At 53.7% G+C, this 207,951-nt stretch carries 183 protein-coding genes and 7 pseudogenes; 67 read left to right on the top strand and 123 right to left on the bottom strand.

Annotated elements, in window-relative coordinates; genetic code table 11:
- The 8 genes from J7J49_RS03630 to J7J49_RS03665 all read right to left on the bottom strand — a co-directional run.
- On the bottom strand, positions 1–5,625 hold a 5,625-nt coding region (locus J7J49_RS03630; RefSeq protein ID WP_215090279.1), incomplete at its 3' end, for a non-ribosomal peptide synthetase.
- Position 5,626: 1 nt separating this feature from the next.
- Complete coding sequence (locus J7J49_RS03635; RefSeq protein WP_215090281.1) at positions 5,627–15,562, bottom strand: non-ribosomal peptide synthetase; 9,936 nt, start codon at positions 15,560–15,562, stop codon at positions 5,627–5,629.
- Positions 15,563–15,607: 45 nt separating this feature from the next.
- On the bottom strand, positions 15,608–16,609 hold the full coding sequence (locus J7J49_RS03640) for a TauD/TfdA family dioxygenase (protein ID WP_251048126.1): 1,002 nt from the start codon (positions 16,607–16,609) through the stop codon (positions 15,608–15,610).
- 31 nt (positions 16,610–16,640) lie between these two features.
- Positions 16,641–17,378, bottom strand: coding sequence for a 4'-phosphopantetheinyl transferase family protein (locus tag J7J49_RS03645; protein ID WP_215090283.1), 738 nt, complete (start codon positions 17,376–17,378; stop codon positions 16,641–16,643).
- Positions 17,356–18,096: a thioesterase II family protein gene (locus J7J49_RS03650; RefSeq protein WP_215090285.1), complete on the bottom strand. Its 741-nt coding sequence runs from the start codon at positions 18,094–18,096 to the stop codon at positions 17,356–17,358. Before J7J49_RS03650 ends, J7J49_RS03645 begins: the two co-directional genes overlap by 23 nt.
- Entirely contained in the window at positions 18,086–18,331 is a 246-nt protein-coding gene (locus J7J49_RS03655) for an MbtH family protein (protein WP_064236157.1), read from the bottom strand. Before J7J49_RS03655 ends, J7J49_RS03650 begins: the two co-directional genes overlap by 11 nt.
- Before the next feature lie 261 nt (positions 18,332–18,592).
- Entirely contained in the window at positions 18,593–18,802 is a 210-nt protein-coding gene (locus J7J49_RS03660) for a FecR/PupR family sigma factor regulator (RefSeq protein ID WP_215090287.1), read from the bottom strand.
- 123 nt (positions 18,803–18,925) lie between these two features.
- Positions 18,926–19,438: an RNA polymerase factor sigma-70 gene (locus J7J49_RS03665; protein WP_215090289.1), complete on the bottom strand. Its 513-nt coding sequence runs from the start codon at positions 19,436–19,438 to the stop codon at positions 18,926–18,928.
- Positions 19,439–19,742: 304 nt separating this feature from the next.
- Between J7J49_RS03665 and J7J49_RS03670 the strand changes: the two genes are divergently transcribed.
- Together J7J49_RS03670 and J7J49_RS03675 are read left to right on the top strand one after the other, a co-directional pair.
- Positions 19,743–21,308, top strand: a complete 1,566-nt coding sequence (locus J7J49_RS03670; RefSeq protein WP_215090291.1) for a PD-(D/E)XK nuclease domain-containing ATP-binding protein — start codon at positions 19,743–19,745, stop codon at positions 21,306–21,308.
- 99 nt (positions 21,309–21,407) lie between these two features.
- A complete protein-coding gene (locus J7J49_RS03675) occupies positions 21,408–22,205 on the top strand; it encodes an inositol monophosphatase family protein (protein WP_064236153.1) in 798 nt (265 codons plus the stop codon).
- A gap of 75 nt (positions 22,206–22,280) precedes the next feature.
- Here the strand turns inward: J7J49_RS03675 and ykgO are convergent, their stop codons facing one another.
- Together ykgO and J7J49_RS03685 are read right to left on the bottom strand one after the other, a co-directional pair.
- Positions 22,281–22,421, bottom strand: a complete 141-nt coding sequence (gene ykgO, locus J7J49_RS03680; RefSeq protein WP_215090293.1) for a type B 50S ribosomal protein L36 — start codon at positions 22,419–22,421, stop codon at positions 22,281–22,283.
- Positions 22,422–22,431: 10 nt separating this feature from the next.
- Entirely contained in the window at positions 22,432–22,701 is a 270-nt protein-coding gene (locus J7J49_RS03685; RefSeq protein WP_064236152.1) for a type B 50S ribosomal protein L31, read from the bottom strand.
- A gap of 144 nt (positions 22,702–22,845) precedes the next feature.
- Here J7J49_RS03685 and J7J49_RS03690 point away from each other — a divergent pair, with 144 nt between their 5' ends.
- The 3 genes from J7J49_RS03690 to J7J49_RS03700 all read left to right on the top strand — a co-directional run bounded on the left by J7J49_RS03690 (position 22,846) and on the right by J7J49_RS03700 (position 25,975).
- Positions 22,846–24,192, top strand: coding sequence for a glycerophosphodiester phosphodiesterase family protein (locus J7J49_RS03690; protein WP_215090295.1), 1,347 nt, complete (start codon positions 22,846–22,848; stop codon positions 24,190–24,192).
- Positions 24,193–24,347: 155 nt separating this feature from the next.
- On the top strand, positions 24,348–25,115 hold the full coding sequence (locus J7J49_RS03695; protein ID WP_064236150.1) for an ABC transporter ATP-binding protein: 768 nt from the start codon (positions 24,348–24,350) through the stop codon (positions 25,113–25,115).
- Entirely contained in the window at positions 25,112–25,975 is an 864-nt protein-coding gene (locus J7J49_RS03700; protein WP_215090297.1) for an ABC transporter substrate-binding protein, read from the top strand. The genes J7J49_RS03695 and J7J49_RS03700 overlap by 4 nt, the downstream gene beginning before the upstream one ends.
- Positions 25,976–26,012: 37 nt before the next feature.
- On the opposite strand, the gene J7J49_RS03705 is transcribed toward J7J49_RS03700, so the two are convergent.
- Complete coding sequence (locus tag J7J49_RS03705) at positions 26,013–28,181, bottom strand: TonB-dependent receptor (RefSeq protein WP_215090299.1); 2,169 nt, start codon at positions 28,179–28,181, stop codon at positions 26,013–26,015.
- A gap of 220 nt (positions 28,182–28,401) precedes the next feature.
- Between J7J49_RS03705 and fhuF the strand changes: the two genes are divergently transcribed.
- Positions 28,402–29,190 (top strand): siderophore-iron reductase FhuF, encoded by a 789-nt coding sequence (gene fhuF, locus J7J49_RS03710; protein WP_215090301.1) that lies wholly within the window; start codon positions 28,402–28,404, stop codon positions 29,188–29,190.
- 6 nt (positions 29,191–29,196) lie between these two features.
- On the opposite strand, the gene J7J49_RS03715 is transcribed toward fhuF, so the two are convergent.
- From J7J49_RS03715 to J7J49_RS03735, 5 genes are all read right to left on the bottom strand, one after another.
- Positions 29,197–30,849 (bottom strand): multidrug ABC transporter permease/ATP-binding protein, encoded by a 1,653-nt coding sequence (locus J7J49_RS03715; protein WP_215090303.1) that lies wholly within the window; start codon positions 30,847–30,849, stop codon positions 29,197–29,199.
- A gap of 116 nt (positions 30,850–30,965) precedes the next feature.
- Positions 30,966–32,054, bottom strand: a complete 1,089-nt coding sequence (locus J7J49_RS03720) for a DUF1513 domain-containing protein (RefSeq protein ID WP_215090305.1) — start codon at positions 32,052–32,054, stop codon at positions 30,966–30,968.
- 3 nt (positions 32,055–32,057) lie between these two features.
- On the bottom strand, positions 32,058–33,083 hold the full coding sequence (locus J7J49_RS03725; protein WP_215090307.1) for an imelysin family protein: 1,026 nt from the start codon (positions 33,081–33,083) through the stop codon (positions 32,058–32,060).
- A gap of 44 nt (positions 33,084–33,127) precedes the next feature.
- Positions 33,128–34,552, bottom strand: a complete 1,425-nt coding sequence (locus tag J7J49_RS03730; RefSeq protein ID WP_251048128.1) for a di-heme oxidoreductase family protein — start codon at positions 34,550–34,552, stop codon at positions 33,128–33,130.
- Between the two features lie 95 nt (positions 34,553–34,647).
- Positions 34,648–35,943, bottom strand: a complete 1,296-nt coding sequence (locus J7J49_RS03735) for an imelysin family protein (RefSeq protein ID WP_215090309.1) — start codon at positions 35,941–35,943, stop codon at positions 34,648–34,650.
- Between the two features lie 231 nt (positions 35,944–36,174).
- Between J7J49_RS03735 and J7J49_RS03740 the strand changes: the two genes are divergently transcribed.
- Both J7J49_RS03740 and J7J49_RS03745 read left to right on the top strand, forming a co-directional pair.
- Positions 36,175–37,041, top strand: a complete 867-nt coding sequence (locus J7J49_RS03740) for a LysR family transcriptional regulator ArgP (protein ID WP_215090311.1) — start codon at positions 36,175–36,177, stop codon at positions 37,039–37,041.
- Between the two features lie 176 nt (positions 37,042–37,217).
- Complete coding sequence (locus J7J49_RS03745; RefSeq protein ID WP_215090313.1) at positions 37,218–39,068, top strand: diguanylate cyclase; 1,851 nt, start codon at positions 37,218–37,220, stop codon at positions 39,066–39,068.
- A gap of 52 nt (positions 39,069–39,120) precedes the next feature.
- Here the strand turns inward: J7J49_RS03745 and J7J49_RS03750 are convergent, their stop codons facing one another.
- Positions 39,121–39,678, bottom strand: a complete 558-nt coding sequence (locus J7J49_RS03750; protein ID WP_035577052.1) for a cytochrome b — start codon at positions 39,676–39,678, stop codon at positions 39,121–39,123.
- Positions 39,679–39,787: 109 nt separating this feature from the next.
- Positions 39,788–40,660, bottom strand: a complete 873-nt coding sequence (locus tag J7J49_RS03755; RefSeq protein ID WP_215090315.1) for a LysR substrate-binding domain-containing protein — start codon at positions 40,658–40,660, stop codon at positions 39,788–39,790.
- A 129-nt stretch (positions 40,661–40,789) separates the two neighbouring features.
- Between J7J49_RS03755 and J7J49_RS03760 the strand changes: the two genes are divergently transcribed.
- Positions 40,790–41,668 (top strand): DMT family transporter, encoded by an 879-nt coding sequence (locus J7J49_RS03760; RefSeq protein WP_215090317.1) that lies wholly within the window; start codon positions 40,790–40,792, stop codon positions 41,666–41,668.
- Between the two features lie 140 nt (positions 41,669–41,808).
- On the opposite strand, the gene J7J49_RS03765 is transcribed toward J7J49_RS03760, so the two are convergent.
- Positions 41,809–43,254: a hypothetical protein gene (locus J7J49_RS03765; protein WP_064236139.1), complete on the bottom strand. Its 1,446-nt coding sequence runs from the start codon at positions 43,252–43,254 to the stop codon at positions 41,809–41,811.
- Positions 43,255–43,578: 324 nt separating this feature from the next.
- On the opposite strand from J7J49_RS03765, the gene J7J49_RS03770 reads away from it, so the two are divergent.
- From J7J49_RS03770 to J7J49_RS03780, 3 genes are all read left to right on the top strand, one after another.
- Positions 43,579–43,959, top strand: coding sequence for a septal ring lytic transglycosylase RlpA family protein (locus J7J49_RS03770; protein ID WP_064236138.1), 381 nt, complete (start codon positions 43,579–43,581; stop codon positions 43,957–43,959).
- Positions 43,960–44,194: 235 nt separating this feature from the next.
- Entirely contained in the window at positions 44,195–45,193 is a 999-nt protein-coding gene (locus J7J49_RS03775) for an NADP-dependent oxidoreductase (RefSeq protein WP_064236137.1), read from the top strand.
- Between the two features lie 213 nt (positions 45,194–45,406).
- Positions 45,407–47,959 (top strand): glucose/quinate/shikimate family membrane-bound PQQ-dependent dehydrogenase, encoded by a 2,553-nt coding sequence (locus tag J7J49_RS03780; RefSeq protein WP_064236136.1) that lies wholly within the window; start codon positions 45,407–45,409, stop codon positions 47,957–47,959.
- Between the two features lie 148 nt (positions 47,960–48,107).
- Here the strand turns inward: J7J49_RS03780 and J7J49_RS03785 are convergent, their stop codons facing one another.
- Positions 48,108–50,198 carry a TonB-dependent receptor family protein gene (locus tag J7J49_RS03785; RefSeq protein WP_353048331.1) on the bottom strand — a complete coding sequence of 697 codons (2,091 nt, stop codon included), beginning with the start codon at positions 50,196–50,198 and terminating at the stop codon, positions 48,108–48,110.
- 154 nt (positions 50,199–50,352) lie between these two features.
- Here J7J49_RS03785 and J7J49_RS03790 point away from each other — a divergent pair, with 154 nt between their 5' ends.
- Positions 50,353–50,526, top strand: coding sequence for a YqaE/Pmp3 family membrane protein (locus J7J49_RS03790; protein ID WP_009722289.1), 174 nt, complete (start codon positions 50,353–50,355; stop codon positions 50,524–50,526).
- Between the two features lie 96 nt (positions 50,527–50,622).
- Here J7J49_RS03790 and J7J49_RS03795 read toward each other — a convergent pair whose 3' ends face one another.
- Positions 50,623–51,102 (bottom strand): nucleoside deaminase, encoded by a 480-nt coding sequence (locus J7J49_RS03795; protein ID WP_064236135.1) that lies wholly within the window; start codon positions 51,100–51,102, stop codon positions 50,623–50,625.
- 72 nt (positions 51,103–51,174) lie between these two features.
- Positions 51,175–52,437, bottom strand: a complete 1,263-nt coding sequence (locus J7J49_RS03800) for a dicarboxylate/amino acid:cation symporter (protein ID WP_215090319.1) — start codon at positions 52,435–52,437, stop codon at positions 51,175–51,177.
- A gap of 413 nt (positions 52,438–52,850) precedes the next feature.
- On the opposite strand from J7J49_RS03800, the gene J7J49_RS03805 reads away from it, so the two are divergent.
- The gene (locus J7J49_RS03805; protein WP_007111402.1) at positions 52,851–53,057 is read left to right on the top strand and encodes a cold-shock protein; all 207 of its coding nucleotides are present in this window, start codon (positions 52,851–52,853) and stop codon (positions 53,055–53,057) included.
- A 112-nt stretch (positions 53,058–53,169) separates the two neighbouring features.
- Here J7J49_RS03805 and J7J49_RS03810 read toward each other — a convergent pair whose 3' ends face one another.
- Positions 53,170–54,036 carry a putative RNA methyltransferase gene (locus J7J49_RS03810; RefSeq protein WP_215090321.1) on the bottom strand — a complete coding sequence of 289 codons (867 nt, stop codon included), beginning with the start codon at positions 54,034–54,036 and terminating at the stop codon, positions 53,170–53,172.
- 55 nt (positions 54,037–54,091) lie between these two features.
- Positions 54,092–55,021 carry a DMT family transporter gene (locus J7J49_RS03815; RefSeq protein WP_215090323.1) on the bottom strand — a complete coding sequence of 310 codons (930 nt, stop codon included), beginning with the start codon at positions 55,019–55,021 and terminating at the stop codon, positions 54,092–54,094.
- Positions 55,022–55,130: 109 nt separating this feature from the next.
- On the opposite strand from J7J49_RS03815, the gene J7J49_RS03820 reads away from it, so the two are divergent.
- Positions 55,131–56,066: a LysR family transcriptional regulator gene (locus J7J49_RS03820; protein WP_215090325.1), complete on the top strand. Its 936-nt coding sequence runs from the start codon at positions 55,131–55,133 to the stop codon at positions 56,064–56,066.
- Here J7J49_RS03820 and J7J49_RS03825 read toward each other — a convergent pair.
- Entirely contained in the window at positions 56,063–56,812 is a 750-nt protein-coding gene (locus J7J49_RS03825) for a helix-turn-helix domain-containing protein (RefSeq protein ID WP_215090327.1), read from the bottom strand. The genes J7J49_RS03820 and J7J49_RS03825 overlap by 4 nt on opposite strands.
- A 159-nt stretch (positions 56,813–56,971) precedes the next feature.
- Between J7J49_RS03825 and J7J49_RS03830 the strand changes: the two genes are divergently transcribed.
- The 4 genes from J7J49_RS03830 (at position 56,972) to J7J49_RS03845 (ending at position 63,499) form a co-directional block, all read left to right on the top strand.
- Positions 56,972–60,445, top strand: coding sequence for an acyl-[ACP]--phospholipid O-acyltransferase (locus tag J7J49_RS03830; RefSeq protein WP_215090329.1), 3,474 nt, complete (start codon positions 56,972–56,974; stop codon positions 60,443–60,445).
- Between the two features lie 481 nt (positions 60,446–60,926).
- Positions 60,927–62,513 (top strand): flavin monoamine oxidase family protein, encoded by a 1,587-nt coding sequence (locus tag J7J49_RS03835; protein WP_215090330.1) that lies wholly within the window; start codon positions 60,927–60,929, stop codon positions 62,511–62,513.
- 12 nt (positions 62,514–62,525) lie between these two features.
- Positions 62,526–62,924, top strand: coding sequence for a c-type cytochrome (locus J7J49_RS03840; protein WP_215090332.1), 399 nt, complete (start codon positions 62,526–62,528; stop codon positions 62,922–62,924).
- A gap of 83 nt (positions 62,925–63,007) precedes the next feature.
- Entirely contained in the window at positions 63,008–63,499 is a 492-nt protein-coding gene (locus tag J7J49_RS03845) for a RidA family protein (RefSeq protein WP_215090333.1), read from the top strand.
- Between the two features lie 85 nt (positions 63,500–63,584).
- Here J7J49_RS03845 and J7J49_RS03850 read toward each other — a convergent pair whose 3' ends face one another.
- The 5 genes from J7J49_RS03850 to J7J49_RS03870 all read right to left on the bottom strand — a co-directional run bounded on the left by J7J49_RS03850 (position 63,585) and on the right by J7J49_RS03870 (position 68,623).
- Positions 63,585–64,349: an alpha/beta hydrolase family protein gene (locus J7J49_RS03850; RefSeq protein ID WP_064236127.1), complete on the bottom strand. Its 765-nt coding sequence runs from the start codon at positions 64,347–64,349 to the stop codon at positions 63,585–63,587.
- An 85-nt stretch (positions 64,350–64,434) separates the two neighbouring features.
- Positions 64,435–65,184, bottom strand: a complete 750-nt coding sequence (locus J7J49_RS03855) for an RES family NAD+ phosphorylase (protein ID WP_064236126.1) — start codon at positions 65,182–65,184, stop codon at positions 64,435–64,437.
- A complete protein-coding gene (locus J7J49_RS03860) occupies positions 65,181–65,552 on the bottom strand; it encodes an antitoxin Xre-like helix-turn-helix domain-containing protein (RefSeq protein ID WP_251048129.1) in 372 nt (123 codons plus the stop codon). The genes J7J49_RS03855 and J7J49_RS03860 overlap by 4 nt, the downstream gene beginning before the upstream one ends.
- A gap of 189 nt (positions 65,553–65,741) precedes the next feature.
- On the bottom strand, positions 65,742–67,469 hold the full coding sequence (locus tag J7J49_RS03865) for a mechanosensitive ion channel family protein (RefSeq protein WP_215090334.1): 1,728 nt from the start codon (positions 67,467–67,469) through the stop codon (positions 65,742–65,744).
- A gap of 185 nt (positions 67,470–67,654) precedes the next feature.
- Complete coding sequence (locus tag J7J49_RS03870) at positions 67,655–68,623, bottom strand: helix-turn-helix domain-containing protein (RefSeq protein WP_215090335.1); 969 nt, start codon at positions 68,621–68,623, stop codon at positions 67,655–67,657.
- A 169-nt stretch (positions 68,624–68,792) separates the two neighbouring features.
- Between J7J49_RS03870 and J7J49_RS03875 the strand changes: the two genes are divergently transcribed.
- A complete protein-coding gene (locus J7J49_RS03875) occupies positions 68,793–70,130 on the top strand; it encodes a tetratricopeptide repeat protein (protein ID WP_215090336.1) in 1,338 nt (445 codons plus the stop codon).
- Positions 70,131–70,144: 14 nt separating this feature from the next.
- Here J7J49_RS03875 and J7J49_RS03880 read toward each other — a convergent pair whose 3' ends face one another.
- Genes J7J49_RS03880 through J7J49_RS03890 form a run of 3 tightly spaced genes read right to left on the bottom strand, consistent with a single transcriptional unit; the run spans position 70,145 to position 72,740 of the window.
- Positions 70,145–70,669 carry a GDYXXLXY domain-containing protein gene (locus J7J49_RS03880; RefSeq protein ID WP_215090337.1) on the bottom strand — a complete coding sequence of 175 codons (525 nt, stop codon included), beginning with the start codon at positions 70,667–70,669 and terminating at the stop codon, positions 70,145–70,147.
- Positions 70,666–71,769 carry a DUF4401 domain-containing protein gene (locus J7J49_RS03885; RefSeq protein ID WP_215090338.1) on the bottom strand — a complete coding sequence of 368 codons (1,104 nt, stop codon included), beginning with the start codon at positions 71,767–71,769 and terminating at the stop codon, positions 70,666–70,668. Before J7J49_RS03885 ends, J7J49_RS03880 begins: the two co-directional genes overlap by 4 nt.
- Entirely contained in the window at positions 71,769–72,740 is a 972-nt protein-coding gene (locus J7J49_RS03890) for a DUF2157 domain-containing protein (protein WP_215090340.1), read from the bottom strand. Before J7J49_RS03890 ends, J7J49_RS03885 begins: the two co-directional genes overlap by 1 nt.
- Positions 72,741–72,949: 209 nt before the next feature.
- On the opposite strand from J7J49_RS03890, the gene J7J49_RS03895 reads away from it, so the two are divergent.
- The 6 genes from J7J49_RS03895 to J7J49_RS03920 all read left to right on the top strand — a co-directional run bounded on the left by J7J49_RS03895 (position 72,950) and on the right by J7J49_RS03920 (position 79,063).
- Positions 72,950–73,189, top strand: a complete 240-nt coding sequence (locus J7J49_RS03895; RefSeq protein WP_215090343.1) for a hypothetical protein — start codon at positions 72,950–72,952, stop codon at positions 73,187–73,189.
- Between the two features lie 38 nt (positions 73,190–73,227).
- On the top strand, positions 73,228–73,929 hold the full coding sequence (locus J7J49_RS03900; RefSeq protein WP_215090345.1) for a winged helix-turn-helix domain-containing protein: 702 nt from the start codon (positions 73,228–73,230) through the stop codon (positions 73,927–73,929).
- 3 nt (positions 73,930–73,932) lie between these two features.
- Positions 73,933–75,426: a sensor histidine kinase gene (locus J7J49_RS03905; RefSeq protein ID WP_215090347.1), complete on the top strand. Its 1,494-nt coding sequence runs from the start codon at positions 73,933–73,935 to the stop codon at positions 75,424–75,426.
- A 108-nt stretch (positions 75,427–75,534) separates the two neighbouring features.
- Positions 75,535–76,551 carry a protein-methionine-sulfoxide reductase catalytic subunit MsrP gene (msrP, locus tag J7J49_RS03910; protein WP_215090348.1) on the top strand — a complete coding sequence of 339 codons (1,017 nt, stop codon included), beginning with the start codon at positions 75,535–75,537 and terminating at the stop codon, positions 76,549–76,551.
- Positions 76,551–77,168 (top strand): protein-methionine-sulfoxide reductase heme-binding subunit MsrQ, encoded by a 618-nt coding sequence (gene msrQ / locus J7J49_RS03915; RefSeq protein ID WP_215090350.1) that lies wholly within the window; start codon positions 76,551–76,553, stop codon positions 77,166–77,168. The genes msrP and msrQ overlap by 1 nt, the downstream gene beginning before the upstream one ends.
- A gap of 101 nt (positions 77,169–77,269) precedes the next feature.
- Positions 77,270–79,063, top strand: coding sequence for a S8/S53 family peptidase (locus J7J49_RS03920; RefSeq protein ID WP_215090352.1), 1,794 nt, complete (start codon positions 77,270–77,272; stop codon positions 79,061–79,063).
- A gap of 75 nt (positions 79,064–79,138) precedes the next feature.
- Here J7J49_RS03920 and J7J49_RS03925 read toward each other — a convergent pair whose 3' ends face one another.
- On the bottom strand, positions 79,139–79,717 hold the full coding sequence (locus tag J7J49_RS03925) for an NAD(P)H-dependent oxidoreductase (RefSeq protein ID WP_215090353.1): 579 nt from the start codon (positions 79,715–79,717) through the stop codon (positions 79,139–79,141).
- Positions 79,718–79,900: 183 nt separating this feature from the next.
- Here J7J49_RS03925 and J7J49_RS03930 point away from each other — a divergent pair, with 183 nt between their 5' ends.
- Complete coding sequence (locus tag J7J49_RS03930; protein ID WP_215090355.1) at positions 79,901–80,803, top strand: LysR substrate-binding domain-containing protein; 903 nt, start codon at positions 79,901–79,903, stop codon at positions 80,801–80,803.
- A 115-nt stretch (positions 80,804–80,918) separates the two neighbouring features.
- Here the strand turns inward: J7J49_RS03930 and J7J49_RS03935 are convergent, their stop codons facing one another.
- Positions 80,919–81,758 carry a helix-turn-helix transcriptional regulator gene (locus tag J7J49_RS03935; protein ID WP_215090357.1) on the bottom strand — a complete coding sequence of 280 codons (840 nt, stop codon included), beginning with the start codon at positions 81,756–81,758 and terminating at the stop codon, positions 80,919–80,921.
- A gap of 140 nt (positions 81,759–81,898) precedes the next feature.
- Here J7J49_RS03935 and J7J49_RS03940 point away from each other — a divergent pair, with 140 nt between their 5' ends.
- Positions 81,899–83,065: an MFS transporter gene (locus J7J49_RS03940; RefSeq protein ID WP_215090359.1), complete on the top strand. Its 1,167-nt coding sequence runs from the start codon at positions 81,899–81,901 to the stop codon at positions 83,063–83,065.
- Between the two features lie 105 nt (positions 83,066–83,170).
- Here J7J49_RS03940 and J7J49_RS03945 read toward each other — a convergent pair whose 3' ends face one another.
- The 6 genes from J7J49_RS03945 to J7J49_RS03965 all read right to left on the bottom strand — a co-directional run bounded on the left by J7J49_RS03945 (position 83,171) and on the right by J7J49_RS03965 (position 87,382).
- The gene (locus J7J49_RS03945; RefSeq protein ID WP_215090361.1) at positions 83,171–83,908 is read right to left on the bottom strand and encodes a YoaK family protein; all 738 of its coding nucleotides are present in this window, start codon (positions 83,906–83,908) and stop codon (positions 83,171–83,173) included.
- 110 nt (positions 83,909–84,018) lie between these two features.
- Complete coding sequence (locus J7J49_RS22750) at positions 84,019–84,564, bottom strand: FAD-dependent oxidoreductase (protein WP_353048332.1); 546 nt, start codon at positions 84,562–84,564, stop codon at positions 84,019–84,021.
- Positions 84,565–84,593: 29 nt separating this feature from the next.
- Positions 84,594–84,911, bottom strand: coding sequence for an FAD-binding protein (locus J7J49_RS22755; protein ID WP_353048333.1), 318 nt, complete (start codon positions 84,909–84,911; stop codon positions 84,594–84,596).
- A gap of 149 nt (positions 84,912–85,060) precedes the next feature.
- Positions 85,061–85,510: an Rrf2 family transcriptional regulator gene (locus J7J49_RS03955; RefSeq protein ID WP_215090363.1), complete on the bottom strand. Its 450-nt coding sequence runs from the start codon at positions 85,508–85,510 to the stop codon at positions 85,061–85,063.
- 73 nt (positions 85,511–85,583) lie between these two features.
- Positions 85,584–86,354, bottom strand: a complete 771-nt coding sequence (locus J7J49_RS03960; protein WP_215090365.1) for a potassium channel family protein — start codon at positions 86,352–86,354, stop codon at positions 85,584–85,586.
- Between the two features lie 89 nt (positions 86,355–86,443).
- Positions 86,444–87,382: a LysR family transcriptional regulator gene (locus tag J7J49_RS03965; RefSeq protein ID WP_215090367.1), complete on the bottom strand. Its 939-nt coding sequence runs from the start codon at positions 87,380–87,382 to the stop codon at positions 86,444–86,446.
- Between the two features lie 139 nt (positions 87,383–87,521).
- Here J7J49_RS03965 and J7J49_RS03970 point away from each other — a divergent pair, with 139 nt between their 5' ends.
- Together J7J49_RS03970 and J7J49_RS03975 are read left to right on the top strand one after the other, a co-directional pair.
- Positions 87,522–87,914, top strand: coding sequence for a RidA family protein (locus J7J49_RS03970; RefSeq protein WP_215090369.1), 393 nt, complete (start codon positions 87,522–87,524; stop codon positions 87,912–87,914).
- A 181-nt stretch (positions 87,915–88,095) separates the two neighbouring features.
- The gene (locus J7J49_RS03975; RefSeq protein WP_215090754.1) at positions 88,096–89,277 is read left to right on the top strand and encodes an AAA family ATPase; all 1,182 of its coding nucleotides are present in this window, start codon (positions 88,096–88,098) and stop codon (positions 89,275–89,277) included.
- Here the strand turns inward: J7J49_RS03975 and pip are convergent.
- On the bottom strand, positions 89,274–90,224 hold the full coding sequence (gene pip, locus J7J49_RS03980; RefSeq protein WP_215090371.1) for a prolyl aminopeptidase: 951 nt from the start codon (positions 90,222–90,224) through the stop codon (positions 89,274–89,276). The two genes, J7J49_RS03975 and pip, sit on opposite strands and share 4 nt — an antisense overlap.
- A gap of 195 nt (positions 90,225–90,419) precedes the next feature.
- Here pip and J7J49_RS03985 point away from each other — a divergent pair, with 195 nt between their 5' ends.
- Both J7J49_RS03985 and J7J49_RS03990 read left to right on the top strand, forming a co-directional pair.
- Positions 90,420–90,950, top strand: coding sequence for a hypothetical protein (locus J7J49_RS03985; RefSeq protein ID WP_215090373.1), 531 nt, complete (start codon positions 90,420–90,422; stop codon positions 90,948–90,950).
- Between the two features lie 79 nt (positions 90,951–91,029).
- Positions 91,030–91,326, top strand: coding sequence for a DUF1330 domain-containing protein (locus J7J49_RS03990; protein WP_064236097.1), 297 nt, complete (start codon positions 91,030–91,032; stop codon positions 91,324–91,326).
- A 92-nt stretch (positions 91,327–91,418) separates the two neighbouring features.
- Here the strand turns inward: J7J49_RS03990 and J7J49_RS03995 are convergent, their stop codons facing one another.
- Positions 91,419–93,545 carry a TonB-dependent siderophore receptor gene (locus J7J49_RS03995; protein WP_215090375.1) on the bottom strand — a complete coding sequence of 709 codons (2,127 nt, stop codon included), beginning with the start codon at positions 93,543–93,545 and terminating at the stop codon, positions 91,419–91,421.
- A gap of 255 nt (positions 93,546–93,800) precedes the next feature.
- Between J7J49_RS03995 and J7J49_RS04000 the strand changes: the two genes are divergently transcribed.
- The 4 genes from J7J49_RS04000 to J7J49_RS04015 all read left to right on the top strand — a co-directional run bounded on the left by J7J49_RS04000 (position 93,801) and on the right by J7J49_RS04015 (position 97,702).
- Positions 93,801–94,793 (top strand): iron-siderophore ABC transporter substrate-binding protein, encoded by a 993-nt coding sequence (locus tag J7J49_RS04000; RefSeq protein WP_215090377.1) that lies wholly within the window; start codon positions 93,801–93,803, stop codon positions 94,791–94,793.
- 79 nt (positions 94,794–94,872) lie between these two features.
- Positions 94,873–95,829 (top strand): FecCD family ABC transporter permease, encoded by a 957-nt coding sequence (locus J7J49_RS04005; protein WP_251048130.1) that lies wholly within the window; start codon positions 94,873–94,875, stop codon positions 95,827–95,829.
- Positions 95,826–96,869: a FecCD family ABC transporter permease gene (locus J7J49_RS04010; RefSeq protein ID WP_215090381.1), complete on the top strand. Its 1,044-nt coding sequence runs from the start codon at positions 95,826–95,828 to the stop codon at positions 96,867–96,869. The genes J7J49_RS04005 and J7J49_RS04010 overlap by 4 nt, the downstream gene beginning before the upstream one ends.
- Positions 96,866–97,702, top strand: a complete 837-nt coding sequence (locus J7J49_RS04015; RefSeq protein ID WP_215090383.1) for an ABC transporter ATP-binding protein — start codon at positions 96,866–96,868, stop codon at positions 97,700–97,702. Before J7J49_RS04010 ends, J7J49_RS04015 begins: the two co-directional genes overlap by 4 nt.
- Here J7J49_RS04015 and J7J49_RS04020 read toward each other — a convergent pair.
- From J7J49_RS04020 to J7J49_RS04055, 8 genes are all read right to left on the bottom strand, one after another.
- The gene (locus J7J49_RS04020) at positions 97,664–98,863 is read right to left on the bottom strand and encodes a Bcr/CflA family efflux MFS transporter (RefSeq protein WP_215090385.1); all 1,200 of its coding nucleotides are present in this window, start codon (positions 98,861–98,863) and stop codon (positions 97,664–97,666) included. The two genes, J7J49_RS04015 and J7J49_RS04020, sit on opposite strands and share 39 nt — an antisense overlap.
- A gap of 123 nt (positions 98,864–98,986) precedes the next feature.
- Positions 98,987–99,694: a virulence RhuM family protein gene (locus tag J7J49_RS22410; RefSeq protein ID WP_251048131.1), complete on the bottom strand. Its 708-nt coding sequence runs from the start codon at positions 99,692–99,694 to the stop codon at positions 98,987–98,989.
- 214 nt (positions 99,695–99,908) lie between these two features.
- On the bottom strand, positions 99,909–100,598 hold the full coding sequence (locus J7J49_RS04030; protein ID WP_215090387.1) for a TetR/AcrR family transcriptional regulator: 690 nt from the start codon (positions 100,596–100,598) through the stop codon (positions 99,909–99,911).
- Between the two features lie 25 nt (positions 100,599–100,623).
- On the bottom strand, positions 100,624–102,222 hold the full coding sequence (ggt, locus tag J7J49_RS04035) for a gamma-glutamyltransferase (RefSeq protein WP_215090389.1): 1,599 nt from the start codon (positions 102,220–102,222) through the stop codon (positions 100,624–100,626).
- 24 nt (positions 102,223–102,246) lie between these two features.
- Positions 102,247–103,527: a TRAP transporter large permease gene (locus J7J49_RS04040; protein WP_215090390.1), complete on the bottom strand. Its 1,281-nt coding sequence runs from the start codon at positions 103,525–103,527 to the stop codon at positions 102,247–102,249.
- A 4-nt stretch (positions 103,528–103,531) separates the two neighbouring features.
- Positions 103,532–104,035 carry a TRAP transporter small permease gene (locus J7J49_RS04045; protein WP_064232535.1) on the bottom strand — a complete coding sequence of 168 codons (504 nt, stop codon included), beginning with the start codon at positions 104,033–104,035 and terminating at the stop codon, positions 103,532–103,534.
- An 82-nt stretch (positions 104,036–104,117) separates the two neighbouring features.
- Entirely contained in the window at positions 104,118–105,128 is a 1,011-nt protein-coding gene (locus J7J49_RS04050) for a TRAP transporter substrate-binding protein (RefSeq protein ID WP_215090392.1), read from the bottom strand.
- 291 nt (positions 105,129–105,419) lie between these two features.
- Positions 105,420–106,154: an SDR family oxidoreductase gene (locus J7J49_RS04055; RefSeq protein WP_215090394.1), complete on the bottom strand. Its 735-nt coding sequence runs from the start codon at positions 106,152–106,154 to the stop codon at positions 105,420–105,422.
- Between the two features lie 200 nt (positions 106,155–106,354).
- Between J7J49_RS04055 and J7J49_RS04060 the strand changes: the two genes are divergently transcribed.
- A complete protein-coding gene (locus tag J7J49_RS04060) occupies positions 106,355–107,278 on the top strand; it encodes an AraC family transcriptional regulator (protein ID WP_251048132.1) in 924 nt (307 codons plus the stop codon).
- Here J7J49_RS04060 and J7J49_RS04065 read toward each other — a convergent pair.
- Together J7J49_RS04065 and J7J49_RS04070 are read right to left on the bottom strand one after the other, a co-directional pair.
- Positions 107,231–107,530, bottom strand: a pseudogene (locus tag J7J49_RS04065) (LysR substrate-binding domain-containing protein); the annotation flags it as partial. The gene J7J49_RS04060 and the pseudogene J7J49_RS04065 sit on opposite strands and share 48 nt — an antisense overlap.
- 426 nt (positions 107,531–107,956) lie before the next feature.
- Positions 107,957–108,907: a DUF808 domain-containing protein gene (locus J7J49_RS04070; protein WP_215090398.1), complete on the bottom strand. Its 951-nt coding sequence runs from the start codon at positions 108,905–108,907 to the stop codon at positions 107,957–107,959.
- Between the two features lie 364 nt (positions 108,908–109,271).
- On the opposite strand from J7J49_RS04070, the gene J7J49_RS04075 reads away from it, so the two are divergent.
- A complete protein-coding gene (locus J7J49_RS04075) occupies positions 109,272–109,604 on the top strand; it encodes a helix-turn-helix transcriptional regulator (protein ID WP_215090401.1) in 333 nt (110 codons plus the stop codon).
- Positions 109,591–110,910, top strand: a complete 1,320-nt coding sequence (locus J7J49_RS04080) for a type II toxin-antitoxin system HipA family toxin (RefSeq protein WP_251048133.1) — start codon at positions 109,591–109,593, stop codon at positions 110,908–110,910. The genes J7J49_RS04075 and J7J49_RS04080 overlap by 14 nt, the downstream gene beginning before the upstream one ends.
- A gap of 174 nt (positions 110,911–111,084) precedes the next feature.
- Here J7J49_RS04080 and J7J49_RS04085 read toward each other — a convergent pair whose 3' ends face one another.
- Both J7J49_RS04085 and J7J49_RS04090 read right to left on the bottom strand, forming a co-directional pair.
- Positions 111,085–111,231, bottom strand: coding sequence for a hypothetical protein (locus tag J7J49_RS04085; protein WP_215090404.1), 147 nt, complete (start codon positions 111,229–111,231; stop codon positions 111,085–111,087).
- Positions 111,228–112,448: an MFS transporter gene (locus tag J7J49_RS04090; RefSeq protein ID WP_215090406.1), complete on the bottom strand. Its 1,221-nt coding sequence runs from the start codon at positions 112,446–112,448 to the stop codon at positions 111,228–111,230. The genes J7J49_RS04085 and J7J49_RS04090 overlap by 4 nt, the downstream gene beginning before the upstream one ends.
- Positions 112,449–112,622: 174 nt before the next feature.
- Here J7J49_RS04090 and J7J49_RS04095 point away from each other — a divergent pair, with 174 nt between their 5' ends.
- Positions 112,623–113,240, top strand: a complete 618-nt coding sequence (locus tag J7J49_RS04095; protein ID WP_215090408.1) for a TetR/AcrR family transcriptional regulator — start codon at positions 112,623–112,625, stop codon at positions 113,238–113,240.
- Between the two features lie 140 nt (positions 113,241–113,380).
- Here the strand turns inward: J7J49_RS04095 and J7J49_RS04100 are convergent, their stop codons facing one another.
- On the bottom strand, positions 113,381–114,265 hold the full coding sequence (locus tag J7J49_RS04100) for a LysR family transcriptional regulator (protein WP_215090410.1): 885 nt from the start codon (positions 114,263–114,265) through the stop codon (positions 113,381–113,383).
- Positions 114,266–114,373: 108 nt separating this feature from the next.
- On the opposite strand from J7J49_RS04100, the gene J7J49_RS04105 reads away from it, so the two are divergent.
- The 4 genes from J7J49_RS04105 to J7J49_RS04120 all read left to right on the top strand — a co-directional run bounded on the left by J7J49_RS04105 (position 114,374) and on the right by J7J49_RS04120 (position 117,578).
- A complete protein-coding gene (locus tag J7J49_RS04105) occupies positions 114,374–115,213 on the top strand; it encodes an SDR family oxidoreductase (protein WP_215090412.1) in 840 nt (279 codons plus the stop codon).
- Between the two features lie 367 nt (positions 115,214–115,580).
- Positions 115,581–115,895 (top strand): helix-turn-helix domain-containing protein, encoded by a 315-nt coding sequence (locus J7J49_RS04110; RefSeq protein ID WP_215090414.1) that lies wholly within the window; start codon positions 115,581–115,583, stop codon positions 115,893–115,895.
- Positions 115,888–117,147, top strand: a complete 1,260-nt coding sequence (locus J7J49_RS04115; RefSeq protein ID WP_215090416.1) for a type II toxin-antitoxin system HipA family toxin — start codon at positions 115,888–115,890, stop codon at positions 117,145–117,147. The genes J7J49_RS04110 and J7J49_RS04115 overlap by 8 nt, the downstream gene beginning before the upstream one ends.
- 122 nt (positions 117,148–117,269) lie before the next feature.
- Positions 117,270–117,578, top strand: coding sequence for a hypothetical protein (locus J7J49_RS04120; RefSeq protein ID WP_215090418.1), 309 nt, complete (start codon positions 117,270–117,272; stop codon positions 117,576–117,578).
- A gap of 33 nt (positions 117,579–117,611) precedes the next feature.
- Here J7J49_RS04120 and J7J49_RS04125 read toward each other — a convergent pair whose 3' ends face one another.
- Complete coding sequence (locus J7J49_RS04125; RefSeq protein ID WP_215090420.1) at positions 117,612–118,724, bottom strand: Fic family protein; 1,113 nt, start codon at positions 118,722–118,724, stop codon at positions 117,612–117,614.
- Positions 118,725–118,924: 200 nt separating this feature from the next.
- Between J7J49_RS04125 and J7J49_RS04130 the strand changes: the two genes are divergently transcribed.
- Positions 118,925–119,173 (top strand): type II toxin-antitoxin system ParD family antitoxin, encoded by a 249-nt coding sequence (locus J7J49_RS04130; RefSeq protein WP_215090422.1) that lies wholly within the window; start codon positions 118,925–118,927, stop codon positions 119,171–119,173.
- Between the two features lie 39 nt (positions 119,174–119,212).
- On the opposite strand, the gene J7J49_RS04135 is transcribed toward J7J49_RS04130, so the two are convergent.
- The gene (locus J7J49_RS04135; RefSeq protein ID WP_251048134.1) at positions 119,213–119,521 is read right to left on the bottom strand and encodes a hypothetical protein; all 309 of its coding nucleotides are present in this window, start codon (positions 119,519–119,521) and stop codon (positions 119,213–119,215) included.
- A 57-nt stretch (positions 119,522–119,578) separates the two neighbouring features.
- Positions 119,579–120,379, bottom strand: coding sequence for a type IV toxin-antitoxin system AbiEi family antitoxin (locus J7J49_RS04140; protein ID WP_215090424.1), 801 nt, complete (start codon positions 120,377–120,379; stop codon positions 119,579–119,581).
- Positions 120,380–120,694: 315 nt separating this feature from the next.
- Here J7J49_RS04140 and J7J49_RS04145 point away from each other — a divergent pair, with 315 nt between their 5' ends.
- Positions 120,695–121,069 carry a GFA family protein gene (locus J7J49_RS04145; protein ID WP_215090426.1) on the top strand — a complete coding sequence of 125 codons (375 nt, stop codon included), beginning with the start codon at positions 120,695–120,697 and terminating at the stop codon, positions 121,067–121,069.
- 40 nt (positions 121,070–121,109) lie between these two features.
- Here the strand turns inward: J7J49_RS04145 and J7J49_RS04150 are convergent, their stop codons facing one another.
- The 3 genes from J7J49_RS04150 to J7J49_RS04160 all read right to left on the bottom strand — a co-directional run bounded on the left by J7J49_RS04150 (position 121,110) and on the right by J7J49_RS04160 (position 123,272).
- Positions 121,110–121,325 (bottom strand): hypothetical protein, encoded by a 216-nt coding sequence (locus tag J7J49_RS04150; protein WP_251048135.1) that lies wholly within the window; start codon positions 121,323–121,325, stop codon positions 121,110–121,112.
- A 37-nt stretch (positions 121,326–121,362) separates the two neighbouring features.
- Positions 121,363–121,887 (bottom strand): helix-turn-helix transcriptional regulator, encoded by a 525-nt coding sequence (locus tag J7J49_RS04155; protein WP_215090428.1) that lies wholly within the window; start codon positions 121,885–121,887, stop codon positions 121,363–121,365.
- Positions 121,888–122,354: 467 nt separating this feature from the next.
- Positions 122,355–123,272 (bottom strand): LysR family transcriptional regulator, encoded by a 918-nt coding sequence (locus J7J49_RS04160; RefSeq protein ID WP_251048136.1) that lies wholly within the window; start codon positions 123,270–123,272, stop codon positions 122,355–122,357.
- A gap of 99 nt (positions 123,273–123,371) precedes the next feature.
- On the opposite strand from J7J49_RS04160, the gene J7J49_RS04165 reads away from it, so the two are divergent.
- Complete coding sequence (locus J7J49_RS04165) at positions 123,372–124,211, top strand: DMT family transporter (protein ID WP_215090433.1); 840 nt, start codon at positions 123,372–123,374, stop codon at positions 124,209–124,211.
- Between the two features lie 43 nt (positions 124,212–124,254).
- Here the strand turns inward: J7J49_RS04165 and J7J49_RS04170 are convergent, their stop codons facing one another.
- A complete protein-coding gene (locus tag J7J49_RS04170; protein ID WP_215090435.1) occupies positions 124,255–125,169 on the bottom strand; it encodes a LysR substrate-binding domain-containing protein in 915 nt (304 codons plus the stop codon).
- Positions 125,170–125,262: 93 nt separating this feature from the next.
- Here J7J49_RS04170 and J7J49_RS04175 point away from each other — a divergent pair, with 93 nt between their 5' ends.
- On the top strand, positions 125,263–126,183 hold the full coding sequence (locus J7J49_RS04175) for a DMT family transporter (protein WP_215090437.1): 921 nt from the start codon (positions 125,263–125,265) through the stop codon (positions 126,181–126,183).
- A 34-nt stretch (positions 126,184–126,217) separates the two neighbouring features.
- On the opposite strand, the gene J7J49_RS04180 is transcribed toward J7J49_RS04175, so the two are convergent.
- The 3 genes from J7J49_RS04180 to J7J49_RS22420 all read right to left on the bottom strand — a co-directional run bounded on the left by J7J49_RS04180 (position 126,218) and on the right by J7J49_RS22420 (position 128,005).
- Positions 126,218–127,168 (bottom strand): DUF808 domain-containing protein, encoded by a 951-nt coding sequence (locus tag J7J49_RS04180; protein WP_215090439.1) that lies wholly within the window; start codon positions 127,166–127,168, stop codon positions 126,218–126,220.
- 146 nt (positions 127,169–127,314) lie between these two features.
- Positions 127,315–127,728, bottom strand: coding sequence for a Fic family protein (locus tag J7J49_RS22415; RefSeq protein WP_251048137.1), 414 nt, complete (start codon positions 127,726–127,728; stop codon positions 127,315–127,317).
- Positions 127,694–128,005, bottom strand: a complete 312-nt coding sequence (locus J7J49_RS22420; protein WP_251048138.1) for a Fic family protein — start codon at positions 128,003–128,005, stop codon at positions 127,694–127,696. Before J7J49_RS22420 ends, J7J49_RS22415 begins: the two co-directional genes overlap by 35 nt.
- Positions 128,006–128,177: 172 nt before the next feature.
- Here J7J49_RS22420 and J7J49_RS22425 point away from each other — a divergent pair, with 172 nt between their 5' ends.
- On the top strand, positions 128,178–128,963 hold the full coding sequence (locus J7J49_RS22425) for a helix-turn-helix transcriptional regulator (protein WP_251048139.1): 786 nt from the start codon (positions 128,178–128,180) through the stop codon (positions 128,961–128,963).
- Between the two features lie 121 nt (positions 128,964–129,084).
- On the opposite strand, the gene J7J49_RS04195 is transcribed toward J7J49_RS22425, so the two are convergent.
- The gene (locus tag J7J49_RS04195) at positions 129,085–129,321 is read right to left on the bottom strand and encodes an acyl-homoserine-lactone synthase (protein ID WP_215090441.1); all 237 of its coding nucleotides are present in this window, start codon (positions 129,319–129,321) and stop codon (positions 129,085–129,087) included.
- Between the two features lie 75 nt (positions 129,322–129,396).
- Between J7J49_RS04195 and J7J49_RS04200 the strand changes: the two are divergent.
- Positions 129,397–129,957 (top strand): annotated as a pseudogene (locus J7J49_RS04200) (IS30 family transposase); the annotation flags it as partial.
- A 6-nt stretch (positions 129,958–129,963) separates the two neighbouring features.
- On the opposite strand, the pseudogene J7J49_RS04205 reads toward J7J49_RS04200, so the two are convergent.
- The 10 genes and pseudogenes from J7J49_RS04205 to J7J49_RS04250 form a co-directional block, all read right to left on the bottom strand.
- Positions 129,964–131,144 (bottom strand): annotated as a pseudogene (locus J7J49_RS04205) (IS3 family transposase).
- 75 nt (positions 131,145–131,219) lie between these two features.
- Positions 131,220–131,855, bottom strand: coding sequence for an acyl-homoserine-lactone synthase (locus J7J49_RS04210; protein ID WP_215090443.1), 636 nt, complete (start codon positions 131,853–131,855; stop codon positions 131,220–131,222).
- Positions 131,856–132,320: 465 nt separating this feature from the next.
- The gene (locus J7J49_RS04215; protein WP_215090445.1) at positions 132,321–132,947 is read right to left on the bottom strand and encodes a LysE family translocator; all 627 of its coding nucleotides are present in this window, start codon (positions 132,945–132,947) and stop codon (positions 132,321–132,323) included.
- Between the two features lie 47 nt (positions 132,948–132,994).
- Positions 132,995–133,735 (bottom strand): SDR family oxidoreductase, encoded by a 741-nt coding sequence (locus tag J7J49_RS04220; protein ID WP_215090447.1) that lies wholly within the window; start codon positions 133,733–133,735, stop codon positions 132,995–132,997.
- A 46-nt stretch (positions 133,736–133,781) separates the two neighbouring features.
- Positions 133,782–134,960 (bottom strand): ATP-grasp domain-containing protein, encoded by a 1,179-nt coding sequence (locus J7J49_RS04225; protein ID WP_215090449.1) that lies wholly within the window; start codon positions 134,958–134,960, stop codon positions 133,782–133,784.
- A 2-nt stretch (positions 134,961–134,962) separates the two neighbouring features.
- On the bottom strand, positions 134,963–136,213 hold the full coding sequence (locus tag J7J49_RS04230) for an ATP-grasp domain-containing protein (RefSeq protein WP_215090451.1): 1,251 nt from the start codon (positions 136,211–136,213) through the stop codon (positions 134,963–134,965).
- A gap of 46 nt (positions 136,214–136,259) precedes the next feature.
- Positions 136,260–137,207: a TauD/TfdA family dioxygenase gene (locus J7J49_RS04235; RefSeq protein ID WP_215090453.1), complete on the bottom strand. Its 948-nt coding sequence runs from the start codon at positions 137,205–137,207 to the stop codon at positions 136,260–136,262.
- A gap of 158 nt (positions 137,208–137,365) precedes the next feature.
- A complete protein-coding gene (locus tag J7J49_RS04240; RefSeq protein WP_215090455.1) occupies positions 137,366–139,204 on the bottom strand; it encodes a carbamoyltransferase family protein in 1,839 nt (612 codons plus the stop codon).
- On the bottom strand, positions 139,201–141,315 hold the full coding sequence (locus J7J49_RS04245; protein WP_215090457.1) for an iron-containing redox enzyme family protein: 2,115 nt from the start codon (positions 141,313–141,315) through the stop codon (positions 139,201–139,203). Before J7J49_RS04245 ends, J7J49_RS04240 begins: the two co-directional genes overlap by 4 nt.
- Positions 141,316–141,409: 94 nt before the next feature.
- Positions 141,410–142,480: a hypothetical protein gene (locus J7J49_RS04250; RefSeq protein ID WP_215090459.1), complete on the bottom strand. Its 1,071-nt coding sequence runs from the start codon at positions 142,478–142,480 to the stop codon at positions 141,410–141,412.
- Positions 142,481–142,853: 373 nt separating this feature from the next.
- Between J7J49_RS04250 and J7J49_RS04255 the strand changes: the two genes are divergently transcribed.
- The 3 genes and pseudogenes from J7J49_RS04255 to J7J49_RS04265 all read left to right on the top strand — a co-directional run.
- On the top strand, positions 142,854–143,048 hold the full coding sequence (locus J7J49_RS04255; protein WP_215090461.1) for a hypothetical protein: 195 nt from the start codon (positions 142,854–142,856) through the stop codon (positions 143,046–143,048).
- A protein-coding gene (locus tag J7J49_RS04260; RefSeq protein WP_215090463.1) for an IS3 family transposase occupies positions 143,035–144,392 on the top strand; the annotation gives its coding sequence in 2 pieces (ribosomal slippage) (positions 143,035–143,515 and positions 143,515–144,392; 1,359 coding nt in all). The genes J7J49_RS04255 and J7J49_RS04260 overlap by 14 nt, the downstream gene beginning before the upstream one ends.
- 48 nt (positions 144,393–144,440) lie before the next feature.
- A pseudogene (locus tag J7J49_RS04265) lies at positions 144,441–144,757 on the top strand (transposase); the annotation flags it as partial.
- Between the two features lie 62 nt (positions 144,758–144,819).
- On the opposite strand, the gene istB reads toward J7J49_RS04265, so the two are convergent.
- The 11 genes and pseudogenes from istB to adk form a co-directional block, all read right to left on the bottom strand.
- Complete coding sequence (gene istB / locus J7J49_RS04270; RefSeq protein ID WP_215090465.1) at positions 144,820–145,560, bottom strand: IS21-like element helper ATPase IstB; 741 nt, start codon at positions 145,558–145,560, stop codon at positions 144,820–144,822.
- Positions 145,547–146,667: pseudogene (locus J7J49_RS22430) on the bottom strand (Mu transposase domain-containing protein); the annotation flags it as partial. The gene istB and the pseudogene J7J49_RS22430, both read right to left, overlap by 14 nt.
- Before the next feature lie 131 nt (positions 146,668–146,798).
- Complete coding sequence (locus tag J7J49_RS04285) at positions 146,799–147,068, bottom strand: hypothetical protein (protein WP_502793504.1); 270 nt, start codon at positions 147,066–147,068, stop codon at positions 146,799–146,801.
- A gap of 171 nt (positions 147,069–147,239) precedes the next feature.
- A complete protein-coding gene (locus J7J49_RS04290; RefSeq protein ID WP_215090469.1) occupies positions 147,240–147,980 on the bottom strand; it encodes a TSUP family transporter in 741 nt (246 codons plus the stop codon).
- A complete protein-coding gene (locus J7J49_RS04295) occupies positions 147,968–149,200 on the bottom strand; it encodes an MFS transporter (protein WP_353048335.1) in 1,233 nt (410 codons plus the stop codon). The genes J7J49_RS04290 and J7J49_RS04295 overlap by 13 nt, the downstream gene beginning before the upstream one ends.
- Positions 149,145–149,597, bottom strand: coding sequence for a CYTH domain-containing protein (locus tag J7J49_RS04300; RefSeq protein WP_215090471.1), 453 nt, complete (start codon positions 149,595–149,597; stop codon positions 149,145–149,147). The genes J7J49_RS04295 and J7J49_RS04300 overlap by 56 nt, the downstream gene beginning before the upstream one ends.
- Before the next feature lie 11 nt (positions 149,598–149,608).
- Positions 149,609–150,175 carry a phosphoglycerate mutase family protein gene (locus tag J7J49_RS04305; protein ID WP_215090472.1) on the bottom strand — a complete coding sequence of 189 codons (567 nt, stop codon included), beginning with the start codon at positions 150,173–150,175 and terminating at the stop codon, positions 149,609–149,611.
- 7 nt (positions 150,176–150,182) lie between these two features.
- The gene (locus J7J49_RS04310; protein WP_215090474.1) at positions 150,183–150,995 is read right to left on the bottom strand and encodes a hypothetical protein; all 813 of its coding nucleotides are present in this window, start codon (positions 150,993–150,995) and stop codon (positions 150,183–150,185) included.
- Positions 150,992–151,558, bottom strand: a complete 567-nt coding sequence (locus tag J7J49_RS04315) for an NUDIX hydrolase (RefSeq protein WP_215090476.1) — start codon at positions 151,556–151,558, stop codon at positions 150,992–150,994. The genes J7J49_RS04310 and J7J49_RS04315 overlap by 4 nt, the downstream gene beginning before the upstream one ends.
- Positions 151,559–151,563: 5 nt before the next feature.
- Positions 151,564–152,286, bottom strand: a complete 723-nt coding sequence (locus J7J49_RS04320; RefSeq protein WP_215090478.1) for a hypothetical protein — start codon at positions 152,284–152,286, stop codon at positions 151,564–151,566.
- Positions 152,287–152,340: 54 nt separating this feature from the next.
- Entirely contained in the window at positions 152,341–152,982 is a 642-nt protein-coding gene (adk, locus tag J7J49_RS04325; RefSeq protein WP_215090480.1) for an adenylate kinase, read from the bottom strand.
- Positions 152,983–153,579: 597 nt separating this feature from the next.
- Between adk and J7J49_RS22845 the strand changes: the two are divergent.
- Positions 153,580–154,709 (top strand): annotated as a pseudogene (locus tag J7J49_RS22845) (transposase); the annotation flags it as partial.
- A gap of 36 nt (positions 154,710–154,745) precedes the next feature.
- On the opposite strand, the gene J7J49_RS22850 reads toward J7J49_RS22845, so the two are convergent.
- The 8 genes and pseudogenes from J7J49_RS22850 to guaB form a co-directional block, all read right to left on the bottom strand.
- The gene (locus tag J7J49_RS22850) at positions 154,746–154,928 is read right to left on the bottom strand and encodes a transposase domain-containing protein (protein WP_502793505.1); all 183 of its coding nucleotides are present in this window, start codon (positions 154,926–154,928) and stop codon (positions 154,746–154,748) included.
- Positions 154,880–156,267 (bottom strand): annotated as a pseudogene (gene tnpC, locus J7J49_RS04340) (IS66 family transposase). The gene J7J49_RS22850 and the pseudogene tnpC overlap by 49 nt, the downstream one beginning before the upstream one ends.
- A gap of 45 nt (positions 156,268–156,312) precedes the next feature.
- Entirely contained in the window at positions 156,313–156,657 is a 345-nt protein-coding gene (tnpB, locus tag J7J49_RS04345) for an IS66 family insertion sequence element accessory protein TnpB (RefSeq protein ID WP_215090486.1), read from the bottom strand.
- Complete coding sequence (locus tag J7J49_RS04350) at positions 156,654–156,866, bottom strand: hypothetical protein (protein WP_215090488.1); 213 nt, start codon at positions 156,864–156,866, stop codon at positions 156,654–156,656. Before J7J49_RS04350 ends, tnpB begins: the two co-directional genes overlap by 4 nt.
- A gap of 461 nt (positions 156,867–157,327) precedes the next feature.
- On the bottom strand, positions 157,328–158,188 hold the full coding sequence (locus tag J7J49_RS04355; protein WP_215090490.1) for a DNA adenine methylase: 861 nt from the start codon (positions 158,186–158,188) through the stop codon (positions 157,328–157,330).
- Positions 158,189–158,217: 29 nt separating this feature from the next.
- Positions 158,218–159,675 carry a ParB/RepB/Spo0J family partition protein gene (locus tag J7J49_RS04360; RefSeq protein WP_215090492.1) on the bottom strand — a complete coding sequence of 486 codons (1,458 nt, stop codon included), beginning with the start codon at positions 159,673–159,675 and terminating at the stop codon, positions 158,218–158,220.
- A 241-nt stretch (positions 159,676–159,916) separates the two neighbouring features.
- Positions 159,917–161,494 (bottom strand): glutamine-hydrolyzing GMP synthase, encoded by a 1,578-nt coding sequence (guaA, locus tag J7J49_RS04365; protein WP_215090493.1) that lies wholly within the window; start codon positions 161,492–161,494, stop codon positions 159,917–159,919.
- A 97-nt stretch (positions 161,495–161,591) separates the two neighbouring features.
- Positions 161,592–163,061 carry an IMP dehydrogenase gene (gene guaB / locus J7J49_RS04370; protein WP_215090494.1) on the bottom strand — a complete coding sequence of 490 codons (1,470 nt, stop codon included), beginning with the start codon at positions 163,059–163,061 and terminating at the stop codon, positions 161,592–161,594.
- Between the two features lie 170 nt (positions 163,062–163,231).
- On the opposite strand from guaB, the gene J7J49_RS04375 reads away from it, so the two are divergent.
- From J7J49_RS04375 to J7J49_RS04385, 3 genes are read left to right on the top strand one after another with little or no spacing between them, the layout of a single operon-like run.
- The gene (locus tag J7J49_RS04375) at positions 163,232–163,822 is read left to right on the top strand and encodes a DsbA family oxidoreductase (protein ID WP_215090496.1); all 591 of its coding nucleotides are present in this window, start codon (positions 163,232–163,234) and stop codon (positions 163,820–163,822) included.
- A gap of 4 nt (positions 163,823–163,826) precedes the next feature.
- Positions 163,827–165,170 (top strand): exodeoxyribonuclease VII large subunit, encoded by a 1,344-nt coding sequence (gene xseA, locus J7J49_RS04380; RefSeq protein WP_215090498.1) that lies wholly within the window; start codon positions 163,827–163,829, stop codon positions 165,168–165,170.
- A gap of 44 nt (positions 165,171–165,214) precedes the next feature.
- The gene (locus J7J49_RS04385) at positions 165,215–166,213 is read left to right on the top strand and encodes a hypothetical protein (protein WP_215090500.1); all 999 of its coding nucleotides are present in this window, start codon (positions 165,215–165,217) and stop codon (positions 166,211–166,213) included.
- Between the two features lie 77 nt (positions 166,214–166,290).
- On the opposite strand, the gene ltrA is transcribed toward J7J49_RS04385, so the two are convergent.
- The 4 genes from ltrA to J7J49_RS04405 form a co-directional block, all read right to left on the bottom strand.
- Complete coding sequence (gene ltrA, locus J7J49_RS04390; RefSeq protein WP_215090502.1) at positions 166,291–167,679, bottom strand: group II intron reverse transcriptase/maturase; 1,389 nt, start codon at positions 167,677–167,679, stop codon at positions 166,291–166,293.
- Between the two features lie 751 nt (positions 167,680–168,430).
- Positions 168,431–169,585 carry a DUF3618 domain-containing protein gene (locus tag J7J49_RS04395; RefSeq protein WP_215090504.1) on the bottom strand — a complete coding sequence of 385 codons (1,155 nt, stop codon included), beginning with the start codon at positions 169,583–169,585 and terminating at the stop codon, positions 168,431–168,433.
- Positions 169,582–170,019: a phage holin family protein gene (locus J7J49_RS04400; protein WP_064232568.1), complete on the bottom strand. Its 438-nt coding sequence runs from the start codon at positions 170,017–170,019 to the stop codon at positions 169,582–169,584. Before J7J49_RS04400 ends, J7J49_RS04395 begins: the two co-directional genes overlap by 4 nt.
- A gap of 22 nt (positions 170,020–170,041) precedes the next feature.
- Positions 170,042–170,635 (bottom strand): hypothetical protein, encoded by a 594-nt coding sequence (locus tag J7J49_RS04405; RefSeq protein WP_215090506.1) that lies wholly within the window; start codon positions 170,633–170,635, stop codon positions 170,042–170,044.
- Positions 170,636–171,189: 554 nt separating this feature from the next.
- Between J7J49_RS04405 and J7J49_RS04410 the strand changes: the two genes are divergently transcribed.
- A complete protein-coding gene (locus J7J49_RS04410; RefSeq protein ID WP_215090507.1) occupies positions 171,190–172,044 on the top strand; it encodes an SDR family oxidoreductase in 855 nt (284 codons plus the stop codon).
- A gap of 231 nt (positions 172,045–172,275) precedes the next feature.
- Here the strand turns inward: J7J49_RS04410 and J7J49_RS04415 are convergent, their stop codons facing one another.
- Positions 172,276–173,163: a MurR/RpiR family transcriptional regulator gene (locus J7J49_RS04415; RefSeq protein WP_215090509.1), complete on the bottom strand. Its 888-nt coding sequence runs from the start codon at positions 173,161–173,163 to the stop codon at positions 172,276–172,278.
- 162 nt (positions 173,164–173,325) lie between these two features.
- Between J7J49_RS04415 and J7J49_RS04420 the strand changes: the two genes are divergently transcribed.
- Together J7J49_RS04420 and J7J49_RS04425 are read left to right on the top strand one after the other, a co-directional pair.
- On the top strand, positions 173,326–174,651 hold the full coding sequence (locus J7J49_RS04420) for an aspartate aminotransferase family protein (RefSeq protein WP_215090511.1): 1,326 nt from the start codon (positions 173,326–173,328) through the stop codon (positions 174,649–174,651).
- A 74-nt stretch (positions 174,652–174,725) separates the two neighbouring features.
- The gene (locus J7J49_RS04425; RefSeq protein WP_251048142.1) at positions 174,726–175,304 is read left to right on the top strand and encodes a carboxymuconolactone decarboxylase family protein; all 579 of its coding nucleotides are present in this window, start codon (positions 174,726–174,728) and stop codon (positions 175,302–175,304) included.
- Between the two features lie 37 nt (positions 175,305–175,341).
- Here the strand turns inward: J7J49_RS04425 and argA are convergent, their stop codons facing one another.
- The 3 genes from argA to J7J49_RS04440 form a co-directional block, all read right to left on the bottom strand.
- On the bottom strand, positions 175,342–176,655 hold the full coding sequence (gene argA, locus J7J49_RS04430) for an amino-acid N-acetyltransferase (RefSeq protein ID WP_215090513.1): 1,314 nt from the start codon (positions 176,653–176,655) through the stop codon (positions 175,342–175,344).
- Positions 176,656–176,842: 187 nt separating this feature from the next.
- Positions 176,843–178,108, bottom strand: coding sequence for an inorganic phosphate transporter (locus J7J49_RS04435; protein WP_064235805.1), 1,266 nt, complete (start codon positions 178,106–178,108; stop codon positions 176,843–176,845).
- A gap of 10 nt (positions 178,109–178,118) precedes the next feature.
- Positions 178,119–178,799, bottom strand: a complete 681-nt coding sequence (locus tag J7J49_RS04440) for a TIGR00153 family protein (RefSeq protein ID WP_215090515.1) — start codon at positions 178,797–178,799, stop codon at positions 178,119–178,121.
- Between the two features lie 137 nt (positions 178,800–178,936).
- Between J7J49_RS04440 and J7J49_RS04445 the strand changes: the two genes are divergently transcribed.
- Positions 178,937–179,836: a CYTH domain-containing protein gene (locus J7J49_RS04445; protein WP_215090517.1), complete on the top strand. Its 900-nt coding sequence runs from the start codon at positions 178,937–178,939 to the stop codon at positions 179,834–179,836.
- Between the two features lie 53 nt (positions 179,837–179,889).
- A complete protein-coding gene (locus tag J7J49_RS04450) occupies positions 179,890–180,822 on the top strand; it encodes an ion transporter (RefSeq protein WP_215090519.1) in 933 nt (310 codons plus the stop codon).
- Positions 180,823–180,910: 88 nt separating this feature from the next.
- Here the strand turns inward: J7J49_RS04450 and J7J49_RS04455 are convergent, their stop codons facing one another.
- From J7J49_RS04455 to J7J49_RS04465, 3 genes are all read right to left on the bottom strand, one after another.
- Positions 180,911–181,687 (bottom strand): HAD family acid phosphatase, encoded by a 777-nt coding sequence (locus J7J49_RS04455; protein WP_215090522.1) that lies wholly within the window; start codon positions 181,685–181,687, stop codon positions 180,911–180,913.
- A 203-nt stretch (positions 181,688–181,890) separates the two neighbouring features.
- Entirely contained in the window at positions 181,891–182,514 is a 624-nt protein-coding gene (locus tag J7J49_RS04460) for an L-threonylcarbamoyladenylate synthase (RefSeq protein WP_064235810.1), read from the bottom strand.
- Positions 182,515–182,580: 66 nt separating this feature from the next.
- Entirely contained in the window at positions 182,581–183,501 is a 921-nt protein-coding gene (locus J7J49_RS04465; protein WP_215090524.1) for a PHP domain-containing protein, read from the bottom strand.
- A 143-nt stretch (positions 183,502–183,644) separates the two neighbouring features.
- Here J7J49_RS04465 and J7J49_RS04470 point away from each other — a divergent pair, with 143 nt between their 5' ends.
- On the top strand, positions 183,645–183,944 hold the full coding sequence (locus tag J7J49_RS04470) for a YciI family protein (RefSeq protein WP_215090526.1): 300 nt from the start codon (positions 183,645–183,647) through the stop codon (positions 183,942–183,944).
- A gap of 158 nt (positions 183,945–184,102) precedes the next feature.
- The gene (gene mnmC, locus J7J49_RS04475) at positions 184,103–186,127 is read left to right on the top strand and encodes a bifunctional tRNA (5-methylaminomethyl-2-thiouridine)(34)-methyltransferase MnmC2/FAD-dependent 5-carboxymethylaminomethyl-2-thiouridine(34) oxidoreductase MnmC1 (RefSeq protein ID WP_215090528.1); all 2,025 of its coding nucleotides are present in this window, start codon (positions 184,103–184,105) and stop codon (positions 186,125–186,127) included.
- Positions 186,128–186,136: 9 nt separating this feature from the next.
- Here the strand turns inward: mnmC and J7J49_RS04480 are convergent, their stop codons facing one another.
- From J7J49_RS04480 to ccmA, 13 genes are all read right to left on the bottom strand, one after another.
- Positions 186,137–186,412 (bottom strand): YheU family protein, encoded by a 276-nt coding sequence (locus J7J49_RS04480; RefSeq protein ID WP_064235814.1) that lies wholly within the window; start codon positions 186,410–186,412, stop codon positions 186,137–186,139.
- Positions 186,412–188,445, bottom strand: a complete 2,034-nt coding sequence (gene ligA, locus J7J49_RS04485; RefSeq protein WP_215090530.1) for an NAD-dependent DNA ligase LigA — start codon at positions 188,443–188,445, stop codon at positions 186,412–186,414. The genes J7J49_RS04480 and ligA overlap by 1 nt, the downstream gene beginning before the upstream one ends.
- Before the next feature lie 181 nt (positions 188,446–188,626).
- On the bottom strand, positions 188,627–190,453 hold the full coding sequence (zipA, locus tag J7J49_RS04490) for a cell division protein ZipA (RefSeq protein WP_215090532.1): 1,827 nt from the start codon (positions 190,451–190,453) through the stop codon (positions 188,627–188,629).
- Positions 190,454–190,970: 517 nt separating this feature from the next.
- The gene (gene smc, locus J7J49_RS04495) at positions 190,971–194,465 is read right to left on the bottom strand and encodes a chromosome segregation protein SMC (protein ID WP_215090534.1); all 3,495 of its coding nucleotides are present in this window, start codon (positions 194,463–194,465) and stop codon (positions 190,971–190,973) included.
- 24 nt (positions 194,466–194,489) lie between these two features.
- On the bottom strand, positions 194,490–195,728 hold the full coding sequence (gene ccmI, locus J7J49_RS04500) for a c-type cytochrome biogenesis protein CcmI (RefSeq protein WP_215090536.1): 1,239 nt from the start codon (positions 195,726–195,728) through the stop codon (positions 194,490–194,492).
- On the bottom strand, positions 195,725–196,195 hold the full coding sequence (locus J7J49_RS04505; RefSeq protein WP_064235819.1) for a cytochrome c-type biogenesis protein: 471 nt from the start codon (positions 196,193–196,195) through the stop codon (positions 195,725–195,727). Before J7J49_RS04505 ends, ccmI begins: the two co-directional genes overlap by 4 nt.
- Positions 196,186–196,713, bottom strand: a complete 528-nt coding sequence (locus J7J49_RS04510; protein WP_064235820.1) for a DsbE family thiol:disulfide interchange protein — start codon at positions 196,711–196,713, stop codon at positions 196,186–196,188. The genes J7J49_RS04505 and J7J49_RS04510 overlap by 10 nt, the downstream gene beginning before the upstream one ends.
- Positions 196,710–198,719: a heme lyase CcmF/NrfE family subunit gene (locus J7J49_RS04515; RefSeq protein WP_215090538.1), complete on the bottom strand. Its 2,010-nt coding sequence runs from the start codon at positions 198,717–198,719 to the stop codon at positions 196,710–196,712. Before J7J49_RS04515 ends, J7J49_RS04510 begins: the two co-directional genes overlap by 4 nt.
- Before the next feature lie 45 nt (positions 198,720–198,764).
- Positions 198,765–199,274 (bottom strand): cytochrome c maturation protein CcmE, encoded by a 510-nt coding sequence (gene ccmE / locus J7J49_RS04520; protein WP_007111490.1) that lies wholly within the window; start codon positions 199,272–199,274, stop codon positions 198,765–198,767.
- The gene (ccmD, locus tag J7J49_RS04525) at positions 199,271–199,462 is read right to left on the bottom strand and encodes a heme exporter protein CcmD (protein WP_064235822.1); all 192 of its coding nucleotides are present in this window, start codon (positions 199,460–199,462) and stop codon (positions 199,271–199,273) included. The genes ccmE and ccmD overlap by 4 nt, the downstream gene beginning before the upstream one ends.
- Positions 199,462–200,229 (bottom strand): heme ABC transporter permease, encoded by a 768-nt coding sequence (locus tag J7J49_RS04530; protein WP_215090540.1) that lies wholly within the window; start codon positions 200,227–200,229, stop codon positions 199,462–199,464. The genes ccmD and J7J49_RS04530 overlap by 1 nt, the downstream gene beginning before the upstream one ends.
- A gap of 14 nt (positions 200,230–200,243) precedes the next feature.
- Positions 200,244–200,912: a heme exporter protein CcmB gene (gene ccmB, locus J7J49_RS04535; RefSeq protein ID WP_231896862.1), complete on the bottom strand. Its 669-nt coding sequence runs from the start codon at positions 200,910–200,912 to the stop codon at positions 200,244–200,246.
- A 101-nt stretch (positions 200,913–201,013) separates the two neighbouring features.
- On the bottom strand, positions 201,014–201,634 hold the full coding sequence (ccmA, locus tag J7J49_RS04540) for a cytochrome c biogenesis heme-transporting ATPase CcmA (protein ID WP_215090542.1): 621 nt from the start codon (positions 201,632–201,634) through the stop codon (positions 201,014–201,016).
- A 197-nt stretch (positions 201,635–201,831) separates the two neighbouring features.
- On the opposite strand from ccmA, the gene J7J49_RS04545 reads away from it, so the two are divergent.
- Both J7J49_RS04545 and J7J49_RS04550 read left to right on the top strand, forming a co-directional pair.
- Entirely contained in the window at positions 201,832–202,212 is a 381-nt protein-coding gene (locus J7J49_RS04545; protein ID WP_251048143.1) for a LexA family protein, read from the top strand.
- Positions 202,212–202,829 carry an IMPACT family protein gene (locus tag J7J49_RS04550; protein ID WP_215090544.1) on the top strand — a complete coding sequence of 206 codons (618 nt, stop codon included), beginning with the start codon at positions 202,212–202,214 and terminating at the stop codon, positions 202,827–202,829. Before J7J49_RS04545 ends, J7J49_RS04550 begins: the two co-directional genes overlap by 1 nt.
- 165 nt (positions 202,830–202,994) lie before the next feature.
- Here J7J49_RS04550 and J7J49_RS04555 read toward each other — a convergent pair whose 3' ends face one another.
- The 3 genes from J7J49_RS04555 to J7J49_RS04565 form a co-directional block, all read right to left on the bottom strand.
- A complete protein-coding gene (locus J7J49_RS04555; protein ID WP_064235827.1) occupies positions 202,995–204,317 on the bottom strand; it encodes a sodium ion-translocating decarboxylase subunit beta in 1,323 nt (440 codons plus the stop codon).
- A gap of 26 nt (positions 204,318–204,343) precedes the next feature.
- On the bottom strand, positions 204,344–206,182 hold the full coding sequence (gene oadA / locus J7J49_RS04560; protein WP_064235828.1) for a sodium-extruding oxaloacetate decarboxylase subunit alpha: 1,839 nt from the start codon (positions 206,180–206,182) through the stop codon (positions 204,344–204,346).
- A gap of 91 nt (positions 206,183–206,273) precedes the next feature.
- Positions 206,274–206,531, bottom strand: a complete 258-nt coding sequence (locus tag J7J49_RS04565; RefSeq protein WP_215090546.1) for an OadG family protein — start codon at positions 206,529–206,531, stop codon at positions 206,274–206,276.
- 147 nt (positions 206,532–206,678) lie between these two features.
- Here J7J49_RS04565 and J7J49_RS04570 point away from each other — a divergent pair, with 147 nt between their 5' ends.
- Positions 206,679–207,716 (top strand): tRNA dihydrouridine synthase, encoded by a 1,038-nt coding sequence (locus J7J49_RS04570; protein ID WP_251048144.1) that lies wholly within the window; start codon positions 206,679–206,681, stop codon positions 207,714–207,716.
- Positions 207,717–207,951: the final 235 nt, after the last annotated feature.

Raw genomic sequence — 207,951 nt, forward strand, 5'->3', positions numbered from 1 at the left:
CAGGTGGGCACCGTCGAGACATTCAGCCACATCTTGCTGCAGCGTGGCTGGAACGGCCTCACCACCGCACATAATATGCTTGAGCCGCGTCTTGGTCTTAACATCGGGATAGGCCAAGAAGGCCTTTAGCATTGAGGGCACAAAGTTGAGCGTGGTAACGCCGTGCCGCTGGATCAGCTCGATGATGCGCTCTGGATCTCGATGGTCGCCCGGTTGGGCTATCACCAAACGTGCCCCAACACTCAGCGGCCAGAAAATCTCCCAAACCGAGACGTCGAACCCGAACGGCGCCTTATGCAGTACGGCATCGGTATCGGTGAGCTGGTAGGTCTCCTGCATCCAGACCATGCAGTTGGTCAGGGCATCATGGCGGATGGCAGCGCCCTTGGGCCGCCCGGTGGAGCCTGAGGTGTAAATCACATAAGCGAGGTGCTCGCCGTGCAGCGTCACCGCTGGATTGGTAGAAGCGTGATGCGCAACATCTAGCCGATCCAACTCAACAACGCTTAGGCCATCCGCTACCGGCAAGGACGCGCGCAAGTGGTGCTGGGTCAGCAGCAGCTCGATACCACTATCTTCGGCGATGAACGCCAACCGCTCCGAGGGATACTCGGGATCCAGCGGCACATAGGCGCCCCCCGCTTTGAGAATCGCCAGCAGCCCTACCACCATTTCGATGGAGCGCTCCATGGCGATACCCACTCGGGTCTCGGAGCGCACACCTAGCCCGATCAGATAGTGGGACAGACGATTGGCACGGGTATTAAGCTCGCTATAGCTGAGAGACTGATCGTCAAATACTACTGCCGTGGCCTCTGGAGCTGCCGCAGTTTGACGCTCGATCAATTGATGCATTGGCTGAGTATCGGCATGTTGGTATAAATTCACTCCCCACTCACTCAACCGCTGCCGCTCATCTCTACCTAGCAGGCTGATCTCACTTATCGCTTGCTGCGGCGTATGTTGCAGACTTGCTACGATGCCCGCTACAGCGGCTTCCATGTAATCACATAACCTTTGTGCACCAATCGTGCGGCTCACCTGCCCTACTAATTGGAAGCCCTCTCCGAGGTCGTCCACCGCCATACCAATTGGGTAGTTGGTACGCTCCTGGGCCCCCAGCACTTCCATCCCCTCCCAGGAATGGGTGGGATTTCCCTCTTGTTGGGGAGAGCTGTAACGATAGTTCAGCAGACTGGTGAAAAGCGGCATGCCACTAGGTAGCCCGCTGCAGCGCTGCGCAAGGCCAAGGCTGGCATGTTCATGATGCAGCAGTGCCGATAGAGTTTCGTGGGTTTGGCGCAGGCACTTATCGGCACCTTGAGCCCCCACTTTGATACGCACGGGTAGCGTATTAATAAACATCCCCAGCGCCCGCTCGGCACCCTCGATGCCCTGCATGCGGCCGAACAGCACGGTGCCGAACACCACATCGTCCCGCCCGATGGTCTTGCTTAGCACCAAGGCCCAGGCCAGATGGAACAGGCTGGCCGTGCTCACACCATGGCGCTGCGCCTGCTGGCGCACTTGCTGGGCCAGTTCCGCTGGCAAAGGAAGGCGTACTTCCTCTATCTCACTGCCATCGCCACGAACGTCTAGTAGCCCGAAGGGTGCTGTCGGTTCTTCAACATCGCCCAACCGCTCACGGAAAAAGGTTTCATGCTCTTCCTGGCTTACCCCTAGTCGGGCCTGAGCAACAAAATTGCGGAATGGGAGGGGTTGAGGTAGCGCATCTTCGCGGCCTTGCTGGATTAGGGAAATTTCTTCCACCAGTAGCTCAAGGGTAATGTGATCCATGACTAGATGGTGGCTAGGTAACTGTAGCAACCATCGCCCTTGCTCGGCATCGTATGCGGCTACCGCTCGCAGCATCGGTGCTTGGCGCACATCGAGGCGATGATAATCAGGATCCACCTCAGCATTCAGTTGTTCGACAACACAAAGCGAAGAAACATGATCCAATTCTAACCATTCAAGCTCCAACTCAGCATGCCGGTATACCACCTGCACCGGCTCTCGTAAGCCCTCCCAAAGCACGGCGGTACGCAGGATATCGTGGCGGGCAAGCAACTGGTTAAAACCGGCAATAAAGGCTTCTAGCCGTTCTCGGCTGTCGAAGCCAAGCAAATGTTGGGTCACATAGGCATCGCCCTTCTCCTGCAGCCGATGGTGGAAGAGCATCCCCTCCTGCAGGGGTGCCAGCGGGTAGATATCCTGAATATTTCTGGCGCCGCCCGGCACTGCCGCTTCGATGACGCTAATCTCTTCACCATTAAGCTCAAGCAAAGGCAACATCTCGGGCTGGATTGCCGAGCAGCCATCTGGAATGAGGTTGGGCGGGATAATGATTTCCTGCCGCTCTGATGTCTGCATCAGTACCTGGGCGAAGGCCGCCAGCTCTGGGAATTGAAACAGCGTGCGTACCTGCGCCGTTAGCCCCCGATGCCGCATTTTCTCCAACACTTTCAGAGCCAGTAACGAATGGCCACCTAGCTCGAAGAAGTTGTCGCGGCGGCCCACCCTTTCGATGCCAAGTGTCTGTGACCAAATCGCCGCTAGCGCTTCTTCCACCTCGCTCTGAGGCGGCTCGTACTGCGAGCCACTGATCAAATCCGGTTCGGGCAACGCCTTACGGTCTACTTTGCCGTTGGCATTCAACGGCAGTGCATCAAGCGTAACCACGACGCCCGGCACCATATAGTCCGGCAGTCGTTGCCCCAGCACCTCACGTAGTGAGGTGCTGTCGAGTTCACTGTCGGCCTGGGGAACCACATAGGCCACCAATCTAGAGCCATTGGTGCCTTCTTGGGCGACCACCACCGCCTCGCGGATCGCCAGTTGCAATAACAACTGCGCTTGTACTTCCCCCAATTCCACACGATGACCTCGGATTTTAACTTGATCATCTATACGGCCAAGGAACTCCAAGCTTCCATCTGGCAACTGCCGCACACTGTCGCCGGTGCGATATAGTCGTTCTCCTTCACCAAAGGGGTCAGCTACAAATCGTTCCGCCGTCATATCAAGGCGCCCCAGATAACCGCGGGCCAACCCCGCCCCTCCTAGATAAAGTTCACCGTTTACTCCTTGAGGCACGGGGTTCATCCAAGGGTCAAAAATTCGAATTTGCATGTTACGCAAGGGGGCGCCAATCGGTAGCGTAGATGCTCGCTGATCACCGCCTTCATGTATTTGTGTCAAAGCTCCGACAGTTGTCTCAGTGGGGCCATAATGGTTAACAACTTGGCAAGATGGATTTAGGTCTGAGATCCAGTTAACCAGAGACCAATCGCTTACCTCCCCGCCAAGAACCAAACACCTTCGCGGCAATGTATTTAATGGATTTTCTACACTCATTAGTGCGCGCAAATGGCTAGGCACTATTTTGAGGACATCAATTTCATGCTCGTGCATGTATCTAGTAAAAGCGTCTGGATCAAGGGTGCTATCAGATGAAATCAAATGAAGAGTTCGCCCCTTGCACAAGGCACCGAATAGCATGGTATGGCCTAAATCCGCGGCTATGGTCGACACCATTGCAAAACTACGAACATCATCAGATAGCGCTAAAACCTCCAGAACTCCTTCCGTATAATTGCTCAGAGCACCATGCGTAACCCCAACCCCCTTAGGTCGTCCAGTAGAGCCCGAGGTGTAAATCACGTAGGCTAGATGTTCGCTATGTAGTACCACTTCCGGATTGGTAGAAGCATGTTGCGCTACATCTAGGCGATCCAGCTCAATAATGCTCAACCCATCATTTACCGGCAGCGTCTCACGTAAGTGTTGCTGGGTGATCAACATAATGATGCCGCTGCTTTCGACCATATAAGCTAGCCGTTCGGCGGGGTAGTCCGGATCCAGCGGCACATAAGCACCACCCGCTTTGAGAATAGCCAGTAGCCCCACCACCATCTCAACTGAGCGCTCAACGGCAATACCCACTCGGGTATCAGGTTTTACGCCCAAAGCAATTAGATAGTGCGCCAAGCGGTTGGCGCGAATATTGAGTTCTGCGTAACTGAGTGACTGGTCTTCAAATACTAGTGCTGCGGTATCGGAGACTGCCGCTGCTTGGCACTCAATTAGGTGGTGAATAGTTAGAACGTCGGGGTATCGTTGTGTACTACCTCCCCATTCCTTCATTTGAAGCCATTCGTTCTTATCCAGCAGTTCGATATCACTTAACGCATGTTCTGGCATCTCTGCCAGCGCCTTTAAAAAAACAACATAATGGCGCGCCATTCGCCCAATGGAGGTTGAATCAAACAGCTCTTCTGCATAAATAAAACTTGCCTCCAAGCTACCATCAGTACACTCCTCCACATTTAGCGTCAGCTCGAATTTCGCCTCTTTCTTCTCTAATGGCCAGGTGCTTAGTTCCAATCCTGGTAGTACCTTCAGCGCACCATGATCCTGCTGCTGGTAATTGAACATCACCTGGAATAGTGGGGTGTGGCTTAGACTGCGCTCCGGCTGCAGCGCTTCTACTAACTGCTCAAAAGGTAGATCTTGATGCTCTTGCGCACCAAGCGCCGCACGTTTCCCCCGTTCTAGCGCCTCGCCCAAGCTCAGGCGACCAGTTAACTGATTGCACATCACCTGAGTATTGACAAAAAGCCCTACCACTCCTTGGGTTTCTGTACGATGCCGATTGGCGATTGGCACGCCTATCCGAATATTTTCCTGCGCTGTATAGCGGTACAACAGTGTCTGGAACCCCGTCAGTAGCGCCATAAAAAGGGTAGCTCCCTGAGCCTGAGCTCGTTGACGCAATCCTCTCACCAGCGATTCTGGAAGTGCCAGGTGGTGACGCGCAGTGTGATAATGTCCATCGTTGCGCCGCGGGCGATCGGTCGGCAACTGCAGCACTGGGTGTTCGCCACCCAGTTCCGCCTGCCAGTAAGCGAGTTGGCGCTCTTTCTCACCCGCGTCCATCCATTGACGCTGCCATAGCGCATAATCGGCATACTGGATCGGCAAGGCGGCTGGCTGCCAGGCCTCTCCTGTCACCCGAGCACAGTAGCCTGCAGAAAACTCATCAATGATTAACTGCATCGACCAACCATCGGAGATGATGTGATGCATCACCACTACCAGCAAGTGCTCCTCATTGGCCAAGTGCAGGAACCCCACCCGCAAGAGCGGCCCCTGCTCCAAATCGAAAGGTTCATTGCAAAGCCGAGCAACCTGATTCTCTATTGCCATTTCGCGCTTATCTTTCGGCATATGACTTAGATCAATCTCGTGCCATGCAAAATTACTCTCTGCCAGCACCACTTGCATCGCCCCACCCTTACTATCATCACGAAACACCGTGCGAAGTGCCTCATGACGGGACACTATGGCGGTGAAACTATCTCTCAACGCTTCAGGGATGAGCGTTCCTTTGAGGGTAAGAGCACCATTAATATGGTAAGCGCTACTCTGAGGATCCATGCGCCAGAGAAACCATTGGCGCATTTGCGCGTAGGAAAGCTCGCTACTCTCCTGCTCCTTTCTCGGCACGATTGGTAACGTCGAAAAGTCGATATCCTGTTGCCTTAATGCCTCAAGAAATACGCTCTGCTTGTCTCGTGGCAGGTGTGCGAAGCGCTCTGCAATCGTGTGTTTATTGGGTTCCATATCAGCTCTCCATACCGTCTAATAGCGCTGCCATCTTTTCGAGTTGTGCGCTCTCCTTCTCTTTCGCACCTCCCCTGCTTTCCTGAATGAGTCCACACATTGCGACTAAAGTAGCGTGTTCGAAATAGCTGCGGAGAGGGAGGCGTATATCGAAATGTTCTTCCACTCTAGATTGCACTCTAAGGGCCAGTAGCGAATGCCCCCCTAACTCGAAGAAGTTGTCGTGTCGACCCACCCGTTCGACACCCAGCACCTCACTCCAAATCGCCGCCAGCGTCTCTTCGGTCTCACCTTGGGGCGGCACGTATTGCGAGCTACTAGCGAAGTCAGGCTCGGGCAATGCCTTACGATCCACCTTGCCGTTGGGCGTTAGTGGCAAAACATTGAGCATCACCACCACACTTGGCACCATATAGTCCGGCAATACCTGCCCCAGACGTTCGCGTAGCTCGGTCGCATCGATCGATTCATATGCCTGGGCGACGGCATAAGCTACCAACCTGGCTCCTCCCGGCCCTTCCTGGGCCACCACTGCCGCTTCTCGTATTACATCGAATTTCACCAACCGAGACTCTATTTCACCCAACTCAATGCGCTGGCCCCGTATTTTGACCTGTTGATCGGTGCGCCCGATGTATTCAAGCGCCCCATCGGTGCGATAGCGGGCCAGATCGCCAGTCCGGTAAAGCCGCTCCCCAGGGACATCGGCAAACGGGTTGGGCACGAAGCGCTCCGCCGTCAGCTTCGGTTGGTTCAGGTAACCCCGCCCAACACCGACACCGGCGACATATAGTTCGCCACTCACCCCGGTTGGTAGCGGGTTCAGTTGATTGTCGAGGACGATTAACTGGGTGTTATCGGCCGGTTTGCCGATCGGCACCACGGCTACGTGCTCGTTATCGTCGCTACGCAGCAAGTGCAGGGATACATCATCGGCACATTCAGCAGGGCCATAGGCATTGACCAATGGGATCTCCGGATAGCGTTCAAACCATTGGCGCACTAGCTCGGAGGTGGAGGCTTCACCCGTGGGCAGCAGCCAGCGCAGTGCTGGCAGGTCGACTGGGGCAGTGTTCAACATTCCCTGGATCACTGCAGGTACGCTTTGCATTACCGTGACGCCGTTGTCGCGCACATAAAGGAGCAGCGCACTGGGATCACGTGCAATCTCATCAGGCACGACCTCGATGCAAGCACCACACAACAGCCCCGCCAGCGTTTGCCAGACGGAGATATCGAAACTAAGCGCTGCGGTCTGGGCAATGACATCGCTAGCCGACAGAGCCAGGTAGGGAACCTTGCTCAACTGGTTATTGAGCATGCCACGATGGCTAACAACTACGCCCTTGGGTTCACCGGTCGAACCGGAGGTATAGATGACATAGGCAGCCTGATCAGGGTGCACCGATACGGTGACATCCCCCTCTAGCCCTTCCGCCGTGACGAGATCCTCGAACACTATCATCCGCGGCGGGTTGGGCATGGATGCAAGCACAGCTTCGAGATGAGGTGTTTGCTCAGCGGTGACAACCAGAACCGCTGCTCGGCTGGACGTCAGCATATCGGCGATACGCTGATCAGGAAGCCGGGTATCCAGCGCTAGATACGCACCGCCAGCCTTGAATGTACCTAGAATCATGCTCGGTAACGCCAAGCCACGCTCGGCATGCAGGGCTACGACGTCATCCTTCTTCACCCCGACTTGCCGGAGTGCTTGGGCAATGCGATTGGAGGTGGCCTCTAGCTGATCATAAGTGAGTGTGTCTCCCTGATGGCGAACGGCAACTTGGTGTGGATGCATCCGTACCTGCTCGCGGAACAGGTCGATATAGCCTTGATCAAAGGGATAAGCAACCGATGGCCCTCTGCATTGTGCTCGCTGCGCCTCCATCTCAACTACAGGCAGTACGTCCAATTCATGATAGGGAGCGTCAGGCCTTTCAATAATGTGCAAGAGGATCTGACGGAAGCCAGAGAGAAGTCTCTCGACCTCGGAGTCGTCAAACTTTCGGGCGTCATAGGAGAGCTGCAACATCAATTGCTCACCAGGCACAACCACTACGGTCAAAGGATAGTTGGTGTGGGTGCGGTTACCCTTGATGGACACATGAAGATCTTCAATTTTCTCCGTGATGCTGGCATCTATCGGCGCATTTTCGAATACAAAGAGGCTATCGAATAGACTGCGCCCTTGTAGCCCTTCTCCTAGCGATTGAATTTCCACTAGCGGCAGGTGCTCGTATTGACGCATCTCCAGGTTTTTCGCCAATAGCCCATGCAGCCAATCAAGGACAGATGTTTGCGGCGAAGGCGCTGACACACGTAGAGGAATCGTGTTGATAAACAGCCCCATCGTCTCCTGTATGCCCTCCAGTTCTAGCGGACGCCCAGCTACTGTCACGCCGAATAGGATGTCATCCACCTGGGAAAGCCGCCCTAACAGCAGTGCCCATGCCCCTTGTACGATCGTATTGACCGTCAATTGATGCTGCCGGGCGACGTTCTGTAGCCCTGCACTCTCATTGAGAGAGAGAGAGGAGAATACATCGGCCACCGTGGCAACACTGTCGAGCGAACCGTGCGGTTTAAGATAAGGAATCGGCGTTACCTCATCGAAACCTTCAAGCTCATGTTGCCAATAGTTGCGGAGCACATTGGCATCCTGTTGCTGCAACCAAGCGATAAAATCACGATACGGTCTTGGTTGCGTCAATTCGTAACTCGTGCCTAGGCGATAGGCATCGTAGTAGTGGAAGAAATCACTGAGCAACAGGGAGCGGCACCAGGCATCCATCAGAATATGGTGGAAACTCTGTACGACGTAGAACAGGTTTTCCGCCAATTGGATAAGACGTACCTTGAGCAAAGGTGGCCGTTCCAGATCGAAGCCATCATCAAGTTCCTGACGCAATAACACCGATAAGCGATGATCGGCCTCACTCTCGTCAATGCCGCGCCAATCGATATATTCCACTGGCGAAGGGACGTGCCGATACACCACTTGCAACTGCATGTCTTCGGTTTGCCAGACGAATCCTGTACGTAGCACCTCATACCGTTCGACGACTCGCTGCCAAGCTTTCTCGAAAGCGTTGACATCAATCGGCGAAGCAAACCGGTAGCGATCCTGCATCATGTACATACCCGCGCCTGGATTGAGCAGAGTATGCAATAGCAGCCCTTGCTGCATCGGTGCCAGCGGGTAGATGTCCTCAACATTGGTGGCATCCAATCGCAAACCGTCCAACTGCGCTTGACTCAGCCCCGCCAGCGGGAAGTCCGATGGCGTAGTACCACGAACGCCGCTGTCACAATGCTCAATCAATGCCTCTAGTTGCGCTTGGAAGCTTGCTTGCAAGGCATGCATCGCTGCCTCACTGTGAATCTCACGACTGTAATTCCAGTCAAAGCGCAGCTGGCCCTCCTGAACCCAGGCCACTACCTCAATCCAGGTACGGCGCTCGCTTTGCGGTGCGCGGGGCTGCCCGGCGTTCTCTTTGGCGAGCTGCCAAGCCGCATCGCCCTGCAGGGAGCGGTCAAACTGACCTAGATAATTGAAAGTGACCTGGGGGTAGGCGCCACCCACCAGCGCGGGCTCTTCTTTCAAATAGCGCAGCACGCCGTAGCCGAGCCCCTTGTCAGGCACTTGGCGAAGTTGCTCTTTGATTGCTTTTAGGCTCGTAGCAGGCTCTGCATTACCCGGCGTCAGGCGAACCGGGTAGAGGGAAGTGAACCAACCTACGCTGCGACTGAGGTCGACACCGTCGAACAGGTCTTCGCGACCATGGCCTTCCAGTTCGATCAGTACACTGTCTCGTTCCGCCCATTGGCATAGGGCACTCGACAGCGCAGTGAGGAGAAGGTCATCCACCTGGGTGCGGTAGGCTTTATGCACCGGCCCCAGCAGTTGCGTGGTCGCCTCGGTAGACAAGCTGCCAACGAGCGATGCGGTATCGGCAACGGTGTTGCTGCCCTGGAGATTCTGTGCCGGTAGGCTAGGCTCTGGCTCTTTGACGAGACTTTCCCAATAGGGGCGTTGCTCAGCCAACGCCTCCGATGTGGCGTAGTCGGCCAGGGCGTGCGTCCATTCATCTAGCGAGGTGGTTGCCGGTGGTAGGTCGATTGTCTTGCCTGCACTTAACTGCGTGTAGGCCGTTTGCAGGTCGTCGAGAATCACGCGCCACGAGACGCCGTCTACCACCAGGTGGTGAGCCACTAACAGCAGTCGCCCGCCATGCTCGCCTCCCAGTGCCATCCAGATGGCACGGAACGGCCGCGCCAGGCTTAGGCTGCGCTGTGCAGCATCGGCGGCCTGAGTGATGGCCTGCGCCGGATCCGCATGATCGCTTAAATCCAAGTGCTCGAAGAGATCGTCGGCTAGCTTGCCATAGGCTTGTTGCCAGCTGTCGCCAACGCGCTCAAAGCGCAGCCGCAAAGCGCCATGGAGATCGACCACTGCCTCCATGGCACGCCGTAACAGCGCGGCATCTACATCACTGGCCGCTTCCAGCATCAACGACTGATTCCAGTGGTGTGGCTCGGCGAAGTTCTGCTCGAAGAACCAGCGCTGCACCGGCAACAGTGCAAAGGGAGCCACCTTATCGGGCACAGCCACTTGTTTAGGTGCGGCCGCCGCCAGGGGCGTGGCCATCGCCGCCACGGCTGCAACGGTCTGCCCTTCCATCAGTTGCTTGGGTGTTACCTTGTAGCCCCGCTTGCGCGAGCGAGCGACGATTTGCAGGCTAAGGATGGAGTCGCCCCCCAGCTCGAAAAAGTTGTCGTTACGCCCCACCTGCTCGCAGCCGATCACGTCAGCCCAAACCGCTGCCAACGCCTCCTCGGCTTCTCCCTGGGGAGCTTCAAAGGCTTTGCCACCACCAGTTTGCACCGGCTCGGGCAGCGCCTTGCGATCCAACTTCCCATTGGCGGTTAGCGGCAGAGCCTCCAGCCGTACTATGGCGCTGGGCACCATATAGTCAGGCACACGTTCGCCAAGCTGCGCGAGTAACGCGGCGTCATCGACATCACTCCCGGCTGCCATAACCACGTAGGCATACAGTTGCGCGCGGCCTTCCTCGTTTTCTCGTGCAATCACCTCAGCCTCCGCGATGCACGATTGATCACGCAACAGGGCAGCGATTTCGCTCGGCTCTACCCGATAACCGCGAATCTTGACCTGATCATCCACACGGCCAAAGAACTCCAGGCTACCGTCGGCCAGTTGGCGCACACGGTCACCGCTGCGATAGAGTCGCTCCCCCGCATGGAAGGGGCTGGCGACGAAACGTTCCGCTGTTTGCCCCAGCCGCTGTAGATAACCTTGAGCCAACCCAGGGCCACCCAAGTAGAGCTCGCCGGCAACGCCCTTCGGCACCGGATTAAGCCAGGGGTCGAGCACATAGGCCTGAGCATTGGCCAGCGGTTTGCCGATCGGCAGGGTGCTGGCAGCTCGATCGGCTATGTCGGCTTGCTGGGTGAGAATACCGACCGTGGTTTCCGTAGGGCCGTAGTGATTAAGCACCTGGCAGGTTGGCTTGAGTTCGGCGATACGCGCCAGTAGCGCCCAGTCGGTCGCTTCGCCGCCCAGGATCAGGCGCTCGTGGGGAAGTACATCGGCCGGAGTTGCCGCACTCAGCAGCGCCCGCAGGTGGCTAGGCACAATTTTGAGCACATCCACTTGCTGTTCGCGCATATAAGCCGCAAAGGCATCTGGGTCGAAGGCGCACTCGGGGGAAATAAGATGCAAGGTACGCCCGGTGCACAAGGCACCAAACAGCACGGTATGCCCCAGATCCGCCGCTACCGTCGACACCATTGCCATGTTGCGGGCACCTTCTGGTAGCGCCAGCGCTTCCAGAACGCCCTGCACGTAATTGGCCAGCGCACCGTGACTGACCGCTACCCCCTTGGGCTTGCCCGTGGAGCCAGAGGTATAGATCACATAGGCGGTCTGCTGGGGATGGATGACGGGCAGTTCGTGTTCAACTGACGCAGGAATATCATCGGCAAACGCCAGCGCCATTACCGGAACGTCATCGCTCCAGGCGCAAGCCGTACTACTTAGCAGCAAACGGGCGCCACTGTCAGCCAATTGATAGGCCAAACGCTCCGTTGGCAGTTGCGGATCCAGGGGCACGAAGGACCCACCTGCTTTGAGTACAGCAAGAATACCAAGTATGTATTCACACGAACGCTCGGCGTGAATGGCAACACGCACCTCGGGGCCGACGCCCTGTGCGACCAGTGCCTGGGCCAGACGCTGAGCTTGGGCATCCAGGATGGCGTAGGTATAACGGTATTGCCCATCGTCTACGGCTGACGCATCAGCATTAGCTGCCACCGCTTTCGACAGCAGGGTGGGTATATCCTGAGCAAGACATTCGCGTTGGTTGCCTTCCAGCACGGAGATAGGCTCGGGTAGCGCCAGCATCTCTGTTTGAGACTGCGGATCAGCGATGATCTGCTCGGCCAGGCATTGGAATGCCTGGCAGAAGCGCTCAATCGTGGTGGCATCGAATAGCTCCGCGGAGTAAGCGAATAGGCCTGTTATTCCCTCAGGCTCATCGCAAAAATCGAGACTCAGATCGAAGTGGGCAATGCCCGTGAACACCTGCTCGGCTTGAACGGTCAGGCCAGCCACGTGGTGCTCCACCTGCCACATTTCCTGTTGAGTACACTTCACTTGGAACAGTGGATGCACACCCGGTTGCCGTTCGAGCTGCAGTTCCTCCACCAACTGATCGAAAGGTACCTCTTGATGCAGCTGGGCATCGATCAGGGTAGCGTTAACCTCATCTAATAAACGTCCGAAGTTTTTAGTGGGATCAATCTGAGTGCGCAGCACAACGACATTGATAAGGTAACCAATCAAGCCCTGGAGTTCGGCTTTATGGCGATTGGCAATGGGAGCGCCTACTTTGATATCTGTCTCACCGCTAAAGCGATGCAGTGTCAGCTTTAATAGTGCCAAGATCACGGCGTAGAGCGAAACGCTTCGTTCACGGGATAGGCTACGTAGCTGCTCGCTCAACTCACGAGGAAGCGTAAAGCGCAGCTGGCCTTCGCTCGGTGCGGACAGCGTTTGGCGTGGACGATCCAAAGGCAATGCTAGCGGGGGATGATCCCCGGAGAGGCGTTCACACCAGTAAGCAAGTTGGCTCTGTCGCTCACTGCTGTTTCGCTCACTACTATGTTGCTCACTACTACGCTGCTGACACTGCTGCCAAACCGCATAATCTGCGAACTGTATTGGCAGTGGCGCAAGTTTGACTTCTCGCTGTGTGCAGGCGCCCTCATAAAGTGCGCATAGATCATCGATGAGCACCTGTACTGACCATCCATCGCCAGCAATGTGGTGCTGCACGACAGCTAACACATGGTGCTCTGTGGACAAGCGGTAGAGGGCGACGTTTAAGGGAGGCGCCAGTTCAAGATCAAAAGGTTGCCGCGCTAGTTTGGTGAGTGCGTCATGCAGTGCCTGCTCCTGTTCATCCGCGGTATCACCGGGTATTTCGTTACAGATCAGCTCAAGACTCCAGTCCTGCGCTAGCCGCTGAACAGGTTCTCCTGCCTCACTCAAGGGGTAGTAAGTACGCAAAATATCATGTCGCTGAACCAGGGCCTCCAGCGCTGCATTGAGCGCCGATAAATCCACCTCCCCCTTGAAGTGCAGTGCCCCCGCCATATTGTAACCAGCACTCTGGGGATCGAGCTGCCATGTAAGCCATAGGCTACGCTGCCCTTCTGACAGCGGTATATCGCTTTGACGTTGATCATCGTCAAGACGGGGGATGGCCAGCGCCCGTTGATCCGATGATGCTGCCAGACGTGCTTCGATAGCTTTAGCCATGGCAGACAAGCGCGGTTGCTCGAACAGCGCATGCAGCGATAGCTCGACGCCCCAGTGATCACTGATGGCAGCGGCTAGTCGCACCGCCGCCAGAGAATTACCCCCACTGGCGAAGAAGTGAACATTGCTTCCCAGTGGCGTTTCCTTGTTGTCTCCCAGCACTTGGCGCCAGAGCGTCGCTAACGTCTGCTCCGTTTCGCTCCCAACTGTTGTGCTAGATTGCGATGCCTTTCCCTCACTGGCGTCCTCATCGCCACCGCTGACAAAATGCCCAAAGGCGTGAATGGCGTAGGCGTCCAGACTGCCCGCCTCCCAGCCTTGACGGCAGGCGCTGCGCTGTAACTTGCCGCTGGAAGTTTTAGGAAGGCCGCCGGGATTGAGTAGTAGTGCGACAGAAAGCGGCTCATGGCAGGCGGATCCTACCGCCTCACTGAGTGCCTCGATCAACTTCTCGGCGGGCACCAGCTTCTGCATACCGCGGGAAACTTCTGCCGCCACGCCTATCCCCTCGGCGCCTTCCGGCGTGTTCACGGCAAAGGCCGCCACGCGCCCTTTGCGCACCGCTTCCACCTCGGCTTCGATAGCGCTCTCAATATCCTGGGGGTAGACGTTATTGCCGCGCAGAATGATCAGGTCTTTAATACGCCCGGCGATATACAGCTGCCCTTGATGCAAAAAGCCTAGATCGCCGGTGCGCAGCCAGCGGGCATCATTGCCTTGTGCATCGGTATCGCGAGCGTCGCTATCACTAGCACCGGTACGCTGCCAACTGACCCCATCCCGGGTAACAAAGGTTTTGGCCGTGGCTTCGGGGTTTTGCCAGTACCCATGTGCCACGCTGGGCCCGTTGACCCAGATCTCGCCGACCTCGCCTTCGGGCAGGGAGTGAAGCCCATCTGGATCAACAATATCGATTGCATGACCTAGCTCCGGCGTGCCGCAGCCCACCAGCGTGTTGCCTTCAACCGCTGAGGCGGCCTTACCCTCGGCCAGCGACTGTTGCGAAAAAGCCGTACCCACCACGCCTGTACCGCGTGAATTACAGCTGACCAATAGCGTGGCTTCAGCCAAGCCATAGCAGGGTGCCGCGGTGTCAGCGGCGAAGTCCGCCGGGCGAAAGCGTTCAATAAAGCCAGTTAGGGTTTCGTGGCGTACCGGCTCGGCACCTGAGAACGCGACCCGCCAGCTGGATAAATCGAGTGCCTGAAGCTGTTCGTCGCGAATACGATCAAGGCACAGCCGATAGGCAAAATCGGGGCCGCCGCTCATCGTGCCCCTGTGGCGGGAAATCGCTTCCAGCCAGCGTACCGGCCGCTGCAAAAAGAAGGTGGGGCTCATTAATACCAAAGGAATACCGCGATAAATGGGCTGTAACAATCCGCCGATCAGGCCCATATCGTGATAAAGCGGCAGCCAACTAACGAAGACATCGTCGGCAGCAATCGCAAAGCCTGTCTCGATAGCACGCTCGTTGGCCATCAGGTTGCCATGGCTGACCATAACGCCCTTGGGCGCGGCCGTGGAGCCTGAGGTGTACTGCAAAAAGGCAATATCACCACGCTTGGGGCGATGTTCGACCCAGTGTTCAGCGCGGGCCTCATCTACGCTATCCACGGCGATCAATTCGGCACTACCGAAGCCTTCGCTTGCCGAGGCAATCACATCGATAATCGTCGTAGAGGTAAGCACACAGGCGGCTTGGGAGTCGGCGGCAATGGCTAGCAGACGTGCTAGGTGCTGCTGCTTGGCCGATTCCGGTGGGAAGACCGGCACGGCAATCACCCCGGCATATAGGCAGGCGAAGAACGCCACCACGTAGTGCTCATCGTTATCCAGCAGGATCAAGGCACGCTCACCCGCTGGGAACCGCTGCTGGAGCTCGCTGGCCAGGGCGCGGGAACGCCGCTCCAGGGTGGCGTAGTCAAGGGTAGTTTCGCCTTGAGCGTTCACCACTGTCAGCGCCCGGACATTGGGCCTTTCTCGGGCCAGTCGACTTAAATGCTCGACATAGCTTCTAAAAACGTCGTTATGGTTTGCGTCGTTGCAAGATGGGTTACTGAAAGCTGTCTGAGCGTGCCTAATATTCATATGCGTACCTGCTGGAGCTCCTGGCCGTGGGATAAGGCGTTATGTTCAGTCGTTGGAGAGGTTGCCGTGGCCTTCCGCCATGGCGACGACGACTTTGCGCGGCCCTTTGAATGGCGTACGCGCGTGGGCAACCAGCATGTTGTCGAGCATCAACACATCACCCGCTTGCCAGGGGAACATCACCGTTTCTTCGGCCAGTACGCCGCGGATCTCATCGAAAATGGCATCGTCAATGGGGCTGCCATCGGCAAAGAAGACGTTGCGCGGCATGTCTTCGGGGTCGAGCAGCTCTTCGAGCGATTCACGCACTTCTGGCTGCAGGTTGGAGACATGGAAAAGATGGCCCTGGTTAAACCACACCTGTTCACCGGTGACCGGATGGGTCTCTATGCTTTGGCATAGCTGGGTGGTACGCAGGTCGCCATCGGGTTTCCACTCACAGCGAATCCCCGCGCGTTGGCAGAATGCCTCCACTTCGGCGCGGTCTTCGGTGTTAAACACCTTTTTCCAAGGCATATCGAAATCGCCGTAGTTGCGTACATAGAGAATGCCGGGGGCAAAGCGCTCGCGAATCTCTGCCGGCATACGGCGGTAAATGGCGCGGCTATCGGCAATCGGGGTCTCTCCCCCTTCAGGGGAAGCGGTGACACAGTGGAACCAGATTTTCATCGGCCACTCGCGGGTATAGGCCTGCTCGTTGTGTAGGGGAATATGTTGGTGAGCGGGGTATTCGGTGGAGGTATAAATGCCCGATGACACCGCTGAACGTGGCGTGGACGCGAACTCATAACTCAGCAGCGGATGACCAAACGCAGCGGCAAACTGCTGAAAATCGTCAACGGTGGGAACATCGAAACCTCTTAGCAGCACGCCGCCCACCCTGGTCACTAGAGACTCGATATCCGCACGGAAATCGCCGAAGGCTTCCAGCAGCGGCTGCCCCGGGTAGGTGGGGGAAATCATAATGGGCAGCTCTGAATCAGTTGGCCCCTGACGTTTGGATATGGTGTTGGCTGGTTGCGTTGGTGCTGTGCTTTGGCTGTCCATTATTAATCTCCTAAAAAGTCGTTAAGTAGCGTTAGCACTGGGCGGCGTGGGCATGGCCCGTATCGAGATAGCCCTGATCGAGACAGCCCTTATCGATATAGCCTGAATCGACATACCCCAGGGCAGCGGCATAGCCTCTCGGCGCGGGCAGCGGCCATGCTTGTAAAGGTGATAAAACCGGAAGCGAGTGCTCAAGGCAGTAACTAGCAGGCGGCACTGACGATGGGCTAACCGAGAGTGCCTGCAGGTGGTCAGCGATTCCTAAACCCAAGGTTTTGAGCACTGCTTCTTTAACCACCCAGCGCTCCATAAAGGGCAGCCTGGCACCGCTAATGTGGTCGCGCTGCTCGCTAGGCGATAGCACCAGCCCGTGTAGCGGCGCCAATTCGGCCTCGGGGCGGCGACGCTCAATATCGACCCCCACCGCGCCGCCGGGAGCGAGCGCGATCAAAGCGACATTGCCAGAGTGGGAGACATTGAAGGCAGGCCCATCACCGCCTTCCAGCGCTGGTTTGCCGTAGGCGTTCTGGGTGAACACCAGCTTTTCTGGTGCTATACCGGTGTGCGCTGATAGCAGCCGCCGCAGGGCAGCACGTGTCGCCACGGCGCGCACGACATCGGCGTGATGGCGAAGCCGCTGGGCGCGCTGCCACTCGGCTCGGCTCAGCAGTCGAGCATCGTCGTCGGCCACCGGGGCGTTAAGGTCGAGCGCCAGGCACCAAACCTCAAGCCCTTCAGGCACCCCTTCAGCTAACCGCAGGCGCTGCATGGGGCACCTCTTCTAACCGCAGGGTCAGCGTCTGTTCGATGGCCGCCAGCACTTCCGCTTGCTGCTGACGGATAAAGAAGTGCCCTCCCTCGAACCAGCTCAGCGAGAACGCTCCGCCCGCTTCGCGCTGCCATGCTTCCAGACGCACCTTCTCGATATCATCACCAAGGCCTGCGAAAACCTTGACCGGGTAGTCGAATGGCACACCGCCGCGATAGCGGAAACTGCGACAAAGGCGATAGTCCGCCGCCAACACATCCAGGGTGAGGCGCAGCAGCTCTGGGCTTTCGAACACCTCCTCTGGGGTGCCGCCCTGTTGGCGCAGATCCGCGATTAAGGCCTCGTCATTATCCAGCCCCGCCAAACGCTCTGGGTCGCGCATTGAAGGGGCCGCACTGCCTGAGGCGAATAGCATCCGTGGCTGAGGGCGCCCCACATCGCGCAAACGTGCCGCCATGCCATAGGCCAGCAGTGCCCCCATACTGTGACCGAACAAGGCAAAGTCGCCGCGCATCCGCGTTGCCTGCTCTTCGCACAGCCGTACCACCTGGGTCTCGAAGTCGTCGATGAGCGGCTCGCCCAAGCGTTCGCCACGCCCAGGCAATTCGACGGGATATACCTCTACCCAGGCGGGCAACTGGCGTTTCCAGCGCAGATACATGGTGGCGCTGGCCCCGGCGCAGGGCAGGCAGAGCAGCCTTAAACGCTTAACCTGCATTCACCTGCTCCGCCTCGGCGCTGGCCTGCTCATCCATCCACTGGCGCAGCGAGAGTGGCCGCATATCAGTCCAGGTTTTTTCGACATAGGCTAAGCAGGTTGGCTTATCGCCAAGCACGCCGGTATCCGTCCAACCGGCAGGAATCGCCTTCCACTCTGGCCATAAGGAGTACTGCTCTTCGTGGTTAACGAGTACGCGGAAAACACCATCTTCACGATCAAAACAGCTTGTCATGGGTCTAACCTCACCGTTGCCTAAGGAATGAGAAATAAAACGCAATTGCTTCTCATTACTTAACGACGAGTGAGACGTTAGAAAATTTAGTGTTGGAGGGAAGAAAATAGAAAAATAAAGGGAGGGGGGCGCCAGTTCGTCGGCATTACCTTTGCCAAGCTAAAATGGCACCGGTGGGCGCCAGCTTTAGCTCGCGCACATTTAGCTAGTCTGACAATCTAAGGGGGGATTAAAAAAAAGGGAGCAAAAAACAGTGGCGTATCAGTTGCGCTCATCACCACTAGGGATAAAACCCGTTAGCAGCCAGAGCTGCTCTGCTTCACGAAACACTTGGCGATGCTGGGAAGAAGCCGCTAACCACGTATGCAGCGCTTCGCGATCAGCGTCGCTCAACGCCTGCTCATGCTCGCGCATCAGCCAGTCCAGCGCTGTTTGCCAAACGGCATCATCGCCGCCGCTATTGTTTTCCATCGTTACTGTCCAGCCTCGCTACTGCTATCTAACTGCTAATACCTAGCTACCAAGAGTTTCAACTTTATAGCTACTCAATAACAGTGTAACAAAGCGAAACAAAGGGGGCACCGCTAAATAACGTTACCGCCCTTGCAACGACCGACGGCAATGAGTCAGCGCATCGCGAATCATAAAGTTAACTGACGTGGTAGAAACACCTAGCTGTAGCGCCACTTCCCGCTGGGTATGGCTTCCCGAACGGTAGAGCTCAAAGGCGCGGCGCGTACGCTCTGGAAGCTCGTCCAACGCTTCAACCACCTGGGCCAAGGCCTGGCGGTCAATCGCAATCACCTCAGGTGAATGTGAGGCGTAAGAGGCGTTATCCCCCTCCTCTTCTTTAGCAAACAGCGCTGACTCAAACGCGGAACGACGACAGCGGTCAATGGCGAGGTTGCGCACCACCCGTGACACGTAGGATATGGGCTGCTTGACCTCAAAAAGCGTGGTTGCTTCTGAAATTTTCAGATAAGCATCCTGCACCACATCGTCGGCTTGATCAGCACTGCCCAAGACTCTTGCAGCGACACAGCAGAGCCTAGGCCGCTGATTAACGAAGATGTCTTCTAACTCAGCGCTCCAGGTCTGGGTATCCACAGCACGGCCTCCTGCCTTGATTAACACCACGGAATAAATGGCAACAATTATTATTTGCGTTACCATCTAGTAAGTCAACCGGTGTGAGCTAATCCACTTTTTATAACGATATGCTGGTTGATAGAACGGCAGCATGAGGCACTATCCTCGCGAATACTTGTCACCTAATTGCCATCCACGTTTTTCGCTAATTTACGCCTTAAAGCCACTAACCCTCACACTGACCACCTCGTCACTGGCCAGCACAAACCATAGCCATGCTAGACTGTTGACCATATCGCTGCTTTTGCTCTGGAGGCCCACTGTGACGGATGCCCACCGCCGTAAGTTACCCATCGGGATTCAGACGTTCTCGGATATCCGCGAGGACGACTATTATTACGTCGATAAAACTCCGCACATTGAACGTCTGGTTAACCAGAACAAATACTACTTCCTCTCGCGGCCACGCCGCTTTGGCAAAAGCCTGTTGCTGGACACCTTGCGCTGCCTGTTTGAAGGTCGCCAAACGTTGTTTGAAGGGCTTTATATCCACGATAAGTGGGACTGGCAACAGCGCTACCCCGTCATTCGTATTAGCTTCGCCGATGGCGTAATGCAGAGCCGTGAAGGACTGGACGAACGTATTCGTGAACAGCTAAGGGTTCAACGCGAGCAGCTCGGCATTACCCAGCACCATAAAACCGATATCCCTGGCGAGTTCTCCGCCCTTATCCGCGCCGCCCACCAGCAGAGCGGTCAGCGGGTGGTAGTGCTGATTGACGAATACGACAAACCGATTCTGGACAATATCCTGGCCCCCGAGCGCGCCCGGGAACTGCGCGAGGGGTTGAAGAACCTTTACAGCGTGCTTAAAGACGCCGACCCGCACCTGCACTTTGTATTGCTGACCGGCGTTTCCAAGTTCAGCAAGGTCAGCCTGTTTTCGGGATTGAACAACCTCAACGATATCACCCTGGATGCCCCTTTCAGCACGATTTGCGGCTATACCGACGAGGACATCGATACAGTTTTCGCCCCGGAACTACCCGATCTTGATCGCGATGAGATCCGCCAGTGGTACAACGGTTACCGCTGGGGTGGACGTGCGGTAACCTCCGTCTACAACCCCTTCGACGTACTGTTGCTGTTTCAGAAGCGCGAGTTTGGGCCTTACTGGTTTGAGTCCGCGACGCCGACGTTTTTGGTCGATATTCTTAAACAGCGCGGGGTGTTTACCCCCTCATTGGACCATTGGGAAACCGAGTATGAACTGCTCAGCCAGTTTGATGTTGATCAGATCAGCACCGAAGGCCTGCTGTTTCAAACCGGTTACCTGACCATTCAACAAGTAGAAGAGCCCTTACTGGGCTACCGCCAGTACACCCTGGGTTTTCCTAACCGCGAAGTCGAAACCAGTCTCAACCATGCACTGCTGCCGTCACTGGGCGTCGAGAACGCACCACGAGAGCGCCGAACGCTGTTCCGTCATTTAAGTCAGCACGACCTTGCCGGGTTAGAAGTTCACCTCAAAGCGCTCTACGCTGGTCTCCCCCACGATTGGTACCGTAACAATCCGATTGCCCGCTACGAAGGGCATTACGCGAGCGTCTTTTACAGCCACTTTGCGGCTCTAGGGCTGGATGTGACGGTGGAAGATGCCAGCCACCACGGCAAGGTGGATATGAGCGTGGACTTTGGCGGGCATATCTACCTGTTCGAGTTCAAGGTGGTGGAACAGTTGCCGGAAGGTAAAGCGCTGGAGCAGATCAAACACAAGGGTTATGCCGATAAACACCGCGCCTCCGGCAAACCCATTCATCTCATCGGCGTGGAGTTTTCCAGCGCCCAGCGCCAGGTTGTGGCGTTTGAGGTGGAGACCTTGGCTTAACTAGCGCCGCTGTCATCGGCTTGTCATGAATGGTTCGTTACATTGAACAGGTAAATAACCGCCACGCACTAAACACGATGAATGTTCAGGGGAAACACAATGCTCGACAGTAGCAATGACCTGCTCGAAACGGTAAAGCAAGCCGCCTATGAGGCTGGCACCTTGTTACGCGAGGGGTATTCACAAAAGGGGCGAATTGCCTTTGAGCAAAAGGGTGCGTCAGACTTTGTCAGCTACTACGATACGGCAGCGGAAAACATCATTATCGACTGTATCAGCAGCGCGTTTCCCGATATCGCTTTCTTAGGCGAAGAGAGCGGCCTGACACCCACCGATAGCGACTATACCGTCATCATTGACCCTCTTGATGGCACCAGCAATTTTTTGCATGGGGTGCCTCACTTTTCGGTCTCCATCGCTGTCACTAAGGGCGATGAGCTGATCATCGGTGTTGTTTATCAACCCTTGCTTGATGAAATGCTGTGGGCAAGCCTTGGTTCCGGCGTTTTCCTCAACGAGACGCCGCTCACTACGCCAGCACCGCGCCCATTAAACGAGATGCTGGTAAGCACCTGCCTGCCCTACCACGCTAAAGGCGACTGCACGACGGCCATGAATCAACTCGCCGTGCTCATGCCCCAAGTAGCTGGCATCCGCAGTCCCGGCTCGGCGGCGCTGGAGATCGCCTATCTCAGTCTAGGTCGCTTTGATGCCTTTTGGTCTCAAGGCGCGGCGCTTGAGTTTTGGGATATCGCCGCCGGCATTGTGATTGCCCGAGAGGCTGGCTACACCGTCACGGATCTCTCTGGTGAGGCGAATCTCACTCAATGGAACAGCTTACTTGTGGCACACCCCGAGAGGCATGGACAACTGCTAGCGTGTTTAAAGACCTGCTGATAAACGATCACGTGTCCCCAAAACACACAGTTTGTTTCACGGACGCAACTAGTCACTGCTGAACGCATGCCCAATTTATTTCTTGTTCTTTCCACCCTGCCGCGCTTTGAAACGCGGATTAGTCTTACAAATGACATAGAGACGCCCGCGTCGTTTGACCACCTGGCAATCGGGATGGCGGCTTTTGGCAGATTTGAGTGAGCTAAGTACTTGCACGCCATATCCTCTATTTAGCGTCAGAAGAGCGGCGCGAAACCGAACCGAAGCGCTGCTGAAAACGCGCCACCCGACCTTCTGCGGAGACTCTGCGTTGTTCGCCGGTATAGAAAGGGTGAGAAGCGCTAGAAACATCCAGGTCAATCACTGGGTAGGTGTTGCCATCGTCCCAGACAATTGTCTGCTTCGAGGTGCAGGTAGAACGAATCCGAAAAGTAGCGCCGCAGCTGGTGTCGCGAAATACCACATAGTCATAGGCAGGATGAATCCCCTTTCGCATGTTCGACTCCTTCAATCAGAATTGATATAAGATAACATATCAATTAAACATGATTCTCATTAGCGTGTAAAGGTTGGTATCGATGAACGCGTAAAACCTGCCTACACTCAGAACACCCACTTCGCGGCAAAGAGAATTGCGCTGATGGCATATTCCGATTTTCTAACTACCACACTATTCGTTGGTGGCCTGCTGGCCGCTAACGCCGCTGCCGCTCAAGAAGAGCCTGACGCAAAGTTCTGGGATGATGCCCTGGTTAAGGCGGCACAGCAGGTAACGCTGGGCCCGCGCCCGCTGTTCCTGGTGAACGACATGAGCGCGGATAACGATCACGAGCGTGAACTGAAAGCCTCCTTATTGAGTTGCGCAGCTGAGCAAACTCAGTGGCAGCGGTCTCCTTTGGCGATTGGGCATCGTGGCGCGCCGTTACAGTTTCCTGAACACACTCTCGAATCTTATATTGCCGGCGCCCAAGGTGGGGCAGGCATTCTGGAGTGTGACGTCGCCTTCACCGCCGATGAGAAGCTTGTTTGCCGTCACTCCCAATGCGATTTACACGCCACCACCAACATCGTCGAGACCGACTTAGCTGAAAAATGTAGCGTGCCTCCCACTTTTGATGAAACCAGCGGCGAGCTAAACAATGCGGCAGATATTCGCTGCTGTACCAGCGACATCACGTTAGCTGAATTTCGTAGCCTGCAAGGCACCATGGAGGGCGTGGACACCGATGCCACCACCCTTGAAGAGTACCTGGCAGGCACGCCCGAATGGCGCACAGAGCTCTATGCTACCCGCGGCACATTGATGAGCCATGCCGACAGTATTGCTCTGTTTCAGCAGCTTGGGGTGCAGATGACCCCGGAATTAAAAGCGCCAGAAGTCGAGATGCCGTTTACTGGCCATTCAAAACAAGGCTTCACGCAGCAGGCGTATGCACAAAAAATGATAGATGAGTACAAAGCGGCAGGCGTTCCCCCTACCGATGTGTTCCCGCAGTCGTTCAATCTGGACGATGTCCGTTACTGGATTGAACATGAACCTGAGTTTGGGAATCAGGCAGTTTATCTGGATGGTCGCTACAGCGATGAAGGCTTTGATCACACTAACCCCGATACATGGCAGCCAAGCATGCAGTCGATGGTGGAAAGTGGTGTCCAGATCATCGCCCCGCCGACCTGGATGCTGGTCGAAGCAAATCCAGCCTTTGGAAGCGATGAACAGGCGAAGCGACTGCAACCTTCACTTTACGCCCGCCGCGCCCGGGAAGCAGGCCTAGCCATGATTACCTGGACACTTGAGCGTTCAGGGCCGTTGGAGGAAGGCGGCCAGTGGTACCACAGCACCACTGAAGATGTTATTCAGCGTGATGGCGACAAGCTGATTACCTTAGATGCCCTCGTCAATGACGTTGGCGTCATAGGCGTGTTCAGCGATTGGCCCGCCACAGTTGCCTTCTATGACAACTGTGCGCTGCGGGGCGCCCCCTAAGCGGAGGCTAGCTGACTGAGATTCATCCTTTGACTGATTTCCCCAAGCGGCGTTTGTTTTTTCTTGCGTAAATCATTTCATTTTTTTGTTAAAAATGAGAATTATTAGCACTAGAATAGAGCCATTATCATTAACCCTATCGCCAGGAGTCATTCATGTTCGAGGTCAAAGGCGCCACTTTTGAGATTAATGGCAAGCCGATTCTAAATCCCATTGACCACAGCTTTCATGAAGGCAAGGTTTATGGCCTGATTGGCCACAATGGCTCAGGCAAGTCGACCTTGATTAAATTGATGGCCCAGCAGCAGCCCACCAGCCAAGGTGAGATTCACTTTGACCAGCGCCCGCTAAGTGATTGGGGAAACCGCGAATTCGCCCGCCAGGTGGCTTACCTACCCCAGCATTTGCCCAGTGCCGAAAGCCTTACCGGGCGCGAGTTGGTAGCTTTTGGCCGCTACCCTTGGCACGGTCTACTGGGGCGCCACACCCAAAAAGACAAAGACGCTATTGATCGCGCCATTGCCCTTACCCATACCGAGGCCTTCGCCGACCGCCTGGTCGATACGCTCTCCGGTGGTGAACGCCAACGAGTGTGGCTGGCGATGCTGCTGGCGCAAGGCAGCCGCTTTCTACTCCTTGATGAGCCACTTGCAGCGCTGGATATCGCCCACCAGATCGAAGTGTTGGCACTGATTCGCAAGCTGTGCGATGAGCTCAATCTCGGGGTGATTATCGTATTGCACGATATCAACATGGCCTCGCGCTACTGCGACGAACTGATGGCGCTGCACAGCGGCCGTCTGCTGGCTCATGGCGCCCCAAACGATATGATGTGCGACAGCACCCTAGAAGCGATTTATGGCCTACCGATGCAGGTCATGAAGCACCCCAACGGAGAGCACAATATCGCCGTTGCGCAATGACAGGTTACCTGCCCAATGGGCTGTTAGCGCTAGCCTGCGCCGGTTTTCTGGCTAACAGCCAGGTTATGGCTTCAGCGGATGTTGTGACCCTGGACTGGACGATCGCCGAGACGCTGATCGCCCTCGACAACCCACCGGTAGGTTTAGCGGAGATTCCCCCTTACCAGCGCTGGGCGGGTGCAGAGGCGTTACCCGAAGGCGTGCGTGATGTGGGCCTTCGCTCGCAGCCTAATCGCGAACTCATCGCTCAGCAGGCACCCGATCACATCCTACTCTCGCCGCTGTTTATGCGCTTAAGCGACCAGCTTGAGGCCATTGCCCCTGTCACCGGGTTAAGCACCTATCAGCTGGGCGAGCCTTTATGGCAACGTCTTCAGAACACAACTCATAGCTTAGCTGAGCTAAGCGGTAACCAGGCAGCAGCCGCTACGCTGGTCAACGACATCGAAACCTACCTGGATCAACAAAAAGCGCAGCTTGAGGAGCAGCCTCCGCTGCTGGTAGTGCAGTTTATCGACGCACGGCATTTGCGCGTGTTTGGCGAGCAGAGCCTTTTTCAGGCGGTGATTGAACGCTTGGGGCTTACCAACGTTTGGCAACAGCCCACCAATCAGTGGGGCTTTTCGACGGCCGCTCTAGAAGAGCTGCTGGCTTACTCAGAGGCGGCTATCGTTGTCGTTGAACCGCTGCCAGTGGGCATGCAGAATGGTTTTTCCAGCAACGCACTGTGGCAACATTTACCCGCGGTGCAAGAAAACCGGGTCGTTCGCCTACCGGCGGTATGGAGTTTTGGGGGCTTGCCATCGGCGGCGCGCTTCGCTGAACGGCTCAGCGAAGCGCTGCTAGCCCGCCAGGGATAATTTAGAAAATAGTTTAGAAGATAATTTAGAAGATAGTTTAGAAATCGAGCGAAGCGGAGAGTTTTACCGTGCGCGGCTCGCCCTGAGTCAAATACCCCCCGGTTGCCGAAGCCCAGTAGTTCTCATCGGTGAGGTTTTCGATATTGGCACGCAGGGTGAGCGTGTTGGTATTTAGCGGCATCGCGTAGCGAATGCCGAGATCCCAGCGAGTCCACGCATCTACCTCAAGTTGGTTTGCGGCGTCTAAATATTGGCTGCCGTTACGAACGGCGCGGCCGCTGAGCGTCCAGCCCGGCGCTTGGGGAATATCCCACTCGCTGCCCAAGACTAAACGATAGCCAGGCACACCCACTGCGTCGTTGCCTTGGTTAGTGCCATCGTCCGTGCGGGTCAGCTCAGGATCGATCCACATGGCACTACTCAGCAGGCGCAGCCCGTCCAGCGGTTCACCGTAAACGCTCAGCTCCACGCCACGGTTGCGCTGTTCGCCATAGTAGCCATAAACGCTGGTCTCAGGGTCGATAAAGGCATTGGGTTGTTCGATTTCAAACAAGCTCAAACTACCGCCCAGGTTACCCAGATCGAGTTTGGCGCCTATTTCGTTCTGTTCAGCTTCAACCAGACCAATACTCTGCCCTGCATTAACCGCCGTGGTGGGCGCCGTATCGCCCGGTTGTAGTGCTTCGATATGGTTGGCGTAGAGCGATAGGGAGTCGGTCGGTTTTACTACGACGCCATACACAGGCGAAAGACGTGTATCGCTAAAGTTTGTGTCAAAGTTGCCGTCGTAATCATAGTTGCTGACGTCGACCTCCTGATAACGGGCGCCTAAGGTCAACAGCAGCCGATCATCCAGAAAACCTAGCGTGTCAGACAGCGATACGCCGTTATTGCGAGTACGGCTGCGCAGGTTCGGGTTATTCATATCCCCACCTGCAAACACAGGGTCACGCAACGAGACGTCAGTGGGCTGATAAATATTGGTGGGTAAGCCCGGAGAAGCCATTTCATAAGCCGAACGCGTGGTGCGATAGACGCTGGAATAGCCTAAATCCAACTGGTGGCTGACCGCGCCGGTATCAAAGGCGCCCCGCAAACCAGCCTGCCCACCAATACTTTCAGCACGATAAGGCACTTCCATCTGCCCGATAATGGCGGAACCATCCACTGCATTCACTACAGGCGTTGCATACATACCACTTTCACGAGTGTCGCTGCCACCCAGCGCTGCATAGGCAGTCCAACTGTTGGCAACCTCGTACTCACCGCGCAGCATCGCAAAATTGGTCTTCAACTCGGTATTGACCCACTCCGGCGCATAGTTGCTACCTGCTGAGGGAGCATCGGGGATGTTCATCAGGCCAGCCCCAACCCTGACTACCGGACGCCCACCATTCACTGTGTGAGCTTGATGCCCTATATCCAACGAGGCACGACCGCGTTCACCGCGGTAATCCAGTCCCACCACGGCGGAGGTTGCACGACGCTCTTCATCATCAATCGCGACTTCACCCCGGCCACGCTCAATACTGGCACGAACGCCAAACTGATGCTCATCGCCAAAACGCCGCCCAAGCTCTATGCAACTTTGCACATAGCCGCTATCAGTCACCCCCGTAGTCAGTCGGTTAAGTGGAGCATCTGCGGCCCGTTTAGGCTCAATGTTGATAGCACCACCGACGCCAGAGCCACTGGGTGAAACACCATTGGCAAAGGCATTGGCCCCTTTAAACAGCTCCACACGTTCGGCAATATTGGTCGCGACCACCTGACGGGGTAATACGCCATAAAGTCCGCCGTAAGCGATATCCTCACCATCAAGTTCAAAGCCGCGAATCTGAAATTTCTCCGCGTAGTTGCCATAGCCATAACCGCTTTGTACCGATGCATCATTGATCAACACATCGGCTAGCGTCTCCGCCTGCTGATTGTCGATCAGCTCAGCGGTAAACCCAATCACATTGAACGGCACATCGGCTGCATTGCGCTGCCCCCAGGTACCAACACGTGCGCCAGCAGCTACTTGGCCACCGGCAAACACAGGTGCTGGAATATCACCTCGCGCGGTCGCCTCCCCGATCACCGTTACGGTCTCAAGTGAAGTGTTGTCATTAGAGGATGCTTGAGCCCAGACAACGCTGGGCACAGGCAGCGCCCCTAGCAGCATGAACGTGAACGAGCGCCAGGAAAGAAAGGGTCGTGACATGGGGAGTTCCTATTTCAATAAGAGCAGGCAGTAGATGAATGACGCAATGAGAAGATAAACTCTACATCAAAGCAGAATCATTTGCATTTAGCATAACGACGCGTTCAAACACATATAACTATTTTAGTGATATGCATTATCGTTTATGATGGCTTCAGCCTTATATCCCCAGCGCCTTGTGTGACAGCACTGTGATAAAGCCCTGTGATGGAGACCCGCGATGCCCAACGCGCTACGTCAGCCGCAACTGTTCGAGCCTTCGTTGGCCGCCTGCTACACGGGGCCGCTAGCGAACTTTACGCCGCCCTTGATTGGCGGCACGCCCCCGCTGGAAGCGTTCAAAACAGCCCGTTGGCGGGCTACCGATTGGCTCAAAGAGGATCTCGCCCGCTTCGCTGAACAGTACCCAGGTGGTGACCCGCGGGCAATGGTATCTCTGTGGTCGAAGTGGCACTTCAGCGCTCTTACCGTCCCTACGCTGACCGCTAACCTACTGCTTAACCGTGACCTGCCGGTGGGGCTAGACGATATGCAGGTTATCTTTAACGATAAGGGCGCTACCTCGCGGTTGTGGCTGCCCCACGAAGGCACGCCGCTAACCACCTACGACCCGTTTGAGCGTTTTACCACCCTGATTGAACGGCACTGGGCACCGTTGATTGAGCAGTTAGCAGCCATTTCCGGCGCCGCCCAGCGGGTGTTCTGGAGCAATGCCGGTGGTTACCTAGACTTTTACGTCAACGCGCTGGGCGAACACCCGCTGGCTAATCGGCAAGCATTTGAGGCGGCCAAGGCGCTGCTGGAAGCACGCACCCTGCCCAACGACAAGCGCAATCCGCTGTTTCAGCCGGTGCGTTACTTTACACCTAAGGGTGGTGAGGAAGTTAAGCGGGTGCGCAAGCTCTGCTGCCTGCGCTATTTACTGGATGAGTTTGATGTCTGCGGCACCTGCCCGCTAGAGGGCTGCGACCTGGAAGCGCGCAAGCGCGCCAAACAGGCCGCCCGTTAAAGCGGTTTAGATATTTATTTGCGCGACCGCATCTTCACTTGCGCGCGCACGCTGCTCGCCCGTCAGCTCGCTTAACTGCCCCTTCGACATCTCCAGCAACCGGTCTGCGTGGACGAAGTAGCTGTCGTCATGACTAATAGCGAACACGGTTTTGCCCATGGCTTTTAAGTGCGGCAGCAGCTCGCGGTAGAACAGCCGCCGGAACTGCGGATCTTGATCCGCCGCCCACTCGTCGAGCAATAAGATATCGCGCTTTTCGGCAATCGCCAGCAGCAGCGCCAAACGTTTACGCTGGCCTTGGGAGAGCTGGGTGTTGATAACGCGATCTCCCTCCCACTGCAGTTTGTGCTGCATCTGCAGCCGTTCAAGCCAAGTATCGACAACCTGCGGATCAGCGGGCAGCCCGTCAGGACCCATGGTCTGATCAAACTGGTGGAAATCGGTAAACACGCTGGCAAAGCGTGCGCGGAATGCTTCCCACTGATCAGCAGTAACCACCTGCCCATCAATCTTGATAGTACCGCTTTGGGGGCGGTATAAACCGGAAAGCAATCTAGCCAGAGTCGACTTACCGCTGCCGTTACCGCCGATCAGAAATACCTGCTCACCGCGCTCCAGGGTCATATTAAGCGGCCCCACCTGGAAACCTTCGCCTTGGGCAGTATCTGGGTAGTGGTAGGTGACCTCCTCCAGCTCAAGGCGCTGCCAATCGGCCAGCGTATCGTCTACCGCAAAACTTGACTGGTACTCGGCTAGCTCCAGGCTGCTCAATTTATCAAAGGCCACTTGAGCACTAATTAAGGTTGGCCAGGCGCCCACCGCCTGAATCAGCGGCGTGCGCAGGAACAGCAGCGTCAGCGCAAACGTTGAGGCTACCGTGGCATTGGCCCAACCCAACCCATTTGAGAGGAAAAACACCACGCCGATGGCGCCCAACATCATAATGTTAGACCAGTTATTAGCGCTTAAATGATAGGTATCGGCGCGGATAATGTGGTGACGATAGTCGCGGGCATTGGCGGTATAGCGCTCATCATAGAAACGCCGGGCACGGTCGCGGTTCAGCGCCAGCTCTTTGCGCCCTTCTATGGCGGCCTGGAAATCTTTATACAGGCTGTCTTCACTTTCACGCACCAAGCGAAAGTGGCGATACACCCGCGACACCAGCACCCACCCCACGCCCATGGTGAACGCGATCCACAGCACAGTGATCACCACCATTTGCGGTGAAAGCCAAGCCAAGTAGGCCACCGAAGCCAGCGTCAGCACTACGCCCTGAATCAGCTCTGGCAGGCGCACAAAACCAATGGTGATGTTGCGCACATCGCTGGACAGGCTGGCCAGCAGCGTGGCGTTACCCAGCTGCTCCAGGCGCTCAATATCGGTGTCGAGAATCCGCTTCACCAGCCTCGAACGTAGGTCAAACACAAAGTGGTGCCCCAGCACGGTCAGCGCCAACTGCGTACTTAGCGTAACGGCCAGTAGCACCGCCAGCAGACCTAGAAATTGCGGCAGCGCGGCCATACTGCCTACTTCAATAAGCCGTTGATTGATAAACGCAATCACCCCAACGCCTAAGCCAGCGCTCAATAGGCTTAAAGCAATGGCGCCTAAAAAGGGCCAACGGTAGTGATGAAATACTAAGCGCAGCAGTTCCATGGGGCTCCTAGCCTTCCTGTAAAGGGCGCTGAAGTCTATCAGCAGCAGCTCTTGCCAAGAAAGCGTTATGCAACAGGGTTAATCAAGATGGCTAATCAACATGATGCTACGTGCTATCAGGTCAGATGGTTATCCCAGCTGAGTTCCAGGCTGGCGAGCAGTTCGGGCGCTGCCGTGTCAGGCGTGACACGGTAGAGCCCGCCCTGGCCGGAGGAGACCAGAAAGCCGCCGTTACCATCGCAGCGGGCACCGGCGGCGTCGGGTAATTCCAGGTTGGCGTTCAGACGGCCTTTCTCCGCATCCAGCAGCAGCACTCGATTGCCGCGCGGGGCGGTCACCAGAACGCTGGCCGAAACACGGCTAAACGCCACGCTGGCGGTGTAATGGTGCAGGCTGGCGGTGACGCCCTCGGGCAGCGACAGTTCAGAAAAGTGCCCGTCGGCATCCAGGCGACAGATTAACGGATGGGACTCCCACTCGGGGCCTTCAAACTGGTAGCCCGCGATCACCGTACCGTCCGCCGCCACATCAAGATGACGGCAGCTTAGCTGGTGATGCGAAGGTTCGTGACGGGCCTGGATCTCGCCGCTGTGGCGATCCATCAGCAGCAGCGCCGGGGCCATGGTGTCCAGATTAAGCTTTACCCGGCCGTAGTCGGGGTGGGTCTGAATGCCGCCCAAGCCAATGACTAGAGTGTCGCCGTCCGGCATCAGCCGAAGCTCATGGGGCCCAATACCCTCAAGCGGCATATCGCGCACATGGGCATAGCCGTTGGCAGCGTCGTAAACCCGCACAAGCCCGGCACTATCCGCCAGGCGATTGGCAGTGACATACAGGTAGCGCCCGCTTAGATCGAACACGCCATGACCATAGAAGTGGCAGCCCTCCCCGGCCGCAATTGTGTGGGCGAGCTGGCGGCTGTCGCCATCGATCACGTGCATCCGCGTGCCGGGGCGGCGGGCAAACAATACCGCTTGGCGTGAACCGGGCCGCAAACAGCCGCCGTGGCAGCGCTCAGGCACCTCGATCATAAAGCGGGCCTGGCCATCCAGTGCCACACCGGCGATGAAATGCCCGCCGCTGGGGTCATCCACCGCGCTAAATAGCCAGTCCACCTCCTCGCGAGCGGGCAGCGCCCAACTCAGCGGCGTCAGCGCTAGGGCGACGCTGCCTAGCCCCACTTTAAGCACTTGCCGTCGATGCATGGCTTAATCCCCGTCACTGGAGTTAAAGCCGCGCACCAGCCCCAGTTCGCCTGCGATCTCGTTACCCAGCAAATGGCGCAGCTGGCTGATATCGATGTAAAGCGACTGCAGACCGCGAAACGCCGCTTCATCGTCCAGGGCAGGCACCAAGCCCGGCGGCAGCTCGCTGGCTTGGGCGAGTGTCTTGTCCAACTGATCACGAAACGCCTCAGCGAGGGGCAGCGCGTCGGCCTCGCGAAGCAGTGCCGTGAGGCCGGGCAGGAAGCCGGTACGCAGCCCCTCCAGGCTGCTCTCTACTAAACGAACCGTCTGCCCACTACGCCAGGCTTCCGCCAGATAGCCGTTGGCGGGGGCGCCTTTGAGGCCCATGGGTTCACCAAGGCGCTTATCCTCAAGCAGTTCAAGGGCCTGGATGGCGCTTGCCAGGGTGGCTTCGGTGTAGTCAGAGGTATCAAGATAGTGCTCGCCAAAGGCCTGCCAGTCGCGATGCAGCGCACTGGTGGTATCCGCGATATGCGTCGTGATGGCCTGCATCAAATCGCAGGCGGCTGGATCACTAAGGGCCTGTTCGTCCATGGCCTCGTCATAAAGTAGGTACTCAAGGGCTGGAAAGCCCTGGATCGCCACACTGTCACCAGCAATCGCCTCGGCATCCGGCGCGTCGGCTGCTTTTAACCATCCGTTCACCTTGCGGCCTACCAGGTTTTTGCGATCCGGCCAGAACTGCAGCTGCCAGCCCCGGCTGTTCTGCTCAACCGGGCCAAACTGGATAAAGCGCACCGCCTGCCAGGCCTGGTAAGCGCTCAGCCAGTCATTTTCTAAACGCTGCCTGAGTGCTGCGTCGGGGCCCTGACAGAAACGCGCAGCGCTAGTCTCTAAGCGCACGGAGGCGGCACTCAGCTCAGCATACTGTAGCTCCACTGCGCCGTGCCAGATATCCCGCGGCGCGGGGGCATCCGCAGCAAAAGAGAGCGGTGCAGCCAGGAGCGTAAAGGCCAGCAACCCCAAGCAGCGAAAAGATGCGATCACATAAACTCCTTGGCGATCAAGCCTTTCAACAATTCAACAACCCCTTATAGGGATTCAAGAAAACGGATAAGTTCAGCGCGCTGGTCTTCGGGCAAGTCGCGATAGCCCTGAGTGGCCTCTTCCGCCTCGCCGCCGTGCCAGAGAATCGCCTCTTCCAAGGTGCGAGCTCGGCCATCGTGAAGAAAACCTGCCCGAGGGTTAACCGTGTGTGCCAAACCAATCCCCCACAGCGGCGGGGTGCGCCATTCGCGGCCATCGGCCTTAAACTCGCTGCGCTGGTCGGCCAGGGCGTCGCCCATATCGTGCAGCAACAGGTCGCTATAGGGCCATATTATCTGATCCGCTAGCGCCGGGCGGTCGGCATTCGCCGCAGTACGATGACGAGGCGTATGGCAGCTGGCGCAGCCGAGCGCATTAAATCGCTCAGCTCCCTGTTTCACCGCTGGGTCATCCATGTTGCGGCGCATCGGCACTGCTAGGCTGGAGGCGTAGAAGGTCACGAAGTCAGCTACGTCATCGCTGACTTCAGGTGTTCCGCCATTGGGAAAATCATCACAGCCCTGGCTCTGGGTGCAATCGGTTTGCAGTACCAGACTGGAGGTCAGCCCCATATCGCCAGCAAAGGCGTGCAGGTCTTGCTGCTCAATGCTGGGCTCGCCGGCTTTCCAGCCGAAGCGCCCAATGACGGTGCTGCCAGTGCGCAGATCCCAAACCCGATTGGCGCGTCCGGAAATACCGTCGCCATCGGCGTCGTCAGGATCGGCGGCGGCCAGCAGATCGGCTTCGGGAATCGCCTCCAGCAACCCCAGACCAATCATCGGCGGCGCCAGCCGCGGCGAGGTCTGCAGATCCTCGGGCAACTCGCCGTAGGCGGGTTCGGCAATCGAGTACAGCGGCTCCAGCAGGGTAACGCTAGAGCCATCGGCCAACGTCACCTCCCGCGGGCGATACTCGATCAGCATTTTGGCCTCTGGCTGCGCGCCAGATATCGCCGCCGTTTGTAGCTGCAGGCCGTAGTTGGGCACGGGAAGCGCACCGCGTTGTTCCAGAACCTCAGGCTCCGCTTGGCTGGAAGGCAGCGAGAGACGCAGAAAAAGCGCGATAGGGTTTTCATCGCCCGTCGGAGGATGTCCCCGGCCATCTTTTATGTGACAGCCCTGACAGCTATTGGTATTGAATAGCGGGCCCAGGCCGTCGCGGGCCTCGGTGCTGGCGGGGGCCGCCACCCAGGGGTTACGGAAGAAGCTATTGCCGACGCTGAAATCCAGCCGCTTGGTCATCGACATATTACCCAACGGCAGCGAATAGGCGTTGTGGTCGAACTGCTCCACCGAGCCATCGCCGCCGCTCATGGGCGTCGTTTGAATTGGCGGTGACTCACTGGCATATAGCGGCGCTGCCAGCAGCATTGGAAAAAAGCCGACTCGAATATAACGGCAGGGATCGACAATACGCCTACAGTGACTCATCACGCTCTACCTTGTGTACCTAATCGCTTGTCAGGAAAGCAAAAGCCGCACGACAGCGATGCTGCCGGCGGCTTACATTGCAACGCCAGTCGATCCTAGAACTGGTGACCAGCATCGTCAGGCTGCAAGGAGGTAACACCCAGCTTGCCAGCCGCCTGTTCGATGGAACCCGTTTGGGCAACGAGCGTGAGAATCGCCGCATTGATCAGTTCGCTGCCTTGCTCATTGCCCGGCGCGATCATCATATCGAAGGCCATCGGCGAGCTCTCGGCTTCCGCCGCCTGCTTGATAGCGTCAAGACGCGCCATCGTGGCGTCGAGCTGCTGAGCAAGCGTATCGGCAAGCTCGCCATCTTCCTGGGTTAGCAAGTCCTTCATTGAAGGCCCCTCTACCACGCTGCCATCAAGGCGCTGATAGGTGCCGGTGTAAATATTTTGAATACCCTGACCGTTGTAGTAATGGGAGTTGTGAGTATTGTCGCTGAAACAGTCGTGCTCATCCTCAAAAGAGTTGGCTTCAAGAGCGACCTTTAAGCGCTCACCGGCAAGCTCCCCCAGGGACAGCGAACCCATACCGAACAGCATGCGGCGCAAGCCCTCCTGATCACTTTCCGCCAACAGCTCCTGGCGATAGTTGCCCTCGGTATCCGGCGCCCACTGGGCAACCATCCACTCCAGGTCGTCGACTAGCAGGTCGGATACCGACTCCAGGTACGTGCGACGACGGTCGCAGTTGCCATGGGTGCAGTCATCGCCGGTTTGGTAATCGCTGACCGGACGCTCCCCGCCACCTGCCTCAAAGCCGTTCAGATCCTGGCCCCAGAGCAAAAATTCGATGGCATGATAGCCGCTAGCAACGTTGGCTTCCGAGCCACCGATTTCATTAAGATCGGCCAGAAGTTGCGGGGTAATCTCGCTGACGTCCAGGCTTTCGCCCTCAACATTGATTTGCTCGTTGGCAATGATATTGACCGTGGCGCCTTCGTTGCCCAGCTCGTGCTGGTAGTCATCGCCTTCGACGTAATCAATCATGCCTTCATCGAGGGGCCAGGCGTTTAGCTGCCCTTCCCAATCGTCTACCACGGCATTGCCGAAGCGAAACACTTCGCTCTGCTGATAAGGAATACGCGCTTGCAGCCAAGCTTGCTTGGCTGCGTTCAGGGTCTCGGTAGTGGGATTGGCCAGCAATTCGTCGATGCGCTCGTTCAACACCTCGGCGGCGTTGAGCGCATCGGCGTAATTGGCATGCGCCAAGTCGGCGTAGTGGGTCACCACGACATCGGCGCTAACGGTGTCGGCAGCAGCGGTGTTGGCAGTAAATAAGGCGAAAGGCATCAGCGCGCTAAGCGCAACGATGCCAGCAAGGGGGCGACGGAGCATGATGGCGGGCATGATAGTGTCCTTTGGGCTATGGCGTTACAGAAACTGCTAAAATACACAAATAACTAAAATAAAGTGCTAAGGCATCTAGCTAGCGTTGGTGTTACATCTCAAGTTGAAATGTAATTCATTGGCTTATGAGATTCAATCCCATTAAATCTCATATTAATCGCACCGCCGGGTTTAATCGCCATTTTTTTGTTTTACGTCACTTTTTTGCTGCTATGGAATGGGAACACCGCCATGCTGGATTACAAACTACTTCACGCCTTAGCGACAGTGGTGGAATGCGCTGGTTTCGAGCGCGCAGGCGATATGCTGGGGCTTTCGCAGTCGGCCGTCTCCCAGCGCATCAAAGCGCTGGAAGTTCGCCTGGGCCAGCCAGTGCTGGTTCGCCACCCGCACTTAGCCCCCACGCCTGCGGGCCAGCGGCTGCTGACCCACTACCAGCAAGTGCAGCTATTAGAGCGAGATCTGCGGGGCTCCCTACCCACGCTGGATGATCAAGCACCGCGCCTGCGTATCGCGATCAATGCAGATAGCCTGGTCACCTGGTGGGCTGAGGCCGTCGCACATATCTGCCAGCAGGAGGGGGTACTGCTGGATCTGGTAATTGAAGACCAGGATGTCGGCCTTAAGCGCTTGCGCGATGGCGATGTAGCCGCCTGCCTATGCGCCACTCCACAGCCGATTGCCGGGGCACGCTGTGTGGCGCTAGGCGAAATGCACTACCACCCACTCGCCTCACCCGATTATGTGGCGCGCCACTTCCCGGAAGGGCCCAACGATGAAGCTTTTCAACAGGCACCTGCCATTGTCTTCGGCCCCCATGATCAGTTGCAGCACCAGTTTCTCGCCCAGTGCGGTTACCATGGCCGCTTTCCTTACCACCTTTGCCCTTCTTCAGAAGGGTTTGTGCGCTTAGCCGCGGCCGGTATCGGCTATGGCATGATGCCCCAGCTACAGGTCGGCGAATTAATGGCAAGCGGCCAATTAACCAGTGTTGCTCCCGGCCACTCTTTAGCGGTGCCACTTTATTGGCATTTTTGGCGCCACAGCGGACAGCTCATTCAGCGACTTACTCAGCATTTGAGTTATGTCACTCATTAAGTATGAGGGTTTTAGACACGATCTTTTGCCAAAGCCAACTACACTCAAAGAGCTTATCGTACGGCACAGGGAAATTTGAGCAGCTAGCGCTATGTCGACGAATTAGCGGCCCCCGGCGGGTGAGGGAACCCAGGGAACAGCGGACGGGGTAAAAAAACGAAAAAAGCGATACCCTAATGCATGCAATACGTTTAACGGCGGGTGTTTACACCGGCCTGTTGCTGCTGCTTGCGGTTTTTTTTATGCCGTGGGCCCAGGCAAGCACTCTTTTGTCCGCATCGCCAAGCCAAGCGAGCTATTCACTTGCCGCTTATAACGAGTTCTGGCACGCCGACGAAGCGTCTTTAACGATTAACGATCTACTCGCCAAACCGCGTTCCTTTAAAACTACCCACCACGCCGAAGATTTAAATTTCGGCTATACCCGAGGTGATGTATGGCTGCGCACTCAGGTGCGCAACGACTCGCCGATTCCCCAACGTTGGGTGGTGGAGTTTGAGTACCCGTTTCTGGATTACGTGACGCTTTACACGTTTCGCCAACAGCTCAGCAAAGTACAGCTGAGTGAAGTACAGCTGAGTGAGGTGCAACTGAGTGAAGTGCAAATAAGCGGCAGTGCGGTTCCCGTTGAACGGCGCGCGCTCGCCCACCGCCAAGCGGTTTTTCCCCTTGAGCTGGCCGCCTTTGAGACTGTTACCCTGTATACCCATGTGGCTGCATCGGGCAGCAAGATGCTTAGCTATAATTTATTAACACCCAAGACCTTTTATACTCAAAACGATCAGCATAATTTTTGGCTGGCCACTTATTTCGGCATGCTGTTGGCGATGGGTTTATACAACTTACTGCTATTTTTTGGCTTTAAAGAGCGCGTATTTCTTCACTACTCGCTATTTGTCGCTGGGTTTGGGCTTGCCATCCTGGCATTTAATGGCATTGGCACACTGATGTTTTGGAGTTTTTTGGGTGAGAACACGTCACGCTTGGTGGCACTCGGTTTCACCTTCGCCTCTACCATGGCTACGCTGTTTGCGCAGAGTTTTCTTAACACCGAGACATACTGCCCACGCTGGCATCAGATATTAAACACCTTTCGCAGTTACTGCTGGCTGGCCGTTATCGCGTCACTGCTGCTACCGATTCCTGCGGCGCTTCATCTCATGGATGTGACGGGCTTTATGGCTGCGTTACTACTGCTGATATGTGGTGGCTACTGCAGCTTAAGACGGGTGCCAAGCGCCCGACTGTTCGTGTTTGCGTGGTCAGTGTTCCTGCTCGGCGCTGGCACCTTCGCGCTGCGCAACCTGGGCGTACTGCCCGCCAACTTTATTACCCTGCACGGCATTCAAATTGGCTCTGCACTAGAAATGTTGCTGCTCTCGTTTGCTTTGGCATCACGCTTTAACAAACTTAAAAGGCAAAAAGAGCGTGCTCAAGCAGCTATGTTAACTGCACTTAAAAAGCAGGAAGCCGTGTTGGAACAAAAAGTCGCCGCCCGCACTCGTGCGCTGGAGCATTTAGCCAGCTGCGATATGCTGACCGGTTTATTAAATCGCCACGGCCTCGCCCACTGTGCAGCAGAAGCGCTGGAGCGCAATCGTCAATACAACCAACGACTGGCATTGCTGATGCTCGATCTTGATCGTTTCAAACCCATTAACGACTGTTACGGCCATGAGGCGGGGGATTTTGTATTACAACAAATAGCTAAACGCATTGCCCATCTGGCACGTACGGGCGACCACTGCGCACGCTTTGGCGGCGATGAGTTCGTTATTATCATGGAGAATATCGAACCCGACGATACGCTTGATAACATACAGGCTCGAGTCGAAGAAGCTATTCGCTCACCGATCAAGCTCCCCTGCGGGGAGCGAGTCAGTGTCAGCGTGAGCATCGGGGTAAGCACTTGCCAAGGAACGGACGACGCTACGCTTGAAAGCCTGCTGCGGGAGGCCGATAGCCATATGTACACTGTCAAATCGCGCCAAGCAGTAGAGTGTTACCGCTACGGCTCGGCGAGTTAGTCCTCGGCGATTTAGTCCTTGGCAATTTAGTCTTTAGCCATTTTCAAGACGGTTAATCAAACAGGCTCATTCGCTTCATCACGTTATCGCGCTTGATTTTCCAATGGAATATCGCCCCCGCGACGTGCAGTACCACCAAGCCTAAAATGGCCCACCCCAAACGTTCATGCCACATAAACAGCTGTTCAGATAGCTGCTCGCGCTCGCCGATTAACCCTGGCAAATGCCAGTGAAAAAACTCAACGGGGAATCCACCGCTGGCCGTTGCCGCCCAGCCCAACAAAGGCATGATAATGAGCGCTAAATAGAGCAAATGATGAACGCTGGTACTCACCACTCGCTCGAAGGCGTTTAAAGGCGGCTCATGGTCAGGCACCACGAAGGCCAGACGGGTAATAATACGTAGCGTCATTAGTAGCAGGATCAGCACACCCAGCGTTTTATGGCTGGTATACAGCAAGTTCGTGAGCATATTGCCGACTAAAGCGACGGTGCGTTCATAACCTAAAAAGCCTAACGTTAAACCGCTAGCCAAGGAGAGCAACACCGCGCCCGCCACCAGCCAGTGCAGTACCCGATGCGGGTAGATATAGTGATCCAGTTCGTGCATGTAGTGCTCCTAACAGCCATTGCATTTTTTTAGTCTAGTCAGTAACGCTCCCTTGCGCTGATTAAAGCACTACGCGGCCATCAACGCTAAACGTTACTGACGAAATACCTTATAGCGCTTGTTCAGGCACGGCCAACTGCTCGCGTATTAACTCTCCCAATCGACGCGCAGGCTCCGAAGGTCGGTGCGGTGCCCGGTGCAGCGCCAGCTCAATCATTGGCAGCGCAGGCAGCCCGCTGCTCTCATCCAGCGGCCTCAGCGCGGGTGTTAGCATGCTGCGAGTCACCACCACGATGGCCAGACCAGCGGTCACAATCGGCGCCAGCCCCGCCATGGATTGGCTGGTGTAGGCAACTCGCCAGCTACGCCCGGCTGATTGAAGTGCCTGCTCAGCCACTTCACGAAACACATCTGCCCCCGGTGAGTAAAGTGCCAGCGACAGCGGGTCACTAAGCAGCGGCTGCTGGTTCATCCCCACGGCCCACAACAAAGGCTCCCGGCGAATAACATCGCCGCCTGGCGAGTTACGCTGCCGGGTGACCAGGGCTAAATCCAACTCTTTGGCTTTCACCTGCTCGACGAGGTGTGTGCTGGTACCGCAGATCACTTTCAACCCGACCGCGGGATAAAGCTGGTGAAAATAGGCGAAGACCGAGGGCAGTAGCGATGCATAGTCTTCAGGTATACCCAGGGTGAGATCCCCGGTGACCTGACGCGCCTGCATATCGCTCCACGTCTCATCATTAAGCGCTAATAGCCGTCGCGCATGGCTGAGTAAGCGCTCACCTTCTGAAGTAAAGCGTATTCGCCGCCCTTCCCGCTCATGCAGCGTGAGCGAGAGCTGCGCCTCTAACCGCTGCAGTTGCATGCTCACGGTGGACTGGGTGTAGGCCAGCCGTTTTGCGGCGGCGGTTACACTGCCGGTATCCGCGATGGCCACCAGGGTACGCAGCAGTGTCAGGTCTAACGTGGGAGCGCGCATATATCAGCCTTCATTTATCAGCCCTTATGTATCACCATCCTTGATGATAACGATCATAAAAGATCGATATTGTGATGTATTAATCATGAGTATGCTGCTCAGCACATTCACTAATCAAGGAGAACGCTTATGCATCCCGTTCACTCCCCCGCGTTATTCCCACGTTGGTACAGTGTTGGTGCGGCGTTAGTGGCCGTGATGCTTTGGAGTGCCGCGCCGCTGCTGGCGGAGTTTGCCAAAGCGACACCGCCCTTGCAGCTAACCTCCGTTACCCTGTTAGCAGGGGCATTAGCAACGTTGCCGTTAAGCCGCCGGGTTAAGGTCGCCAGCTGCGGCGTGGGCTGGCAGTTGAGTGTTTGGGTAGGTATCCCGCTGCTTATCTTTGGCGCCGTCAGCACCTATTTTATTGGCATGCGGTTAGCGCCCGCTGCCGAGGCGGCGCTGATTACCTACACATGGCCGGTGCTGTTTGTGTTACTCAGCCAGTGGAGCCGTTGTGGCCGCCTGCAAATTGCTGGGGTTATCGGCGCGCTGATTGCGTTTTCGGGTGCGGCGCTGCTGCTGGTTCCTCAAGCCATCAATGGAGGTCTGGGTGGCGCCACCACAGGCTATGCGCTAGCCCTGTTGGCCGCCTGCTGCTGGGCAATCTATTCATGGTTAAGCCAAGCAGCGCCAGTAGCATTAACGCCACTGCTGCCGCGGCTACTGCTCATCGCTTGCGCTATTGCCGTAGCGGCGAGCCTGGCACTCGAAGGCACGCTGGCATTTCCCAGTGGAGAAGCATTGTTGGCAGGTATTGCCCTGGGGTTAGGGCCTTACGGAGTCGCCATGGTGGCGTGGGATAAAGCGTTGCGCTGGGGCCACGCGAGCCTAGTGGGCAGCTTGGCGTATGGCGTGCCGATCTTGGCCGCCCTGCTGCTGGTGCTGGCAGGCATGAGCGTACTCGACTGGCGTTTACCCGCCGCAGCCGTGCTGGTGGTGGTAGGCTGCCTCAAAGCTGGCCGTTAACTCCTTACTATTTATACTACTTACTATTTATACTCCTTACACCTAACAATTTACTCCTCACTACCGACCAACGCCCCTATCACGATAAGCAACAGGGGCGTTGGGCATTATCGATCAACGCTAATCATTAAAGCTAATCATCAAAGCTCTGGGGGAATATTCGTCGGTTCCATCTCAAGGCTTAGTTCGAATAAGCCGCTACCGGTAGCGCTAAAGCCCCGAGCGCTGACCGTGTAAGTGCCGGGCAGCAAGGGCTCCTGAAGCCGTGAGTCAGTACCGCCCGCGCCATCGTCATCGCTGGCGACAAAACCTTGGCCACTGATCTCTATAAAGGTATCAAAATCAGCAGAGCGCATTTCCAACGTCACTAGCGAGCTCTCAGTCACCTCCAACTGGTACGTCAGCGGTTCACCGCTGTACCAACCGTTGAGCGATTCACCAGGGGTAAGCATGCCTTCATTACGCAGATCCACATCGGGCATATCCCGCGGTTCCATGGAGAGCGTAAACATCCCACTACTCTCGCCATAGGCAGTGCGTGCCGTTAACTGATATTCACCGGGGGCAAGGAAATCAGCGATGCTGGCATCCAGATTACCGGCACTGTCATCATCTTCGCGGTAGTAACCGTTAGGCCCCTCAAGCACCAGGTAAGAATCGATGTCGCTGGAGCGCATTTCTATCTGGTACATACCCGCTTCTTCTACCTCTACTTGGTAGCTAAGATCCTGACCACTGTACCAACCGTTGAGAGAATCATCTGGGGTTAGCGCTCCATCATTACGCAGCTCACCATTACCCGGCAACTCGTGAGGCGCGACTGAGAGCGTATAAACGCCATTGCCATCACCGTAGGCGCTGCGTGCTGTCAGAGTGTATTCACCCGGCTCCAGGAAATCGGCAATGCGCGCGTCTAAATCACCAGCACTGTCGTCGTCTTCACGAGCGTAACCATTCGGCCCTTTAATCTCCAGGTAGGCGTCGAAGTCGTCAGAGCGCATTTCCAACTGGTAAAGACCCGCTTCTTCTATATTCAGGGTGATTTCACGGGCATCGCCTTGCAACCAGCTGTCGATTGGCTCGCCCACGGCCACCGTGTCGGCATCCGTCAACTCAACGGTGCGGCTGACAACGGTAAACGGGCCATAGCTATGGGCATCGACACCGCTAACCACCACCACATAGTCACCGCTCTCCTCAATACGGTGGCGCACGACAGGGGCATTATCAAGCAGCTGTAGCTGGTCATCATAAAGCGCCACAACGCCCTGCAGGGCTCCGTTGAGAGAAACCTCAACAATCTCATCCTCTTCCAGTGAAATGGCATAGCGCATAAAGCGGCTACCATCGTTACCGTTCAATTCGCTGGCCGAGGTTATTTCGCCACGCAGGCGCTCATCAAGGGTGAGCTTTTCAAGGCCAACAATAGCCTCGGCAACCGGCGGCTGATCGGTGATCTCAGCGCTTTCGGCAGGCACTTCATCGGCGGTTTGCCCTGGCAAGGGAATAATTTGAGCGGCGAGAAAACCAACGGCGGCGCCACCAACCGCCACCAATACAAACGCAAACGAAGAGGATTTAGCCATGAGCGGTTCCTTGTTGAGTCGCAATGACAATCATTAATTAGATAAGCACTTTTGATTATAAGATGCTTACTCAATTAAAGTGAGCGTTTAATGAAAAATGCTGCATTGCACAAGAATCTTTCTCTATGCGTTTCATACCTAGGCTGATAAGTCACTGAAACCCAAGGCCACATAAGTAGAGATTAAAAAATCTTGAAATTGAACCTATCTGCATCGATCTTCTCAAAGCTTGCTGACTCGTTGCGACAAGGGTAGTATCGACAGGCCTATCAGGCACCTCATCAAGAGTGCGGGATTCGCAACACGCAAAACCGAGGTACTCCTATGGGAGCCCAAAAAAGACTGATCCGAACGATTTGCTTGGCAGCAGTAGTAGTAAGCAGTGCTGCCAACAGTGCTTTTGCACATGAGACAGAAACGCAGGAAGGCGTTGCCTCCTTTTACAGTGACCGCTTTCAAGGCGCGACCACTGCCAGCGGAGAGCCCTTTGACCAGCAGGCATTGACCGCCGCACATCCGAGTTTGCCATTTGGCACGAAGGTGTTGGTGACACGCCCGGACACGGGGCAAGAGGTAGAAGTACTGATCAATGACCGCGGCCCCTTTATTCAAGGACGCATTATTGATTTATCTAAACGCGCGGCTGCGAAGCTTGGCATGATTCGCCGCGGTACAGCTCCAGTGATGGTAACGCTGTTGGATTAACGGATAACACATCCTTGATTGTTGTGTGATACCCCTTAGCCTAATCAATGTGACAGCACACAAAGCACCATTAACACAAGACAGCAAACAGACAGGGCGACCAGCGATGGTTCGCCCTGTTTTCTTATGCGGCTTACCTCATGTGACTTACTTCCCGATACATTAACGAACTTGCAAGCAGGCTAAGTGTCTCTATGCTGCAAGGAGTTCAACACGCTATTTGCAGGAGGCACTTATGCAGTCACAATTTTATACGCTTACCGATTACCCCAACGGCCTACCCGACCGCGCACTATTCAAGCTGGAAACACAAACCCTACCCGATCTAGCCGAGGGTGAAGTGCGCATTCGTAATCACTGGCTTTCCGTCGACCCCTACATGCGTGGTCGCATGAGCGGTATTCGCACTTACGTGGAGCCGTTTGAACTCGGCAAACCGATGGAAGGTGGCGCCATTGGTGAGGTGATCGAGTCCAATGATTCAAGCCTGAAAGTGGGCGACAAAGTCAGCCATATGGGCGGCTGGCGGGATGTTGCCCAACTTCCCGCACAGAGCGTCACCAAGTTACCCGATCTCGACGTTCCCGAGCAGGCCTACCTGGGTGTGCTGGGCATGCCTGGCATGACCGCCTGGACTGGCCTCAACCTGATTGCCGAATGTAAGCCTGGCGACAATGTTTTAGTCAGCGCGGCCAGCGGCGCAGTTGGCTCGTTAGCCGTCCAATTGGCTAAAGCGAAGGGCTGTCATGTGGTGGGTATTGCGGGCGCCGCTCATAAGCTCGCATGGCTGGAGTCATTGGGCGTCGAGCCGGTCAGCTACCAAGATAGAGACGCTCACGAGCTTGGCGATGCCATTAAACTCGCCAGCCCCAACGGTATCGACGTCTATTTCGAAAATGTCGGCGGCATTTGTCTTGAAGCGGCACTTAGCCAGCTTAATGAAGGCGCTCGGATTGCCGTGTGCGGCATGATTGATGGTTACAATGCCAAAGAACCTGCTCCTGGCCCTCGTAATCTTGCTCAGCTAATTATGCGCAAAGCCAAAATGCAGGGCTTTATCGTCACCGATCACTGGGCGAGCTACTCCTATTTCCTAAACGAAGTGGCTCCCCAGGTAGCGGAAGGTAAACTGGATTATAAAGAGACCGTGAAAGAGGGCTTAGAAAGCACGCCCGACGCCTTCCTCGCCCTGTTTGATGGCGGCAACACCGGTAAAATGCTGGTCAAACTGTAGCGTTCCGCTCATCTCTATCCCACCCTTATTGCACCCTGGCCGCAGCACGCGTTGCGCTTCGGCCAGGGCTTCAACTAAGAAAAAATTATCAAAACGTTAGACCAATAGCGAATTGATAATTAAAATTGCCTTTAAGAAATGTGTGTTTTAACCCATCGGCGCTGTCGATGGGTTAGAGCGCGTTGTTGGTACATTGTTACAAGGGGACATCTCATGGAAGAAAGCACGCGCGATCACGGTAAAGGGCCAGCGATTGTCGCTGGCCTGTTACTACTTATTGTCGGCTTGGCGCTCGCTCTTGGCGGCAGCAAGCTCGTCAGCGTAGGCGGCAGCGCCTACTACTTAATTGCCGGACTTAGTATTATTGCCTGCGGCGTTTTATTTGCTCTGCGTCGCGGCGCCGCGCTGTGGCTCTACGCGCTGATACTTTTCGCCACTTTGGTGTGGGCATTGTGGGAGGTTGGCCTCGACTGGTGGCAGTTAGTGCCTCGCGTCGCCATTCTCTGCTTGATTGGCATTCTGCTGCTTCTGCCCTGGTGGCGTAAGCCGCTGCACTCAAAAGGCGGCAGCCTGGCGCTTGTTGGTAGCATTGCTGCCGCGGTTATCGTGGCCATTGCCAGTCAGTTTAACGACCCCGGCGCTATCGAAGGGTCGCTGGCAACTAACCGCTCATCAACGGCCGATAGCGTTAACCCTGCCCAAGTGGCGGACGATGACTGGCCCGCCTATGGCGGTACCAATGCGGGCACCCACTACTCTTCCCTTGATCAAATTACCCCGGACAACATCGGCGAGCTTGAAGAGGTATGGCGCATTCAAACCGGTGACAAAGCGGGCCCCAACGCGCCCCCGGAAATCACCAATCAGAATACCCCGCTAAAAGTGAACGACAGTTTGTATATCTGTACGTCTCACAGCCGGGCGATGGCGCTGTCTCCTGAAACAGGCGAAACCCTGTGGGCGTTTGACCCCGAAATCAGCACCATGGGGGCAGATGACTTTTCCGGCTGGGCGCATATGACCTGCCGCGGCCTCGCCTACTATGACGCCGCTAACTATTCTACTGATACTAGCGACGCTGCGACCGATAGCACAGAAGAGACGAACAGTGACGCTACCCCGAACAGTGCTACAGCGCTCTCTTTTGATATCTTCGATAGCAACGACATTTTCAGCCTGGATCTCTCCTTCTTGTCACTGATGTTTGGGGCTGAAGAAGAAAACGGCACCCCACAGCCAATGCTCAGTGAAACCGACGTTATGTGCCCACGCAGGCTCTACCTGCCGACGGCGGATGCGCGTTTGATTGCACTGAATGCTGACACGGGTGAGCGGTGCGCCAGCTTTGGCGATAACGGCGAAATTGATCTCACTAACAACATCGGTGAATTTTCTCCAGGCGGTTACTACTCCACCTCTCCGCCCACGGTCACTGAGAACCTGGTTATTCTAGGTGGGCACGTCACCGACAATAGCTCCACCGACGAGCCGTCCGGCGTTATCCGTGCCTTTGATGTGCATACCGGTGAGCTGGTATGGAACTGGGATAGCGGCAATCCCGATAACACCGACCCGCTACCAGAAGGTGAAACCTACACGCGCAACTCCCCCAACGTATGGGCACCAATCAGCGTTGATGAAGAACTGGGCCTCGTATACCTGCCCATGGGTAACGCTACGCCTGACCAATATGGCGCCAACCGCACCGAGAACGACGAAACTTATAGCGCAGGCCTGGTAGCACTTAACGTCGATGACGGTCAGGTGGCGTGGGTTTATCAGTTTGTGCACCACGACCTATGGGATATGGATACACCGGCACAGCCCGTGCTAATTGATTTGGCGACTAATGAGGGCACCCAGCCCGCGGTTATTCAGCCGACCAAACAGGGCAGCCTGTATGTATTGAACCGCGAAACCGGCGAACCGATTGTACCCATCGAAGAAGTACCGGTTCCGCAGGGCGCCGTAGAAGGCGACTGGACGGCCGAAACGCAGCCGCGCTCAGCGCTTAACCTGCTGCCATCGCCGCTCACCGAGCGCGATATGTGGGGTGCTTCACCGTTTGACCAGATGATGTGCCGCATTCAGTTCAATTCTTTGCGCTACGAAGGCCAATACACACCGCCTTCGCTGGAAGGCAGCATCGTTTATCCAGGTAACGTGGGGGTAATGAACTGGGGCGGCGTTGCGGTGGATCCTGAACGCCAAGCGCTGTTTACCGGGGCTAAATATTTGGCCTTCGTTTCCACGCTGGTGCCCCGCGAAGAAGTCGAAGAGGCTGAAGGCTCTGCCAGTGAACAAGGGCTGCAAATTAATGCAGGCGCGCCCTATGCCGTTAAATTAGGCCCGCTGCTATCAGTACTCGGCCTACCCTGCCAAGCGCCTTCCTGGGGTGACGTTGCGGGCATCGACTTGCAAAGCAATGAAGTGGTATGGAAACACCGCAATGGCACCACGCGGGACAGCATGCCGTTTGACCTGCCGATTGGTTTGAACGTCGGTGTTCCTGCGCTAGGCGGCCCATTAACCACCGCTGGCGGTGTGTCATTCTTGAGCGGCACGCTGGATCAGTACCTGCGCGGATACGACATCACCACCGGCGAGGAGCTGTATAAAGCGCGCCTACCGGCAGGTGGCCAAGCTACCCCGATGACCTATACAGGCCAAGATGGCCGACAGTACGTGGTCGTCACGGCGGGGGGCCACGGTACCTTTGGTACCAAGATGGGCGATTATGTAATTGGCTACGCGCTACCGGAGTGATCGGTTAGCTTAGCGACGCGTAAGGACAATCGCCAACGAGAACGGGCGGCCTCATCAATGAGCGCCGCCCGTTTTTATTTACAAAGCCTTTAAAACTTCTCTTTTAAAAGAGCACTTTTTTGAAACGTATCTCTTAGAAACTTACCTCTTAGAAACGCACCTCTAGCCCGCCATACACACTGCGCCCAGGAGCAGGTTCGTAGAAACGTCCAAAGGTGCCGTTCAAGCGCACGTTGGCGTAGTGCTCTTCATCAAACAGATTGCGCACACCTACGTAAGCATTTAGCCGTGTATCGCTACCCAACTGCCAACCATCCCCCACCCGCAGGTTCACCAGCCAGTAGCTATCCACCTCTGTCTCGTTAGCGTTGTCCGCCACCAAATCGCCCACATACTGGGTTTCCAGCGTGGCAAAGCGCTCATCAAGGCCTTGCCAGGTTAGCTGGTTGACCCAGGTTTGCTCGGGCAGGCCGGGAATACGGTTACCAGCGAAGCTTTCAGTGGGGGTGGCGAACTGATCAAACTCATAACGGGCTAGCGTCAGGGCGCTATTTAGCCGCCACTGGCTGGCCACCTGCCAACCCAGCGCCAGCTCAATGCCGTCACGGTCGGTGTCGCCTGCGTTTTGATAGAAAGTGCGGCCGCCGTCATCATAAGGCACCAGCTCATCGCGTACGCGTACTGAAAACAGCGCTAAATCGTAATCCATCGCCAGCGGCTCTACATAACCCCGCAGACCCACCTCACGGTTCCAGGCTTTTTGCGGTGACACCGATGGGTTAAAGCCGCCGCCCGCGGGGTTAGCAAACTCTGAGAACGTCGGCGTTTCAAAAGCGGTACCGGTATTGATATAAGCCTGATGCTGCGGGCGGTAACGATAGCTAAGCCCCGCCGAGCCGCTCCATTCGTTGAAGGTTTGCTCGCCGCTTTGATCACCATCGTCCTGATAGCGGTCATCTACCTCCAGCTCTACTCGGTCAAACCGTGCGCCAAGCGAAAGCGTCACTTGCTCGGTGAGCGCCAGATCGCCCTGGGCAAACACTCCCGCCGAGGTCGCAGTCTGCGTCTCTTCCGCCACCTGCTCGCCGATAACGCCTTGGCCGTTTACATCGTTGCGGAAGCGCTCATCGTCCTGGCGGGCCACATCAACACCGGTGATATAGCTTAACGGCAGGCTACCCAGGCTGACTTCATGGTGATACTCAGCGCTCGCGCCCAGGTAGTCGCGCTGGTAGCCGATGCGGCTATCGCCCACGTAGGGCAGTTGCTGCTCAAAATCACGCTGGGCGATAAAGCCTTTGAGATAAAGCTCGCCAGAGCCAGCGGACAAATCTTCGTACTGTAAGCCAAGCAACTGCTGATCGACATTCTGCCCTGCGTCTAGCGCCAGCGAATTAGGTGCGGCTTGATCACGGCCACTCGCCACTTCACGCGCGTTCAGCGCGCCGGGATCTTCGGAGCGCGGGTTGTCGAGCAGATTGATGATCGCGGTTAACGCCCGGTCGCTGCCTAGCTCGCGGCGCAGCTTGGCATTCAGCAGGTACTTCTCTGTGGAGCTTTGCTCCCGATAGCCATCCACATTGAGCGCCGAAAAACTCACATGGTGCGACCAATCCCCCTGAGCGCCCCCTGTTTGCACAACCGCCTTGCGGTAGCCATCGCTGCCCACTTCGGTGCGCACACTCGAGCCAGGGTTATCACGCCCATCGGCGGTGGTGACATCAATCACCCCACCCGCCGCGTTACCGTAGAGCACCGAAGAGGGCCCACGGATCACTTCAATGCGCTCTGCGCTGTCCAGATCAATGGCATCCAGCTGCGCCTGGCCGTCCGGCAGCGTATAGGGAATACCATCCACCATCACAGTAATCCCGCGCACCCCAAACGGCGCCCGGGCGCCAAAGCCGCGAATGGAGATTCGCTGGCCTTGGGCAAAGTTATCGCGATTTTGCAAAAACACCCCTGGCACGCGTACTAACGCCTCATCCAGCCGTGTACGCTGCTGCCCCTGAGCAATCGCTTCGTGGTCAAGCGTTGAAACCGCAGCGGGCGTAGCGTAAAGCTCCCGCGATAGCCGAGGCGCCGTCACTTCCAGCGTGGCCAAGTTATTGCTATCGGTCGGACTCTCTTGCGCCCAGCTTGGGCTTGCGCCCAGGCAGCTTAATAAGCAAAAAGACGTGGTAGTTACTTTTAACGGTACTTTTTTTAACGACGCTTTTTTTAACGATGCTTTGAACACGGGATTCCTTCCAAACAGCATAGAGCGGAAATAAATGGCGGAGTTGAACGAATGTCTACTCGGCTAGTCACAGAGGATTCGCCAAGGCATGGATAAATAGATAGATCGTGCCTACACTTGTACAAGTTACACCAATGAAAGCAAAGGAGGCTTCATGGCGTTTACAGCGACTGATCCAATCAAGATGATTTTTGCCGTAATACTTCCCCCACTCGGCGTTTTTTTTGAGGTCGGTTTTAAAGGGCATTTCTGGCTGAACATTATTCTAACGCTATTTGGCTTCGTACCGGGCATCATTCATGCGTTTTATGTAATATTGAAACATTAGGTTTTAACAGCCTGGTTTTAATAGCCGGTTATTGAGAGCCACGTAGCGTAAAGACGAAGCCGCCCAAGCTAACACTTGGGCGGCTTTTTTATGTCATTACGACAAGCGGGCATGGCGCCGCTTATGCAACGCGTGAACGCGCTCATCCAGCTCCGCTATCGGGCCTTCCACCTTGAGCCCAGGCACCACCTGCTGAATAGGCAGAATCGCGACTGGCGATGGGGACACACCTAAATCGTCAAGCCAGCGACTCAGCTGTTGAGATGAACTGACGTAGACAATTCGCCCAAGCCCTACCCAGCCATGGGCAGCGGCGCACATAGGGCAGTGCTCACCCGATGTATAAACGGTTGCCTTTGCTCGCGCCTCTGGCGTCATATGCTGCGCCGCCCAGCGCGCCAGGAAGAACTCAGGGTGCTGAGTTGAATCCCCACCGGCAATGCGATTACGGTCTTCTGCCAAGACATCCCCTTCGGCACTTACCAGCACGCTGCCAAAAGGTTCATCCCCCGCGTTAAGGGCCTCTTCGGCTAGCTCAACGGCACGGGTCAAATATCCAAGCTCTCGATTATCCATTGTAGGTTCTCCGCTGGATTAGTGACTGTCTCAACAACTGCCTCAACGACTTTACTCAACGACCTGCGCTGATTAGCCTTTTACTGCTTCTGGCGTGTCGCTTTCGGGCACTTCCTGTAACTGCTCACCTTCGCTTCGAGCAATGACTGAGGTGCCGACCAAGTCGCCTGTCACATTTAACGCGGTAGCGCCCATTCCCACCAGCGCATCAATCGCAGCCAGCAGCGCAACCGTCTCGATGGGCAGCCCCACTTGGGCAAACACAGTGGCAATCATGATAATACCGGCCCCTGGCACCCCTGCCGTACCTACCGATACCAGCGTGCCAATTAGCACGATCTGCACCATGCTAATGAAATCCAACGGCGCGCCAATCACATTGGCCGCAAATACCGCCGAGATAGCGATACGAATCGCTGCCCCATCCATATTTAAAGTAGCCCCTAACGGCAGGCTGAAGCCATAGATGCTTTTGGGGATCCCTAAGCGGTGGGCAGCATTAATAGTGAGCGGTAATGTACCCGAGCTACTTTGGGTGGCAAACGCAGTGGCCATCGGCGTACGGGCCTCGCGGAAAAAGGTGCGCAGCTTCACGCCAAACAGTCGCATGATGCCGCAATAAATCAGCAACTGGGTTGCTAGAGCGATATACAGTACAACCACCATATCGCCCAAAGAGAGCAGCGTTTCCAATCCCTGCTGACTCACCGTTTCAGCGACAATCGCAAACACCCCGATAGGCACATAGTGCAGCACCCCTGACATCACTTTTAGCGTGACCTCGTTGAGCGCCTCAATCACGCCATAAAGCCGTTCCCCCATGGCATGCTGACGCTCCGACTGACGCATTTTTAGCAGCGCAATACCAAACACCAGCGCCGTGAAAATAATGCCCAGCATATTGAGTTCGGCAAACGCACCAATAATATTATCCGGCACGATATTCAGCAGCGTATCCACAACGCCTGGATTCTCGGGCACCGAGAAGCTGGCACTCTCGTCCAAGGACATACCACTGCCGGGGCTAAACAGCGTGGCAACAGCCAAGCCCACCATGATCGCCAGCGCCGAAGAGGCCAGGTAATAAATGAACACCTTACCGCCGACGCGACCGGCACTGCCCTCGCGGGACTGGTTCACCCCGACCATCAGTGTGAATAGCACGATAGGCACAATCAGAAATGTAAGTAGTCGCAGAAGCAAATCCCCTAACGGCGCCAACCAAGCAGCCACTGCCTCACCACCGACAAGGCCAACCACAACCCCCAGCACTAGCGCGATAGTGACGCGTAAAATCAATGACGCCTGTGAATAGGCCTTCCAGATACTTGTCATTTAAGTCCCTAAAGATTTGAGGAAATTGGTAGGTCTAATAGTACCTACCACTCTAGTACCTACCACTCTATTAGTGTGGCACAGCGATATCTAGCAAGTGGTAAAGCAGGTAGCTTTCAAAGGCCTCACCGAAAGTGTATTGAAAATGGGCTGGTAATAGCGTCTTTCACTGACCCCATAGGTAAGATAATCCAGAAAGGCTTTGACACACGCTACGATCCATGACACTGTAGCGTCAGTTGGTTAGCAAGCAAGCATGGTTTCAGAAGTGTACGAAAAAGATTTAGAAATGTACGAGATAGACATGTACGAGATCTTTCGGCAAGACTGTAATTGTATTCCTTGTTTTATCCGCTATTAATCTGGGTGATACCAGGAACTTTACTAAGCGCTTTGCGCGAAAGGATTTTATTATGTCTACTGGCACAGTTAAGTGGTTCAACGATACTAAAGGCTTCGGTTTTATTGCTCCTTCTGACGGCGGCGATGACCTGTTTGCACATTTCTCTGAGATTCAAGCAGACGGCTTCAAAACCCTGCAAGAAGGTGCTAACGTTTCTTTTGACGTTACCCAGGGTAAGAAAGGTCTTCAAGCTTCAAACATCAAGCAAATCTCCTAACATTTATTGTTAGCAGTTTGCTCGAACCTTTCGAGGTTCGGATAACAAGGCCCGCTTATGCGGGCCTTGTTGCGTTTGGAGTATGCTGCGTTTGGAATATAAAGCAGAGGCTTCAAACCCTCAGCCACTGCACTACCCGAACATCTACCGTCACTGCCAGCATCTCAAGCGACGCCGCGCGAGCACGCCCTTCGGCGCTGGCCCGGTAAAGATGCGGCGTCATCGCCAACAGATCGGCAATTTCTTCGCTTCCCTTCAGTGTTAACGAGTAGCTTACTCTCTCGCTGCTATGGCTGGAAAAGCCTTCCGGCACTCCCACCTCATTCGAACGTTCGGGTTTTAATGTGGGATAGATAATTTCCCGCAGCTCGCGCAGGTGATCAGGCCCCGCCTCTACTTGCAGCAGCACGCCGCCCGTTTTTAGCACACGAGCAAACTCGCTAGTCACAGGAAAGCCAAACATGCACAGCACGCTATCCAGCGTTCCTGTTTGCACCGGCAAGTGCGCATTGCTACCCACCACCCAACTGCTTAGCGGAGAGTGCTTTGCATCTTGTTTGGCAGCAGCCAGCACTGCCCATTTAGAGATATCCAACCCCATCAGCAAAAGTGACCGCTCGTTAGCCGCAGCGTCAGCTAATTGGCGAAGGTAGTAACCTTCCCCACAGCCCGCATCCAGGCAGCTAAACGGCTCACTGCTTAGCGATTGAACCTCAGCATGGCCCAACACGGCATGACTGACCGCATCCGCAATGGGCTGATAGTGCCCAGCGTCAAGAAAGCGCTGGCGAGCAGCCACCATTGCCTTGCTATCACCCGGATCATGGGAGCGCTTTTGCTGCACCGGCAGCAAGTTAACGTAGCCCTGCTTGGCGATATCAAAGCTGTGCCCCTCAGGGCAGCGCCAAGCGCTGCCCGAGTGAGCTAACGGCTTGCCATCTAATGGGCAGGCCAGCGCCTGGAAAGGAGTGATGCTCATAGCTGTTTCTGTAACCATTGTGGAAGGGTTGGAAGTGCTACGGCGCGCTGGCCATTCAGCGCGTCACCAGGACAATACCGACCAAAATAACCCCGCCGCCGATCAGAAAATTGATGCTTAGCGGCTCATTAAGCAATAGGGTACCAAAAAGGACGCCGAAAAGTGGGCCTAGAAAAGAGAACACGCCCAACTGGGACGCGCGATAGCGGCGAAGCAGCGTGAACCACAGCATCAGCGCGGCAAATGAAATAATCAGCGCCTGAAAAGCGAGGCTAGCAACCGCCAGGGAAGTAAACTGCGCGCTCACTAACTGACCCGACAGCGCCGCCACTGGCAGTAGCAGCAGTGCCGTCACACTTAGTTGATAGCTCAGGGTGAGCTCTGCAGGGGCCTCAGACAGCGATGTCTTGCGGATCACCACCGTCGTCGCCGCCCAAGAGAACCCAGCCAGCAAACCCAGCGCATCCCCGATGAGAATATCGATGCTGTAAGCACCGCTCGGCGCCATGGCAATCACCATGCCCAGAAAGGCCAAGCCAACGCCCCACCACTGGCGAGTGGAGAGCTGCTCCCCCGGCACCCAGAGATGTAGCCCAAGCGCTGCGAAAATAGGCGCAGTATAGAGAAAGACCGACATATGCGATGCCAGCGTGTAGGTCAGCCCCCAAGCGACAAAAGCGAACTCGGCAGCAAAGCCCAGGCCAACCAGTAACCCAGGGCCCCAGTGGTGCCCCACATCCGCCCAGCGAATGCCGCGCCAATAGGCGAGCAACCCCACCAGACAACCGGCGATAGCGGAGCGCAGAGCGATCTGCACCACAGGTGAGATATCCTCAGCCACGCCTTTAATCGCCACCTGCTGAAACCCTAGCACCAGACAAAACAGTAGCATTAGCGATGCAGCCGTCGCATCCACAGACTTTCGCTGCGTACGCCCTAGCATGCTGGCAGCATGGGCATTTGAGGCTATCCTTTGATTATTCATGGTGAGCTCCTATAACATCAAGGCGCTCATTGCAGCAGGAAGCGAAACGCCATACAAACGATTACTTATCGGGCCTAGGCTTAGGAAAAGTCATGCTATGAGACATGCTATGCGAATTGAAAGGCTACCGCTGAATGCGCTGCGCGCGTTTGCCGAAGCGGTGCGAGAAAATAGCTTCAAAACCGCCGCCCATCGTTTAGGAGTGACCCCTGGCGCCGTTAGCCGACAGGTGAAACAGCTAGAAGATCACTTGGGCGTGGTGCTATTCGAACGACATGCCAATGGCGTGTGTGCGACCGAAGCAGGCAGGGGGCTTGCTGAAGATGTGCAAGCAGGTCTTTTGCGTATCGCCAGCGGCGTGCAGAACGTCACCGAGCGCTCCGAGGATGCTTTTCGTTTGCTACTAAGTGCGCCACCTTCTTTCCTACAGCTTTGGCTACTCCCCCGCTTACCCGGTTTTGAAGCCAATGAGCGGCAAATAGAAATTTCCCTGGATGCCGAGGCCCGCTTGACGCCGCCGTTATGGATGCCCAACAGGGCCCGCTTATCGTTACGCTACGGCCAGGGGCCCTGGCCCGGCGTCACCAGCCAGCGTCTGTTTGAAGACACCCTCTTTCCTGTTTGCTCGCCCACCCTGTTAGCGCAGGAAAATATCCACACGCCCGCCAACTTGCTGGCCCAGACACTGCTCACCGTGGACTGGTGCAGCCATGCGGGTCACCCGATCCCAAACTGGCACGACTGGTTTAAAAACGCTGGGGTCGCAATCAAGAAGATCCCCCACCAGCGCCAATACTCGCTCTACAGTTTGGCGCTCGACCAGGCTATGGCCGTGCAGGGCGTGGTACTGGCCAGCTACCCATTGGTGGCCGATCGGCTCGCTAGCGGGGTGTTGGTACGCCCCTTTGCGGAGCACTACCCGCTAGCCTCACCATTTGCCTATGAACTGATTCTGCCTTGTGAAGGCGTAACACCACCGGCGGTGGCACGCTTCATCGAGTGGCTCGAGCAAGAAGCCGCTCGCTTTCGTGGCGCAACGCTTTAGAGCTTTGCCTCGGCTTCTCGTTTGTAATCCTGAAACAGCCCATACTGCCACTGCCTTACCGCCAGCACTGACGTGGTGCCAAACCGCTGGTGAATAGGCAGCCCACTTTCTCGTTCACACAGGGAGTGGAACTCTTTAGCAAGACGCTGCATGGTCTGCTGCCATTCGGCATTACCCGCGGGGGATAACAGGCCATTGAGTACCATCAGCTTTTCGCTGTCGCTATCAAAACGGGAGCGGAAAAACTCGTTGGCGATATGCTGCTGAAAAAAACGCTGGATCGGCCCGTCCGCCCGCCAGCGAAAATTAGCGGCTACCCGCCGCCTGATGCGGTTGCCGGGGAGTAGCTCAATCAACTGAAGCCGCTCAAGCTTGAGTAACTGCCGGGTACACTCCGGTTCACTTAGCTGGTACTGGCGATGAATTTCGTCGAAGCTATAGCCATTGATAACGCACACGGCTACCAGGAACAGCTCGCGGTCATCGACGATACTTTGCTCCTGGGCCTGAGTCAGTTCCTGGAGGCGCTGCTCCCCTGCCTGCATGGCCTGCACCAGCTCTGCGAACTCAAGGTTGAGCTGATCGCAGATGCACTCCAGCCGCGCCAGCGTAAAGTGCTTTTCAGCGAACAGGCGCTTCACCGAGGCCTCGCTCAGCGCTAACCACCGGGCAACATCGGCGTAGGTTTTACCCTGAGCGCGCAGCTGGCGTTTTAGCGTTTCAATCAGAGAGTCGGCTTGAGACATAAAAACCTCATTAGGGGGCACGGAAGGCATTACACATAAAAGTATCGCATAATGCTACCAACTGGCACTCATATCACAACTTTGTTCAAATTGGTTGCAACAAGTAAGCCTCATAGAGAAAGTACTACCACTTACGGGGATTTATAAGGCTACACAACCATGCATCGACTGCTGCACTTAAAGGGCGCTTGGCCCTATCTGATCGCCATCTTTCTCAATGCCTTTGTGGATTTGGGGCACAAGATTGTCATTCAGAACACGATTTTCAAAAGTTACGATGGCGAAACCCAGGTCGTACTTACCGCACTGGTTAACGGGCTTATCCTGCTGCCATTTATTTTACTGTTTAGCCCGGCGGGCCACGTGGCAGACAGCTACCCCAAGGTGCGCGTTTTACGCATCTCTGCCTGGGCAGCGGTGGCGGTTTCTCTGGGCATTACGGCTGCTTATTATCAGGGCTGGTTTTGGCTAGCGTTCGCGATGACGCTGCTGCTGGCTATTCAGTCGGCCTTCTACTCACCGGCTAAATACGGCCTGGTAAAAGGATTGTTCGGCAAGCCGCGCCTGGCAGAAGCCAACGGGTTGATCCAGGCCGTCACCATTGGCGCCATTCTGGCAGGCACCGTGGCGTTTACCGCCCTGTTTGAAACCTGGATAACACCTAGCGATCAAACCCCAGCGCAGCTGTTGCGCCAGATAGCACCACTGGGCTGGCTACTGGTGCTTAACAGCGCTATTCAGGTGGCAACGCTTTATCGTCTGCCGCTGGATAACACCACGCGCCCTGATACTCCGCTCACCTGGCAGCGCTACATTAAGGGCACAGCCCTGAAAGATAATCTGAAGATTATCGCCCGCCAGCCGGTCATCAGGCTCTCCATTATCGGCCTGGCCACCTTCTGGTCGGTGGGCCAAGTGCTTCTCGCTGCCTTTCCTGCCTATGCCAAAGAGGCTTTACGTATCGATAACACCCTGGTGCTGCAAGGCATTCTGGCGGCTAGCGGTATCGGGATTGCACTGGGTTCCATGCTGGCCAGCAAGTTTTCACATAACCGCATAGAGACAGGCTTGATCCCTGTCGGCGCTGTCGGGGTAGCCGTGGGGCTATGGTGTCTGCCGCTGTTAACCACGCCTGTTGGCCAAGCGCTGAACTTTGTGTTTATCGGCATGATGGGTGGGCTGTTTATCGTACCGCTTAACGCGCTAATTCAGTTTCACGCCGCCGACAACGAGTTAGGTACCGTGCTGGCTGCCAACAACTGGATTCAAAACATCGCCATGTTGGGCTTCTTGGTGCTCACGGCGCTGTTCGCTTTAGCGGGTGTAGATAGTCATTATTTGCTGTTACTGATTGCCACGGTGGCGATGGTAGGCGGCGGCTACACCATTGTTAAGCTGCCGCAAAGTCTGGTGCGCTTTCTGTTGAGCTTCCTGCTGACACGCCGCTACCGCGTCAACGTTCATGGCTTGCAAAACCTGCCCGCCCAGGGCGGCGTGCTGCTATTGGGCAACCATATCAGTTGGGTTGATTGGGCCATGGTGCAGATTGCCAGCCCCCGCCCCGTGCGTTTTGTGATGCTCAGATCGGTTTATCAGCGCTGGTACCTGCGCTGGTTCTTCAAAGCACTCGGCTGTATTCCCATCGAGCGCGGCAGCGGTGCCGAACAGGCGCTGGCCGATGTGGCGGAACAGCTCAACGCAGGCGAGGTGGTGTGCCTGTTTCCTGAAGGGGCGATTAGCCGCACGGGCCAGCTGGGTGAGTTTCGCCGCGGCTATGAGCGCGCCTGTGAAATGGCCAACCCCGATGTAAAAATCGTACCTTTCTACCTGCGCGGTCTGTGGGGCAGCCAGTTCTCCCGCTCGTCCAGCAAGTTAAAAGAGCTGCGCAACGCGCCGCTGCACCGCTCGGTTGTGGTCGCCTTTGGCAAGCCGCTGCCCAAAGATACCCCCGCTGATGTACTGAAACGGCGCATCTTTGAGCAGGCTACCCGTTCCTGGCAGCGGGCCATGGACGAGCTACCCACCCTGCCAGATGCCTGGATTCAAAGTGTTAAGCGCCGCCCTAGCGACCTTGCCCTGGCAGATACCCTGGGCCGCCCCCTCAACGCAAGCCAGGCACTCACCGCCAGCCTGCTATTGGCAAAACGTGTTCGCAAGCTCAACCCAGGGCAGAACGTTGGCCTACTGCTGCCGACTAGCAGTGGCGGGGTTATCGCCAATATGGCCACGCTGCTGGCGGGTAAGACGCTGGTAAATCTTAATTACACCGCCGACCAAGCGGCGCTCTCTTCTGCCCTTTCCCAGGCTGAAATTACCACCGTGTTCACCTCACAGCGCTTTGTGAAAAAGCTTGAGCAGCGTGGTCTCGACGTTAACCAGCTACTGAGCGGGAAGCAGGTGGTTTTTTTAGAAGACCTGCAAACCACGATTGGCCACGCCGAGCGTTTGAGCACTTGGCTTGCGGTGCGCATATTGCCGACTTGGCTACTGCAGCGCTGCTTCTGCCGCAACCATGATACCGACGCCACGGCGGCGATTCTGTTCTCAAGCGGGAGCGAAGGCGAGCCCAAGGGCGTGATGCTCAGCCACCGCAACCTGATGGCCAATATCAAACAGACCTCTGACGTGCTTAACACTCAGAGCAACGACGTGGTAATGGGCTCCCTGCCGCTGTTTCACGCCTTTGGCCTTACCGTCACCCAGTTACTGCCGCTGATTGAAGGGCTACCGCTGGTATGCCACCCCGACCCCACCGATGCCCCTGGCATCGCGGGCGCTATTGCCAAGCACAAGGCCACTATCATGTTTGGCACCTCCAGCTTTTTAAGGCTGTTCGTACGCAGCTCAAAAGTGCACCCGCTAATGCTGGAAAGCCTGCGAGTAGTGGTTGCCGGGGCGGAAAAACTCGATGACAACGTACGCACCAGCTTTGCGCTGAAATTCCACAAACCCATATATGAAGGCTACGGCGCCACTGAAATTGCCCCCGTCGCTTCGGTCAACCTTCCCGATGCCATGGGCGTTCACTATCAACAGGTGCAGCGTGGCAGCAAGCCAGGCACCGTGGGTATGCCGCTGCCCGGCACCAGCTTCAAAATCGTCGACCCGGAGAGTTTTGAAGAGTTGCCCACTGGCGAGGCGGGCATGATATTGATCAGCGGCCCGCAGATCATGCAAGGCTACCTGAACGACGCCAAGCGTACGGCCAAAGCACTCCATGAAGCCGATGACCACCGCTGGTACATCACAGGAGATAAAGGCTTTATCGACGAAGATGGCTTTTTGACCCTAATTGACCGTTACGCCCGCTTTGCCAAGATCGGTGGCGAAATGATCAGCCTCAGCGCGGTTGAGGCCGCGGTTAAAGCGGCTCTGGAAGATACAGATACGGCGCTGATGGCGGTTAGCCTTCCCGATAGCCGCAAAGGCGAGCGCATTGTGCTGCTGTCAGAAACAGCGCTGGATGCCAAAACCGTTAAGACCGCGATGCTCGCCAACGGTACATCATCCATGATGGTCCCCAGCCACTGGTTTATGGTGGAAACCATTCCTCATCTAGGCTCTGGGAAAGCAGATTTCGCAGGGGCGAAACGTTTGGCTCAAGAACTGATAGAGGAAGAGCTGAAGCAATAAAAAAGCACCAACTAGTGCTGTACAGCAACGCTTCACTATTCGCTGTACAGCACTCGCTCCTCGCAATAACACAGCTCAGAATCCAGCACGCCTCTTGGCTACCGAGAGGGGCTTTTGGGGTGGGCAGAAAAGTGCTGGAGAGTAACGCCACATACAACACCAATCAAAGGCAGGCATCTACTTACCAATACAAACTTCTTTTCGCACCAAAGCGGAGATATTCCCTAGAAACGTGCACTAGGTTGAATGTTTCTACCAGTTCTTATTGACTTAAAAGCATGTATAAACTTTCACTTATATAATCAAAACAAAGGGTTAATTTAATTTGGCACATCACCTGCATACGTTCAAATGTTTCGTATATAGGCCAGATAATTAGAGCCCTGCAAATTCGTTCACCACAGCGCCTGCTGCAGTAGGACGACATCGCGCTTCTGAAAGGACTCTACTTGCCTGCCTTTGACTTAATAGCGAGGTAGCAATGTCATTCAATCCAGAAGGTGTGACGCGTCGATCTTTTTTGGGCATGGTGGGCGCGGTGGCCGGTGCAGCAGCCATGTATTCCGCAATGAGTACAATGGGCTTTGCCTCCCCATCCAATTGGCGGGGGCGTTTAAACCTTGAGGGAGCTCCCGATAACACCAATATCTTAATTTTAGGGGCTGGTTTAGCGGGCATGACGGCAGCTTTTGAGCTGCGCAATGCGGGCTACAATGTAAAAGTCCTTGAATACCGAGATAAAGCTGGTGGCCGTTGTTGGACACTACGTGGAGGAGACAGCTACACCGAGTTAGGCGGATTTACCCAGCATATCGACTTTGCAGAAGGCAACTACCTAAATCCCGGCCCATGGCGGATCCCCTCTGATCACTTTGCCGTATTGGATTACTGCAAGCGCTTCGGAGTAAAGCTAGAGCCATTTATCCAAGTCAACTACAACGCCTACTTACACGACTCTGAGGCCTTTGATGGTAAGCCTCAACGCTTTAAGGAAGTAGCCACTGATTTTAGAGGACACGTGGCAGAGCTACTTGCCAAAGTCGTTGATCAAAAAGGATTAGATCAGGAAGTTACCGCCGAAGATGCTGAAAAACTTTTGGCTGCACTGAAACGTTATGGCGCACTAAACGACGGATTTGAGTATGTGACTGGCTCTGAGTCTTCCGCCTTTCGGGGCTGGGCGCACCATGAAGGGGGCGGTGTAGACGGGAAGCCGACGCCGTCCCAGATCAATTCACTGTCAGAAATACTGAACTCAACGTTATGGCGTAACCTTACCGCTGGCGACAACTTACACATGCAGTCCACCATTTTCCAGCCGGTGGGTGGAATGGACATGATTGCGAAAGGGTTTGAAGCACAGGTTGGCGAACTGATTACCTATAACGCAAAAGTTACCCGCATTAGCCATGAAGGCGATCAAGTCAACGCTGCTTGGGTTTCAACTGATGGTAGCGGTAGTGAACAAATAGAAACCGCCGATTACTGCATCTGCACCATTCCTTTTTCGGTGCTCAGCCAAATCGACCACGACTTCTCTCCGCGTATGAGCGAAATCATTGATTCAATGCCTTATGCCTCGGCTTTCAAAGCTGGCATTGAGTTTAAAAGACGCTTTTGGGAAGAGGATGAGCATATCTATGGCGGCATTAGCTATACCAATCTACCCATTACGCTAATTTCTTACCCGCCCTACAATATGTTTAGCGAGGGCCCTGCTGTCTTGCTGGCCGCTTACCCATGGGGCGCCTTCGCCTATCAATTTAACGCCCTCTCTCCCGAAGACCGTATCGCCAAAGTAATGGAGTACGGTTCCCAGATTCACCCTCAGTATTACGACGAGTTCAAAACAGGCGCCTCAGTGGCATGGCATCGTGTCCCATGGACATTAGGCTGCTATGGCCTGTGGCAAGACCGTGAAGCGGATTATCTAGATGCCACCGCAATGGACGGACGAACGCTAATGGCCGGTGAGCATATTTCATACCTTCCTGCCTGGATGGAAGGGGCTGTGCTTTCCGCATTGGATGCGGTCGAGCGCCTACACACCACCATTACTGAGGCTTGAGGAGTTCGCGATATGAAAGCACTCATCACATCAATAGCACTCACTCTCTCCATTTCGGCCCTCGCGCAGGAGACCTCCATTGATACCAGCACTTGGTTTGACGATCCTGCCACATTAACTCAAACCGATGGTGCCTCCATCTATGCAGGCGTTTGCGCTGGCTGCCATATGCCCAATGGGCAAGGCGCCAACGGAGCAGGAAAATATCCAGCGCTTACTAACAATTCCAGTTTGATGGCGACCGCATACCCTATCAGCCTTGTTATCCACGGACACAAAGCAATGCCCCCGCTAGGAGGTGTACTGGATGACGAGCAAGTTGCCTCAGTAGTGAACTTTATCCGCACCAACTTTGGCAACAATTACGCTGACAACCAAGCTAGCGCAGAACTGGTTAAGAGTATGCGCTAGGGTTTTCCATTAGCAATACAGCGATGAACAAACTGTAAAGCAGCAAAGACTACTTTCATTACTCACCCGAAAGGAAATACATGATGAGCTTTAAAAGCACGATTATTGGCCTAACACTTCTTTCTGCCTATGCAAGCAATGCACTAGCTGAAGATATAATTCGCCACCCTATTCCAAACTCTGATTTTCCTATACTTCAAGCAGTAGAAGTACCCGCTGATAAGACAATGGTTTATCTCAGCGGCACGGTTCCTAGTGTCATTAATGAAGAAGCTGATCAAAACAGTGTTGAAGCGTTCGGAACAACCGAGGAACAGACAGTCACAGTGATGAAACGCATTGAGGCACAGTTGGAGAACCTTGGGTTAGGCGTGGGCGATATCATCAAAATGCAGGCATTTCTGGTAGCACCAGAGGGCGCGTCAGTCGACTTCCAAGGTTTCATGGCCGGTTATACGCAGTTCTTTGGCACTGAAGAACAGCCTAATCTACCCGTTCGCTCCGCGATGGTCGTCGATGCACTGGTCAATCCCGGCTGGCTGGTAGAAATCGAAGTCACCGCCGTTAGGCCATAAGTCTAGGGCCAGAAAAGCAAAAAAACGGCTGGCTAGATAAAAAGTAGCCAGCCGTTTTTATAACACGCTGTTAGCTGGTTATTTTTTAAGGTTTCATCAAACTCCTGGAAAAGAAGCCTAGCAAAAGCTCATAGTGCTTATTCTGCCCTGAGCTACTCGGCATATGATCTTCACCTTCGTAGTAGTGAACTTCTGGGGAGCGGCCATGCTCGCGCAGGCGTTGTTCCAGACGCTTGGTCATCTCAACCGACCACATTCGGTCTTGGGTGCCATGGGAAAGAAACAGCGGCCCAGGGTAGCGCTCAATTGCTATCGGTGTGGTGGGCAATAAGCCTTCATGGCTCCCCTGCCATGTCCAAGCGCGTTTACTGACATCCCACGCTTGCCAGCCGGGGTCACCCGCATCGCGAAAGCTGCGTGCATCAAAGGCACCGCACACCACATCGGGCGGGCTATGAGCCGCGATAGCATCTGGCGCCCCTTCGATCTTATCTCTTGCCATCAGTGAACCAAGCAATAACGCGTGCTCGGCGCCGCGTGAAAGCCCATAAAGCCCTACTCGTTCATCAACGAACTGGAATTCTCGTAGGGCTTTAAACGCCTCCGCGCTGCGTTCGAGCGGATAATCGATAATATGCCCGGCGTTCCAGGCATTACCGCCGCTTGAGTAGCCATAGGGAAAGGCCAAGAAACCATGCGCTGCGAATAGCATTGCGTCCCGGTGGCTCCACCCTGCCCACGCGCCTTCAGAACCATGCAGCAGCATGATGGCTGGAAAAGGGCCATTACCCTGCGGGCCATAAGTAACGCCCCAGCCGGGTAGTGCGCGCTGCACGATATTTAACGTCATTTAGGCAACCACACCTTCGCGATTTTTTGTCATAACTCTTTCTACCAACAATGTGTTAATCATCAACAAGTGCCAATCTTGTCATCTAAGCAGGAAACGGCAACACGCCGTTATACAGAAAATCATTGAGATAGTAGGTATGCACACCAAGTGCATCTTTGCGTTTGAACGACACTTGTTCAGCATTGGTTACGCAAAGCCATTGGCGCATGTCGGTTGGCTCATACTGTTTGAACGCCTCAGGGGTAAACAAGCCCACGCACGCACCACCCTGAACATCTCTTGCGGAGGCATACTCAAAGGCTTCAAGGTTCGCCGTGCGCATCGCACTGCCCAATTGCTGACACGGGGCGTAATCAACCGGATGCTTTAATACATCAAGGTGTTCGATGAAGGGTTGTGCATTTAACTTCACTCCCCATTTAACGGCATAGTCCACCGAAAAGAGCGTGTGTTCTGAGCGAAGTGACTCCGCCACAGGCTCCCCTTCCATTGAGCCCCAGAAGACAAGCCGGTAGAAAGCAGACTCTGCTAATGTGGTAACAATGCTTTTGCCACCATAAAAGATGCTTGGCTCAAAAGTTCGGCCAAAGCGTGATCCCCATTTGAGTGGCGGGTAGCGAAAAGGCGTTTTCAGTAGGTAGTGCAGCTCTCGCTCTTGCTGGGGATAAGGTGGCTTAGCCGTTTCAAGCAGAGCTTCAAGAAGCTCCTGCTCTTCAAGGGTATCCACGTAGCTAAGCGTTGCCACCTGCTCTTGGCTTTCTACTAATCGATAGAGGGTACCGGTGATAGGCTCGATATAACTTTCACCGCCACAGACTTCCCATAGACTCACACCTTACCCCGCATACCATCCACGAATCTTAAAACAGCAAACAGCCCCTCTAACCGTATCACCTGCTCCGCCGGTATGCCGCCGGTGACACGGTTAGACGTACGCATAAAGTGCTGAATCCATTTTTGATCGCCGCCGGTTAGAGTAAACAACGCCCGAGCCAAACGAATGAGCAGCAAGGCCAGTTCGCCCTGTTTAGAATTAGGGTCAAGCCTGAGGTTTTTCTTAAGCTGCGTAATGGTGGTGCGGTGTACGCCAAGCACTTCTGCTAAATCAGACTGCGATAACCCCAACTGCTCGGCGGCACGTAGCACCGCTTTAGCTAACACCATTTCAGAAGCGGGCTTTGTTTGAGCAAGGGCAGGCATGGCGCACCTCTACTAGATGTATTTTCATCAATCATAGCAAAAAAGTTGTTTATTCACACACCTACATCATCTTCACTTGTGAAACGAGTGCGTGCATAGTCACGCCTATTTAATTCACCTGTATCTCGTCAAGTTTATTCTATCGCTTAACTACCCAGGCAGCGGCACTTGCCGCTGCCTAGTCGCCTGCTACTCAGATGAATCTTTCTCAGCACTCTCCGTTCCCGAAGCGCGTTTGCCATGCTCACCTCGGGCAATATCGTGGTGGCTGATCACCACGATCTCCCTAGGCCACCACTCGGGATGATTATCACGGATATAAGCAAGTAACTTCTCGCGCACGCTCATCTCCGCAGCCCAACCTGCCAGCGGGTCTGAGGTCATTAAGTAGCAAGAGACGGTTTGCGCTGTACCCGTTTGCGCGGTCACATAGCACAGCAACTTGTGATGCTCGATAACGCTATCTTCTTCTTTCGCGAACTCGATAAATTTATCCCTTAATACGCCAATATCTGCGCTCAAATGCAGTGTCAGCTCAAGGAATCGGTACATCTTGGTGCTCTTGACCGACAGGTTCTCGAACGGCTTGGACGTAAAGTACGTGACAGGCACGATCAAACGCCGCTCGTCCCATGTCCTTAAGCGAATGAAGGTATAAAAGATGCCTTCTACATAGCACCACTGGTCTTCAAAAATCACCAGATCGCCAATACGAATGGGCTTGGCAAACGACAGTTGAAACGACGCTAAAATGTTGCCCAATACCGCCTGGCCCGCGACACCTACCAGCACTGCCAACACACTAGCTGAGGCCAGGATAGATAAACCTAAAGATTCAAAAAGTTGCACCTGACCAAGGATATAAATAGAAACACCTGTCACGGTGATCAGAATAATCGCCCGGCGCAACGCATAAAGAGATGTCAGCAGCCTGCGCTCATCCCTGGGTTTAGTGTCATCAATTTCGCCTACAATGCGGCGCGTCAAACGCAGCATGATGGTATCCACCAAGCGCAGCGCAATCGTGCCGACGCCCCAGGCCAAAATACTAATTAACAGCACCCGAAAGGTGGTCGTGGCGACCGCCGAAAACGACACCACATAATCCAGCAACATCTGGGTGACCAGTGACATCGCAATCAGCGCGGCAGGCATGCCAATTTGGCTGGCGAAAATACTTGATACCCCTGAAGGCAGCCATTTCGACATTAAACCAACCAGGCAATGAACTCCCCATCCGACGACACCAACGAAGATCAAAAAAATCGGAATGGCAAGCCACTCCCAAATCCTCAAGATGCCAAATGATGACTGGAGACGCTCAGGGATATAGCTTTCCAGCATCGAGGGGCCGTACTGCTCATAAAGCACCGGAATGTACGACACGCTGATCGGCATGATTAGCCACACGGGCTCCTCTTCACCGACGCGGTAACGACCTAGCCGAATATCATAGGTTTCACCATTGACTTTTAAGGATGACACTTCGATATTACGACGCGTCTCACCGACACGAGGATTTTCGCCTGCAGCGCCTTCAATCAAGGCATCTTCTCGGCCCGGTAGATCAGAGACGCTAAGCCACTCTCCGCGCTGAAGGATCTCCGCCAACTGCCGAGCTAGTTCGCTACCCTGCTCGCGCTGTTCGTCTTCTGAGAATTCGGCAAGGTTGAGCATATGCGCAGCAGCCTCATACTCTTCCTGCCCCGTCAGATCCAGAAAACTCCTGATCGACTCCCTTGGCGTTACCCGAACTGCCTCTTCAGGGGCCTCGCCAAGGCCGTTATTCAGTGAATCAACCGTAAACCACCGGCTATCCTCGCTCTCTCCTCCTTGAGTTTGCGCCGCGCATAGGTTTGAAAAGGTCAGAGCCAATACCACCAACCCCCATGCGAGCCACGAGCCGTTTGCTTTCATATATGCCTTATTCAGTAAAGTGGGCCAGTTTGCTAACCACCGACAGACTAAACACGTAGCCAGAGCCCCGTGAAAAACACGGCGCCATCCTTGGTAGTGGGAGCGCAAATTACAGCCTACCTTTCATGATGGTGCAAGGCGCAGCAGGCAATTGAACGTTAAAGCTGCGACATGCAGTTCGTCCGTCAGGGCTGATGCAGTGATCGTTGCTTGCGTCGCCACGTCGCTGGAGGCTCTCCAAATGCGCGCTTGAAAGCCTTGCTGAAAGCAGCTTCAGACTCGTAACCCACTTCCAATGCGATACGCGAGATGGGGGTCGGTGTCTCGCGCAAGCGACGGGCAGCGATCTGCATACGTAGCCTTACCAAATAGCGCATCGGAGGCAGGCCCACCAACTCGCTGAAACGCTCGGCAAAGGCAGAGCGAGAAAGCCCTACCTGGCTCGCCAACACTTGCGTTGTCCAGTGTCGCGCGGGGAAGTCATGTAGCTGGGTCAACGCACGGCTGATAAAGGGGTCAGCCAACCCTCCGACCCAGGATCGCTGCTCGGGCGGCAGGCGGGAGAGATAAAGCTGCGCGGCTTCGATGAACAGCAATTCAGCAAGCCTAGCCAGCAGCGCTGGCGAGCGTATCGACCCAGCGGCTAACTCAGAGGCGGCAAAGCGAAAGGAGCTTTCGATCCATGTCCTGGCTGCCCCCTCTACCACGTCCAATGCCATCACCCTGGGTAGCACGCCTATCAGTGCAGCACAGGGCGTCTCACTATGTAGAAAACCACACAGCAAGCGCGTGGTTTCACCGCCACCGCCATGAACGATCCGAGCCAGCCCGCTACCGCTAATGGGCTTTAGCAGATGGTCAACGCTGACGGGCTGAACACCCAGCTCACTGCCGAGAAGATGCGGGTCATTGCGCGGCAAGAGCACAATATGTCCTGCCGACACTATCACGGGTAGCTCCTTGCCGACCTGTAGCAACAGCCGCCCAGCACTGACGTAGTGATAGGCGAGGATACTTTCAGGCACTGGGGTGAATGGCTGGCAATCTTCTGGGGTGACCTGTGCCCTCACACACCAGGGCGCAGTGAACTCTGCATCAAGAAAGATGCCACCGGTAAAGCGAATCATGCGCAGCACATCGAGTGCAGCATCCATGGGGCTTTGCCTCTATCGCGGCGGATCGGACAACAAAGCCGGCGCCTCGACCATTAAAGTCTCCCGTACCTCATCGTAGTCTAGCAGCCTGGTGAGTGGGCTGGCCGCCGCCGAGGGGCAAAAGACTGTCACCGTCAATAATCACAACACCAAACTGGAGATACCTACTATGCTGACCGACCGCCAAGGCAACGCCCTGCCCGGCGCCACATCCGAAACCCAGGTGCTTTACCACCGCGCTATCGACGCCTTCAATCTCTACCGCGGCGACCCTGTCACCCCGTTGGATCAGGCGATTCAAGCTGCCCCAAACTTCACTATGGCGCGAATCGCCAGGGCCTATCTGTTTGCTCTGGCCACAGAACCCGCCGCTGCAACCGCAGCCAAAGCCGACCTGGCCGCCACTAACGGTGCACGCTTGAATGACCGGGAGGCCTCCCATGCCGCCATCCTAGCGCAGTTGCTTGCCGGCGAATGGAGCGCCGCGGGGATCGCCCTGGATTACCATAACCTGCGCTACCCACATGATCTGCTGGCCCTGCAGGCCGGTCATTTAGTCGACTTCTACCGCGCTAATGCACGTAACCTGCGTGACCGCCTCGCTCGCGTACTGCCAAAATGGTCGCCCGATATCCCAGGCCATTCAATCGCCATGGGCATGTACGCCTTCGGGCTGGAGGAGACAGGCGACTACGCTCGCGCCGAGCATGTCGGCCGGCAAGCGCTGGATCTGCAACCGCTCGATTGCTGGGCGCACCACGCCGTCGCCCACGTCATGGAGATGCAGGGCCGTGCCCAGGACGGCATTGGCTGGATGACCGCACGCGAGCCTTACTGGTCGGGCGACGACAATCTGTTTAAGGTGCATAACTGGTGGCATCTCGCCCTCTGCCACCTCGATCTCGGACAGACCAGAGAAGTGTTGGCCCTCTATGACGGCCCAATCCGCCAAGAGCGCAGCGCCGTGGTGCTGGATATGATCGACGCCTCAGCGTTGCTGTGGCGGCTGACTCTCACCGGACAGGACGTCGGAGAGCGTTGGCAGGAACTGGCGGCCGCCTGGGAACAACACGCGGACGGTCAGCTTTACCCCTTTAACGATTGGCATGCGGTCATGGCCTACCTGGGCGCCGGACGCGACGGCCGGGTGGAGGCACTGCTGACGATGCTACGCAATAATGACCACAGCTCCGAAGCAGCAACCTGGGCTCGACGCATCGGACTACCCTTAGCCGAAGGGTTTGTTGCCTTCTGGCATGGCGACTATGCCACCGCGACCGCGCGCCTGCATGCGGTACGCTTTATAGCCAACGCCTTCGGCGGTAGTCATGCCCAGCGCGACATCATCGACTGGACGCTGACAGAGGCCGCCTTGCGCGGCGGTAATCGAGAACTTGCTGAGGGAATGGCCAACGAACGCTTGTCGCTCAAGCCGCACAGCCCCATCAACCGAGATTTCCTACGCCGAGCCACCGCTTCGGCCACAGCTGAGCGTCAGATTGCTTAAGACTCGAAAGCCCTCTACGGGCTGAGGTTCGCAAAGGCTTCATCGTGTAGAGAAACGAGCAAGGGGTCACCTTGCTCGTTGACACGGAACTGCCCGTAGCGAGCAGATTCATAACGTTCGCCGTGCCCCTCCTGAAAGAAGAATGCATCGGTGGCGAAGCGTACTTGGCCGCTGCGCAGCCGGTAGCGAAGGCGCCGTTCGTCATCGCGTAAAGGCGAGCCTTCGTCCAGTCTCTGGAAGTGGGCAATACGCTGTTCATCCAAATGCACCACCACGTAGCCGTTACGTGCTTTGAGCGAGTTCGCATCATGCTCACTCTGATGAAGCGCGCTTTGAATTTGATTACCCAGCGCAAAGTTTAGCGCCATATAGTCGCCCTGCATCAATGAGCGCGGGTCGACCGGCGCCAGTACCAAATAGACGATCTCACCCTCGGCCAAGTGGCGCTCTTTCTGCCAAATCGCCCAGTTCACCACTGCAAGAACCAGCAATGTGGCCACAATAATGACAGTCCGGTGCCATTTAGCGCGACGCATCATGGTTTAGGCTCCCGCTTATCATCCAACGGACTCAACCACCGTAACAACCAACGCAGCGATAGGAGCATTACCCCTATCACAATTAGCGTTAGTGCTTTGATTAATAACGTGGTATTCAACCAGTAGTAATAACTACTCATGGCCAGCAGTAGCGAAAACATGCCTAGCCCCACCAACAGGCGATGACCAATCGCGAAACCTAGTAGCAACACTACAACGCCTTGCACAACCGCTGGCAGGTAAAGAGAAATCAGCAGCATCACGGCCACACCTATAGCGGCATGCCAATACAGCATGGGTGAGCGGAGCGTGTGAAAAATGCTATACAGCAGTAATACTAGCGTCAGCGCTAACAATACAGCGCTTAACCAAGGGTCTATATCCTCAAGGTCTATCCCAAGAGCCATCCAAGCGCCGTCGCCTATTTGCTGTCCTTCAACCCCTAACCAAAAGGGCTGGCCACTATGCGCTAACCCTTGTATGACGAGTAACCCCATTAGCAAGCCGTAGCCCCACGCCTGAACACTCCTTATACGCTGCGGCCAACGAAATTCATTCAGCCAAAGCAAGGTAAGTGCTAATAGCACCAGCCCACTTGCAACGAGTTCCAAGTCGCTTACTGCCAAGGCCATGTACAGCGCCAAGCTGGCGGCAAAGGCAGAAAACGTGCGATGAACCAGGCTCGGTATTACCAGCGCCAGCACCGCCTGCAAGCCAAATAGCGACCATCCCAGCAACGACCATAATGAGTAAGCGGATTCGCTCCAGAACTCTATAGCGGCCCAGGCCACTAGCAATTGCCCCGCCAGACTCACCGCCAGTGCCAAGTGTTCAAGCACATCGCTGCGCGCCGTACGTAGTAGCGCAAAAGCAGCGCCGATCATGGCGAGCCCAAGGCCTAACGACGCCGCTGGGCTCTCCACCACAAACACCACCCCCATGGCGATAAATCCGAGCAGAAACAGCGCCGCTAACCAGCCGGAAAACGCCTGCAGCGCACGTACAAACCAAGGCGTTTGCAGCTGCGCTGATGAGGTGGGCTCGTTTAACGGAATACCCGCTTGGCTCAGCCTAACTCTTAAGTCATTCATGCTATTCATTACAGTGACATCTCCCGATGCAGCCGCTTCAGCCACACCACGGCTCCGGCGCCCATCGCCAGCACCGCTATGGTGATCAGCATCAGATTTCCCTCCTGCCACTCACCTTCCCATAGCAACACCCTGGCAAGCAGTAGCGTGGCTACCGTTAACAGCGAAATACAGCCCCCCGCGATCATAAATAGCTCAGGCCGCCAGCAACGGTAAACGCCATATAGCGCTGCCAACCAGAGCGGGTAGGCCGCCAGCACTGGCGACCACGAGAGGCCTGCATCGACGATCAACGTCATCATTAATAGCGTTACCGGCACTCCACTGCCCACCGCCAGCAAGCGTACCGCCCACTGCCGTGGCCAGCTCCGGAAACGGGCGCCCCACTCCCAAACGGCCAACGCCAGAGTATTGAACCCAAACAGCCCCCACAGCGCTGCATCACTACTGATGAGAACGCTCAACGGCCCTCCCCAGGTGCGCAAATAGAGCCCGACAGCCAAATTCAGCAACCCCAGCCACAGCACCCAAAGCAGCTCAAAACGCGCTACCCAGACCCAGGGCAACGTCAACACCGCCCAGCTAAAAAACAGCTGCCAGGGGTCGGCACCGGTTTGGTAAACCTGCCCAAACAGCGCCAACAGTACGCCCACCAGCAGCGAAGCAGCCGTTAACGCTACCCGCTTGACCGTAGGGCTGGCCTTGCCCCAAACGGCAACGCCTATCGCCAGCACTATCGCTGCTTGCACCACCCCAAAGCGCAGCCAGCGCCCCATTTCTGCCCAGTTATAGGCCACGAAAAACAGCACCGCGAAGGCCAACGCCAAGCCACCTAGCCATAGCAACAGGCGATCGATAAATACCGTCCAGGCGCGGGCAGAAGGATGTAGTCCGGCAGTGGTCACTGCGCGCGTCACTTGGTCAGGCGGAATGACGTTCTGCTCAATTAACGACACCAATTCTCGGCGTGTAGTGGCCATGGGGTTCCTTGTTGATTGAACGCTGAATACCAGTCAGTTGACACCACAAAAGGGGTACTGTCATCACTCTATCCTTTACCCGTCGTGATACTTTTGTGAAATATGCGCGATACACTCTTTAGTATTGCGTGATTCTAGTGTGATGGTGAGCACCGAGAATGGTGACGAACCTGCCCGCCGGGCAGGCCTAATTCTCGGGAGAATTTACGATGAAAAAGCTCACTACCATTGCCGCCATCTGCCTATTCAGCCTGATGGCTACCGCCAGCTATGCGGATGAAATGATGTCTGACGACGGCATGATGGAAGACGACATGCATGAGTCCATGGATAATGATGACATGCAGATGGACGATATGTCCGACGCTATGGAAGGCGACATGGAGATGGACGGCGATATGAAAATGGAAGAGGAAATGGAAGAGGATATGGACGACGAGGGCATGTAAGCCTCTGCTAATCGCGAGTATTTAAAAGCTAGGCAGCCATGACACGAAACGTACTGATTATTGAGGACAACCCAGGTATCGGTGAGCTGGTTCGCATACACGTGGCCGAACTCGGCATGACCCCCGTTCTTTGTGAGCGGGGTGATACCGGGCTTGAGCGGTATCGTGAAGGCGGCATCGACCTGGTGGTGCTTGACCTAATGTTGCCTGGCATGGACGGACTTTCCGTATGCCGCGAAATCCGCGCTGGCCCAGGCTACGTTCCCGTACTGATGCTGACGGCTAAAAGCACTGAGCTGGATCGAGTGCTAGGCCTGGAAATGGGGGCAGATGATTACCTCACCAAACCCTTCAGCGTGGCCGAGCTGTCCGCAAGGATAAAAGCCCTGTTCCGGCGCGTGGATGCCATGGCTTCCAAGCTCGTCGCGGCAACCAGCAGTGACGAGTTAATCGCCGAAGGGCTGCGTATTGATCCTGTCCGCCGGCGAGTATTTATATACGAACAAGTCGTTGAACTCACCGCGCGAGAGTTTGACCTGCTCTGGCACTTTGCCAGCCATCCGGGGCGGGTATTTAGCCGTATTCAACTGCTTGATGCCGTATGGGGCTACAGCCACGAAGGCTACGAGCATACCGTCAATACCCACATCAACCGGCTGCGCGGTAAGATCGAAACGGATCCCGCTCACCCGGCATTGATTCAGACCGTTTGGGGGGTGGGCTATCGCTTCCGCGACTAAGCTATGCTGAAAACACTCTACACCCGGCTAGCCCTCGGCCTATTTCTGCTGTTGTTGGCCGTCGGCCTGCTGTACACCTTTATTAGCCTCTATTCGCTGCGTGAATACAGCGCTTCCGTCAACCAGGCACTGCATCAGGATCTGGCCCAGCATCTAGTGTCCGACCGGAACTTAGTCCGTGATGGTGAACTTGACCGTAGCGCCCTGGAAGAACTCTTCGCCCTCTACATGGCGATTAACCCCAGTATCGAGATCTATCTGCTGGATCTGGAGGGCACACTCCTCTCCTATTCGGCGGATCCGGCGAAAATCAAACGCAACCAAGTGTCCCTGGCGCCCATACGCAGCCTGATGGATGACATGAGCCTTTACCCGCTTCTTGGCGACGACCCCCGCAGCCATGACCGGCAGAAAGTCTTTTCTGTTACCCCGGTACCCACGGCGGAGAACCCGGAAGGGTATCTTTACGTAGTGTTGCGGGGTGAGGAGTACGATGCGGCAGAAACCCTGGCCCGTGGCAGTAAAGTGCTCGAAATGAGCGCCTGGGCGCTACTGGTTAGCCTGGCGGTGGCGATGGTCGCAGGGCTGACCATTTTCCGCTTGTTAACCCGTCGGCTAAGATCGCTGACACGACTTGTCGAGGAGTTCGAGAACAGTGACATGAGCCAGAGCCCAAACCACACCTGGCACAACAAAAGATGGCGCGATAAGCGTCCCGTGGTGCGCGACGAAATCGACTACCTGGGAGCCACCTTTGACACCATGGCCCAACGGATTGCCAACCAGATTGAACAATTGACGGAAAAAGACGCCCAGCGCCGCCGCCTGATCGCCCAAGTATCCCATGACTTACGCACACCGCTGGCGTCCATGCAGGGCTATATCGAAAGCCTGAAGTTAAGACGTGACCGCCTCAGCCCCCAGGAGCAGGATCGCTTTCTCGATATCGCCCTTAAAGAAGGGCGCCGTTTAAGCCGCTTGGTGGATGAGCTCTTTGAGCTTGCCGCACTCGAAGCGAGGGAAAAACAGCCGGTGCCGGAGCCCTTCCCGTTGGCCGAGCTGGTTCACGACGTCGTACAGAAGCATAGCCAAGCTGCGCAAGACAGCCAGTTAACGCTAAGCCTAAGCGGCGACCCGGCATTGCCCACCGCCTACGCCGACCTCGCTATGACTGAGCGCGTGCTGGATAACCTGATCAGCAACGCCATTGCCTACAGCCCACCAGGCGGACGAATTGACGTCATTGTCGGCCAAGCGGAGGGTAAACCCGAGGTTTACGTGCAAGATAGCGGCCCAGGCATTGCCGAGCAGGATCTAGCACATATTTTCGACCCTTTTTACCGCGGTGAAGCCTCTGGCGGCGCCGGCCATGCGGGGCTCGGGCTAGCGATTGCACGCAGAATCATGACCCTTCAGGGCGGTGATATCAGCGTAGAAAACCTCGCCGCCGGAGGCGCATCTTTCTGCATACGCTTACCTGTCGATGCTCCCTGCTGAATCGACGTTTAAAAAACGTAACAACTTGGAGAGTTATCTGTGATAAATCTTGTACAAAATGGTCACAGTAATAGCACACACCTTATCCATCGATAGTGGAGGCACCACATGCTTATAAAGATCGCCAAACCAAGTGACTTACACGAATCCGATGTCACACCGGAATCTATCTACCTCTCCAGAAGGCGCTTTATGGGCGGCATGGCAGGCCTGGGAGCAGGCATTGCCTTATCGGGCAATGTGCGCGCCAATGCCGACTACTCGGATGTACCCGAAGGCGACGCACCAGCGTGGTTACAAGAGAAAATCAGCGAAGCACAGTGGCGAGCCGTCACCCCTAGCGACCCGGAAAAAGATGCGATAGCTCCTTTCGAAGACGCCAGTGGCTACAACAATTTTTTCGAGTTCGGTACTGACAAGGGCGATCCTGCCCGCCATGCGGGCAGCCTACAAACCGAGCCGTGGAGTGTAGTAGTTGATGGTGAAGTCAATAACGGCGGGCGCTTTGCCTTAGAGGACTTTGCCAAGCCCTCGCAGTTTGAAGAACGTATTTACCGCCTGCGCTGCGTTGAGGCGTGGTCGATGGTCATCCCCTGGCTAGGCATCCCCCTGGCCGATGTAATCAAGCGCGCCGACCCCACCAGCAAAGCCAAGTACGTGCGCTTTGAAACCCTGGTAGACCCCGAGCAAATGCGCGGCCAGCGCTCCTCGTTTTCGATCATTGATTGGCCCTACGTGGAAGGCCTGCGCTTAGACGAAGCCATGCACCCGCTAACGCTGCTGGCCATGGGTATGTACGGCCGTGAGCTGCCCAACCAAAACGGCGCTCCCCTACGTCTAGTCGTGCCCTGGAAATACGGCTTCAAGAGTATCAAATCGATTGTGCGCATCTCGCTGGTCGAAGAGCAGCCGGTTAACTCCTGGCAGCAGATTGCCTCGGACGAGTATGGCTTTTATGCCAACGTTAACCCCCAGGTTGATCACCCGCGTTGGAGCCAGGCCACCGAGCGCCGCCTGCCCAACAGCCTGTTCAACCCCAACACCATCGATACACTGATGTTTAACGGCTACGCCGACGAAGTCGCCGAGATGTATGCGGGGTTAGATTTGAGGAAGAACTACTGATGGCACCGCAGCACAAATGGTTAGCCTGGCGCGGCGCGGTATTTCTAGCGGCGCTAGCACCGCTGCTGTTCTGGAGTTGGCAGGTGGCGAATAATGCCGCGGGCCCCGAACCGGGGCGCTACCTACTGCTGAATATTGGCATCGGCGCGCTGTGGATATTGCTACTTACATTGAGCCTGACGCCATTAACCAAGCTCACCCGTTGGAAAGGCTTTGCGCTAATCCGTCGCCAGTTGGGTCTCTGGGCACTCGCCTACGCCACTCTGCATATGCTCAGTTATGCGCTGTTTATTCTGGGGCTTAACTGGGCGCTGCTGGGCAGCGAGATCGTCAAACGCCCGTATATTATCGTCGGCATGATCGCGCTGATCGGCCTTGCCGTGCTGGGGGCAACGTCTAATAAATGGTCGATGAAACGCCTAGGCAAACGTTGGAAGCCACTGCACAAATTTTCTTACGCCATTTTGGGTCTGGTGCTACTGCACTTCTTCTGGGTGGTGCGCGCCGATATGCAAGAGTGGGCGATGTATGCCGCTATTGCAGCCCTCATCATGGCCACCCGCCTGCCGCCTGTTGCCCGCTCCCTGCCGAAACTGCGTTATCGTTTTAGCCGTTAAAACACAATAGAGGCCCTCGCATACCGAACGGATTCATGTTCTGTTCAGCTAATACGTTTATGCTGCGTGCAGTTAATCGAATCTCGTTTGGAGTAAGAGGCATGGCAGTAAACTATTGGAGCGCTGGTCGGCTGGTTTCGGCGTTGGCGCTAATGTTGATCGGTTCTGCCGCGGTTGCTGAGCAGTCTGCGCAAGCCAAACAGCCGTTGCGAGTCGATCAACTGCAGCGCTGTGGCAATCTGCTGCAACTGGATAGGCAAACGTTCTGTCTGCGAGTCAGTGGACTTGAGAACGACGATTTTCAGATAAAGCTGAACGGCACAGCGCTTCAGCCAGATGACATCACCCACGATAACGACCGAGTGCGTGTAAGCATCATCAGCGCTAATGAACAAAGCGGCCCACTATGGTTTGAGCAGCGTGAGCAGTCCAGCAACCCGGTTTGGCTCAGTCTTAACGGCAGCCACGTAGTCGCCGCCACGGGTCAAGAGGTGGCGAAAAACATGGATGGCTTGACCACCTACGTGGATCTGGTCAGCCTGATTATTGAAGAGAGCCACGATGGCGCCGAGGAAGCCCAGCGTTTGGCAGAGAAGTACGACGCCGAAGTCGTCGGTATGATCCCACCGCTCAACACCTATCAGCTGCGCTTGCCCGCCAACAACCTGGAACAGCGCGACGCGCTGGTACTTAGGCTGGGCAGCGAAGTGAGCGTGGATGCGGTGGTGGTCGAAGAGTCGGGGGCAGAAGAAAGCATTGAGAGCGAGACGGAAAAGCCGCCCGCTGCGGATAATCAGGAGTGGGCGTCGAACCGCTTTCTGGATGCCGTGAACTATTACCAGCGACGCTTATCACGTCAGGGCCACGACGGGGATATCGAGACGAAGCCCATACGTATTGGCGTCATCGAGCGCGAGGTCGACTTCGACGCGCCGGATTTTGCCGATTACCTGGGCGACTGCCGGACTGATTCAACGCGAACCTGCGTTTATGCCCGTGACGCGGCTAAGCCCGACGGGCATGGCACAACGGTCGCGGGTGTATTTGCCGCGGCCTGGAATGAAGGCGGCAATAGTGGTTTTTTACGCGGGTTGGACGACGTGGGCCCTGGCTTCGACGTGATTGTGGATCGCAACTCAGATGCAGGCATAACGGCGAATGTTGCGGCTTCAGTCAATCTGGTAGAGGACGGCGTACGTGTGCTCAACTGGAGCTGGGGCATCCACCGAGTAGGGGCCATCGATATTAACGGGAAGGAAGTCGATTCGCTGGTACGCTCCGGCATCGCCATGAGCGGTTACGAAGAGCTGCTCGAAGAGTTCTTCTTATGGCTGCGCCGCGAACACCCCGACGTAGTGGTCGTGAACTCAGCAGGCAATGCTTCGTCATTTTCGGGAAGTGACGATTATCGCCTGCCCTCCTCGTTTATTACCGACCAACTGTTTGTGGTGGGTGGGCATCAACGCAGCGATGAGGATGTTCAGATTGAAGATCCCCGCTATGTAGTCAAACGTAACGCATCCAATATCGATATGCGGGTGGATATAACCGCAGCGGCCTGTGTACGGGGCTCTTCACTGGTAGAAGGTGAGCAAGGCGAAGCCCATTGCGGAACGTCCTACGCGACGCCTCTAGTCGCCGGCCTATTGGCGGCAATGATGTCGATTGACCCCGAACTTACCCCGGCGCAATTACGCATGCTTCTTCGCCGCAGCGCCATGACGATCGGGGAAGAGTACGATTTCGAGCCGACAGACGCGGATGACCTAACCGCACCGATACTGCCATCGGAACGGGCTAACGAGCTGAACCACCCGGATATAGGCCTTTCCGCCCGGTTGGATATGTACAAGGCGCTGGATCTAACGGTGCAAAGTCTGGATCGGGATCGCTAGGTCAGATAAATCAGCCAAACAAAGCCCACTTCGCGAGGAGGGCTTGTCCGAATCAACTACGTTAAGCCAAGTACTTTAGCCAAGCACTTTGCGAAGATGGGCACGATAAGCCGCTTTGTCGCGATCGACATCCGGCATCTTCATCACATCGTTGGCGATAAAGGTCGGCAATGCCTCTAGGCCGATAAACTCCTGCGATTTGTGGAATGGGAAATAAACCCCATCCACACCACGCCCTTCAAAGAAATTGTCCGGCTCGTCGAAGGCTTCCAAAGGGGCATTCCAGGTCAGCGACAGCATGTAGCGGCGCCCTTGCAGCAAGCCGCCACTGCCATACTGTTTAGTGGGGTCTTGCCGCGAGCGGCCATCGCTGGCGTAGAGTGAACCGTGGCCTTCTGTGAACACCTCATCGATGTAGCGCTTAACGATCCAGGGCGTTCCCATCCACCAACCCGGCATCTGATACACAATGGTGTCCGCCCATAGGTAGTTCTGCACTTCGGTCTCAAGATTGTAGCCTTGATCAACCACCGTCTCGCGCACCTCATAGCTCATTTCCTGCAACGTACTCACTGCCACGCCGTGCAGGGTATTGTTGAGCTCACCGCCAGAGTGGGCAAACGCCTTGCCACCGTTAATCAGTAGAATCTTCATCTAACGCTTTCTCCCAAAGAGGTTCATCATCAAAGCTAGCCGAATAGATTTGACGTTAATGGCGCGTATTGTGGGAGTAACAGCGCGGAAAAAGAAGCGACGTACCAGCAAGACTCTTTTGATTTTAAATCAACAATGTTAAACACTCACCAAGGCAAACGGCAGCGCTATGAAAAGCAATTTATGAAAAGCACCCTTGAAGAACAACAAGCATTTGTGACGGTCGTGGATAGCGGCTCTATCACCGGCGCTGCTGAGCGGCTTGGCATGACCGTTTCCGGGGTTAGCCGTGCGCTTAACCGTCTGGAGCAAAAACTTGGCGCCACGCTATTACGTCGCACAACGCGCCGCTTGGAACTGACCGAAGAGGGAGAAACGTTTCTACACCACTGCCGCCATATTCTGGCTGCTGTTGAAGAAGCCGAAGAGGCAATGCTGGATCGCCACAATCAGTCCCAAGGCAGGCTGCGAGTTAACGCCGCTCCCAGTTTTATGCAGTTCGTGATTGTGCCGGTGATTGGCGAGTTCCGCGCTCGCTACCCTGGTATTACGCTGGAGCTGGATACCCATGATCGCTTTGTCGACCTGCTCGAACAGCGGGTTGATCTGGCCATTCGCATCGGCAATCTGGAAGACTCATCCCTGCACGCGCGCTTACTCGGCCATAGCCCGCTGCGCCTTCTTGCCAGCCCCGCCTACCTTGAACGCCACGGCTCACCTCAAAGCATCAATGACCTTCAACAGCACAGTCTGCTGGGTTTCAGTCAGCTCGACCATCTCAACCGCTGGCCGCTGTACAACGCCGATGGTAAACCTTTTCACATCACCCCGGCATTGGCTGCTTCTAGCGGCAGCACGCTGATAGAACTCGCCATTGCGGGAGAAGGGATTGTTTGCTTGGCCGACTTCATGACCATTGCACCCCGCCAGAATGGCGCTCTCGTGGACGTATTGCCCGACCACATTGAACCGCAAACCCAAGCCGTCAACGCCGTGTACTACCGCCAAACGACACTTTCCCAGCGCACACGGCTGTTTATGGAGTTTTTGGCAGAGCAACTGCCGGGTAGGTATTTGAAGGGGTGATAGGATTGGCTATCTTGCTTGCGCCAATGAGTGCCAAAAGTGTGCCAGCGCTAAGCCTCAACCCACCAGCTCCGTATAGACTCTCGTTTTTATTTCGGATCTTAGTAAATACTGTTTAACCCACCACCCACTCATTAAAAGCCCGTTGCTCGGTATCGATGCCTTTATGCGCATAGTAGACCAGCCGCAGGTGGCGCTCTTCGTCAACGGTGAGCGTCGTGTGTTCAAACGCCACAACGCCGAGCGCTTCAAGATAAAGATGACGCACTCCCTGACAGGGCGCGTTGACCTCCTGGTTTTTCCACCATGCCTTAAACTCTGGTGCCACTTTGGTTAACTCTTCAACCAACTCATCGATAGCGGGATCTTCGGTTGCACGGGCAAAGTCGCGCTGGAAACTGGATAGCATTTGGCAAACCTGCTCTTCCCAGGGTAATAGCAGTAGGCGCATGGCAGGGTCGGTAAATAACAACCACAGCATATTGCGGCGCTCAGGTGCATGAACAGAGAAATTGAACAGCTTATCGGCGGCCGCGTTCCAGGCCAGTACATCCCAGCGTAAGTTGAGGATATAGGCGGGCCGGGTGGGCAGGTCGTCCATCAATGTTTGCACCAGCGGCGGCACGCTGCACCAGGTTTTACCTAGCTCAGAGGGTAGCCGCTGATGGGCAAGCAAGAACAGATGGCGGCGTTCAGCTGCATCCAGCTTGAGCGTCTTGGATAAATTGTCCAGAAACGTCGCCGATACGCTTATATCCCGCCCCTGTTCTAGCCAGGTATACCAGGTCAGCCCCACGCCCGCTAACGCGGCAACCTCTTCGCGCCTTAATCCTGGCGTGCGCCTTCGGCGGCCGCGAGGCAGCCCCACCGCTTCCGGAGCAATTTTCTCGCGATGCTTGCGTAGAAACGCAGCCAAGTCTTCCCGCGTTCGAGTTAGCGTCCGGGCAGCAGTCATTTTATTACCTTTAATAACTTATCACTTTTAGTAATAGCATAAATAGTTAAATTGTACCCCTTTAAAAGCCTCTCCAGAATAGCCTCTCGCTGGCAGAACTAGCGGTGATTTTTCGATCCTTATCTAACATGGAGAGCGTAATGGCTGATCAGTCTCGTTTATCGGTTTATTTAATAGCCCTGGGGGCATTTGCACTGGGGATGGCCTCTTATGTGACCGCTGGGCTTATTCCACTTATTGGCGACGCTTTTAGTGTCTCTTCAGCCAAGGCCGCCCAGTTAGTCACGGCGTTTACGTTGGCCTATGGCTTAGGCTCCCCCGTCGTCGTAGCACTCCTGCCCGGCCATCATCAACGCTTGGGCTTACTGGTGGCGTTAGCCGTTTTTATCGTGGCTAACATCGCCAGCGCGCTGGCCACCAGCTTTATCACCCTCGCTATATGGCGCGCCATCGCAGGCATTGGCGCGGGGGTTTATCTTGCCATGGGCATCGCCGCCGCAGCCGCCATCACGCCCGAAGCACAGCGTGGTAAAGCGATTGCGATCATTATGGGCGGCATGGCGAGTGGCACGGTACTGGGTGTGCCGATCAGCCTATTGCTGGCCGAGCGTTTAGGTTGGGCGTCAGCCATGTGGCTTATCGCAGTACTCGGCTTCATTGCCTATGCGGGGCTACAGCTTAAACTGCCTGCGCTTCCACCCGCACCCATACTGTCACTTGTCCGTAAACTGGCGATTTTGAAAAGCCCTCATGCCATGGGCATTCTGGCGGTTTCCTTGTTGGCGGCCATTGCCAGCTTAGGGATGTATACCTTTATCGCCCCATTTATGGCGGCCACCGAATCAGGCGCTGTTGAGTCGATCACCGGTTATTTATGGGTGTGGGGGATTGGCGGTGTCGTAGGCAGCTTTCTGATTGGCCCATTGGTCGACAAATTTAACGGCCCGGTAATTACCTTGGCGATTATGCTGCTGCTCTGTATAGCGCTGATCGCCCTTCCCCTTTCAGCATCTATTCATCCACTGCTGACGCTACTGCCGATTGCGCTTTGGGGAGCCGTTGGCTGGGCGCTGCAAGTGCCACAAAACAACGAACTCGTGCGTACGCGCCAAGCCCATGGCGACGGCAACTTGGCGGTCGCGCTCAATGAATCGGCGCTCTATTTAGGCAGTGCGATAGGCGCGGCGAGTGGCGGCATTTTGCTTGCCTTTCACCTGCCCGTTTCGACATTAGCGGTAGGTGCAGGGGCGATCGCCGCATTAGGGGCATTCGTACAATTGGCGCTTGTGGTAAAAGCCCAGCATTAAGGCCACAGATGATTAGCGGAGAGCACTCAGATACATAGCAGGCCTAATGCCACGCCAATTTAGTCAATCGTAACCGTGCGACCGGCGAAGGGACGTCACTACCCGTTAGGCTTTTCTGGCGTCCATCCACTTACTTGCCGTACGCACGGTGATAACAATCGCGCTCAAAGGAACGATGATCAAAACAGCCCCCAGCGCCAGCATCGCCTTGAAACCAAACAAATTGAACAGCACTAATCCGACGATACACCCGATCAGAAATGAAAAAATCGTCGTCAAATGCGTATACAGTTGCTTTCGGCAAGAGCGACGGTCGGTCGCCTCACCGCGTGCCACCAACGATGATAAGAACGAGCCTAACGCGATACCAGCATCCGTTAGAGTGCCGGTCACGTGAGTCGATCTGACCCTACCGTTGGACAGTTGCGTTGACGTCGCGTTGTGTACTCCCATCAAGAAGCCCAGTGCTATCAGCACTTCCTCGTTGAAACGCGTTGAGTAAAACAATAGTTCAAACACCGACACTGCAGTCAATGCCACGCCTTCCGTCATGAGAATCAGGCAAAAGATAGTTCTGAGTTTTTGTCCCACGACTGCGGCAACGCGTGCGAGCGTACTGCCGAGCACGAATGCCAAAAGCAGAGCTGCCAGAAATAGCAAGCCATAGGTATCGGAACTGGCCACTTCGGTTGATATCTGTGAGGCATTGCCGCTCATATGGGAAGGCAGAAACCCAAAGGCACCCAACGCCATGGCATTGAGAATACCGGCAGCTGTTGCTAGCACCAGAGCCAGACAACGATCCTCAGTATGAGATCGAGCTTTCTTCTTTTTGATCAGCAAGCGCCTTCTCCAACTACCTAAGAGTTGGCAAATATGACTCTCATACTAAAGCATAGTTCTAATTTCGCTAATGGAGTGAGTGCTGACATACCAACGCCTGAATTCGAGCGTTAAATGCCAAACATCAGCGTTCGATGCGCAGCAAGCCCCGCCATGGCGCCGTCGGCAACGGCAAAGGTGACCGAGCCCGCCGCTCGCGCTATATCGCCGCAGGCGAACACGCCGGGGATTGAAGTGGTCTGCATGGCATCGGTTTTGACGATACTCCCCATGGAAGACTCCTCAAGCTCGCAGCCCAATTGCGCTATCAGCGGGCTAAGGTGAATACGTGGCGCGACGAACACACCCACCAGTGGAAACATACGATCATCCTGCATTACCAGCTCAACACCCTCTGCCTGCTCATTAAGACGTGCCGCTGCGCCATATTCTACCTGGGTGCCGCGCGCCTTAAGCTGCGCCAGCTGTTCGGCATTGGGTGCAAAAGCATCATTTAGAAACAGCGTCGTCGCGCCCCAGCCAGGCAGCATCAAGCCGTGGTGCATCGCAAGCTCTGAGGTGGCAAGCACTCCGATGCCCTCTTTGCCCAGTTCATAGCCGTGGCAGTAAGGACAATGGAAAACGTGTTTACCCCATAACTCGGCGAGCCCCGGCAACCCTGGCAGCTCATCGGTAACCCCCGCAGCTAAATAATGCGTCGTGCTTGGTATGAGCCGCCATCAGCCAGTGCGACACAAAAGTTATCCACCTGCCCGGTTATCGCCTCCACTTGCCCCGTGCGCCACTCAACCGTTGGGTACTCCATCAACTGGCTACGGGCCTCTGCCGCTATCTCCGCGGGCGGCGTGCCATCCTGAGTTAAAAACCCGTGAGAGTGAGCGGCAAAGCGGTTGCGGGGTTGGCCTGCATCAACCAGCACTATCTTCCGCCGCGCACGGGCGAGCTGTAGCCCTGCCGCCATGCCTGCGTAGCTGCCACCGATAATCACTGCATCAAAATTCATTGCCCTGCCTCCGATTGCGCCCAGCTTTTACAAGTCAAGGGTGAACATACTAATATCATGTATCTTTTATTGATACATTAAAAGGCACACAGCGGTCAATGACAATATGAACAACGAGGGTGGGAGTGAATCAGTCAGGGAGTAGAGCGTTAAGGCGTCGGCAGTTGGTAGCCTTTGCGCGTGGCAATATCATCAAACTGTTCGGCAAGCTCTGCCAGTGTGACCGCTCCCAGGCGGTCGATGAGCAGCGCTTCCGCTTCGCGCATGGCATCCAATAGCGCTGCATTAACCACCTGCTCTACCGCGCAGTCAGGGTTATCACGGTCGGTGCCGATAGCAAAAATACGTGGCCCGCCCACGGCGTTGTGGATATCCAGCAGCGTTACATGGTGCAAATCGCAGGCGATGCGCCAGCCACCGTTGTGACCCTTTTCAGATTTTACATAACTCGCCTTACGCAGTCCCGCCATGGTACGGCGCACGACAGCGGCGTTGGTGCCTAGCATAGCGCCAATCTGTTCAGAGGTAATCGGCTGGGATTCTCGCGCAATATGCAGCAGCACATGCAGCATACGGGAGAGGCGGCTATCGGTTCTCACAGGCGATGATCAACTATTCAAAAAAACAACTAAAGGAGTAACGAGTGAGAAAGCACCTTAACATATTCATCTGTTAAGGCTGCTCGCCATCGGTTGGGTTGCGCTTCTTCTGAAACGCATCGCTAAACGCTGCCGCTAAAATACCGGTAGGCATGGCGATAATACCAATACCTGCTACCGCGGTTAGGCCCGCAAAAAACTTGCCCAGCGCGGTGATAGGCGTCACATCGCCATAGCCCACCGTGGTAAGCGTCGCGATACTCCACCACAGCGCACGGGGTACGCTACCGAAAGTTTCCGGCTGGGCGGAGGCTTCAACGACATACAGGCAGCAGGATGAAAACAGCAACAACAACGCAGCCACACCTGCGCTTAACCATAGTTCATAAGAGCGCGAGTGGAGCGCATCCGCCAACTCCGTCCATGCTTGGCTGAACCTTCCCAGGCGGGCTAGCCGTAACATACGCAGCAAGCGCAACAGCCTTACCAAAAATGCATTGTCATGAACCATAAAACCTAAGAAATACGGCAAAATAGCAATTAAATCGATCAGCGCCCAAAACGAAAAAATATAACGAAGACGGCCACTCAAACCACGATACCGAGGATCTTCCCCTATCGAATAAAGCCGCAGAAGATATTCAATAATGAACACCACCACGAAGATCGTTTCGAGCGCAGGAAAGAGCCATGGCGCGCTTGCGCGAAGCGTAGGTTCAGTTTCTAAAATAGCCGTCAAAGAGGCCAACAAAATAAGCACACCAATCACTTGATTGAGTATTGAAAGCCCATTCTGCTGACGTGCTTCCGGCGCCAACTGCCGATAGAGCGCGGCTTTATTCATCGTTATATTCACACCTACCCATCCACATCATTTTTTTCAATTCCATTGCTCGCAAACAACTGAAGCAGCCCTTTTCGCGAAATAAAACGTCAACGTTGGTGTTGATACCCTCGCCGATCAACGATAGGCGCATGCTGCGCCATCAACTCCACGACCCAGTCGATAAATACGCGCAGCTTGGCGCTGACGTGCCGATTCGGTGGAAATGCGACGTACATCGGCATTGGATCGAGGTGCCAATCCTCAAACAAGCGCACCAGTTCGCCGCGCGATAAATGCTCCCTGGCCATGTAGTCTGGAAGGCATAATACACCGAGACCCACTAGGCCCGCTTCAAGCCCAGCGTTTCCATCGTCGACCGAGATCACATAGCGCCCCTGCACGCTGACACGCTCTTCTTTGCGGTGTAGGGCGTAAGGAAAGGCCAAGCCCGAGCGCGCCCACCTGAAACCAACGATGTAGTGAGGCGGGAGTGATAACTCTTGCGGGTGCGAAGGGACACCCGCCTTTTCCAAATAGCTCGGTGCGGCGTAAACACCCAGACTCAGGTCTCCTATGCGGCGTGCCACCAACGACAAATCGGTAAGTTCCCCGCCGCGCACCACACAGTCCACGCTTTCACCAATCAAATCCACCAGGCGATCGCTCACGCCCATATCGAGTTGAATATCGGGATATTGAGCATGGAACGCAGGCAAGGCGGGAATCAGGATCATGCGTGCAAAAGGGCTGGGTACGTCCACTCTTAGTCGACCGCGGGGTAATACCGAGGCATTGGACAAGCTGGTTTCGGCATCATCCATATCGGCCAGCAGCTTGATGACGCGCTCGTAGTAGGCGGCGCCATCCTCCGTGACGTTAACCTTGCGGGTGGTTCGGTTGAGCAGCGTGACACGTAGCCGCGCCTCCAGCTGTTGCACCAATTGTGTCACGCTGGTTTTGCTCATATGAAGTGTCTCAGCCGCCTTGGTAAAGCTGCCCGTCTCCACGACCCGTGCAAAGGCCTGCATTGCGTTAAAACGATCCATGGCTGTGCCAAACACCTCGCCATTATTTGGAATATACAAACAATGTTAAACGGGATTCGCCGTTTATCCACCACAAATGCAGGATTAAAGTGACTTCATCATATAACAGGTCGATTTCGACCTATCGATGGAGATCTCCATGGCTAAGCGTGATGTCGTTTTCCCCGTAGGCCGCCAGGCGCTTTATGAGCAGAACGCCTATTCTGCTGCCGTTCGCTCCGGCGATCTATTGTTCGTGTCGGGCCAGGTCGGCAGCCGTGAAGACGGCTCGCCCGAGCCGGACTTTGCCGCCCAGGTTAAACTTGCTTTCGACAACCTGCAGAGCGTTCTGGAAGCCGCGGGCGCCAGCTTCGAGGATATTGTTGATGTGACAAGCTTCCATACTGATCCAGAAGCCCAGTTTGCTGCTGTCATGGAAGCCAAGGCACACGCGTTCCCGGAAAAGCCCTACCCGAACTGGACGGCAGTTGGCGTAACGTGGCTGGCAGGGTTCGATTTTGAAATCAAGGTGATAGCCAGACTGCCCGAGTAATCAGGAATACAGTTCAAGCCCCTATTCGTTGCGACGACGGGGCGTTTCTGCCCGCTGCCTTCGGAGAAGGTATGACCTTTTCAGTTTGCCATTTGACGAAGAGCGTGACTTCGTATTTGCTATCGCTAAGCTGGCATTTTTAACGCTGCCCGAACGGATCGCCCTCAACCACTCAGAGCTTATGATCAACGCCTTTGCCGTCTCCAACTACCGCAGTCTGAAAAACGTTGTCTCTCCCCTGTCGGGTCTCAATGTCGTGACCGGGCCCAACGGGTGTGGTAAATCCAACCTGTACAAGGCGTTGCGGTTACTGGCAGACACCGCCAAAGGCAATCTGATCGCATCGATCGCCCAGGAAGGCGGGCTTGATTACACCTTTTGGGCGGGCGCGGAAAAACTCACCAACAGCATGAGAGACGGGTCTGCCCCCATTGAGGGCACCGCCAAAAAAAGCAATACCCGCCTCAGGCTGGGGTTTGTCGGTGAAGACTTTGGCTACGCTATTTCGTTGGGAATGCCTGCGCCCCAGGGGTTTGCGGGCTACGGGGATCCCTCCATGTTCCAATTCGACCCCGAAATAAAACGTGAATGTATTTGGGCAGGCGACGTTTGCCGACCCAGCAGTTGCTTGATCGACCGCGTTGGCTCTGTGGTAAAAGTGCGCGTCGGTCGCAAATGGCAGGTGTACAACGCTCATCTCAACAGCTACGAAAGCATCCTGAACGAAATCAGTGATCCGGTCGCCGCACCGGAAGTCCATGCGGTTCGACAAACAATCCGCAACTGGCGCTTCTACGATCAGTTCCGAACCGACCCGCAATCCATTATTCGCACACCACAAATCGGCACCCGCACACCAGTGCTGGATCACGATGGCCGCGACCTAGTGGCCGCCTTACGAACCATTCACGAGATCGGTGATCGAGAGGCATTGTATGCAGCAATTGAAGACGCCTTTCCGGGTGCTAGCATCAATTTTGCAGCCGACGCGAGTAACCGTTTTGTGCTGCAATTTCTGCAGGAAGGGTTGTTGCGCCCGTTGAACCAGTCGGAATTATCCGACGGCACACTTCGATATCTGCTGTTAGTGGCGGCGTTGCTCACCCCTAGGCCGCCTTCACTGCTGGTATTAAATGAGCCCGAAACCAGCCTACACCCGGATTTGCTACCCGCCTTGGGGCGCCTAATAATACGTGCATCACAGGAGACCCAAGTGTGGGTGGTTTCCCACGCGCCACGCTTGGTGGCGACGCTGGAACAAGATCAGGCCTGCAACTCTATTGCGCTGGATAAAGCGTTTGGTGAGACCGTTATTCTCGGCCAGGGCTGGTTGGACGAACCGCCCTGGCAGTGGATGGATTAAACAGCAAAGCGATCAGTCGCGCGTATCAACTGATCGAGAATGCCGGGTTCGCTCCAGGCATGCCCTGCGCCTTCGATTATATGGAGCTCGGAATCTGGCCAAGCATTATGCAGAGCCAGCGCATAACGAACAGGGCATGGCATATCGTAGCGGCCGTGAACGATAACGCCGGGGATACCTTTTAGCCGATCGGCGTTAGCAAGCAGTTGCCCTTCTTCCAGCCAGGCTTTGTGGGTAAAGAAGTGGTTCTCTAACCGCGCAAAGGCTAACGCAAAATGCCCCTCTCTATAGGGAGCCGAAAAGGCAGGGTCTGGTAGAAGGGTGATGGTTTCCCCTTCCCAAATCGTCCACGCCTTTGCCGCCTCAAGCTGAGCAACAGGGTCATCCCCCATCAACCGGCGACGGTAGGCGGCCACCATATCGTGTCGCTCTAATTCAGGGATAGGCGCCTGAAACGCCGCCCATTTATCGGGGAACATTTCAGACACACCAAACTGATAGTACCAGTCGATCTCCGCTTGGGTGACCGTATAGACGCCTCGCAAAATCAGCTCACTGACACGATCTGGATGCGTCTGGGCGTAGGCAAGGCCCAGGGTAGAACCCCAGGAGCCGCCAAAAACCATCCACTGGGTTACGCCAACATGTTCACGCAGCCTCTCGATGTCTTCGACTAAATGCCATGTCGTGTTGGCTTCGATACTGGCATGAGGCTCTGAACGACCACAGCCGCGCTGATCAAAGAGAAGAACGTCGTAGCGCTCAGGATCAAAAAGGCGTCGATGATCAGGTGAAATTCCACCGCCGGGGCCACCATGCAAAAACACTGCAGGCTTTCCGCCTGGCCTGCCCACACGCTCAAAATAGACCGTATGACCATCCCCCACATTAATCATGCCTGTTTCGTAGGGTTCGATCGGTGGGTATAGGGTTTCCAAGTTCGTCATTCAAGCCTCCCGCTTCAGTTGCACCTTTCCAGATACCGTTTGACACTTTTATCTTCGCCAACGACTTTACTACAGGCGGCTCTCGAATGACGTCGAAGAGCGAACAGTAATGCTAGTATCTAGAGAAGGAAGTGAATCAGGAAGCGGTATAGTCCGCTCTGGATCAATCAAACATTAAATGAAAAGGATCTCATCATGATTGAATCAATAGAAGAACTCGACGCCATCAGAAAGTCGTGTCACTCAATGGTCACTAAGAGTTCGAGTCTTTCTGCGGGCACCGCGATCATCCCGATCCCTGGGTTGGATATTGGCTCAGACGTGGCCATATTGATGCGTTTAATTCCCAAAATTAATGAACAATTTGGCTTGTCACCAGAACAAATCAACGGTCTGGATACCCCATCAAAGCTCTTTGTGATGACCGCCATTTCAAATACCGGAAGCAAATTGGCCGGGAAATACATCACCAAAAAACTCATCGTAATGTTGCTACGCAATATGGGCGTCAAGGTAGCGTCCAAAGGTGTTGCTAAGTTCGTTCCCTTTGTCGGTAGCGCTGTAGCAGGTGGTATTAGCTTTACAGCCATGAAGTACATGGGTAACAGCCATGTTGAAGATTGCTACCAGATTGCCTTGGCAACACTGGAAAAAGAACGCCGCGAGCATGAAATTGTGATTGAGTTAGAGCCAGACGTATCCCCCTCTCACAGTAAAGCTGAATAGCGGTCTTTCTAATGTGGCTCCACTAGTGGGCGATGATATGCTCTAGCTGATTGCTAAACGTCTACCACAGGAGAATTTAATGCCCGCTTATGTCGTACTGACCCGCGAACACACCCACGACGCTCAAGAGATGGAGCGCTATGGCAAGAAAGCCAAAGCCGCTCGTGAAGGTCACGACCCGCAACCGCTCGCGTTCTACGGTGATTTTGAAGTACTAGAAGGCAGCGCCATGGAAGGGGCAGTGATCCTGCGCTTCCCGGATATGGCCGCCGCCCGTGCCTGGTATGACAGCCCCGCCTACCAGGAAGCCCGCAAGCACCGCTTTCAAGGTGCCGACTACCGCGTCTTTATCGTTGATGGCTTAACCGAAGCCTAAAAAGCAAAACCCCCGTCTGTAAAAGCGGGGGTTTCGATTATTGCCTTAGTTGCCAAATGCATCAGTCGGCTGACTTATCCAGCACTGTTACCTCACCAGCGATAGCTCACTTTGGCGCTGATTTCGCGACCTGGATTATAGTAGTCGGCCGTACTGGAACCGACCACATGCTGCTCATCGAGTAAGTTGCTAACATTGACGGCCAGATCGGCGTCTTGGGTTAATTGGTAGCTGAAGGCCGCGTCAAACAGCGTTGCTGCACTGCTCTTGGACGTATTGGCGACATCAAAGTAGTAAGAGCCAACGTAGCGGGCGCCGAGACCAACACTCATATCCTGGCTTGGCAAGGTATAGTAGCCCCATAGAGAAGCCGTATGTTTGGGTGCAGCAGTAAACTCATTGCCCTCTCTGGCGGCGTTGCTGTCGCGCACCACTTCTGACTCCATATAGGAGTAACCACCAGCCAAGCTGAAGCTATCGGTCAACTCAGCCTTCGCTTCCAGATCAAGGCCCCGCACCCGGGATTCACCCACGGTTTCCCGTTCGATAACGCCATTGTCCTGTACAACCGCGATAGTGACGTCATCCCGAGTCAGGTCATAGATAGCCGCCGAGAACAGCGCATTGGTTCCAAAGGGGGCGTATTTCGCACCAATTTCGTACTGTTCGCCCCGTTCTGGCTCAACGCCAATCGTAGGCGGTGCGACCGACTCTACCATGCTGATATAGGTCGAAATTTCGTCGGTGACGCGATAGGTCAATGCACCGCGGAGCGAGGTCTCAGAGAAGTCATCGGAATCGGTGACGCCGGCCATGTTGGTGCTGGACACATCCATCGAGTCGTTGCGCACGCCCGCGGTCACAATGAATCGATCATAGAAGGACAAATTCTGGGTCAGGAAGACCGACTCGGTGGTGAAGTCCTGCTTATTGCTGCTATAGACGTTGAGGCTACTCGGGGCACCGCTAAAGACGGGATTTGCGATATCAATTGAGGTCGCATCCCCGTAAAACGAACTGTCTTCGGTGGAAGCATCGCGATACTCGACACCCACCAACGTGCTGCTATCAACCCGGTCAAAACGCGCGTCGTACTGCAGGATCGCGTTGCCGATCAACTCCTGAGCTTCGCTGTCGGAGCCAAAATAATCGCGATCCACCACGCTGCCAACTCGCGCCGCAGAGTCAGTGATATAGACGTAGCCGAAGTCGTCGGTCAGATCGCTGTAACGCAGGTTACCGCGCAACGTCAGGCCGTTATTGAAATCATGGGTAAGCTGGCTAGTGATGCTGGTGCGCTCAACGTCGTGATAGTTGAAACCCGGCTCACCAAAGAAGTCGCTGCGATCGTACTCACGATCGAGAGGATAACCGCCACTATTGGGGGTGTCGTCACGCTTCAGGTAGTCGAAAATAACACTCGCTGAGGTGTACTCAGTTGGCTCCCAGGCTAGACCGCCCATCAAGAAGCCATTGTTGTCTTTGGAGTGATCGTATTCGCGATCGCTGTCACGGATAGTGCCGGTGAACCGGTAGGCCACTGTCTCGTCAGCGTTCAGCGTGTCACCCACATCAACGCCGGCCTCTTTTGCGTCGAATGAACCGTAGGAGAGATAGCCCTCCCCAAAACGCTCAAACCTTGGTCGTTTGCTCACGAAGTTGACTGCGCCACCCGGATCCGCCGGGCCAAACAGAGTGGAGTTGGCGCCTCGCAACACTTCAACGCGCTCGTAGGCGTAGGGCTCTTCACGAACACCACGCATTGAGCCTAGCGTCAGCCCGTCACGGTAAGTGGTGGCCTCGAACCCGCGGATTTTGAAATAGTCGTTCCGGTCATCGGTGCCGTAATAATCGGTGAGAATCCCTGGGGTATATTGCAGCACTTCCTCGGTGGTGGAGGCGTTGCGCTGCTCGATCTCTTTCTCAGTGATCACCGACACGGAAGCAGGTGTATCAAGGATACTGGTAGCGACCTTGCCACCCACCCACAGCTCCTGGGCGACTATCGAATTGGCATCATCATCAGCGTAGGCCTGGGCATTGACGATAATGGGGGCGAGGCGATATCCCTCATTGTCGTCACTGCCGTCGCCGGTTTCCTGTGCGTTCCCGAGCATGGGAACAGTCACCAGCGTCGTGCCGCACAGAATGGCGGTAGTGGTCTGCTGCCACCGTACCCGACTTGCGTTGCGCCGGACTGTGCTATTGCTATCAGTCATGTTGAAGATCCCTTAAATGAATAAACCTACTCTGCTCGCCTCGTGGTTTTCTTTTGAAAGGCCGGGAGAGTATCCGAAGCTAGCATCCCCGAGTCAAGAGTGATAATGTCAATCACAATCATTTAGTTGAACTTTTGATAAGAATTGCAGTACACCATGCGCCACCCGGCCTACCCGTTATATATCCAGACACTGCATGCTTACTTAGCGGTGAGGATTGTCCGTTATCAACGTCTTTAGCTTTTGGAGAACGCTATGGCACTGTTCCATAGAAGTCTGGGCGTTTGCGTAGCGCTTATCGCTGCCTGCAGCCTCAGCGCGGCACCGGTCGGCGCGCAACAATATCCCCTTGAGATTGAGCACGCCCTGGGCACTACCGTGCTGCCCAAAAAGCCCGAACGGATAGCCACCGTGGCCTGGGCCAATCACGAAGTGCCGCTGGCGCTAGGCGTGGTGCCGGTGGGCTTTGCTGCCGCCAACTTTGGTGACGACAATGGCAACGGGCTACTGCCCTGGGTAGAAGCCCGGCTTGAAGAGCTTGGTGCTGCGCCTCCTGCCCTATTCGATGAAGGCGACGGAATCGATTTTGAAGCCGTGGCCGAACGTCAGCCCGACGTGATTCTGGCTGCCTACTCAGGGCTTAGCCAGTCCGACTATGACACCTTGAGCCAGATTGCCCCGGTGGTCGCCTACACCGAAGGCCCTTGGGCAACCGGCTGGCGCGATATGATTCGGATTAACAGTGAAGGCATGGGCATGCCCGCAGAGGGCCAGGCGCTTATTGAACGACTTGAAGCGAAGATTGCCGACACCGCTGCAAACCACCCTGACCTTGCGGGTAAGACGGCCATGTTCGTCACCCACCTTGATCCCACCAACCTGGGGCGCATTTCGTTCTATACCGACAACGACGCACGGGTGCGGTTTTTCCATGACCTGGGGCTGACCTCACCCGAGGTGGTAAAACAGAACTCTACGCCCGGTAAATTTGCCGGCGAGATAAGTTCTGAACTAATCGATGAGCTCGATGATGTGGATATTCTCGTTACCTACGGTGGCCAGCCGCTAATTGATCAGCTTTCAGCCCACCCGCTCACTTCCCGCCTGCCTGTGGTAGAAAACGGCGCTGTTGTTCTGCTCGGCAACAGCCCGTTGGGCACGGCGGCCAACCCTACCCCCATGTCGATTTCTTGGTTGCTGGACGATTATGCAGACCTGCTCTCCGAAGCCGCACGTAAGTCAGAGTAATAGCGTCACCGAGACTAAACTTAGCATCAGCAAGCCGCGCAAAACATTGGCTACTCGCTTTGCAGGCGGCTTACTACTGTTGGCTTTGCTTATCCTTGCGTTAATGCTCTCTGTCGCGTTCGGCGCCCGCGAGGTAGGCTGGCCGGAAATAGCCGCCGCGCTGAGCGGGCATGTTGAAACCATTGGGGATGCCGCCGTGGCTAGCCGCCTACCACGCACCCTGCTTGCCATTCTTGCCGGGGCCGCGCTCGGTATTTCCGGCGGCGTCATGCAGGGCCTGACCCGCAATCCCCTCGCTGATCCCGGTCTTTTAGGCGTCAACGCTGGGGCGGCGTTGGCGGTGGTGATTGGCATTGCCTGGTTCGGCATCGACGAGACGACCCACTATATCTGGGCAGCGCTTTTTGGGGCCGGGCTTACCGCCGTCGCGGTTTACGCGATTGCCAGCCTAGCTCGGGGCGGAGCCACACCACTGAGGCTGGCGCTTGCAGGTGCTGCCACCACCGCAGCGCTAAGCTCGCTTGTCACCGCCGTGATCCTCCCACGTGGTGATATCGCCGGGCTGGTGCAATCCTGGCTAGTGGGTGGTGTAGGCGGCGCCACCTATAACCAAATCCTGCCCGTACTGCCCTTTCTGCTTGCCGGGTTTGCTATCACGCTATTGGCGGCGCGTAAGCTCAACCTGCTAGCGCTAGGTGACGATACCGCTGCCGGGCTGGGTGAAAAGGTGGCTTTGGCCAGAGCCATGTCGGCGCTGGGCGCGGTACTGCTATGCGGGCCGATCACCGCAGTGTGTGGCCCGATTGGTTTTGTGGGGCTGGTGGTACCGCATGCCTGCCGCCTGCTGGTGGGTGGCGACTATCGCTGGCTGCTGCCCTTCTCCGCCCTGGGCGGCGCGGTATTGCTGACGTTTTCAGACGTTGCAGGCCGGCTGGTGGCCCATCCATCCGAGCTGGACGTGGGCATCGTGACGGCTTTTATCGGCGCGCCGGTGTTTATCTGGATTGTGCGCAACCGCAAAGTAGGTTCGCTATGAACCAGCCGTCTCTCAACGAGATCAGCCACTTTAGCCAAGTTCGTCGGGCAAACACCAAGCGTCGTACTCGCATTATCACTCTGCTGGCCACCAGCCTACTCGCGGGCGTAGCACTAACCTTGATGCTGGGGCAGTCCTTTACGCCGCTTTCCACGGTGCTGCGCGTGCTGAGCGGCGCAGAAGTACCGGGCGCTAGTTTTACTGTGCGTGAACTTCGCCTACCACGGGCAGTGGTTTCGGTGCTAGTGGGCGCGTGCTTTGGTCTGGGCGGCATCGCCTTTCAAACCATGCTGCGCAACCCGCTGGCAAGCCCAGACATCATTGGCATTAGCACTGGCGCCAGCTCCGGCGCGGTATTTGCCATTGTGGTGCTCTCGCTGAGCGGCCCGGCGGTTTCAGTGGTGGCCATCGGCTCAGGGCTGGGCGTCGCCCTGCTGATATACGCGCTCTCCTGGCGCCAGGGGGTAACTGGCGGACGGCTGATTCTGATCGGCATCGGCCTGGCCGCAATGCTGCAAAGCGTTACCGCCTACCTACTAATGCGCGCGCCCAGCTGGACGCTGCAAGAAGCTCTGCGCTGGATAACGGGTAGCGTCAACGGCGTTCAGTTAGATCAGGCGCTGCCGCTGCTGGTCGCCCTCCTGCTATTCGGTGGGCTGCTGTTAAGCCGCCAGCGCGACCTTGAAACCCTGCGCATGGGCGACGATCTTGCCGCAGGGCTTGGTGTTCGCTTGGCCGTTACGCGAATCATCGTGGTGATCTCTGCAGTGGCCCTGGTGGCTTTTGCGACGGCGGTTTCAGGCCCGGTGGCATTCGTAGCGTTTCTTTCCGGCCCCATTGCAGCACGGCTGATGGCGCGTAACGGCTCGCTGCTCATTCCCTCGGCGCTGGTGGGCGCCCTGCTCGTTCTACTGGGCGATTATGCGGGCCAGTTTTTGTTACCCGCCCGCTACCCGGTAGGCATCGTGACCGGCGTGCTGGGGGCACCCTACCTGATTTATCTGATTATTCGCGAAAATAAAAGCAGAGGCTCTCAATGAACGCTTCCTCGCTTCTCGCCCAAGGCCTGGTGGCAGGCTACGGGGAGCGAACAGTCCTCAATGACGTTAACCTGACAGTCTCAGCGGGACATACCACCGCCATCGTTGGCGCCAACGCCTGTGGAAAATCGACACTGCTACGCGTGCTTTCGAGGCTGCTCGCGCCGGAGCAAGGAGAGGTGTTGCTGGATGGCAACGCCATTCACCGACTCAACACCCGACGCCTGGCGCAACAATTGGGTTTTCTTCCCCAATCGCCCATCGCGCCGGAAGGTATTAGCGTGCTTGAACTGGTTAGCCGCGGCCGTCACCCTCATCAAGGGTTGTTTAAACGCTGGAGCACCGCCGACGAAGCAGCCGTCGCCGAAGCACTGGCCGCCACGCATATGACGGAACTGGCCGAGTGCGCGGTGGAAGAACTCTCCGGCGGGCAGCGCCAGCGCGCCTGGATCGCCATGGCCCTTACCCAGCAAACCAATGTGCTGCTGCTCGATGAGCCCACCACTTTTCTGGATATCAACCATCAGATTGAGGTGCTCGATCTTCTCACCGACCTCAACCGGCAGCGCGGAACCACGATAGTGATGGTGCTTCACGAACTCAACCTAGCCGCCCGCTACGCCGACCAACTGGTCGCCATGGCCAACGGCAAGGTTTACGCGGTAGGCCCGCCGGAAAACATTCTGACCGAACAGATGGTGCGCGACGTATTTGGCCTGGAAAGCCGCGTCATCAAAGACCCCGTCACCGGCAAGCCGATGATGATCCCGCTAGGGCGGCATGGAGGGCCTAACTCAGCGCGCCTCGACAGCGGCACGTCCTTTGATGATTGAGCGGGCAAGCATCAGATACGCCACAGAACCGCAGGCGGCCATGGCCAGGATAACCGCTCCAAGCGTATGCGGCAGCAGGGCAGACAGTGCGCTCAGAATGCCAGCGATGCCGAACTGGGCGGCACCCAGCAGTGCTGCGGCCGTTCCACTGCTGGTGGGAAAGAACTCTAAAAAGCAGGCCTGTATATTCGGCGAGATCGCCCCTATCGAGCCGATGGTCAGCATCATGGCAAGCAGGAAAGCGTACAGCGGCCACTCCATGAAGGCCGCCATCACCAACAAGACGATGCCCACTGCCTGACAGCCCGTCGCCAACTGTAGGATGCGCAGCGACGACAACCTGGAAAGCAGGATTCGATTGAGAATATTGAAGATCAGCATCGCGACGATGTTTGCTGCAAACAGCAGCGAAAAGCTAGAAGGCGACTGACCGAAGTGCCCCTGATAGATAAAGGAGGCGTAGGTGATAAACATCATCAGGGTAGAAAAAGAAGCGGCCTGCCAAACGATGAACGGCAGGGCTGGCTTTGTCGACAGCACCAGTTTGTAACGCGCCAGCAGGCTCATCTGAGGGCTTTTCGTTCGCGACACCTTGCCCGTGCCGGTGAAGAGCACCCGCACCAGCAATGGCACCAGCAGCAGCGCGTATGCCGCCAAGACGAAGAAGATAGTGTGCCAGGAGCCCAACAACAGAATCGCGCTGCCCACGCTCGGCGCAATGCCCGGCGCCAACACCATGATAAAGCCCATCATCGAGAACAGTTTCGCGGCGTCGCGGCCCGCCACTCTGTCGCGCACTAACGCCGGCACCGATACCAGGGTCAAACCGGCGCCAATGGCTTGAATTGCCCGCCCACCGAGCAGGGAGTTCAGGGAATCCGACATCCCAATGGCAATGCTTGAGAACGCAAAAATCACCAGCCCGCTCATCAGAACCCGCTGCCGTCCGTAGCGATCTGAAAGCGCACCGCCTATTAACTGACCCAACGCCAGCGCAAAGACATACACCGACACACTCAACGATACCGACTGCTGAGAAATCCCCAGCGATTCGCCGATGACCGGAAAGGCCGGAAGGTACGTATCCATGGAAAACGGGCCCAGCATCATGGTCAATGCCAAGCTTAGCACCACAATAAACGGCGTTTTAGATTGGGTCATAGAAGCTCGCGGTAACAGGACATAATGATGGACACTATCAACAATATGATACCGACTGATGCCATCAAGGCAATCGAATAGAAAGCGGGGTTGAGCAAACTGCATAGAATCAGACGATGACTTCTACATGGTAAGCGCCAACCCACCAGGCAAAGAGCCAGAGATAGAGCGCGGCACCCCAACACAGCTTGAGCTTGCGGTAGCACAATCGCGAGTTGCTGGCGTTGGCTTAACGAAGAATGCCGCTTCTTCCAACTCTAGCGAGTGCATACCGGGCTGCTTAATGTTTAGCTCAGCTAATTGTTGCTCGTCGTAGCCCTGCAGCAGGCTCCAGGAACGAGCGTAATCGCTAATCACACCCGCTACGGCCTCGCCTTCTGTTGAAACCAAGCCCTGATTGGTCAAGGTTCGGCTAAGTAAACTCACCGCCTGCTCAAACTCTATGCCACGCTCGGCTAAGCGCCGCTGGTTCAAGGTATAGCCGTGAACCAAGTGGTCTTTTAACACCTGAGTGGCCCACTTGCGGAACTGGGTGGCACGCTTGGAGCTGACCCGATACCCCACCGAAATAATCGCATCAAGATTGTAGTGTTTGGTGCGATATCTTTGCCCATGCTCAGCCATATGTTCCAAAATGGAACATGTGCTGTCTTCATCCAGCTCCCCGCTCTTATAAATGTTACTCAAGTGCTTGGTAATTGCCGGGCGCTTAGTGCTAAAAAGCTCGGCCATCTGCGCTTGACTCAACCAAACGGTCTCCTGCTCCAGGGTCACCTCTAGGTGTGCTTGCCCATCTTCACTGGTAAATATCTGTATTTGCTGGTCATTCATCAGTGTTTCCTCCAGGTTTACATCAAGCCTTATGCATCCCAAAAGCAAGCATCACTTAATGCAGCAACATGCACCTTCACCTACCAGAGCAAATACTCAAGCGCGCTTATCATTAGAGATTAAGTAAACCTTAGCACAAAAACTGTTTATTTATACAGCAAAGCCTTAATACCCCATCCCATTACACATGGGCCCCTTGAAGAGGACGTGGCTCTTAGTTCTGGGACATCTTGGACTCAACGCATAAATAGGAAAGCACCATCTCGACCGCATGGGCACGCCGCTCAAGAAGCCAGCCCGGATCAGCCAGATCCTGCTCAAAGATGATAGATAGCGTATCGCGTTGATTGATGTGGGTGATGGATAGCGACAAAATCGAAATGTAGAGCTGGGTGGGATCCACTGCCGGGCGGAACATCCCTGCCGCCTCACCCCGCTCGAGAGTGTCCCGGATCATGCCCACGAGCGGCGTCGTTTGCTGGACGACCTTGCTCGATTTACGCAGCATGCGCCCACCGAGCAGATTTTCATTGCGTACCAAGCTGGTGAACTCGGGATGCTCGGCCATGTGATCAAACGTAAACTCGACCAGCGCGCGCATACCCGCAACAGGCTCAAGATTGCTTAGATTGAGTTCCTGCTCCTTGGCGCGCAACTCCTCATAAACCCGTTCGAGAACAGCCAGATAAAGACCTTCCTTGTCATTGAAGTAGTGATAAGCCATGCGCACATTACAATCGGCTGCACGCACGATACGTTCCATGCGAGCGCCATCGTAGCCGCGCTCGGAAAACTCTTGAGTCGCCGCTTGAAGCAGGCGCTCGCGTGTTTCATGAGCATTACGGCGGATTTTTCCCCGGGTACGGGCACTCTGTTTCACATCGAGCGTATCGCTTTTTGTCATGTACACATCCTTGTTTCTATTGGCGCTATAGCCCTAACGCGATGCCATCGCTGCGAGGGTCATGAGCCGCATAAAAGCCTTTCGCCGGGTCGATAACGACCGCGCCGGGGTGGCCAGCCAGGGCACTCTGTACGGGGAGCGGGCTCATCTGATGACCACGCCGGGTCAATTCAGCGAAAATAGCATCTCCCGCATCCTGCTCCAGTTTTAAGGTATCACGGCCATCTGAAAAGGTTCGCCCCAGTAGAAAGCGCGGCGCTTTCAGCGCACTAAGTGGATCCATGCCATAGTCTATCAAGCGGGTCAGCACGGCAGCGAGGGTTTGCGGTTGTCCATCAGCGCCTTGCGTACCGTAAAGTAAACGCGGCTTACCATCGACACGATACATACCCGGATTCAGGGTATGGAAAGGTCGCTTTCCGGGGGCAAGCGCATTCGGATGAGCAGGATCAAGGCTGAACGCCGCGCCGCGGTTATGCCACAAAATCCCCGTATCACCGACACTGACGCCGCTGCCCCAGTCGTAATAAATCGTCTGCAGCATCGAAACGGCATTACCGAAACGATCAGCGGCCGCCAGATATACCGTATCGCCATGCTGGTAAGCGAAGGGCCAATCCAATGCTTTATCCGCCTCCACTTTTGCCGCCTCAGCATCAAGATGGGCAGGCGATAGCAACCGGTCGCAAGGCACCGACGAGAAGTCAGGATCAGCCAAGTGGCTATTACGATCCAGAAAAGCACGCTTAACCGCTTCGACCAACAGGTGGTAATAATCAGCGCTGCCCTCCTCGATTTTAGAGAGATCGAAACGCGCCAGAATGCCCATGATTTCCAGCGTGGTCATCCCCTGGGTGGGCGGCCGATGGGCCAGCAGCTCGCCACCCCGGTAGGGCACCGACAGCGGCGTTTCTATCCGTGCTCGGGTAGCCGCCAAATCAGTGGCCGTGAGTGGAGACCCAGCCACTGCCAGCCCAGCGGCGATTTTCGCCCCCAGCTGCCCTTCATAGAAATCCCGGTAGCCGTGGGTCGCAATGGACTGTAGTGAAGCGGCCAGCTGTGGCTGGTACAGTTTTTCACCATCATCGGGAATCTTCCCGCCTGCCATAAAGTGCTCTCGTACGCCTGGCATCATCGACAGCTCATCGCGACGAAAATCAAGCCAAAAGCGCTGCGATGGCGTCACTGGGAAGCCTTCCCTAGCTAGCTGTATTGCTGGCTCCAACAGCGCTGCCCAACCCATTTGGCCGTCACAGCTCTGACGGGAAATCTCATGCGCCTGCCCCCAGGTATCGACCGTGGCAGCCGTGGTTAACATGGAACCAGGCCCCCGCGCGGGCAATTTACCGGACAGTTCCAACTTGGCCTGTGGCGCCTGGCCAATGCCTGACAGGGTTTGAACACCACCCTTTGCATCCGCAATGATCATGAAGGCATCGCCGCCAAGGCCGGTAAAATGCGGATAGGTTACCGACAGACAGGCCCCCATGGTGATCGCCGCTTCAACCGCGTTGCCCCCTTGTCGAAGTACCTTAAGACCCGCTTCTGTTGCCAGCGTATGGGGACTGGTCACCACCCCCTCAAGGGAATGCGCCAACGCTGATGAAGTTGTACTAATAGCCATTGCTACCCTCCTTATTTGGGCTGTTTAGCCGCCATACACCATATTGGGTAGCCACATACTGATCGCAGGAATATAGGTCAGCAGTATCAAGGCAAACAGAGCAATGCCAATAAAGGGCAAGGCACCACGTACCGCCTGGACGTAATCGACGCCGCTGATAGTGCCTGCCACAAATAAGTTGAGGCCAAACGGCGGCGTGAACATGCCAATCGCCCCGTTCACGGTCAGCACTGCCCCCAGGTGGACAGGGTCAATACCAACGCGTATGCCCACCGTGTAAAACAGGGGAGCAAGAATCACCATAATGGAAGAAGCATCAAGAAACATGCCGGCAATCAGCACCGTCACGTTGATCAGCAGGAAGATATGGTACGGATTTTCGGATAACGACAGGATAGCGTTGGCTAACATCGCCGCTAACCCATTACTGGAAAGAAACCACGCCAGCACTGACGCAGCAGCGAGAATAATCATTACCTGAGCTGTTGTGGTCGCCGCTTCAATCATGCTTTGGAATAACGCTGCAAAGCTCTTCTCACGATAGACCAGCGCTGAAACCAGCAGTGCATACACCACTGACACAGCAGCGGCTTCAGTGGGCGTAAAGATACCCAGGTAAATCCCACCCAAAACGACGAGAGGAACCCCTAACCCCCACGAAGCATCTTTGAATCCCAGCAACACTTCGCCCCAACTTGGCGGCTTCATGGGGGTGACACCGTCTTTCTTGGCGCGATACCAACAGTAAGGCAGCAAACAGGCGGCGTATAATAAACCGGCTCCCACTCCCGCCATGAACAGCGCACCCACTGATACCCCAGTGACAGCCGCGTAGACGATCATTACGACCGAAGGCGGAATAATGATGCCCAATGAACCGGCAGACACCAGCACGCCAATCGAAAATTGACCGGAATACCCCTCCTTGCGCATGGCCGGATAGAGCAATGAGCCCACCGACACCACCGTGGCCGGGCTCGATCCGGAAATAGCACCAAAAAACATACTTGCTGATACCGCCGTCATCCCCATGCCACCGGTAAAACGCCCCACCAACAAGTTAGCCAAGCGGATGATCCGCTGCGATAAACCACCCGCACTCATCAAACTACCGGTGAGAATAAAAAAGGGAATCGCCATCAATGGAAACTTATCCAACCCGGCAAACAAGCGCTCGGCCACGATGGCCAAAGGAATATGGCTAAAACTCCCCATCGCTACCGTGACGGAACCCGCCAACGCAATAAAGATGGGCGTTCCCACTAACATCAACACAGCCAATAGAACCAGGAATGTGATAACCATGCTTTTATCCAACTTGATCAAGGTGGGCAGAGGCTTGCTCTCTACCCAGCAACGTCCGGAAGAAATGCTGGGTAAAGCGAATGCCCATTAAAAGAGCGCCCACTGGAATGGCCAACTGAACGATCCACATGGGCGCTTGCAGAGCAGAGCTCACCTGACCAAACCGATGGGTTTGCTCCGTTAACTGGAAACCGTAAAACACCAGGAAGAGGCAAAAAGCGATAGAAACCGCATGAACGAGCAACGCTATCCATTTCGCCAACAGTGGAGGGCTAAACCTGTGCAGAATATCGATGCCAATATGGATCCCTTGCCGCGCAGCAACGCTCGCGCCAAGCAGCACCATCCATACAATTTGGTAACGAACCAACTCCTCCGCCCATGAAAAGCCATCGTTGAACACATAGCGTGCAATGACGTTGGCGAAAAGAATGAAAGAGGCAGATAAAATCAGCAGGCCAATCAAAACCTCCTCGGCACGCGATATTAGGCGATCAAGTTTGCGCATAGCGGACTCCACCAGCGATGAAAACAAAGGGGAAGAAAGGGCCAAAGGGATAACCGATCAGCCCTTAATGGGTGACGCGCGACTATTGGGTATCAGCGATAGCTTGCTCGAACTCCGTCATTAGATCTGCGCCAATGTCACTGGCAAACGCCTCGTGTACCGGCGCCGTTGCTTCTCTGAAAGCGCTCAGTTGGGCATCATCCAATGTGCTGACGTTAGTGCCACTGGCTTCGATAGTGGCAATGTAATCTGCCTCACGGCGGGCGGTTTCTTCACGCTGAAATGCGGTGGTTTCACGGGCAACCTCCGTCAATAGAGCTTGATTTTCAGGGCTTAGGCTATCGAACCAACGCTGGCTAAACAGGAATGCATAGGCCAGATAAGCGTGGTTGCTGATGATCACATCGGACTGCACTTCATAAAATTTCATTTGTGTAATCGATACCAGCGGATTTTCCTGGCAGTCGACAATGCGTTGTTGCAGCGCGTTGTAGGTTTCGCCGAAGGCAATCGGCACTGGGTTAGCGCCCATCGCCTTAAACTGCTCCATGATGATAGGGCTTTGCATCACGCGTACCTTTTGGCCTTCGAAATCTTCGGGGCCGTTAACCGGTTGGTCACAGGTAAATTGCTTAAAACCACTTTCCCAGAACGTCACCCCCTTCAGTCCCACCTGCTCTACCGTTGCCAATAGGTCATCACCGGCCTGCCCATCGAGAACGGTGTGGGCGACCTCGGGAGAAGGGAACAAGAAAGGCAGGTCGACGATCTGCATGGCGGGAACAAAGCCCGATAGCTTGGCGGTCGGAATAATCGCTGCTTCCACAGCCCCCATCTGCAACTGCTGGGTGACTTCGACATCATCACCGAGGGTGTTGTTGGGGAAAATTTCGACTGAAATCTCACCGCCGCTTCGCTCCGCCACAATGTCCCTGAAGCGCTCAGCCGCCAGGTGTTGTGCACTATCTTCAGGCAAATCATGGTGAAACTTGATATTAATATCGGCGCTTGCCATACCAGTATGTGCCAAAGCGCCCAACGCGAAACTACACGCGAGAGCCTTCAACTTCATGTTCTTAAATTGCTTTTTCATGGTGTGATCCTTGCCATTGCGCCCACTCAGAAAGTGCTTCTTCATGGAGCGAATTAAGTAACTGTTTACTTACTTAATATACCAAGCAAATATCATGCCACATTTAAACATACGGAATTCTGCGGGTTGCTGAGCTTGTCACTCAGGAAATCCGCACCAACTCAGTGCTAAAGGGCACATCATGGTGCGGATTTACTTTTCGGCGGTGCAGGCAAGCTGCCAGATCGTAGGCGAACCGTACAGCTATCAGGGGCGCTGCCTTCGGTTTTACCACTGCGTTAGTGGCCCTTTTTAGCCATCGAAACTTCCACCATATTCTTTCGGGACAAGATCAGTCTCTTCGTCGCCCGTCCTGATAAGGTTGACGATCATGTGCGCGACCAATGACGGTGGGTGAGCTATCGAAGTTGCCCCCACCGCTTGCTCCTGTGCGGTGTTCAGGCCTGATTTCACCGAGCCATAGAACTCGGTCGCTGTCATGAAGGGGTGTATCAACGAGACGGTGATGCCCGCATCCGCCAGCTCAAGCCGTGCAACTTTCGAGATCATGTTGAGTGCTGACTTTGAGCTCGTATAAGCAGCCGAACCGGGGTAAGTCGCTAAGGTCGCGCCCGAGCTAACATTGACGATGCATCCAGCTCCTTGTGCGCGCATCAGAGGGATCACCGCTTGCATCATAATCAGTGGGGCCACTGTATTGAGATTGAGCAGTCCCCGAAAATCGTCAATGTAGATGCCTTCAATCGTGGCATATAGCCCCTGCCCCGCATTGTTGATCAAGACATCGATTCGGCCATATTTTTCCTGCACGATCTGGACAGCCTTTTGAACCTCGGCTGGACTGGTGACGTCGCAGGGTATGGCAAGCACATCACTTCCCAGTTCTAGCGCCAAATCGTCGAGCCGGTCTTGACGTCTCGCCAACAACACAGCACGCGCGCCCGCTTGAACGACCGCGTGTGCTGTCGCTTCACCAATACCTGATGAAGCGCCTGTAACGAGGACGACCGAATTTTTAAGCTCCATAGCGCATTCCCTTTCTGAAAGATGTGACGTTGTGAAAATAACCATAACTGTAACGCTAGAGCGTCCATTAAAGAGTCCAACTGAACCGTCAATATTTATAACAGGGCACCTAAACGGTGGCGTGTCTATTTCAGCCTATAAAATGCACATTCCTGCTTAATGCATGGATGCGCAGCGCAAGCCATGCTAGAACTAATGACATGAATAATTCGATTGAAAAACTAAGGTCTCTTGTAGAGAAACGCGCGAAATCCGTGCTTACCCAGACTCATATCCCTCGTTTGGATATTCTCCGGGTTTGCGAACCCACCGAGCTTTTTCCAGAGATCTATCAACCCCTGATTAGCCTGATCCTGCAAGGTAGCAAGAGAATTGTCATCGGAGATCAGGTCGTCAACTATCAAGCGGGCCAAAGCTTTGTTACATCCGTCGAGCTGCCAGTGATCGGGGAAGTCGTGGAGTCGAGTCCGACCACTCCCTATCTGGCTTTGCGCCTATCTCTTGACCGAGCTTTAGTCACAGAGATGTTGTGCAAGGTTGATAATCCTTTGAGCATGTCTGAGACGAGAGGTTTCTGCATTGACCGGGTGAGTGACGATCTTGCTGATGCTTGGTACAGGATGGTTCGCCTTACCGATCATCCGGAGGATATAGCCTTAATCGCGCCTCTCATCGAACGCGAGATCCTGTATCGAATGCTACGCGGCCCACAAGGTGCAGTGCTAAGACAAATAGCAGGCATCGACGATCGATTTTTCCAAATCCGGAGTGCTATCACATGGATTCGCAAAAACTACGCAACGGCATTCCGAGTTGAGGAACTGGCGGCGACAGTGAATATGAGCCCTTCGGCGTTTCATCGACGTTTCAAAGCGACGGTTCGATTGTCGCCCCTTCAATATCAAAAACAGATCAGACTCTATGAAGCTCGCAGAATGCTCTTCACTGAACCAGGTGGAGTCACCGCCGTCGCTTTATCGGTTGGCTACGAGAGCCTGTCGCAATTCAGTCGAGAGTATTCTCGGCTGTTTGGCGCGCCCCCTGCGCGCGACATAAGAACTCTTCGCCAAGATGCACTTGGGGGGCAGCCAACAGAGTTCAATGAGCCCGCCACTTTCAATTAGACGCTGCGTCGTCCGTTGCCACCCCAAGGCAATACCGTGCCCCGCGACAGCCGCTTGCAGTAGCAGTGGGTAACTATCGAACACAGCACTCTCCGATGATGAGAGTTCAAAGTACCCCATGGCACGAAACCAGCCATCCCACTCTAGCCAATCCGGCGGTTCCGCATGGTGGTGCAGTAGTCGATGGTTAAGTAACGCATTGAGGCTCAGCGGCGTGGCTGCCGCTGGGTCGTCCGTTGGTTTGCAGCGCAATGTCGAATGGCCACTAAATTCGGTAACTGGCCGTGTCGACGTCGCCAGTTGAATCTCAATGTCAGGATAGCGACGAATGCCTGATAGAAAAGCGTAAATACCTCACTCACAGCTTGTTATTGGAGAATGGTGTAGACCCTGACGAGGGGCTAGAGGATGACGAGTTACTGCTTATGCTGATTGACAACCTCTCTACCCCTCAAGTTGGCCGATTAGCGCCCTATACACCGGTTGTTGTGAATGTGCTGCGGCAATGGATCACAGTATGAAGGCTTATAGGTAAGAACACATTCAGCTTACCCAATACAGCAAATCAGCCAAAAACGTCGTTGGTTTCAGACGGCACCGCCGCAGTTTGCTAACGTGGGCGATGGTGTCAAGATGGTTGCTCAACAAGAGATTACATATGCACTTCACGGCCCACACCTATTCAGCATGCGCCTTCTTCGTAGGAAGTAGGTGCAGCACCCCCACCACCATCGAGCCCACCACAAAGCCAATCACCGCAGAGCACAGCGTATTGAAGCTCCAACCCAGTATGCCGCCGAAGGCACCCGTTGCCTCGCTAATGCCATGCTCAATATGGTGTACCCACTCATAGGGCGCGTTGTACCAACCCGTACCATCAGCACCCAGATTAGCCATTAAAATATGCCCACCTACCCAAAGCATGGCGATGGTGCCCACCACCGAGATGGTCGCCAGCACTTTGGGCATGGCCGTCACCAGGCCACGGCCCAGTGTCTGTATGGCCGAATTATCCTGCTGGGCAAGCGTCAGGCCGATATCGTCCATTTTGACCAACAGCGCTACCACGCCATACACCAAAATTGTGATAACAAACGCGACTACCACTAAGCTCGTCAACTGTGACCAGAACCCTTGATGGGAGACCGTAGCAAGTGCGATCACCATGATTTCGGCAGACAAAATCAGGTCGGTTCGAACGGCGCCACTCACGATCTTTTTCTCGGCTTCCGGCCCCTTCTCTACCGCTGGTTTTTCGTCATCATGCCCGCCGGAGAGCTTATGCCAGACCTTCTCTGCGCCCTCAAAGGCCAGATAGGTACCGCCCACCATTAATATGATCGGCAAGAGAGAAGGCAAAAAGTGATTCAGCAGCAGCGCCACCGGCAGGATAAAAATCAGCTTGTTGCGGATCGACCCCAGCGCGATCTTTTTCACAATCGCCAGTTCACGCTCCGCTGTTACCCCCTGCAAATATTGCGGCGTCACCGCCGTATCATCGACCACCACCCCGGCCGCCTTCGCCGTCGCCCGCCCAGCGGCGGCACTGATATCATCCAGTGATGCTGCGGACAACTTCGCCAATGCGGCAATGTCATCCAGTAATCCTATTAAGCCGCCTATGGCCATGAATGCTTCCTCCGTGAATAACAGGTGCAGATAGTAGAGCACAAAGAGGCTGGGAAAGAGCACCAATAAGAGTAGTTATCGGGCACGATAGCCCAGCAATGCTGCTTCGATATTGGCAACTATCGATATGCTCTAGAAGCATTGTGATGGTAGGTAAGACTCCAACCGATAAAGTGCAGGTAAGTTTATGAATACGTCTTTTCATCTCAACCTCGACCACGAGCATTTAAAGTGCCCTATGGGTTCTTTAAGGTTTATAAATGATTTATCAGCTTGGCACATTACCAAAGCTCGCTCATAATGAGCAGTTAAAAGCTCACAGAGATCCTTAAGGGTCTTAAAGTACTCAAAAAATGGTGCGGCAATGAAACGGGCACGCAGCTACTCTCGCGTCACAAAACAGGCGCTCTCGATCCTCGGCAAGCTGATCAAGGCTGGCCGTTTGGAGCGCAAACTTACGGCTACCGAACTGTCGGAACGCGCAGGCATCACCCGAAGAACCCTCCGCAATATCGAAAATGGCGAAGCCGGTTCTGAGATCGGCACCGTCTTCGAGGTTGCCGCACTCGTCGGCGTCCGTTTGTTCGATGTTGACGAACGGACACTCGCGATGAACAACGCCCATCTAGAAGAAAAACTAACGCTGCTACCTAAGAGCGTCCGCCATAGTAAGCAGGAGGTCGATGATGATTTCTAAGCTTACTGACCACAAAGAGGCCTATGTCTGGATTTGGCTGCCTGGAGAAACGCACCCCGTCGTGGCCGGCCGCATCACACAGAACGGGAACAACTATGGCTTCAACTATGGCGCCAGCTATTTGGAGCGTGATGCCGCAATACCCATCTATGACTCAGAGCTTCCGCTCCGCCGCGGCCTGATCGAACCGGCCGCTGGCTTGGCAATGGCCAGTTGCCTTCGTGATGGCTCGCCAGATGCTTGGGGCCGCAGGGTTATCATCAACCGTCTGATGGGTGCCAAGGCAACCGAGACCGAAACCAGCGACATCAACGAACTCACCTACTTGCTTGAGTCGGGATCGGATCGAATCGGTGCACTCGATTTTCAGCATTCCGCCACGGAATACGTTCCCCGCCTCAAAGCAGAAGCATCCTATGAGGAATTGCTGGAAGCAGCCGAACGGATCGAGCAAGGCGCCCCACTGACACCCGCGCTCGAACAGGCGTTGAACCACGGCACATCGATCGGCGGCGCCCGCCCCAAAGCCCTGATCGATAACGGCGAACACAAAACAATCGCCAAGTTCTCTTCAAGCACGGACATTTACAGCGTCGTGAAGGCGGAATTTATCGCCATGAAGCTCGCGGCTTTGTGTAACCTCAATGTTGCCCCTATCTCGATGATCTCGGCTGCTGGCAAAGACGTGCTGCTCATAGAACGCTTTGACCGCCTCAAATCAGAGGCTGGCTGGCAGCGTAGAGCAATGGTGTCGGCTCTGACGATGCTTGGCCTTGACGAAATGATGGCGCGCTATGCGTCTTATGAAGATCTTGCCGAGATCATCCGTCACCGCTTCACCAAGCCAAAGGAAACGCTGAAAGAGCTGTACGGACGGATCGTTTTTAATATCCTATGCGGCAATACGGACGACCATGCTCGCAACCATGCCGCATTCTGGGACGGCGAGATGCTTACCTTGACCCCTGCCTATGATATCTGCCCACAAGGGAGAACCGGCAACGAGGCGACACAGGCAATGCTGATCAAGGGTGAAAACCGTATGAGTACGCTGCATAACTGTCTCACGGCCGCGCCTGATTTCTTGCTCAATGAAAAAGAAGCCAAGAGCATCATCGATAACCAACTCGCAACGATTGCCAGTGAATGGAAGGAGCTCTGCGAGGAAGCCAAGCTGACCGAGACTGACCGGAAGCTCTTTGCCGGCCGACAGTTTTTGAACAGCTATTGCATTGAAGGCCTTGGAGCCGAACATAGCGCGTTTCGTGAAGGCTTTGAGTCTGCGCGGGCACAGTTGCTTGGTTAAAAAAAGTTGCTCGGTTAAAAAGGCGGCCCGTTGCGCTGTTCCCAAATATAGATGAGCCGATTGCCCATCTATTCAAATCATATTATGAGCCGATTAAGGTTTATATCCGACTCATAGGCCAGTAAGGTGGATTCTTAGAATAGAGAGGGCAGTCACTTAGACTGCCCTTTCTTTTTATGCGTGAAGCGGGAATACAGAAATTAAAGCAGATAAGCGCTTACCTTCAATGCGTAGCGTCGCCACTTCATCTAGCGCCAAGCCTGCCGCTTCAACGATGGCCAGAGCATCGAAGATGGCGAAAGTCCAGCAACCCAGATTCAATGCCCAACAACCTGGGTTTCTCCATTTCGGCGGCCCGGTTTGAAAGCATGTGAACTAGCCGCGCAAGCGATGATGAAGGCGGCGCCAAGCAAGACCACCAGAGCCCAGGGGAAAGCACCGACACCCCATGAATTAAGAAGCATACCGCCAGCTACTCCACCGCCAGCAATCGCAGCGTTCCATGTCACCACATTCATGGAAAGCGCCACATCGGCGCCACTTCCAGCAGTATCGGCCAACGCGGTTTGCAGCAGTGTGGCAGCACCGCCGAAGGTGACGCCCCAAACCGCAACGCCGGTGTAGACGACAACAGGATTTTGAGTATTCAAACCAAAGATGAAGGCGGTTATCGCGAAGGCGGCAAGGCTTGCGAGTACCGTGACCCGCAAATGGCTGTCCACGAGTTTTCCCGCAATCCAAATACCGACAAGCGACGCTGCACCAAAGGTTAATAGCACCAGATCAATCCGTTCGCCGAGTCCCACCGACCCCACAAACGGCGCAATGTAGGTATAGAGAATATTGTGGGCCAGCATCCACGTTAAGACCACGGCAAGCACTGGCCGCACGCCAGGTGTGGTAAAGACTTTTCGCAATGGCATACGCTCGCTGGCGGACTGTCCGGGATAGTCAGGAACCTTGGCAATGACCCATACAATCAACATAAGCGTCAAAGCGGACATGACCCAGAAAGCGGTACGCCAGCCAGCGACCGACCCCATGTAAGTTCCAAGAGGCACCCCTAGAGACAACGCAATGGGGATGCCGACCATCGCTACGGCCATTGCACGCCCTTGTTGATGCGGAGCGACCATACGTCTCGCATAACCAGCGAGAAGACTCCAAGCCAACCCGGCGGCAACACCCGCAAAGAAGCGGGCAACTAACGTTAGGCCATAGGTACTGGATAGCGCCGTGACCGAGTTAAAAACGAAGAACCCGATAATGGTGAGCAGCAAGACGTTACGTCGCCGCCAACCACGCGTAGCAATCGTCAACGGAATCGCCGCTAACAACGACCCCAGCGCATACGCCGTCACCATTTGACCTGCCAACGCTTGGCTGATCCCGAGACCTTCACTGATTTGAGGTAACAAGCCCGCAGGCAGCGTTTCTGTCACGATGCAAATAAAGCCCGTCATGGCCAAGGCCAACAGTGCGGGCATGGGAAGTTTATCGGTCGCAGCCGATTCCGCCTGAATAGATGAGTAGTCCACAAAAAATACCCTTTCGAAGATAAAGTTTAGCGCTGGGCAGCAGGCGCCCAGAGCATTGCGCGAAATATATGTATCGATCGGTATAAATATTCGGGACTATGCAGGTTATTGTCAACAAGTTTTGTATCGAGTAGTATATAAGTCACTTATCTTAATGACGTACTGGAGTTATAAATGGCACAGATGGGGCGTCCCAGAGCGTTTGATCGGCAGCAAGCCATCGAGCAAGCGATGCACCTCTTCTGGGAGCAGGGTTATGAGACAACGTCTCTGAGCCAGCTCAAAACTCAGATCGGCGGGGGCATCTCTGCACCAAGCTTTTATGCGGCTTTCGGATCCAAGGAAGCCTTGTTCAAAGAGGCTGTTCAATGCTACCTGGAGAGCTATGCCCGCGTGACAGACGCCCTATGGGACGATGAAATAGCTCCCAGAGAAGCGGTCGAACTTACGCTACGTCGTTCGACGAAAATGCAGTGCGAATCGGGACACCCAAAAGGCTGCATGGTGGCCTTAGGAACCATGAGTGCGCCAAAACATGAGCATGCGCATGTCACAAAGCCGTTGGCCGTTTCACGTGCGCGTACTCATGCCGGGTTTGTACGATGCGTTGAGCGTGGCATTGCTATGGGCGAGCTCGCCGAAGGAACCGATGCTCAGGCCATGGGGATGGCATTCAGTAGTTTTCTGCTGGGTGTGTCGATATCAGCGAGAGACGGCGTCAAGATATCGGTCTTCAATGCATCTATTACCGAGCTCATGAAATTGTGGGACGCCGCAAGCAATGAGCGGTAGGGATTTTCTCAAATAAAACGTCTCCCGCCCTTTAGCAATTCCCCAGGACACCCAGCCGCTATTCGATCATCGCCGCCATTCGGCGATGATACTGAGAATGGTGAGAAGTAGCTGATTGATTCACGCCGTAGGAACGCGCGTCACTCCCGCAACAGATCAATAAAGGCCCGCAAACTGGGCGGTACATGCCGGTTGTTAGGATAGTAAAGATATAGGCCCGGTATATGGGGGCACCAATCCTCAAGCACCGTCACTAGCTTCCCCTCGCGAATGAACGCGTGAGCATAGGATTCCGGCAGATAGGCGATGCCCAACCCATCCGCTGCCGCCTCTACCATCAACTGGCTGCTATCCAGCGTCATAACGCCGGGTACGTCAACCGACACATCCTGACCATGCTGCTGGAATTCCCAGCGGTAACGTTTCCCGCTGGGCAAGCGCTGCTTTATGCATTGATGCATGGCGAGTTGGTCGGGAGTTTCGAGGATCGGTTTGCCGTATAAATAATCAGGAGAGGCAACGGCGAGGAAGCGCATTTCATCCCCGACGGGAATAGCGATCATATCCTTGGGAACGGCTTCTCTTAGTCTCACCCCCGCATCGAAACCCTGCTCAACAATATCGACCAACCGCCCTTCCGCCACCAGATCAAGCTCAACGCCGTCGTAAAGCGTTAGAAATCGCGGCACAACACGCTGCAGCAACAGGCGAATTGCCCCTTCGCTACCGTTAATGCGTAATCTGCCCGTTACCTTGCCTTCCAGGCTCGAGGCCTCTTCCAGAAGGCTATCCAGCTCGCCCAGCAGCGGCCCCAAACGCTGAAGTAACCGCTCACCACTTTCGGTCAACGAGACACTGCGCGTGGTGCGGTGTAAAAGACGCGTGCCGAGTCGGCGCTCGAGGGTTCGCAGAGTATGACTCAACGACGAACGGCTAACGCCCATCAAGTCCGCCGCACGGCGAAAACTGCGATGTTCGGCCACCGCTTTAAAGGCGTTAAGATCGGTTAACGTTGGCTTGCTCATTGGTGAATAGCTTTCACTACTTCATCTCAATTGTTGAGTATTCAGTTAACAGTATTACTGGCCTAACGTATCTCCTGCAACGCCCAATCAACCCACAGGAGATAAAGCATGGCTAACACCTGGCTAATTACAGGCACCTCTACCGGCCTTGGCCGCCTTCTTACCGAACACCTGCTTGCACGCGGCGACCGCGTTGTAGCCACGCTGCGCCGTGACGGCGCGCTGGACGACCTGCAGACCCAGTACGGGGAGCACCTTCATGTAGTGAACTTTGACGTGACCGATACGCAGGCAATGAGAAAAGGCGTAGCACAAGCCTTTGCCGCTTTCGGCCGCATCGATGTGGTAGTCAGCAACGCAGGCTACGGCGTGTTCGGCGCCGCCGAAGAAGCCACGGACGAACAGATCGAACGACAGATCGCGACCAACTTAACCGGTTCGATTCAGCTCATTCGTGCGGTGTTGCCCTACCTGCGCGAACAAGAGGGCGGCCGTATCGTGCAGGTGTCGTCGGAAGGCGGCCAGATCACCTACCCCTGCTTTAGCCTTTACCACGCCAGCAAATGGGGAATCGAGGGGTTTGTCGAGTCGGTCGCTCAGGAAGTAGCGCCCTGGGGTATCGATTTCATTATTGCCGAACCCGGCCCCACTGCCACCCAGTTTGCGGATGCACTGGATCGCACACAGCCGATGCCCCTATATGAAGAGACGCCAGCGGGCGAAATTCGTCGTGGGTTAGCGTCTGGCGCTTTCACTATCAAAGGCGATGCGGCAAAAAACGTTAACCTCATCATCGAAACAGCCGATATGCCCACTCCCCCGCTGCGCCTGGCATTAGGCGGTACGGCCTACCACTCCATTCATAATGCGCTCATGCAGCGGATGAGCGAACTGGAGGCGAACAAGCAGTTAACGCTGGCGGCCGATAGCGATGCGTTCATCGAATAACCTGTCCACGCCCAAAAGATACCAATGAGCCGATTACGTTGCCTTTTTGGCTCAAATTATGAGCCGAATAAGGTTCGTATTCGGCTCACAGGCAAAAGCTGATTAGAGCCAAGGAAGTGGTCGGTTTAATCAAAAGCAGCCGCTCACGACATTAACGCCTGGAGGCCGCTATCATCAATCGCCACTTAACTGAACGAAAAAGCCAGCGACAGATTTTTTGGTATGCATATAAACCCAATATTCAATGCCTAATAGATTAAAATGGGCTTTAAACAACAAAATATTGGAATTAAATACCATTGAAAGAATATGAAAATAAATCCATAATTTTGTGCGCTATACGTCATAAACGGTGATTAACCACATTATGTTGGATTTAAGTCTCGGCAAACCCGGCGAGATCGTCAAACGGCTCTGCGAGCGCCTGCGCAAGGAGCGGCTGGCGCAGCAGATGACCCAATCGGAAGTAGCTGGCCGCGCCGGTATCGGTGCCAATACCGTCTCCAACCTGGAAGCCGGACGTAACGTCGGTTTCGAGAACTTGGTTCGCGTGGCCATGGTGTTAGGCCGAGCCAAGGAGCTTGAGACGCTGTTCTTACCCAAACTGGAGAGCATCGAGGATATTCGCCGCTACGAAGAGAGTACCCAACGCATGCGCATCAGGAAGCCCCGCGATGCTTGAGCAAGTCAACGTGTTCTTTGAGGGCTGGGGTGAGCGCTGGCTATGGGGCTCACTGGTATCGACGACCGCTCTCTCCGGCCGCCCTAAAATTCTGTTCGAGTACAGCGATGAAGCCAAGAACCGCGGCCTGGAACTGGCGGCTTATACCCTGCCGCTTGACGGCCCCAAACTGCGCCAGGATTTCCCGGCGCACCAACTGGGCCTGCCGGGGCCGGTGTATGACTCGTTACCCGATGGGTGGGGCATGCTGCTGATGGACCGGCTATTCAGGCGCCGGGGCCTTAACACAGCACGTATCGGGCCATTGGAGCGGCTGGCCTATATTGGCAGCAATGCCATGGGGGCGATGTCGTTTGAGCCTGTCGCGCCCGAGGGGCTGGGATCACAAGACCACCACTCGCTCGATCAACTGGCCGCCGATATACAGGAAGTCTTTCAGGGGCACGATGGGGAATTTCTGCAGCGGTTGCTGCAGGTGGGCGGCTCGCCGCAAGGGGCCAGACCCAAAGCACTGATCTATCGCGACTCGCGAACTGGCGCATTTACTACCGCTGCCATCTCAGGCCATGAAGCCTGGCTGGTGAAGTTCCCGGCCAAGGACGAGCACCCAGAGGTATGCGCGATCGAAGCGGTTTACGCCGAATGCCTGCGGCGGTGCGGTATTCCCACCCCCAGCACAGAGTATTTTACCCTTCCCAATGGGCAAGCGGCCTTTGCCAGCCAGCGTTTTGATCGCCAGACTGGCTTGCGCGTGCCCATGCAGAGCCTCGCCGCCTTCACCGGGGCCGACTATCAATCACCGGGGGCGTTGGACTACGTCAACTTCCTGCGGGCCACTCAGCTATGTACTAACGATGTACGTGAAATGGCCTTCGCCTTCGAGCGTGCTGTCTTCAATGTCATCTTCAATAACCGGGACGATCACCCCAAGAACTTCGCCTACCTGATGTCGCCTACGGGCCAGTGGAAACTGGCGCCGGCGTATGACGTAACCTTCTGCGAAGGACCAAACGGCTATCACCAGATGGATGTAATGGGAGAAGCACTAGAAATCGACCGCGCCGCACTGTTGCGGCTTGCCGAGGAGGCTGAAGTCTCGGCACAGGATGCTCGTCATATCATCGATACCATCGGCGAGGTAGCCAGCCAATTTTCCGCTATCGCCAATAGTCTATTATCGCAGTCCATCCGTGGTGAGACGCTGCGCATGATTCAATATCGTATTGATGAGAACCTGGCGCTACTTCGCTAGTTTCAAACGATCATAAGCGACCATTAAGCAATGCCCCTCCCATTGATTGCCTGAAAAATACCTATTCGGCTCACACAACCTTCCGAATTCATGTACTTTCATATTTTCTCACTGGACACCCTATGCATAACCTATGGATTCCCGTCGTCGCCATTTTAACCGTTGCAGGCCTGATATTCGGCAGCCAAGCCTACTCCGATGTACAGCGTGATGCCCATATCGCCGCGATTATATCGGAACGCCTCGACAGCCAGGCAACAGCCGAGATCTCCCACTTGAAACGAGTCAACAAGGGCTATGGAGTGTGCGGCGACTATGCGCTTTCACGCACAGAGTCCGGTCACTTCTACTACAACAGCGCCACCAAGCACCTGGCGTTGGGCACCGATGCCTCGCTGTACCACGACAACTGCGAGGGCGTCTCTGACTAACCCCTTGGAACCTATAGTTCTCAACAGGCAGCCCTAGCCCACCACCACGGAGTAACGAGTGCTGCGCCCACCACCGGGTAGCTTTGAAAGACAGCCTTTTTCCAGCAGCTCTGCCAAATCTCGCGTGGCGGTGGCTTTACTCACCTTTGCCAACGATTGGTACTTACGAGCGTTTATACCTTGCTCAAACTCCTCACCAGCCGTATCTAACAAACGGCTTAGCACTTTGATCTGGCGTTCGCTCAGTACCGTGGTGGCATGTCGCTGCCAAAAGGTGGCTTTTATAAGGACTCGGTCGATTCTTAACAACGCCTGCTCAAGCGCCTCTTTCAGCGTATCAAGAAACCACAACAACCACGGGGTAATATCGAGGCTGCCTTTCTGAGCAATTTCAAGATGGTCATAGTAAGCGTTACGTCGCGACATAATGGCAGCACTTAGTGAATAGAACCGCACGGATTGCTGCTCTGCCTGTGCCAGCGCGCGATCTGTCACCGCGCGGGTGACGCGACCGTTGCCATCGTCAAAGGGATGTAAAGTAATCAACCACAGGTGAGTAATACCAGCGCGGATCAGCGCATCAAGCCCTTTAGGCGGATGGTTGAACCACGCAATAAACGCATTCAACTCAGCCTCCAATTGCCCACGGGGCGGTGCTTCAAAATGCACGGTAGGCCGATCAAGCCGCCCCGATACCACTTGCATGAGGTGATCACCACGCAGCTCGCCTATTCTTACATTGCCAAGCACGCCCGGGCCTTGCACAAAAAGCATGGATTGCCAAAGGCACAACTGTTCGCGGGATAGTGGCTCATCCAATTGATGCGTAGATTGCAGCAATAGCTCGACCAGCGCTTCAGATTCAGGTGTTGTTCTGGCGGATACACCCGCCTGCTCTAAACCTAGCTGGCGAGCAACGGAAGACCTCACGGAGCCAACGTCCAGGCGTTCACCTTCAATTTCGCTGGTACGAATAGCGTTCTGGATCAGTGCATCCATCTCCACATCCAGATCGGCTTGACCGTGGATAGCCTCGGTTTTACCCAGCACCCTACCCTGCATTAGCCGTACGGCATCTAATGTAGGCCGCAGCGCGAACTCATCCCACTCAAAATGCGGCCAATTATCCTGCTCCCAGATATACATGAGCCGATTGCTCCACTTATTCAGATCACATTATGAGCCGATTATGTTTTATATTCGGCTCATGGGCTAGTCAGGCTGAGTTGAGAAGACTGTTTTCGGCAGTGCAAATGCGCGATTGGCCTTGGCAGTGAGCTCTCTTGCCTTTCCAATCAGCCACATCTATATTCATATTTGTTATTTTTGAATATAGGAAACACATCATGGCCACGACCAGCCTTAGTTTAGGGGAGCACTGGGAAGTCTTTATCAGAAACGAAGTCGCCAGCGGCCGCTACGGTTCCGCAAGTGAGGTTGTGCGTGATGCGCTACGTGCCATGGAGGAACGCAAAAGCAAACTTGAGGCGCTACGTTCGCATCTAGCCCAAGGTGCCGAGCAGGCTAGCGCCGGTGAATTCGTGGACGATTTTTCGATGGATGCATTAATCAACGACTTGGATAGCGAAACGTAATGCACTCGCTTCATATCACATCAAGGGCGCCACTCCCCCCTACCCGAGAAGCATCTCCAACTTTCTCCGTTGCTCAGCATGTTTGGCCGCGTTTTCGTTTTTCAGTTTTTCCAGATTGATGAGCTTCCAGCGTACGGCGGGCAGATCTGCCGCCTGTGGGCGATCAATGGCATCAAAATCGGGCGAACCGTCATGCAAGCTCAGCAAGAATCGCTTGGTGTTCTCATCGAAGCGTGACTGAATATCTGCAATCAAACGTTTACGTGTGTGCAAGAGTCCTTCGAGGCTGACGAGAGTCCTGGTCATACCCTCAAATTCTTGGGCGTAAGGCTTATCAAGGTCGATCAAATTAGGGTTCAGCAGCTCGTGTGCGGGGCGTGACGAGGAAGGTAGATCAGGCCGATATCAACCGACAAACGCTTCCGGCACCATAATCCGATAGCGCGGATGTATCTTGCCACCTTTGATCAGTGCGCGGTCGCCACGACCAAGATTGAAATCTGCAGGATCGAGGCGCTTGCGCCAGGGGTGGTCATGGCGATCCGCAAAGACAAAGAACAACCGCTTGACCTTGATCTTCTTACAACTGTGCAGCAACGCCGATAGTACTTTCGGGCGCAGTGTCGTCAAGCTCTCGAACACCATATCAAGGTTATGAAAACTCTCATGGTCGGGCAACTCGTCCATAGCTTCCATAATCGCCCGTTCAGGTGCCGACATCTTAAGCGTCCAGTTCCATGGCAGCGTGTCTTCGTCGTTGATGTTGTTTTTGGCAAGCCCAAGTGACATGTCGGCGAACAGTGAGGTACTGCGGGTTTTGACGGGTGCGTTTAGTGGCAGCTTGTTTAGCCAATTGGGTGTGGTGTTGCCATATACCCAGACAAGGGCATGGCTGCCCAAACGCAGATAGTGATCGTAGCCCTGTTGGGCAAGTGCCGTTGTACCACCGACATGGATGTCATAGCGCATAATATGCTGCATGGAGAGCAGGCAAGTTTTCCAATCGATTGCGCCCGATGTTGTTGCATTCGGCGCAGGGCGTCGGAAGACGCCGCGGTTAACGCGCTCAAGCCAGCCGTTATTAACGTAATTCCGCGCAAGGAAACGGCTGACACCATGCCGTTCAAGCCATGGAGTATCGACCATGTACCCTGACGGTATGGCTTCAAGCAATCGCTTTAGTATTGCTTCTTTATATGTACTCATAGTTCACAAATTAGCATTTAACTAAAGAGCCTACCACACCACTCTTTGATATCATAAAATTTGGTGTACTATTAGTTCACAAATAACCAATTTCTTAAAGAATCGCGGCAAGGTGAGTTGCCAGCTTAACCGCCGTTAAAATCAGCGCCCGCTTGTACCCTAGATATGACCGAACTCCGGGAGCGCAGGGCAAACCCGCCTCCTGCAATAGTCGATTTAGGTCAGTTTGCTGACATCAAATACGCATGAGACGGCAGCAAGACAAAACCGGAAGTGCTACCTACTTTGAATATATGAATTTTCTGGAGATTGGCAATGGAACAACTAACAGGTGGTTGTCTCTGCGGTAAGATCCGAATCGTGGCCAATGGCGAGCCGCTCCGGGTAGGTATTTGCCACTGTATGGATTGTCGCAAGCATCATGGGGCACTTTTCTACGCGGCGGCGGATTACCCCAAGCAAGCTGTCATGATCGAAGGCGAACCACACAGTTATCAGGGCCGCTACTTCTGCTGCGCATGCGGTTCGTCGGTTTTTTCAGTAAGCGAGGACGAAATCGAAATACACCTTGGCGCCCTTGATTCACCCAATCAACTGAAACCGACGTATGAGCTTTGGAACATTCGCCGCGAACATTGGTTGCCGCCCTTCCCTGGCGTAGAGCGATATGATCGGGATCGGGAAGATTGAGCAAGTTCAAGGTCTGCCATTTAGGCCAGGAGGCAATCGATCAGCGCTTACCTTCAATTCGCAGCTTAGCCACTTCACCCGGCGTCAGACCTGTCGCTTCAGCAATTTGCTCGTCACTAAGTACAACCAGCTTGTGCAGATTACGGGCTGTTTTCTCAACAACCAGCTTCTCGCCTTTCTCAATACCTAGCTTTTCGCCTTCTTGAATGCCCACTTGACGTTCTTGCTGGGCCCAGTTTTCTAAATTTTCTGCCAATATGTCTTTATCCTCCACCAAACTGTTGAGCTGTTGGCTACGCGGTCAGCAACTCCATTTCCCCGCGGCTACGAACCGGATGGCGAATCGCCTCTTTGGCTATATTCACTTCCAATGCCACTTTCGCAGTCTCCAGCACGCCAACATCAATTTGGTAGCCCCCTCGGGACATCAGCCAGTCAAGCACCTCCGCCAAGTGCCAGATTGAGGCACTGCCTTCGTGAACCGGCACAGGAAACGTCGCTCGGTGGGTAAGCATCAACTTGCGCATTGCCTGTCGGGAAATACCCACAACGTCTGCTACATCCGTCAGACCAACAAGATCCGGCGAGGCTTCGATCAAACGCGCGGAAGGGATCGCTCTTTTTACATCAACCAGTGCCGTTCTAACCGCTTCCTCGGCGTTGCCCGCTTCACGAGAGAATTCCAGCGCCAAGCGGCCCGGCTGCCCCACGCCCACCAGAGCATCATCGCAACCGGCATCGCCCAAACGCTCCACCAGCGCATCTAGGTCGGAGTCACTGTCAGCCAGTTGGTACTTCAGCGTAAAAATATATTCCATTCTTCAACCCTCCGGCTCCGCTTCGTCTCGACGCTTGTGGGTCGAGCACTTGTCCACCACTCTCCGAATTGCCCGGGCGTGGCTGCCGGGATTTCTCGGTGTACTCCACACGCTCGCGATACAAAACTCACCGCAGCGGCATTCATCATCATTATAGGGACAGTAAATCTTGCCCCAGGCATGACTACCCCCGACCTCAACTCGCCAGCCCTCCGCTTCCGCATGTTTGAGAACAGTTTCAATCTCTTTTTTCGGATGTGCTGGACGAGTCATTATTTTCCTCTGAGTATGAAGACACACCCACTGGTTGTCAATTGACAACCAGTGGGTGGCAGTTCATGTGCTTACTGACGTTTATCTGAATAAGTAGGCTCGAGAGACTCTTCTTCAACCCTAATAAAAATTAAGAAAGAATATCCATGAATGCAAGGTTTACCGAAAAGTTTTTTTGACCACTATGGGTGAGCCTATTGGCTATATTCTGAACTCGCCCCCAAGAGTTGCTTACCCACGGGATTAAGCGCCTGCCGTTTAGGCCAAAAGGCAATCAGATTCCGGTCACGTCGGGGAGATAACGGCCGCGTTACCACGTTAGCCGTTGGCTTATTGCTTAACGCCAAGGTAGGCACCAAGCTAACACCGACATCGCCAGCGACCATCTGCAATAGCGTTCGCGTATCGCGTACCCAGAAATCCACCTGGAAGGTATCGACCTCTTCCAAAGAGTGGGCAAATATTTGCTGGATCAGCGCTTCACAACCGCCTGACGACATAACCAGAGGGTGCTCCGCTAGTTCCGCCACCGTCACGCTGGCTTGTTTGCTGAGTGGATGGCTTGCGGGCAGCACGGCAACAATCTCATCCTTCTTTAATAGCTGCCAATCAAAGTGCTCACGCCAGTAGGTGAGATGCAGCTGGGAGACATCGGTTGTGATGCCCATATTGATAACACCACTTTCCACCCACTCCTTTATCTCTTCTTCCATGCCTTCCAGAACCAGGCTGATGGCATCCGGGTAGCGGTTCGCAAAGCTCGCAAGCAGAGGCGATAACCAGCCAGATAAAGCACTAGGAATAACGCCTATCTTCAGCGCTTTATCTGCTTCGTTATGAAACTGCCCTACTTGCTGGCTTAATACCTGAAGTTCAGCTACAACCTTCCTGGCGCTAGTAAGCACTAGCTCTCCTAGCGCGGTGGGTACCAGCCCTTCTGGGCTTTTCATGATCAGCGGGCCACCCGCCAGTTTCTCAAGTGCCTGCATGGAATGACTCACCCCCGACTGGCTAACGCCAAGGCGCTCCGCCGCGCGGGTATAAGACTGCGCTTCCACCACGGCAAGCAGCGCGCGAAGTTGGGCAATGGAGATATCCGCCCCTCTGATCATCACAACTCCTCATGGCGACCATGACCTAATCGAGTTTCTAGTCGCATGTTAGCGGCTTCTATGCTGGCCCTTCTCTTATCATCAAGACCAGGAGCCCGCATGTCTATCGCCCTTGCGCTAAGCGCCATGGTGCTGCTCGGCAGTACACACTTTATCAATGGCGTGCTCGCCCGTTTTTACCCGCCGCTCAATATTGCGTTTTATACCCATCTGGGCGGTGCGCTTGTCGCTTTTTTAGGCGCTCTGCTCTTTTCCACCTGGGAGCCAAACGTGTGGATATGGGGCGCGCTGTCGGGCATCGGCTCCGCTCTTGGGGCTTGGCTGCTTTATCAAGGGTTATCACGGGCTCCCTTCGCCATCGTGGTGCCGGTTAGCGCTGTCGCGATGGTCACCATCGCACTTGGACTATCGCTGGTTTTCTTGGGCGAGCGACCCAATGGCTGGGTATGGCTAGGCGTGATGATCGCCCTGCCCGCTATCTGGTTAACGGCAGGCGGGGGTAAGCCAAACAAAGCGCGGATGAATAGCAGCACCCGAGCGGGCCTGTTGTTGGGTTTAGGCGCAGGCTTAGGGTTTGCCTTGCAACTGCACTTACTTGGCCAAGTGCCCAACCAGGCGGCTTTTTACGACATCGCACTCTGCATGCTCAGCGGTGCCGTATGTTGCCTGCCCTTTTATCAACACGCACACCCAGTACGAAAGCGCTTTCCACTGTTGGCGACCATAGCGGGCGGCATCAGTGCATTAGGGCTAACGCTGTACGCGTTATCACGGCAAGACCAGCTTGCCATCATCAGCATCGTGATTGTGTCGATGTACCCACTGATACCAGTGGTGTTTGGCTCGCTAGTGCGCAGGGAAAGGGTTAGCGGCGCCAGTATGGTGGGTATAGTGCTTTCAATTGCAGCGATGATGGTGATTGTGGCGGGGAGTGGTTAAACAACCGCAACGGGAAAAAATAGTAAATAGCCTATATATCAGTCTAAGCCCGAGCATCACTCAACACCTCACACAGCCAACCAAGCAACGCTTCGTTGCCTTCGCGCTGAGGCGCACCCTGGCGCGTGTATAGGGCGATGGCATCATGCTGGGGCAAGCTCTCTACCACCGGGCGAATCAGTTCGCCATTTTCAATTAATCGTTGCGTCGTCCGTCGCCACCCCAAAGCAATGCCGTGGCCCGCGATAGCCGCTTGAAGTAACAGCGGATAGCTGTCGAAAACACCACTCTTATCTAGCGAGAGTTCAAAGTGCCCCATGGCACGAAACCAGCCCTCCCACTCCAACCAGTCTGCCGGTTCAGCGTGGTGGTGAAGTAAGCGATGGCTAAGCAAACTATCGAGACTCAGCGGCGTTGAGACCCCATTCAGATAAGCTGGGCTGCAGACCGGGAATATCTCGTCCTCGGCGGTAAACACCAATCGATGGCTGCCGCTGGGCCTGCCGTTGGTTTGCAGGGCAATGTCGAAACTGCCACTAAATTCGGTAATTGGCCGTGTTGAAGTGGCCAGTTGAATCTCAATCTCAGGGTAGCGCCGGTTAAAGTCAGCCAGCTGTGGCATCAGCCAATAGAACGCTTCACATAACTGGCAGAACAGCACGACGCGCTTATCGTCGGGGTCGCCACGTAATTCCTGAGCACCAGTGGCGATACTTTCCAACGCTTGCGATACCGTACGGCCAAACTCGCGCCCCTCTCGGGTAAGAAATACCCCGCGATTACGGCGCTCGAAAAGCATCACGCCAAGGTCTTCCTCCAGCGCACGGATCTGTCGGCTGATCGCCGCCTGGGTCAGGTGGAGCTCATCAGCCGCGCGCGAAAAGCTTTCAAGACGCGCAGCTGCCTCGAAGGGGCGCAGCGTTGCCAGAGGCGGAAGCGACTTGGTGAAGTTATCCATAATCTGAGCTCATGCATCGTAACGTATAAGTCGTTTGAAGCACTGCTAGCGGTAGCGGCATCCTAGAGCGGAATTCATATCTGGAACGCTGCAATGAAGGCCACCGCTGAACCACAAGATAATATCCTACAGGGCATAAGCCTTATCGTGGGGGCTGTCTTTCTGCTGGCGTTAACCGACGCACTGGTTAAGTATCTGAGTGCCAGTATGTCGCTATGGCAACTCTATGTCATTGGGTCATCAGTATCGCTGCCAATACTGTTAGGGTTAATCATTGACCATGCAGGCCCCCGCCCCAAGGTAAAATCACGCCGCTGGGTGGCGATAAGAAGCCTGCTTCTATTGCTGATGTGGATAGCCTATTACGCCGCTCTGCCGTTGATTCCGCTCTCGGTGGCGGCGGTCGCCATTTACACCACACCGCTGTTCATTGCCGTACTGGCTGCTTTTGGGGCGGGCGAGCATCTATCGCGCCAGGCGTGGGCGGGCATATTCTGTGGCTTTCTGGGCGTGGTGGTGGTTCTGCGCCCTGGCGGCGACACCTTCACCCCTGCCACCCTTCTACCCGTGCTTGCCGCCCTCTTTTATGCGCTGGCTATGCTGGTCACACGCCACCACTGCCAAAGAGAACACCCTTTAATTCTAACCCTGGGATTAAATCTAGCTTTTCTTGCGGCAGGCAGCCTCTTCAGTGTGCTGGTGGCAATCAACAGCACCACATCGCTCGCCGAACGCGCACCATTCCTGTTCGCCGGTTGGCAACCGCTAGACGCCACAGCGTTAATGATTGTGGGCGCCTACGCACTACTGCTGATTATTGTGAATACCGGGGTGGCAAGGGCCTATCAAATTGCCCCTTCAGCGTTGATTGGCACCTTCGATTACGCCTACCTAATGTTCGCCAGTGTTTGGGGTTATCTGCTATTCAGCGAAGTGCCCGATGCCATGACTTGGCTAGGTATGGGCATGATTTTAATGGCGGGAGTGATGGTGTTATGGCAACAGCACCGCTAATCGATATGTCTGCTTACTTCTTCGCCGCCCACACCTACTCGGCATGCGCCTTCTTATTAGGAACGAGGTGCAGCACACCCACCACCACCGAGCCCACCACAAAGCCAATCACCGCAGAACACAGCGTATTGAAGCTCCAGCCAAGCGTGCCGCCCAAGGCACCGGTTGCCTCGCTAATGCCTAGCTCAATATGGTGAACCCACTCATAGGGCGCGTTGAACCAACCCGTGCCATCGGCACCCAGATTGGCCATCAGGATATGCCCACCTACCCAGAGCATGGCGACGGTACCCACGACTGAGATGGTCGCTAGCACCTTGGGCATAGCTGTCACCAGACCACGGCCCAGTGTCTGCATGCCCGAACTATCCCGCTGAGCGAGCCTCAGGCCGATATCATCCATCCTGACCAACAGCGCCACTACGCCATACACCAGAAGTGTGATGACAAACGCGACCACCACCAGGCTCACCATCTGCGACCAAAACCCTTGATGGGAAACGGTTGAAAGCGCAATCACCATGATTTCTGCGGACAGAATCAGGTCGGTACGAATGGCGCCACCCACGATCTTTTTCTCGGCTTCAGGCCCCTTCTCTACCGCTGGTTTGTCGTCGTCATGCTGACCAGAGAGCTTGTGCCAGACCTTCTCCGCGCCCTCAAAGGCCAGGTAAGTGCCGCCCACCATCAGGATGATCGGCAATAGCGCGGGCAAAAAGTGATTCAGTAGCAGCGCCACCGGCAGGATAAAAAGCAGCTTGTTGCGAATCGAGCCCAGCGCGATCTTCTTCACAATCGCCAGTTCCCGCTCCGCGGTTACCCCCTGCAAATATTGCGGCGTCACAGCCGTATCATCCACCACCACCCCGGCCGCCTTCGCCGTCGCACGCCCAGCGGCGGCACTCACATCGTCCAGTGATGCTGCGGACAACTTCGCCAATGCGGCAATGTCATCCAGTAATCCTATTAAGCCGCCTATGGCCATGGATGCTTCCTCCGTGAATAACAGGTGCTGATAGTAACGCACATAGCGGCTGGGTTGCCTTCAAAGGGTTTTGAGGCAAAGGCATTCACTTGCTATAGGTCGATTTTCAATGCAAGCGATATGGCCTCACTGACAAAGTCCACTACTTACTGCGTGCCTTCATGAGCATGCCCAAGCAGCACCGAATAACGCGTGCTGCGCCCACCGCCGGGCAGCTTATGAAGGCAGCCTTTTTCCAGCAACTCCGCTAAATCCCGTGTTGCGGTGGCTTTACTTACCTTGGCCAACGATTGGTACTTGCGGGCGTTTATAACTTGCTCAAACTCCTCTCCTGCCGTATCTAACAAACGGTTTAGCACCTTGATCTGTCGTTCGCTCAGCACGGTGGTGGCATGACGCTGCCAGAAGGTGGCTTTCATTAACACACGGTCGATCCTTAACAGCGCCTGCTCAAGCGCCTCTTTCAGCGTGTCCAGAAACCACAACAACCAAGGCGTAATATCGAGACTGCCTTTCTGAGCGCTTTCAAGATGATCGTAGTAAGCGTGGCGGCGCGCCATGATGGCCGCGCTCAAGGAATAGAACCGGACATTGCCGCTCTGCTTGTGCCAGCGCACGATCTGTCACCGCGCGGGTAACGCGCCCATTGCCATCATCAAAGGGGTGCAAGGTAATCAACAAGAGATGGGTGATGCCAGCGCGAACCAGCCAATCAAGCCCCTGAGGCGGCTGGTTGAACCAAGTAATAAATGCATCCAGATCAGCCTCAAGCTGCCCAAGGGGCGGCGCTTCGAAATGCACGTTAGGTTGATCAAGTCGGCCCGATACTACTTGCATGGGGTGATTACCCAGCACCTTATAATTAGCAGCAGACCGAGAGGCTAGACCAAAGTTGAGCGTTTCCAAAGAATATTGTAGTCATTTTCCTACATATAATGAGAAAAAAGTCTGGTATCGTATTGGTAAGTTCAATTAATCATCGCAATGTGCAGGTTCTCAGGGGCACAGCATGGCAAAAATTGTAAAAACTGGATATGCCAGGATCAAAGAAGGTTGTATGTCTCAAGCAGAGGCGCAACCAATGCATGATCAGACTCATTATCTACTGACAGAAATCGAGCAAAATATCGGCAAAGGGGTACCAGAGTATACAGATGTACTTTCTTGGGCCTTTGAAAAAATAGGGATCATTCACTTCAGTTATGTCTATGTAGGATATATTCCTTCCGAAGTTGATAAGGCCATTATTTTGGGCAACTACCCAAAAGATTGGGTGAAAACTTATGAGTCCATGGCTCTATACCGCAATGACCCTATTATTAGTCACTCATCAACGACCTCTACAGCTTTCTTTTGGGAAGAAGCTGTAGGAGAAAACCAAAATTCAAAACAAATATTTGATATGTCAGCCAAATATGGTATTGAGCAAGGTTTTAGTGTTCCAGTACACGAACCAGGCTGTGCTTTTGGATCCATCCATTTAGCAACTAACAAAGACAACACAGAATTTCAAAAACTTGTTGAGAATAATTCGTATTTAATATCTACTATTAGTTATATCGCTCACCAGCAACGTCCATCTCTTGCGAGATTGGAACCATACCCACCTTTGACAGACCGAGAAGTCGAGTGCCTGAAATGGGTTGCAATGGGCAAGTCTTATGGAGAAATTGCTTTAATACTGAATATATCTGAAAGAACCGTTAAATTTCATGCTCAAAATATAATTAAAAAGATGGATGCTGTTAATATTAAGCAGGCAATGACAAAATCATTACGCCTGAATCTTATTTAACCCCCCTATCCTCACCTACAACAAGAAAAACTTTATTCAAGGCATCCAAGTTACATGGAAGCAAGCCGTAATCAATATTTTCGTTTAACGACCCTACACTAGCATTTAGAACATTCAAGGGTTACCCGCATATTCTAAGAATACGCATCATCACAGCATCAACGAAAACTTCATAATTTTCAAAATTTCTAGCCTTACCAAATTCAATCATACATATAAACAAGGTATGAGTTCTTTTATCAAACCCGCCATTCTCTGCGCGAAAACATTTTTCTGGGGTAATAAAAAAACGCGAGGCTTTCCAAGTAGGCCCTGATTTTTCCGCTTGAATCCTGAATTCATAGAATAACTGCAGCACTTTGGATCATACGGTAGAGGCAGGAGGGCAAGCAGCGGTACCCTCTCCGCCTTACCGACCGAAGTGAAGCAGAGTATGGGATACCGACAACTGACCCAGGCACAACGATATCAAATTTTTGCCCATAGGGATGTAGGATTGAGCCAACGTCAGATTGCTCAACAGCTTGGCATTCACAGCAGTACCGTGAGCCGTGAGCTGAGACGTAATTCAGGGGCCAAGGGATATGAACCCGCACAAGCGCAGCGTTACAGCGATCAGAGACGCCGCTCCGTCTGGAAGTGGACAAAGCAACTCCCTAGTCTGATTAATACCGTAGCTGCCAGGCTTAGAGAAGAGTGGAGTCCAGAGCAGATTAGCGGTTTTATGGCACCGTTGATGGGGATAGGAGTTAGTCACCAATGGGTCTATTCGCTGATCTGGGTCGATAAGGCCAAGGGTGGCGATTTGTGGCGACACCTCCGCCAGCCCAAGCGTCGCAGTAAACATCGTGCCCATGCCAAAAGCGCAGGACTAGGCAAGATTCCTAAGCGTGTGGGGATAGAACATCGGCCGCCTGCTATCGAAAAACGGCTCACCATCGGTCATTGGGAAGGCGACACGGTGCTTTATGGGCACAAGCAAGCGGGGATAGTGTAGTGGTCAAGTAAAACTGGCCACCGGTTTATAGTTAACCCAGAACTTTTCCTCTGCCTGGTTCGGACTCATTCCATCGTTATGCTGGTGAGGCCTAAGCTGGCTGTAATACCCAATTAAATAGTTCACGATATGATGCTGGCCCTGCAAGAATGAGCAATAGCCATACGTCGGCACCCATTCAACCTTTAAGCTTCGGAAAAACCGCTCCATTGGCGCATTGTCCCAGCAATTCCCACACCGACTAAGACTTTGTTTTATATGGTATTTCTAGAGCGCCTGACGGAACCTGCGGCTCGTATAATGGCTGCCCTGGTCGCTGTGGAACATAACGCCTTTGGGTCGCCCTCGGCTTTCATAGGCCATTTTTAATGCACTGCTAGTGAGCTCGCTATCCGGCGACAACGACATCGCCCAGCCAATCGGTTTTCTAGCAAATAAGTCAATGACAACGGCTAGATAAGCCCAGCGATTGCCGATCCAGATATACGTGACATCGCCACACCAAACGCGATTGGGCGCCACAACGCTAAACTGACGCTCTAAGTGGTTCGGTACTTCAACATGCTCGTCACCTGTTTTCTTGTAGGTGTGCCCAGGAACTTGGTAGCTAATCAGACCAAGCTTTTCCATCAGGCGGCCAGCGCGATAGCGACTTAACGGCACATCCTGCCTTGTCGCCATCTCTGCAATGCTGCGAGCACCTGCAGAGCCTTCACTCTCGCGAAAGAGCTCTCTGACCTTGGCTATTTCCTTGGCCTTCGTGGCACACGCAGGTCTTTTTGAAAGTTGTACCCAGTATTTAAAGCTGCTGCGATGCACACCAAACACGCCACACAGCTTTTTCACTGAATAGCTCGTCTTGAGTTTCTCAATCAGCGAGAAGTGTTCAGGGAGTCCGACATCAAGAGAGAGGTAGCCTTTTTTAGGATATCTTTTTCCATCTCAATATCGCGGATGCGCTTTTCAAGCTCGCGAATTTTAAGCTGATCGGGTGTCATGGGCGTTGCTTTAGGGCTTTGGCCATCACGCTCTTGGCGTAACTGACGAACCCATTTATCCATGCTCGAATACCACACATTCATGGCTTCAGCCGCTTCTCGAACCGTATAGTTTTGATCAACGACCAGCTGTGCTGCTTCGAGTCGGAATTCAGGGTTAAAATTACGTTTTGGTCTTGTTGCCATGCTGCCACCTAGTGATGTTTTGATGCATAGTAGCACCTCTAATTAGGTGGCCAAATTCACTATGCCAATACACTATCACCCCATTGCATACATTATATGTTCAAATATCTTTGAATCACATGGAAGAAGACCATAGTAAATTATCTCGTTTTTATTCCCAACACCTTTATTAAGCACTTCAAGCGTCCAACCACTCCTCCGCAGAATACGTGCCATTTTTTCATCAACTACAACCTCATAATAAGCAAAGCCGGATATCACGCCAAATTGGATCATACTTATAAATAGAGCATAGGTTCTTCTATCGATGCCTCCTTGTTCATAACACTTTTTACTGTGCTGAGTAATAAAAAACCTAGATGCCTCCCACGTGTCTTCAGTTTGTACTTGCCAAGATTTACTAGATTCTTTTAACCATTTAAAAGGACCTGTCAAAAGAGTTGGCGATGTGGAGGGACGAAGCCTAACACAGCCTAAAATGCAATCGCTAGATGCAATATAAATATACTTTGCATCATCATCATCATATTCATCACACTCTATAACTCCGCCTTTATAGCTTTCAATTTTCCAGTTATTCCTATCAACAAAAACCTTCTTTCTAAAGCTAAATATTTGCTCGCGCTCAGACGGTGACAGCTCTTGAAAACCTGAAGCTATAACCTCAAGTCCAAAAATTTTATGACACATTTTGATGGTAGAATATGGCATGCTTACCCTCCACTTTAGCCTTATGGAAACTTACTCTTCATTTACACTTAACATCTAACGTGCTTAGAAAAGCCAAATATAGCTTACCCACAATCACTCCAAAAGTTCAGAGATATAATAACGAGTTTAGCGCAAAAAAAAAGCATTATATGTAGGACGATTACCTAAGAATCAAAACCTCAGTTAAACAACACCTTAGACTAGTGGCGATACGAAGATAAAATTCAATATTATCAAAATATCTTAAAACCACAATAAATAGCTGAAATAACGCCAAATTATTGATTATTAGTGATAAATGACTTATGACCTATACAAATGAAAGTAATAATTTAAATAAAACGTCGCACTAGAAAAAACATCCCTTATCAGAGATAATGAGCATACAGGCTGTACTCCAACCAAGAAGTCGTAAAACAGCACTGATGCAATTATACCAAATTATAATTTATAAATTGATTTATTTTATTTTCGCAATAAAAGATCAATTGAAAAAATACTTAAGATAGACCCCGAAAATATGCGTTGTGCTTTCATTGCGGAAGGTCTTTCTGAAAGAAATTTGCTAACTGAAGATGCAGCTAAAACAATCATCCCGTTGATGCTCACAGCGATCACAATTTGAACAAAGCCCAGTTGCATAAACTGATTCAATGTAGATCCCGCAGAGAGATCAATGAACTGAGGCATTAATGCTGAATACATCAGAGCTATCTTAGGGTTTAATAAATTTGTAACCAACCCCATTGCAAAGAGGCGGCGCGGAGAATGCGGAGAAAGCACACGTGCTTCAAATGGAGATCCCCCTTGTGGACGCAATATATTCCATGCCAAATAGCCTAAATATAGAGCACCTGCGATTCTAACTATGTCATAAGCTACTGGAACAGTTTTAAACAAAGCAGCAAGTCCTAGCGCAGAAGCTAATAAGTAACATACGAAGCCAAGGGCGACCCCTGCTAGAGAGATCAAACCTGCAAGACGCCCTTGTGATATAGCTCGAGAGGTTAGATATACCATGTTTGGCCCAGGAGTTAGAACCATCCCGATAGCAATTATTGCCACACCAAATAGGCTTTCGTAAGAGACCATATGTCAAAACACCTTATTCCGTTGAGGGCAAAATATAATCTGGATACTTAATGTTTCCAATTTAGATCACCCCGAAAAAGTGCATATTGAGATCTTTGTGCAACAGGACGAACGGTTAATTCATCAACATTCACATGCGATGGTAAGTTAGCAACCATTGATACAATCTGAGCAATATCTTCTGCTCTTAAAGGTCTATCAACATCCTTATATATAGCGTTTGCTTTATCAGCGTTCCCACTGAGTCGATTCAACGAAAACTCTGGAGTGTATACCATACCCGGAAGTAACTCAGTAATACGTACTGGCTTACCTTTCATTTCAAGACGTAGAGATTGCGTAAGAGCCCTCTGCGCACTCTTAGCAGCGCAGTAACCAGAACCACCTTCATACCCACTAAGAGCAGCAGTTGAAGTAATATTTATAATACATCCTTGAGATTCAACAAGTCTTGACAACAAGATTTGGATCATGCGTAGAGTGCCCAAAACATTGACATTATACATTTTCGTCCAATCATCAGCGTTAGACTCAGCTACAAAATCAATGCCAAACGCTCCTCCTGCACAGTTAACCAAGAGATCACATTTTTTAACCTGCTGAAAGTCTTCTTCTGTTGCCTTAGTTATATCTAGTTCAATAATATGAGCATTAGTATTAGCAGCAATTTTATCAAGGCGATCACGACGCCGTGCCACAAGGAAAACATCCCAACCGGATCTAGCTAGTAGACAAGCGCAGGCTTCACCAATCCCACTACTTGCTCCTGTAACGACCGCAGTTCTCATGGTAGTTATCTACCCTCCCTTTAAAAATTAATGAGATATTCACTTTTTAAATAGATATTTTATTCATAACCCTATGAACATTTTCTTTCAAATCAAGATACTTGAAGTCTCTAAAACGAAGGCGTGTCTTCGCACCTTCATAAACCCCACTAGCTGCCAAAAAATTTTGCGGCAAAGACCAATATAAGCTTGAGATGCTCTCATCTATTAAGTTAGCAGAATTTGCAATAATCCAAGCTCCTCGCTCAGTCGAAATCGGGCGCCCATTAAGACTGTTTTGTTTTGCTATATCACGGAACCATGTCGATGAAAAAGTCTGCAACTCCCATGCAATCCCAACCAAATCTATTTCCCTTATTTCACGCCAAATAAATGGAATCTCAGCGCCCCCAGCTCTAGCACCAATTTCCAAGAAAACTAAATCATCGCCACTGTCAAACAGCTCTAGGTGGAATACGACTTCTTGTTGTGGTGAAAAGACATCCATGAGATCTGATACAGCATTAATAACTCTGTCTTCATAACTAGCACTTGAAATCTCTATACTGCCAAGTGGACTATCAGGACCAAAATCAGCACAGCTATTAATATAAGTCGACGTCGTAGCAACAATCACTCTCTGACCGTCCCACCACCCATCTACATGCAGGATTGGGGCAGAGCAATAGACTTGCGCCATCATAGGCTCTGAAAACTCTGCCTCATCAAAAAAAATGTCATCATCACTATAAACTAATCTAACTCCTTTGCTTGCTGTACCATAGCGAGGTTTAAGAACCAAGGGATAACCAAATACTCTAGCTATATTTTTAATAGAGTCAACAGAATCCACCGCTGATGCTGACAAAACCTTTATTGAACATTGCCTAGAAGCAATATCAACCATCTTTAACTTATCCCTGAACTTTTCGATCCAAGCAGTGTGATCACCAAGCAACCCAAACTGTTCGCGTACAGATGCTGCTGTCAATAAATCACCCTCGTTGAGAGCAACGACTAGAATAGGAATACCATATTTTTTTATCGTTTTTTCAACTTCTTTTTGAACAGTGACTTGGTCATCCAAAGTATCAACTATAGAAAAAGAAGCAAGCCTTTCTTTAGGTAGTGAGGCCGTTGACTCGGGCGTACAGATCACCCTAATCATTAGACCATCAGGAAGAGAATAACTATCATAGAGTGCCTGAGCACCTACCCAACGATGAAAGCAAAGGACATAGCTCATAATTAAGGCTCAACTATAAAGTTCACAGCTTTAACTAAATCGTTCGCAATAGAAACAGCTTCCTCTCTAGATTTACCTGTTGTGAGTACATATCCTGAGACACAATCAGCTACGGTATTGAGATGCGGAATATGATCACCTTCATGTTTCTGAATTACAACAGCGCTCATAGCCTCACCCAGCTCAAATAGGAAAGGGAGGAATACCAAAGGTTCAACTCCAGCTTTCGTAAAGCGCACAACGACATCAGGCGGCAAGACATTCTCGACTTTCACAATTTTCCCAGGTTTTGGCACAAAGAACTGAATAGCCGCTCCAGCAATTGGCTCTGGAGAAAATTCAGGCAATTTGTCAATCCCAAGCGGTACAGTAAGGAACATCCTATTCAAATCAAGTCCGAATGCACGTTTTACTAGCTCAGGAGCTCCCGACCCTGCAAGACGAGCATGCGATTCGAGAATTCTTGGGCCCTGTGCAGTTAACACAAATTCACTATGAGAAGGCCCTTCCTGAAGTTCAATAGCATCCAACAAACGACAAGTCAGAGCTTTTAGCTCATCTAGCCAAGGCTTGGCATCAGAGCTTGGCGTGCTTACTTCCCACTCAACATATTTATCATTCATGCGGTATTGAGAATAACCTATTGGCAAATGCTTACCATTGAAAGAAAAAGAATCTACACTTACCACAGGGCCTTCAAGATACTCCTCTATAATAATATTTTGTACTCCGGCTTCTTCAAGGGATCTAAATGCTGATAATGTAGACTCTTCGTCATTACATGGATGGATGTGAAGACTAGCAACGCCTTCAGCAGGCTTGAGTACTGAAAGTCCATTATTCTTCACAAATTCAACCGCATCTTCTTTACAGAGTACACGTTTATAAGCTACAGGACTCAATTCATGAGCCAAAAGTAAATCTCTCATCGCTAACTTATCTTTCAATAAGTTCGCTGTTCTCCAAGACACTCCTGGAAGCCCGAAGTAGTCCACCGCCTTGCCTGTGGATTCCCCACCAACTTCAGTCGTAGTGATTATTCGATCAAAAGGGCGCTGACGATGAAGTTCTTCAAGAGAACTTATAATCGCATCCCCATCAGCAATATCAGCATGTATTATTCTTTCACAATGATCACTTATTTCTTTATCGTATGCTCCCTTTTCATGAACTAAAACAACATCTATACCGAGCTCTTTAGCGCCATAGATAGGAGCGGGTCGACCACCGATAACTGCTACTCGTTTATTCATATGGTATCTCTCTTTTATAAAATAAATATTGAACAACACTAATTATTTAACTTCCATATACACGACGCAACCATCTGGCTTCTCCATTCGCCAAAGGCTTGAATGCTTTTCTTCTATGAAGAACTTGAGTGTTTTTAAAAATAAAAAAATCTCCAGGATTCAATATTATTGATATACCATCTGTTTTATTAAGGCATTCACGGAGAGCATTTAAAGCCCGCTTTCCATCACGGTGAATAGCCTCAACAATTCCTTCATCAAATCTCAAGTAGTAACCCTGTTCAAATTTCTCTACTAATGGTAATATTTTCTTCTCCCCTGAAATTCCTTCATTTGACACAGGAGCTCCAAAAGTATAGGAAGGCTTTTGAAGCTCGGAAATAGCCCATTTGGGCAATTTTCTCAAAAGACAATCTACACATGTTATATCAGTTGAAGCTCGCTCACCGTTTTTAACGGACATAAATGCCAGAAATCTTGGTACACAATTACTAACATCACCGGTAGAACTAATAAATGGCCAGTTTGGATTGTCAGTATGCCAAGAAAAGTCTACATCCGCTCCCCAGGAACTCGTTGTCATCAAAGCCTCTTCTACTGGAACAACATTCCTTACAAGTTTTCCATTATTCTCGTAATCCACAGAATGTGGTTTGATACCTAGTAAGGAAAGCATTCCAAAATGTAACAAGTCAAAATCAAGCACACAAAGATCATCTGATAGAAAACCTGTTCGTGGTGTAGCAACGTTCGTATTCAATGAGATACCACGAACCAAAAGAGCTTTACTCGAGCTATTTACAAAATTATAAATATAGTTCAACGCATTAGCATCTAGGACTTCAATTAACCATTCCCTTCCAACCTTCCCCACGTCGTTCGCTTGATGCGGAGATTCACCAAGATCGTGACGAAATTTTTTAAGTGTTGTTGAACCAGTACTTTCAATTTTGACAACTGACAAAATCGAAGCTTCAGGCAAGATGGCATTCATAATTTTCAAACCTTTTTATTAAAATATGACTCTACCTGTGGGTTTGGTCGATTAGAAAATCGCTTACTTCTTCTAATTATGACGCCAAAAATTAGAATAAAAATTAACAAAAAATAGTTCATGATATCTTCTCTATTAATTATTATGAATTGACGATTTTAATCAAGAGGAACACTTTCTCGCCAATCAAATTCCTCAGTAAAACAAGGTTGCTCTGATTTCTTAAGGAAGAAACTTCCAATCGCTAAAGCATCTATATTGGTTCGCATAAAACATCGATACGCCTCCGAAACCGTGTTTACTATAGGTTCACCACGAACGTTAAATGATGTATTAACCAACACAGGACATCCTGTAGCTTTTTCAAATCTTTCTAATAATGCGCGGAACCTTGGGTTACGTTCAGAATCAACAGTTTGTACACGAGCAGAATAGTCAACATGAGTAATAGCAGGTAAATCGCTTCTAACCGTTTTTAGCAATTCAATCCCTGTAAGAGTAGTATCACCTGTAGTATTCTTTCTAATATTTTTCGCAACAGGTGAAACTATGAGCATATAGGGACTCTCTTCTCGTATATCGAAATATTCACTAGCTTTTTCCGCTAACACTACTGGAGCGAAAGGTCGAAAGGACTCACGAAATTTAATTCTTAGATTCATTGTGGACTGTGTATCTTCACTTCGTGGGTCTCCCAAAATAGACCTAGCACCTAAAGCTCGTGGGCCAAACTCCATCCGTCCCTGAAACCAGCCAACGACCCCTCCATTTGATATTGTATTTACAACTTTCTCATCTAGGTCTGAATTTGAGAGACTATTATATATGGCACCATACTTATCTAACTCAGCCTGGATATGTGAATCAGTGTATTCAGGGCCGAGAAGGGCTCCGCTCATTCCATCAGAAAGCCTGGACATTAATTCCCTAGACTTTACAGCTCTATGTTTTCTATCCGATAGAATTGCTGCCCCTAAAGATCCACCTGCATCTCCTGCTGCTGGCTGTATCCAAAGTTTATTAAAAATCTTTTCACGAGAAATTATGCCATTAGCCACACAGTTAAGAGCGACACCTCCTGCCATACAAAGAGATGTCTCACCCGTTAGTCGTTGAGCTGTATGTGCCAATCTAGATACTACAATTTCAGTGACTTTCTGGACTGAAGCTGCAAGATTAAATTCACGATCAGTTATAGGAGTTTCTGGCATACGCCGTGGTCCTCCAAAAAGATCTTCGAATGCAGACCCCGTCATTGCTTCACCTTTCACGTACTCAAACTTCTTCCAGTCAAGGCGAAAGCTTCCGTCAGGCTTTACATCTATTAGCTCTGTTAATATTTTATCTACATAAGTAGGCTTTCCATAAGGTGCAAGCCCCATAAGTTTATATTCACCAGAGTCAACTTTGAATCCACAAAAATATGTGAACGCTGAATACAATAGACCGAGTGAATGAGGAAAACATATCTCAGCTACACACTTAATTCCATCACCTTTTCCATGCCAAATACTTGTTGTCGCCCATTCACCAACACTGTCTATGCATAAGATTGCTGCATCTTCAAATGGACTTGGAAAAAAAGCAGAGGCTGCATGCGATGCATGGTGATTGTGTAAATCTACAGATCGGTTTTCACGGTCACCAAGTTCTTTTAAGTGCTTTAATACTTCTCGCCTCATGTTCTTTTTAGTTGAAATCCATTCATCAAAAATTGGTAAAAAATTTTGATATGCTTCAAATCCAGCGAGCGCAGCTGTTGAGACTACACGCTTAAATTTAAGAGCTGGATCTTCATAATAGGCCACATGATCTATATCTGAAAGCCTCATCCCAGCATGATTTATAACAAAGGAAATTGCCTCTTTTGGAAACGAATGGTCATGCCTAATACGACTAAATCGTTCTTCTTGAGCTGCCGCTACAACTTTTCCATCCACAACTAGTGTGGCAGCGCTATCATGATAAAAAGCAGAAATACCAAGGGTACTGGTCATAGGAAATATCTCACTTTTTTTCGTATTTTACTTATAACAGTCAAGTTCCTAACAGGGTTTAGAGCTACAAACCCTGTGCGCACTCTCGCCCAATATTTTGCCCGAATAGTTTTGGGCAAGTCAGACATATAAGTATCAATACTTGAAACAGCCCACGCTGAATGACCTGTGGCAATATTATCGATTGAGTTATGCAAATCTACGAACATAGTTGGGTAACCATACTTAGATAGAGCTTTATGGGTTCTACGATACCCTCCACCAACACCAGAAATCTCCATAGCTAGATTTAACCCTAATATTTCAGGCTCGTAGGTCTGTGGGTAACGTCCTATAGATAACCAAAAGACTGGTAATTCAAAATCTTTATTACCAAAAAATTGAGAGCCTGCGTAACTAGGATCTGATATATCTGGAAAATCTCCATAAACAGCTTTAAGTAATTCACGATAAATTACTGGATGATTCTGCTTATAAACGCCATTACCAAGCTCATCAAACAGCGTTTCAAAAAGAGTATAACCTGAGTCAGAAGATGCTATTGCGGGATGCGAAAAGCCTGTTAACCAAGCACCATCAATCATAGTAAGCGGAGCTAGCGATAAAACATCAGCTACTACCTCTTCTCTTGATTGTGTTTCATATTGATCATCTGCGTGACTGTTTGAAATTTCATGCTGATCGTGAAGCCATTTTCGAAGACCTCCCGGCTCCCACTTATGCGGCAGCGTACAAATGCCTTTTTCAACAGCACGAGAGGCACTAGACAACCACTGAGAAATATATTTACGAGTGTATTCTTGTTCGTGGTATGAAAGTTCAGTGTGTAACAAGCGCGGATATGCTTGCCTTGCTTTCTTGAAAATAGCACAGTTAGGGGCTGAGCCTCCGTTACCTGTTCCCTCAGGAAAGACACCCTCATCTTTCCATATCAAATGTGCTGCGGGTTGTAGTGGAGCACTATCATAAGGTAAATTTGCTATCCAGCGACGGAGAATTAAAATATCGTCACGATTAAATATTCTGAACATTTTCCCATGAGCAGATATCAACCCATTCAATAAGGGACTACTATCGGGGTTTCCTGCTCTCACCAATGAGCTCGCTGCTAACTGTTCCAAGAAAGATTGTTCATCGTCACTATTCAGCAATTTTTGCATAGAAACTTTATTTATCTTTGCGTGTTCATGATAAAGACAAGCTTCTGGTTTTCGCCGATTGACAAAGTGTCGTGCAGCCTCTCTAGGATCTAGCCATCGAGTCAATATGTTAAGTATATTTTCATTAAAAGACTCCGTTTTCTGACGTGCCCAAGTATAGCCGCAGCAAACAGCTTTCATACCTTCAATGCGCTTCTCTTCGAAATATTCCAACACAGCTTTTTCAGAGAGCTCGCATAATCCCTTGTTGCCATTTGAAGGGTTAACTCCTAAACTAAATAATCTATCGGAAAATGACGACCTTGCCGCTATAAACTTAAAGTTAGGAAGAATATCGCAGTGCCTCAGATATAGGTTTACTCCGAGAATCTCCCCAGTTAAAGATTCAGGGAAGTGACTTAAAATCATCATGTTTGCAGCCATACTAAATGCCCCTTCCGATATTCGGGAATCTTCAGCAGTGTGCAATAAATCACTGCCTGCATCCGCTATCGAAAGGTCACGAAGTACTTCATGATATCGGTTTATTCGACTCGCTCTAGGCTGACCAACACCCATATCAATTGCATGAATCTTGAGAGCAGACATGGCATAACGGCTTTCATTGTTCCAGTTACCAGAAACTGAATGCATAAGATACTGAGTAGCAATAAAAAATGGGGTAGACTCTAGTGCCGCTTTTGAACGAAGTGAATTATTTCCTTCCTTATCGGCATTGACCTTCTCTGAAAGCACTGAAAATTCTTCATGATAAGTTGCCAACCGTGCCCTGGATTCATTAGCCAGTTTGCTAAGCATTTCAGTATCAGCAAATTTTTTATGACTAATGATATCTTTTCCAATTGAGCACGATAAGTTAGCACGGATATCATTAGGGCAGAATATGCTCCTGACATCATCCCCAACTTCAGGACCCAATAATTTTGAGAAATACTGTCGGCTATTTTTCATTAGTACATCGGATATATTGAAGAGTTATTTTTTTTCTTAGATTTTTTCTTCTTTCTAAAAATAGAACTGATTTTCTTAACTATTTTTTTTAACATTACGCACCCCCACAAGAAGACTGAATATATTTTTGAATTGCGCTAGCTATAACATCATTGCCATGATCTGTAAAATGCGCACGATCAACAAAAAGCCAGTCAGAAGACGGACGGCTTCTCAGGTCTGCTACTAAGCTTCCGAAAGAGATACCTTTCTCTGCGCAACCTTTTGATAAGCTATTAGCGTAAAGCTCAGCAACTTCTGGACTAGATATATCTCCATAAAGTTTTTCCCATGTGCCCAGTTTCGATATTGCATCTAACTCATCAAATAATTTTTTTTCCTCAACACATGGTTCACGCACCCAGGTTGCTAACGGTTGCAAAATAAAAGTAAGTTTTGCACCAAGAGATGAGGCAAGCAGTCGCCAAGTATTTAACCTATGCATCATTTCTTGGACGGACCTGTCAAGTGTTTCTTTAATCGGGGGCACTGCCGTTATTTCAGCAGGCCACTTAGGAAGATTTAATATAGGTGGCTCTCCACCGTTTTCTTCGACTATTTCATCAAACTTATTGAAGTAATCACCACAAAAATAGAAAGGTGGTAAACCACCACGAATAAACTCCGGCAATCTAGCCATCACTAACGTGTTAAACCCACCCATGATTACAATATGTTTAATATTTTTAATTCGATGTAAATGTAGAATAAAAAGAAGCAATTCCTGAACTGAATTATAACAATGGCCTGCCAAATTTAACCAAGGTAAATTATCAGGATCCTTAATAGCTAATCGACTGACAACAGATGTTTCATCACTAGTTGCCCCGTAACCCAAGGCAGGCGAACCGCCAACAAGTAGGTTTACAGGGGCTTTTGAACTTAGTTTGTCAAGTGTTCCGACGCTTATCCTATTTCCTTCACTATCATGTGAAAAACGAAAGCCAAGATAATCAGTATTTATAGCTCTTGACTCAAAATCAGCTGGATTAAACCCCATTAAATAGGGAAGATGTTGAGCTATTGAGCGACTCGCAAAACGGTCATAATCCAGCATTTGGGGTGTCATTTTAACCCGTAACAAATTCTCATCATTTAGTGCCGGGCGTCTTCTGATTTTAAGCATAAATTATCTCTATTTTATATATTTATGAATATTAATAAATTCACATCGTTATTATTTTCTTTAGATAAATCTATATGCTGACTTAACTTATCTGTTAATTGAGGACAAAAGTACCAGAATCCTATCAATCTTGAACCTGTACTAGAGAACAGGTGTGACGTCCTAAATGTCCAAGTGCCATGCATACCGTAGTTTGAGAAGAGCTGCATATATAACTACAGGGATTAGGGATTAAGATGCATTCCAGTGAATAACAAATTACTGCCGACACCCTTGAGTAGCGCTACACTTTTTAGAGTCCGATCCTATGCGAGGCTGTGTGAAAACGTAGCTGTCGCTATACTTATCCCATGACAGAGTGTGTGAGGTAACGATGAAACGGTTCGTCGCAGGTGAGTCCCGATCCCAAGCCACCTTGTTTCCTGAGCTTTCGGATGATTTTGTCTCTGAAGATAATCCGGTTCGGGCCATTGAGGGTTTTGTTGACGCCCTTGACCTCAAAGTGAACTGCACCCCAAAAGTTGGACACTCCTCCAACGATTGGGGTGTTTTTCATGGCGAAACATAATGAAGAGTTCAAACTGTTAGTCGTACAGCGTTACACAGAAGGACAGCTGGGTTATAGGAGTCTGGCCAATCAGTACGGTCTTGACCACGCCACCATCAGGCGTTGGGTTAAAAGCTATGAACAACATGGCCTGCACGGCTTGCAGAAGAAGTTCAGCCGCTACAGTGCAGAGTTTAAATTGTCGGTGTTGCAACGGATGAGGCAAGAGGATCTCTCGGCCCGACAAGCGATTGCCTTGTTCGATATCCGAGGTGGAGTGGGTGTCGTGCGGGGGTGGGAAAGTCAGTATCATAAAGGAGGCTTCCAGGCGTTGGAGCCTAAAGCCCGAGGTCGCCCGACGAAGATGCCCACAGCAGAGCCCCCCAAGCCCCCACTTCCAGTGACGGAAAAGAGCTCACTGGAGCAACTGCTCCAAGAGAACGAATACTTGCGAGCAGAGGTGGCCTACCTAAAAAAGTTGAGGGCCTTGCGTCAGTCCAAAGAGCAAGCCGCGCAGAAAAAGCGCGACTAGTCCTTGAACTGAAGCATGGCCATCCTTTACCGGTGCTGCTAAAAGTAGCCGAACTGTCGCGTAGCACCTTCTATTATCAGGTAAAGGCACAGCAGTTTGATGACCGGCACGCTGGTCTGAAGTTGCGCATTCACGCCCTCTACGAGCGTCATAAAGGCCGCTATGGCTATCGTCGAATTACAGCAGCGCTGCGCCAAGCGGGTGAGAGGGTCAACCACAAGACAGTCCAACGCCTGATGCAGCACCTGGGTTTGAAGTCATTGGTACGCCCGAAGAAATACCGCTCCTATCGTGGACAACAGGCCAGTGTGCCAAACCTCCTTGCCCGTCAGTTTCAGGCTGAACGCCCCAACCAAAAGTGGGTCACCGACGTCACGGAGTTCAATGTCCGAGGCGAAAAGCTCTACCTGTCTCCCGTGATGGATCTCTACAATGGGGAAATTGTGTCCTACACAATGCAGAAACGGCCAGCGTTCTCACTGGTAGGGGAGATGCTGAACAAAGCCTTGGCCAAGCTGGCCGACCAAAGCGCGCCGCTACTGCATTCCGACCAAGGTTGGCAATATCAGATGCCTGCTTACCGGCGCAAGCTTGCCCAGTATGGCGTGACCCAGAGCATGTCACGCAAGGGGAATTGTCTAGATAATGCCGCGATGGAGAGTTTCTTTGGAACGCTGAAGTCAGAATATTTTTACCTGAACCGCTTTGACACCATGGAGCAATTACAAGCGGGCATCCGACACTACATCCATTACTATAACCACGAGCGCATCAAGTCCAAACTAAAAGGCCTGAGCCCGGTGCAGTACCGAACTCAGGCCTTATCCGCTTAGTGTTTTACTGTCCAAGTTTTTGGGGGCAGTTCAAACAGCGGGGCTTTATTTAATGGCATTGATCCTCATGCAGCAGGCCAGCCCACCTACCATTTCGCCGTTCTTTTAAAAATCTATCTCTACGGCTACCTCAATCACATCCAGTCTAGCCGCCGTCTGGAGCATGAGGCACAGCGTAATTAATCGCGGATTTCCGCAAAAACAACGGCAAAGCGATTCAAGCTACTTTCCGCGAATTTGTGTTGATATGTCGCCGTCTAGGGCTCTTTTCGCATTCAGTAATGGGTATTGATGGTAGCAAATTTAAGGCAGTCAACAATCGAGACCGTAACTTCACCTTGCTCAAGATGAAGCGTCGGGCAGAAGTGTCAATGGCCATTTATTTTAACCCACCTTTGGCCAATAAAATTGACTCACCTACCTTTACCTAAGTTGTCGTTTTCTGCTTCAGCCGATAGCTCTCTCCTCCCAGCATAAAGATGTGTGAGTGGTGGATAACCCGGTCGATGATCGGTACCGCAACCGCATCATCGTGGAAGAACTCGCCCCAGTTGGTGAAGTCCTTGTTGGTGGTCAGGATGATGCTGCGGTACTCGTACAGGCTGTTGATCAACTGGAACAGGTTGTAACGCGACTGCTTCGTCATCGGCAGGTAGCCCAATTCATCGATCACCAGCACATCGTACTTCGCCAGTTGACTCAGCCGTTTCTTGAGCTCGCCCTTCATCTCGGCGAGCTCCAAATCTTGCACCAAGGCCAGTGCAGTGCGGAACAGCACCTTGTAGCCTGCCTCAATGGCCTTGAGTGCAATGCCGATGGCCAAATGCGTTTTGCCCACTCCAGGTTGCCCGATGAAGATCAGGTTCTGGCGCTGGTCGATGAACCCGAAGTCCAGCAGAGCGTTCACCTGACGCTTGGTGATGGTGGTCTGGTGGCGGTAGTCGAACGCCTCCAGCAGCTTGTGCGCAGGCAGTTGCGCCTGTTTCAGGTGGCGGATTATCCGGCTACGGGTGCGCTCACCTAACTCGTGCTGGGCGATCTGCCCGGCGAAGTCCAGGTGCGACAACTCATTGGCTTCCGCCTGCGACAGCAGCTGGGCCAACTGCTTCGCCGTGGCGTACAGGCGCAGGCTGCGGTACTGGGCCTGAGTTTGCTCAAGCCGTCTCATGGGTCACCTCCAGGCCACTGGAGTGGCCAAGCTGGTCATAAGCTTGAAGGGCTGTTGCTGGCAACCGGTTCTTCGGTTCAGGGCACTCGACCCAATCAGGCGTCCGACCTCGCACCTGAGCCTGCACCCAGGCTTCGAGGTAGCGCTGTACCGCCGATGTGGTCAGTTGGGGGTGCCGGGGCAGGGTCGTCAATAACTCGGCATCCACGGGTGCGTGCTTGAGTAGCAGGTCTCGCAGCCCGACCAACTGATCCTTGTAGATTCTGGGTGAGGTGCTCTTGAGCAACTGGCACAGTGCCTCGCCGGTTCCAATAGGCAACTGCTCGGCAATGGCGGCTTCCAGTTCGGCAATGCGCTGAGCCGGATCCCGGTAATGGTGGTTGTTCTTGATCGTGCGACCCTTCTCCAGGCTCAGCGTGTGGGTGACGATCCGCTCGCCTGTCTCCAGGTCGTGGATGTGCAAGGCACCGTCCTGTTCCGATACACCCACCTGGGCGCGCTGCCAGGCCAGAGGAACCGAGTATTTGTTGGCCTTCCAACTGATCAGGCCGGTCTTGTCGGTACGCTGGGGCTCGTGCGCTGGCGCGCTGTGCAGCAAGGCCGTGGGAGCTGCATAAGGTCGCAGTTGAGCTCGTTCTTCGCGCTCGAATACACCCGAGGTTGATGCCCGGTGGTGCCATGCACGCGCGCATTGGCGACCGTCTCAAGCCAGTGCTGCAGGTGTTGGTGCATGGCCGCCTCACTCTCGAAGCACTCGCCGTAGAAGGCGTCCTGCTTGACGTACTTGACCCCGGCTTCGACCTTGCCCTTGCTCTCCGGGTCGTAGCCTTCGCGGGCATGGATGCGGTAGCCGACAGTGGTCGCGTACTGGTGGAAGCGCTGGTTGAGGGTCAGCTCCCGGTACTGCTCGCTGATGACCACCATTTTGGTCTGGTCGTAGACGCACTCTTCGGCCATGCCACCAAAGTAGCGGAAGGCTTCGTCGTGCAACTGGATGAAGGCGTCGGTATCGAGCGGCTTCAGGCGCGCCCCCACATACATCAGACGTGAGCAGGCCAGCACAAAGACCACGAAGTAGACCGTGCGCTCCACGCCGGCAATGAGTACCCCGTCCCAGGTTTACCAGGGATTGGGCTAATTTAAGCGCTACGCTAACCCCTTCCACTCAGGCCAACTTCGTGACTATCTGTTGGGTCAAATTCGCCATGCCGCCGCAGACTAGAACGATAGCGCCAATGTCATCCTCCGTCAGCACTCTTCCACAATGAGGGTAAATGCCGCATCAAGGTGGTGTTCAAGATCCAACACTGGGATTTCAGCGGCGCGAATGCGGCGACAGAAGTGACGATGGAAAAGCGGATGCTGATAAGTGTGGTAAGGAGGAAGGCCGTTTCGGCAATACCAATGACCGGGGCGCGGGTTAACTCACGCACAGCAAGCAGGCCGGAGTCACCAAAATAGGCCACCACATAGGCATCCATATTGCCTACGCGCTCGCCTTTACACACTTCCTCGGCAACCCCTACCTCCTGTCATTGTAGAGGCTCTATCGTGGCTCAACTTAGGGGGCGAATTCCACTCCCAACGTCGAAGAGCCAATAAAAAGTAGGTAAGCGATAAGAAAGTCACTTCTCTTCAGTTTAACCTTCTGTTCAATAATACGAAAAATAAAACTATTACTACCACAGCTGAGTGTCTTTTGTTATCAAAAGCAGTGAATATGCCAGCATGAATAAAACGAAAATATTGTTGAATTTACTTGAATCAATATTTTTAAACATGCTTTTACCTATTGCTATATATGCAACGGAAGAGATGACAGGCACAATTAATGAGACATAAGTAAATTTGTCGTAATGAAAGAAAAATAGCACAACCAGTTGTATTGTTGCAAACCATAAGTAGCAGAAGGAAATGAATCTTCTAACGTCTGTTTTTTCACTATACTTCACTGAGGAAATAACCGACAACACGCTTCCTCCAAGGTTAGATACTCCGTGAATAACCCCCATAGTTACGAGGTAAAGATGAAAGTTGTTTTTTACATTGCTAGCAAATAAAAACTCTACCCTACTTGATAGTTTTATCAGTACAGTGGCTAGCATTAAAACTCCTACCGCTAAACTAATTTTAAAGTTCGAGTCTAGGCTTAGCACTACTGCCAAAGAAATGAACAGCGGAACAATTGACCAAGTAAAGAACTCTCGTGCCACATTTTTCTCAATTTTTACATCACCTCTAACTTGCAAAATACTAATGGCGATAGAAGCTGGCAATAGGTAAGCTAAACAGCTAGAGTAAGGTAAGCCCAACAAGAGTAACGTTGGTGTACCAAACACTAGCAACCCCATCCCCAAGATCGATTGCACGACGCTGAAGATCAGAACAACAGACAGAATAATTAGATCTAACTCTGACATACAGCCTCTTTTCTTTGCTTAGAAATAAGTATCGATACTAATATCGCTGAGAGAAGTACAATAAGAGCAGACGATACATAGATCTTTCCAATACTGTCAGGCAAATAGAAGCCACCTATTAAAGCACCGAAGGCAATACCTATATGTAAGAGCGAGTTATTAAGAGTGAGCATGATATCTTCAACCCCTTTACTGTTTAAAGCAATTAGGGCTTGAATTGCAGGAGTAGACATCCAAGAAGCAACTCCCCAAAGTACAGAAAAAGCAATAGCACCATAGAAGCTGATTAAGAATTGACCCGCGACATATAGTATCAACGCATGAAGGACAAAACCAACTAAGATAGTGGGTTTACTACCAATCCTATCATTTAGCTTACCACCAATCTTTGAACCAAATAACGTCGAGATCCCGAATAAAGCCAATAAGATACTGACTTCGCCTGATTTATATTGATACTCACCTGAAAGTACAGCGGGATAGTATGTAAAAAGGATGGAGTAACCCATCATCCATAAAAATGTAAAGACTAAGCCAGAATAGGACTCAATAGGGAGAGCCTTAATCCTAGACATATATTCACTTGGCCCCACGGGCTGTTTCACGTCCTCATGGACAACCGGTAATGCTTTATACTGAGCTATAATCGTCAAAATTGATAAGACGCTAATGATAATAAAAGTAAGCCTCCAGCCTAGCTCATCAGCAATCATAACACTCAGTGGAACACCTAATATGAGTGATGCACCAAAACCTACAAGTATGTAACTTAGTACTCCGCCAACTTCTTTTTTATCTACAAGACTAATTACTGAGCCCAAGATAGTACCGGCAAGTGCACCCGACACCGAAGCAAGCATCACCCTTGAAACACCAAGAACAAGCGGGTTGGGAGAGATTGCTGATACAACATTAGTAATTAAAAATAACAACGATAAACCAATAATAACTTTACGTTTAGGTACATTTCTAGTTAGATAAATAACCAATGGCCCACCGACGGCAAATGAAACTGAGTATGCGGCAATTATTTCACCAATATCAGCAACTTCAGATTGAAACTCCATACTGATATGTTCGATGAGGCCAATCATTGCCATCTCGGTCCAACCAACTAAGAATATAGTGAAAAATAAAATCTGAACTTGTAGAGAGTACCTCATACTACTTAACCTTCCGCAAGTTGTAATTGTAGTATTTACTATCACCCGTAACTTCATCGCCTACCCACTCAGGTAAATCTAATTCTTCAGTGCAACATTCCAACTCAACTTCAGCTAGCAAGAAGTTCAATTTTGGGTCTTCAAAATCATCAATGCTCCACTCTTTTCCATTATGGTTGATGTAGTAACGTTGTTTCTTAATAATTTCGTTGCTATCAATTAAACTTAAAAAGTGACTGGCAAAGTCTACGGTTATATTGAATTCAAGTTCACTTCTGGTGATGGCTGCATGTTTTTCTTTTATAGTGATCTTAGCCTTGTCTGCAGAGATTCTTATTCTAAACTCATGACTCTCATGCTCAGCAAATAAATATCCTTGAACAATATCTACCTTTTTCTCAACCAAGTGTTCTATGGGTTGAGAAACTAGAAACTTCCTTTCCGTCTCAAACATTCCTTTAGCCTTTATTTTGTCATTAAATCGTATGGGAGATCATAAATATCGTCAATAACTCTAACAGAAATTTTTTTCCCGACCACATCTATAACTGTAATACTTGCATTTCTTACCTTAATATTTAGCTTGTCGTCCTTGAGCAACTCCCTAAGAATACATTTTATAACTCCGTTGTGAGTAAAACATAGGGTATTCGCGCTTTCTGCTGTCGATAATAAGTCGTAAAAACCACTGACCACCCGAGAGTAAAATTCCTGATACATACTTGAAGACTTACTTCCGTTGGTGCCATCATGACTGCCAATATGAAAAGAGGCTTCTTTTAAGAAGGGAATTTCAAACACCGATTCAACTGAATCGTGTACCTGAACAAAATGATCTCTTGTTTGTACTGCTCGAGTTAGGCTACTACTCGATACGTGAACTGAGTGCCCTTTTAATAATTTATAAAGATGCATGGAAAGATATTTAGCCTGTAACTCTCCCATGCTTGTGAGTGAGCTATCAAAGTCTTGATCTTTACCGATTTGCCAATAAAATTGACCATGTCTGATCAAATAAATCTTCCCATGCATTTTATAATTAGCCTATTTTTAATGCTTCAGCTGATCTTTGGTACTTGATCTTCTTCGTTACTTTCGTGTTGAAAGTTTCCATTAGATCCTTCGTCAAGAAGTCAACTGCACTGACTAGTCTTGTGTCATTTGCTATTTCTTCAGACACTCGTGGATAAATTGCGATTTCTACTTCAGAAACAGGCACATAACTACTGATACCTACATTTTCACGAAGTGATCTTACGTGAGCGCGGTCAATGCTGCATCGTAATGCATCTTTGTCATCTAACAGCACGTAGAATGTGTAGCGTAAATCATCTAGTAGTAGAACTGGTGATAGGTTCTCACATGAAATACCAACTACTTTCTCCAGCTCTCTACCTGGATGTTGTGCATCACTAGCCATTAAGCGTCTTACGATGCTTATAGCATCTTGAGAAGATGGATCAGCTTGAATTGTTTTCTTCTCTTCACCATCGAATACGTGTCTATTATCTACACGTACACCAAACTCATCTTCTGGTGCTTTAAAAGCACAGAAAGCGTGGGTGATTTTGTTACATGAAGTTCTTAACAAAGCACCTGTAGACAAGATTTCTAGATCGTCTGTATCATAATAAATGGCGGTATTTAACGGCGGGTTTTTTCTTGCATCTTTTTTCTCGATGATCTTTGCACCAGAAATAACATCACCAATAGATGCTGTTACATTATCTAACCAATTATAATACTCCTCGTTTGATACATGGTCCATTTCAATTTTCCTAGCTAATTGCTTGAAAATTGTAGTGTTGCCTGTTTTTTCATAGATTGATCCACTTGGAACTTTAGTTTTCATAATACCTTCCTTTCTTCTAGTTTCTTGAGCAAATATAGTGTTCTTAAATCTTTAATATAGCCTTGCTGAATTAAGTTATTGATTTCATCAAAATAGACTTTTCTGCGAATTAACGGTTCTTTTTCATCAAGAATTAACTCGTCAGCAACTTGGTCTTCGCTAAAATCGACATAATATAAATATGACTTTTCTTCTAGTGAGCCTGGGCTGACCATAACGTCACCAATAAAATTAATATCTGTCTCATTACAAGTAATGCCACATTCTTCATGCAACTCATTTACAGCTGAGTATAGAGGGCCATGACTATCGACTTTCCCTCCACACGCTTCCAAAGAGAGCTGATCATATTTTTTCAACATAGCAGCTCTAGGCTGTTCAATGAGATAAGTATACCTTTGCGAGATATTTACAGGGACAATGGAGACAAAATCTCCAACACTGTAAGTTTCTCTTGGAAATGTATAACTAACACCATCAATGCAAATGTTAATTTCGTAATTAGAGACTAAACCCCAAACCTTTGGGTTGTTGTCCTCCGTAATTGTTGTAATTTTGTTCATATGCGTTAACCAGAGTTTTCCAACCTTTTAATTAAAAGGTTTTTAATGAGGGTGAGTTTTTCTTTTGTTTCTTCAACCGAGAAAAATGAGTTTTCATACGACAAATCGTTTTTAGGGTACTTGCTGTTATAAACAACAGAATGGTTTCTTACTCTTGGGCTTCTCAATACTAAGGTCACAACCGGATCTGTATCAGGAACCACAATGCGGTGTATCGCTAAGTTTCTAAGGAAGTAAGATGTAGAGCTTTCAGCACGTACAGTTGTTGTTTTCTTTAGTTTCACAGGACCTTCGTGCGTGTAGAAATTCTTTAAATCCTTGTTTTCAGGACAGTATGAATAGCTTTCATAAGGCTGACCACTTTCGCACTCTTCAAAGTCTTCAGAAATCAGAGTGCCACATAACACAGACGACCAAAAGCTAAAACGATGACTATGTATCTGTTCATCAGCCTGTTCTTTGATTGTGTAAGGTGGCTGCCAAAGGTGCATTGTTAGGCGGAAAGAATTGGGATCTCCATTATCAAATAGAACTATTTTATCAAAGTGATTAATGTGTCTATAAGATCTATCTGCAACCAATTTTAAAAGGCTTAGATCTGAAATATACTTATCTAACATCCCAATAAAGACTTCAGGATCAGATATCGTTGATATGTAATCAAGATTATTTTGGTTTAGATCTTCGGGATCCGTGAAACTCAAATTGTCTATATTTAAAAAATCCATATCAAATCCGTTTTTAAATTGCTTTTTTAGAGGCTGCGTTGTTTTTGAAATATTTTAGAATATTTCAAAAATTTGGTTACTTACCGTATCTACCGTTTGTGTTCCATCCAAACGGTGATAATTTACTCGACTTTCTTCTGCTTCATTTTTATAGTAAGTCACAATAGGAGTGGTTTGTTGATGATATTCTGCTAGGCGCATTTTAACTGTATACTCGGTATCATCTTCTCTTAAAACTAAAGGTTCACCAGTGATATCGTCTTTACCTTCATCAATAGGTGGCTTGTGTAGTATGTGGTATGTACGACCAGACTTTGGATGGACGCGACGCCCACCAACTCTTTTCACAATAACTTCGTCTGGCACGTGTAACTCAATCACGTGATCTATTTCAACACCCAGATCTGGCAAAGATTCAACTTGATATAAAGTACGAGGAAAACCATCTAGTAGCAGTCCGTTTTTATAATCAATTTGCCTAAGACGTTTTTTCACCAACTCGATGACTATGTCATCAGATACTAATTCACCGCTAACTATACTCCGTTTTATTTTCACCGCTTCAGGTGTACCTTGCTTACAAATTTCTCGCAACATGTCACCTGTCGATATATGGGTAACGCCATATTCCTTTGAAATATACTGGCTCTGAGTTCCCTTCCCGCAACCAGGAGCTCCCAACAATAAGATATTCATGATTTTTTACCTTTGTAAATTATTGAGAATCAATATGTTAGCCTAGGAATTTACCCTTTGAATACCAATAAATGACTTAAACCACAGATTGTTATTTGAGATGCTGTTGAAACCACTACCTGTAACTGTATTGGTTTCTTGCTTGGATTTGCTATTGTGATCATAAACTTGAGAGCAAATACTAGACCTTATTTAGTGCCGGGCGACTTTTGATTTTAAGCATAAATTACCTCTATTTTATATATTTATGAGTATTAATAAATTCTCATCGTCATTATTTACTGTAGATACAATCTGTATGCTGGCTTAAATTATTTTCTAATTGAAAATAAAGATACCAGAATTCTATCAATCTTGAACCTGTACTAGAGAACAGGTGTGACGTCCTAAATGTCCAAGCACCATGCATACCGTAGTTTGATAAGAGCTGCATATATAACTATAGGGATTAGGCATTAAGATGCATTCCAGTGAATAACAAATCACTGCCGACACCCTTGAGTAGCGCTACACTTTTTAGAGTCCGATCCTATGCGAGGCTGTGTCAAAACGTAGCTGTCGCTATACTTATCCCGTGACAGAGTGTGGGAGGTAACGATGAAACGGTTCGTCGCAGGCAAGTCCCGATCCCAAGCCACCTTGTTTCCTGAGCTTCCGGATGATTTTGTCTCTGAAGATAATCCGGTTCGGGCCATTGAGGGTTTTGTTGACGCCCTTGACCTCAAACAGCTGGGCTTTATTTAAAGGCATTGATCCTCATGCAGCAGGCCATCCCGCCGTTCTTTTAAAAATCTATCTCTGGCTACCTCAATCACATCCAGTCTAGTCGCCGTCTGGAGCGTGAGGCACAGCGTAATGTTGAACGCATGTGGCTAATGCCTAGCGCCGGATTTCAAAACAATCGCAGATTTCCGCAAAAACAACGGCAAAGCGATTCAAGCTACTTGCCGCGAATTTGTCATGATATGTCGCCGTCTAGGGCTCTTTTCGCATTCAGTAATGGGTATTGATGGTAACAAATTTTAGGCTGTCAACAATCGAGACCGTAACTTCACCTTGGTCAAGATGAAGCGTCGGGCAGAAGAAATCGATAAGAGTATTGAGCGTTACTTACGCCAGCTCGACGCCATGGATCAAGGCTCCGCCGCTATCACAGAAATGCAGACGCCAGGTTTAAAGGAAAAAACCGCTTCCCTAATTGAAGAAGTTCAGCAACTACAATCCATTGAAATTCACAGAACCGAGTCCCCTGACCAGCAAGTCTCTTTGACAGACCCTGACGCTCGCTCCATAACTGCGCGAGGAACGGGAATCGTAGACTACAACGTGCAGACGGCTGTCGATAGCCAGCATCATTTTATTCTTGCCCATGAGGTCACCAATGTCAGCAGTGACCGGCGTCAGCTTTACCGAATGGGCCAACAAGCACGCGATGCTAGTGCTGTCAGTAATCTCCACGTCGTAGCTGATCGCGGTTACTTTATGGCTGAGGAGATACTTGCGTGTCACAAGATCGGTATCATGACACATCTTCCCAAGACCAAAACCTCGCCTAGCCAAGCCAAGCCAAGCCAAGCCAAGCTAAAGGTATGTTTCCCAGAGAAGCGTTCCGCTACGTGCCTGAACGTAATGAATATCGCCGTCCAGCGAGAGAACATCTGATTTGGCGCTTTAAAAATGTTGAAAAGGGCCAGACGCTTCATTGCTATTGGAGTTCGGCCTGTCCGTAAGCGATCCACTAACCACATCTAGGCAGGCACTGCTTAGATCGGTAAGTTCTCTTTCCACTGCCAGGGCAATAGCGTGTCGAGATCATCGTCGTTGAGGGTGGGCAGCGTCTCAAAGACATGCTGTAAGTAGTCGTAAGGCGAGAGGCCATTGGCTTTGGCGGTTTCGATCAGGCTGTACTGGCCTGAGCGCCGCTCGGTGTGTGGCTGAACAGCCAGTTTTTGCGGCCCACGACGAACGGGCGAATGGCGTTCTCTGCCGGGTTGTTATCTAACGGAATCAGGCTATCGTCCAGGAACCAAGTCAGGCGTGGCCACTGGTTGTTCAGGTAGTGCAGGGCTTTTCCCAGCGCGCTTTTGGGCAGTACCTGGGCCAGTGACTTATCGAGCCAGGTGCGCAGTTGATCGATTAATAGTCGACTCTTCTGCTCTCGCAGTGCATGACGCGCTTCGGGCTCAAGGCCCTTAGCCTGTTTTTCCACACCGTACAGCTTACGGATCTGGTTCGGCGCCCAGTCTGCCTTGCCGGTTTTGCCTTTGGGCTGCACTTTTTGCGCCTCGACGAACTTACGCCGCGCATGCGCCCAACAGCCCACATGGGTGATCCCATTGCGGCGCACCACCTCGGCGTAGCCTTCATAGCCATCGGTGACCAAGCGACCCGCATAGTCGCCCAGCAAGCGCACGGGCACACGTCCGGCACAGCTGGCGTCATAATCGAACAAGACCACCTGTTGGACCGGCGGCCCACCCGCTGTACCCACATATACGAGGGGGCACTCGCCTGACGATCAGCTTCTTGATTCACCTGAAGCGTTGTTTCATCCATGTGGATCAAGGGGGCGCTGAGCAGGTGTCGGCGTAATGTCTCGATCAACGGGGCGACACGTACGCCTGCTTGCACCATCCAACGGGCCAAGGTGTTGCGGGGGATCTCAGCGCCATGGCGGGCAAAAATCTGGCTCTGCCGATACAGTGGCAAAGCGTCTTGGTACTTGGCGGGCGCTAGGGCGATATTGACGCCGTCTTCGCAGGTTCGGCACGCATACTTGCGTCGCACATGACGGATCACCTCGACCCGGGCGGGTACCACGTGAAGTTCTTCGCTGACCTCTTCGCCGATGACCGAGAGTGCGGTGCCATAGTCCTGACAGTGGCGGGACTCTTCAGGCAGTTCATGCACCACCTCAACCCGTGGGAGTTCAGGGGGCAATGCCACCCGGCCACCCCGTTTACTACGTTTCGGCGGCGCAGCGGATTCAGCTTCATCAACGGCATTATCGTCCGTTGCGTCGGTATCACCGTCTTCCTTGTCAACCGCCACTTCGGCTTCATTGATCAGTAGGTCGCGCTGGTCGATGCGGTACTTCTCGGTAGAGGGCCCGAACCGCCGCCCCAGGGCCAACCGGAACTGTTCATACAGCGATTGTTTAGTGGCTTCCCAATGGGCTTCCTTTTTCTCTATCAGTCGGTGAAGCTGCGCGATCTCTTCCTGCTGCGCCTGTACTTGGCGTTGCAGTTGAGAGACGGCATTTGAGGAAGCAGCAGCGTTTTTCATGCCGCTTATTTTACCAAAAATGCCGACAAAATAGGAGTAAGAAAGCTAACCAACCTGTTGAAAATCCAATGCATTGTGAGGTTGCATAGCCTTTAAGTTAACGCCATCCAAGAGCCAGTTAAGCTCCTGACCGGTTAACGTCACGGTGTTGCCTTCCAGATGCGTTGGCCACTTAAACCGCTCGCGCTCCAAGCACTTGTACCACACCACAAAACCGTTACGCTCCCAGAACAGCAGTTTTACCTTATAGCGTTGGCGATTACCGAATACAAACAGCGCCTTATCGAATGGATTTAGTGCCATCGCTTCCTGAACTAGCAAGGCCAAGCCATCGATTTCCACGGGTTCGCGGCACAGGTACACCTTCAGGTCGGTACTCGGGCGGATCATGTCGCCACCTCCACCGCTACAAACCGCGCGGGACGACAGCATGGTGGTACCGGCAAGCCTTGCACGCTTAGCCGCCTCTCCCATGCCAGCAGATCGTCGAGAGCTAACGCCTGGGAAGCGGCGTAATCACTTAACGGCATGTTCTGCGCCGAGGTACAGTAAAGATGGCCCAGCCAAAAGGCGCGAGTGGGATTGAGTTCACTATTCATGATGATCTCCAAAACCAAAGAGATCACCAGTGTGATCAGCCCTCTCTAGATTAGGTAGATGGGTTTTATGGAGCGCTTACCAATTACCGGTCATCTGTTGGGTATACCCAAATAGCGGCAGAAAATTGAATATCTCATTGAACGAGTGGTATTAATCTAGGGGGGAAGGTCACTTAAGACCTAGCACGCCGAAATGCTTCTCGAACAGTCATGAGACTACAGCCCGCGACTGGTTTATCTTTTTCTCACACATAATTAGCGTATTGAGGATATATAAAACATAAAATTTTCTGTCTTATTATAGCGCGCAAACACTAACCTCCGAAGCAAAACCACTTAAACCGGCATCTAAACGCCAACATGACTTGCACTATTGGCAACTTAAACAATCACATGAGAGCTTTTAAAAAATTCAACTTAATAATTAAAAATAGATTTTAAAAATTATTTATCCGAAACTATTAAACAGCAATTTTTCCAAGACTTATTTCCGGCATAGCCAGAGAGTCTGAAAAAATCATCACTTCAGAGCCAATCTTTTTTATCTGGGCCGTATACTGAAGATCAAAAACCTTTCTCCTGTACTTATTGTAAATATCACCAATCTCCGGTGCATTATCATATGAAACAATCCACGACAACCCCTTACTTCTCTCAAGCTCCTCTTTAACTTTCACATGATCCTCATGAACATAAAAATTTCGATATAAACCTTGCCCTTTAACATAATAAGGCGGATCTAAATAAAACAAGGACTTTTTGGGCAACCGTATTGATGCATCCTTTAAAAAATCAACCGCATCCAAGTTATAAGCGCTAATTCTATTGCTATATCTTGCAATTTTTTCTATACGTTTTAACAAATCACTTTTCTTATACCTTACATCAAGCTTCCACTCACCTTGCTGGTCTTTACCGCCTATTACTCCAGCTTGTAATATCCCTGAGCGATTTGTTCTATTTAGAAAAAATGCAGCAAAACCTTGTTCGACATCGCCAGATGCGCCATCAAAATTTTTAAGTATTTCTTTTTGTTTTTTCCAAACATCAATGGTAACTGGCGTATCATAAATTAAGCGACAAAGCTCTTCTGTATTATTAATACAAGAATTCCAAAAAGAAAAAATAGCAGGATCAATATCATTAATATGTATATGCTGAACATATTCTTGGTAAAGTAACTCAAGTGCTACCCCTGCCCCCCCTGCAAAAGGTTCGACATAGTGTCCATCAAGCAGCTCATTTTCTTCAATTAATGCTTTAACATAATAAGAAAGCTTTCCCTTTCCTCCAGGGTATCGTAATGGTGTTGAAAAACGCATGATAACTCCTAAATAAAAAGCTATAACCGCTATGACCAAACTGCTAGAAAAAGCGGTTCAAAATTATCCCAAGTCGTATTCAGCGAAGTTTTCTCAGGGAACATATAGCTATTGTGTACATACTGCTGCAAAACCCCACTACTCTTTAACAAGCTTGCAGAGGCTGCTTGAAGTGCCGTGCATTTCTTAGAGCAAATTTTACTATTTTCCTTTAAATGATTAGTAACAAGCACAACCTTATCATGAAGACCAGTCTTATTTCGCTCTAAACTCAGACCATTGACCTCAATATAATTAGCAATCGTTAGCTCAATAAACACACGGAGCATAACCGCTATACTGTTGCCATGATCATCATGCTTGAGAGTGCTTTTTAACTCTCGATATATACCCGCACATTTTTTATCAGAAATCTTTAGCTTTACGCTAACTGGAACTAAATTATTTCTATTCGGATTTAACTTGACAGCTTTTACCGAACTCTCAGAAACTTCTCCAACTTTATTTGGATCTTTTCCTTCAGACGGTGTAGATTCCTCCGGCTCTTTTTCAATATCACTACCTTTTCCACCGACTTCTTTCTCAGAGAACGCTGAAGCCGGCTTAGTCTCACTACTTTCCTTTGGTTCAACAAATTTATTTGGCTCTGAAACTTTCCAAGAATTTGATAGTTTATTTTTTGAAGGCTCTAAACCTAATTGTTCTATAAAATCACGCCTATCGCTTTTGAGTTTTATTCTATCAACAGTGAAAGAATACTTACCTCGATCATCTTTTTCTAACATAACTGATACAACTGTCAAGACCTTTTCTACTAAATTATTTTTATGTTCATTACAATACACGACCCCTCCTAACAAAACTTCAAGACCCAAACCTTCTCTAAATTGAGGATCAGAAAGGAGACGATTTAAGTTTGTAATTTTCAAATCTCGTGTTTTTAAAGATATTTCATTAGGAATACTTTTCTCATCATGTAAAAATTTTAGCAGTTGGTTACCAAAGGATGTAGAACCGTTTTGAGCGCGATGACGATCGCTTTCTTGACCTGTCCACCGCACTCTACCTACACCTTGATTTTCCCCAGTATGCTTAAGGCTAACCCAGTGACTATAATCTTCACCCTCATCATAAATAGAACATTCTAATCTTGTAGGAATTTTTACATTAGCTTTAACAATTTTTTTAATTTTTCTTGAAACATTGTTTTCGCCAACTAAATCTGGCTGGCTAAGTAGCTTTAATGCTGTAAGGCGGCGATTTCCTTCTGCAGCAACATAAGAATCTAGTTCATCTTTAAAAACTATCAGCCTTTCAGAAGGATCAAGACCATTCTCTACAATGTCTTGAGCTAGATTTACAATTTTATCACCCTGCAACTCCACCATTAATTTTATTGCCTCTCTTTGAGACTCAGGGGCCACTGGAAAGCGAGGATTATTTAAGTCAAGTTTTAAAAGACTTATATCAATAAAATCATTAATCATAGCATCTTCTCAAAGACTATCCATTTAGTTAAGCCTGAATCATTTAACCATAATTAAGGCATTATAAAAAGCAATTGTTCTTCAGCATTTATCACTTTACAGTAAACATTTGCAAAAAATCAAAATAATCTTAATTTTTAGCTAAGGTGTAGCTACACCCTAAAACTAGCATATACCGGGTTGTAAAAAAGCCACTCAAAATCGAGTGGCTTGTGATCATCTAATGTGTTTATGAACAGATTCACTCCCACTCAATCGTAGCAGGCGGCTTGCTACTCACATCATAAGTCACCCGAGAAACCCCTGCCAACTCATTGATAATCCGGTTGGAGACCTTCTCCAACAGCTCATAGGGCAGGTGCGCCCAGCGGGCGGTCATGAAGTCGATGGTTTCGACTGCGCGTAGCGCGATAACCCATTCGTAGCGGCGGCCGTCGCCGACCACGCCTACCGATTTCACCGGCAGGAATACCGCAAACGCCTGGCTGGTTTTTTCGTACCATCCAGAGGCGCGTAGTTCTTCGATGAAGATGGCGTCGGCGTCGCGGAGGATATCGGCGTACTCTTTTTTGACTTCACCCAGAATACGCACGCCCAAGCCGGGGCCAGGGAATGGGTGGCGGTAGACCATATCGTAGGGCAGGCCGAGTTCCAGGCCGAGTTTGCGCACTTCGTCTTTAAACAGTTCGCGCAGCGGTTCGACCAGCTTGAGCTTCATGGTTTCCGGCAGGCCACCTACGTTGTGGTGGGATTTGATCACGTGCGCTTTGCCGGTTTTAGAGGCAGCAGATTCGATTACGTCCGGGTAGATGGTGCCCTGGGCCAGGAACTCGACACCTTCAATTTTGCTGGCTTCTTCATCGAACACGTCGATGAAGGTGTTGCCGATAATTTTGCGCTTCAGCTCAGGGTCTTTCTCGCCCGCCAGCTTGCCGAGGAACAGGTCTTCGGCGTCTACGCGGATCACCTTCACGCCCATGTGCTTGGCGAAGGTTTCCATTACCTGGTCGCCCTCTGCTTTACGCAGCAGGCCGTTATCGACGAATACGCAGGTCAGCTGGGTGCCAATCGCCTTGTGCAGCAGCGCAGCCACAACAGAAGAATCCACACCGCCGGAGAGGCCGAGCAGTACGTGGCGGTCGCCGACTTGCTCGCGCACGCGCTGTACCTGGTCTTCGATGATTTGTGCAGGCGTCCAGAGCTTCTCGGCTTTACAGATATTCAGCACGAAGTGCTCAAGAATGCGCTGGCCTTGCAGTGTGTGGGTCACTTCCGGGTGGAACTGTACGCCGTAGAACTGCTTCTCTTCCCAGGCCATGGCGGCAATCGGGCAGCTGGGGGTGGAAGCGGTCACGGTGAAGGTATCCGGCGCTTGGGCTACCTTGTCGCCGTGGCTCATCCATACGTCCAGCAGGGCCTTGCCGGAAGCGGCGTCTACGTGGTCTTTAATGCCGTTGAACAGCGCGTTATCGACGTCGATCTGGATCTGCGCGTAACCGAACTCGCTCTGGTTAGAGCCTTCTACTTTACCGCCCAACTGCTCGGCCATGGTCTGCATGCCGTAGCAGATACCAAACACCGGCAGGCCCATTTCAAACACGCACTGGGGCGCCCGCGGGGAGTCCAATTCGGTCACGGATTCCGGCCCACCGGCCATGATAATGCCGTTGGGGTTGTACTCGCGGATCTCTTCTTCGGTGATATCGAAGGCGCGCACTTCGGAATAAACGCCAATCTCGCGAACGCGGCGGGCGATTAGCTGGGTGTACTGGGAGCCGAAGTCGAGAATCAGAATCTTGTGGGCGTGAATGTCACTCATGGCGGGGTCTCGGTTAAGCGGTGTGGGTGCCGCTGGTAAGGCCAAAAAGCAAGCGGCGAGCTGTTGTGCCCGCCGCCGTATTATCTAAACGCGTTGGTTAGCTCACCCGGTAGTTGGGCGCTTCCTTGGTGATCTGCACGTTGTGAACGTGGGATTCGTTAAAGCCAGCGCTGGTAATTTGTACGAACTCGGGCTTGGTGCGCATTTCCAGAATGTCGCGGCAGCCGGTGTAGCCCATGGAGGCGCGCAGGCCGCCCATCAGTTGGTGGACGATCGCTGCCATCATGCCTTTATAGGGTACGCGGCCTTCAATGCCTTCCGGCACCAGCTTCTCGGCGCCTTCGCTCTTATCCTGGAAGTAGCGGTCGGCGCTGCCCTGGTTCTGCGACATGGCACCCATGGAGCCCATACCGCGGTAGGCTTTGTAGGTACGGCCCTGGTAAAGCTCAACTTCGCCCGGGGCTTCTTCGGTACCGGCCAGCAGGCCACCGACCATCACGGCGCTGGCGCCAGCGGCAATTGCCTTGGCCAGGTCACCGGAGTAGCGGATGCCGCCGTCGGCAATCAGCGGGATGTCGAACTCTTTGAGCGCTTCGGCCACGTTGGAGACCGCGGTGATTTGCGGTACGCCAACGCCTGCCACAATACGCGTGGTGCAGATTGAGCCAGGGCCGATACCTACTTTGACGGCATCCGCGCCCGCTTCAGCCAGCGCACGGGCCGCACCGGCGGTGGCAATGTTGCCGCCAATCACTTGAATGGCCGGGAAGTTCTCTTTGATCCAGCGTACTCGGTCAATAACGCCTTTGGAGTGACCGTGGGCGGTATCGACGATAATCACGTCTACACCGGCTTCGGCCAGCGCTGCAACGCGATCTGGGGTTTCCGGGCCGGTGCCGACCGCTGCGCCGACCAACAAACGGCCGTCGCTGTCTTTGGCGGCCATCGGGTAGGTGCGGGCTTTTTCGATATCCTGGAAGGTGACCAGGCCGCGCAGGTGGAATTCGTCATCGACAATCAGCATTTTCTCGATGCGGTGTTCGCGCATCTTGGCTTTGCTGGTTTCAAGATCGGTGCCTTCCTTGACAGTAATCAGTCGCTCGCGGGGGGTCATGATGTCCGCTACGCTGTCGCCGTGGTTGGGCTGGAAGCGCATGTCGCGCTCGGTCACAATACCTACCAGGGTTTCGCCTTCTACCACCGGGAAACCGGAGAAGCCATATTCACGCGCCATGGTGAGCAGGTCTTCGAGCTTGGCTTTGGGGCTTACGGTAACCGGGTCTTTGACGATCACGCTTTCGTGCTTTTTGACCTTGCGAACCTCGGCGGCTTGCTGGGTCATGGCCATGCTCTTATGGATAATGCCGATGCCGCCTTCCTGGGCCATCGCAATCGCTAGACGCGCTTCGGTAACGGTGTCCATCGCGGCAGAGAGGAGCGGTATATTGAGCGAAAGATTGCGGGTCAGGCGGGTTTTGAGGCTGACATCCTTGGGAAGAATATCGGAGAAGCCGGGAACGAGGAGAACGTCATCGAACGTTAGTGCTTCTTGGGCCATACGTAGCATAGCGGCAACACCCTGATTGAGAGGAAGTGGGGCGTGAAAGGTTAATCCCCCATTATAGCTTTTTGAGGGCCTTCCCAGCAATGCAGTCAGGCTGTTGTGCTTATACCAATTGCTAATGACGTATGCTGTTAGGCTGATGGCTGGCCATTTTTACTGTTCAAGGAGGCGTTTTGTCTCAGCAGATTATTGTCTACACCGATTACGTTTGCCCCTTCTGCCTGCTGGCGGAAGAAGCGATTGCCCAGGCTACCGAAGGCCTAGACGTGGAAATTCGCTGGCGCCCCTTTGAGCTGCGTCCTGCCCCGGTGCCCACGCTGAAGGTGGAAGACCCCTACTTGCCGAAGATTTGGCAGGATTCGGTTTACCCGATGGCCAAAAAGCTCGGCGTGCCCATTAAGCTGCCCAATATTTCGCCGCAGCCGCGTACCGACAAAGCCTTTGAAGTATTCGCCATGGCCGAAGAGCAGGGTGTGGGCCATGACTACTCCATGGCGGCGCTGAAAGCCTTCTTCCAGCAGGAGCGTGATATCGGCGACCCCGACGTGCTGGCAGATATTGGTGAATCGGTCGGCCTTGAGCGCCAAGCGGTACTCGATGCGCTGGCCCAGGGCCGCTACCGCGAGCAGCATCAGGCGGCACAGCGGCATGCGGTGGAAGAAGCGCTTATTCAGTCGGTGCCTACCTTGGTCATCGACGGTGAAATGATTCAGGGCGTGCCCGACCCCGACGCTCTCAAACGTTTTCTGATCGAGCGCGGGTAATTTTATGGCCTCCCCTACTCCGCAAGCGCTCTCCGTCAGCCAACTCAACCAGCGCGCCAAGCAAACCCTTGAGCGCGATGTGGGCGAGGTGTGGGTAGAGGGCGAGCTTTCTAATGTTTCCCGCCCGGCATCGGGCCATGTCTATTTCACCCTTAAAGATGACCGGGCGCAGATTCGCTGTGCGCTGTTTCGTCAGCGGGCGCGGTTTGTCTCGGCGCCGATGCGCGACGGGGATCAGGTTAAGCTGCGTGGGCGGGTGTCGCTATTCGAACCCCGCGGCGATTACCAATTGATTGCCGAGGCCGTTCAGGCCGCGGGCCTGGGCGAACTGCTGGCGGCCTTTGAGCGCTTAAAAGCCCAGTTGGAAGGCGAAGGCGTGTTTGCCAATGCGCGGGAGCTCCCCTTTCCGCCGCGCAAGCTTTTGATTTTAAGCTCTGCTACCGGCGCCGCGATTCGTGATGTGCTGGCGGTGCTGGAAGCGCGCTGGCCGCTGGCGGATGTGACGCTGATTCCCGTGCCGGTGCAGGGTGCGGAAGCCGCCCCGGCGATGATCTCGGCGCTAGCATTGCTTAACCGGCAAGCGCGACTAGATCCTGAGCGGGATGTGATCTTGATCACCCGCGGCGGCGGCAGCCTGGAGGATCTGTGGGCGTTTAACAACGAACACCTGGCGCGGGCGATTTTTCACTCCCGACTGCCGGTGATGTCGGCGGTGGGCCATGAGGTGGATGTCACCCTGGCGGATTTTGCTGCGGATATGCGCGCGCCCACCCCTTCCGCTGCCGCTGAACGCTTGGTACCCGACCAAAGCACGCTCAAGCGCCAGCTAGAGCACCAGCACAGCCGCCTACAGCGGGCCATGCAGGCGCGGCTAGAACGGGATAGCCAGCGGCTGGATACCCTACGTGCCAAGCTGCGCCACCCCGGCGAACAGCTCAACCGTCAGCGCCAGCACTTAAGCGCCCTCAATCAGCGCTTGAATCGTGCCATGCAGCACACCCTCACCCAGCAAAAAGCCCAGGTAATGCAATTAAGTAGGCGCTTAGCCAGCCAGGATATGGGGCGGTTGCATCGTACGGAAAGTGAACGCGTGAGCCAGCTACAGCGCCGTTTGGGTAGTGCCATGCAGCGCCAGCTGGAAAGCCGACAGGCCCGGTTAACCAGTGCCGCCCGTGAGCTAAACGCAGTCAGCCCGCTGGCGGTGCTGGGCCGCGGTTATGCGATTGCCCAGGATGAGCAGGGTCAGGTCATTCGTCGTGCGGAAGATACCCAGCCCGGCCAGAAGCTTAAATTGAAACTCGGTGAAGGCAGGCTCAGCGTGGAAGTTAAGCGACGCCTAAAGTCCTAAGTAAAATGGCCGATAGTAAATAATAACAAGTCGAGGAAGCCACTATGAAGATAGGATTTTCGTCACTCACGTTGATTAACCAGCGCCAGGATAAGCCGCAGTTTTTAGCCTCTACCCGCGTTGAACCGCAAAAGAGAGAGCCTATCGCCGCGCCTGCTGAAGACGACCCGTTCACAAAACGCCTTAAAAAGCAGCGGGAAGCGTTGGAGAGCCTGGCGTCTTTGCCCACGCCCAAGGAAGCCTCTCAGCAGCAGGCCACTCAGAAAGTGGGCTTTTTGCGCCAGCGAATTGAAATGCTCAAAGCGATGATGGCCTTCGCCTCGCCTGAGCAGCTTAAAAACATGGCCAAAGAGCTCAAGAGCATCGCCCGTGAGCTGGCCGGTGCGGCAAAGCTATTGAATAGCCAAGGTGGCGGCGGCGGTGCTGGCATTACCGCGATCCCCTCAGTGGTTTCAACGCCAGCAGTCTCATCGACTGCAGCTGCATCGACAGCAGCGCCTTCGACAGCAGCTCAACCGGCAGTGGCGCAGGTCAGCGGGGCCGAATCAGTCGCGGCACAGGCCAATGAGAGCACCCAGGCAAATGTGTCGACCGACGCGCAACAAGCCGAAGCCAGCGCGCAAACAGCCGAGGAAGAGGCAGAGAAGGCTGCTGAGCAAGAGGCTGAGAAAGCAGCGGGCGAGCCTGAAGGCGATGAATCTACCGAGCTCGGCTTATTACCTAGCCTGCCCAACCTGATTCAAAATGAAGACAACCGCTCAAAAAATAGCGGCCCCAGCGCTAGTGAACACGCACTACGCGGCGTACTGACTGATGCCCAAAAAGAGCTACGCGAAGCCGTTAATGAACTCAAGATTCGGCTGAGAGAAGAAGATAAAGAAGCCCGTCGCGAGCTTAGGAAAGCCGAAGAAGCCATGGAAAAGACGGATCAAGCGATTGCATCATCAACCTCTGAGGCGCTCTACTCCTCATTGGGGCAGTTGCTTCCCACTTCGCTGAGTGACGTTTCCGTGTCGACGCCCACAATCAATGTGGAAGTTTAGCGCCAATCGAGTAGGAAGGGGAGTCGCCTCCCCTGTCCTCTCACACCACCGGGCATACGGTTCCGTACCACGGCGGTTCATGAACAACGTTTGAGCCATCTTACCGTACCGAGTAACGAGATCAGGCCCTGATCGTAGAACCATTTCCTCGGCAGGGCCTGATTCATGTGCGAAGCCCCAGCGTTCCACCAGGGCCCTCGCCCATTGCCCGCCGATTTCCAAGCACGGTGTGCATCCAGTCCTAGCCCTCGGAGTTTCCGACGCCGAGTCGCTGGACGTTTCCATTGTCGCCAGATCAGGCCGCGTAAGCGGCGGCGTATCCATTGATCCAGCGCTTCCAGCGGGCGCTTTACATCAACGAGGTTAAAGTAGTTGGCCCAACCCCGCAGGATGGGTTCCAACTCCTTGATCACTCGCTGGATGTGACGCCCCCTGCCACGCTTCAGTATCTCACGGACACGCTGCATCATGCGCTTCAGGCTGCTCTTGGCTAGCGTCAGTTTCGACTGCTTGTGCCAAGTAAGACTGTAGCCTAGATAGCCACGCTTCCATGGCCGATCCACCGCACTTTTCGTACGGTTGACCGTCAGCCGGAGTGAGCTCTCGAGATACTCACTCAAGCTGTCCATGACACGCTCGCCTGCTCGCCGACTTTTGACATACACCTGCACGTCATCGGCGTAGCGGCAGAAGCGGTGGCCTCGGCATTCCAGTTCCTTGTCCATGTCGTCCAGCAGGATGTTCGCCAGCAGCGGGCTGAGTGGCCCGCCTTGGGGCGCTCCCTGCCGCCTTGGCGTGGGCAAGCCGTGTTGGAACATGCCCGCTTCCAGATAGCGGCGGATCAGACGCAGCACGCGCTTGTCGTCAACGCGCCGCGCGACCCGGGCCATCAGCAGGTCGTGGTTCACTCGGTCGAAGAAGGCTTCCAGATCGAGATCGACCACCCAGCGGTGGCCGGCGGTGACGTGGGCCTTCATGGCCGAGACGGCCTGCTTAGCGCTGCGCTTGGGGCGGTAGCCGTAACTCGACGCGGAGAACGCTGGGTCGAAGATCGGCATGAGCACCTGGGACAGCGCTTGCTGGATTAAGCGGTCGGTAACCGTAGGAATGCCAAGCTGCCGCGTCCCACCCTTGGGTTTGGGGATGGCGGCGGCTCGGATCAGGCTGGGGTGATACTCATCGGCCAATAGCCGCTCGCGCAGCGTTGGCCAGTGCTGCTTTAGGTGATCAGCCAGTTGATGCACCGTCATGCCATCGAAACCCGGTGCGCCCTTGTTGGTGACCACCCGACGGTAAGCTCGCGCCATATTCTCCGGGTCAACGACCCGTTCCATGAGCGAGGCTGGCTCCGCTTTCGTCCACGATAACGACGCCGGGTTCGTCTCGACGCTCACCGGCTGGGACGCGGAGTACTGCTCCTGCCCCTCTGGGTGAGTGACGGTATTAGCGTCGGTTTCTGTCTTCATGATCGATCCTCGAGACGTTATCGCCTACTCGCGGTTCTTCATGTTCGGCCCTTGGTGCCGGGGTGAATCGACACTTACTATGGCCTCGGCTGACGTCTGGTGATCCCTCCCGTCGCCTCTCGACGCCGGTAGCACCGTGGCAGACCACCAGACCTCCCAGGGTAAGACGCGCGACCTTCCCGCTTATGCCTGTCGGATTTACGTCATGGCGTTCCGTGCAAGTATTGGGCTTTGGTGATTCGTGCTACCTTACCCCGCCATAACGCCTCGTATCCGCTTCCTGTTCGTCAGGCCAGCGTTTTGCCTCGGGCTGCCTTCAGATTCCCCCTCGCGGGAGACACCCTTGCCGTCGGCTAGCACTTCCCCTTGCCGGGCGTGCAGGGGACTTTCACCCCCAAGTCATCCTGAGGCACCACCCCCAGGAACAGCGCCAGTCAAGGCGCTGCGCGCCATGCCTGGCGCACACTAAAAAGGCGCTACTAAGCAGTAGCGCCGTGCCATATAAACCCTGTGTTCAACAGCGCTTAAAAGCGTATTCAGTGCCCTTTTTTGTGATCATCATCCGATTTCTTACTGTCGGAATCCTAGTTGACATGATGGGTATCCGGCATCGGGTTGGCATCATCATGGTGATCGTCACGATCTTTAGGGGCTTTTTTGTCGTTCTCAGGAACTTGAGTCATCACTTAGTCCTTAACGTTGGTGGTCTTAGTTTCTTCAATCCCTTATCACTAACAGCCAAATAGATGGCTTAGGGCGTGCGGTTAGTGCCCGACCCTTGCGTGTTGCCAGAGGGCGTACTCGAACCCGCCAGGCCTGGGCTGTGCCTTTCAGGGCTGTTTTGCTCAGGGCGCTTGTCCCCAGCACGATTGTTCTCAGAACCGGGCTGCTCTGACCCTGGGCGTCCACCAAAAGGCGTGGGTGAGTCTTTTAGCCCCGTTTCCCTGTCCTGCGGCGCGTTTACGCTAGTACCGCTGACGTTGGTGCCGCTGACGTTAGCGCCGCTTGCCTGCGTGTCTTTATCCTGCTGCGACTCACCCTTGTACGACTCGGCTTTTTCGTGAATAGAGTGCTGAGCTTTATCCATTTGCTCTTGCCCTGTTTCCGCGGCCTTATGCAGAACGCGGTCACGATACTCGCCCATATACTCGTCTTCTTTCTTGGTGGCGGGGAAAATACCGCCCAAGGCGGCGCCCAGCGCGAACCCTAGCGCGCCAACCACCAGCGGATGCTCTTGAATAAAATCGGAAGCCTGGCCCTCGGCACGGCGAGCTCGCTGCCCCATGTTGTGCAAATTGTCGTGAGTACCATGCTGTAGATGAGACGTGGAATCTCGCATGTTATCCCCCAGATGGTGGGCCTTATCGCCCCACTGCTGCGCCGTTTGCTTGGCTTTCTGCCCCAGGTGTTGAGCGGAGTCTTTGGCTTTATGGCTCATCTCGCTCATACGGCCTTGGCCATCGCTTGAATGCTCAGTTCCACCGGCTCCAGTTGGCTGGGCATACATAGTTTCATTTGGGTGGGTACCCTCATGAATGGGTATACCCGGCGAACCGTGGGCGCCACTTGTGTTCGATGAAGGCTGCCCGCCTGTATAAAAGCGCTGGTCAGTCGCCGAAGCGAATTGATGCTGGCCTCGGTTAGGCTGACGCTGTGACAGCATCATCCAGCCCAACCCCGCCGTGGTGACCAGAAAGGGCAGCGGGTTCTGCTTAATCGTGGTGCCCAGATTAGCCATAAATTCGTTGGCACCGCCATGGCGTAGATACTCGTAGGACGTATTCAGCAACTGCTGAGGAGAGAAGCGCTCTTCGATCTCGTTCAGCGTGGAATCGAGGCGATCACGGGATTGACTGATATCCTTCTCAATCTCTTCTGGGCTTCGCTGGTTGTTATGATCCGTCATTTCAACTCCTCCTTGACCTTGTGCTGATGCTTCTGGGCAACCGCCTTATCACTCTGCAAACTATTCAGCGTACGCGTCGGCATCAAGCTGCGCGCCTGGAGTTTCTTTTGGCCCGCGTTAAGCATAATGATGCCAATCACTGTCACCACGCCTCCCACAATCAGCGCCGACAGCCAGGGAGTGGTGTCGGGGGGCAGTATTTCATTGAGCAGAAACACCGCTGCGGCAAGCAGGGTTAGAAAACCACCTAACAACACCGCACCAGCAATGGCGATAGCAGCGATGCCCGCCATCGCCTCGTGGGTTTTTTCTGACATTTCTGTCTTGGCAAGCTCAGCTTCGTTGCGCACCAGTGAGCTAATTTCTTGCATCACTGTTGAAAGTAGCGACCCGACCGATGAACTTTGCGCCGTGGGTTTGTTATCCGAATCCATTATTTGCCTCCCTGCTCTCAATTTAGAGCGATTCACTACCCGGAGTTGAACGTCTAACCGTGCTTCCCGCAGCGGTACTGGTTAAATGACTGGCGTGGTTATCAGCACCTGGTGTTTGCTGATCAGCGCTATACTGGTTCGAACTGTGCTGGCCGCTGGAGCTGTGTTTATCAGAGCTGTGTTTATCAGAGCTGTGTTGACCAGAGCTGCGCAGAAAACGAGAAACCAGGAAGCCAGCGGCAATCACGCCCCCGATAAACAAAGCAGGTTCGCGGCGACTGAAACTCTGCGCTTCATCGCAAACACTGCGTAAATCTTTATCACGCAAGTTATCCGAAAAGCGCTCGGTCGTATCAGCAAACTTTCTCGCTTGTTTTGAGAAAAATGGCTGCTGCTGGTTATCAAACTCATCGGCCATTTTTTGTAGAACGCCGGTTAGTTTATGGGACTGTTCCGCAGCATTATCGCGCTGTTGGTTAAAATAGCCTTCAGCTTGGTGTTGGGCCGCCTCTCCTACCTCGTGGGCGGTGTCGCGACCTTGCTGCTTGAGCGTCTCTGTTGAGGGGCTCGGCTGGGCAGAGGCACCTGGGTTAGTCTGCTTTCCTTGATCGATCATCTGTCACTTCCTCCTTGTCGTCTCACTTGTCAGCATCCGTGGTGAAACAAAATCAACGTCATCAACCTCAGCGCACATCTAATAGGTGTAATTAATCAGCACAATTATAAGCTTAAATAAAACAAGCACTAATACTTAGCTAATTACGCCGTTTATTTAATAGACATGCCACACATAAAACATAGCGGTCATTCTTTTATTGTCAATTTATGGGCATTTATTTTTTCTATAGTTAACTATCTTATTAACATAGGTTAATAAGATAAACTTTAAAGCCAATTAAATAACATTGGTTATAGAAAATATATTCGTTGCCGTTAGGTTTGCTTGTTTCTACGTCCTTGGTCTACGTTGAAGAGTGACGTTGGGCCGAGGAACGGAGCCGCGCCGGATGCGCAGTGCCCATCCGTTTTTAAGCCGCAGCTTTTATGCCAATAATTTCTGCGCCAACGAGTTCTGTGTAACCAGTTCTACGCAAACAGTTCTATGCAAACAATTCTGTGCAAACTATTTCTGTGCCAACTATTTCTGTGCAAACAAAGGAGTGACCGCACATGAGTGATCAACAGCAACCACCCCAGCACCAAGATAAGCAGCCTGGTGATGAACATGCCATGCACCCAGAGCCCGAATACATCCGTGCAAGCTACCGGGGCGCCGATAAGTTACTGGACAAAGTCGCGATTATTACCGGTGGCGACAGCGGCATTGGTCGCTCAGTGGCGGTTCACTACGCCCGCGAAGGTGCCGACAGCGTGATCGTCCACCTCAAAGAAACCCAAGATGCGGAAGAGACCAAACGGCTGGTAGAAGCGGAAGGTCGCCGCTGTTTGGTTCTAAAAGGCGATGTGGCAGCGCCCGCGTTTTGCCGTGAAATCGTTAAGCGTACCCTTGATCACTTCGGCAAGATCAATATTGTGATCAACAACGCCGCCGAGCAGTACGACTGGGACGACATCACCGAGATCCCCGACGATCAACTGCTACGCACCTTCCAGACCAACATCTTCAGCCACTTTTATCTGACTAAATCCGCCCTGCCGCATCTCAGCGAAGGTGACACTATCATTGCCACCTCTTCGATCAATGCCTTTAAGGGCAATGATACGCTGATCGATTACACCGCCACCAAGGGGGCTATTCAGGGGCTGGTACGTTCGCTGGCGATGTCTTTGATGGATCGTGGTATTCGCGTGAACGCAGTGGCGCCGGGGCCGGTATGGACACCGCTGATTCCGGCCAGTTTTGATGAGGACAAAGTTGCCTCATTTGGTGATCAGGTTCCCATGAAGCGTGCCGGGCAACCTAGCGAAATGGGCCCTGCCTATGTCTATTTGGCCTGCGAAGAGTCCTCCTATATGAGCGGCCAAACGCTGCACCTGAATGGCGGGGTTATCTTAAATACCTAATACCCAATACCCAATACCCAAGGGTTTCTTATTAAGATAGAGCGCACATTAACGGGGCGGCCTTGAGCCGCCCTCTCATCAGAGCGCTGTACATAAAGGCATCGTAGCGCCGATATATTCCCGCTCGGGAATATTTAATCCTAATAAGGCGAAGAGGCGACTGATTATTACCGCTCGGTAATAATCGAAGGATTTACCTGACAATGAGGCTGGATCAACAAATTTCGCCTCTCACTGCCGCCTGGGGATAGCGGTCGAATAGGTATTGAGATGCGAGAGGTGATCATCCGCTTGCTGCAACGCCTCTAGCGTCATAGGCCGGTCGAATTCTGCCAATAAGGTGCATAGTACTTCGGAGACCGCTAACGCAGGGGTTAGCGTATGGAAGAAGCTGTCGCTTTCCGTGGGGCAAAAGATTGCCTGGTCTGACAGCGCTACCAGCGGTGAAACCTCGCTATCGGTGATCGAAACAATCCCCACACCCTTCTCTTTTGCCAACTGGGCCAGTTCCAGCGTCCCTGTTGCATAAGGTTTGATGGAGATAACCAGCATAACGTCTTCCGGCGTCGCACGAATTAACGCGTCTCCGCCGGTTCCCCCCGGGCCATCCAGGTGAACCGAACGCTCGCCCAGTAGGGTCATCACGTAATGGAAGTGCCAGGCAATGGCATGGCTGGAGCGTAAACCTAGCACGTAGATCTTTCTCGCTGACCTCAGTCTATCGGCGGTGGCTTCCAGCCGCCGCAGCGAGTCAGGCTCGCAGAGTTTAGCCAGCTGGGCACTTAGCCCTTGAAGCATATGATTGGCGATATCGCTGGCTACCGTTTCGCTACCTCCATCAACCCGCTGGCGAACCTTAGCCGCAAAGCCATCGCCGCCCTGCCTAAGCGCCGCCGCATGCTGCGCTCGAAGTTCATCGTACCCTGATAACCCCAAGAACTTGGCAAGCCTGGTCATGGTGGCGGGTTGTACCCCCGCTAGGCGTGCCACCTCGCGCATGGAGACCAGCGCTACTTCCTCGGGATGCTCAAACACATAGCGCGCGGCCTGTTGCAGCTGCGGTGACATGGCATCGTACTGGGCAATCATCTGCTCTCTCAGCGAATCGCTTGGCTGCATAGTGGTTGGCTCTGTGAAGAAATAAGGGTTGGCTCTGCGAGAAAATGATCCATGTGACTCATACTATATTTAAATGATTTATTTGTTGCAAACATCTTTGTGAGTGTGCCAATCTCCTTGTTATATGAATTTCTCACCGTTTGATAATGAGGGTCAGGGGTTATGACGCGTATTCTTCACCGTGGTATCGGCGGGGCACTTCCTTATGCCGCGTCAGCGCAGGGTGTCTATATCACCGATACCACGGGGCGTCGCTACCTGGATGGATCGGGGGGTGCAGCGGTTACCAGCGTCGGTCATGCTCACCCGGAAGTGCTGGCCGCCATGCGCGCACAGATCGATAGCCTTTGTTACGCCCATACCGCTTTTTTCACCACCGATGTCGCCGAAGCACTTGCTGAAAAGCTGGTAGATTTAGCCCCGGCCGGGCTGGATTACGTCTACCTAGTATCGGGCGGGTCGGAGGCCGTTGAAGCGGCTTTAAAGATGGCACGGCAATACTTTGTCGAGATTAATCAGCCCCAGCGGCGACACATCATTGCCAGACGCCAGAGCTACCACGGCAACACCATCGGCGCGTTGGCCACCGGTGGCAATGCCATGCGGCGCCAGCAGTTTCAACCCATTCTGCCCGAAACCCACCACGTATCGCCCTGCTATGCGTATCGCGATAAGGGCGACGATGAGTCTCCGGAGGCCTACGCTGCAAGGCTTGCCGATGAGCTTGAGGCAAAGATTCTGGCGCTAGGCCCCGACGAGGTCATGGCCTTTGTGGCCGAACCCGTCGTTGGTGCCACCTTAGGGGCGGTCGCCTCTGAGGCGGATTACTTTAAACGCGTGCGTGCCATCTGCGATAAATACGGCGTACTGCTGATCCTCGATGAAGTGATGTGCGGTATGGGCAGAACCGGCACCGTCTTCGCCTGCGAGCAAGATGGAGTAACGCCGGATATCGTTACCATCGCCAAAGGGCTGGGGGGCGGCTATCAGCCCATCGGCGCGGTGCTGCTATCGGCCAATATCTACTCAAGCTTCGCCAATGGCTCTGGGCTGTTTCAGCATGGCCATACCTACCTAGGCCATCCTGTCGCCGCCGCAGCCGCCAATAAAGTGGTTGAGATCATTGCACGTCCGGAAACAATGGCAAACGTTAATGCCATGGGGGCGAGACTGCAGAGCGGCCTTGAAGCGGCGCTTGGTGCCTCGCCCCATGTTGGCGATATTCGCGGCAGAGGCTTGTTTCGCGGTATCGAGCTGGTGGCGGATAGGGAAAGCAAAACGCCGTTCGACCCGGCTCGCAAGCTTCACGCCAAGATCAAACGTCAGGCCATGGCTCGCGGCCTGATCAGCTACCCTATGGGCGGCACTATTGATGGCATTAACGGTGACCATATCCTGCTGGCACCGCCCTATATCATTGCCCCTGACGAAGTAGATTTGCTCATTGAGCGTATTGCCGCGGCCATCGACGCCGCTATCGCAGAGTGATGATGAAATAACAACTATCTCAAACAGCCATCTCAAACAGCCATCTCAAATAACGATCTGACTGGAGCTCAGCCATGACAACCCCCGTGACACCGTCTCCCTGCCCGCCTGTTTCCGATGCCGACTGGCCTGAAGAGATCGCGGATTTACGCGAAGATTTTGCTGGCGCACTCAACGTTTACCGCACCATGGCCCACCACCCGGCCCTGCTTAAAGCATGGGCACCGTTGCGCCAACACGTTGTGAAGGAGAATGCCTTAGGCCCGGAGTTGACCGAAGTGGTGATTCTTCGCGCTGGCCTACGTATGGGCTCAGCGTACGAGTGGGCCCACCATGTCAGTCGAGCGCTCGCTCTAGGGTTCTCCGAGGCCCGCATCAATGCCCTTCGCGGTAACCCCGAAGGCGTTGACGGGCTTATCGTCAAGGCCGTGGATGCGCTATTTGACGAGCGCATGCTGGCCAGAGAGCAGGAAGCAGAGCTTGCCGAGGCAATCGGGCGCACCGCCGTCATCGACCTAATCGCCATGGTGGGTTTCTATTCGGTGCTGGGCTATTTGCTCAAAACCTACGACACACCGATTGATGAGAATATTCAACGAGAAGCGCAAAAAAAGCCGGCGCTGTTTTCCATAGCGCCGGGCTCCAGCTCATAAATCAGCTGTGCTAACGGTTCCCCCTTTTAAAAGCGAGTCACGTCAGTTGCTTGACCAGTACCTTCGATTTGCGGGCGTGATTGTAGGTTTCGCGTTTTAGTGGCGGTAGGTCTTCCAGACTGGCGGCACGGAAGCCGTGCTCCACAAACCAGTGTGCGGTGTGGGTCGTCAGCACAAATATTTCCGTTAAACCGCGCTGGCGGGCACGGCGCTCCATGGCTTCGACCAAGCGCTCGCCGCGCTCGCCGCCGCGGTAGCTGTCGTGAACCGCCACGCAGGCCAGCTCGGCAATGCCGGTGTCAGTGAACACGTGCAGCGCCGCACAGCCAATCACCATGCCATCGCGCTCAATCACCATGTAGTCATCGATCTCATGTTCCAGCCGCTCCCGGGAGCGCGCGACCAGCATACCCCGGCGTTCTAACGGCTCCAACAGCTCCAGCAATCCCGCTACATCGTTGAGCGTGGCCGGGCGTAGCTGTTCGTAGCGGTGCTGGGTGATCATGGTGCCCACGCCGTCGCGGGTGAACAGCTCCCCTAGCAAGGCGTCGTGGTTGCGCCAGGAGAGCAGGTGGGTGCGCGCCACGCCTTCCCGTGCGGCGGTGCAGGCGGCCTGTAAATGGCGGGCTAACTCGCTGCCTGGAACGGCGTGGGTTAAACGCGGCTCCGCCTCCGCTGGGGAGAGCTGGCGCAGCAGTGCGCCGTGCTCATCTTCCAGGCCTTCCGACTCGCCGAGCAGAATCAGCTTATCGGCTTTTAGCGCTACGGCGGCGTGCTGGGCAACTTCAGAAGCATCCAGATCGAACACCTCGCCGGTGCTGGAGAACCCCAGCGGCGGCAGCAGCACCAGCGAGCCCTTTTCCAGCAGACCTTCAATGGCGCTGGCCCGCACCCGGCGAACTTCGCCGCTGTGGTCGAAATCGACCCCTTCGCGTACGCCTAACGGCTTGGCAGTCACCAGATTGCCGGAGATCACGCTGAGCTCAACACCGTGCAGCGGCGTGCTGGGCAGGCCTAGCGAGAGCCGCGCTTCCAGCCATAAGCGCTGGTGGGCGGCCACCTGCTCTACATGGGCCATCACCGCGCGGTCGGCGACCCAACGGCCATCAATACGCGTGGGCTCAACGCCTGCCGCCGTTAGGGCCTCATGCACCTGGGGACGAATACCAAACACCACCACCAGGCGCACGCCCAGGGTATGCAGCAGGGCCAAATCCTGGATCAGTTGCTCCCCTCGCCCAGACGCCATCGCTTCGCCTTCAATTAAGATGACAAAGGTTCGCCCCCGGTGCGCATTAATGTAGGGGGAGGCGTTACGAAACCAATCAACAAAGGGGAAGCGCGTATCCAAGGGCCGCTCTCCGGCAGCAGGTGAAAGAAATATCAGACGTTTACCACATCCAATCAGGTTACTTTACCAGAGCGCAAAAAACAGCGGCACCTTCTAATGTAAATCTGCTCAATCTAATGCAGAAAAACATGAAGATGCCGCTGTGATGTTACCGCTTGGCGACTTATAAGCGCATGCGAGCCTGTTGTTAGCCGAACATGCCCTTGAACATAAAGAAGAACAGAATCGCCAGGCCCGCACCCGCGGGTAGGGTGATCAACCAGGACATCACAATGGTGCCGATAACCCGTAGGTTTAGCGCGGCCATACCGCGCGCCAAGCCAACGCCCAGTACTGCGCCAACGAGGGTATGCGTGGTCGAAATGGGCAGGCCAGTTCCTGAGGCCAACACCACCGTGGTCGCCGCTGCCAAGGTAGCGGCAAAACCACGACTTGGCGTCAGTTCAGTAATCCCGGTGCCCACAGTGGCAATCACTTTATGGCCGTAAGTGACCAAACCCACCACGATACCGCCGCCACCTAGCACCAGCACCCACCAGGGCACCAGCGCAGCGCTGTCGATCACGCCTTCGCTCCGTACAACGCTAATAACCGCCGCTAGCGGGCCCACCGCATTGGCTACATCATTAGAGCCGTGGGCAAAGGCCATGGCGCAGGCGGTAAAGATCATCAGCACGCCGAACACGCGCTCAACGTTGTCATAGCCGAAGTGATCGCTGTCGTTCTGCACGTATTTGACCCGACGCTGCATAAAAACACCCAGCGCCATGATAACCACACCCAGCAGAATGGAGAGCAGCAGGCTTTGGCCAAAGCTGAGATCCAAGCCAACGTGGGACAGACCTTTGGTCAGCGTCACCATGGAGACAATAAAGCCGACCAGGAAGATATAGCCTGGCACGTAGCGTTTGGCTGCGGCAAAGGGGTCGTCGTTTTCAAAAATCAGGTGGTGAACCGACTTAAACAACACGAAACCGATCGTACCAGCAAGCAGTGGCGAAACAATCCAGCTGGAGGCTATTTGACCTACTTTGCCCCATGCCACAGCTTCCATGCCGAGGCCTACCGCACCAAAACCGACGATTGCACCGACAATGGAGTGGGTTGTAGACACCGGCCATCCACGGGAAGAGGCAATCATCAGCCAAATGGCGGCAGCTAACAGCGCCGAGAGCATCCCGTAAACCAACAGTTGCGGATTATCCGCCAACAGTACGGGGTCAAGCATTCCCCCTCGAATGGTCGCGGTGACTTCGCCACCAGCTAACCAAGCGCCAAGGAATTCAAAAATAACCGCGATAATGATCGCTTGTTTGATAGTGATCGCTTTCGACCCTACCGAGGTTCCCATCGCATTGGCGACGTCGTTGGCACCAACGCCCCAGGCCATAAAGAAGCCGAACAAACAGGCCAGGATGATAAAAATTTCACCGTGCTGGGCAATAATCAGCATGAAAGTCCCCTTAGCGGGCAGTCAGGATCTGCAGACGGCTACCCACGCGCTCGGCGCGGTCGGATAACTCACCTACCCAATCAATGATCTTGTAGAGAAAGATCACATCTACAGGCGGTAGCTGGCTCTCAAGCGCGAACAGCTGGCGACGAATGGTCACCTGTTGGTCATCGGCCTGATGCTCGAGGGTGTGCAGTTCACGGATCATCTTCTGCATCACATCGGAGACATTTTTGCCAAAGCCGGATTCAAGCAGGTCTTTAAGCTCTTCCAGCGCCTGGCGCGCTTGAGCCACGCAAGCCACGCTGGTTTGGATGTAGTCACGCATCGGTTCGGCCAGTTCATCCGGCACGCGCATTTTACGCCCCAGCATAATGCCGGTAATGTCACGCACCTTATTGGCGATTTTGTCCTGCACACTAATCAAGTCGAGCAGGTCAGAACGCGAGACGGGCAGGAACATGGTGTTGGGGAGGTTCAACCGCAGCTCGGTTTTCAGCGTGTCGGCGTCATGCTCTAAGCGGGTGACGTTTTCGCGCAGTTCAGCCGCTTTGTCCCAGTCACCAATAAGCGATGCCTCGAAGAACGGCAATAGCTGGTCGGCGCATTCATTGGCCTTGACGATGTGCGCCAGTAGCGGCTGGAATGGCGAGCGGCCAAACATCGAAGAAAAAGGATTGGAGGTAACCATAGTGCCTTTAAGCCTGTTTTCGGGGAGCCTGGAAATGGCGGCGCCAGTATAAAGAGTGCGCCCGCTGCCGTCATGAAAAGTTCATAAATGTAATCAAATATTCATCTAAATGTCACGAAAACGAGGTGGCGAACATCATGAAAACACCAACCCCCGTCGAAGTAGAGCTAAAGCTAGCCCTCACTCCAGAGGGGCCTGCCGCGCTGCGCCAACACCCGCGCCTGGCGTCACAACCAGCGCTTCAGCAATCGTTGACCAATACCTATTTTGATTCCCCCCAGGGAGATTTGGCCAAGGCACGCATTGCGCTGCGCCTACGCCAGGTGGATGGTCAGCTACTGCAAACAGTAAAAACCGCGGGTCAGGGCAGCGGCGGGCTCTCGCAACGCCAAGAGTGGGAGTGGCAGATTACGGGGCCTGGGTTAGATTTAACGACGCTTGCCGAACTCCCCCCTTTTCAAGGTGAGCTTAGCGGTGTGCTCGATGCCCTCGCCCCCCAACTCAGCACCGATTTCACACGGCGTAGCTGGCAGCTAAAAGAGGGTGCACAAGGCCAGGAGAGTCATATTGAGTTGGTGTTGGATGAGGGCGAAATTATTAGCGGTGGCTACCGCACACCGATTCGCGAAGCAGAACTCGAACTTAAAGGCGGCGACCCGGAAGCGCTGTGGGCACTGGCATTAACCCTTGCCGAACAGATAGCGCTGCGGCCTTCAGACAGCAGCAAAGCGGCCCGGGGTAATGCATTGAGCGAGCAACGCTGGCTGCTACCGCAAGCGCACTCCCCAGCGGAGTGGCAACACCGCGCCACCTTGGCACTGGACGCCTACCACGACAGCCAGCAGGCCAGCTTTCTAAGCGATGTCCAGCAGGCGTTGACCACCCTCGCCGATCACCCCGAACTGGATGTCACTTCGCGCGGCTATGCCCAGGCGCTTCCCAGCGCACTCGATGCCCACGGCCAGCCCAATAAGGCTTACGGTAAAGCGGCATTAGCACTCGCCCATCGCCTGGCGCACCAAACCGCGCTACGCTAGCAGTTTATCCCCCTTTTTCAGGACAGGATTGAGGCTCACTTCAGGATGATGCGATGAATTTACACTTAACCCCTGGCGGAGAAGGCCTGCGCGCGCGGCTGTTCCACATCATCTTCGAATCCGACACGCCGGGCGCTAAGGCGTTTGATATCGCCTTGATCGTGGCCATTCTCATCAGCGTCGGGGTTATCCTGCTGGGTAGCGTAGAGCGCTATGCGGAGCACTACGGGGCGCTGTTTTTTTACGTTGAATGGATTCTTACCCTGCTGTTTAGCCTTGAGCTGATTGTGCGCATTTACTGCCTGGAGCGCCCGTTACTCTATCTAAAAAGCTTTTACGGCATCGTCGATTTAATCGCGATTCTGCCTACCTGGCTGGTGCTGCTGGTACCCGGCGCCCATGGGTTGGTGATTGTGCGCATCCTGCGCGTGCTGCGTATCTTCCGTATTTTGCGCTTGATGGAGTTTGTCGGTGAAGCAGGTCTGTTAATAGATGCCCTCAAACGCAGCCTGCGACAAATTCTGCTGTTTTTCTTCTCTATTTTTATGGTGGTGACGCTGTTTGCGGCGTTGATGTACACCATTGAATCTCCCGAGGCGGGCTTTACCAGTATTCCCATGTCGATGTACTGGGCCATTGTCAGCATGACCACGGTCGGCTACGGCGACATTGTTCCCGCCACCGCCCTGGGCAAAGCGATCACCATGGTGCTGATGCTACTCGGCTACTCGATTATTGCGGTGCCCACCGGGGTTTTCTCCGCCCAGGTAATTCGTTCTATTCGTGAGGATCGCTACTCCGAGGAAGCCTGCCCCGGCTGCGGGCACGACCGCCACGAAAAGCGCGCCCACTACTGCCTGCGCTGCGGCACCTGGCTTGATGAAGACAGCGAAGACCCGCGCAAGAAAGACAACGACAAAAAAGAGGAAGCTCAAAAAAGTAGCGGTGAGGGAGACGCAGACAAAAACGCGCCCCAGGACAGCTAGACTAAGTTGCTTAGAAACAAAAACTCAATGGCCTAACCTGGAGCGCGCAGCGTTCATTTAATGCGCAATGGAGTGGTTATCTAACCGATCACTCCACTTCGTGGGGAGCGTCCCAGGCATCTAGCTCGGCATCGCTCCAAGCGCCATAGGTTGCGTTGGGGAATACAATCCAGTCGTTACCAAACCGCTCGGCATTCTCCTCAACCAGCCCGTGCTGCTGTTCCAGATCGGCACCGGCGAAGTCACCCGCGAAATCGTGAAGCGAGTCGCCTAACTGCATTACTAGGGTGTGGTTATCAACCACCTCGGCACGGCGCTCCGCCTTGGCAGGCCCTAATAGCATCACGCTCTGTTCAGAGACCTGGGGCAGCTCTAGCGCTTCTAGAGTGGCGATCGTATCGTCCTCGTTCTCCTGATAGCGGTCGGAGACGTAAAAAATGGCCACGCCCTGCTCGTCCGCAAAATCCAGAAACGCTTTGGCTCCCGGCATTAAGCGCGGCTCGCCTTCACGTTCCCAATGCTTCCAGGTGTCCCAGGTGGTGTAGTCGTGGCACGCCTGCATATCGCGAACCAACAGCGCGCTATTATCCAGCACCGTTTCATCCAGGTCGGTAATGATAGCCAAGCCGTCGCTGCCACCATGCGCCTCGATCTGATCCTCAAGCCGATAGGTGGCGAGGGCAAACCCCTGGCGCTGCAGAGCGGCCGCTTCTGCAGACTGCTGCTGATAACGCAGCCCCATCGCGTAGGCTTTTTGAGCACACATTTCAGCATCATCGCTAGCCGCATGGCTGGCCAAAGGTAACGCGGTCAAACTGGCTAACGCTGCGAGACTACAGAGGCGAGAGGTGAAAGGTTTCGTCATTAAATGATCTCCTGGAATAGGCGATCTCAAAAAGACGAGGCGAGTCCTCGCCTTAAAGGATCACGATTTATTATCGAAAATAAGCACAAGGATCATATTTTATTTTCATTGATCATTCAAACAACAATAAAACCAAGCGAATCCCTGCCCGATATGCCTACGAGTCAAGGATTTGCCTTAAAATTAGCCTTAAAGAAGTGCTGTTAGCCGACGAAAGGCGAAATATCGCCGCGCCCTTCACGGATGATTGTCGGCGGCAGTTCGCGCAGGTCAATAACGCTGGTGGGGTCTAAATGGCAGGCACCGCCGTCGATGATGGCATCCAGATGGGCGCCAAAGCGCTCGCGGATCTCTTCCGGGTCGTTCATGGGCAGGTCATCGCCGACCGGGATCAGCGTGACGCTCATCAGCGGCTCACCCAATGCCGCCAATAGCGCGTGGGTAATGCGGTGATCCGGCACGCGTACACCAATAGAGCGGCGCTTGGGGTGCAGCAGCAGGCGCGGCACTTCGGATGTGGCATCCAGAATATAGGTGTACGGGCCAGGAGTATGGGCTTTCAGCAGCCGGAACACGTCGTTATCCACCTTGGCGTAGGTGCCGATTTCCGAGAGGTCGGAACACACCAGGGTGAAGTTATGTTTATCGTCCAATGAACGCAGCCATTTGATCTTCTCGATGGCTTTCTTTTCGCCCAGGTGGCACCCAAGCGCGTAGCCCGAATCGGTGGGATACGCCACAACGCCGCCTTTACGAATGATCGCAATGGCCTGATCAATCAGGCGCTTTTGGGGGTTTTCCGGGTGAATCTGAAAATACTGGCTCATAAGTTACTCCTGTCCGTAGGCTCTATGCATAAAGCACTCATATAACACAGTGTAAACGTTAGCGAATCATCCCGCTGCAAGCGTGCCTGCTGGCGCCTCACGCAGATGCACCAAACGCGGATGCTGCCAGATTGGGGGCGCCGCCGTGCGCGGAATCAAACTCATACTGCCGGGCGCGGCATGACTGCCGGGAAAGTGAAAATCACTGCCCATGGAAGCGTACAGCTCGCGTTCCACTAGCTGACGCGCCAGATCACGGGTACTGTCCGGGTTCTGCTGGCCGCTGACCAGCTCTACGGCTTGCCCGCCCGCCGCTTGGAAAGTATCCATTAACAGGCCCCGCTTGCGCCGGGTTAAGCCATGGCGCAGTGGATGGGCAATCACGGCCACACCGCCGGAATCGACAATCCAGCCCACCGCTGCGCTGATTTCCGGCCAGTGGGCTTTGACATCGCCCTTTTTGCCGCTGCCCAAATAGCGCTTGAAGGCGCTGGCCCAGTCAGGCACCACACCTTCCGCCACTAGCGCACGGGCAAAGTCCGGGCGGCCTAGCGGGCGGTCGCTGCCCGCATGCAGTCGCGCTTTTTCCAGGGCGTTAGATAAACCGACTTTTTCCAGTCTTTCCGCAATCACGGCTGCTCGCTGAATGCGCGCTTCACGCTGCTGAATCAGGCCTTCTACCATTGCCCCCTGCAGCCCGCCAGGCATTAGCGCCACCACATGGATATTGACCCCCTGCCAGCGTGTGGATAACTCACAGCCGGGGATAAGACACAGCCCTGCTTGCTCCGCCGCGCGGCCCGCTTCTTCAATGCCGTCCATGGTATCGTGGTCGGTGAGCGACATGTGCGTCAGCCCACGCTCGAAGCACAGCGTCACCAGTTCGGTGGGCGATAGCGCGCCATCGGAAGCGGTGGAGTGCATGTGCAAATCAACCGGGTAGCGTTGATCGGCATCAAAAGTAGTGGGAAGTCGAGGCATAAGCATGACGCCGTGTGGCCAGTTTGTCAGAATGCGTTTTTCAGCTGTGAATAAAGCCTTCGCAATGGGTAAGATATGGTGCGCGCTTATGCCAGTGCGGTCAATTAGCGGTCACGATGCATCCTCGTTCAATCAAGGAGTTAACCCCCATGCTGTATGCCATTATGAGTGAAGATGTGCCCAATAGCTTAGAGCGTCGCCTGTCTGCTCGGCCCGACCATTTAGCGCGCCTGGAAGCGCTGCGCGATGAAGGCCGCCTGGTACTGGCTGGCCCCCACCCCGCCATCGACGCTGAAAACCCCGGCGATGCAGGCTTTTCCGGGAGCTTGGTGGTGGCGGAATTCGATAACCTGGAAGACGCCAAGGCCTGGGCCGATACCGACCCTTATATGATTGCAGGGGTGTATGCCAAGGTTATTGTTAAGCCGTTCAAGAAAGTTTTGCCTTGACCTCAATAGGCGAGTGTGGAGGATCCGTATGCTTTTACACAGAGCCTGTGGAAAACTCTGTGCAAACCCGGCGGACGCTTTGCGCTAAGCCAGAGATAACGCCAGTGCCGACAAATTGATCATTTTTTAACCACCTGTTCATCAATACGGATACCCGCGTGACCCAACGTTCGAACGCCTTGCCTTCGCTTGCGGCATTAACCACGCCCGCGCTTACCTGGAACGAGGGCGCCCCCCACGCAACCGCCTTTGATGACATCTACTTTACCCGTGGCGATGGGCGCGCAGAGACCGAACATGTGTTTCTGGGCGCCAACCACCTTCCTTGGCGTTTCGCTGCCTGGGAAGCCTCGAGGCCCTTTGTGATTGGTGAAACAGGCTTTGGCACCGGGCTAAACATGCTCTGCGCCTGGGCCTGTTTCGAGCAACATGCCCCGCCTTCTGCACGGCTGCATCTGTTATCCACAGAGAAGTTTCCCCTAGCGCTTGGCGCCCTTGAACAAGCGCTAGCGAGTTGGCCCTCCCTCGCCAGTTATGCACAGGCACTCTGTGCCCAATGGCCCGCCGCCGTTAGCGGTATTCACCGCCTGCACTTAACCGAGCGCGTCACCCTGGATCTACATTTCGGCGACACCACCGAGCGCCTGGAACAGTTAGACGGTCTAGTCGACGCCTGGTTTTTAGACGGTTTTGCGCCGTCTAAAAACCCCGATATGTGGCAGCCGGAACTGTTTAACGCCATGGCCGCCCGTTCACGCCCCGGTGCAACGTTCGCCACGTTTACCTGCGCAGGCATCGTTAAGCGGGGCTTGAAAGCGGCAGGTTTTAACTGGAAGAAAGTACCGGGCTATGGCCGCAAGCGGGAGATGCTGGCAGGCAGTATCGAAATGCCGCCAGCGGATCAGCGCCGCCAATCAACGCCCTGGTTTACGCCGCCGCCTGCGGCTTCAGCGAAGCACGTTGTCGTCGTCGGCGCCGGGCTAGCGGGAAGCAGCATGGCGGCGGCGCTGGCGCGGCGGGGGGTTAAGGTAACCGTAGTAGAGCGCGAAGCCCCCGGCGCGGGTGGTTCAGGCAATCGCCAGGGTGCGCTGTATGTAAAGCTAGCGGCTGAGACCAACCACCAAAGCAGGGTTTATCTCGCTGGCTTGCTATATAGCCAGCGCTGGCTTTCGCAGCAGCTATTCACACAGTCGTTATCCACAGCTCCTTTATGGCAGCCCTGTGGCGTGGTGCAGTTGGCGAGTAGCGTTAAAGAGGCGCGTCGCCAGCAGCGCTTTATCGAACAGCACCCGCTGCCCGGCGAGGTGGTTACCGGCATGGAAAACCCGGCGCTATCCAAGACGGCGGCCATGGCCATTGACGCCCCTCACGGGCTTTATTATCCACAGGCGGGCTGGATGAGGCCCAAGGCGCTGTGTGAGCATTTACTTCAGCAGCGAGGCATTACTTTTCTACAGGGCGACGTTAGCTCACTGACCCAGTTAGATGACGGCTGGCACCTTAACTTAGCCGATGGCAGCACGGTCGAGGCGGATCAGGTGGTGATTGCCAGCGCCCATTTGGCCAACTGCTTCGCGCAAACGGCGGCGCTGCCACTGCAGTCAGTGCGTGGTCAGATTAGTGAATTACGACTACCCGATGAAGTAGCAGGCCCTAAGCGAGTGGTGTGCGCCGGTGGCTATGTGGCGCCTGCTCTGGAGGGTGTTCTGACCTTTGGCGCCAGCTTTGTGCCCAATAACGCGACGACTGAAATCACCGCCGACGACCACCAGCGTAATGTCGATGAGCTGCGCCAGACGCTGCCCGCCTTGGTAGAGGAGTTGGAACAGGCAGGCATCAAGCTAACGCCGGAATACCTTAAGGGCCGTGCCGCTGTGCGGGCAGCAAGCCCCGACAAAACCCCTTACGCGGGGCCGGTACCGGTGGCAGCGGCATGGCGCGCTGACTATGCATTACTCAGCAAAGACGCCACCCGGGTGGCAGATACGCCAGGTGAGCACTACCCCGGCCTGTGGATATCCACCGCCCACGGCTCGCGGGGATTAGCCAGCGCGCCGCTATGCGCCGAGGTCATTGCCTCACGAATGTGCGATGAGCCAATGCCACTGGAAGCGCCGCTGGTGGATCATCTGCACCCAGGACGACGCATTATCAGCGCGATTATTCGTGGCGAGAACGCCTAGCAAGAAGGATTAGATATCGCCCTCTTCCTCGTCGTCGGCGATATCGCGGCCAAAAGAACGCCACCGCGCCAGCGTCATCACTTCGGTCATCTCCAGCTCAAGGTCATGGGCGATGATCAGCTCATTACGCTCTAGCTGCTGTTTCAGCTCGGCTACCCATCCGTGCATACCCTCGCCGGTGGTATCAGTGGTGTCGTAGCCCTGGCGGGTCACAAACGCCTCTAACAAGGCATTGAGGGTATCCGGCGGCAGCATTCTGGCGGGTACTTCAATAAAACGGCTCATTAGCGCTGCTCCCACTCTGCTAAACGTTCAATAAAGGTGGCTTCGTCGACGACTTCCACGCCCATCTGTTCGGCTTTAGTGAGTTTACTGCCCGCCGCTTCGCCAGCGACCAGGCAGGTGGTTTTTTTCGAGACGCTGCCCGCCACCTTGGCGCCCAGCGCCTGCAGGCGCGCCTTGCCTTCATCTCGGGTCATACTTTCAAGTGAGCCGGTAAGCACCCAGGTTTGGCCTTCCAGCGGCGTGGGGCCCTGGGTGACTTCCGCCTCTTGCCAGGTAATGCCCGCGTCAATCAACGCGGCGATGGTTTCCTGGTTGTGCGGTTGGCGGAAGAAGGTATGCACATGGGCGGCGACAATCGGGCCGACATCGTTAACCGCTTCCAGCGCTTCCAACTCTGCGGCTTGAATGGCGTCTAAAGTACCAAGGTGATTGGCTAGGTTGGCGGCCGTGGCCTCGCCTACTTCACGAATGCCTAGGGCATAGATAAAGCGTGCCAAGGTGGTCGACTTAGCGGTTTCAAGCGCGTTGACCAAGTTGGTAGCTGATTTCTCGCCCATACGCGGCAGGCTTTGTAACTGCTCGACGGTTAAATGAAACAGCGCCGCCGGGGTTTCCACCCAGTCTAGATCGACCAACTGCACGATCAACTTTTCACCCAGGCCGTCAATATCCAGCGCTTTGCGGCTAGCGAAGTGCTTAAGCACCTCTTTACGCTGCGCGGCACAATAAAGGCCGCCGGAACAGCGCGCCACCGCTTCGCCTTCAAGGCGCTCGATATCCGAACCGCACACTGGGCAGTGTTCAGGGAAAATAATCGCCTTTGCATCTGCGGGGCGCAGCTCGGTGTGCACGCTCACCACTTGGGGGATTACATCGCCGGCCCGGCGAATCGAGACTGTATCGCCGATCATGACGTCCAGGCGTTTAATCTCATCGGCGTTGTGCAGCGTGGCGTTGGAAACCGTCACGCCTGCTACGGTCACCGGTTGAAGACGCGCCACGGGGGTAATCGCCCCGGTACGGCCAACCTGGAACTCCACATCGTTAAGCGTAGTGATCTCTTCCTGGGCAGGGAACTTGAACGCCACCGCCCAGCGCGGCGCGCGGGCGACAAAGCCAAGCTCTCGCTGGTAGCGCAGATCGTTCACCTTGATCACTACGCCATCGATATCGAACCCTAAACCGTCACGCTTTTCGCCTAGCTGCTCGCAGTAGTCGGCAACAGCCTGGGGGCCTTTGACTATCTGCAGCTCTGAACTGGCACGAAACCCTAGTGTGGATAACCGCGCCATTAATTCGTTGTGAGCCGTATCGCCAAGATCCGGTTCCAAGCGTGCAGCTTGGTAGGCGTAAAACTCCAGCGGACGCTTAGCCGTAATGCGCGGGTCGAGCTGACGCAGGCTGCCCGCCGCTGCGTTACGCGGGTTGGCAAAGACCTTGCTGTCTTCTTGCCGAGCTCGCTCGTTCAGCGCCTCAAAGCCAGCGTGGCGCATAATCACCTCGCCACGGACTTCCAGCAGCGCGGGTACGTTTTTGCCCATCAGCTTTAACGGCACCGAACGCAATGTGCGCAGGTTTGAGGTAATGCCTTCCCCGGTGCGGCCATCGCCTCGGGTCGCTCCGCTTACCAGTACGCCCTGCTCATAGACTAGCGAGACGGCGGCACCATCCAGCTTTGGCTCGCAGGTAAACTCAACGTCGTCTGCGCTGCATTCAAGGCGCTCGGCCACCCGCTCGGCAAAGGCGTGAATATCGTCACGACTAAAGGCGTTATCCAGCGACAACATGGGGATCGCGTGGGCCACCGAAGGAAAGCCGTCCGCAGGGGCAGCGCCAACGCGCTGGGTCGGCGAATCGGTGGTCACCAGCTCTGGATGTTCGCTCTCCAACTGCTGTAGGCGCTGAAATTTGCGATCGTAATCGGCATCCGTGAGCGTCGGTTCATCGAGCACGTAGTAGCGGTAGTTGGCCTCGTCCAGGGCGGCCCGCAGTTGGGTAATCTCTTCCAGAGATTGAGAATCAGACTGACTCATTAGGATGGGTTCCAGTACTAGCTAAAAGCGGCAGCGAAAATGCAAAAGTTAAATTTAAAAAAGCTAAGTTTCAAAAACATAAAAATGACAAAACGTCAGCGTATTGAACAGAAACACCCGCCTTCTGGCAAGAAGGCGGGTGTTCGCGGCAAGTGCTGCTTCGTCGGTTAGTGGGCGACGATTAGCGCGCTTGCATCTGACGGTGCAGCCTATGGCGACGCTCAAACTCACGCACTCGCTGGCGGGCGAATTCGATCGTCTGGGCGGTCATCACACTACGGTTTTCGTCTTTCAGCTCACCGCCCATATGGCGTACCACGACCATGGCGGTTTCTACCATCGCTTCAAAGGCAGCGGCGCTATCAATTGCGCCAGGCAGCGGCATCAGCAGCGTGATACCCGGCGTCATAAACTCACCCATCTCTTCAATGGGGAAAGTACCCGGCTTAACCACATTAACCATCGAAAACTGCAGTTCGCTGTCGTCGCTCTCGGTTTCAAAACGATGGAAAACGCCCATCTCACTGCTGTAGCGCAAACCGCACACCATCATCAGCTCAAGCAGCTTGGTGCCATCGAAGCCTTCTGGATCACGGGAAAGAACGCTAATCACCACGACTTCTTCGGCATTGGTCAGCGTTTCTTTGGCGTGTTCACCACTAACATCGTGGCGTAAGGCTTTTTCAAGCGTTGGATGTACGCGGACTCGCTCATTCACTTCACGCTCACCTTCAGCCTCGAAGCTGTCTGCAAAATCCTCTTCGTGGACTGCATACTCACTGTTTTCGTAGCGACGCGCTTCTTCCTCTGCAGCACGTTGCTGAGCGGCAAGCCTATCTGCAGCCGCCGCACTAGCCGCTGCTTCTTCACGGGCTTGGGCCTGCTCTTGGGCGAGACGCGCACGCTCTGCATCGGCGGCTTCTTTGGCTTCACGCTTTTGCTCTGCTTCCAGTGCTTTACGCTCAGCCTTCTGTTTGGCCAAGGCTTTATCACGCACTGCTTTCTCGGCTTTTTTACGCTGTTTCTCTTTACGCCGTGCAATTAGACGACGCTTCAGCGAGCGTCCCATGCCTTCAAAGTCGACTAGGCGATATTCATCAACTTCGTCATCATCCAACTCGTCGTATTCACCCACTGTGTCAGAGCGCAACTGGCGCCGCTTAGGCGAGTGCTCATTGGCGTGCTTAGCAAACACGGCGTCTTCTGGCTCCGCCCGCAGTACAGGTTCTTGCTCAGTCTTTTTCTCAGCTATTTGCTCAGATTCTGGTTCATATTCAGGCTCAGAGCGGAGCGGTGCCGACATTTCAGTGTCTGCTTCACTGGCAGAAAGCGAGATGGCGTCAGAGGCCGCTGTTCGAGTTGCTTCAGCTTCAGCCGCCGAAGCATTGGGCGTCGCAGCATTAGTCGTCGCAACATTGGGCGTCGCAACAGAGTAAGCAGGCTGCTGAGGTACAGCTTCCTTGACTTGCGACGTCTCAATTGGCGAAGCGTCGGTCATTGAGATACTGGGCTCGCGACGCTCGTGTTCTGTCGGCGCATTATTGGCAGCATATGAAGCCGCGGCAGAAGTCACTGGCTGCTCTGGCTTAGTAGCTACGCTGGGATAAACCGCTGCGCTGGGCGCTGGTTTCGCAATTGATGCCGCTTTATCTAGTTTGCTTGCCTTATCTGCTTTTCGCTTGGCCGCTTTAGCAGAGGCTGAACGTCTAAACTCGGAAAGCACCCTAGAGGGCCCTGGATGCTCTTGACGTTCTAACTTTGGTTTATTACCTAAGCCACTATAGTCAGCGGGCTTAACAACTCGCGCACCGCCATTAGGAAGTTCCCAATTGATCTCCGCGGCTTTAGCAGCCTCATCGGGATCATCGAGCGAACTGCCGGAAAGATCTTTCTCCGCCTGATCCAGACGGGGTACGCGTCGCTGACGTTGAAGTCTCCGCACACCGTCAATAACGATGAGCGATACCAACGCCAGCCCTAAAATGATTAGCCACTCTCTTAGTTCCATGTCGAACGTTCCATGGTCGTCTTGCCGGTTGCTAAGGCACTGGGTCTAAAAAGGCATGCCTGAATTTGGATAACTGTAACTGCTATTTGATAAGTACTTGTCACCAAGCATAGCGCGATTGTGGTGAAAATGGCCAATTTTTGCTGTATTTAACGCGATTTTCACGTTTTGGCAAAATTTTGACACTGTTTGAGGCGAAGCAGTTCGACCTTAACTTCAAACAAAAGTGCCACAATCATTTGCTCTAACATCTATGATTAGCTTTATAAAGGAATCCTAGAAGCAAGAAAAGCCGTTTTGACAGCCGTCTCACCCTTCAGTGTATATTCTCTCTATAAGCCGTTTAACCATCTCAAGCGCGCTATTAGTAGGGGTAATATAGTTAAGTTGAGCGCTTTAGGACATTTTTTTACGCATTTAGCCAATAAAAGATTACCCACTTGGCGTTTGTCTCTCCCGCTTTGTCGCTCGAAATAGATTATTCAGGACTCACTCACAACACTTTCTTAGTTTTGCTTTAATCAACTAACGCCGCTGCCTCTTCAATACCCACCGAGACTAAACGCGAAACGCCTGGCTCCTGCATGGTGACCCCCATCAAACGCTCGGCGGCTTCCATGGCGATCTTGTTGTGGGTGATATAGATAAACTGAACGTTTTCAGACATTTCCTTCACTAGCCTAGCGTAACGTCCGACGTTGGCGTCATCCAGCGGCGCATCCACTTCATCCAGCATACAGAACGGCGCGGGGTTAAGCTGAAAGATCGCAAATACCAGCGACAGCGCAGTCAGCGCCTTCTCGCCGCCCGAAAGTAGATGAATTGTGCTGTTCTTTTTACCCGGCGGGCGAGCCATTATCGCCACGCCGGTTTCTAAGAGATCATCACCAGTGAGCGTTAGCCATGCAGCACCGCCGCCGAATACGCGTGGGAAAAGGGTTTGTAGCCCGGTATTCACCTGCTCAAAGGTTTCCCGAAAACGCACGCGGGTCTCCTGGTCGATTCGTTTGATCGCCCTTTCGAGGGTTTCCAGCGCCTCGGTCAACTCGGCGTGCTGGGCCTCCAAGTAATTACGCCGTTCGGCCTGCTGATCGTACTCCTCAATGGCGGCCAGGTTGATCGCCCCCAAACGACGGATTTTATCCGTGGTGCCTTCCAAGAGTTCTTGCCAACGGGTTTCCGTCGCTTCCTGGGGCAGTTGCTCGGTAAGCGTTTCAACGTTATGACCTAATTCCGCCAGTTGCTCATCCTGGGTGGCTGCTTTGAGCGCTAGCGCCTGGGCATCCATACGCCGCTGCTGTAACTGCTCGCGGCTCTGTTCCAGGTTGCGCTCGTGCTGTTGGCGGGCCAGTTCATCATTGCGCAGCTGCTCTGCCAGCCCCTGAGCCTGCTGTTTAGTGGCGTTTAAGCGTCCTTCCTGCTGCTCGCGCTGGTGAAGCAGTTCTTCGAGCTCTTCTCCTGCCAGTTCATCGGGCTCAATCAACATCTCCCGCGACTCTTCCAGCTCGGCAATCCGCAGCGCTAGGCGCTCTTCAGAGTCGCTGGAGCGCGCCTGCTGGGAGCGCAGGCTATCGCGCTCGGCACTTAAACGTTCGCGTTCAAGTGCCAACGCCTGCTGCTGCGCTTTGAGTGGAGCATGCTGCTGAGTGAGTTGTTCTCGCGCTTCGCGTTGCTGGTTGCGCTGCTCGGCGCTGGCTTCCCGCGCTTGCGCTGCACGTTCCAACTGTTCCATCGCCACGTCCCAGCGGGCGCGCTGCTCGTCGATGGTAAGCGCTAACTCTGCTTCATCCTCTTGCAACTGGGCAAGTTCAGCATCGAGCTCAGTGGCGCGACTTTCTAGATGTTCCAAGCGCTGGGCTAAACTGCGCTCTTTCACCGCCAGCCGTTGCAGGGTGGTAGCGTGGGCACGCTCCTGTTCGGCCTGCTGCTCGCGGGTCTGCTCCAGTGTTTCAATCGTCTCACTGGCAGCCTCACACTGCTCTTCCGCCAGCGCCAGCGCCTGTTCTTCACTTTCGCGCTGAGTGGTCAGTTCGGCGTAGCGGCGACGGGTTAGAAGTAGCCCATCGATACCTTCGCCGTTGGCCTGCTGGCTCAGCCAACCGCGGCCTAACCAAACCCCATCCTGGCTCACGACGCTTTCGCCAGGGGCCAGGTGCGCGACCTGCTGCTTCGCCTCTTCAGCGGTTTGCGTATAGTGAATGCTTGCTAACCATTCGCCCAGCGCCCCTGCGTTTTTTACCAAGCCATCCAGCCGCTGCCCTGATGCTGAGGCGGCAGGCGACGTTTGATCGATCAACCGCCAGTCCGTGGCTAACGCCTCGGGCAAAGCAGCCAGCTGCTCGCGCGCCACCAGACGGGCATTGAGCCAGGGCGCCAGCAGCCAGGACACCAGCGTTTCCCAGCCGGGCGCTACCTGGAGCACTTCCCCAAGCTGAGGCGCATCCGCCAAGCCATGCGCTTCCAGCGTCGTGCCAATGGCCGGATCGTGATCGGCTAAGGCGGCGTCCATTAATGCTTGCAGCGAAGCCAGCTCGCCCTGGCGTTGGCTGAGTTCGGCGCGCTGTTGATCCCGTGCCTGAGTTGCCTGCTGGTAAGCCGCTTTGGCATCGCCGTAGCGCTGCTGCCACTGGTCGCGTTGGGTCTGAAAACCTTCCGCCTGCTGCTGGGCATCGGCTAACTGCGCCTCACACACGGCGTGCTCTTCACGTAGCGCGGTAAGGTCGGCGACCTCGCTGCGCTGCTGGCGACGGCGCTGGTTTTCCGCCTGCAGGCGCGCAATACGTTGTTCAAGGTCGCGCAGTTGATCCTGGCTGCGATCTGCATCGCGGCTGGCATCTCGCCAGCGGGTTTCGGCATCGGCCCACTGCTGTTCGGCGGCTTCCAGTGCAGGAGAGGCGTCGGCCAACGCCTGTTCCAGGCTTTCAAGCTGCTCTTCCAGCGCTTCGTGTTCCGGGAGCAGATCGTCAAAGCGCTCGTCAATGGCGGCTAAACGTGCCTGATCGCCTTCACTGACCCGGCGCTGCTCGTCTAACTCGCGCCGCGCCGTGGCGATATCACTGGCCAACTGAGTTTCACGGCTACGCCGGTGGGCCTGATCCTGCTCTAAACGCGCAATCCGCGTGGTAGTTTCAAAGAACTGCTGCTGGTGGCGGTCGAGCACTTCAGAAAGTTCGTCGTGTTGTTCGCGAGCTTGCTCCAGACGGGTTTCGCACTGGCGTACGCCGAAGACATCTTTTTCAACGGCTATTTCCAATTCGCGGACACGGCTTTCTTGATGCGACTGCTCGGCACGCAGGGCGCGCCCACGCAATAGCGCCAGCTCACCCTTAAGTCGATACTCCTGCTCTTTCAGATCTTGGTAGCGCTTGGCGGCTTCGGCCTGACGCTTGAGGCGCTCTAGCTGTTTATCCAGCTCTTCGCGTATATCGTCAAGGCGTTCCAGGTTTTCCTGGGTGCGCCGCATGCGGTTTTCGGTTTCCCGGCGGCGCTCCTTGTATTTGGAGATCCCCGCGGCCTCTTCAAGCGTTGAGCGCAGGTCGTCGGGGCGGGCTTCGATCAGCCGCGAGATCATGCCCTGACCGATAATCGCGTAGGAGCGCGGCCCAAGGCCGGTACCCATAAACAGGTCGGCGATATCGCGGCGACGGCACTTCTGACCGTTAAAGAAATAGTTGGACTGTCCGTCCCGGGTGACCAAGCGCCTTACGGCAATTTCCGCATACTGGGCATAGACACCGCCCATACCGCCATCGCGATTATCGAATTTGAGCTCTATAGAGGCTTGGCTAATCGGTTTACGGCCGGTGGAGCCGTTAAAAATAACGTCGGCCATGGATTCGCCGCGCAGGGTTTTGGCGGAGGACTCCCCCATTACCCAGCGCACGGCGTCAATAATATTGGATTTTCCACAGCCATTAGGACCCACAATGGCGGTCATATTGCCATCAAAGGGCACCGTGACGGGATCCACAAAGGACTTGAACCCGACTAAGCGAATCGACGTTAAGCGCATACCGAGGCGACGTTCCCGTTGCGGTTATTCAAAAACACGGTTAATCACCACTTCAACCGCTTCACCTTCGTCGATCGGCCCTACGCTGACGCTCTCAAGGTCACCAAACAGATCCCCAGGCTGGGGCGTCGCCTGGCCGGAGGGAGAAACGCGTACCACCAAGCGCGCTTCACGTACCTGGGAGATCTGCGCCTGGGGCGACATAGCAGCGCTGTCGTCTAGGGTCACCGTCATGGGCAGCTCAGATACCTGCGCACGCACCACGGCAAGCGGCGGCAACTCGCCCTCAAGATCGCGGGCAGTGATAAACACCGTGTCGTTAACGCCAACGCGCCCGGCGAGTTCTTCGTCTAATGCAACGCGAACTCGAATGCCATTGCCCTCGGCAATGGCCTCTTCAGGTTCTATGCCCATACGTTCCTGAGCCACACGAATACCCTCGCGTAGCGAGGCAACCGTGTTGGGATCTTCGATATTGGCAATCGCTCGGCGCCAGTGATCAATGGCCTGTTGGTAATCGCCGTTATCAAAGGCGTTAACTCCCAGTAGGCCTAACACCGTGGGCTGGCGGGGATCCTGTTCCAGCGTCTCATCGACCAGTGCCTGCACTTCGTCGGTAAGCTCGCGTTCGGCCATAAAGAAACGAATTTGCGCCAACTGAGCGAGCAGCGGCGGAATGCGCCCTTCAATCTCAATCAAACGCTCCAGGGCGTTCACGGCCTTGGGCATTTGCCCGGTTTCGCGGTAGAGCGGAAACAGTGTGCTCCACACATTGGGATTATCCGGCTGGCGCTCGGCCTGCTCCTCCATGCGTTCGATATACATGGCGAGCGATCCTTCAGGGTCGTTCTGCACTTCTTGTTGCACGGCCAGTAGCACCAGGTCGCCCTCAGCGCCCTTGTGCTGGTACCAAATGACGCTTACGGCCACCACAGCGACCATGACCAGTGGCACGACAATTCGGCCGGCGCTGGCTGTTTTTAACGGCCGACGCTCGCGAAATGCGGTGTCTTCCAGCAGGCTACGCTCAAGCTCGAGGCGGTCTTCTTCAAAACGTGCGGCATCAATATCACCGCGCTCCTGGGCCGCTTCCAAGGACGCCAGACGGCGCTTAAAAATCGCTACGTTCTGCTCCGCGGAGGTGTCGTTGGCTTCAAAATCGCGCTGCTGGTCATGCAGTGCACGCGCGTTTCTTAGCGGCGACACCAGCAGCCACAGCGCGGGAACCAGTAAAACGGCAATCGCAATCCAGAGCAGCGTCATGAAGACCTCTTACGGTTAGTCAGCGCTTCTATACGCTGGCGCTCTTCGGGGCTCAACGCTTTAGCAGAGGCGTTGCGGCGGGCACGGATCATCAGTACGACCACAACAGCGCCCAGCAATACCAGGCCGATGGGCAGGCCCCAAAGCAGATAGGTGCGGCTCTCTAAACGCGGGTTGTAGAGAATATATTCGCCAAACCGCTGCACCATGTGATTGATGATTTCGATATCCGACTGGCCGTCTTGCAGCAGTTGATAAACGCGGTCGCGCATATCGGCTGAAATAGGGGCGTCGGAGTCATTGATCGCTTGGTTCTCACACAGCGGGCAGCGCATGGAGGCGGTCAAGTCGTGATAACGCTTCTCCGTGACCGGGTCGTCAAATTCACGTAGTTCAATGCCGCCCGCCATTACGCCAAACGCCATGACTAGCAGTAGTAGCGCTGTTAGGGTTCGCATTAGCGCCATTTTTCCACCTCCGGCAGAATCCGCTCGCGCACGTCTTGGGGCGACACGTAGCCTTTATGGTGATAGCGAATCACCCCGTCGGCGTCGACCAGGAAAGTTTCCGGCGCACCGTAGACGCCGAGATCAAAGCCTAGCTCACCTTCTGGGTCGAAAATATTCACCTCAAACGGGTCGCCAAATTCGCTGAGAAACTGCATGCCCTTCTCACGGGTATCGCGGTAGTTAACCCCAATCATGCGAATGCCGTGGTCAGCCAGCTCCAGCAACTGCGGCATCTCCTGCTTACAGGCGGGGCACCATTCGCCCCATACGTTTACCAGGGTCACTTCACCCTCTAACAGCGTTTGGTCGACGCGGCGATTCTCATCACGTAGCGTGGCGGCTTCAAAGGGCGGGAACTCCCGCGCCATCAGCGCTGAATCACGCTGGGAAGGATCCAGCGAAAGGCCCTGGTAAAAGAACAGTGCCAGACCTAAAAAACAGAGCGGCAGCAGTAATAACAGCAGTCGTCGCTTCATGCCACTGCCTCCCGCGCGCTATCGCCCTTGCTGGTCATATTGGGCGCTTCACGGGTTACCGTGGCGCGCCGATAGCGCTTGTCGAGCACCGCCAGCACACCGCCGAACGCCATCAGCAGCGCACCTAGCCACAGCCAGCGAACAAATGGCTTGTACTGCACTCGCATCGCCCAACTGCCATCGCCAAGGTTTTCCCCCATGGCTACATAGAGGTCGCGGAACAGCCCTGGGCGCAGCGCTACTTGGGTCATTGGCATACCGGTGGCCAAGTAAAGGCGTTTTTCAGGTCGCATGGTAAAGCTGCGGCCTGACTCGCCCCGCTGAACCTGAATGATCGAGGTGTCAGCCAGGAAGTTAGCCCCGCGACGCTCGGTCAACTCGGTCATGGTGAACTGATAACCGGCTACTTCGACCGTGGTGCCCGGCGACATACGCACATTGCGTTCAATGTTGTAGTTGGATACCACGGCAACACCGACGATAGTGACCGCAACGCCGACGTGACCCAACACCATGCCCCAGTAAGCCAGGGAGAGCTTGCGGACACCGGCAACAAACGAGCTGGCGTGGCGGGTTTTGTCGAACACATCACGCACCATGGGCAGCACAATCCAGAGTGCAGCGACAATGCCCAAGGAGACAAATAGGTTCCACTCTCCGCGATACAGTAGTGGCATCAATATGCCCAGCACCAGGGCAGCGACGCCTGCCAGCCACAGTTTACGGATCAGATCCCGCGCCGCCATGCTTTTCCAGCGCGTTACCGAGCCTAGCCCCATAAAGATGCACATCACCACGGTGAGCGGCACAAACAGGGCATTAAAATAAGGCGGGCCTACGCTGATTTTCCCCAACCCCAGAGAGTCCAAGATGAGCGGATAGACGGTGCCCAGCAGCACGGTGACGGTCATGATCACCAGGAAGATATTATTGACCAGCAGCAGCGCATCCCGGGAAAGCCAGTTAAAGCCGACTTTATGGCTTACCCGCGGTGCGCGTAGGGCAAATACCAGCAGCGACAGCGTTACCGTAATGGCCAGTAGCATCAAAATAAAGAAACCGCGGGCAGGATCGTTGGCAAACGCGTGTACCGAGGTCAGCACCCCAGAGCGCACCAGGAAAGTACCCATCAGCGATAGCGAAAAGGTCGAGATCGCCAACAGTACGGTCCAGCTTTTAAACGAACCACGCTTCTCGGTGACCGCCAGCGAATGCACTAGCGCGGTTCCCGTCAGCCAGGGCAGTAGCGAGGCGTTTTCGACCGGATCCCAGAACCACCAGCCTCCCCAGCCAAGCTCGTAATAGGCCCACCAGCTGCCCAACGCAATACCCACGGTTAGAAACGCCCAGGCCAGATTTGTCCAGGGCCGTGCCCAGCGCGTCCAGGCCGCATCTAAACGCCCGCCCATTAGCGCGGCAATAGCGAAGGCAAAGACCACGGAAAAGCCCACATAGCCCATGTAAAGCATCGGCGGATGCACGATCAACCCGAAGTCTTGCAGCAGTGGGTTAAGGTCGGCGCCATCCTGAGGCATGTCGGGCAGCAGCCGCTCGAAGGGGTTCGATGTGATCAGAATAAACAGCAAGAAACCGACGCAGACCATGCCCATCACGCCCATCACGCGCGCGACCATATCCCGCGGTAAGTTGCCGGTGAACAGGCTAGCCGCAAAGCCCCAGCCCGCGAGCATAAAGCTCCATAGCAGCACCGACCCTTCGTGGTTGCCCCACACGGCGCTGAACTTGTAGTACCAGGGCAGCAGAGAATTGGAGTTGTTGGCCACATTGGCCACGCTAAAGTCGTCGAGCATGTAGCTGGCGGTCAAACAGGCGTAGGCAATAGCAATAAATACAAACTGCCCCACCGCCATGGGTTGACCGTAGGCCATCCATAGTGGTCGCCTTGTCGCCGCACCGGCCAACGGCATCACCGCCTGCACCATCGCCATCAGCAGCGCGATGATAAGAGCAAAGTGGCCAATTTCAGGGATCAGTTTAATAAGCATGAGTGCTCCGCATAAGGCTTTGTTGCCAACCCTGGATGACGAAAACTAGTATTCGCTTGCCTGGGGTACGCCTTCTTCGTCCAGGCGTTTGCCCACCTCAGCGGCTTTGGCTTGGTAGTCGGCCGGCGAGTAGCCCGCTTCTTCTAGCGCCTGAGCGACTTCTGGGGGCATATAGTTCTCGTCATGACGGGCGAGCACTTTGTCGGCATACAAACGACCATCCGCCTGAAGTTCACCCACTACCACCACGCCTTGGCCTTCACGGAACAGATCAGGCAGGATCCCGCTGTAGTAGACCTCCAGGTCATCGACGTAATCGGTGACGGTAAATTCGACGTCCAGGCTCTCTGGGTCACGGGAAACCGACCCCTCTTTGACCATGCCGCCGGCGCGAATCTGCCGCTCCATGGGCGCATCGCCCTGGGCGATCTGCACCGGGCTAAAAAACAGATTAATGTTCGCACGTAGCGCGTATAGGGTTAGTCCCACGGCAATCGCTGCCAACGACACAAGGCCCAGAATAACAAACAGTTTCTGTTTACGTTTAGGCGTCATTGGGCACTCCCCCTCGCTCTGTTTTCGCGTCTTGCGCGACGCTTTAAGCCTTTCAGCAGTTGGCGTTGCTCTGCACGTGCATGCCAAACGATGGCGAGCAACAGCAGCGCGGTAACGCCCCATGCAGACCATACATAAGGCGCGTGGCCACCCATGGCGAGAAATTCGGAAAATGAGGTAAATGCCATTAGCGGGCCTCCTCTGCCTCTACGTTCACCACCTGGCCGTTAACCAGATCCTGTACCCAGCGCTTGTTAGCTTCACGGCGCAGAATCTCACTGCGCGTGCGCATCAACGTTAAGGCGATAAAAAAACTGTAAAAACCCAGCACCATAATCACCAGCGGCAACCACATCTCGGTCGGCATGGTCGGGCGCGACGTCAGGGTAAAAGAAGCGGGCTGGTGTAGGGTGTACCACCAATCCACCGAATATTTGATAATGGGAATATTAATCACCCCCACCATGGCTAGCACCGAGGCAGCCCGTGAGGCGCTATCGCGGCTGGTGAACGCGCCACGTAGAGCAATCACGCCCAAATACAAAAACAGCAGTATCAGCATGGAGGTCAGTCGGGCATCCCACATCCACCAGGTTCCCCAGGTGGGCACGCCCCACACGGCGCCAGAGAAAAGCGCTACAAAGGTCATAGCTGCGCCAAGAGGAGCCATCACCGCGGCTGCCATATCAGCCACTTTGATTTTCCAGACCATAAACACCAGTCCAGATACCGCCATGGCGATAAAAATGGATTGGGCTAAAAAGGCTGCTGGCACATGAACGTAAATAATCCGGAAACTATTACCTTGCTGATAATCCGCCGGAGCAAACGCCAGCCCCCACAGCGAGCCAACAACCAATAACAGTACCGCCGCTGCCCAGAACCAGGGCTGCAGCTTGGCGCTAATGGTGTAGAACCACTTGGGTGATCCCAGTTTATGTATAAAGGCCCACATAGCGTGTCCTGTCCTTAACCGTTGATACTGATACGCAGCGATGCGGCAATCGCCCACGGCGCCAACATGAGTGAGGCGGCGAGCAGCGCGCCCAGGATAGCCAGATGGGCAGCGACGCCGTCTCCGAAAATGGCCGCCTGCACCGCGCCGGCGCCAAAAATAAGCACCGGGATATACAGCGGTAGCACCAGCAGCGAGAGCAGCACCCCACCCCGCGCCAAGCCGACGGTTAACGCCGCCCCAATCGCGCCAATCAAACTCAAGCTGGCCGTGCCCAGAGCAAGCGACAGCGCCAGCACGGCGTAGCTACCCGCGGGCAGCGCCAGCATAATACCCAATATCGGCGCCATCAGCGCCAACGGTAGGCCTGTCAGCAGCCAATGCACGGCCACTTTGGCTAAACTCAGCGCGGCTAACGGCTGCGGCGCCAATAGCAGTTGCTCCAGACTGCCATCGTCATAATCGCTACGAAACAGGCTGTCTAATGAAAGCAGCGCGGCTAACAGCGCCGCTACCCACAGCAAACCTGGAGCAATTACTGCTAACAGCTCAGGGTCGGGCGAAATCGCGATCGGAAACAGCGTGATCACCAGAGCGAAAAACACCAGCGGATTGAGCACTTCGCCACGGCGTCTCAGCAACAGCGTTAAGTCACGCACGAGCGTGGCCTTCACTGCGATCATCAAGCCACCTTTATGCTCACGCAGTGGCACTGCTAGCACCTGCGAAGTGGTATCTGAACCTTGTGAAGAGCTGTGTACAGAGCTGTGCAACCCTTTCTCCTTTACCCCAGGGATATTCGTCTCAACAACGGTGAGGCGGTTAATTCATGGTGTGTCGTTACCAGCACGCACCCCCCTGCTTGAGCGTGGGCAACAAGCTGCCTTTCTAGCTCAGCGACGCCGTGGCGATCTATCGCGGTAAAAGGTTCATCCAACACCCAGAGAGACCGTGGCGTTAGCGTCAAGCGTGCCAGCGCCACGCGACGCTGTTGGCCTGCAGAAAGTTGCCCCGCAGTCACATCTTCAAAACCTGCCAGGCCAACCCGCTCAAGGGCATCCAGGCGCTGTCCCTCATTACCGTTTTCCCCGCTTAGGGCCTGATACCATGCCAGGTTTTCTAATGGGGAAAGCCCTAACTTAATGCCAGGGGCGTGCCCTAAATAGAGCAAGTTAGCGAGGAAATGTTCACGCGCCTCTTTCATCGCAGCGCCATTCCAAAAGAGCTCGCCCTGATAGTCACTGAGCTGCCCGGAGAGGATTTTTAGCAGGCTGGTTTTACCACTGCCATTAGGGCCCTCAATACGCACAACTTCACCACTGCAAATATCCAGATCCAAGCCTTCAAATAGCCAACGATCATCGCGTTCACAGGCAAGCTGTCGGGCTTGTAGACACAGGCTCAAGCGTCTCTCCAGGCATATTGATTTCGCGTCGAACTCTACACGTAAAGCCCCTTTCTCGCCACTCACACAATGCGGCGCTGGGTCGCAGCGTGATCTCCATCAAGGAGTGTTAAGACTAATTACTGCTAGCACTGTATGCAAAAACAGGTCTACAATGAAAACCACTGTATGAAAGAACATGCAATGGAGATTTCCTCATGACTCTATCGATGGCAGCACCTACCGCTCCGTTCGGCCGTAGACAACCTGCACCACGTCCATACGCGATGGCGCCTAGCGTTACCCGACGTAATACCTATGCGCTCAAAGTGCGCGGCAATGCATTGTGTGATTGCAACTTATTCGATGGCGATGTCATTATTATCCGGCGCTATCAACACGATACCCAGACAGAAACAGCCGTTGCCGAAATTAACCAGCAAACAATCGCCTTGAAGCAGCTCTCGATCAGCCGCTTTGGCGTAGAGCTATGGCCAGAGGATACTCAGCAGCCAGCGCTTTTTTTGCATAACCGGGATATTCAGGTGCTCGGCATGGTAATGGGTGTGAAAAGTGAGACTACCTTCACGGAGCATTAATGCGCTATCGGGTTCCCGAGTTACCCCCTACATCATGGCATACGGCTGACACCGAAGTAGAAAAGAGCCAATTTATCACCTGGGTCTGCTACGCCCCAGATATCCAGGCATTCACTAACCTGCTGAATGCTGCAAAAACCGCGCACCCTAATGCCAGCCACCACTGCACTGCCTATATTGCCGGGCCACCTGGCGAGCAAAACCTGATTGGCTTTTCCGATGATGGCGAGCCAGGCGGCACCGCTGGCCGTCCCATGTATCAGGTTCTCCAAGGTAGTCAACTTGGCCAGATCGGCTGTGTGGTCATTCGTTATTTTGGCGGCACCAAGCTGGGTACCGGAGGCTTAGCCCGCGCCTACGCCCAGGCGGTTAGCCATGCCCTAGAGACGCTACCTACCCGTGAAGTAGTCGAGCGAGACACCTATACCCTGCGACTCACCTTTGCCAATGAAGCGATTGCCCGCGCCTGGTGCGCAGAGCGCGATATCCCTATTGAGCAAGCCGATTACGATGGCGATGGTGTGCGCCTAACCATTGGCTGGCCACGGGACTGCCCACTTGACCTTGCCCCACTAGAAAACCGCTTAAAGAGTGCTATCGACATTCTCACTGACTAGATAGCCCATCGAAACAGCCCATCGAAACAGTCCATCGAAACAGTCCATCGAAATAGCCCACCCATAAAAAAACGCGACATACCGAACGTATCAGCATGCCGCGTTCTGTCATTCACTATTAACAACCCGTTTTTAAATCCAGCTATTAAAACCAGTTTTGAACGGTTAACCCAAGTATTTAATCATCACCCCAGCAGCTACCGCCGAACCAATGACCCCTGCCACATTGGGCCCCATGGCGTGCATCAGCAGGAAATTATGTGGGTTTGCCTCGAGCCCCACCTTGTTGGCCACGCGCGCGGCCATCGGCACAGCGGACACCCCCGCAGCGCCGATCAAAGGGTTGATGGGCATTTTGCTGACTAAGTTCATTAACTTGGCCATCAATACCCCGGCGGCCGTACCAATGCCAAAGGCGACAATCCCCAAACCTAATATCCCCAGGGTCTCAAACGACAGGAAGCTATCGGCCATTAGCTTTGAACCTACCGATAGACCTAGGATAATCGTGACAATATTGATCAGGGCATTTTGCGCGGTATCCGACAAGCGCTCTACCACACCGCACTCACGCATCAGATTACCGAAGCAGAACATGCCCAGCAGCGGTGCCGCATCGGGCAGAAACAGCGCCACTAGAATCAACAGCACCAGCGGGAAGACCACTTTCTCCAGCTTGGAGACCGGCCGCAGCTGGGTCATCTTGATCTCACGCTCTTTCTGGGTGGTCAACAGACGCATAATCGGCGGCTGAATCAGAGGCACCAACGCCATATAAGCGTAGGCAGCCACGGCGATAGCCCCCAGCAGCTCCGGCGCCAGCACGCTGGATACGTAGATAGAGGTCGGGCCATCGGCACCGCCAATAATACCGATGGCGGCGGCCTGATTAAGCGAGAAGTCCATGATCCCCATCGAGCTTAGCACCACAGCGCCAAACAGGGTGGCAAAAATACCAAACTGAGCGGCCGCACCTAAAAATAGCGTGCGCGGGTTGGCCAACAGCGGGCCGAAGTCGGTCATGGCGCCTACGCCCATAAAGATAATCAGCGGAGCAATACCCGAGGCAATCGCGACATTGTAGAAGCTATAGAGCATGCCATCGCCGTAGCCAACGCCCACGGCAATATCACGCGCAGCGCGCAGTTGGTCGGGGGCCGCAGCATCGTGTGCGATGGCGTGCAACGACTCCCGCCAAACGTCTGCGTTCGATAGCGGATCAAGGCTTGCACCCAGCGCCGCCGCCATCTGCTGCAGTACCGCAGGCTTGGCCACCTCAATGGCCTGGTCTAGCGCTGAAATGGCCAGCCCAGCCTCAGGAATATTGGCGAGAATGCCGCCAAAACCAATCGGCACCAGCAGCAGCGGTTCAAACTTCTTATAGATCGCCAAGTAGAGCAGCAGTAGCCCCACTACCATCATGACCGCCTGGCCAAGCTCAAGGTTATACAGCCCAGAGCCTTCCCATAACGTTACTAATTTATCCATTACTTTTTATCCATTACCGGGGGCCCTTAGAGCTCGATCAACGTGTCGCCTACGACAACGCTGTCGCCTTCGCTGACGTTAACCTTAGACACAGTGCCCGCGCTGCTGGCTCGCACTTCGGTTTCCATTTTCATCGCTTCAAGGATGATTACCACATCCCCTTCGGCGACTTTGTCGCCAGGGCGGACATTGACCTTGAAAATATTGCCCGCTAACGGCGCATCGATGCTGTCTCCACTACCTTCACCACTGCCTTCACCACCGGAAGCAGGCGATTGCTCTTTGGGTGCGTCAGTAGTGGCTACCGTTTGCTCTTGCACCTCGCCTAGCTCGCCACCTTCAGACACTTCCACCACAAAGGCTTTGCCGTTGAGCTTAACGGTATAGGTTTCAGGGCCGCTGCTAGCAACTGGCGCGCTGCTTTCCACCTTGGCAGGTGTCTTTTCAGCGCTTGCTTCAGCGGCTTGAGGGACAGGCTCAAAGGCATCAGGATTGTCGCGGTTTTTAAGAAACTTAAGACCAATCTGCGGAAACAGCGCATAGGTCAGCACATCATCCACTTCGCGCTTACCTTCGGCTAGACGAATGCCCTCAGTGCTGGCTTTGTCTTTCAGCTCAGCGGCCAGCTTGTCCATTTCTGGTGAAAGATTGTCTGCCGGGCGGCAGGTGATCGGTTCGCCACCTTCCAACACGCGCTTTTGCAGCTCGGCGTTGAAAGGCGCAGGCGCCGCGCCATATTCGCCCTTGAGCAATGCCTGAACTTCTTTGGAGATCGATTTGTAGCGCTCGCCCATCATCACGTTCATTACCGCCTGGGTGCCCACAATCTGCGAGGTGGGCGTCACCAGCGGGATAAAGCCAAGGTCTTCACGAACGCGAGGAATTTCGCTTAACACGTCGTCTAGCTTATCGCCTGCGCCCTGCTCCTTGAGCTGGCCTTCCATATTGGTCAGCATGCCACCCGGCACCTGGGCAATCAGGATGCGCGAATCAATACCGCGCAGCGAGCCTTCAAAAGCGGCGTATTTCTTGCGCACTTCGCGGAAGTAGCCGGCAATGTCTTCCAGCAGCTCAAGATCCAGACCGGTATCACGGCCGGTATCTTTCAACATTGCCACCACAGACTCGGTGGGGCTGTGGCCGTAGGTCATCGACATGGACGAAATCGAGGTATCAACATTATCAATACCCGCTTCCACTGCTTTCAAAATGGTCGAAGTAGAAAGACCAGTGGTGGCATGGCAATGCAGGTGCACCGGAATAGACAGCTCTTTTTTGAGCCGGGTGACCAAGTCGAACGCCGTGTAGGGCGTCAATAGCCCCGCCATATCCTTGATAGCCAATGAGTCTGCGCCTAAACCGGCAATCGTTTTGGCGAGATCAACCCAGCTATCCAGGGTATGTACCGGGCTCACGGTGTAAGAAATAGTGCCCTGGGCGTGGCCTTCCACGTTACGCACTGCCTGAATGGCGCGTTCGAGATTACGCGGATCGTTCATGGCATCAAAGACACGGAAGACGTCGACGCCATTGGTTTTCGCCCGCTCGACAAACTTATCGACAACGTCATCGGCATAGTGGCGGTAGCCCAGCAGGTTCTGCCCACGCAGTAGCATGGCCTGCGGGGTATTGGGCATAGCCTCTTTTAACGCGCGAATGCGCTCCCACGGATCTTCACCTAAATAACGTATGCAGGCGTCATAGGTTGCTCCACCCCAGGTTTCCAGCGACCAGTAGCCAACACGATCCAGCTTTTCGGCGATCGGCAGCATATCGTCCAGACGCATGCGCGTGGCAAACAGCGATTGATGGGCATCGCGCAGCACGACATCGGTAATGCCTAGAGGGCGTTTAATTTCGTTCATGGTTTTGGCTCACAGTAGAGAGTTGTAAGTTTGTAGTAAAAATAACAAAAAAATAGCCAAAAGAGGGCTGAAATGGAAAAAATTGAGAAAGTTAGCGACGCCGTGTTGAACGGTAACGGTGCACTGCAGCACTGATAACGGCCATGACCTCGTCACTTTGCGCAGAAGGGGCCGAAGACTGCGACGTTTTTTTACCCGTATCAACAGCGACGGGGACGGGTTGGAAACGCCCGATTAGCTTCGACATCAGCGTGACGCTAATAACCAAAACAGTAAGAAAAACAAACACTACGCCCATACCGAGCGCCATCAATGCTAACCCATCTTGTAATAGTTCTTGATCCTGCATAAGACGCTCTCCTTTCTTAAAGTACCGTTCAAGTACTGTTTTACGCACATCATTCTGCCAATACGACGAAAGGCGCTTGGCGCAGTAAGGGGAATACACTAACCTGCCACACCCAGAATAGAATGCAATGGCGCGATAGTGGAAGTCATGGTTGTTAATTTACTACAAAACGGCAGAATCGGCCTAGCCCCTAAAATTGGTCTAGCCCCTATGGAAGGCGTGATCGACGCACTGACTCGTGATCTGTTAACCCGTCATGCTGGGTTCGACTGGACGGTCACCGAGTTTGTCCGCGTTGTTGATGCCCGCCTGCCACCCAGAGTGTTTTATAAGCACTGCCCCGAACTTACGCAACCGCCTGTAGCAACACCAAGCGGAATTCCGGTGCATTTACAGCTATTAGGCTCTGACCCAGCCGCCTTGGCCGCCAACGCGCGCCAGGCGCTTAGCTTAGGCGCAGTGAGCGTCGACCTTAATTTCGGCTGCCCTGCTAAACTGGTTAACCGGCACGATGGCGGCGCTTCGCTACTCCGCCAGCCTGATCGCGTCTATCAAGCAGTTAAAGCCGTTCACGACGCTTTAGACGGAGAAATCCCGGTAACCGCCAAGATTCGCCTGGGCTTTGCCAATCGTCGCTTAGCGGTTGCCTGCGCTCAGGCCACCGAAGCGGGAGGCGCTGCGCAGCTAGTGGTGCATGCGCGCACCCGAGACGAAGGCTACCGTCCACCGGCTCACTGGGAGTGGATCGGCAAAATTCGCCGTCAGGTGAGCATTCCGGTTGTCGCCAATGGCGATATTTGGACACTGGAAGATTACTGGAAGGCTCGCACGCTGTCAGGGTGTCGCGATGTGATGCTAGGGCGTAGCGCACTGGCCGACCCTTGGTTGGCGCCACGTATCCGCCACTGGCTGCAAACCGGCGAGCGTCTGCCTGAAAGCAGTTGGGCAATGCGCGCCAACGTACTCAAAGAGTACGCCGCACTTCAGCGTCAACAGCTACCAGACCGCGTCGTCGTCTCCTTAGTAAAGCAGTGGCTCGCCCAAATGCGCCAAGGCAGTAGTGAAGCCGAACAGAACTTTCAGCGCGTGAAGCGGCTCACCGAGCTGGATCAACTCCTCGACAGCCTTGTTGTTGTTGAACATGTTGATGAACATGTCGATGAACAGCACGCCACACTGGCTTAACTGCTTTCGATCACGCTCGTCCAATTAGCAGGCAAAAAAAAGCGCCCTACCGCAAAGCGGGGGCGCTACACACGATCGCAAGACCGGGGTGCGAGCCTTAGCCGGTCAGGCTGGAAATAGATGATTAGGCTGGAAACAGGTAACAAGACTGGAAGCGGACGGTCAAACCGGAAACAGAAAACCCGCTCTCTATAAGAGAGCGGGCTTTGGAATCTGGCGCGCCCGGGAGGATTCG

Source organism: Halomonas sp. ISL-56 (genome assembly GCF_018612805.1).
In the GTDB taxonomy this organism is placed as follows: Bacteria; Pseudomonadota; Gammaproteobacteria; order Pseudomonadales; family Halomonadaceae; genus Vreelandella.

Excerpts from the sequence above, each read along its gene's own strand:
- J7J49_RS04310 (WP_215090474.1), bottom strand. The coding sequence starts at position 150,995 with ATGAAAACTAAAGTTCCAAGTGGATCAATCTATGAAAAAACAGGCAAC.
- J7J49_RS04465 (WP_215090524.1), bottom strand. The coding sequence starts at position 183,501 with ATGCTTATGCCTCGACTTCCCACTACTTTTGATGCCGATCAACGCTAC.
- J7J49_RS03755 (WP_215090315.1), bottom strand. The coding sequence starts at position 40,660 with ATGCGCGCTCCCACGTTAGACCTGACACTGCTGCGTACCCTGGTGGCC.
- J7J49_RS03960 (WP_215090365.1), bottom strand. The coding sequence starts at position 86,354 with ATGAATAAAGCCGCGCTCTATCGGCAGTTGGCGCCGGAAGCACGTCAG.
- J7J49_RS04360 (WP_215090492.1), bottom strand. The coding sequence starts at position 159,675 with ATGATTAATGATTTTATTGATATAAGTCTTTTAAAACTTGACTTAAAT.
- J7J49_RS04010 (WP_215090381.1), top strand. The coding sequence starts at position 95,826 with ATGAACCAGCCGTCTCTCAACGAGATCAGCCACTTTAGCCAAGTTCGT.
- J7J49_RS04160 (WP_251048136.1), bottom strand. The coding sequence starts at position 123,272 with ATGATCAGAGGGGCGGATATCTCCATTGCCCAACTTCGCGCGCTGCTT.
- J7J49_RS03975 (WP_215090754.1), top strand. The coding sequence starts at position 88,096 with ATGATCAACGCCTTTGCCGTCTCCAACTACCGCAGTCTGAAAAACGTT.
- J7J49_RS04105 (WP_215090412.1), top strand. The coding sequence starts at position 114,374 with ATGGCTAACACCTGGCTAATTACAGGCACCTCTACCGGCCTTGGCCGC.
- J7J49_RS04450 (WP_215090519.1), top strand. The coding sequence starts at position 179,890 with ATGAATTTACACTTAACCCCTGGCGGAGAAGGCCTGCGCGCGCGGCTG.
- J7J49_RS03830 (WP_215090329.1), top strand. The coding sequence starts at position 56,972 with ATGCATCGACTGCTGCACTTAAAGGGCGCTTGGCCCTATCTGATCGCC.
- J7J49_RS03995 (WP_215090375.1), bottom strand. The coding sequence starts at position 93,545 with ATGACTGATAGCAATAGCACAGTCCGGCGCAACGCAAGTCGGGTACGG.
- J7J49_RS04305 (WP_215090472.1), bottom strand. The coding sequence starts at position 150,175 with ATGCATGGGAAGATTTATTTGATCAGACATGGTCAATTTTATTGGCAA.
- J7J49_RS03800 (WP_215090319.1), bottom strand. The coding sequence starts at position 52,437 with ATGACAAGTATCTGGAAGGCCTATTCACAGGCGTCATTGATTTTACGC.
- pip (WP_215090371.1), bottom strand. The coding sequence starts at position 90,224 with ATGACGAACTTGGAAACCCTATACCCACCGATCGAACCCTACGAAACA.
- ccmD (WP_064235822.1), bottom strand. The coding sequence starts at position 199,462 with ATGGCATTTACCTCATTTTCCGAATTTCTCGCCATGGGTGGCCACGCG.
- J7J49_RS03900 (WP_215090345.1), top strand. The coding sequence starts at position 73,228 with ATGACACGAAACGTACTGATTATTGAGGACAACCCAGGTATCGGTGAG.
- adk (WP_215090480.1), bottom strand. The coding sequence starts at position 152,982 with ATGAATATCTTATTGTTGGGAGCTCCTGGTTGCGGGAAGGGAACTCAG.
- J7J49_RS04320 (WP_215090478.1), bottom strand. The coding sequence starts at position 152,286 with ATGGATTTTTTAAATATAGACAATTTGAGTTTCACGGATCCCGAAGAT.
- J7J49_RS04145 (WP_215090426.1), top strand. The coding sequence starts at position 120,695 with ATGGAACAACTAACAGGTGGTTGTCTCTGCGGTAAGATCCGAATCGTG.
- J7J49_RS04440 (WP_215090515.1), bottom strand. The coding sequence starts at position 178,799 with ATGGTTACCTCCAATCCTTTTTCTTCGATGTTTGGCCGCTCGCCATTC.
- J7J49_RS04355 (WP_215090490.1), bottom strand. The coding sequence starts at position 158,188 with ATGCGTTTTTCAACACCATTACGATACCCTGGAGGAAAGGGAAAGCTT.
- J7J49_RS04240 (WP_215090455.1), bottom strand. The coding sequence starts at position 139,204 with ATGACCAGTACCCTTGGTATTTCTGCTTTTTATCATGATAGCGCTGCC.
- J7J49_RS04480 (WP_064235814.1), bottom strand. The coding sequence starts at position 186,412 with ATGAGCCGTTTTATTGAAGTACCCGCCAGAATGCTGCCGCCGGATACC.
- J7J49_RS04095 (WP_215090408.1), top strand. The coding sequence starts at position 112,623 with ATGGCACAGATGGGGCGTCCCAGAGCGTTTGATCGGCAGCAAGCCATC.
- J7J49_RS04020 (WP_215090385.1), bottom strand. The coding sequence starts at position 98,863 with ATGACCCAATCTAAAACGCCGTTTATTGTGGTGCTAAGCTTGGCATTG.
- J7J49_RS03690 (WP_215090295.1), top strand. The coding sequence starts at position 22,846 with ATGGCATATTCCGATTTTCTAACTACCACACTATTCGTTGGTGGCCTG.
- J7J49_RS22410 (WP_251048131.1), bottom strand. The coding sequence starts at position 99,694 with ATGAATGACCAGCAAATACAGATATTTACCAGTGAAGATGGGCAAGCA.
- J7J49_RS03650 (WP_215090285.1), bottom strand. The coding sequence starts at position 18,096 with ATGCAGGTTAAGCGTTTAAGGCTGCTCTGCCTGCCCTGCGCCGGGGCC.
- J7J49_RS04350 (WP_215090488.1), bottom strand. The coding sequence starts at position 156,866 with ATGAATAGTGAACTCAATCCCACTCGCGCCTTTTGGCTGGGCCATCTT.
- J7J49_RS04570 (WP_251048144.1), top strand. The coding sequence starts at position 206,679 with ATGGTTGTTAATTTACTACAAAACGGCAGAATCGGCCTAGCCCCTAAA.
- J7J49_RS04290 (WP_215090469.1), bottom strand. The coding sequence starts at position 147,980 with ATGTCAGAGTTAGATCTAATTATTCTGTCTGTTGTTCTGATCTTCAGC.
- ccmE (WP_007111490.1), bottom strand. The coding sequence starts at position 199,274 with ATGACGCCTAAACGTAAACAGAAACTGTTTGTTATTCTGGGCCTTGTG.
- J7J49_RS03905 (WP_215090347.1), top strand. The coding sequence starts at position 73,933 with ATGCTGAAAACACTCTACACCCGGCTAGCCCTCGGCCTATTTCTGCTG.
- J7J49_RS03700 (WP_215090297.1), top strand. The coding sequence starts at position 25,112 with ATGACAGGTTACCTGCCCAATGGGCTGTTAGCGCTAGCCTGCGCCGGT.
- J7J49_RS04420 (WP_215090511.1), top strand. The coding sequence starts at position 173,326 with ATGACGCGTATTCTTCACCGTGGTATCGGCGGGGCACTTCCTTATGCC.
- J7J49_RS04110 (WP_215090414.1), top strand. The coding sequence starts at position 115,581 with ATGTTGGATTTAAGTCTCGGCAAACCCGGCGAGATCGTCAAACGGCTC.
- J7J49_RS04215 (WP_215090445.1), bottom strand. The coding sequence starts at position 132,947 with ATGGTCTCTTACGAAAGCCTATTTGGTGTGGCAATAATTGCTATCGGG.
- J7J49_RS04385 (WP_215090500.1), top strand. The coding sequence starts at position 165,215 with ATGAAGATAGGATTTTCGTCACTCACGTTGATTAACCAGCGCCAGGAT.
- J7J49_RS03835 (WP_215090330.1), top strand. The coding sequence starts at position 60,927 with ATGTCATTCAATCCAGAAGGTGTGACGCGTCGATCTTTTTTGGGCATG.
- J7J49_RS04100 (WP_215090410.1), bottom strand. The coding sequence starts at position 114,265 with ATGAGCAAGCCAACGTTAACCGATCTTAACGCCTTTAAAGCGGTGGCC.
- ltrA (WP_215090502.1), bottom strand. The coding sequence starts at position 167,679 with ATGAAGACAGAAACCGACGCTAATACCGTCACTCACCCAGAGGGGCAG.
- J7J49_RS03770 (WP_064236138.1), top strand. The coding sequence starts at position 43,579 with ATGGGAGCCCAAAAAAGACTGATCCGAACGATTTGCTTGGCAGCAGTA.
- msrP (WP_215090348.1), top strand. The coding sequence starts at position 75,535 with ATGCTTATAAAGATCGCCAAACCAAGTGACTTACACGAATCCGATGTC.
- J7J49_RS04230 (WP_215090451.1), bottom strand. The coding sequence starts at position 136,213 with ATGAATAAACGAGTAGCAGTTATCGGTGGTCGACCCGCTCCTATCTAT.
- J7J49_RS04515 (WP_215090538.1), bottom strand. The coding sequence starts at position 198,719 with ATGCTTATTAAACTGATCCCTGAAATTGGCCACTTTGCTCTTATCATC.
- J7J49_RS04120 (WP_215090418.1), top strand. The coding sequence starts at position 117,270 with ATGCATAACCTATGGATTCCCGTCGTCGCCATTTTAACCGTTGCAGGC.
- J7J49_RS04115 (WP_215090416.1), top strand. The coding sequence starts at position 115,888 with ATGCTTGAGCAAGTCAACGTGTTCTTTGAGGGCTGGGGTGAGCGCTGG.
- smc (WP_215090534.1), bottom strand. The coding sequence starts at position 194,465 with ATGCGCTTAACGTCGATTCGCTTAGTCGGGTTCAAGTCCTTTGTGGAT.
- xseA (WP_215090498.1), top strand. The coding sequence starts at position 163,827 with ATGGCCTCCCCTACTCCGCAAGCGCTCTCCGTCAGCCAACTCAACCAG.
- J7J49_RS03810 (WP_215090321.1), bottom strand. The coding sequence starts at position 54,036 with ATGAGCATCACTCCTTTCCAGGCGCTGGCCTGCCCATTAGATGGCAAG.
- J7J49_RS04510 (WP_064235820.1), bottom strand. The coding sequence starts at position 196,713 with ATGAAGCGACGACTGCTGTTATTACTGCTGCCGCTCTGTTTTTTAGGT.
- ccmB (WP_231896862.1), bottom strand. The coding sequence starts at position 200,912 with ATGATCGCAGTGAAGGCCACGCTCGTGCGTGACTTAACGCTGTTGCTG.
- J7J49_RS04165 (WP_215090433.1), top strand. The coding sequence starts at position 123,372 with ATGTCTATCGCCCTTGCGCTAAGCGCCATGGTGCTGCTCGGCAGTACA.
- J7J49_RS04295 (WP_353048335.1), bottom strand. The coding sequence starts at position 149,200 with ATGAAGTTACGGGTGATAGTAAATACTACAATTACAACTTGCGGAAGG.
- J7J49_RS04130 (WP_215090422.1), top strand. The coding sequence starts at position 118,925 with ATGGCCACGACCAGCCTTAGTTTAGGGGAGCACTGGGAAGTCTTTATC.
- J7J49_RS04045 (WP_064232535.1), bottom strand. The coding sequence starts at position 104,035 with ATGCGCAAACTTGATCGCCTAATATCGCGTGCCGAGGAGGTTTTGATT.
- J7J49_RS03660 (WP_215090287.1), bottom strand. The coding sequence starts at position 18,802 with ATGGAAAACAATAGCGGCGGCGATGATGCCGTTTGGCAAACAGCGCTG.
- J7J49_RS03870 (WP_215090335.1), bottom strand. The coding sequence starts at position 68,623 with ATGGATGCTGCACTCGATGTGCTGCGCATGATTCGCTTTACCGGTGGC.
- J7J49_RS04125 (WP_215090420.1), bottom strand. The coding sequence starts at position 118,724 with ATGTATATCTGGGAGCAGGATAATTGGCCGCATTTTGAGTGGGATGAG.
- J7J49_RS03775 (WP_064236137.1), top strand. The coding sequence starts at position 44,195 with ATGCAGTCACAATTTTATACGCTTACCGATTACCCCAACGGCCTACCC.
- J7J49_RS03635 (WP_215090281.1), bottom strand. The coding sequence starts at position 15,562 with ATGAATATTAGGCACGCTCAGACAGCTTTCAGTAACCCATCTTGCAAC.
- J7J49_RS03655 (WP_064236157.1), bottom strand. The coding sequence starts at position 18,331 with ATGACAAGCTGTTTTGATCGTGAAGATGGTGTTTTCCGCGTACTCGTT.
- J7J49_RS04070 (WP_215090398.1), bottom strand. The coding sequence starts at position 108,907 with ATGGCCATAGGCGGCTTAATAGGATTACTGGATGACATTGCCGCATTG.
- guaB (WP_215090494.1), bottom strand. The coding sequence starts at position 163,061 with ATGCTACGTATGGCCCAAGAAGCACTAACGTTCGATGACGTTCTCCTC.
- J7J49_RS04395 (WP_215090504.1), bottom strand. The coding sequence starts at position 169,585 with ATGACGGATCATAACAACCAGCGAAGCCCAGAAGAGATTGAGAAGGAT.
- J7J49_RS04140 (WP_215090424.1), bottom strand. The coding sequence starts at position 120,379 with ATGAGTACATATAAAGAAGCAATACTAAAGCGATTGCTTGAAGCCATA.
- J7J49_RS04415 (WP_215090509.1), bottom strand. The coding sequence starts at position 173,163 with ATGCAGCCAAGCGATTCGCTGAGAGAGCAGATGATTGCCCAGTACGAT.
- J7J49_RS04080 (WP_251048133.1), top strand. The coding sequence starts at position 109,591 with ATGATGATTTCTAAGCTTACTGACCACAAAGAGGCCTATGTCTGGATT.
- J7J49_RS03735 (WP_215090309.1), bottom strand. The coding sequence starts at position 35,943 with ATGCCCGCCATCATGCTCCGTCGCCCCCTTGCTGGCATCGTTGCGCTT.
- istB (WP_215090465.1), bottom strand. The coding sequence starts at position 145,560 with ATGAGACGGCTTGAGCAAACTCAGGCCCAGTACCGCAGCCTGCGCCTG.
- J7J49_RS04210 (WP_215090443.1), bottom strand. The coding sequence starts at position 131,855 with ATGCCATATTCTACCATCAAAATGTGTCATAAAATTTTTGGACTTGAG.
- J7J49_RS04155 (WP_215090428.1), bottom strand. The coding sequence starts at position 121,887 with ATGGAATATATTTTTACGCTGAAGTACCAACTGGCTGACAGTGACTCC.
- J7J49_RS03760 (WP_215090317.1), top strand. The coding sequence starts at position 40,790 with ATGCATCCCGTTCACTCCCCCGCGTTATTCCCACGTTGGTACAGTGTT.
- J7J49_RS03640 (WP_251048126.1), bottom strand. The coding sequence starts at position 16,609 with ATGGACAGCCAAAGCACAGCACCAACGCAACCAGCCAACACCATATCC.
- J7J49_RS03965 (WP_215090367.1), bottom strand. The coding sequence starts at position 87,382 with ATGGATCGTTTTAACGCAATGCAGGCCTTTGCACGGGTCGTGGAGACG.
- J7J49_RS04015 (WP_215090383.1), top strand. The coding sequence starts at position 96,866 with ATGAACGCTTCCTCGCTTCTCGCCCAAGGCCTGGTGGCAGGCTACGGG.
- J7J49_RS03890 (WP_215090340.1), bottom strand. The coding sequence starts at position 72,740 with ATGGCCACTACACGCCGAGAATTGGTGTCGTTAATTGAGCAGAACGTC.
- J7J49_RS03885 (WP_215090338.1), bottom strand. The coding sequence starts at position 71,769 with ATGAATAGCATGAATGACTTAAGAGTTAGGCTGAGCCAAGCGGGTATT.
- J7J49_RS03820 (WP_215090325.1), top strand. The coding sequence starts at position 55,131 with ATGCGAATTGAAAGGCTACCGCTGAATGCGCTGCGCGCGTTTGCCGAA.
- guaA (WP_215090493.1), bottom strand. The coding sequence starts at position 161,494 with ATGAGTGACATTCACGCCCACAAGATTCTGATTCTCGACTTCGGCTCC.
- J7J49_RS03925 (WP_215090353.1), bottom strand. The coding sequence starts at position 79,717 with ATGAAGATTCTACTGATTAACGGTGGCAAGGCGTTTGCCCACTCTGGC.
- J7J49_RS04405 (WP_215090506.1), bottom strand. The coding sequence starts at position 170,635 with ATGATCGATCAAGGAAAGCAGACTAACCCAGGTGCCTCTGCCCAGCCG.
- J7J49_RS04530 (WP_215090540.1), bottom strand. The coding sequence starts at position 200,229 with ATGTGGGCCTTTATACATAAACTGGGATCACCCAAGTGGTTCTACACC.
- J7J49_RS03790 (WP_009722289.1), top strand. The coding sequence starts at position 50,353 with ATGGCGTTTACAGCGACTGATCCAATCAAGATGATTTTTGCCGTAATA.
- J7J49_RS03920 (WP_215090352.1), top strand. The coding sequence starts at position 77,270 with ATGGCAGTAAACTATTGGAGCGCTGGTCGGCTGGTTTCGGCGTTGGCG.
- J7J49_RS04175 (WP_215090437.1), top strand. The coding sequence starts at position 125,263 with ATGAAGGCCACCGCTGAACCACAAGATAATATCCTACAGGGCATAAGC.
- J7J49_RS04460 (WP_064235810.1), bottom strand. The coding sequence starts at position 182,514 with ATGAGCCAGTATTTTCAGATTCACCCGGAAAACCCCCAAAAGCGCCTG.
- J7J49_RS03865 (WP_215090334.1), bottom strand. The coding sequence starts at position 67,469 with ATGAAAGCAAACGGCTCGTGGCTCGCATGGGGGTTGGTGGTATTGGCT.
- J7J49_RS03795 (WP_064236135.1), bottom strand. The coding sequence starts at position 51,102 with ATGGATAATCGAGAGCTTGGATATTTGACCCGTGCCGTTGAGCTAGCC.
- J7J49_RS04245 (WP_215090457.1), bottom strand. The coding sequence starts at position 141,315 with ATGAAAAATAGCCGACAGTATTTCTCAAAATTATTGGGTCCTGAAGTT.
- J7J49_RS04055 (WP_215090394.1), bottom strand. The coding sequence starts at position 106,154 with ATGGAGCTTAAAAATTCGGTCGTCCTCGTTACAGGCGCTTCATCAGGT.
- J7J49_RS04410 (WP_215090507.1), top strand. The coding sequence starts at position 171,190 with ATGAGTGATCAACAGCAACCACCCCAGCACCAAGATAAGCAGCCTGGT.
- J7J49_RS03985 (WP_215090373.1), top strand. The coding sequence starts at position 90,420 with ATGATTGAATCAATAGAAGAACTCGACGCCATCAGAAAGTCGTGTCAC.
- J7J49_RS03645 (WP_215090283.1), bottom strand. The coding sequence starts at position 17,378 with ATGCAGCGCCTGCGGTTAGCTGAAGGGGTGCCTGAAGGGCTTGAGGTT.
- J7J49_RS04550 (WP_215090544.1), top strand. The coding sequence starts at position 202,212 with ATGCGCTATCGGGTTCCCGAGTTACCCCCTACATCATGGCATACGGCT.
- J7J49_RS04300 (WP_215090471.1), bottom strand. The coding sequence starts at position 149,597 with ATGTTTGAGACGGAAAGGAAGTTTCTAGTTTCTCAACCCATAGAACAC.
- J7J49_RS04060 (WP_251048132.1), top strand. The coding sequence starts at position 106,355 with ATGAATAATTCGATTGAAAAACTAAGGTCTCTTGTAGAGAAACGCGCG.
- J7J49_RS04555 (WP_064235827.1), bottom strand. The coding sequence starts at position 204,317 with ATGGATAAATTAGTAACGTTATGGGAAGGCTCTGGGCTGTATAACCTT.
- J7J49_RS22415 (WP_251048137.1), bottom strand. The coding sequence starts at position 127,728 with ATGGCGCGCCGCCACGCTTACTACGATCATCTTGAAAGCGCTCAGAAA.
- J7J49_RS04075 (WP_215090401.1), top strand. The coding sequence starts at position 109,272 with ATGAAACGGGCACGCAGCTACTCTCGCGTCACAAAACAGGCGCTCTCG.
- J7J49_RS03935 (WP_215090357.1), bottom strand. The coding sequence starts at position 81,758 with ATGACTGCTGCCCGGACGCTAACTCGAACGCGGGAAGACTTGGCTGCG.
- J7J49_RS03720 (WP_215090305.1), bottom strand. The coding sequence starts at position 32,054 with ATGCATCGACGGCAAGTGCTTAAAGTGGGGCTAGGCAGCGTCGCCCTA.
- J7J49_RS04435 (WP_064235805.1), bottom strand. The coding sequence starts at position 178,108 with ATGCTGATTATTGCCCAGCACGGTGAAATTTTTATCATCCTGGCCTGT.
- J7J49_RS04250 (WP_215090459.1), bottom strand. The coding sequence starts at position 142,480 with ATGCTTAAAATCAGAAGACGCCCGGCACTAAATGATGAGAATTTGTTA.
- ligA (WP_215090530.1), bottom strand. The coding sequence starts at position 188,445 with ATGAGTCAGTCTGATTCTCAATCTCTGGAAGAGATTACCCAACTGCGG.
- ggt (WP_215090389.1), bottom strand. The coding sequence starts at position 102,222 with ATGGCTATTAGTACAACTTCATCAGCGTTGGCGCATTCCCTTGAGGGG.
- J7J49_RS03740 (WP_215090311.1), top strand. The coding sequence starts at position 36,175 with ATGCTGGATTACAAACTACTTCACGCCTTAGCGACAGTGGTGGAATGC.
- J7J49_RS04220 (WP_215090447.1), bottom strand. The coding sequence starts at position 133,735 with ATGAGAACTGCGGTCGTTACAGGAGCAAGTAGTGGGATTGGTGAAGCC.
- J7J49_RS04505 (WP_064235819.1), bottom strand. The coding sequence starts at position 196,195 with ATGGCGCTAATGCGAACCCTAACAGCGCTACTACTGCTAGTCATGGCG.
- J7J49_RS22425 (WP_251048139.1), top strand. The coding sequence starts at position 128,178 with ATGGCAAAAATTGTAAAAACTGGATATGCCAGGATCAAAGAAGGTTGT.
- J7J49_RS04030 (WP_215090387.1), bottom strand. The coding sequence starts at position 100,598 with ATGACAAAAAGCGATACGCTCGATGTGAAACAGAGTGCCCGTACCCGG.
- J7J49_RS04545 (WP_251048143.1), top strand. The coding sequence starts at position 201,832 with ATGACTCTATCGATGGCAGCACCTACCGCTCCGTTCGGCCGTAGACAA.
- J7J49_RS03845 (WP_215090333.1), top strand. The coding sequence starts at position 63,008 with ATGAGCTTTAAAAGCACGATTATTGGCCTAACACTTCTTTCTGCCTAT.
- J7J49_RS22420 (WP_251048138.1), bottom strand. The coding sequence starts at position 128,005 with ATGCAAGTAGTATCGGGCCGACTTGATCAACCTAACGTGCATTTCGAA.
- J7J49_RS03715 (WP_215090303.1), bottom strand. The coding sequence starts at position 30,849 with ATGGAACTGCTGCGCTTAGTATTTCATCACTACCGTTGGCCCTTTTTA.
- J7J49_RS03825 (WP_215090327.1), bottom strand. The coding sequence starts at position 56,812 with ATGTCTCAAGCCGACTCTCTGATTGAAACGCTAAAACGCCAGCTGCGC.
- J7J49_RS03815 (WP_215090323.1), bottom strand. The coding sequence starts at position 55,021 with ATGAATAATCAAAGGATAGCCTCAAATGCCCATGCTGCCAGCATGCTA.
- J7J49_RS04000 (WP_215090377.1), top strand. The coding sequence starts at position 93,801 with ATGGCACTGTTCCATAGAAGTCTGGGCGTTTGCGTAGCGCTTATCGCT.
- ccmI (WP_215090536.1), bottom strand. The coding sequence starts at position 195,728 with ATGACGCTGCTCTGGATTGCGATTGCCGTTTTACTGGTTCCCGCGCTG.
- J7J49_RS04225 (WP_215090449.1), bottom strand. The coding sequence starts at position 134,960 with ATGAGCTATGTCCTTTGCTTTCATCGTTGGGTAGGTGCTCAGGCACTC.
- J7J49_RS04470 (WP_215090526.1), top strand. The coding sequence starts at position 183,645 with ATGCTGTATGCCATTATGAGTGAAGATGTGCCCAATAGCTTAGAGCGT.
- J7J49_RS03750 (WP_035577052.1), bottom strand. The coding sequence starts at position 39,678 with ATGCACGAACTGGATCACTATATCTACCCGCATCGGGTACTGCACTGG.
- J7J49_RS04050 (WP_215090392.1), bottom strand. The coding sequence starts at position 105,128 with ATGAAAAAGCAATTTAAGAACATGAAGTTGAAGGCTCTCGCGTGTAGT.
- msrQ (WP_215090350.1), top strand. The coding sequence starts at position 76,551 with ATGGCACCGCAGCACAAATGGTTAGCCTGGCGCGGCGCGGTATTTCTA.
- J7J49_RS03970 (WP_215090369.1), top strand. The coding sequence starts at position 87,522 with ATGGCTAAGCGTGATGTCGTTTTCCCCGTAGGCCGCCAGGCGCTTTAT.
- oadA (WP_064235828.1), bottom strand. The coding sequence starts at position 206,182 with ATGAACGAAATTAAACGCCCTCTAGGCATTACCGATGTCGTGCTGCGC.
- J7J49_RS04445 (WP_215090517.1), top strand. The coding sequence starts at position 178,937 with ATGAAAACACCAACCCCCGTCGAAGTAGAGCTAAAGCTAGCCCTCACT.
- J7J49_RS03705 (WP_215090299.1), bottom strand. The coding sequence starts at position 28,181 with ATGTCACGACCCTTTCTTTCCTGGCGCTCGTTCACGTTCATGCTGCTA.
- J7J49_RS03805 (WP_007111402.1), top strand. The coding sequence starts at position 52,851 with ATGTCTACTGGCACAGTTAAGTGGTTCAACGATACTAAAGGCTTCGGT.
- J7J49_RS03875 (WP_215090336.1), top strand. The coding sequence starts at position 68,793 with ATGCTGACCGACCGCCAAGGCAACGCCCTGCCCGGCGCCACATCCGAA.
- fhuF (WP_215090301.1), top strand. The coding sequence starts at position 28,402 with ATGCCCAACGCGCTACGTCAGCCGCAACTGTTCGAGCCTTCGTTGGCC.
- J7J49_RS03745 (WP_215090313.1), top strand. The coding sequence starts at position 37,218 with ATGCATGCAATACGTTTAACGGCGGGTGTTTACACCGGCCTGTTGCTG.
- J7J49_RS03940 (WP_215090359.1), top strand. The coding sequence starts at position 81,899 with ATGGCTGATCAGTCTCGTTTATCGGTTTATTTAATAGCCCTGGGGGCA.
- J7J49_RS03730 (WP_251048128.1), bottom strand. The coding sequence starts at position 34,552 with ATGAGTCACTGTAGGCGTATTGTCGATCCCTGCCGTTATATTCGAGTC.
- J7J49_RS04400 (WP_064232568.1), bottom strand. The coding sequence starts at position 170,019 with ATGGATTCGGATAACAAACCCACGGCGCAAAGTTCATCGGTCGGGTCG.
- J7J49_RS03840 (WP_215090332.1), top strand. The coding sequence starts at position 62,526 with ATGAAAGCACTCATCACATCAATAGCACTCACTCTCTCCATTTCGGCC.
- J7J49_RS04235 (WP_215090453.1), bottom strand. The coding sequence starts at position 137,207 with ATGAATGCCATCTTGCCTGAAGCTTCGATTTTGTCAGTTGTCAAAATT.
- J7J49_RS03780 (WP_064236136.1), top strand. The coding sequence starts at position 45,407 with ATGGAAGAAAGCACGCGCGATCACGGTAAAGGGCCAGCGATTGTCGCT.
- J7J49_RS04170 (WP_215090435.1), bottom strand. The coding sequence starts at position 125,169 with ATGGATAACTTCACCAAGTCGCTTCCGCCTCTGGCAACGCTGCGCCCC.
- J7J49_RS03990 (WP_064236097.1), top strand. The coding sequence starts at position 91,030 with ATGCCCGCTTATGTCGTACTGACCCGCGAACACACCCACGACGCTCAA.
- J7J49_RS03895 (WP_215090343.1), top strand. The coding sequence starts at position 72,950 with ATGAAAAAGCTCACTACCATTGCCGCCATCTGCCTATTCAGCCTGATG.
- J7J49_RS03685 (WP_064236152.1), bottom strand. The coding sequence starts at position 22,701 with ATGCGAAAGGGGATTCATCCTGCCTATGACTATGTGGTATTTCGCGAC.
- J7J49_RS03860 (WP_251048129.1), bottom strand. The coding sequence starts at position 65,552 with ATGCCTGCCCTTGCTCAAACAAAGCCCGCTTCTGAAATGGTGTTAGCT.
- J7J49_RS22755 (WP_353048333.1), bottom strand. The coding sequence starts at position 84,911 with ATGAATTTTGATGCAGTGATTATCGGTGGCAGCTACGCAGGCATGGCG.
- J7J49_RS04565 (WP_215090546.1), bottom strand. The coding sequence starts at position 206,531 with ATGCAGGATCAAGAACTATTACAAGATGGGTTAGCATTGATGGCGCTC.
- zipA (WP_215090532.1), bottom strand. The coding sequence starts at position 190,453 with ATGGAACTAAGAGAGTGGCTAATCATTTTAGGGCTGGCGTTGGTATCG.
- tnpB (WP_215090486.1), bottom strand. The coding sequence starts at position 156,657 with ATGATCCGCCCGAGTACCGACCTGAAGGTGTACCTGTGCCGCGAACCC.
- J7J49_RS04040 (WP_215090390.1), bottom strand. The coding sequence starts at position 103,527 with ATGGTTATCACATTCCTGGTTCTATTGGCTGTGTTGATGTTAGTGGGA.
- J7J49_RS04315 (WP_215090476.1), bottom strand. The coding sequence starts at position 151,558 with ATGAACAAAATTACAACAATTACGGAGGACAACAACCCAAAGGTTTGG.
- J7J49_RS03695 (WP_064236150.1), top strand. The coding sequence starts at position 24,348 with ATGTTCGAGGTCAAAGGCGCCACTTTTGAGATTAATGGCAAGCCGATT.
- J7J49_RS04455 (WP_215090522.1), bottom strand. The coding sequence starts at position 181,687 with ATGACGAAACCTTTCACCTCTCGCCTCTGTAGTCTCGCAGCGTTAGCC.
- J7J49_RS03765 (WP_064236139.1), bottom strand. The coding sequence starts at position 43,254 with ATGGCTAAATCCTCTTCGTTTGCGTTTGTATTGGTGGCGGTTGGTGGC.
- J7J49_RS03675 (WP_064236153.1), top strand. The coding sequence starts at position 21,408 with ATGCTCGACAGTAGCAATGACCTGCTCGAAACGGTAAAGCAAGCCGCC.
- J7J49_RS04255 (WP_215090461.1), top strand. The coding sequence starts at position 142,854 with ATGAAACGGTTCGTCGCAGGTGAGTCCCGATCCCAAGCCACCTTGTTT.
- J7J49_RS04180 (WP_215090439.1), bottom strand. The coding sequence starts at position 127,168 with ATGGCCATAGGCGGCTTAATAGGATTACTGGATGACATTGCCGCATTG.
- J7J49_RS03930 (WP_215090355.1), top strand. The coding sequence starts at position 79,901 with ATGAAAAGCACCCTTGAAGAACAACAAGCATTTGTGACGGTCGTGGAT.
- J7J49_RS03880 (WP_215090337.1), bottom strand. The coding sequence starts at position 70,669 with ATGATGCGTCGCGCTAAATGGCACCGGACTGTCATTATTGTGGCCACA.
- J7J49_RS03850 (WP_064236127.1), bottom strand. The coding sequence starts at position 64,349 with ATGACGTTAAATATCGTGCAGCGCGCACTACCCGGCTGGGGCGTTACT.
- J7J49_RS04425 (WP_251048142.1), top strand. The coding sequence starts at position 174,726 with ATGACAACCCCCGTGACACCGTCTCCCTGCCCGCCTGTTTCCGATGCC.